The organism is Shewanella sp. YLB-07, from assembly GCF_009377275.1.
In genome coordinates this window covers 1-230,686 of record NZ_VOQB01000006.1, presented here as the reverse complement: position 1 = coordinate 230,686, position 230,686 = coordinate 1, and the positions used below count along the sequence as shown (strand labels likewise).

The window sequence follows — 230,686 nt, the reverse complement described above, 5'->3', positions numbered from 1 at the left end:
ATACCCACAAGTAAAAAGCTGGCTTACTAGGTTAAACTCCCTGTTTTTATACACTAAACGAAATAGTATTCCCCACCCTTCAAGACAAAAAACACTTCATTAACCAATGAGGTGTTTTTTGTCTTGGATATATTTGATTCGTGAATGAGAATCACTCTCCTTATTCTTATAAATTGCTTATATTTCACAGGCCTATAATGTTTTCAAGCATAATAATTTGGTCTAGCACACAGGCTTACATTATCTATTATTTAAGTGGTAGGGACCAAGTTTCACTATGGTGGTGGCTGCTTGTTTGAATGACATCGAGCCCCATTGCTAACTGTTGGCCGACAGGGCCAACAAAATTAACGAGCTTTTGGAGAGTGCTGATGAAAGGCAAGAGTAAAGTCACCCAAGTACTGAATCAGATGTTGCTGTTAGAACTCACTTCAATCAATCAATACTTCTTACATGCCCGCATTTATAAAAACTGGGGATTAGAGGAGCTTAACGAGAAAGAATATAAAAAATCGATTCTCGACATGAAACAAGCCGATGATCTGATTGAACGTATCTTGTTTCTAGAGGCCCTTCCTAACCTGCAGCAGCTGAATAAATTGAGGATAGGTGAGCACACAGCAGAGATGATCCAGTGCGATAAAGAACTACAAGAAGAACAAATTGCGGCATTACGTGGTGCTATCGCCTTGTGTGAAACCGAAGAGGATTACGTCAGTCGGGAGTTACTCGAAGATATCTTAGAAGGTGAAGAAGATCACCTTGATTGGATCGAGTCGCAACAGTTCCTTATCGATGCCACAGGCATTGAAAATTACCAGCAAACCATGATGGAGGATTAACATGAAAGGTGCTCAGAATGTCATCAACCACTTAAACAAACAACTCACCCTTGAGTTAACCTCAATGGATCAGTATCTGGCTCATTCTAAGATGTATGAAGATTGGGGGATCAATAAACTCCATGAGAAGCTGGCTCACGAATATGAAGAGGAGTTGGAGCATGCAAAGCGCCTGACTCAACGCATATTGTTTCTGGAAGGCAAACCTGATACAGCCAGCAGGCAACCGATTAATGTTGGCGATAACGTCAAACAAATGCTGGAAAACGATCTTGCGGCAGAAAGAACCGTGGCGGAAAGCCTCAGAAAGATCATTGGGATCTGTGAGAAAGAGCAAGATTACATCAGCCGGGAAATACTCGAAGATCTACTCGATGATACCGAGATGGATCATATCTACTGGCTAGAACAACATCTTGGCCTGATAGACAAGATGGGAATTCAGAACTATGTGCAATCCCAGATGGGCAGCCAAGACAGTTAACTATCTGTATAATTAAGGAATACTGGTCACAAAGAGGTTTGAATAAAAATGGAGTATCTGAGTGCATACCTCTGGGTATGAATATCTAGATACTCCATCTTCTGTACTTATCGCAACAGAGTCAATAACGCTCAATGTTAAACGCCATACACTAATAATTGTTTAACGTTAAACCTAAGCCCATCGTCTAAGGCATAAATCGTCTGATTTATGTATCCAAGCAAGATGTCTTGCTCGGCGGGACTGACCTGTGAACAGGTCACCACTTTATACATCTCAAGGGCATCTGATTTATGAGCCAGTAGTGTCGGCACTGTGGATTGCTTTACACCTTGATAATGAGCCATTAGTGAACACTGTGACAGAATGCTTATGTTGTTTATTGCCTCTTTAAATCGGTGAGAACCCTGAGGTATTACAGAGTTAGCGGCTCTGGCCTGTGCATTTATAGAATCAGAATATTTAATTTCAAATAAGCTATCTTGAATGGACTGTGTCTGCATAAAATACCTCGAGGAATGGGATAACTCTGAGGCTATTATGTAAAAAGCTAGCTGAACCTTTGCTTAACCGTACGCTGTATCAGACTTTAGAATGAGTTCCTCATTTACTCGCTGAGCCCATAAGAAATTTACGGCATAAAAAAGCCCGCTTTGTCGCGGGATTTTTTATGCCGATGGAGTATCTTGTCTGAATCAGTTGAGTACCGTGTAGCCTCGGTTAATCATGCAATTTTTAACCACCATCTGTTTCTCAGCTTCATGGCTGGATTCATTTTGTCTCTTAGAGCGGTTTCTTCCCAGGGCGCCACCAACCACACCTATGGCCGCACCTGTTTTAGCACCATCGGTACCTGATCCTCCGGAAATAGCGCCAGCAGCCGCGCCTAGGGCTGCCCCTTTAGCTGCACCCGATACCAAACCACCTTCTGTTTGTTTTTTCTGGGCCTGCTGTGATAGTTCAGTACACTCATGCATATCGAAAATGTAATCTTTTTCATCAACACCAGATTTATCGATAATGACATTTGAAGCAGAGGCAGTTGTGTGGAACAGGAACAAACCTGCCATTAATAATACTTTCTTCATCGGGATACCTTAATTGTAATCACAATGTTAATAGGCTACTACGATCAGTATTAGCCGTAAACAGGAAGAGAGTAAGATAAAATGACTGAATGTAGACTTAATGATATATGAGTTAATTAAGTTATATCGCCTGTATAGGAGATATAAGATCACTGAGTTTATCAGAGATATTGAGTCATTTTCTATTGCAGAATTTCAACTGGGTGCAGTTTTTAGCTTCAAGTTAACCAAAATGAGATAAAAGCTTAATACCGCTTAATTCGGACCACCTTCATCACCTCAATTTCGAATCCCGCCACTTTCTCGGTTTCTGGATAATAGGTCATATTGACGCGGTTTCCCTTAAGGCATTTGAATTTCTTGGGGCGTCTGAACTTAAATGGCGCATCACAGCCCTCTATCATCACAGTATGTTGTACCCACTCTTCAACATCTCTTTGAGTATGAGAAATAATCTTTACCCCTTCTGAGTGTACTAGCTTGTCGTGTGTAGTGAGCATCTTATCTAATTGTGATTTCATTTTGTTCCCCTGTTGAGCAGTCGTTAATGATAGCAAGTACGGCGCTAATTCGCACTAAAGAGATCCAATATCAAACAGATAAATGCTGAACTAAGCTTAATAAGTAAAACCTGACAATAGACCAATAACAGGTGTTCTATGACCTCTATCAAAAATATGACCTTTCCCAGCGCTATCCTTATCGTGTTAACCCTGATATTTACGCTTCTATTTGCTAAGGAGACTCAGGCTGATCATTGGCTAAGGGTACTAACTTGGGAAGGATATGTGACTCCAGAGGACGTAGATAAGGTCAATACACTCTTAGATGAGAAGGGATATAAATATAAAATCGATATTGTCGCTCCCTATGCCCAGGGGGCGGAGCAGATGTTCGATATCATTCGTGCTAAGCAGTGTGATATCACCTTTCTCACTCTCTTCTTCATCAAGATGCAAAAAGAGAAAACGGCTAAATTGATTCAAGCCATAGATATCCACTCCCCCCGTTTAACGAATTATGCCTACCTTTATCCTAATCTCACTGGGCTGGACATGGGAATGAATAGCAAGAATCAACCCCTGTATATTCCCTGGGGCGGTGGTATATATGGTTTCTATATCGATAAAAATAAAGTGATGGAAGACGAGGTGCCTGAGTCAGTCGATGCACTCTGGCAAGATGAATGGCAAAATAAGTTCTCCTTAAACCAATCTCAGGAGTGGTATAACTTAGGTTTAGCCTTAATGAGACAGGGCCTCTCCCCCTTCTCTTTATACGAGGCATTGCTAGAGGAAGACCGCCAAGTTGTTAGAAAAATTTCTGATCCTAAGGGAGTAACGCAGCAACAGCTATCCTCTCTTTATCGAGCCGCTGGTGATTTCTGGAAAACCTCGCCTAAATTCCATAAGGATTTGCTGATTGTTAGTAGCTGGGGGCCTGAAATACACGCTGAAAATGAGAAAGGGGCTAATTGGCAGTTGATTGACTTCAAGGAAGGACACATGGCCTGGCTAGATACGATCAATTTCGTTAAGGGACTAAAAGGTAGGAAACTCGAAGCGGCGGAAATCTTTGCTAATTATTTTATTAGCAAACAGGTTCAAACTCGTGTGTCTCGAGAGCTCTCTATGGTACCAGCATCCAAACTAGCACCAGTCAATACTATGCTGGGTGATGCAAGCAAAATCCTTAAGGGAAATATGTTTGTGCCTCCCTATGATCATAGCTCCTACGAGATCATGAAAAAGATGACAAACAAAGCCAATCTAGATGCTAATCAGGATGCCAGCCAAGTGTCATTCTTTCCCTTTCATTAATACCCAGATTGGATGAGAAGAGCTAGCCATATCTGTCTCTTAGCCAGCCATAATGGTAATAAGCCCATTGACCCAAACGCCTCAGACCCGGCATAGGAAATACGGGTAAAGCCTGTCTGTAGAGAGGCAAGTCGGGAGTTTTATCACCTGCAATACTTTGGGCGAGACGAAATGCAGCCTGGGCGCTGAAGGAGACACCTGAGCCACAATAGCCCAAGCTATAACCGACCCCATCAGCTTGGTAAACATGGGGAATATCATCCATGGCGGCCGCAATCCACCCAGTCCAATTGTATGACACCCCGACATCCGCTAAAACAGGAAAACATTGGTTGAGTGCATATTTAAGTCTTTGTGCATACACGGGGTCCGATGCATCTTTACCAAATATGGCCCCACGACCACCAAACAAGAGACGATTGTCAGGCAATAATCGATAGTAATACTTCAGAATACGGGTATCCATGGTCACTTGATGGGTTTTGAGACCCGACTCACTCAATTGCTCCGCCGTCAGAGGCTCGGTGACGATAATATTACTTAATATGGGTAAGAATTTTCTATCGACTCGAGGATTAAACTGTTTAGGCGTATAGGCATTGCCCGCGGTCACTACGCGTTTTGCAAGCAACTCTCCTTGCTCGGTGATCAATCTATGCTTACCCAGCTCCTCGATCCACTGCTCGACACAAGAATTTTCATAGATCTTAATCCCTTGAGCTTCTACTAGCTGTTTATATCCCAACACTAACTTAAGTGGATTTATGCCAAAACCATCCGCTAGCCTCAGCGCCCCATAAGCTTGCTTATGGGCCATGTACTCATTGGTGAGTTGCTTTAAGGGGATAAATTCAGCCTGACCACCAAGCTCACGGGTAATAAACTCTGCGGTTTGCTTAAGTTGCTTGAGGGCCTTGGCATTATGGGCGATTTTAAGATAGCCAGGCTGCTGGGGCTCACACAATATCCTATTATCCTTGATAAGATCACTGACGCGCTCGACGGCCTGACTAAATTCACTATAAATGCCTTTCGCCGTATCCAGTCCCCACCGGTTGGCCATCTGGCTATAACCTAGTCGGCCTGAGCCTTTGAGTACGAATCCCGCATTACGGCCACTGGCACCGAATCCTATCCGATTGGCTTCTAATACGGTGGCATGAATATTAAATTCTGTTGCTAAATAATAGGCCGTCAGTAGTCCTGTGTAGCCTCCGCCTATGATGGCAACATCGGTTTGATTGGTGCCTGTGAGTGCTGGGCTTATTTGAGGCGGCGATGCTATGGTACTTGCCCAATAGGAGTCCGGCCAACTAAGGCCTCCAGGACCCGAGGCTAGAAGAGGGTCGAAAAGCTTGGAGTTAATAGGGTTCTGGGCCATGTTTTTCTTTATTTGAGGTCAGTTATTGAGGAATTAAGTGGTGACAGTGCTGCAGTATATCTGAGCCAGATCTAACTCAGACCTGAAACTGTTACTTGAAAATGAGCAACATTTCACAGGCGGTGCAGTGGCAATCTGCGCCACAGATCACACAGATATAATCAGGGTGTTCCTTGGTGTCATTCCATCTATCTGGATGTTCCTTTATCAGCATGGCACCAGCCTTGGTAAAATATCTCACCGCCGAGTTGTTCGGGCTCTGCTGCCATAAATGGCTTATTCCAGCTGTCGCTCCCTGCCGTTTGGTCGCTGCTATAGAGGCACTCAGCAGCTTGCCCCCTATTCCCACACCTCGATATGGCTCGGCTACGGTATTACACTTAAAGTAACAGACTCTTTGGGGTTCTATTCCCCATGCATGGGGGGTACACCATTTATCTGTTTGCCAATTTCCCGGTGCGTAAGTGAGACGAAATCCAATCAGTTTTCCATCTTGGTGGGCGACAAAATTTGCGTTTATCTCATCCTTGATCCCTTTTCGATATAGAGTTGCTAACGATGCCTCATCCAGATAGCCGTCACCATGAACCTGATTACCCAGTGAGATAACATCTGCAAAATGCTCTGGGCTTAACGTTTGAATCATAGTGCTCTCCTGCGAACCAATCGGTTTCGGTGAATATGTGAAGATAAGCTAAACAAAAATGCGAGATAAGTACATAGTTAGTCAGATTTCGCTGTGTTTTTTCTTTTACTCATCGAATCTCCTAAGACAAAATGTGTAAAAAATTTAATACGGCGATTCCTTGTTCAGGGTTTATCAAACCAGTATTTACCTGTAACGTTAGCGCCAATAAAAACAAAAGATGGGGAAATCTTTAAATGAAAAAATCATTATTATCGTTAGCCTTGCTAACCGCGCTGTCGGCATGCTCACCGGATGTTGAGATTAGCCACACTAAACCACAGGCCAGTCAAGATACTAAGACACTAGAAGCAACTGAAGTTGTTGCGGCTACTGATAAATATCAAGCCATGCTCGACAAATTTCTAACTGTGGACATGCAAGCCGATCTGTCCAGCTTAAGTGATATCGATAAGCAGGTCCTGCGTAAACTCATCTCAGTTGCAGATGTTCTGGACAAGGTGTATCTGGAGCAGACCTATGAAAATAATGCCGAGATAAGACAGCAGATCCAAGACTCTAAATTGACGAATACTGAACAATTACTCTCTCTCTATGACCTTCACTACGGTCCCTGGGATACACTGGAAGGTGATAAAACCTTCTTCGGTGATATCACTCGCCCAGAGGGCGCCGGGGTATACCCGACCGACATGACTAAGGCTGAGTTTAATCAATGGATCCAAGACCATCCTCAGGATGAAGCGGCATTCAAGAGTGGCTATACCGTGATTAAGCGCCAAGGCGATAAACTGGTCGCCATCCCGTACAGTCAGGCTTATGCAACAGATATGCAGCAGGCGGCGCTATTGATGCGCGAGGCCGCCGCCTTAACACAAGATGCTAGCCTAAAGACCTTCTTGTCTAAGCGAGCCGATGCCTTCCTCAGCGATGAATACCGCGACTCTGAGATGGCCTGGATGGATCTTGATGGCACACTTGAAGTGGCTATCGGCCCCTATGAGACATATACCGACAAGCTGTTCGGCTATAAGACCTTTTTTGAAGCTTTTATTACCGTGCGTAACCCAGAAGACAGTGCCAAGCTCGACGTGTATAAGCAATATCTTAAGGGGATGGAGCTAAACTTGCCTATTCCTGATGAACATAAGAATTTTCAGCGTGGTTCTGAGTCACCGATTTCTGTCGTGGATCAAGTTGCTGGCGGCGGTGATAACAAGCCAGCGGTGCAAACTACGGCCTTTAATTTACCTAACGATGAATATGTGCGTGAGGTAAAAGGCAGTAAAAAAGTCATGCTCAAAAACGTACTGAATGCTAAATACAAGGCGGTGATGCAGCCGATATCAGCCTTGATCATCGCCAAACCACAGCAGTCACTGCTTATGGAACGCTACTTCTTCAATGAGACCCTGTTTCATGAATTATCCCATGGCTTAGGTCCGGGAACTATCGTCAAGGACGGCAAAACCACCACAGTTTCCGAGCAACTACAAGAGACTTACTCTAAGATTGAAGAAGGTAAAGCTGATGTAATGGGTGCGTACAACATGTTGTTCTTGATGGATAAAGATGTGCTACCTAAGTCTGAGAAAAACAATATGTTAGTCACCTACTTTGCCGGATTATTCCGTTCAATGCGTTTCGGTGTGCATGAAGCTCATGGAGCCGGTGCGGCGTTTCAATACAACTATTTCAAAGAGAAGCAGGCATTCAGTTTCGATTCCAGTACACAAAGGTATACCGTTAATTTTGATAAGATGACCCAAGCAATCTCAGATCTTGTCCGGGATGTTTGTATGATCCAAGCCTTAGGTGATTATCAACAATCTAAGGACTTCTTAGCTAAATATGCCGTTATGGCCGACGAAGTTGCCGCTTTGAACGAGAAGATGGCACAAATCCCAACCGACATCAGGCCTAACTACCCTAAGATCTAATTGGTAGGCTTTATGCTATCCGGTATTAACGCCCCATGGTTTTTGATGACCATGGGGCGTTTTATTTGCTACTTTTTTATCCAAACGTTTATTTACTGTAATACCAGTGGAGCATTTGTTAATCAAAGGTTACTATTTGATCCATATGGAATAGTTTAGGATCAGGTATTAATGGAAAAGTTACCCCAAGAAGAGACGGGTGTACGTTTTAAGCAGGCCATCGACAAGCCCAAGAAGCTCATCATTATCATCTATCAATTTATTGCGAGAATACTAGGTACAATGAGTGGCCTGCTTGGCAGGCTAACGGTAGCCCAAAAGTTATACCTGTTAGCCCTCTTTTTACTCATATTTTCTGATAATTTTGGCATGGTCGCCATAGTGACTGTGGCAGCCTTAACTCTAGAATTTTGGCCCCTTTTTGAACGAGTCTGGCACAGTTTATCGGGTAAGGCCGTGTTACTCCTCTTCTATGCCGTGATAGCCAATTTCGCCATCGCTGGGGCGGCTTCCGTGGTCAATGAAGTCGTCGGGGTATCCACTGAGCATTTCTCATACACACATAACTTTGCCATCTTGCTGTATCTACCCGCCTGGATTATCGTCATGACGGCATTGGCCATATTGATGTTACAAGTGGCTGTGCCCTTCTATTTACTCTGTCTCTTGTTGCTAAAACCCTTCGGTGTAACGGGCCTTAAACTCATTAATCACAACCATTTCAGATTCACCACCATGTTCATCCGCCTTATTTTATCCTCGGTCGTGCTTTATCATCTGATGTTGATTACGAGCCTGGACGATGAGTTAAGCCAGGATCTTAGCGATCCAGATGGTCTGGTCATGAATGAGCTTTCCGCACAAGATAAAGAAGAGTTATCTAATGAGTTAACCAACCTGCGAGAAAAAGATAAAACCGACGATGCTTCCCTAACAATCGGCCTATCTTTTAACGGCAGTGATGCGGAGAAAAAAGAACAAGTGGACAACTATGAAAATGTCCGTGAGGATTATGAGAAAATGGTTAGAAGCATGATCGCCAGATTTGCTTATCAACTCGAGTCTGACAGCCGTTCACGTTGTGCCATTGCGCCAGGTAGTAATATCGTAGAGCTCAACGATTACGAAATTGTAGAAATACGCCGTGATAAAGCTGCCGATTATGGCTATAGCTTCGAGGTGAGGAAGTGCATTTCACCCGCATTTGGACTCGATAAGGCAAAGCCAAGAGCAAACTAGCTCATCCTATGCCAATAAACTGCAACAAGAGCGCAAATATAAGGTACTAATGTGAGTTAGTACCTTATATTTTTGTTATTGACTTATGATTTTCACACCAGACACCATGGATACCTGGTATTACCAAGGAATGTCTTGTCCACGAAAGTCTAAAAAACCACCGGTTTGACTCATGTCTAGCCCATCTAATACCCGCTTTAACCCGGTTACCGACTCTTGAACATCGATAAGACCATTGGGGCCTCCCATTTCGGTTCTCACCCAGCCAGGATGCAGGGCAACGACTGCGATGTTATCGTCTCTTAGATCAACCGATAGACTCTTAACCACTGAGTTAATTGCGGCTTTCGATGAACGGTATATGTAGGCACCACCACTGGTGTTATCACCCATGCTGCCCATTTTAGATGATAGAATCGCAAAGATACTCGAAGATACCAGTTTGAGGTTTGCTCTGAAGGCTTCTAATATTTTTAAAGGGGCGATTGAATTGATCTCAAAAACCCTGCGCCATTCTTCCACGTCAATATCTCCAAGGGTACTGCCCTTGGGCCCATAATAGCCCGCATTATTGATCAGCAGATCTATGGGCTTACCCTGCAAATTATCGGCAAGCTGCTGTAACGCCTGATAATCGGTGACATCCAGCTGAAAAACAGACAGGGATTCATTTTCTTCGAGCAGTTGTGTTAACTCGCCAGCTTGTTCAGGCTCGCGGCAACATGCTGTAACGTTCCAACCAGCCTGTAGATATTGTTTGACCATAGTCAGGCCCAAGCCTCGATTTGCACCGGTTATAAAGAGATGTTTAGCCATTAGTTTATTCCTTGGAAGGAGTAATGAGGAGAATCAAATGTAATTTTAGTTATAACCAGACTAATGTACACGCAAATCGTAAAATACCAAGTAAATCATAGAGATAACTTGAAAATCAGGCCTTAATATTTGCCAGGAATTCGTCTATTAAAACCGATAATTTATCATGAAAATGTTCTTCAAAATCATCTAAGTCACTTTTGAAATGATCCAGATATTGGGCAGCCTTGTCATGACTCAATTGTTTCTGATTCACCGAATACTGCATCTCTGGCAGGGATTTATCATAGCGTGGAAGTGGTAACCAGATAATGAAGTTGGCATCAACTTGTTTGAGTTCCTGATTGGCGAAACGGCAAAAATCGGCGATATGATCTAAACCGTCGGGCCCCAGGCAGCCAGGCTCTATTCTGCATAATACCGTTAGTCTCTTCTCTTTGGGCAAGGGGGTTGTTTTAGGCATTGATATAAACCAAACATAATCGGTCTGATAATTATAACGCTTATCCACTAAAGAGTAATCCAAAGCTTGTAACATAAATCTCTGTGATTAACGGTGAGAGCCGCAAACTATGCTGACAATCGAACCGTCGTCACACTTCTCGATTACATTAGTCAAATTGCCGACCAAGATCCCTTAATTGTCACTCCCTACTTTTCATCGGTAGTCACACACGAATATTACGATAAGTTTGGACGATACATAGAAAATGATTACAACGTATCCCAGCGCCCTTGGTGGAATGACCTGCTCAAACAGAACCTATACATCGAAGATCCTCAACGAGACCTATCAGGTAGACTGGCATTAGCCATGCGCCAGCCCTTGTATCGAAATAACACCCTGATTGGTAGTGCAGGCATGGATATTCAGATGACCGAGTTTACTTAGCAGTTAATGAAAATATCATAGACATCAGTGACAAGGCGGAGGAAAGTGTACAGCAGATCCAAAATGTAAATCGATCAATCAATAATACCGAGCGACAGACTGAGAAGTTAAATAGTCAGATCGCTCAGTTTACGATTTAATCATTGAAGATGTTACCGGAATAGGTAGATATTGATATAGGATCTCTGCCTATCCTGTACCCAATCTCAAAGATATAAGCTATCATCGGCGGTAAATATAACTTAAGTGATTAGCCTTGGAAATTGAAGATTTTATATCAAAAACAATCAGTTGTGATTCTATTATTCCTGTAGAAACCATTCAAACACTCTGGAGTGGTTATGGTGAGATAGTCCGTTATCGACTCGAAGGACAAACCTGTCCAGCCAGTATTATCGTCAAATCAATTCGTCCTCCCGAGCAGACTCAGCATCCTAGAGGTTGGAACACCTCGGCTTCTCATCAAAGAAAATTGCTCTCATACCGCGTAGAAGCAAATTGGTATCATAGCTGGTCCAAGATGTGTGATGAAGACTCTCGAGTCCCCACCTGCTATGGCTTATCATCCCATGACCAAGTCTATGCAGCAGTTTACGCCTATGATACTCACTCGACCTGCATCGAACGTGATAGTGCGGCTATTATCTTGCTTAGCGATCTCGATACCGAAGGTTTTCCCATTCGGCATCAGAGATTAACACTAGAGCAAGCTAAGGTGTGCATAGAATGGCTTGCGAATTTTCATGGACATTTCATGCAGGATTCGCCTCAAGTTAATTGGCCTGAAGGACTGTGGAAGATAGGCTGTTACTGGCACTTAGGTACCCGGGAAGATGAGTATCAAGCCATGCCAGACTCTAGCCTCAAGCAATCGGCTCACAGACTCGATGCACTATTAAACCAAACCCGTTTTAAAACACTTATTCATGGTGATGCCAAGGTGGCAAATTTCTGTTTCAGCGAGGACAGCTCACGAGTCGCCGCCGTAGACTTTCAATATGTCGGTGGAGGTTGTGGCATGAGAGATTTGGTGTATTTCATCGGCAGCTGTTTGTCTGAAGAAGAATGCAAGCAACACCATGCTTCCCTCACCCGCTTTTACTTTTTAAAACTTGATCAGGCATTAATTAACAGGTGTTCAGCAATAATGGCTAAGGATATTGAACGGGAATGGAGACCTCTTTTTGCGGTTGCTTGGGCCGATTTCCAACGATTTATTTTAGGCTGGGCACCCGATCACCACAAAAATAATGGTTTTAGCAGGTACATGACCAGTCAGGTCATTAAATAATTTCACTTAATAATCTGAATATTCAATTGGTCAAAATCATGATGAATAAAGGTGTACAGCTGAGTTATGACTAGATTAATTGGGCTCAAAAATTACCAATTTGTATCAAAGTCGACTAAACTTTGATACAAGAGAGCTAACGGATAAACGTAAATCGGCATAGCGCCAAGTGTGTCAAAGGACACTTTTCTTACTGTATCAGGGCTCTCTGCTTAGAGGATAAACTCGGCCTATAAAAATACTAGCTCATCACTCAGTTACGATACCTCCCCACCATTAGGTGTTTGTCGCAACCCGTCTGCTACTCAGATAACAATGATTAAGAGTACTGCTGATGATCTGTCGCTTTAAAGGATTCGACTTCGCTCAGCAAATTATCTATGGCTTGATCGAAACTGTCTAAACGTTCCTGCTCCATATAAGCTTTCAATTTTACGATCAGATCTTTACTCAGTTCAATATGAGACTTCTTCTGTCGCTTCTTAATCTGAGACAGTTCTTTGCGTACCATTCGCCAACCATAGTCGCTAAAATATTGATTCAAGCTCTGGTTTAATCGCGTTAAGGGATCAATTAAATTTGTCAGCTTCTTGCGCTCTTGTGTGACTTTTTGTAATAACTCCACCAGCGAAATATATTCTTTGTTTTGTTTCTCATCTGCAGTCACAACACTGGCACTAAACCAATCTGACTTCTGATCTATCTCAGCCGGGTGAATAAGACGATAGATAAGAGGTAAGGCAAATGTGAGTTCATCGACTTCGAGTAACAATAATTTCCTTCCCGCTTTAGGCGACTCTCCGTGATAAAGCCATGGATGTTTGCAGCTCATCCTATTCCCTTTCATCTTGTTCTACTTTTAATTTTGATTTTGATTTTAGTTTACTCTTGTTTTTTTAGAGTCTACTGCTCTGCACACCTGTTAGTAATAATGTCAAAAACAATAGTATGGTGCAACCATTATTATGTCACTAGAATCATATAACTTAAGTGATTAATCTGTTTGATTATTACTCTACGCACAGTCAATAAAATGGTTGCACCACTCTTTTATTTTACAATTCAATGCCAGTAATGCACCTAATCTATAGAAATAGAGTTGTTCGTTTTTACGGCTAATATCTCTGGTTAAGCCTTTATTAGCCGATATGTAATGATGAAAGTGTATCTATTCGGCAGCTAAATATGAATATATAAGGTTTATTGAATAGCTTAAAACTCTTTATTAGCTTGTAGCAGACATTTTCAGTATCAACTCCTGTTATAAACCGAACTTATCAATACACCACACATGCAGGTCATAATATCTTATATTCAGAATTGGTGAGATGACCGGTCATCTTTTAATATGCTCTTAGCAAATCCAGTTAAGTCACTACTCACTATTGTGCCCATCCGTAACCCTTTCCGACTCTCGTTAAATTTCCGCTTATTCTTATCTCCTCCTAAGTTTGTACTAAATTCATACTAAATCTTTCCCTACCAGTGATAATGACGATTATCACTGGTAGATATTGACAGCAAAAGCTATAATTTCGGCTCTGTTTCCAGGGAAAACATGCGTGATTTATCATGAATAAGCTCAGCATCAATCAGCGCCAAGTCACTAGTGATAAGAGTTTCTTCGAGGAGACGGAACTGCCGATCTCAATCTTGGATGATTTCAAGAGCGCCGCCAGTGAGACTGAATATGAAGTCGCGGCTAACACTCGCCGTGTCTATCGTTCTAGCTTCAATATATTTACTCAATATTGCCAGCATCATGGTTTGAGTAATCTGCCCGCGGACCCACGTTCGGTGATCTCATTTATAGGTCATCAGAAAGAACAAGTGCATCAAAAGACTGGCACACAATTTTCTAAGCAGACCATCACCACACGGCTGGCGGCTATCCGTTTCTATCATATTCAAGCCGGTTTTCATTCGCCAACCGAACACCCTCTGGTGATCCGGGTCATGCGTGGTTTAAGTAGAAATAAGCATAGGGTGACCACGGGTTATGATCAGCAGCCCATCATGTATGATGAACTCGAGTTACTGTTACAGACCATAGATAAACAGGGGCAAGAATTAACCAGGGCTCGAGATAAGGCCATTATTCAATTGGGTTTTCAAGGTGGGTTCCGTCGTTCTGAACTAGCGGAGATCCAGGTTAACCATGTCAACTTTCTTCGTAAAAAATTGAAAGTGAGATTGGCCTACTCTAAAAGTAATCAGCAGGGACACAAGGAGTGGAAAGACTTGCCCGAGTCGGAGCTCTTCTCGGCGTTCGGAGCCGTTAAACATTGGTTGGAAGTTTCACAATTAACCCAAGGTCATCTTTTTCGCTCTCTGTCTCGAGATGGTCAGCGGCTCAGACCTTACTCGGTAGCAAATAAAACCAGTGTCGATATCGATGATAATCCCCTCCAAGTAAACCGAGGTTTTTTGCGTGGCGATGATATCTACCAGATGATAAAGAAATATTGTGGTAAAGCGGGTTTAAGCCCAGAATTTTATGGAGCCCACAGTTTACGCAGTGGCTGCGTAACTCAGCTGCATGAAAACGATAAGGACCATCTGTATATCATGGCGCGTACCGGACACACAGATCCCCGCTCCCTGAGACATTATCTTAAACCTAAAGACTAGTCATAATCGTGCCCGCATAATTTATGCAGGCTAGAATCGACCAATAAAATGGTTACACCATTAAATAATTCTATGACTTAACTGGCTGACAAGATCGGTAGATTTAATTATAAAGTATAAGCAGTTAAAAGCTGACATAAAAAAGCGGAGCCCTAGGCTCCGCTTTGTTTCTGCTCTACTCTTTGTTTACTTAAAACTGAGTACTTAACACTTTCAGCTTCTATTAAACATTAAAGTTTTTGCAGATAACTGTCTACGCTAGCCTGTTCGCGAGTTTTTAACTTAACACAGTTTTTTACCTTTTCGTTGAGTTTGGCCAGAGTGCGCTTAAACTCAGGTGAAGTTTCAAGCTTAGGCTCGAAGAAACTATTGGTCTGCTCCAGTGCTTTGAGATCACAACCCGTACCTGTGTAGTTAGGCAACTTAGCCACTGAAAATGGCGGTAACTTAGCCTTAACGGCTTCGTAATTGCTGTACACCCAGTCTCGAAATAGGGCTTCTCGGACGGGTGTATAACTCTGACCCGTCATGATATATCTAAGATCAGGAGAGTTTAACTTATCGGTTAAGCTGTAATCCAATATGGCTTTTTGTTGTTTTGGCTCGGCAACATAACCTAAGGCTCTCATCAACTTAGTGCGTTTCTGTGGATTCTTAGTCGTCTCAAATGTTGTCTTAAACTCTTGAATTAACTTGTCATTACCAAAGTATATCGCGATCTGAAGTTGAGTACCTATCAGGTAGGCATCGACAGATTTATCACCTGCCAGGTAGGCCTGACTCGCGGTTTTAGCATCACGGATAACCGCTTTATCTTTTCCTTCAAATGCCAGGATAGCGATAAGACTAGGACGCAATTTACTTATCTCTATACTCTCACCGGACGTCGCCACCAGGCCATATTTATCGATGGCAACTTTCGCCTTAGCACTAATAAATTTAGCCCACTTGGCCTCATTGCTTTCATCGACAAAGGTCATCTTCTGGATCTGCAGATAACTCAGCGCCGAAGAGACGATTTGAGGATGGGCGTCATCGATAAATTCGCCCAAGATTGCCAAGAGATCACCGGCCGAGATGAAGCCACCGTCTAGCAGCGCATCGGCAGATGAAATAAGTGCCTTACGCTCCCTCGCCGTCAGCTTAGTTTTCGCATTGGCGAGCAAGTTAGCGAACTGCTTATCATCCAATAACCAACGGTAATATCCCATGGCATCGGCATCGGGATAGATCCAATCCGGAGTAAATTCTAGATCTAAGGTTTTCGTTTCACCGTCGAGCAATACAGTTGTCGATATTACCTTATCGCCCTTGCCATACTTAATAGATACAGGTACCATCCAGGTCTGATCCGGAGCCTTACTGCCGGCAAATACAAATCTTTGCTGAGAAAGCGTCAGTGATTGACCCTTTACATCAAGAGTGATTAACGGGTAAGAAGATTGCTCGATAAAAGTACTCAATACTTTACCCACATCTTTACCCGATGCCTTAGATAAGGCATTCCAAAGGTCATCGGCCTGGGTATTCTTAAAGGCATTATCCTTGATATATTGACGAATGCCTTGTTTAAAACTCTCCTCACCAATCCAGTTTTCTACCATGGATAAGACGGCGGATCCCTTACTGTAAGCTAGTCCTAAGCCATCCATGATATCGGCTTCAGTCTTAATGGGCTTACGAATAGGCTTAGTCGATAGTCGTGCATCCAGGCTCATGACACGGTTCTTCGATAAACGAAGGTCCGATTCAAATTCAGGATGTAGCTGATGGGTAACCTTAGCGGCCATCCAGCTGGCAAATGCTTCGTTTAGCCATAAATCATTCCACCACTCCATGGTAACTAAATTACCGTACCACTGATGGGCGAGTTCATGGGCCACTACTGAGACGGATGATTGTTTAGTATTTTGATTCGCAGTTTTTTCATCCAGAAGCAAGATATCTTCTCTATAGGTCACCAGGCCGGCGTTCTCCATGGCGCCGAATGGAAACTCAGGCACGGCAATCGAATCGAGTTTCTTATAGGGATAATCGACATCAAAATAAGATTCTAAAGCGCTAAGAATGGCTGGCATCTCTTTAACGGCATATTGGGCCAGTTCTATTTTCCCCTTGGTGGTGATCACTCGACTCGGGATTTTCATCCCCTCTAGGGTCACCTCTTCAAATTGACCCACCACGTAGGCGACCAAATAGGAGGGTAACGGCTTGGTCTGAGCAAAAACGTGAGTCGTTAACTGCCCTTCTACCTTAGTGCTTTCGACTGGAGTGTTACTGTAGACCTTCTCATTCGATGGCGCGGTAATGGTGATCTGGAATGGGATCTTATATTCAGGCTCATCAAATACCGGGAAGCTGCGACGGGCATCGCTCATCTCAAATTGAGTGAAGAGATAAGGTACACCGGCATCGACCGTCTTATATAAGCCCACAGATTGACGATTAAAAGGCGCGGTAAAATCCAGATGTAAGTTATAACTACCAGGCTTTATCTCCTGTTCACAGATAAGATTGACTATACCCGTATCTAACATCTTGGCCGTCATTTCACAGGCTTGCTGTCCTGAGAGTTGAATGTTTGTTGCGGTATAATCGACGCCATTAAGCTGAATGATCTTTGTTTTTTCAAGTACTTGTATCTTGATATCGGTACTGCCGGAAAAATCATCTTTAGTGGGATCTAAAGCCAAGCTGACAGCTTGAGATATTGGCTTTGTTTGTTTACTCAAGACAAATTCATCTGCCTGAATGACTCCACTGCCCAATAGAGACACTGTCACCAATCCGGTGGTCATAACTCGATACATATCCATTCCCTTTTATCATGTTACTGTGCTGAAATTACTGAAGCGGTTAAACGAAAATGGTGACAAATAAACAAGAAAAATCTGGGGGTAAGCCCAGACAAAAGTCACATCGTTTAACATAATTGGCGTGATTTTAACAAAAGAGATGCAGATAAAGCTATAGCAGAAACCTAGACTTACAACTTGGTGGGATTAGAACGGACTCTTGGACTCTATTGTCATTGGCACACCGGAAACGGGGTGTTCAAAATACAAGCGAGATGCATGCAGCATCAAACGGTTAGACATAAAATATGCTTCATCCGTCGCATACAGATCGCAGCCCAAGATTGGATGGCCCAGATGTTGACTGTGTAATCTCAGTTGATGAGTGCGGCCCGTTACAGGCTCAAATTCAACCCGAGTCACTTGTCGATCTCCCGCCCTGGTATCATCGAGAAAGAAGTTATCGTTATCAGTCTGAATAAATCGTGATATCACCCGATATTGTGATTGCGCCGGCTTACCCGTAACTTGGCATAACTTCATCAGGGGGAAATTCTCAATATCCTTTGCTATTCCACAGTCTACCAAGCCTGAGTCAGACTCAAGATTGCCGTGCAGTAAGGCTGTATAACGTTTACTGACTCGCCGCTCACTGAACTGCTTGCATAACAAGGCATTAATCTGTTTGTTCATGGCGAGTAGCATAATACCGGAAGTGCCAAAGTCGAGGCGATGGATCAAAGTACAGGTCGGATAGTCCTGAACTAATCGATAATGAACGGAGTCAATATTCAGTGGATGTTTACCCGACAGGCTCAGTAAGCCGCTAGGCTTATCGATCACTAAGATATGTTCATCCCGGAAGAGGACATTAATGTCATCGAGACATTTGGGCACGATAAAAGGGTCTGCTTGTGGCTGCATAATGGCTTGTAGGTAAATAACATCTTAACTGGGTACGAATATTACCTAATATCGTCCCAAGACTAAAGCTTACAGCCAACAAGATATTGTCTAATTTGCGTTATAACGCTTTGCTTAAGGAAGATTTTAGATCTAGCCGAAGACGCTTACTTATGAGGTATTGTTTAATACTCTAGTTTAATTTAGGACAAATATATGGCTGCAACACCTAGCTGTATATAAGCTGAATGAATTATGTAAACCAGTTCTTTGTATGACAATCTGACTTGGCCGAGCTCATAAAGATGTTAATATCGTTATCAAATGCTTAGGTCTATGGAATCTTGATGTTAAAACCTACACTCATCATATTCAGTTTGTTATCACTGTTATTCATCTTCATGTTGTCAGCCTTTACATCCAAAGGCTACATGCTGACAACACAGCTAACCTTGAACGGTGTACAAGCGGGACCCACTGAAATTCACCTCGATAACGGTGAAACTAGCGAGTTTCCAGTGACACTGAAGGACTACAATTATATACGTTATACCTTATCCGAGAATCAGAAACAGGTCGATGTCACCGCTCAACTTATTTTCCGCCAAGGTGATTTTCGCAATACCAACACCTTGCCCAGTTTTTCTCTGATCCCCGCTGGACAAAAGGCTTCCATGGAATATAAGGCCGAAAAAAATGGGCCAAACATACATTGGACCGTTTCTGTCGCACCCACTGAGTAATACCGATTGGTATAAGACACTCGATTAGAGTAAAAAGCCCTGATTCATCATCAGGGCTTTTTATTTTCTATATTTTGGTGAGCTCAAACTGTAAATTAATGGCTGGCGGTTAAAGACAAGCCACTAAAGGTGCTGTAGCCCCTTAGCATGATGTGATACATACCAGACTGATTGACATTGAAGGAACAAGTTTCTGTGTTGCCATTCTTATAGGGGCGGCAATCGTAGGAGCTAGTGGTCGGCGCACTGCCCGCCTTCACGTACAGATCCGCATCACCATTACCACCTGTGGTACTCACGGTTAACTGTGAACCCGCCTCGATATAGACCTTGTAAGTTTGCTCTGATCCACTTCCCCCACTAATCTCTGTCACTGCAACGCCGTTTGTTAAACAATTTGCATCGGTGCAGTTTCCGCCACCACCTCCGCCAGTTGAATAGCTGGCATTAAGACTCGCATTCGAATAAGTACTGTAACCATGTACCATCACATACCATTTACCGGCTGCTGGATTATTGAAGCTACAAGACTCGTTATTCCCACCTTTATAAGGGCGACACTGATAACTGTTCAAGGTCGGCTTACTGCCCTGCTGTACATAGATATCTGCATCACCACTACCACCTGACAGATTAACAGAGAGTGAAGTAGCACCTGCAGGCACGTCGATAAAGTAGTTATTCTCTGAGCCCGTAGCACCGCTGGTGCTAACACTCTGATTATTGGTCAGCTCAGTCTCATCGACCGGGCAATTATTACCACAACCGCCACCAGCACCTTCGAGGGCAAACAATAACTCGTTCGGTGAGCCAGATTTGGCATCGGTTACCTTACCGGAGCTGGCTCTGGACGAGAGTAAAGCGTCAATCTCAGAGGGAGAAAGCGAGGGGGTTTGATCCAGATAGAGTGCTGTAACACCCGCGACATGGGGCGCAGCCATCGAGGTACCACTGATGGTGTTAGTCGCAGAGTTAGAGTTGTACCAGGCTGATGTGATGCTTGAACCCGGTGCATAGATATCTAAACAGCTACCGTAATTGGAGAAGCTTGAACGACTGTCGCTGCTGGTTGTCGAGCCAACGGTAATCGCATCCACGGCTCTGGCAGGCGAATAGTTACAAGCATTAGTGTTATCGTTACCGGCGGCCACCACGAAGGTGATCCCTGCAGCAACAGCTGCATTTACCGCATCGTCTGTGGCTTGTGATGCGCCGCCCCCTAGGCTCATGTTGGCAACCGATGGGCCCTGAGCATTATTCTTCACCCAGTTAATACCCGATATTACCCCTGAGTTGCTGCCCGAGCCACTACAGCTGAGAACCCGAACGCCCACTACGCTGACATTTTTAGCCACGCCGTAAGTAGAGCCGCCTATAGTACCGGCCACATGAGTACCATGACCGTTACAGTCGGTGGCATCGTTGTCATTATCGATAAAGTCATAACCACTGCTGGCACGGCCACCGAATTCATTATGAGTGGTCAATACGCCGGTATCGATAATATAAGCCGTGACGCCGCTGCCATCGAAATCGTAATGGTAATTACCATCTAAGGGCAAGTCCCTTTGGTCTACCCTATCCAAACCCCAGGTCGGACTGCCTTGATCACCCGCAGCGCTAACCATAGGGTTAATAGACATCATCTGATCTTGTTCGATGTATTTAACATTTGGATCACTGCGCAGGGCCATGATCTCTTTCTTACTACCACTGACCAATACACCATTCAGTGCACTACCGAAATTGTTCTTTACGTTTATATTGAAACGATTAGCTAACTGCTGACCTTGCTGGATGGCATAGCTCTGAATCGACATCTGATCTGAAAGGTTGAGCACACTGGGTGTGTTGAACACCACAATATAGGTATCTTTAATAGCACGTGATTGTTCGACCTCAATCATCTGCGCTTGATACTCTTGGGCTTGAATAGAGACCGATGCTAATCCTGCAGTGACCGCTATTGCTATCAGTTGTTTCTTATACATGGTTTAACTCCATTTTTATTAATTGTGCCTCAGGGGCATAATTAACCTAGTTCATTTAATGAACAGATCAAATGAGAGTGTGAAAAACAAGCACAGGATACATCTAATTTATTGTAACAATCTCTTTACATGATTGGTAATAACAAAAACCACACATTTACTAATGATTTGAAACCATGGTTTTATCATTAACAAGCTAATTAGATATTCTTAGAAGATAATTAAATAATATTGGTTGTAAGTATTTGTTTTATTATAGCGCTTATAATTTCATCATTTTAACATCACAATTATGATAACAATTTCACAGAATTAAGATATTACTTCGTTTTTACTAGACCAGTTAACCCTAGTAAGTAAAAAGTATTAATCATGTGTTTTATGATGTTTAATTTAATTTAATCCCTTGAGTTGGGGTTTTAGAGAATAATCTTAAAGATACATAAAAGTGAATCTGACACAATAAACTGAACATAAGGTACTATATTCAGTTTATTTATGACAGTGTTCCAATGAGCGCTTATAAATTAAATTTTATTACGACGTGTCTAAAAGTCGCCATTATCAACGGGTCTTTTATAAGACCTTTTCGTAATAGACTAATTCCAGATCACCCAATGGGTCTTTGTGAATGTCTTTCTTAAGAAAGCTCATCCCTAGCTTCTCCATGATCTTAATCGAACCTAGATTCTCTTCGAACGCGATGGCCGAAGCCTTGTTGATCTTATCCGGTGCAGTAACCACATCCATCACCGCCCTTGCCGCCTCAGTTGCATACCCTTTACCCCATGCAGCTTGTTTGAAACGCCAGCCAAGTTCAAGATTATCCCATGCAGGCTCATCATTAAAAAAATCCATGGGTCTCACCAATATCCAGCCCAAATAGAGGTGAGCCTCTAGAGTATCAGAAGGTTTAGCTGTCACCTTCCAGATCCCCCAACCTTCATCCTCATTGGCATAGCTTTCGAGCCTGGGGATCGAGATTCTACGAATATCTTCCATAGTAGTCTTGTGTCCGCCATTGATGTAGAGCATCACGTCTTCATCTTGATCAAGCTCGAACAAGGCTTCGGCATCCTTACGGGTCATGAAATGAAACTCGAGTCTGTCTGTATCCGGAATTCTCATGCATTTGTCCTCTCTACTCTTTTCTACTCTCTTGACTAAGCATAAAGCATTTAACACAACATTGGATTTAGCGAGCAGATAACCCAGTTTATTAATTAGAATGTCCGTCTGAGATTCCTTTCTAAAGGCAGCCAACTCCAAAATATGAAAAAAATTACCGGCCAAACCCATTAACAACTTATGCACGCTTTATGCGCTAACTATTCAAAATGTAAAATATAACCCCGAGATATTTTTAACATCCATTCAAAATTATGAATATAGATTCACACCCAATACCTAAAAGGGTCAAACGACTCACTTGAAATAAGCGTTTAAGAATGGGTGTTGAGAGTGAGTACTGAGATTGAGTCATTCTATCCACTTAACAGACCAAACGGGTCGAGATAACGGCTAACTCATACTCAAATGATCAAATACAACTAAACTTAACTAGATATCTTGAGTCATGGTGAGAGAATCAAATGCCCAGTCCAACAGAGGAACTTCAACACCTGGTCGACGTCATAGCGGCAAGTGTTGCCATCGTCGAACAAAAGAAAAACAGATCAGGTAAGGGTAAACAGTTTCGTGTGGTCGCCCATAATGAACTCTTTCTGCGTATGCTTGGTAAAAATAAACCTAGAAGTGTAACTCTCAAAACTTGCCTATTGGACAGCTTAACTTCAACGAGTGTCTCACAAATTTTCAATACCTACTTACCACAAGTTTTTACCACCCTAGAACCCATAGAGATAGAGCAAACATTTGAATTAACCTCTAAGTCCCCCTGGTGGCGACTATTCTTAAATCCGATGGAAAATATGCCTAATCAACCCCAGAGGGTGATGATCATAGGCATTCATATGAGTGATAAACAAGAATTACAAAATGAGATAAATAATGCTAGTACCAGATTTAGCTCAGTGATAGATGCCGCCTTCGATGGTATTATCACTATGGATGATAAACAAAGAATCCAACTATTTAATCATGCATCAGAAAATATATTTGGCTACTCTGCTAATGAAATAATAGGTAAAAGTATTACTAAACTCATGCAAAAGAAGTTTAGATCCAGTCATTCAAATTATATCAAACAATTTGCAGACTCTGACATTCAATCCAGAGACATGTTATCTCGGGTCATGATAATGGCAGTAAAAAAAGACAAGAGTGAGTTCCCCGTTGAGATAACCATATCCAAGATATCAATCAATGGGAAAATAGAATTTACCGCTATTATTCGTGATATATCTAACCGAATAGCCTTTATAGAAAAACTACAACATCAGGTAAATACAGATAATTTGACCGGACTTTATAACCGAAATTACTTTGATACTCAAATAAAAGATATTTATCATCAATATAAACGCTTCGGTCATAGCTTCTGTGTATTGATGCTAGATCTTGATAAATTCAAAGTGGTGAACGATACCTATGGGCATCTTATTGGCGACAAGGTATTACAAGAGTTTGCTAAAAAAGCACAAGAAGTGTTAAGAGAGGTCGATCTATTAGTCAGATTTGGCGGTGAAGAATTTATTGCACTGCTGCCTAATACTCAGCTTGAAGCTGCAAAAGACGTTGCCAATCGTATTCGAAATTGTATATCCCAGCAGATGGTGTTAAGTCAAAACCATGAACCCGTCACGTTTACCGTTAGTATAGGTGTAGCCGAGATTGCTACAGATGATGATACAGAGTCGATAGTCAAACGAGCCGACGAAGGCCTCTATCGGGCCAAGAAGAGCGGCAGAAACCGAGTATCAGATTAACGTTATACGCGAGCTATAACAGTAAAAGATGAGCGCTTCGCTTGAAGTAGCTAAGAAGACGGCCGTGGGCTATTGAAGCCAAGATGACGGCTTTCAGCCTATGGGTGTAAAGACGAGCGCTGCGCTTGGAATAGCTAAGAAGATGGCCGTTGGCCTGTTGAAGCCAAGATGGCGGCTATGCCTGGTAAAACTAAGACGAACGCAGCCCTTTAAAGATGCTGTCATCTGACCGCCATAAGGAAATGGTCTTCCCGGACTCGTTCCGGGATCCATTCTCAGCTCCAACAAGAGTGCCGGAAAGACGCTAGGTGAGCGTCGTCTCGGCTTTACCAACACTGTATCATCTTCGCCTTTCAACTATTGATTCAAATCTTTATGCAGCTCTTCATACATGAGGTCGCGCATCTTAAATTTTTGGATCTTGCCGGTTACTGTCATTGGATACTCAGTGACAAACTTGATGTAGCGCGGCACCTTAAAATAAGCGATTTTCTCGGTGAGGAAGTGGCGGATCTCATCTTCTATTTCAAGGCAGCCTGGGCGTAACTTGATCCAGGCGCACACCTCTTCGCCGTATTTATCACTTTGTACGCCAAATACCGCCGCATCTAACACATCGGCATGGGTATAGAGCTTCTCTTCAATCTCTCTGGGATAGATGTTCTCGCCGCCGCGAATGATCATGTCTTTGATACGACCAACAATCTTGACGTAACCTTCATCGTCCATCTCGCCGATATCACCCGAGTGCAGCCAGCCTTGGCCATCGATAGTCGCCTGAGTCTTCTCTGCATCATTCCAGTAGCCTTGCATTACGCAGTAGCCTTTTGAGCACACTTCACCCGGCTGGTTAATTGCTACTGTGTTACCAGACTCATCGATGATTTTAACTTGAGTGTGAGCCATAGCGCGGCCAACGGTAGTTACACGCTTAATAAGCGCGGCATCGATTTCGGTAATATGATTGATAGGGCTGGTTTCTGTCTGACCATAACCAATCAGCACCTGCTTCATATACATCAAATCTTGCACCCGGCGCATCACCTCTTCGGGGCATGTCGCCCCGGCCATTATGCCCGTCCGCAGTGAACTTAAATCGAACTGGTTAAAGCTATCGAGTTCCAACATGGCAATGAACATGGTAGGTACACCGTGAAGTCCAGTGCACCGCTCACTCTCAACTGCGGTTAACGTCGCCAATGGCTCGAATGATTCACCAGGAAATACAGCTGCAGCCCCTTTGGCTATACACACTAAATTACCGAGCACCATACCGAAGCAGTGATAAAGCGGCACAGGAATGCACAATTTATCTTCACTTGTGAGCTTCATGGCCTCGGCGACTAACAAGCCATTATTAAGGATATTGTGATGACTCAGTGTCGCCCCTTTAGGACTACCTGTAGTGCCAGACGTGAACTGAATATTGATGGCATCATTCGAGTTTTGACTAGCCGCAAGCGAATCTAGCCTTGCATGATCCTTATCGATTAAGGGGCGTTTTATCTGATTAAAATTAAACATGCCCGCCGATAAATCATCACCCATACGGATGACAGATTTAAGCTCAGGCAGTGCAGCTGAAGTTAACTTTCCCGGTTCACAGCTCAATAACTCAGGCGCTAACTGGTAAAGCATCTCCAGATAGTGACTGGTTTTAAATTTCTCGGCGCAGATAATGGCGCTGCAACCCACATTAGTGAGGGCATATTGCAGCTCCTCGGGTCGATAAGCGGGATTGATACACACCATGACGGCGCCAATCTTAGCCGTAGCAAACTGAGTCAGACACCACTCAATATTATTGGGAGACCAGATCCCGACTCTATCTCCAGGCTTAATGCCGAGTTCAAGCAGGCCAATGGCCAACTCATCGATATGCTGTTGATACTGCTTATAGGTCCAACGTATCTTTTGATGCCGCACCACCACAGCAAGTTTATCCGGATATCGATTAGCGATATCATCAAAATAGGTTCCTATGGTTTGCGACGCCAAAGGAGTTTCTATCGGACCTGAAAACTCACTCATGGATAAAGGAAATGACAAGCTCGGTGATGTGGGAACGTTCGGCATTGAATCGATAACATCTAACATTAAGCCTCCTTGCACAGTTTATGATTTTTAATCGTTCGCTAATAAACAACTTACTTTAATTAAATAAAATCTTAAACTTAAATTTATTCCGTTAATGTTGGAAAAGTAAAATAGCTAAGAGGACGACTGCCCAGGGAAAGTTAAGACGAAAGCTAAGACGATACCGCTAGGGATGTATGTCTTCCCGGACCCGTTCCGGGATCCATTCTCAGCTTTTTATCTTGATTCTAAAAAATTGATTCCGGCCAACAAGAGTGCCGGAAAGACGAGTTAGATGTAAATGTCGTCCCTCGTTCTATGTACTTCTAGCCACCTAGTGTCTTCTCAGCCACACCAACGAAGTACCATCTCAGCGCTTAAAACCCAATATCTTCTCAGCTTTTCAACCAAGTGACGGCTTAAAGCACATCTTCACTAGCCCAATCCACTCAAACTCTGTATAATCCGCGACCTAATTTACTCATATTATTGCACGTTGTTATTTTGGCCTGAGTTTTAAAAAGCGAGTCAATTCAAAACCTGCCTGTACACCTAGGAACATTTCTTTGATATCCACCGCGAACATCACCATGCAGTTTGGCGCTGAGCCTTTGTTTGAAAACATTTCAGCGAAATTTGGACACGGCAACCGTTATGGCCTTATTGGCGCTAATGGTTGTGGTAAATCCACATTCATGAAAATCCTCAGTGGCGCTTTAGCACCAAGCTCTGGCAACGTGTCTATCACTCCGGGTCTTAAAGTAGGTACCTTGAGCCAAGATCAGTTTGCGTTTGAGCAATACAGTGTTGTAGATACCGTGATCATGGGTGATGCAAAGCTTTGGGAAGTGAAGCAAGAACGTGACCGCATCTACTCTTTGCCAGAAATGAGCGAAGCAGACGGCATGAAGGTCGCCGAACTCGAGAGTGAGTTTGCCGAGATGGACGGTTATAGCGCCGAGTCTCGCGCCGGTGAGATCTTGCTCGAAGCGGGCATCGAAGAAGATTTTCACTTTGGTTTAATGCAGCAAGTTGCTCCAGGTTGGAAATTACGAGTACTTCTGGCACAGGCATTGTTTTCAAACCCAGATATCTTGCTACTCGATGAGCCAACCAACAACTTGGATATTCATACCATTTCTTGGTTAGCAGGCGAGCTTAATAAACGTAAGTGCACCATGATCATCATATCGCACGACAGACACTTCCTTAACTCTGTCTGCACCCATATGGCTGATATCGATTACGGTGAGCTACGTATCTACCCAGGTAACTACGAGTACTTCCTCGAAGCATCTGGCCTTATCCAAGAGCAGCTATTAGCCGGTAACGCAAAGAAGAGCGCCGAGATGGTAGAGCTACAGGACTTCGTTAACCGCTTCGGTGCCAACGCATCTAAAGCCAAACAAGCCAGCTCACGTGCTAAGAAACTTGATAAGATCAGCTTGGACGAAGTCAAATCTTCGAGCCGTATGACACCATCATTGCGTTTCGATGAGAGCAAGAAGATGCACCGTCAGGCGTTGGTTATCGAAGATCTCGGACATGGCTTCGACGATGAAACTTTATTTGAAGGCGGCGAGCTGATCCTCGAAGCTGGCGCAAAATTGGCCGTTATCGGTGAGAACGGTGTGGGTAAGACCACCCTACTTCGCTGCTTAGTCAACGAGCTGTCAAACAATCATGGCGTGATCAAGTGGTCAGAAAATGCCGCTATCGGTTATTGCCCACAAGACAGCACGGCTGATTTCGAGAATGAACTGTCACTATTTGATTGGATGTCACAGTGGCGCACGCCTAAGCACAACGACCTTTCGGTCCGTGGCATGTTAGGTCGTCTATTGTTTACCGAAGACGATGCCAACAAGAAAGCCAAGAATTGCTCAGGTGGAGAGAAAAACCGTCTATTATTCGGCAAGCTAATGATGCAAGACATCAACGTGCTAATCATGGATGAGCCAACCAACCACATGGACATGGAAGCCATCGAAGCATTAAACAATGCGCTTAAACTATTCGAAGGTACACTTATCTTCGTCAGCCATGACCGTGAGTTCGTGTCATCACTGGCCACACACATCATAGACGTGAAAGATAAGAAGCTAGTTAACTTCCACGGCACCTTCGATGAGTACCTGGCCAGCACAGCTGAAGCCGCGGCCAGAAATGCCGCTTAACGCGACTAACTAGTCGCTCATAATAGCTTCAATAAAAAACGCCGCCAGACTCGAGTCTGGCGGCGTTTTTGTTTTTGCGTATGTTCAACTTATTTTAGTATCGTAAACTAGCGCTATGCGACTTATGCAGTAATAATAGAAACGAGTTAATCAACTCGCTCAGTGATTACCTGAAAATTCTTATTGCTTACTGTCTAAACGTTTCTTAAGATTAAGTGCCGCATCGGCGGCTAACAAGCGCATAAACTCAGAGCCATTATTCAGATCACCTTGTCCGCCTCCGATCACGATTTCAGGCACTAGACGACTGTTACCTAAGCTGTTAAACAGAGCCGTTTGGATTTTTACTTCCGCTTTTAGCGTTTCATCGAAAACATATTTAGGATCCAGCGCCGCAGACTTAGCCCTTTGACGTGCTTCGGCTAATACATCCATACCCTGGGCTTCTAAGCGTTGCTGTTTCAAGATTTCGGCTTGCTCCTTAGCAAGTTCAGCTTTAACGGCCACACGTTGCTGCGCAGAAATAATTGCATTGGCTTTAACCCTTTCGGCATCAATCTGCTCCTTAATTTTCAGCTTTTCAGATTCGGCTCTCTGCTTAGCGATGGCTTGCTCACCTAAAGCAACTTCGGTGCGCGCTTGCTGTTCAGCCTTCTTCAGGTTTTGTCTTGCAAGTGCTTCATCGGCAGCGGCCTGCTTTTGTGCTTCAAGTCTGGAGTTCACTTTGCTCTCGTAATCGATATCGATAATACTCGCATCGACGACCGTGATCCCATAGGCACCTAAGATAGGTGCGTTACGCATTGGCTTGCCTTCTCGATCTTCTTTTATCTTGATGGTGACACGCTGCTGTTTACTTAAATTATTAAACTCGCCTGTTTTAGCCCGGCTGCCTGAACCAAAAATTTGCTCGGTGACAAAAATACCATTGACCAGTTGATCCGCAAAATCTTGGCTCAGTTGCCCATTACCACCCGAGTAGTGTTGCTCTACTGACATCATTCTGGCTGATGCCTTCACATTCTCAGTCGTGGCACGCATCAATAGGTTTGAGATTAAGGTTTCCTGCGAACCAAATTCTTCGTGGATTTTAAGTAAACCGCGTAATGCTCCTGATTCACTGGCCGAAACATTACCCGGTAATCTAAAGCGCGCGACGCCTCTGGCATCACCTGTTGTCGTATCGAGGAAGCGAATCGGGATTAATGGTACCAATGCACTCGCCGTAGCAGCACTATCACCGGTAAAATTAATCGAGATCACTTTGTTATAGGCAGATACTGTGCCGAAAGCCTTGAAATAAGGCCCGGCTTGATTGATAACAGTGAGATTACCGGTAAATGCCGATTGGTGAACCAGACGTTCGTCCGCTTCATTCCAGGCGACCATCTGCGAAATTAATGTCGCAATGACCACCAGTACGGTGACAAATGCGGCAATTAAAATTATGTTACGACGCCCAATGCGGGCTACTAGAGAATTTGGTGTGACTTGCTGAGCTGATTGAACATTACTATCCATGTTTATTGGTCTCCATATTTAACTTCTTTTTGACAAAGTAGACGATCTCTTGCTCACTTAATTGAGCACAAAAACTACCAGACTTATGCAACTCGATAAAAGTCGCCAATATGTCTTCTTTACTTTGTATGGTTTTATCTTGGTTTTCTTGGTTTTGATTCTTTTCGATAAGCTGGGTGATTAACTCATCCACTATCGTATCTTCATCAAATAACACATTATATTCTTTAGATTTGCTGATCCGCCCTCTATGTATATTGCGATAAATCACATAAAGCGCCGCGCACAAGATGATAATGAGCACACTCAAGCCTATAATATAAAAAAACATAATCTCTACTTATATGTTGTTTTGAATATTTAATTTTGGTAACAGACACGGGCATTGACCCGTAAATGTTACACCTAAGCATTTTACAGGATAAAAGTGTAAAAAACAGGTTGGATACAGTGAGGATCTTTGAGTTTCCTTGTAAATGCACAATTAAAAAACAGTGTAGAAAAATAGTGAATGATTCTTACTCTTTAACTGTCATCTGACCGTCATAAGTCAGTGATATTCCCGATATCATTCAGACATTCCCCATCTCTATGGGTCAAGGCGGAAATGTCGATAAAGCAAGGAGCACTTATCGACCTAGCTACTTTTTATGCCGTCTTCCCGGACTTGTTCCGGGATCCAGCTTGTGCTCTTAATTCAAAACATAGATTCCGGCCAACAAGCATGCCGGAAAGACAAGGTAAGTGTAGATCCTCTCTTTATGCTTGGAGCTATTACCGGCTTTGCCTTTCCAGCGCTAGCGTCCTCTCAACTTTCCCTCACCTCTTGGCTCCACCTGCTCACATTGTGAGCATCGTCTCCGCTTTAACAGCGTAGTGCTAACTGACGCTTTTTCAACATAACCAGAATCGAGTAACAAGCTGCAGCTGCCAGTAAATGCTTGAGAGTATGCCCACTGACGAGCTCCAGCGAACTCAAGTAGATAGCCCCGTCAAAATATTCGGTGAGTTTAGCCAACAGATAACAGCCCAGGGCAATCAGCAGATAGCGCTGATGTGACTTCTGCTGTAAAGAGTCACTGTTAAACAGCAACATCACGGTTGGCAGGGTCAAGATGGGGAGCAGTTGTATCCAATAATAGAGGCGCAGATCATCGACAAGGTACCAATAAAACACACTAACTAGACCGAGTAATATCGATGGTATAAAGACTAAACTACCTATCTTCTTGCCCAAATACTCCTTCATTAATGCGGAAAATAGCCCCATAAAGCCCAATGTCATAGGCAGTCTATCCCATAACAGAGACTGATTAGTCGGCTCAAAATGGTAATACGCTGAGCCCAGGCTCACCAATCCCACACCGATAAAGAATATCCGCCACTCTTTGTGGCTTGCTCTATTCTCAATACCATTGCACAAGCTAAACCCGAGTAAGCCTATGACCAAAAAAGGTACATTTGATATAAGATCGAGAAAGTTGGGGATCAGTAACAAACTGCGCCCATCGGCAAACTCATGGTAAGCCCTATCTTGCGCTATAACATCTAAACTAAACATCCACAAAAGAGAGCCCAGTATGATGCACAAAAGCAGGGACAAACGCCAATACAAGCGTAACTGCTGCGTTAATAATATGATCTGGCTTCTCTTCATCACATCCTCGACTACTCATTACTAAAGATAGTTATAAATGCCACAATGGACGGCATCAATTAACGGCCTTATCTGGATTCATCTTGCTCACCAGTGGCGAAATACACAACGACTTGCTATAAAGTATTAAATTAGACAACGGCCAGTATTGAAAGGTAATACCATGCGTCAGACTCGCTTGTTACTCGAGACCTTAAAGCGTGAATTGAAGAAACAACAGAAGACCTATAAACAGGTGGCCGAGGTACTGGAGTTATCAGAGGCAAGCGTGAAGCGACTGTTCGCCGAAGAGTCATTTAGCCTAGAGCGCCTCGATAGTATATGTGCACTGCTGCATCTCGAATTCGGCGATCTGGTTCGGCTAATGGAAGAGAATGTTAACTTAACCAGCGAGTTATCACATGAACAAGAAACAGAGCTGGTTAGCGATATTAAGTTACTCTTAATGGCGCATTTTCTTATCAACGGCCTGCGCTTCTCGGATATCACAGATAACTACGACATATCCGAAACCCAAGGGATCCAGCTACTGGCTAAGCTAGATAGAATGAAGATCATCGAATTACAGCCAGGAAATAGGGTGAAAATGATGATTGCGAACAATTTTCGCTGGATAGATAAGGGACCGATTCAATCATTCTACAAGTACGCTATACAACCGGAATTTCTCGACTCCTCATTTAACCTGCCGGGAGAGTTTCAGCTGTTCGTATCTGGCATGCTGACTCGAGACTCAAATGCCGAACTCATCAAGAAAATACAACGCCTCGCAATCGAGCTGGCCGAGATGAATACCAAAGATCAGTCGGCTCAGTTAGAGCAAAAGTTTGGTACCAGCCTGATGCTGGCACTGCGTCCATGGGAGCCTGAAGTTTTTCAGCAATTAAGAAGACCTCAAGCCAGGAAGCAATTTTAACCACGCAGAACTTAAGCTCAAGCAGGCTTATACAAACTCGGCTTAACTGCGAATAATCGAACCTACAACCTCATAGGTCTCGTGATACACGACCCCAAGTATCGACTCAGGCAGACACTCAAACTAGGTATACGCTTACCGCCGCTGAGAGCGTAATAAAATGGACAGTTATCAAATTCAAAGCAACTTAGAAAGGCAAAAATCACAGATGAAACGCTGTCAGCAGAAGCTGGAACAGTACCTTCTGTTCTCAATCACACAGATGCGAGAGCAAAGGCTAAAATTAAGCCAAAGTTAAACCAATTACTAGTGAAACAAAGAGCAAAGTAAATTGACTACAGATGCTGTTAACGTGTGGGTATCTAGACTCTTTGTAAACATCAGTAATAGTTGCTTATTGATGTCCTCAGATTGTTAGGGTGAGTCCTTCCCGGTGAAGACTTACGGTTCAACAGCCTTGAATCACGACTTCATAAACAGGTGCCGCTTTAGGATCGTCCTGATTGCAGGTAGTGGGATTTGTCGTACCGTAGGCTTGCTGGTACATGAAATAACATTGGCTGGACTTTATATTACTCTGGTCAAACCCAAAATAGACTTTATCGACTCCCTCAAATTCAAAGCCTAGGCTATCATCGCTGTAATTTAATCTCTTAGCAACATCGGTATTATCCAGATAACCGCATTTCAAACGAGTTTCGAATATGCCATCACCGTCAACATCTACATCGGTAAGGTCACCACGACCCGATACGGGCTGAGCCCGGTAACTGGACAGCTTAGACAAGATATACATCTGCTTATTTGCCTCCGTAACTGAGGCGCTGAATTGTTGCAACACAGCATCTTTAGCATCGGCGCTCAAGCTAATGAATTTACTGGCTGCGATGACAGCCAGAAGCCCCAATATAACAATCACGACAACAAGTTCTATAAGCGTAAATCCGCCCGACCTTGAGTACTTCTCCGAGTCCATCTAATTAACCAATACATTTAAAACATTTTCAGGAAGCTAGATTTTGCCCATAATAGGGGCAGAGTTCAAGTTATATGCCTGAAAAGCTAGAATATGTTTATACTCTCTACTTATTTATGCGATCAAAAAGGCTACCACGATTAGTTCCTTATCATGGGTTAACCACCATACAAGATTAGCCTGACAGGTTTTACCCAAGCTTTATCACTTTCCCCCGAGAACTTGTTCCTGAGTGCCCGGCGAGCACAAGTATGAGACTATAAAAAGTGTGGTCTCTTTGTGAACAGCAAGAATGATGAGTGTCTGTCTTCTTTTCGGTTCTTTCAGTCATCCCTGACTTGTTCCGGGATCCAGCTTGTACTCTTGATTCGAAGAATAGATTCCGGCCTGCAAGCATGTCGGAAAGACCAGGTAGAGGTTATCGCCATACTCTACAGCACACGTAGTCTGGGTCGACCCAGCCCTAAACTTTTTGCTTCTTTAACTGCACAAAACACATCACAGACAGTAAGCTAAAGAAAGCGGGATCGCTCCAGCCTAATCCTACAAATATTCCTGTTAGCCCTGCATAGGTAGTAATAATTACGCCCAGAAGATTTGAGATCAATAAGGCTAGAAATAACTTCTTTGCAATCGCGCCTACTTCTATATCACGCAGTAACAAGCTGACGGCAGCAATACCGCCTAGAAATATCGAAGTATGCTGTGAAAGAAAATAAGCGTATTGGTCATTAATCTCGACCCCATACATGGGCCACATCAGCGCAGGTACAAAAAATAGAGCCAATGCAAAGACCGTGTATATGCCACCATGGACCGTTAAAAAAGTTTTGTTGTTCATCATATTATCCTACTCATCATTACTTACTGATTTACAAATATTTAAAAGCTCTTCTAAATGACAGGCCAGACTTACTGACTCGCCATAAAAGGAGCCTGATTAATCTGTGATAATCGAGTATTCACATCAAAAATTATGCCTCTGATGTTTGATATCCCCATCTTTTCCAATCGAGCGCTGTGCATCTTCAAGTACGCTTGAGCACTCGACTCGTCTTCAAACAGATAGATACCGCCACCAAGTTGTGAGATTTGATTTTCCGTCCAAATTTTCCAAATCATGCCAGGCTCATGATTAATTGACTCAGCCAACTCAAGCATCTGGCTCGCCATCTCATCGCCGAATGGGCCACTAAAATCAAAATCGACTTGTAGTAATTTTTTCATCTAAACTTTCCACCTAAAAACTAAATTAATTGCAAATTGGGGCTGAGAATCAAACTATTCACCAGCCTCTCAAGCTTAGGTGTCATAATACCTGTATGAATTGAACATAAAAGTTCATAATATTGCGCATTAATGTGGAAAAAACTGACAATGAGACTCAAGACGACTCTAGATCAATGGCTAACCTTGTATGAGATCAATCGTGCCGGCAGCATCCAGGCTGCAGCGACACAATTAAACAAGAGTCACACCACGCTTATCTACGCGGTTAAAAAACTGGAGCAGCAGTTAGGCGTTACCTTAGTCGAAGTGAAGGCCCGCAGAGCCGTGCTCACTGATGATGGCAAGTCTCTGCTTCGCAGAGCAGACTCTATGTTAGAGCAGGCCCGTGAGCTTGAAGAAATGAGTACACAACTGGGCAAAGGCATAGAGTCTGAAATAACCATCGCCATAGATCATCTTTGTGACCGTAGTTGGTTGTATCAACCCATAGCAGCGTTTTTAAAAAACAATAGCAACACCTCGATTCAAGTCGTCGAAACTTCGTTATCAAAAACATCAGACATGGTCACAAGCCAGGAAGCCGATATTTCTATCATCACCTTGCCTATTACAAACTATCCTTCGGAAGCGTTCGGCATAGTCACCATGCTTCCGGTCGTAGCCAAGAGCCATCCATTAGCTGATAAGCAGGCTTTATGCTTAGCGGATTTCACGACTAATAGCCAAATTGTAGTAAGAGATCTTGGCAGTAACTCAAAACAGGATGTAGGTTGGCTTAAAGCTCAGCAGCGTATAACGTTAGATACATTCGATCACGCATGGGAAGCCGTAGAGCAAGGCGTCGGTTTTTGCCGTATGCCTGAGCATCAGTTAAAAAAACGAGATTCGAGCAAGATCACAGTATTAAAAATAGAAAATGCCGACATGTACCAAGTCCCCTTGCACCTGACCCAGCCTAAAGGTGCTAAAACTGGCCCAGCAGCAAAATGTCTATTTGAGATATTGTTAGAGAGTAGAAAACAGAGATTAGGAATATAATATTAGAGTAGCTCTGGTCTATCACGGCAGCGTCTAGCGTGATAATGCAAAGATGACAGCTATAGGTATACAAGATAAAACATGACAAGACTATATATGTCATCAGACCTCCATGGGACTGTGATATTCCCGATATCACTGAGACATTCCATTTTGAAACATTCAGGATTCATAAATATTGTGAAAATGAATTATGGTTTAATACAATATCCTACTTCAAAAAACTGTTAATCATTGTTGATAATTCAATGGCTTATATAGTATGTGGATACTGTATTATTCATTAACGAAACCTTATATGCTATTCGCCTTATTATAAAAAAAACCAAGGAATACAATGTATAAAAAAACTCTTTCTCTGAGTATATTTGCCGCTTTAGTGCTCACAGGCTGCCAAGCAGATACCCAAGCCCAGCAAATCACTAAAACACAATATGATGTCATTATTTACAATGCGAATGTGATTGATGTCGAGACAGGTAAAATTCGTGTTAATGCCGTCATTGCGCTTGACGACGATAAAATTGCACTCGTCGGTGATGAATCGTTACTCGACACCAATCAAGCAACAAGAATGTTTGATGCTGAAAATAAATATGTGATTCCAGGCCTTTGGGATATGCATGTGCATTTTGAAGGTGAGAACCTGATTAAAGATAACGCTGACTTATTCCCAGTCTATATTGCTTACGGTATTACGACTGTCCGTGATGCCGCCAGCGATCTTGGTGAGCAAGTGTTGGATTGGCGCGACCAAATAAATTCAGGTGAAATTCTAGGGCCGCAAATTTACACCGCTGGTAGAAAACTTGAAGGCATCGATTCAATTTGGAAAGGTGACTTAGAAATAGGTAACACAAAAGAGTTAAACGATGCCTTAGATTATCTAGATTTAAAAGATGTCGACTTCATTAAGATGACCGCAAATACACTCGAACCAGACTTGTTTGTTGAAGGCGTTAAAGCATCCAAAGCGCGTGGCTACAAAGTGTCGGCCCATATACCCCAGAAAGCAACGGTTGAGATGGTTGTTGATGCCGGTGTAAGTAGCATTGAACATGCAAGCTATATGCTGCGTTTAGGGATACCCAATGAAGCCGAACTGATTGCAAAAATAAATGCCGGTGAAATAAAATCATCCGCAGCACGTAAGCTTTATGTCAGTGAATTTGATCAAACGCTTGCCAATAAACGTTATCAAGCACTTGCGGCAAAAGGCGTGGCTATCACTCCGACGCTTATCGGCGGTAAACAACTTGCTTATCTTGATGAAAATGATCACGCTGATGATGATTTCAAAAAATACTTAACCGCTGAATTTATGAGTCATTATGCGTGGCGCATCGAGCGTATGGGTAAGCGTACGCCTGAACAAATCCAAGCAAGTAAAGCTCGTTACCAATTAATTGCGAGTCAAATCCCTCATCTTGAAGAGGCCGGTGTACTTGTTATGGCAGGCAGTGATTCTGCAGCATTAAATACCTTTGTTTATCCTGCAATGGCCCTACATGAAGAACTGACTTTATTCCAGGATGCCGGGGTAAAACCGTTACAGATCCTACAAGCTGCAACGATAAATGGCGCTAAATTTATGGGTGTCAAAGATATAATAGCAACAATAGCAGTCAATAAAGAAGCGGATTTAGTCATTTTAAATAGCAACCCACTTGTAGACATTCATGCAACACAAGATATCTTTGCGGTCGTTAATAATGGTCAGTTACTCGAACGAAAAGTTCTGGATAAGCTCCTCGCGACAGCGGCCAAACAAAAGATTGAATTAGACGTAACACGCGCTAATGATTCAGCCGTTGATGTTAGATTATAAAAAATGGATTCCGGCCAATAAGAGTGCCGGAAAGACAGTGGTAAGCATGACGGAAAAACGAGATGGGAATCATCGCTCTCTCTTATTATGGTCTTCCCGGATTTGTTCCGGGATCCAGCTTGTACTCTTAGTTCAAAGAGTGGATTCCGGCCAACAAGAGTGCCGGAAAGACAGTAAGTAAGCATACCGATGCCGTCATCCCGGACCCGTTCCGGGATCCAGATTTTGATGTTGATACTACAAATGGATTCCGGCCAACAAGCATGCCGGAAAGACGAGATAGATGTTCCCGTCATACTCTACAGCACACGTAGTGCGCGTTGTCTCCGCCTTCCCCACCTCTTAGCTCCACCCGCTTACACAGTGAGCATTATCTACACTTTACCTATTCTGCAATCGAATGATCTCTTCATCGACCCATCTTAATAACTGCTTGATGGCTTTCGAGAGTATCTGGTTTTGTCGCACAATATAACCAAGGCTGGTGGTGGGAAACTCGGGTAACGGCGTCACCTTGGTCTTTAGATTTCGCTTAGTATAAATTGAAAACTCGGGCACGATCGCCACACCAAATCCCGCTTCCGCCCAGTCTATTTGTGCATCGACACTGCCTACTTCCATAATTCGATACTTAGGCAAATTCAGTGATGGCAGCGCTGAATCGAGCAAGTCTCGGGTACGAGTATCGTGACCCAATAAGATCAAGGTGGGTTCACTCTCTAAAGCCAATTCAGGCTGCTGTTTCGCCTGTTGCCATAACGCTAGATTATCTCCTAGTGCGCACCAGTGTATCTGTTGTAACTCAGTGAAATGTAGCGGCTGACTCTCTTTTTGGGCGATCACAAAGCCCAAATCTGCTTGGGCATTTTTAACCAGTTCTGATGCTTGTGAAGAGGTGGTATTTAACAGCGAAAAATCGATACCCGGGAACTCGGCTTTGAACAACTGAAATGGCGAGATCAGGAGTAACCTGGAAATGATGTCACTGGCCGCAATGGTGAGCTTCCCTTGGCTAAGATCGTTGATCGCGTTGAGATCCGCCTGACAGACCTGCAACTCCATTAAGGTTTTTTGGCTGGTATGCAGTAATCTAACCCCGGCTTGGGTTAAATGAAAGGGATTGCGCTCAATGAGCTTAACTCGTGTTGTACTTTCTAACTGCTTGATATGCAAGCTGACATTAGGCTGAGTCATATGCAGTGCCGCCGCTGCCTTACCAAAGTGTTGGTGCTGCGCTAAGGTGACAAACGTTCTAAGCCAATTGAGATCAAGCATAACTTTTACCTGGTTATTTAAGTCATTTCACTCCTTATGATATATGAGTTACTTATCAAAACGATAATAATTATTAATTTTCCATATCCTACTCCTTGAATTAGCATAGTATCTTAATTATTCAGGAGTGTGAGTTATGCCGTCTATTGTTGTTGTGGGTGCCAATTGGGGCGATGAAGGTAAAGGCCGTATCGTTGATTTTCTTGCGGCAGATGCCTCTGCAAGTATTCGTTTTCAAGGTGGTAATAATGCGGGCCATACTGTCGTCAATGATTTTGGCACCTTCAAATTACACCAGCTCCCCAGTGGCATATTCAATCCAGATTGTTTTGCGGTACTCGGCCCAGGCATGGTTATCAGCCCTGCGGCATTAAGCGAAGAAATTGCAGAAGTGAAAGCGGCTGGCGTGAGTGTCAAGTTACACATCTCAGATCGCGCCACCTTATGTCTGCCTCTACACGCACTCGAAGATACTCTGGAAGAGGAGCGTTTAGGCGATGCAGCTTACGGCTCAACTCGTCAAGGTATCGCACCCGCCTATGGTGACCGAGTCATGAAAAAAGGCATTCTTGTCGGCTGGTTAATGCAGCCTGAAGTACTCCTTGAGCGTATTCAATTTATGCTCGATTGGAAAATGCCACAATTAAAAGCCCTATACCCAAGCTGTGATTTCAGCCAAAGCGCTGAAGAGATGACCGCATGGTTATTAGAAGTCACGGCGCCTTGGCGTGAATTTATCTGCAACGTGACTGAGCCGCTAAAAGTCATGCAAAGCAACAAGGCTAACTTGTTGTTTGAAGCGCAATTGGGTGCAGGCCGCGACTTGGTTTATGGCGAATACCCTTGGACAACCTCTTCAAACGTAACCGCAGCTTATGCAGGTATTGGCAGTGGATTACCGGCGCTACGCCCGGAGCGAATCATAGCCGTGGCTAAATCATTCAGCTCATCTGTGGGCACTGGTACATTAGTGACCGCAATGGAAGAGCAAGATAACTTCCGTGAAGCATCCAATGAATACGGCGCAGTAACCGGGCGTCCTCGTGACATGGGATATTTTGATGCCGTCGCAACCCGTAATGGTGTCGAGCTACAAGCCGCTACCGAAATCGCACTGACTAAGATTGACTGCCTAACTGGCATGAAAGATCTGAAAATCTGTGTATCGTACGCCGGAGAGCATACACAAAACCCAATCTGGCCCCAAACCGCAGCCCTCACGCCTATTTACGAAGATATGCAAGGTTGGAGTGAAGACATCACAGGTTGCCGCACATTCGCAAGCCTACCCCAAGCCGCACAAGCCTATGTGCTTCGCATCGAAGCCTTGATGGGTGTACCAATAAAAATGGTATCAGTCGGCCCAGAGCGTGAGCAGATGATCCTCAGATAATTACTGGTAATTATCTTCTGACGGATAAATGTAGACGTCACCTTTCCCTTTCTTTGACTGTCATCCCGGACTTGTTCCGGGATCCAGCTATTATCTTTAAATTCTAAAGAAGTAGATTCCGGCCAACAAGAGTGCCGGAATGACAGTGGTAAGCATGCCATAAAGACGAGGCACGTGACATCTCAATTCTACCAATGCAATGTCGTCTCCGTTTTCCCGCACCTCTTAGCTCCCCTAGCTCACATGTGAGCATCGTTTTAGCCCTAACTGCGTCGAACTGACTTTTTAACAAAAGTGTTATTGCTAAAGCCGGAGAGCCTTTATCGATCCGAACTTATCTTTTACCGCCCAACAAACATCACTCTGGTATAACTACTGTCTCAGCGGTCCAACCACCCAAACGAAAGAACTTACTAGCAAAAGGTTTTGGCCCTAGTCGATTTGTTTTTCGCTCAAACCTGCGTTATAGATAGCAATAAGCAAGCTCTCTAAACCCCGGCGCGAGGCTAGACGATGAAACATTTATCCTTAATTTTGACCTTCATTGCTGCGCTAATTGGCATCGAGTGCCAAGCAAGTTCCACAGACTATGTGCTGGAGCAGGTCGCAGAAGGTCTAGGCATCCCCTGGGGCATGGTCTTAATAGGGCCCAATACACTCTTGGTCACCGAGCGCGGCGGTCAATTAATACAGTTGGACCTTACCACCGGGCAGCGCCACAATATTAAGGGCGTGCCACAGGTTTACGCCAAGGGACAAGGCGGCTTGTTCGATATCCAGCTTGGCCCCACTGACTCTAATACTGACAGCAAGCAGCAATGGCTATATTTTACCTATGCAAAACCTGTCGCCGGTCAGGGCCGAACCACGCTGGCGCGTGCTCAACTCCAGGGTCAGAGCTTAATTCAATGGCAAGATCTGCTCGTAACCCAATCGGCAACCACCACCAACCGCCACTTTGGCTCACGCATGGCCTTCGATGACAAGGGGCATGTGTTTTTCTCGGTCGGTGACCGTGGTCATCGTCCCAACGGCCAGGATTTGACCACCCACGCAGGCAGCATTTTACGGCTAAATCTCGATGGCACAGTGCCTCAAGATAATCCCTTCGTAACTGATGATAATGCTTTGGGCGCAATCTACAGTTACGGCCATCGTAATCCGCAAGGACTGGCTTTTGATGCTAAAAACCAGCGCTTGTGGGCGATAGAACACGGACCCAGGGGGGGCGATGAAATTAACCTGATTAAGGCTGGAGGAAATTATGGCTGGCCTGTGGTGTCATTTGGCAAGGAGTATTGGGGGCCATTTAGTGTCGGTGAAGCCACATTCAAGGCCGGGATGGAACCGCCAATAAAAGTCTATACCCCATCGATCGCACCCTCGAGTTTACTGCTTTACTCCGGACGCGCCTTCAGCGCCTGGCGTGGTGATTTATTCAGTGGTGCATTGAAACTGACTCACTTAAATCGTGTGGTGCTCGATGGCGATCGCGCCAGCTCAGAGCAGCGACTGCTGACTGAACTTAAACAACGTATACGTCAGATTATCGAAGATGATCAGGGCTACTTACTCATCGCCACTGACAGTGGATCTATTTATCGCCTCAAACCGCGATAAAGAAAATCAGCAACTTTTGGTTTTAAAAACATGGATTCCGGCCAACAAGCATGCCGGAAAGACGAGGTTGAGGTGCCCGCTTTCCTCTACCGATTCAATGTCCTCTTAGCTTCTACAGCCTACTATCATTTTTTAAACTCAATTAAGGGATGAATAAGATAAGCCTGCGATAATAATATCAAGTCGTTAGGCGTTGTTTCGTTCTTTGGCTTGGCCGATTAAGCTTTCAGTCCTAGAGAACTGGCAACAAATAGCAAAAAATAAAAGCACCAAATCAGGAAACACATGAATCAAATTACCCTTATCGCATTAGTCACCTTAGCCATATTAATCATGGCAACTTTCATCATCATTCCAGTGACTAAGCTAATGTTCAACGTTGCAGTCACTGTCGTCCCCTTCATCATCGTCGCATTTGGGGCTTACTTCATCTACCGACGTGTCCTAAAAAGGATTAGACGATAATTAAAGCCTTTGCATAGAGTATTGTCACAGTAATCTTTACTCTAATCATGAAGAGTAAAATGATGTGTCACTGACCGCCAGGGATGGCGGAAATGTCGATAAAGCAAGGAGCACTTATCGACCCGGACTCGTTCCGGGATCCATTTTTAGCTCTTAAGTTGATTCAAAAGCTGGGTTCCGGCCAACAAGCATGCCGGAAAAGACGAAGATGGTGTAGATGCCAGACACCTCTATTTTTGCTCGGAGCTATCAAGGACACTCGTCTACATATATATTACTGACCGCCATAGGTCAGTAATATTCCCGATATCATTCAGACATTCCCCATATCCCTATGGGCCACTGCGGAAATGCCGGTTATGCATGGAACTATTACCGGCTTTGCAGTTCCAGCGTTAGCTTACCAATGTGATTTTCTCTGCTTCTACAGCGCAGCGTCATCTCAGTTCTACCCAACTTCTTCGCTTTCCCGGCTCATGAAATGAGCATCATTTTAGCCTTATAAAACCCTCAATATTTCCGCTACACAGAATAGGCATAGCAGCTTGTAGTTTATCCATGGGCCAATCCCACCACTTCATCTCGAGTAACTGGGCAATAGCCTGCTCACTGAAGCGCTTCTTTATCACTCTATTGTTGGCAACAACAAGACTATAGGGCGCGACATCCTTTGTGATCACCGCGCGGGCACCTATCACTGCGCCGTCACCGATATGTACGCCTGGCATTATCATGGCTTCGCTGCCTATCCATACATCGTTACCTATGACTGTATTTCCTGCACGCTCAAAGCCACTCTTAACCCCATCACCAAATGTGTCTGTTGCAAATGGAAAGGTAGAGATCCAATCTAGTCGATGGCCTTGATTCCCCGCCAACATAAAGCACGCACCTGAAGCGATTGAGCAGAACTTGCCAATGATGAGTTTATCGACTTCACCATATACTCCAGCTTCCCAAATATCCTTAGTAGAACCATCACCAAGCAGGTAACGTACAGCAAGATCTTCGAAAGATTTACCGTGATAAAATCCTGAATAGTAACTGTGCTCACCCACCTCAATATTTGGGTTAACGATCTGCTCTTTAAGTGCTCGAGACTCTAACCAGCTTGCAAATTCATTCATGACCATTTCCGCTTTTCAGTTTCCTATTTCATATGAAACGGCTTACTGAGGAGCACACAGTCTCAAATGCATCCGCAGTAAACGTTTTTATTGTAAAGAGTCTAACGAATTACTATTATTACCAGAAGTGAGTAAATGGATAATCAGAATTACCATATGGAAATAAACTGGCTAAGTTACCTCCCCCTCTACATTCATCTATGTGAAGAACGCAGCATTGCTGCGACTGCTAAACGCTTAGATTGCTCGACAGCTCATGTGAGTCGCCAGTTGGTTAAACTAGAGACACGAGTAAATAAGCAATTGATCCACAGGACTACACGCCAGTTTGTTGTTACCGCAGACGGGCAAGAGTTCTACAGAAACGCCAAAGCCCTAATGGATCACGCCGAAGAGATTGAAAGCAAAATATGTGATAGCGAATCGACTAGAGGTAAAATTAAGATCTCGGCCTCAGCCTCATTCGGGGCTAGCAGACTCTCGGCCATTGTTGCGGAGTTTAGTAAACAGCATCCACAGATAGAGCTGGAAATTTTATTTACTGAGCAGCCAATAGACTTGATAGAAGCAGGTGTCGATCTAGCGGTATACTTAACCGACACACCAGCTGAAGGCTATGTAGGACATAAGCTAAAACCTATAGTCTGTGCCCCGTACGCTCACGAAAATTACATCAAGGCTCATGGCAATATTCACCATCCGAGAGAATTAACCACCTACAATCACATCATCTATAAGAGTGAAATACTGAATCTTGATAACTGGCAGTTTGTGCATGCAAAAACCAATGAAATCTATGATGCCAAACTCACAGGTAACTTTAAAACGAATATGTTGCCATCTATGGTCGAAGCCATGTTAGCCGAATCAGGTATAGCCATGCTCGCAGACTTTGCTCTTGATAAGCTGACAGAGAATGAGAGAAGCTCGATAATAAGATTACTACCTGAGTGGGCAACCACAGGTATGCTCCCTCTGTATATCCTCTACCCAAAGAGAAAGCACCTCCCCAAGCGAACAAGCTTACTCATCGAGCACTTAAAAGACCGCTTGTCGAAAGAGCAATAAAGCGCAGTCTAATCATTCCGGGATTAGGTTCTGAACTTGGTTTAAAAGCTGGATTCCGGCCAACAAGAGTGCCGGAAAGACAGTAAGTAAACATGCCGGAAAGAGTAGGGAGAGGTTATCGTCTCCCTACTCTTGTTATCTCAGGTCATAATGAACGATGGAAATGTCGATTGAGTCTGGAGTAGTCGACGGCCTAGCTTTTTTTATTTTGTCATCCCGGACTCGTTCCGGGATCCATTCTTAGCTTCGATGTCGATTCTAGGAAGTGGATTCCGGCCAACGAGAGTGCCGGAAAGACAGTAGATAAGCATGCCAGAATGACAGTGGTAAGCATGCCGGAATGACGAAGTAAGTGAAGTTCTGTCTTTGCACTACAATTACGTAGTGAGTATCGTCTTAGCCCCTCCAGCGCAGCGTAATCTGACCGCCAGGGGTCAGTGATATTCCCGATATCATTAGACATTCCCCATATCCCTATGGGTCAAGGCTGAAATGCCGGTTATGCAAGGAGCAATTACCAGCCAGCTTTCCCACCTTAGCTCTTCAAGCTTGCAAACTTTCCGTATATTGACAGCTGTTCGCATCTTTCATGCGATGCAGGCTACAAGCTAAAAATTCTTTACCACTTTTACTGTTGGTGCGCTTGATAAGCTTGCCTGAAATGCACTCAGGGCAAACTTGTAGCTGATGGTCACATTGTACCGATGCGCAAATATGGTGGGTTTCATTACGTATCATGGGGGCGCTTTTACAGGATGTACACGCGTCTAGCTTAGTGTCACAATAATGTTTGCCTAATGAGCAAGTGTAATAAAGACCGTAGCGCCCTTCTATGGGAATAAGTTTTCCTTCCTTACATTCGGGGCAAGATAAAGACTCGATATACACAGGCGCAAGATCGCTGAGATAACAGCGAACATCGGCTTCAAATTTAAGCAGTTCTTTGACAAAAACAGACTCTTTACCAAGCTCCGCTTGAACAAATACCGTCTTCTTAGCACGCGACAAGGCGACATAAAACAAGCGTCGCTCTTCGGTATAAGCATAAGTATCTAGTTTTGGCAGCAGAGCTTCTAAAATAGGATCGCTAGCTATCTTGCTTGGAAAACCGTACTTGTCATCATTCACATCAAGCACAATAACAAAGTCGGCCTGCTTACCTTTTGAACCATGGGCCGAAAAACCAGAGATCTGCAGCGGTGAATAACGCTTCTGCCAGACACTTAAATCCTTCAATGAAGATTTGAAACGACTGATCACCATCACACTTGTAGAGTCTGCATTAGAACCAATAGCTTCAACAATGCTATTGAAAGCTTGCGCTAACCCTGTCTCTTTTGAGTTAATCAATAAACAGACTTCCGGGTTGTCACTGACGGTGTGGGTGGTCAGGGTTTTCTTAAGCTGTGCCGGGTTAGCCTGAATAAAGCTTGATGCGACCTTCTCAATCCTATCGTTAAATCTAAAGGTCTTGTCTAAGGTGACAACTCGAGTCTCGCCAAACACCCGCTTAAATTCGGTGGTTAACGTAAGGTCGCTGCCGGTAAAGCGATAAATCGCCTGCCAATCATCGCCCACACAAAATAGCGCACAACTTGGGCTTGAATCCCGTAACTGAGTCACCAACTTAGCGCGCTCTGCCGAAATGTCCTGGAACTCATCGACCATGATGTATTTAAAACGAAACCTACCGTCCGTCTTCTGATGAAAGTCACTGGCTTGCGTCATCTCAATGCCTTGACTGATCATATCTGAAAAATCTAAGGTCTTAAGCGAGCTAAGGTGCGCCTCATACTTGGTTATCACCCATCTAAACAGGTGCAGAAAGGCCTTCCACCTGACTTGATTATATAGAGTACTTTTTTTATCCCCCTTATCATTATTATCACTAGCTGGCGTGACCTTAATCAGCTCAAGATCGGCTAAAGACAAGCTCGAGGCTTTAAAAAGTGACAGAAAACTCGACATTAGCCGACTGACATTGCGGTAAACGCCCAAGGCCTTTACCTGAGCAAACACCGCTTCAGGCGATATAGGTTTAAACAACTGGTTTTGTGCAAGGCCTATCAGCTCACAGCGCTCACATAACAGGGCCTCTAAATGCTGCTCTAGCTCGCCCAAGTCGGCTTGCCAACTAAAAGTCTGCAATAAACAGGTGTTATGGCGTTTATGGGTCTCAATTTTCCATTCGCGGCTAAGGTTATAAGCTATTTTATCGATATCAGGCCGGGTATTGCCTTGCTTATCGATGCCGAAATGCTCCAGATAAGCATCGAGTGCCGGAATATAAAAGTCAGGTTGATATACACTCTTTCCCGGCTCACTCACTGAAGTTCCATTTTCAGGCTGATACTTAGGTTCATACTGAAATTGTATGCCGTGAGTAAATAGGTAATTACAGATAGTGAGCTCTTGAAAGCTCTTCACCAAGTCACCAGAAAGCGCCCTTATCTCATTATTTTTAAGGTATGAGCGATATTGGCCCTGGGTTTGAAAGTCCAGCTCATTGACTTGGGGATACAGATAACGACCAAAATAATCGGCAACAGGATCGGCCATTTTAGAGTCTGCGACAATGGCATCGATCTGCTGATCGACAAATTGAGTAAACTTTTTCGTATCACTGGCAAGCACCGAAACTTGAGTAGAGTCGTCTAAGTAAGATTGAATAATCTCTTTACCTAAACCATGAAAAGTACTCACTTTTACCGAGTTTAGGCCAGAAATAGCGTAAACCCGCTCCTTGAGTTCGACCATGGCATCTTTGCCATAAGCCAACATCAAAATTTCATTGGGCTTAGCTAAACCTTGTTTAACCAGATACGCAGCTTTAGCCGCCATGGTGCTAGTTTTACCTGTACCCGCACCGGCAATAACTAAGGTGTTGTTTTCATCGATAACACAGGCTTGGCGCTGCAGTGGTGTTAACGGATGATTTTCTAAAGAATCAAACAGAGTCTGATAAGACTCTAACTGCTTACCCTGCCACCATTGATTGTATTTAGCCGTAAACTGCTGCGGCTGCTTGATAAACTTAGCCAGTCGGCAATTGAGCTTGGTGACATCGAAACCTAATTTTTTGAAATGCGTGGTTTGTTTAAACGAAGCCAAGCTCCCACGGTAACCTTGGTGCAAACGAGTTCTATCTGAATGGCGTAAATAACGTTGATGCAGGCCAAAGTCTTTATCGAACCTGGCAATATCGACCAGTAAGTCATCATATGCTGCCAGTAAAGCAGGCTTACAAAACACAAGTCTGTTGTATTTTGCTAATTTGAACAGAGATTTACTCGGGATAAGCCTGAAAAAGGTAAACTTATTGCTACCCCACACCAAAGTCTGAGTAAACCAGCCCGCCCTCACCTCAACTGGTTGTTCAATGCTGGGGTAAGTGAATAATTTACCGTCAATGGTTAAGCCTTGCTCACACAAGCTCGCCGTTCTACCAAAAAACAGCCCCTGCAGAAAACCAAATTTAACCTCATGTCGCCTAAGCTCCATCTACAACCTCAGAAATGCAAAATACCGGAGCATATTAGCAACTAAACGCATGTGGCAATAGTACAGACAGTAGAGACCTCTCTAGAAAGAGCCCTTGAAAGAGCTCTAGTAACAGTATTAGACAAAGTGCTGGTAACAAATAGCAGAAATAAAGCCAGCAAAGCAATGAAATCAAAGGGAGATTAAATAATCACCCTACTTCCCTTGCAGGCTTCTGACTGCCACTCTCTCACGGTCACCAGCCACTCTTCGCCGCTTAGTCATGCCGGACTTGTTCCGGTATCCAGCTTTTGATCTTGATTCTAAAACATGGATTCCGGTCAACAAGCATGCAGGAAAGACGAAGTAGGTAAGCATGCTGGAATTATCTATTATTCTGTCATCCCGGACTCGTTTCAGGATCCAGTTTTGTCTTTAGGTTCTAAACAATGGATTCCGGCCAACAAGCATGCCGGAAAGACGAAGTAGGTGTAGACGTCATCGACTCCTCTTTTTACGCTCTGAGCAATTGTCGACTTAGCTCTACATATATGTCTCTGACCTACATGGGTCTGTGATACTCCCGATATCATTCAGACATTCCCCATATCCATATGGGTCAAGACGGAAATGTCGATTAAGTCTGGAGTAATCGACAACCTAGCTTCTTTTTATGCCGTCTTCCCGGACTCGTTCCGGGATCCATTCTCAGCTTCAGGTCTCGATTCAAAAGCAAGGATTCCGGCCAACAAGAGTGCCGGAATGACAGTAGGTAAGAATTTAGGAATGACGAGAATCCCTTGCCCTTCATAAGCTTTAGAGAGTGCATCTGACTGATAGTCGCTGCCTTTTTAATTTCATTTTTAGCCTAGATCACGTAAACTGCGCGCCATAGATTATGAACCATATCCCCTGTTAGGTAACCACCCGATGATACGTCTAAACGAAGTCAAATTACCGTTAGATCATGACGATGATGCATTGCGCAATTTTGTGCTTAATAAACTGTCTATCACGACAGAACAGCTTGTCGACATCCATATCTTTAAACGGGGTTATGATGCTCGTAAGCGTAATAAAATCACCTTGATTTACACGCTAGATTTGACGTTTGATAATCTTGATGAAGACCAAGTGTTAACGCGCTTTGAAGATGATCAACTCGTGAGAAAGTCACCAGACACCAGTTATAAGTATGTCGCTCAAGCGCCTGCGGATTTAGAAGAACGTCCCGTTGTTATTGGTATGGGTCCATGTGGTCTTTTTGCTGGCTTAATTCTGGCTCAAATGGGTTTCAAACCTATCATTTTAGAGCGTGGTAAATCTGTACATGAACGCGCAAAAGATACCTTCCGTTTCTGGCGTACGGGTGAATTAAATACTGAATCAAATGTGCAGTTTGGTGAAGGCGGTGCCGGGACATTTTCTGACGGAAAATTATACAGCCAAGTGAAAGATCCTAATTTCCTCGGCTTAAAAGTGAAACAAGAATTCGTAGCCGCTGGTGCACCTGCTGAAATTATCTATGTCAGCAAGCCTCATATCGGCACGTTCAAGCTGGTCACTATGGTTGAACGTATGCGCAGCAAGATCATCGAGCTTGGCGGTGACATTCGTTTTGAAACCCGGGTTGAAGAGATCAATATTGTCGACAACCAAGTGACAGGTGTGACGCTCAAGAGTGGCGAAGTCATCAATTCCAAGCATGTGACCTTGGCGATTGGACACAGTGCACGTGACACAGTACAGATGTTGCATGATAAAGGCGTTTACCTTGAAGCCCAGTCTTTCTCAGTAGGTTTTCGCATTGAACACAAACAACAACTGATTGACCAAGCGCGCTTTGGTAGCAATGCGGGTCATCCGATTTTAGGTGCTGCCGATTACAAATTGGTGCACCACTGCAAGAGTGGTCGTTCGGTATATAGCTTCTGTATGTGCCCAGGCGGTGTTGTCGTGGCAGCCACATCAGAGACCGAAGCCGTGGTCACTAATGGTATGAGCCAATATTCACGTAGCGAGCGTAATGCCAACAGCGCCATTGTGGTGGGTATTTCACCAAGTGATTTCGATAACGATCCACTGCAAGGTATCGCCCTACAGCGCAAGCTAGAACGTAATGCTTATATCTTAGGCGGCAGCACTTACCAAGCCCCAGCGCAACGAGTGGGTGATTTCTTGAAAGGGGTTGAAGCCAAACCATACGGTGACGTTGAACCATCATATAAGCCAGAAGTGACCATGACAGACCTCAGCACTAGCCTGCCTGATTTTGCCATTGAAGCGATCCGCGAAGCATTGCCCGCGTTCAATAAAAAGATCCCTGATTTTGCCCAAGATGATGCCATGCTCACCGGCGTAGAAACACGTACTTCGTCACCGGTTCAAATTAAACGTAATGCGGATTATCAGAGCATCAATACCAAAGGACTATACCCAGCCGGCGAAGGCGCAGGTTATGCGGGAGGTATTTTATCTGCTGGTATCGACGGGATTAAAATTGCAGAAGCCGTGGCACTCGATATGCTCAAAGCAAGTAGCAGCTGAAATAAGCAGTCGAAGTAAACAGCCGAAATAAATAGTCGAAATAAATAGCCGAAGTAAGCAGCTCAAGTTAGCTGTTATTCCAATTGAAGCTGTCATCTGACTATCTCGCCTTCTTGGCCCCTGCTTCTGTCATACCGGACTCCATCTCGTCATGCCGGACTCGTTCCGGTATCCAGCCTTTGTCTGTAAGTTCAAAGAATGGATTCCGGCCAACAAGAGTGCCGGAAAGACAGAATGTAAAGATGACACTATTTACTCTTCTTTGGCTGTCATGCCGGACTCGTTCCGGGATCCAGCTTTTGTCTTTAAGTTTAAAGAATGGATTCCGGCCAACAAGAGTGCCGGAAAGACAGAATGTAAAGATAACACTATTTACTCTTCTTTGGCTGTCATGCCGGACTCGTTCCGGTATCCAGCCTTTGTCTGTAAGTTCAAAGAAAGGATTCCGGCCAACAAGAGTGCCGGAAAGACGAGCTAGATATAGATGTAATCCAGTGACTTTTTGCTGTATCAGACCTATAAATTATTCTGAAGCTTTTTTAGAAAATGTTTCATGGTACACAAGCATAAAGTCTTCTCTGATCAACTGCTCTAAATGGGCTGCGCGTTCTGTTGGGCAAAAAATCGTAATATGCACCATCTGCTCACCAGCAGGTCCGCTATGAATTTGAATGTGCGGCTCGGGTCCTGGCAAATCGACACCAGCATGTCTCTCAATAATACTATTATATCGAATCGCCACATCGTGAAAATCTTCACAATGCGCTTCAATTTGTTCAATCAGCTCAGGAAATAGCGGGTACAGATTCACGAAATCAACAATCGTTATATTAAAACTATGATAAACATAGCGCTTCATAAAATTGTGGTTTTTAACCGCGTAACTGAAAAACATACTATTTGGAAAAGTGACCGTTTTACCCGTGTAATTATATTGGCCGTGAAGTATGTCGATCTCTTGAATGACCGTCGCCATCAAGTTGTGCTCAATCACCTCACCACACAACTTACCCACTTCAATCCAATCACCAATCACAAACGAACGCGAACTTGCTCGCTGAATTGAACCTGTAAAACACAAGATGATCTCTTTCGATGCCACCACAAAGGCAATGGCAATCGCCGTAACTGACAGCGCAAATTTATTAATTTCGGTTTGCCACAGCAGAAACAAGACCATAATAATGAGGATGAAAGTGCCATTTTTGGTACGCGACATCCACTTACGTTGACCTTCGGTGACAAAGGGCAAGTCACCACGAATTTTAGACACCACCAACCGCTTAAGAAACGAAATACACACAATGATGATGACGGTAAACAAAAGCTTATAGGTTGAAAAAAATTCGATGACAATATTAAGTTTATCCACAAAACCTTCTTAAGAATTGATAAGTAACTGTTTAGTCGTTGGTAGATGCAGACTGACCATTGATAACCAATTGGTAAATAGTGAGTAACTGACTATATAGCCAGAAATCGCACTTTAACATAAACCATTAAAAGTGATATCCCAATCTATATGTTAAGCAGTTATCGGCCCAGACTTTCTTGTTCTTGGATCCTACTTCTGTCTTCGACCGCCAGGAATGGCGGAAATGTCGATTATGCAGGAGCAATTATCGACCCGGGCTTTCTTGTTCCGGGATCCATTCTTCGCTTCTCAAACAAAGAGTAGATTCCGGCCAACAAGAGTGCCGGAAAGACGGGGATATGTCATCGCCCCACTTCCCTTATGGTCTTCCCGGACTCGTTCCGGGATCCAGCTCTCGCCTTTAAGTCCAAAACGCTGGATTCCGGCCAACAAGAATGCCGGAAAGACAGAATGTAAGCACACCGGAATGACGAGATAGGTTTAAAACTTGTTCCGGGATCCATTCTTAGCTTCTCAGGCTTGCATGTGCTAGCCCATTAGCAGTAAAACTTAACTTTCTTGAACATATCGCTGGTAGTGGGTATTTATTTACCCTTAAACCTTATATTTACCATTAATGGGTAAAAAAGTATCCATTAATGGTAACCCTAGGCAGTTCAAATTAATGAGTATATAATTACCCTATAAAGCCATAATAGTCATTAAAGGTTACTTTTATGCCCATTAACAATATTTATGCGATGACCGACGAAGGTATCGCCCAAGAGCTTGGTTCGCGAATTGAACAGATGCGCCTTGAAGCAAACATCAGCCAAGAGCAACTCGCTGAAGAGGTGGGGATCACCCGAAAAACCTATAGGAACCTGATCAATGGCAATGGCAAATTCCAATGGGTGATCGCGGTACTTCGTGCGTTAAAACAACTTCAGCTTGTTGATGAGTTCATCCCAGAAAAAACATATAGCCCGATGGCGTTACTTAAGCAACAGGGAAAAAAGCGTAAAAGGGCTTCAGCATCAAGCCGCAGTGCCTCTACTGACGTGACCAAGACACACTTAACCCGACACAGTGTCATTAAGGAAGAAGATAAATGGTAAACAAGAGTCCTACCGTTGCGCGAGTTAACATTGCCGGTGAACTTGTTGGCGCACTCTCTATCGATAAGGGCATATGCTCTTTTCAATACGCTGATGGTTGGCTCAATAAGGGGATCGAAATATCCCCTATTCACTTACCTTTAAGCGATAAGATCTATTCCTTTCCACGGCTTAATACAGAGACTTACAAAGGACTTCCTGGTGCATTTGCTGATACATTACCGGATGATTTTGGTAACGCTGTGATTGATGCTTGGTTGGCGCGACAAGGTCGTACAAAAGAAAATTTTACGGCGTTGGACCGTCTGCTCTACACAGGTAATCGAGGCATGGGGGCCTTAGAGTACGCCCCCGGTTATGGCTCTGACAAGGGTAAACTATCAACACCGTTAGAGATCCAATCATTAATGGAGATGGCGCAAACCGTGCTGGATCAACGGGCAGGTATCGAGCTTGCATTCGATCAGGACAAGGAAGCCGCACTAACTGAAATGATGCAAGTCGGCACTTCAGCGGGCGGCGCTCGCGCTAAAGCCGTCATCGGCATCAACCAAAACAGAACGGAGATCAGGAGTGGCCAAGTTGCCCTGCCCCAAGGTTTTGAGCATTGGTTGTTGAAATTCGATGGCGTGAGTGAGTCCCAGTCTAGTAAAGAAACTTTCGGGGATCCCAAAGGATATGGGAGAATGGAATACGCTTATTACCTGATGGCGCTCGATGCCGGAATTGAGATGCAGCCGTGTGAATTATTGCATGACGGTGATCGCGCGCATTTCATGACCAAGCGATTTGACCGTGATCATAATAAGAAATTCCACTATCAATCCCTCTGTGCAATGGCACATGCAGATTACAAAATACCGGGAGGCTATAGCTACGAACAGCTTTTTTCGTTGATGCGACAGTTGGGTCTGCCTCGGCCTCAAGCCGTGCAAATGTTCAGACGGATGGTGTTTAACATCGTGAGTCGCAATAACGATGACCATACCAAAAACTTTGGCTTTATGCTCAACCACGAGAATGATTGGAGCATAGCACCCGCGTTTGACATCGCTTATTCGTACAGACCAGATTCGTATTGGGTCAGTCAGAGCCAGCTAACGCTTAATGGCAAGCGTGATGACTTTGATATCAATGATCTGATGATCATCGGCAAGTTATTCCAAAAAGAAGCCGCTTCCGTGATAGAGCAAGTGGTCGACTCTGTTTCAAGGTGGAACCACTTCGCCAAAGAGGCTGGGGTCTTTACGCGCTTTCAAACAACCATTGGCAAACACCACCGCCTGGACATCTAAGCCTGCGTTGATGTTGTCTTATTATGCAGTCCCAATTGAAGCTGTCGTCTGTCTATTTCGTCTTCCCGGAATCCTGCTTCCGTCATCGACCGCCACGGAGGGCGGAAATGTCTGTCATCCCGGACTTGTTCCGGGATCTATTGTCAGCTTCTCAAGCAAAGAGTAGATTCCGGCCAGCAAGAATGCCGGAAAGACAGTAAGTAAGCTTACCCCAATGACGAGGTAGGTGTAGACGTCATCACTCCTTCTTTTTATGGTCTTCCCGGACTCGTTCCGGGATCCAGCTTTTGTCTTTTAAGTTCAAAGAATAGGTTCCGGCCAACGAGAGTACCGGAAAGATGGGAGGTTCCGGGATCCATTCTTAGCTTCTTAAACAAAGTACTGAATATACCCAATTTTCGAGGTGTCTTCCGTTGGGCCCGTAATAAACGACAGGTGAATAACTTTCGAGAAAAAGGGATCCCTATGGAATAAGCAGCAATCGCATCGATATAATTATCCTATACTCAATCTATCTTATCCTTGCGAGCTTTGAGTATATTAAGATGCACTTACAACTCCTGCGCATAACTTTCATTATTATACTCTCCTGCTTCAGTTTTATAGTGCAAACTGCTGATAAACAGCAGATCACACTTGCTCTAATAACCGACCCTAACACTAACCTCTACGGGAAATGGGGAGTATTGATTTATAACGAGGCTTTTAGCCGTCTTAATATTAACGGCTCCTATATTGTGCTACCTGCGCTCAGAGCAAGTAATACGGCCGACTCTGGAAAAATAGACGGTGAAATGGGAAGAGGTGAATGGTATGCCAAAAAACACCCCAACTTAATTCGCATCGAGGAACCACTTTTCAATAGTAATTTAAGTGCTTTTGTAGTCAATCCTTCAATAAAGATACAATCATGGGACGACATCAAAGCAGGCCAATATAAAGTTGAATATTATCGTGGTATAGCCCTTGCTCAACAGAGACTTACTCAGCGTGTTCCCCAAAATAATCTCACAGATTCATCCAACCCTATTAACTCATTAAGGCTTTTACAACGTGGTAGAATTGACATCTATATTGGCGTTTCTCTTATTGTCAATGAACTATTAGTCACACCTGAATTTATTGATAAAAACATTCATCTTGTTGCAATCTTAGAAGAAGGTAAAATATATGGTTACTTGCATCACCGACACGAAAAAATGGCCAGTAAACTCGCAGAGACTTTCCAACAGATGAAATCAGAGGGGCTATTTAATGTTTATTTAGAGCAAGCTCGGCAATTTATTAAGACTCAAGATAGCACTAAGTCTCTCAGTACTTCATCCACTGATCAATGAAAAAACTGTTGAGCCTCAACTAGCTTGTTCGGTTCGTATAGCCTCATTTAATAATTACACTAAATAAAAATGCGTTGCCTCATCTAAAAGATACCAATTAAAGTTGATCACGCATTAAATCACTAAAGATTTTGGCGAACTTATCTATATTACATTATTTGTAACAACCGCCTACTCATGAAGAAATTGTGTTTGTAAGATATGAGTCACCCTAACAAGTTCGGGTGTGGCTATATTCCTTATCTTAGCCATGTGAAGTAAATTAGTGTAGACGGCCTCAATTTCCATGGGACGTTTACCGTCATAGTCCAGCTTCATACTAAAATAGGCCGGCCGATAATCTTCACAAGCTAACATGTCGAGAATATCGTCCATGTTTTTTTTCTCTAAGTAAACGCCATAAACTTTGGCCACTTGGCGGACTTCTTTAGCCAACAAATGTATCATCTCTTTCGCTATGGACGCCTGCGTAAGTTCATACATACTCAGGTTATAAATCACCGAAGGGGCATTGCAAGCTGCGTTTACCATCAATTTAGGAAACCTGACTTGATAAATATCAGGCCTGTGTTCTACCTGAGGGAAAACCTCACGGATCACCGTTTCTAGGCTTGGATCAGACTCAGTGCCATTAAGATCGGCGTAAATAAAATCAAGTTGATCATTTTGTACCTCAATTTTATTATCAGCATGCATTGTCACCTTAATATGACTGATGGCCCCCAAGACCTTGTTGCTGTCATCTATCGCTTCAGCAAGCTGCTCTTCTTCCCCAATCCCGTTTTGTAGCAAGATCAATTTTTTGTTCTTTAGATGACTTAGGCTAGCAAACAACAGCGGGTTTGATACCGCTTTTATGGTAATAAAAATGATATCACCGGAAATATGCTGACTATTACTGATGATATTCTGATAAGGAACCTGAAAAGGCTCTTTGCCGATGACATGTAACTGAGATAACTCGAGTAAGCGGCTATTGGCACTGACCATAAGCTGAACAGGATAGCCAGCCTCTATCAACTTGGCGGTAACGAATCCGCCTAAGGAACCGACACCGATAACGGTGATCTTTATCATATTTTCTCCATTCTATATTAATATAACCTGAACTCGGGATTAGCCATGAAGCTAATCGCCTCTTTCTATTTCTGTCATTCAGTTACTGGCACAAGCCTATCATTAACTGGTACCACTCACTTCTCGCAACCGTCATCATCACTTTGAAGTGACATACCCCATGCGCTATAGAACCGTTTCTAAACTGTCAAAGGGTGATAAAACAAGTTAAAGATAAATATGCCGCACTGAAAAACTCATCATAGTTTACAATATTTCCGTGAGATTCAATGGATCAGAATTTATACTCTTTACATCATGCGCATTGTGTAAAGAGTTTAGAAATTTCAGGTATTAAGTCTATTTCTGCTAGCAAGAAAACCGATTTTTGCGTCAGCGATATTATAAGTGAATTCGATTTTTTAATTTATAGCAAGATGTTCTAGTGGATAGTTTTGCATCTGGCTCAAAATGATAAACTTCAGCCTGATTTCTAATCTGACTGCTTTAGGTATTTTTTTGAACAATATAGCCTTCAACTCTTTAGTGAGCAATCTCGTCGATAACGCACTCTTGCATCTGTACTTTTCCGTCGAAGAAACTTCCCGATTAATCCCAATGCCTAAGCGCAATGAGATCTTGGTACGTTATTTAAAGCCGAAGCTTAAAGACAACCATTATCGGCAGATCAAAAATGAACTGAGAAGTCTGCTTACTATTGGCCGAAGTGCCAAGGGGGATCTGGAAACTAAGCTTTTAAAAGTTCGAAAGGTGTATCAAGGCCGAGATAAAAGATCTACTGATGTGCATAAGTTGTTTGATCTACTTAAAACCTTGCGTTGTGAACAGGGTTTAGGCAATCGGTTGGTTAATGAAAATAATAAAAGCGTGCCAAAATTCATTTACATGCTAGAAGAAAATGTCACGCATGGATTTAATCAGGCTGGTGAGCAAATAGCCCCAGTGTCGTTATTTTTGGAATCGAATAAGATCAATAGTGTTATAGACGTTGTTGAGCGAACAGGTATATTTAGTGCTGAGCTACAACCCTTGACTGAAGATACGCAGCAAGGGCATATCTTGTTACATCCAAAAAATCAGCTGAAAATTAATGTGCGATCCCACGAATAAATAAGCGAGGTTATGCGAGAGATATTTTATCAGCTCGTATCGACGGGATTAAATATGCTAAAAGCGAAGTAAAGCAGCTCAACTTCGCTGCTGTCCCAATTGAAGCTGTCATCTGACCGCCTCGTCTTCCCGGAACCCTGCTTCTGTCTTTCCGAACCCGTGCCGGAATGACGGGGATATGTCATTCCCCCGCTTCCCTTATGGTCTTCCCGGACTTGTTCCGGGATCCATTCTTAGCTTCTTACACAAAGAGTGGATTCCGGCCAACAAGAGTGCCGGAAAGACGAGCTAGATATAGATGTAATAGAGCCTTCTCTTCTGCTGAGAGCAATTATCACCCCCGGCTTTCTCGTTCCGGAATCCTGCTTCTGTCTTCCCAGACTCGTTCCGGGATCCATTCTTAGCTTCTTACACAAAGAGTAGATTCCGGCCAACAAGCATGCCGGAAAGACGCGCTAGGTGTAGATGTAATCGAGCCTCCTCTTATGCTCAGAGCACTTATCGATCTACTACTTCCTCTGCATTAATCATGCTTATCGATTTTGTCTTCCCAGAATCCATCTCGTCTTCCCGGACCCGTTCCGGGATCCAGCTTTTGTCTTTAAGTTCAAAGAATGGATTCCGGCCAACGAGAGTGCCGGAAAGACAAGAGGTTCCGGGATCCATTCTTAGTTTCCCTGACTTGCATCTACTAGCCCATTAGCTGTAAAACTTAACTTCCTTGGACACATCGCTGAGCGACTTGATAAGCAATAGCATTGATCTGTTCTTGGTTATAAGTAACTCGGTTTAATTTCGGAATGGTACCGACCAATTGCTTATGATTAATAATCGGAAAAGGTGGTTTTGTTTGAGTTGTAACGTACCAACCTGGGAAAACTAAAACAGGCAGTGCTAGTGTAGATTGGCCAACAGCTTTGGTTAACCATTCACTCACCCATTTTGCTTGTCTATCTGCTTGGCTGATTGGGGAAGTTTCAACCCAGGAAGGAAACTGAAGTTTGCCGTCTTTAAAAAGCAGTTCATAAGCCTTCTGTTTATCTGCAGCTTCATACTTCTTATCACGAAAACGCTTATGCCTGCCTTTAGTCTCTATAGCAAAAACGCCATTGGGGCCAACAACCAAGTGATCGATGTTAAAACCATCGGCCTGAATATCATGAAACACTTGATAGCCTAAACCCTGTAAACGCATTAGCTCTGATGCAGTGGCCAACTCCGCCGTATGACCCAGTCGTAACTTAGTCAGTTTAGACATATTCCGATAAGTCTTAAAGCCAAAATATGGTAGAGCCAGTACAGGTAATATTGCATAAACCCAAGGTAAAGATCCTATAGTGAGATAGCCTTGCACTCCTTTAATCGCAAATGGCAAACACATAACCAATGTTGCCATGAACAGACCACTAAGTAGATTAAACTGATGATCTAAAATCTGGTTTTGAAGACCAAAACCAGGCATTCTAGCCAACTTATCTCTATCAATAGGTAGTTTAACGGTTAAATCCCGTTTTTTTAGCGCTACAAACATGGCGAATAAAACAACACCCATACCAGAAAGCAACACTAGCAGTGATAAAATCCCTTTCAATAATTCTGTCATATTTTTCCTATACTGATTTAAAATATAAATTACTCACAAAGAGCCCCTGATTCATAAAGAGCAAACAGCACATCCATTTGGTGGTTATGTGTCTTATTACCAGCAACTAGAAGCCAAAGTGCATTCTTATCCAAATGCGGCTTTAGTTTGAGTAAATCATAAGCATCTTTCGCATGTTGCTTATTAATCTTTGAGCGAGTATAAGCACTAGGATCAACTCCTTTAACTTTTCCATACTCACATAAGCCTAGAAATGTTGATTTAGGGCAGCCCTTTTTAATTGAATCGACTTGTTTCGGGGAAAAGTGCTCCCTAGCGGAAAACTCCCATGCAGACACGGGATCGAAACCATCTTGTATTTTCGACATTGCTTTTAATGCAATGGATCCATAACTACCATGTTCACCACTCGTCATTCGAGATCTCCTTAGCTTTACTGGGTAGAAACCACATCAGAACTAAAAATTAACTTACCCGTTTCTATATCAAAAGGGAGGATTTTTATCACTGAGCCATTATCAAATTTAAAGTCTGGTATAGGCATGCTAAATCGATTGGTTTTTGGGTAAATCAACCAAATTTCAGAATTTCGCTGAGATTTTTGATAGGTCTGGTTATAGGCAAGCATTTGGTAAATATCGGCTTCTTTAATACCATACTTCTCACTTGGCAGGCTTTGGTCTATCACCTTCCACTTGGTATCACCAATAATCACCTGACCCTGTGTGGTAATGTATAGATCGGGTTTAAGCTGGAAAAGCATACTTTCTGTTTCACGAGTAAGTGTCTTATGACTCAACAGATACTCCTGTCTTACTTGAGATTTAACCTCACTGTCAGGCAGCTGTTGCTTAAGCTTTAACGCGACATAATCTTCGAATACTTTCTCCATCGGAAAAAGCATCGACAACATCTGGCTTTCACCAGCGATCGAAGTCGGACTATGTTCATTAAAGATCATCTCAATCCAAGGCCGTATTGACTCATAATGCCATACGTGGCGTCCCCGTTGCCAAGACTTCATATCTTGCCTGATGTTCTTCGATTCAGGTATATCGTTTAAATGAAACAGATACTCTCGACATAATTGCTTTGTATTGTCGGTAACACGCTTAAGCGCCCATAGTAATGCTGAGCGAATTAATCGATTTTCGGGACGGTTTGCCGAAAAATCATTAAAAATTAAGTAGTGTCTATGCTTTAAAACAGAATTGTGTTTGATCTGCTGGGACACAAGTAACTTACCCTTCAAAAAAGGCAAGTTGTCTTCAGTAGTTTGATAACTTCTGGCTACACCGCGTTTAATCAAGCTAGCCACTTCTTCAAGAAAAAGCATGATAAACACATCTAGTAACGGCATTCGAGTTAAATCAAGTGAAGCGTTATTAGCGAGCTTACTTGGAATATGCCGCGTAGCCTTAAGCATCTTTATCAGGGAGTGGCGAATAGATGCCAGCTCTTGATCATGATGTTCTGTGGCAACAGATGCTCTAGAGATCTTAGGTAAAATCTCCAATTGATCTCCGTTAGGTAAACATATCACGCCAACATAGTTCTGACAGACAAGCACTTCCTCTCTTTTCTCAAAACCATAACGAAATATTTGGTTGTGATCAGAATCAGTGCACAACATCAATCGTTTTAACGCATCAAAATGTTCGCTAGAAAGATGCAAACTACCAGCTTTAAATACTGTGACTTTATCCCGATATAACCGAGCAAACTCGTAGACTGACCATGTTGCCATCTTTACTATCCTGCGTTGTCACACAAAGCAAAGGCGGCATCATCAATATCGGCATATATCTTCTTATATGCCTCGCCAGTCAGTAATATTTCAAGATTGACACAGTAAGATTTAGCCGCATATTCATCTTTGGCATCCAGCCAAATGCTACGGGCATCTTTCTGTTCTTGGATGAAGCCATTATGACTGAATACTTGAGAAATTTTTTCCCAGTCTTCGAAGAAGTACTCTTCAAGAAGTGGAAGAATTGCAGTTTTAAATTGAATGAAAAGTTCATCTAACGAATCAACTTTCATCAGCAGTGCATGACCAATGATGTGTTCCCTGTCCAACAATAACTCAATGCGCTGATTGATAGAAAATAACATGCGACGTATGTTCACACCTTCGATATCAGTTGATAAAAGGCTATAGTCGGTTCGCAGCTCTTCAAACTTAAAACGGCGACGCAGTGCGACATCAATATGGGTTAGTGACCTATCGGCAGTATTCATCGAGCCTATGATATCTAGATTGGCTGGTACACAAAATAACTCCCCAGAATAAGGTAACGTGACAACCAATTCATTTTCGGTGCCTTTACGTTTATCAACCTCAATTAAGCTGATCAACTCACCAAATATCTTGCTTATGTTACCGCGATTTATCTCATCAATAACGATAGCATAGGAATTTTTAGGATCTGCTTGGGCAAGTTTGCAAATGCGTTTAAATACCCCAGGCTTTACTGAGTAACTAATATCACCATTGTCATTAGTTTCCGGCCTTAATCCTTCTACAAACTCTTCGTAACCATAAGATTGATGAAAAGTCACAAACTCATAGCGCTTAACAGATTCAGCCTGTGTTGGCCCACTCTTGAGCAGCGTTAGCAGAGACTGATATTCAGCTAGCTGTTCATCTTTAGCATCTACAATAAACCATTGGCTGGTTTGTGTTTTATCAAATATGAGCGGCTCAATCCGTTTATTATATTTAACTGTTACAGAATCAGTTATGGTATGAGTTTGTAGAGCTGCCCAAGCAGTTTGTGCAAAATTAGACTCTCTCCCATTTACATGTAATTTAGCTTGGAAGAACTTGTGCTTGATGATATGTGCAACACTATTTTCGCTGCCTAAATCAAGTATCGAAAGTAAAACAATTTCAAACCAGCTCAACTTCTCAACTTGCTGGTTTAGCCACAATAACGATTCAATTACAGCTCCCACTGAAATATAGGATTTTTTTAATAAACCCTGTAACTTATAGGTTTTTCCTGTTCCTGGAGGCCCATAGAAGATGATATTTTGGGCTTGGATTGTTGCTGCCATATATTTAGACTCCTCTTCTCGAACACTTGAGCTGACATCTTTTTGAGCGACGCCATTACTAATTCGTTCGTAAATTCGCCACAGCAAAATATTGCGGATATGTATATCCCAATCTTGATTTATAAAAGGATAAATAATAGAAAGTAAGTTCGAATTGTCTATTAACCAATTTTTTGAAGGTTTCATGGGTAATTGGTATTGGTTTTTTAAGCATTTAAATATGTCATTGAGATATGACTGACCTACAATACTTGTAACATTAACTGGGTCAGCTGCGGCAAAGGCTCTATTGATGACGGTCCAAAGAGTTCGATTAAAATCGCCTTCTAATTTCCAATCTTTTAATACTTGCTTATAAGTTTCTGTAGTTGGATGCTTGATAATTTCTAGCGTCCATTTCTTTAAGAAGTTTATGTTAGAATTAAACTCCTTTTTATACATAAAGCCTTGTCCGACACTTGCCACTCCATTACTAGCGTCATACCACAACACTTTGACATCTTCGTCTGTAACATGGTTTTTTCTTTTTATTTCTACTGATCGCTGGCATGTAGCTATATATTGTTCGTACCAACCTGTTTTCTTAAAATTAGTCTCATACTCCCAAGTAAGAAACTGTAGCAGGCTATGGGTATTTCTGCCCTTCGTCCACAAGTCACTCAATTGCTCCACATACTGCAGCGCAATTTCGATACCAGATGTTTGTGGACTCCATTTCTGCCCTGTACAAGCAGAAGATAAAAGCATCATTGGTAGCAAACCCGACGTACAGTCTGGTCTAAAGTCCTTCAGCTTAAATTCAATATAATTACGTGTTTTATGAGAATCATTCCAATCACTATCTTCGAAGCTTTCTCTGGTAACAATACCCTCAGCAATGATGCCTCTTGGTTCTCCGCCAACCTTTATTAAATAAACTGTATCACCGATTTTAGGCTTTTTACTATGGCATGACCAACGAATAACCTGACCAATGACGTATTTTAAGGTGCCTTCTTTGGAGCCATCTCCACCATTTGAGAAATTTTTCGGGTTCCAACTTAATAAATATGCAGCCACAATTCTGTCCTTAGTGTTATATGCGCTTATATCATGCAATCACTGTTTGGCGCATTAATGCCGTATTCGGGTGCATTCATCAAATTAGCCATTCTTTTACTATATATCCCTATCTAACTTTAACCTGAAAATCTTCAAAGTTATTTAAAGCATCAAAGGCGGTAAACACTGTCCATCCATAGTCCTTTAATGCCCTTGTATTATCTATGTTTATTAATACGGCAACTTTACGCCTTGGCCAGCAGAGATCTATAGCTATCATATTGCCGTTATCGTTGATAACAATACCTAACTCTGCACCGGGCAATCTAGTAGATTGACATTTTTGAAGAAAACCATCTAATGCAGTATCAGCGCATTCTCGGATGTTATCATAATCAAAAACATCAAATTTATGCTGTTCACGGCGTAATTGATTAATTTTTAGAACATCTTGATTACTAACATGAATATGACCGTGATGCGGTTGTTTCTTATGACAGTCAGCACAAAGAACTCTTAAGTTTTCAGGACCATTATCAGCTTTATCCCCATTAATATGATGGGTATGTAATAGCTTAGATTCATTCGTTAATTCAACACCACATTGCTCGCATGTGTAATTTAATTCACTTCTCAATTTAGCTGAAATAGAGGGCCAATCGGCTGTATAATTACTGGATGTTTTTTTTCGATTAAGTGGTAGACTTTTAAAGTAAGAGCTATATACTTCAAAAAATTGTTCAAATGAAAAATCACTAAACACCTGATTTTTCATTGTATAACTCTGTGTCGCATACCCCTTATAATTCAGAATTTTCAAGCAGTTTTTACATACACCTAAGTCAGTTTCACCTTCGATATCTTGCTTTAGCTTAAAGTTGCGTCCAAAAACAGGAAATAGTCCATCGATACGATTAATCACATCATATCGCTTAAAACGTCCCGTTTCTCTCATGAACTCCAATGTTGAACACTCTGCAACATGAATTCGACGGCCTAACTTACCATCCTCCAAGATAAACTGAATTTCATCACCTTGATCAGGTATATAAAGCATTACTTGATGGCCATCGTAATTTAAAATGCCGTTAGAACCATCAATTTCAGAAAGATGAAAATCCTCGCCTAGTATCCCCGTTATTTCTATGGGCACAATACTTTCTAATTCATCAGCACGGCTAGTAATTGAAAAGTCCGTTACAACTTTACCCAATGGTGATACTGCACGATATAATGCACTAAAATCAACAGTGAGCTTCATTACTGCGCCTCCAATATTCGTTTGATTTGAATATCGGCATTGGTAATCGCTCTAAACGATACACGCCGCGACTTTGCAGGATCTTCAATTCCATCTTTCATAATCAATCGTGAAGAAGAAAAGCCAACAGCTGCAATATTAGCCTTAATCCAATCTGCCTCGTCAGGCATCAGGGCATAGCCATATTCTAGAACTGCGCGCGTTCGGCCTTGTGACAGCCGCATGTTATAAAAATAAGCCTGCGCTTCAGTAGAGCCACGTAACCCGACACTAGACGTATGTCCTTCAATTCTAATTTCATCTAATGAATCTCGATAAGGCGCTAACACATTTATATATCTTGGGAAGAAAACATCTAAAATATCTTTGTAAGCTGCACTTAACTTAGTTTGGTTGTTAGCAAATAAAACATCCGGTGACTGAAAGTTAAATGCCAATGTTTCCTTATCGATAGTAGCTCCCCATTTAGTGAGGTCTTTTTCAAACTCGCTCTCTAATGCCTCAAAAATAGCTACCTGATTTTCCTGATAAGCTACCGCTACATCCTTAATCTTGTCGTTTTCCTTTTGGGTGATCATCATGAAAACAATGGCAATAAAAAGAAACACCATCATCAAACCAGCCATCAAATCTGAAACTGTCAGCCAATGTTCACCACTATCCTGTGTATTGGCACTAGAGCCAAATATCTTATCCATTAAGCTACTCGCTGATTAACGATTTCATTCATTGCATTGGTCAATTTCACATAATCTTCAACAAATTTACCGCTTACCTGGGCCAAAGCTTGTCCCATCTCATTCATCACTCTGTTTATTTCCTGCTGCATCGCAGTATCAATGAGTTTTAGTTGTGAATCGACCGCCTCACCTGTTAAGCCAACCTGCTGCTTAACTTGCTCTTCCATCGCATCGAATGTTCGTTTAGCCTGATTAATTTGTTGAGTTGCTGCGTCATCAATCACTTCGTTCAATCTTTGCTGTAACTTCTCAGCAGACTTAATAACGGTATCGCGAACCTGCTCCGTATCAGTAACTAAATTCTGGTTTGCCTCTTTCATGGTTGAAGTCATATCTTTGGCATCTGCAACTAACTTTTCAATCATGTCTCGCATAGTGCTATTTAGATCGCTTACCGCATCATGTAAGTGTTGCTTTATCACTTCTGTTTGAGATTGCAGGACATCAGAGCTTGTTTGCAAGCTTTGGTTAGTTCGAGCCGTGTTATCCGTGAATTCGTTCGCTGCTGTATCAATGTTTTTACTAATAAGCTCTGAGCTATCTATTAAACGATTGCCGACACTAGTGATGCCTTTCTCTGTTTCACTGGCAAACTTTTCAAGTAGCTCATTGGATGTCTTCACATGCGCTTTGATGTAGTCATCAGATTCAGAAAGGAGTAATTTGTAATGCTCACTTGCAGTGCTTACAGCGGCCGAAATATCATTAACGGTATTCTGCACTTGCTCTCTGATCTCAGGCACTGCTTTAATAGCTTCATCACGCATCAACTTGAACGCTTCTAAATGACGCTCCAGTTCAGCAAGTTGATGCTGATTAACTTCCATTACCCCTTTTAGCTCATTCATCGACTCTGGGATCACTTTGGTTTGCTCACTAATATGCGCTACCGATGATTCGGTTGCCGTTATAGCCTCAACGCCTTGAGCATATTGCTGCTGCATTTGCTCTAGCTGAAGCTTATAGTTCTCTTGCCAATCAACTAGCTTATGGACGGCTTCATTTAGCTGTTTAAAGTTTTCACCGAACTGTTCAGTTAAATTGTTATTAAAATCTGTAATTACCTGCTTAAGTGCTTCAATTACCTGCTCAGTCGCCGACTTTGACAAGGTATCGGCAAAATCGTGCAACTTAAGCCACAACTTCTCAGAAAACGCTTCAAAGATTTCTTGTTGTTTCGTCGCTTGCTCTTGCGCATTTTTTACTGACAATTTGGCGTTGTCATTAATGTCACCACGAAGAATTTTTAGTTGCCCAAATAAGGTAGACTCTTCGTTTCCGACCATTGCATTTCTTAGAATCTTTGTTTCAGCAACCTGCGCTTGCATTGCACCAAGAATAGCTTCCGGTGTTGCTTGCGAAATACTATCTTCAACTTGCTTAGGTTTTAAGAATGAAAATGTCGATAAAGTTTTAAAGACTAACGATGTAAAAATACCTGCCAAACTGGTAATGAAAGCCGTTTTCAAACCTTCTAACAATGGAGGAATACTAGCTTCAATATCCAGTTGATTGAACTCTAGCAGGCCCAGCACGATACCTAAAAACGTACCAAAAATACCCATAGTGGTTAATAACGTTGGTACATATTGCACAAACTCAACTCGCTGCGCTTTTTTGGTAAACCAAAGACCGGCCCAAAATACAATTGCCATTGAAATGATAATGACGCTGTTAACAATATCGGTATTAAACCCGCGCAATAAACTTTCAAATATTTCCATATCTATCTTCTTTAATTAATACCAGCTATTAAACCGATTATTTGACAATGTTATAGGTGAGTTGGAGTTAGGAGGTTAATGTATCACTAACACGAGACTTTAGTTGGTCACCATCACGCAGCTTCACCTCTTGGCGGATCTGCGTCATATCATCCCAACCCGCCTGCTTTATGGAAGGTAGAATAAACTTAGTGATGATGTCTGTTTCAGTTAACTTAGCTTTATTGATGCTCATAGCCTAACAAGGTCCTTCTCAGTAGATAACAAACAGGTACGGACGTTTTATCGAGATGAATTTTGCCATAATTAACACTAGAACGCAGTATTATTAACGAGGAATGAACTACTGAAATAGAATTAGTTTGATCTGGATAGTAAGCAAGCTTAAAAGTATCAGAATGTATCTAGGTGTGATGTTAGAAATACTTGCAAAACCATATATTAAAAATTCACATTAAAGACTGGGCTACTCTGGCTCTAGTTCTTCACTATACAGTTGCACTTATTCTATTACACCAATAACGCCTTAAATTCTTTTCCCTTTAACCACAGCGGTGAATTGTTCTGCGCTGCTAGCTGGTAGGCCCAAGTAGCAATGGCTTCAGAGCGCTGACTCTCACAGACAAAATAACTATTTAGCTCAAAGGTGATGATCTTTTCATGCTTAATGATATTTTGCTCGAACCAGCGATCTTTATGTTGCTCTGCGGCTAAGTGATCACGCTTGGCGTTATTACACTTGCTGTGTGCCAGTACAAAGTTATGGCCGAGATCTGACGGGTAACGAGCCCAGGGGATGAAGTGATCGACTTCGCCCTGCTCTTTCAGCTGTTGCTGACAATAGAAGCAGTTACCATGCTGTATCTGCAGCAATAGTGGTCTCGCTTGGATAATGGCTTTGCGATCACTGCCGAACAGGAAGTCAGACAGATTGCCTTGGCCACCGATGACGTTTTGATTGGAAGCAAAGTCACACACCTTCTGAGTCCAGTGACTGCGGGCCAGTGACACAACTAAATCATGGAAACGTCTGAAACAGAATGCGATACCTGAGTTCAACTGAATGTATTTTTTGCTCTTGTCATGGGGATAGTAAAAGCACTCCGGGTTACCAGCCAATAGCTGTAATCGCCACAGCGGGCCTTCTTTGAGTGTCTTACGTGTTTCACTGCACAACTTGCTCCAACCACTATGGGCTTTAAGTTGCGACAGGTTTCTTACCCCTTGGCTACGAAAAACACTCAGGTTATTGATTAATGCCGATTGCTTACCTGAATTCTGTAACAATAGAAAAGGTTCGGCATCTGTGGCGCTAAATGGCAGCGAGTGTTGCCAGTAGAGTTCGATAAACTTCTCGACGATTTCATCTATGGTAATGATACCGTCGGCTTCATGGCTTATATTAGAGCTTATATTTGAATCTGTATTCGAGCCTGCATTCGGGCGTGTGTAATGAGCCTTTTCGATACAGATATCAGCCAGAGCATGAAGCAGTGCAAACTTATAGGTGGCGACAAAGTCCCCTTCTACCAGTAAGCGCTGTAAGTAAGCGATAAACTCGACCTGCTTTGTGGCATCGACCTCTTTCAAGAGTGAGTCTTTTAAGAATGCATTATTCACCCAGGGACCTCATGCTTGCAGTTGAAACACTTGCGTGTGCAAGCACTAAGGTTTGCCAATAGACTTCCGCCCTTCCTAGCTTATCAGTTTCGTTTGCTGAAGTGTCGATAACGGTTAGCCCCACACTTTCTGCCAACTGCTCGAGTTCTTTGTCGCTCACTTGAAACATCTGACGCTCATCACTGCACGGGCCATGACGAAGCGTGATGACTAGTTTTCCATTTGGAGCGAGTAATTTAGTGAGTGTTCGTATCGAATCGGCTCGTTCTTGTGTTGGAATGTGCATCCAGATGGCGCTGAGCAGAATGAGATCGAAACATGTGTCTAAACTTGTGACTAGTGCTAAAGCCGGTAACGCATCATCAAGCCAAGTAACATTAAGACCTTGAGTGAGCTTTAGGCCAAAAGCTGTCAAGCCTTGTGCGGGCTCGACGGCATAAACTTCTACTTCTCGATTTACTGTGGTCTGCTCTGCCAGATACTTAACATCACGACCTACACCGGCGCCGATATCTAAGAAACGCAACTTAGCATTCTGTTCACTTAGCTTATTAGCGAGTAGCGAAGCTTCGGGTAACCTATGGGATGCTAAGGCAGGCTTAACTGATGACGGATTGAGAATACTTCTAAGATGAGGCAACCAGGACGCGTGAACCTCTTCGAAAGACGTAGACAGATACTGCTCTGCCAGTTCTTCGGCATTGGTGTTATAAAATCTGTTGTTGAGGCTGTCATAGGTCTCAGTTGTCACGGTCGCGATTCCCTCTGCGCTGATTGGTTACTTAATTGATGCTTTATAATTGATAGTTACTCAATTGATATAACTATCAATTATGCAAAAGACGTTACCATAGTGACGCAGAGAAAAGAATAGTGAATACTCTATTTACTTGACCTATAACATATGGCGGTCAGATGACGAATAAGTGAAGTAGCGAGTATCGAGCTGCGACTAAGACAGCACTTACCCATTAAGCCTATCTATTGTCTTTCCGGTACGCTTGTTGGCCAGAATCCATTGTTTAGAGCCTGAAGGAAAAAACTGGATCCCGGAACAAGTCCGGGATGACATTTCCTGCCTGATCCATAGGGATATGGGGAATGCTTAGTTAGGCACTCAAGATATTGTTGCGCACTAGACCCCGGCGCACATTCTTGCAGAGCTTGCCGAAGCGGGAGATCTCATCGAAATTAGGGATAGCACCACGCTCGATGGCCGATTCCCAATAGGTCAATTCGGTATCGACCAGTTCCAAGAGTTTCTTGGGGCAACCTTCGCAGCTGCCGTCCGGACCGCAGATGAAGGTGTCGGGTTCATACAGGGGCAAGCCATCCTTTACCTGCTCAATCAAAAGTAACATGGCTGTCTGTCTATCCGGCTTCTTACTCATTTGCCATTCCTGTTTATACCTAGGTAAGAATAAATGCTAAAACTGAATTAGTCGTGGCCGAATTCTATGCTGCTAGTGCGGTGAAGGCCAGATAATTAGCGACTATTAATAAGAGAGCAATAAAGCCGTGAGGTAAAATCAAAGATGACGACTTCGTCTGGAGAAGCAAACACGGCGTTGCGCTGGTGAAGCTAAGATGATGGCTTCGCCTAGGAAAGCTGAGACGAGAAAGACTAGTTGCGAGGTGGAAGCTAAGAAGGTACGAGTTCCTAGTGTCGAGTGGCGAGGAAAGTCTAAGACCCTTTATTTCTGTCTTTCCGGCATGCTTTTAGGCCGGAACCCACTGTTTAGAGCTTAAAGATAAAAGCTGGATCCCGGAACAAGTCCGGGAAGACATTTCCTACCTGACCCATAGGGATTGAGTGATATCGGGAATATCACAGACCCATGCGGTCAGATGACTAGTGTTATTGTCATATCTACGTCTTTCCTTTCTGTCTTTCCTTTCTGTCTTTCCGGCATGTCTGTTGGCCGGAATCCAGTTTTACTTGTGTAGTGCATTCGACAGAGCGACGATATCGGCCATGACAGTCTTCTCGCCTAAATCAGCTAGGAATGTTAGATGTTCAATGACTTTCACTTTCTGAAGGTTTTCTAGCTTAGGTGCACCACCTATGGCAAGTGCAGAAACAAAGCCATACATCTCATCGGCTTCTAGAGGACCAAGTATTACCATAGCGCGTTCGAAAAGAGGGTTTTCATCTAAATCTTCTTCTAATCCATCCTTTGAATTAGACGAAAAAAACAGGTCTATACTATGTTCTTGTCCTCTTTTCTCTAAGTTTACAGTATCATCTGTTGGGAAAATCATTCCAAAATTTACGTTGATACTTATACTTTGCCCTGACTTTTCTCCCCAAACAATTAATTCGCCAAAAGCACTTCGAGCTATTACATAGTAGTTATCATTATTTTCAAAAGGAGTATCTCTAAGCCAAGCGGCTAAAATATCCGTATAATCCGCAGGATTGACTATCCATAAAATTCCTTCACCCCATCCACAGAAGCCATATTCTTGCCAATACTCCAATACTCCAATACTCGAGTTGGTAGTTTATCTTTAAAATCAGTAAGCAGTTCAACAGCTGGTTTTTCTGCTTTAATAACGGGACCAAATCCTGAAAAACCGTAAAAATCTTTAAAAAATTCGTTCATTTACTTACACCTTTCTATTTACATCGATGCAGGTCTAAATTCAAGTTGGTATCTGGGTCAGCTTTACGGCTTATAGGCACAATAGTGGAGGAGTTACGATAGTATAAACTTATAGAATCAAGGCATCACATTGATGCCTTAGGATAAAGATAAATTGGCTTAATATGTTTTAACTTTTTCAAATTTTAATTCTACTCTCAAGAAAATCTAAATACTTTGGATTATCTTCCAGTAATATATCAAGTCCACCACCTACATATGCTCTGGTCAATTCATCAGCTGCTTTATCGAAATTTTCAGTTTCAAAATACATTTGACCAAGCCTTAAATGTATATAAGGGTTACCTAATCCTGTAGGGCACTGCACAGCATTAAAAAAACATTTAAAGCATTTATCAAAACTTTCTTTTTTGAAATGAATATCGCCAATCGATACATATATCCATGTAGCTGCTTCCCACTCATTCCTATCAGCAGGTAAAAGCTTTAATGCCTCTATATAATTAGTTTTGGCTTCATCTAGTCGTTCTAATTTAACGAGTTCATCTGCTGAAGCACAAAGTTTTGTTACTTCAGTAAAAATTTCATCTGGTAATTGCATGATTGCTAAACCTTAGTCAATTTCATCTAGATCAAAGGAAAACTTGAGCTTCTCTTCTTCACTTGCTACTGGGAGATATTTTTTCCCTAATGATGCCCCGTTACTTCGATTAATGCTAGAAGGTTCAAGTATATAATTTGAAGGATCGTTCATAAATTTCCTGACCTCAGGGGATTTTGCACCTTGATATCTTCCGACTCTATTCCAATATTCAACGGCAGATTCAACATGCCCCATATCTGTTTTAGTTATAGGGTGCCATTTACCATCTTCTCCCAAAACTTCTCTATTATTTTGATTCCCTACTAAAGTACCATTTTCTCTCATATTTTTTTGAACTTCCAATCCAACACGTGACTCTTTGCCAGGAGTTGCCCCCATATATGTGTTACGGTTAGATTTATCTGTTCCATTCATTCTTTGCCAACGTAACTTAGTTGGATCTGAAGAAGGTAATTTCGCATAAACTTGGCCCTCCGAACCAAACTTAACCTCTGTAGATGGCCCATCGACATTAACTTTTAAACTATTAGGTTGAACTAAACCGCTACTAGTATCAGATTTTAACTGTGAGTTTTTTGATGGTTTTTTTGGTTTATTCTCTGCGGCAAGTGGTAATGTATTTTCTTTCTTATAAGGCTTGATGTCATGCTGATTATTGACTTTTTTCAGTGATGTAGAAATATCGGCGACGATATTAATGGTGCTTTCGAGTGCCTTGCCGCCTTTTCGGGCTGTGGTCGCGGTGAAGAGTATTCCCGCTGCAACGGGCCCACCAACACCTCCTGCGAGAGTACCGACAGCTGTACCGCCAACGACCACAGTGGTATCCATCCCCATCTGGGTCATTTGATATGCGGTTAGCTCTGCGATTTGGTCTTCAGGGAGGGCTGCCAGAATACGTTTTGGTATACTGGCTAACATTTCACGGCTAGTCGGGTCGCAGAGTAATAGAATGAGCGTTTCCATGGTTTTACGGGCTTGTGATAAACCTTGCCCGCCTCTATCATTCCACTCTTTTAGTTTATCTTCTAAGTCGTTGATGTTACCAGTGCTTATGGCTTCGATCAGCATGGTGATGTCTATATCGGCAGCGTCCATCAACTTACCGAAATCACCTAAATCCGGCAGATATTCGGTGAACCCGTTAGATGCGCCCTCTTTTGCGGATTTGGCTAGCTCCCATGACTGCGCTAAGTACGAGAGGTTATCAAACTCTTCACTCTGGGCGTTTAGCTCTGCAATTTTGCTATCTACTGCGCTTTTAAATGACTCAGTCACTTCAAAAAGCTTTTTCTTCTTGGCGACCTCTTTGGCATCGAGTGTTTGCTGTGCAATTTGTATAGCGACGTCATTAAGTGCTGTGTCTAACTGCTTATATTGAGACTCAAGTGCCTTTTCTGCTTCGGCCTTGTCTGCTTCATCACCAAATATCACCTGAGCTGGATAATTGGGTCCGCCTTCGACCATAGCCCAGCCTTTATCATTAAGAACGCCCTTAATGACGGTATTAGCTGGGTCACTGAAGATCACGCTATAGGGCACGTTACTGGCGTAGGTTTTTTCGCTGTCGTCGTAACAGAGTTCGAGTTCCAGCTTAGGTGGTGGTTTGCCAAAATCGTCACTGATTAACGCGGGTTTAGGTTTGTTTTCGGCCACTCTGACTCTAGATGTGTCAGCGACATAATCCAGCGGCGGTGCAGGATCCAGATTGTCGTTTTTGTTACTAGAAGATCGACCACTACCAAAACTATACAGTGTACTGCTGCCCCTTGACTCGAATCGTCGGGTTAACTGATTCAGGGTTTGTGCACTGATCCCATTCCCGTATCCAGAGTTTGCGGTTGGCTTGCCCTGCTCCATGGCAAACAGTGGCGATCTAGGAGTGTCAGTAAGCACCACTAGCTCACCCTGCTCTAGTTCGGTTTTCACTTTATCCAATGAATGCCCAGACGGGGTTATGGCTTGCCAATCTCCGTCACTAAGACTAGATAAATCAGACTCAATGAGCACTGCATCGTGCAGCATTAATGAATCAAGTGTGGCTAAACGTATCGACATTCTGCGTGACTTCCTTTTACAGCATTTAAGGAGTTAGGTATAAATCTCTCCGCATACAGCAAAAATCACACCAAAACGGTAAAGTCAGTGTTTATCTAGGTTTCTGTTTTTAATATGTGAGTACTGGGCAATATGTGGCCCAGAATTGAGCAAGAAGTTGCCCAGCGGGCAATAAATGGCCCAGCTTTTGGGACTGGTTACGCTCTAAAACGTGTGTGCACGATATTGACGGTTATTCATCCAATCTATCCAGTCATTTTGTAGTGGGCTTAAACCACCAGGATATTGGCTGAGTATGCTTTTAGGATTTGATGTCTCACATCTTGTTTGTACCATGTGAGCTAATAGCGCTGTGATGGTCTGCTTGCCCTGCTTACTGCTCATTAAGAAATGAATAAGCGAATGCGACTGAGCATACATACTGCTTTGCTGGCTTCCGGCCCAGATTTGTCGTTTGGAGTTGAGTAGCGCATTTAAACTAAGCTGTTTACCTGTAAGCGTTCGCTTCCAGTCTCTTACGGGGATTTTAGCTGAGAAGCCTGACATCTCTATGCTTTCAAAGTATTCAGCCATGCCCTCATTAAACCAACGCGGTGTAGGGCCAAATAAGCCTGCGTTGAGCACGTGCACGGATTCATGAACCGAAGTTTGATGCGCTTGGCGGTCATTTTTATGGTGTACCACGGCCATATTTTGTCTGGCGACATAAAACCCTTGGCTAGGGCCAAGATTAGGGGCGTATTTAGCCTGTAGATTATTATAACTCGCTTTGGATTTAGCTAAGGTAAGATTGACTTTAACGGGTGCTACACCTGAGTGTGGAAGATAGCTTTTATAGATGTCGCTCACTTTTTTGATCGCTGCGGTAACCTTGTCCTTGTAGTACAGAGGTAACTTGCCACCAGTCGAGTTAACTTCGAGTTCAAATGAGTATTCAGGCTCTTGGTATTGAGTGAGAGCGATATCGTGTTGAGCGTATTCTCTGTCATCATCGGTGAAGTGCATCTGGCCATTTTCATCGGTCCAGCTATAGATACGCTTTCTGTTTTGTTTTCTTTGGGCCTGCTCGGCTTCATTCAAGGTTGAAGTGGCACAACCTGGGATATTGTTGTATTTAAATTGATTTTGGTTTGAGTTCTGTTCTGTATGCTCGAATGAGTAGCCCTGAGTAAATTGAGTGTCTTCTTGTTCAGTGTTAAATCCTGAATTGGGCGTGCTTTTTGACGTTGTCAGAGTCTCATTATGCTCTATATTTCGCTTCTGCGTACCAGCGCCATTCTTTGATATTGTTGCCATATCAGGTTTATCAGATGTCTTGCCAAGTGTGAATCGGCTTCTTGGTAACTCTGCCCAGTTTTGACAAAACTGCCAGCCTTTGTCGCGGCAGATAACCCCAGCTTTATAGCGATTAGCCAAGAAGTGTTCGATGACCTTGTCTTTAGTGGTCATACGCAATCCGTCTTTGCCGTACTCTTCAACGGCTAATCCGATAATTAGCATTAACAGTATGAATAATAAATACCGGCTTAAACGTGTTTCCATTGGCTATTTTCCGAGCTCACGACTCATTCATTCGAGATAGACAGCAAGGTTACCTGTTTGTAACGAATGGTGAAAGCCTTGTGAGTGTTAAGGCAAAAGCTGGATCCCGGAACAAGTCCGGGAAGACAGCAAAAGAACGAGTCTAGGAAGACTAATAGAGGACTTTCGGGGTGAGTCTGGGATGACATACGTTCATAGCCGTCAGAATACGGCAATGGTACCTAGGTCGGGATAACTAATGAGAGCCCCCTACTCTATTCCGATCTTTGATCTTTTTCTATTTTAGGTAATAACCACTTAAAATTAGCTTTTCATACTAAATGAATGTTTTTTAGTTTGTGGTTAAATTATTTTAAATTATTTTAAATCACTACATTTTGTTTACACGCTGTTTTAAGTAATCACTCTAATGGTGGTTTGACCAGTATTTTGATAAATATTATTTTATAACTTAACCTTAGCACTAATGTTTTATTGACCCGTTTAAACTGGGTGAGTTGGATCTATATATTAAACCCTGATTATTTCCTGAACTAGTTGTTACCTTTTAATTCCTTAATCAAGTTTACATGATAAAACAACATCTTAAAACTTACTTCCGATAATTTACCTATCTGACATTCCATTCAAGCTACCCACTAAGAGTCAAAGACTTAAGGGCTTAATAGTCGCCATGGAGATAGGAATTTGTCTGCTTAAATTTGGTGTTTTTCTGAAAAAACTATTTTTACCTGCTGTGTTTGAAAAGATGAAAATAGGCTTTATAAATTAGATAAATCTCTATTTTTACTATTTGACCGATTTAAATCTCTGCTTTAGGTTGTGAAATTGTTATCAATTAAAAATGGATAACAATTCAACTAATGAATGTTCAGAATAAATTCAATGGAGAAGAATGATGAACAAGAGACAGAGTAATAGCGTATTAAAAAATACACTACAATTCGCCAAACTGACGGCGGGATTAATATTCATGGTCAGTATTGTAGGCTGTAGCGGCAATCCTTATGTATCGAATGCCGAAAGAAACGAGATTATTACCTTAGGTGATTCGATCTATGATCTTTCTGGTGAGATCCAGATGTTTTTGGAGCAAGATGCCGGTGAGACATTCAGAGATTATACCCAAAGTGGTGCCGAACTGGCTGGTGGCGCATTGGCTACCTCTGTCATTACACAATATGCCGATGCTAAGGCTGATCATTCAACCATAGAAACTATCGTCATGAACGGTGGAGGCAACGATATCCTCATTCCGGCCATGATATTCGACCCCTATCGTTGTAAGACTAAATGGTACCGTCCAAATTTAACCAACTCTTGCATCTCTTTAGTTGATGATGTGTATGTTGACGCGGTGACCTTGCTCAATCAAATGGAAACCGAGAGCGTATCAAACGTGCTCTACCTGGGTTATTACCACACCACAGGTAACCTCACTAGTCTGATCAAGGCTGTTGATTACGGCAACACGCGTTTGTCTGAGGCTTGTAGCAATACTACTGCTAATTGTAGCTTTATCGACCCACGCTCGGTTATCGTCCCCAGTGATGTTATCTCCGACAATATCCATCCAACCACATCTGGCTCACAAAAGATGGCCGCGCTTATCTGGCCTCTGTTAGAACCTCTGCTATAGAAAGCGCCTGAATATTAGGATGAAAGTCGACTGGACCTAAGGCGCTGTTTTCATCCGAACTTTTCAACTAATTCTAAGAGTAATTCGAACAACATTTTTCAGAATATTTACAGAACTATTTTAAGGACAACTAACAAAGTAGTTCGTACGATTATAAACCCGGTTCAGCCACCTTCATGGATAGGACATTTAGCTTATGACAGTACCGATAGATAAACCCACTCAGCAATTTAAGCTAAACACATTTTTACTTATCTTAAGTGCGTTAACACTCATAGGTGTAGCCATATACATGTGGAGCTCGCAAGAACGGCAAGCCGATAATTCAAGTGTTATAACTCACAATGCCAATTTAGATCCAAAGTCAGAACAGGCCATGAAACCAGTGGGCAACTCAGATGAAGCTATGCCTGAAGCCAATAAAGACCTTCTTCAGTTTAAACAAGCCTTGTCGGATAACCTAAAACAAGAATTCCCTAATGGCATGGCCGGTATCCTCAAGCAGCTGTCATTAATCGAAGTACGCGCCTATGTTATCGAAAACTACCATGATGAAGGTATAAGCATCTTCAACGAGGTGATCACTTCAGTATTTCCCTCATGGGCACACGATATTTTAAGCGCCATCGCCACCATGGATATCTATAACGCCTGGTTGCTCGACAGCATGGCAGAGCTCAATACACTTCCCTTTTTAGAAAGAAATGGTCAACTCTGGAATAAACGCAATCAACTGTTTGGTAATAATGCCAAGTTGATTTGGTCCGATGAATTAGATCGCATCGCCGCACGAGAAGCCAACATGCAGCAGACCATTGCCTTACTCGATGCTGCTGATGATACCGAGATCAACGAACGTCTAGTGATATTACAAAGTGCCCTGGAAGATAACTATGGCGGCGAGATACAAAACTTACTCATCAGCAAGGGCATGATAGCCGACATTTTCTTCAGATTCGGCAGCGTACAGCGCGATCTCGCAGCCATGGACGTACAAGACAGACAAGCGCAAATCGACAACATCAGACGAGACCTGTTATACGATGAAGATCAAATAGCCTATCTTGCAGATCAAGACCAAATTAAAGAAGAGAACTGGCAAACCGGCTACGCCTACATGACAGAGCGAAAAGCTATGATGGCAACGCTCACAGGCCCTCAACTTGATTTAGAACTTGAATCAAAAACTGAACTGGCTACTGACGTAAATCAACAACAAGCATTACAGACCGCGCTCAGCAGTCTAAGAGAGAAGTACTTCGAACAAGATTCCTCCACCATATCAAAAGAAGAACAAAATGGCTTCTACCGCTACACCCGCCCCCGCATCTACGGCAGAAATTGAATGACAAATGCCCTGCTATTATGCAGGGCTTCAACTACTGTCATTCCGGTGTGTTTACGACGACCATTAGGGTGTGCTCAACCAACAGTCTTTCCGACGTCTTTGCATATCGTCTTTCCGGCACTCTTTTAGGCCGGAATCCATTGCTTAGAACCAAAAGACAAAAGCTGGATCCCGGAACAAGTCCGGGACGACAGAGATGTAGGGCAGAAGCCAGAAAAATCCTAGATGACCGACTACACGCATACCGTTATTACAACACGCTTAACGACCATCTTTCCGGCATGCTTAATCAATCGTCATTCCGGCATGCTTTTAGGCCGGAATCTATTCTTGTCTGCTTTTATCCCAGCTCCTCGTGACTTACTAGTCTAAAATTAGATTTCATTAACTTCATGGACGAAGAGCATGCAGCCTTGTGTGTATATATTAGCCAGCAAAAAGAATGGAACCTTATATGTCGGTGTCACTAGTGACCTGATTAAACGTATCTGGGAACATAGAGAGCATCTCGTCACTGGATTTACTGATAGATACCATGTTACCCAACTAGTTTACTATGAGCTTACGGATTCTATGTATTCAGCGATAACTCGTGAGAAGAAACTTAAAAAGTGGTGTAGGCAATGGAAAATCAATCTTATTGAAAGCCAGAATCCTGAATGGCATGACTTATGGGATGAAATTCAGAGCTGAACCTCTTTAGTTCGTCTTTCCGGCATGCTTAACTATTGTCATTCCGGCATTCTTGTTGACCGGAATCCATTGCTTTGAATCTAAGGACAAGAGCTGGATCCCGGAACGAGTCCGGGATGACAGCAAAGGTAGCAAGTCCGAGTCGATAATTGCTCTCGGTTCTAGCATCCATGCTTCACTCTACTTCCTATATCCCTATAGTCACCACAAATCGACATTTCCTACATCCCTGTAGGTCAGATGACAGTAAAATCGACTAGTTCAGTGTTCTTCAATCTCGTCTTTCCGGCACTCTTTTAGGCCGGAATCCACTCTTTATAACCAAAAGACAAAAGCTGGATCCCGGAACAAGTCCGGGAAGACGAGATGTACGTCATTCCGGTATTCTTTTGGCCGGAATCCATTGTCCAGGCTTTAAGTGAGCTCTAAGCTTCAATAAGCTGGGTATAAAGAACTTCAAACTTAAGCTAGTCTATTATCCAGTTTATCTATTATTCGCATCAAGTCGCGGTATTCGGACGCGCTGAGCACATCTAATAAATCAGCTTCCCAGGCTAAAGCTTTTGGGGCAATGGTTTGATACAGCTTTTTACCCTGCTGCGTTAATGCCAATACTGAGGCGCGTTTGTCATTTTCATCGAGCTGTTTTATCAGGTAGCCTTTGTCTAACATAAGTTTGACGGCGCGTGAGACGGTGGACTTATCCATCGATGCCAGTATGGTGAGCTCTTTGGCGCTAATGCCGGTAGGCTCGGTACTTTTATTCTTCTCAACTATCTCATTTACCACAGCTCTCTTGGTTGTCTCACTTTTCTCCGTTCTTTCTACTCGCTCACTTTTGTCTGCCGCCTCAACTCGCTCAGCAGTATCATTATTCTTAGCACTATTATCGACTAAGTCTCTTTTACCATTTCCATTATTGCGATCATCATGCTCGGCAAGGTGGACCAGTATCCTCCACTCTGGTGTGGTTAGATTAAATTCACTCTGGTAGACCTCGGCGAACTTTTCACTCACGTTTTGAGCCAGGTTCACTAACCTATAGGGAAGGAAGTTTTTTAACATGAGACTGGATTCGCGTGATTCAGGCATTAGCTTTCTCTTTGTTTGGTTCTTGATTTAGTTCTTAGTTTAGGGCGTACGGATACTGATTAATTCTCACATGAGACTAGTTTGTTGCCAAATCAGTTTAACGGCACTTGGTGACTATTACGCTTACTATTTCTGATTAAACCTAAGAGCATGCACAAGCAGAACCTGGCAATCTATATATTTTGTAACACTAGACTAGAGACTTATAACCTACAATATCTCAATTGGCTTTATCAATTTGTACAGTTTCATTTACAAAACCCAGTCAAAGTTGACAGTAAATCTCGTGACTATTTATAGCATAAAGATTGAAACTAGTCTCACTTGAGAGTAGTTTTATTGTGATAGAACAAAATAACAATACAAGAATCAGATCATCTGAGTGTGAACTTGGGTGCCATAGAGGACAAGCAAGCATGACGATTGAACTAAAATATATGACAGGTTTTGGTAACGAGTTTGAGACCGAAGCCCTGCCAGGTGCCCTGCCAATCGGTCAGTTTAGCCCGCAGAAGATAAAATATGACCTGTATGCCGAGCAGTTTAATGTCACCGCCTTTACTGCGCCTCGCTGTGATAACCGCCGTAACTGGTTCTACCGTATTCGCCCTTCTGTGGTTCAAGGTGAATATGAAGCGATAAACAATGCATTGGTTCGCAGTGCGCCCATCACTGAAGTCGTCACCCCGCCGACGATGCTACGTTGGGATCCCGTTGAATTACCGACTGACAAAACCGATTTTATCGATGGTTTAGTCACTATGGCGGCTAATGGCAGTGTTAACGGTCAGGCTGGTATTGGCATTCATATCTATGTGGCCAACAGCTCGATGGAAGGCCGTTATTTTTGTAATGCCGACGGTGAGCTTTTGTTTGTGCCTGAGCTTGGTGAGATTATCTTGCATACCGAATGTGGCAAGCTTGCCATTAAAGCCGGTGAGATTGCGGTGATCCCACGTGGTATTAAGTTCTCTGTCGAATTACTCACCGACACGGCTCGCGGCTATATCTGTGAAAACTATGGCCACCCTTATGTATTAGCCGAACGCGGCCCAGTTGGTGCCAATGGTTATGCCAACGATCGCGACTTTGAGTATCCAATAGCCTGTTTCGAAGATAAAGAAGGTGATTTTGAATTAATCACTAAGTTTGGCGGTAACCTGTTCCGTTGTGACATAGGCCACTCCCCTTTCGATGTAGTTGCCTGGACCGGTAATAGTGCGCCTTACAAGTACGACCTTTCACGCTTCAATGTGATCAACACAGTGAGCTTCGATCATCCTGATCCTTCAATCTTTACCGTGCTGACTTCCCCTTCTGGTACGCCAGGTGTGGCCAATATCGACTTTGTGGTCTTCCCGCCGCGTTGGATGGTTGCCGAGAACACCTTCAGACCGCCTTATTACCATCGCAACATGATGAGTGAGTTTATGGGCTTGATTGAAGGAGTGTACGATGCCAAGGAACACGGATTCGTGCCTGGAGGTTCAAGCCTACACAACTGCATGTCACCCCATGGGCCCGAAGCCGAAGTATTCGAGAAAGCATCGAACGCTGAACTTGCCCCACAGCGCTATGAAAACACCATGGCATTTATGTTCGAGTCTCGCTACATCATACAGCCGACTAAGTTTGCTCTTGAAGGTAAGACCCGCCAGCCAAATTATTCGCAGTGCTGGAAGGCGATAAAGAAGAAGTTTAAAGGTTAAGAGCAGAGAGGGAAGAAAGCTGAAATGACGACCTTCGGTCTGGAGAGACCGAAAGGATGGCTTCGCCTTGGAAAGCAAAGATGGTCGCTTCGCTCGGTGAAGCTGAGACGAGGGCCTAGGACCTCTGTTAAAGCTGAGATGTCGGTTTCACCTGAACTGCTAAGATGGACGCTTCGCTTGGTGAAGCTAAGAAGACGACCTTTGGCCTGGGAAATTTTAGTACTTCCCCTACCGTCTTTCCGGCACGCTTAACTACTGTCATTCCGGTACTCTTGTTGGCCGGAATCAATTCTTCACACCTAAAGAAAAAGCTGGGTCCAGGAACAAGAAAGTCCGGGTCGATAATTGCTCCCTGCATGATCGACATTCCCGCTTTGACCCATAGGGATATGGGGAATGTCTGAATGATATCGGGAATATCGCAGACCCATGGCTGTCAGAAGACCATTTACACCCACCTCGTCTTTCCGGCACTCTTTTAGGCTGGAATCCATTCTTCGCACCAAGAGTAAAGCTGGATCCCGGAACAAGTCCGGGAAGACAACAACAGCAAAAGTCCGGCTCAATGCATGATCGACATTTCCTCCCTCCGTGGCGGTCGAAGACAACAACAGAAAAAACGGGATGACATATCAAAGCAAAACGTATTTCCATATAGGAAATACCTGTTGTCGTTATGGCAACTCGCGCTTCAATGCATAACTCATTAGTCTCTCGGTCATTCCTGTTTATCAAAATAAGACCTTAACTGATAATGTTTAGATACCTTTTGTGTAGTTTCGCTTTAGTGCTTATATATCCCTTAGGCATAGATCTGTATTTAGTCGGTCTGCCTGATATCGCGCGAGATTTAAATGCCTCACAGGCTGACTTGCACGTGGCCTTCTCTATATATTTAGCGGGCATGGCCTCGACCATGTTGCTAGCCGGATGGTTCGCGGATCATGTCGGACGTAAACCCGTTGCCTTGATGGGCGCTGCAACGTTTGCTATTGCCTCCTGGTATGCAGCAAACTCTGTGACTGTCGAATATTTCTTATTTGCACGATTCGGCCAAGGTGTTGGCGCAGGCTTTTGTTATGTGGTGACCTTCGCAATTTTGCGCGATACCTTAGATGATGACAAACGCGCCAAGGTACTGACCATGATCAACGGCATTACCTGTATTGTGCCTGTTTTGGCCCCTGTAATAGGTCATGTGATTTTAATGCGCTTCGAATGGTCTAGCCTTTTCTTCTCTATGGCAATTATGGCCATGCTGATCTTTCAGCTTTGTTTGTTGATATTAAAAGAAACTAAGCCTCGTCTTATTGAGGCGTCTCATACGAATACAAGTACACAGTCAGAAAACAGCTTTAATCATGCTCCATACAATGAAGGTACGCAAAAAAGCAGCAATGAGTCGCTAGTCTCTCGATTATTTATCAGTCGTTTGACTACGACCTCTTTGGCCGTCACCGTTATCCTGACCTATGTAAACATCTCTCCTATGTTATTGATGGAACAGATGGGCTATTCGACCGGTGAGTACTCGGCGGCGATGGCAGGCTTAGCGGCGATTAGTATGGCAACCTCATTTTTAGCACCTAAGTTACTGACGTATTTTGGACAACAAAGAATAATGTTAGCGTCTCAGTGCCTATTTATATCATCTGCTGTAGTGCTAATGGCGGGCTATCAATTTAAGCTAGATAGCAGTGTGATCTTACTCGGTATAAGTTTGATTTGCGCAGGATTCTCGATCGGGTTCGGCACGGCAATGAGTCAGGCACTATCTCCTTATAGCCGGAGAGCGGGCATGGCGAGTTCAGTGTTAGGTATTAGCCAGATAGCTTGTTCTGCCGCCTATATCACACTGATGGGCTGGCTGAGCATGAGTGCACTTAATATGTTGATATTCTTGTTGCTGCTAGCAAGTGTAAGTAGCATCATACTGCTGCTTGTTGTCCCCAGTGACACAGCATCGAGTGACAAGTTAACTCACAAGGTTTCGGAGCTAAACAGTAATGACAAAGTCCCTGCATCGTCTTGATTTAAATCTGCTGTTTACCATGCAGCTACTCTTAAACGAGCGCAGCGTGACTAAGACAGCTAAAAGGCTGTCGGTGACACCATCGGCGGTGAGTAAATCTCTGGCAAAACTCAGAGATTGGTTTGACGATCCCTTGTTTGTGCGTACACCACAAGGATTGCAGGCCACACCGCTTGCTTTGAGTATGGAAGGCGATCTTTCTGAATGGTTTCAGGTTGCGACTCAAATCGCTGCCAAACGCAGTAGCGAGACGCCTAAGGGCGTCAGCTTTCAGCTGATGATGGAGTCGCCGCTACATATGCTTCAACTTGGCGAGTTACCCCAACGTATCAATCAACAATATCCAGATGCCAACATAAAAATCCGTAACTGGGAGTATGACTCGTTAGCGGCCATTATCAATGGTGAGGCCGATATCGGTTTATGTGGACGAGAAAGTCATCCGCGTTCATCAGAAACACTCGACTTACTGCCCTACTTTATCGATTATGAAGTGCTGTTTACCGACTTGCCATTGGTGTATCTCAGAGAAAATCATCCGGCGCTGGATGAAAACTGGAATATGGACACCTTTTTAAAATACCGTCATATCAATATACTTTGGGAAAAGGCTGAGACCTGGGCACTGGATGAGATTTTAGCTGAGACTGGGTTAAGTCGTAATATAGGCCTGTCGTTATCGACCTTCGAGCAGTCCTTGTTTATGGCGGCGCAGCCCAATCAAACCATGTTCACTACAGCGCCAAGCTATTGCCAAGACTATATTAAGCAATATCGTCCCAACCTGGTCACTAGGCCTTTACCCATCAGTGCAGCAGCGAGTAAACAAATCGAGATCCCCATTACCTTGATGTGGCATAAGCGTAATTCCCATAACCCCAAGTTACGTTGGCTCAAAGAGACGATTAAGGAGATGGTTGAGCAAAGCTAGAACGAGGAGAAGCTGAGATGACGGCTTCGCCTTGGGGAGCAAAGAAGGGTTTAAATCTGCGATGAGTGAAGAGCTAAGTGAACGGCCTTTCCTTATTGTCTTTCCGGCGTGCTCCCTTTATGTCATTCCGGCACTCTCATTGGCCGGAATCTATTCTTTAGAATCTAAAGACAAAAGCTGGATCCCGGAACGAGTCCGGGAAGACGTAATAGTTGATCTTTCCAGCATGCTCCCTTTCTGTCATTCCGGCACTCTCATTGGCCGGAATCTATTCTTTAGAATCTAAAGACAAAGCTGGATCCCGGAACGAGTCCGGGAAGACGGAATCGTTGATCATTCCGGCACTCTTGTTCCAGGATGACGTAGTAATATGTCATGTCGGCATACTTGAGACGGGTATCGAATAAATCATACTCAATCTATTCACTCTGTTACATTTTTATTGCCCGTGTAGCAGGCATTTAGTTTACATTGTTTGCTGCATCTTTTAGGTGCACGTTACTCGGCTAAATCACGTTAGCTTCATTATTTGACGACTTGTAGCTCTGTAGCTCTGTAGCTCTGTAGCTCTGTAGCTCTGTAGCTCACAACTAAATAAGGATTAACTCGAGCATGGCTAGCTATAGTTAATCATTGTCTGGCTATTAACTAATGGCTAGTTTGGACATTATAATAACAAAGGCACTGGCTATGACCGGTGCGGTAAAATCTACAAGGGAAAACAACAATGAACTTATTGAAAATAAGTCGTAAATACCATAGATGGTTGATGCTATTTGTGGGTGTGCAGTTTGTAATTTGGTCCGTGTCTGGGGCCTATATGGTGATCTTCGATATTGATTATATTCACGGCGACAGCTTAGTGGAGAATCATCAGACTAAGCTCAATCCGGATAAAATCGACTATCCCTTAGCCGAACTGGTCCAGGCTTATCCGGACGCTGAGCGTCTGGAAATGGGCGTATTTCTAGGCAAAACGGTGTACAGCTTCAAGCAAGGTGAACAAGATTTTTTAATCGATGCGCATACTGGCCTGCTATTATCTCCCCTTGACCAAACAACGGCAGTCAAAGCCGCTAAGCACTATTACACTGGTGACGGTGAGGTAGCAGAAGTTGAGTTAATCACTCAAGACCCACCTTTCGAGCTCAGCCGCCGGGTGTTACCCGCATGGCGGGTAAATTTCGATGACTTTGGCAGTCCCTCTATTTATGTGTCGGCCGAGACAGGCAAGTTGGTGACTAAACGTCATGAGTTCTGGCGCACCTTCGATCTTATGTTCAGTCTACATGTGATGGATTATGAAGATGAAGATCCCAGCAACTGGTTGTTGTTCTGGTTTTTACTATTTTCTCTAACGGCTTCGATATTGGGTCTTATCTTAACTTATTTCAGAGTCTTTAAATCCAGTGAGGATGAGGAAGACTCAGTTGCACCCAATGACGGCAATAACTTACACAAGAGTTCTAACAAGGGCTCACACGGTAAGTCTGACAAGAGCAAGACCTCTTTAAATCAGGAGGTCAGCTAATGCTATTAATTAAGAAGATTCATAAATGGTTATCGCTTCTGGTTGGCTTACAGCTGCTTATTTGGCTAGGTACAGGCTTGTATTTTAATGTCATGGATCCCTTAGCGGCCTCGGGCAATCAATATCGCGTACGCGTCACCGAGCCCAGTGCTGACTTGACACAACTTGTGGAGCCAAAACAGGTATTACACACTTTTAAAAACTCAGTCTCACTGTCACAAATATCATTACTCGCACAACCTTACTACCTGCTCACCCATGATAAAGCACTCTATTCATACTTTAACAATGACTACACCTTAGTAGATGCATTAACGGGTAAACAGGCGTTTGTCGATGAGACTATGGCGAAAGCACTGGCGATCGCGTCATATAAGGGGCCAGGAAAAATAGTCGGCGCCGTTAAACAAGGGCCACCATTTGATGACAGGCTAAAGGAGCAAAACATTCTCTGGCGTATCGATTTTGACGATGAGATAAATACTCGGGTCTATCTCGATGCAGGCTCTGGCAGACTCGCGGCGCATACCAACGATGACAGACGTATCGTCGATATCGCCTTTATGCTGCATTTCATGGATTACGCCGAAGAACGCAGCTTTAACAATGTTCAAATTATCGTTTTCGCCGTATTCACCCTGTTTTTCGCCTTTACCGGCCTTATCTGGACCATAGAGTTAGGGTTTAATGGCCAATATACCTTGGCCTCTCTGTTTGGCGGCCGTTTCGCTAAAACCAAGAAGATTAATATTTTCGACAAACACTCGAAGAGCTTGGGCAAGCTGGCTATGTCCAGTCATGAAAATCTACTCGATAGCCTGATCAACCATGATATTGCCCTGCCCTCGACATGTGGCGGTGGCGGGACATGTGGCCGATGTAAGATAAAGGTGATGTCTAAGGTTAAGATGACCTCGGCGGATAAGAGTCAGTTGACCGAGCAAGAGCTGGATATGGGTTATCGTTTAGCCTGTCAGCATAATAGCGACGAGCTTAATCAATTAACCTTAGTCGATGTGACTAAAGCGGCAAGCCACGAGTTACAGTTAATAAGCAGTGAATTTATCAGCCCTTACATCAAGGAGCTGCGCTTTAAATCTGTCAGCGGTGAACGCCTTGAATTTAAGGCCGGCGCCTTTATGCGCTTCTTCATTCCATCGGCTCAAGGTAGCTCTATTCCCGTCGATTTACCCACAGACTTGCTACACCATTGGCAAGAAGTGTTACACATGGACTATGAGCACCTTGCCTGTAGTCGTAACTACTCCCTGGCTAATGGCGATGGCCTGACCGATGAGCTAGTGTTTACCGTGAAGATTCAGACGTCGCCAAGCGAGAAGGTTAAACCCGGTATCGGCTCGAGCTACATCTGTAACTTGACTCCAGGCAAAACCATAGAAGCTGTGGGTCCATTTGAGGAGTTCTTCGCAATAGAATCTACGAACAAAGATTCAGCTTCACCTATGGTACTGATAGGAGCAGGCTCAGGCATGGCACCGCTGAAATCCTTGATAGAGGAGCAGCTAATAAAATTAAATAGCACCCGGCCGATACATTTCTATTTTGGTGCACGTACCCAGGCGGATCTTATTTACAGAGACGCTTTCAGGCAACTTGCGACCACTTTCCCTAATTTCAAGTACATTCCCGTGCTGTCACGCGTAACACCGACCAAGGGTAATGGCTGGGATGGGGCGAAAGGATATGTACAGGATCATCTGGCAGAGGATCTGAGTACTGAGTTTGAATCATCATTAGATAAGGTCGAGTTTTATCTGTGTGGCCCATCCGCCATGATGAGCTCGACCATAGACCTGCTGAAATCCAAAAAAGTAGATGATAGTCAGATAGCCTTCGATGATTTTACTTAAGTTAACGGTTTAGTGAGAAGCTCGTAAGACAAGCCCGGCATACCCTTTGCCGGGCTTTTTCTAATACCGATTGGTATAGCCACCTAATGTCTTAATCAAGCCAGCTTAACTTTCAGATCCAGCAGCTGCATAAATACCTCTAGATTCAGCGGCTTTTGCAAGAAGCTAATGTCGGGATAAGCATCGGCATTGGCAATTTCACTCTTGTCGTTAGCCGATAAGATAAAGTAGTGAACGTTGCCTGTTTGAAGCTGCCGCATCTCCCCGATTAGGCTAATCCCATCAGTTTTAGTTAGCCTGTAATCCATGACGACTATTTGAGGCGTCGATGTCTTAAACGCATCGAATGCCTCATCTTCATCTTGAAATGCACTGACTTTGAATCCTCCGGTCTCCAGTATGCTGCCACAAACCTCCAAGTTAAATCGATTATCATCCACGAGAAGCAGAGACACATCGGCATATCTGGCCTTAGTGATATAGCCTAGGCTAGCCGGCGTTGAATGGGCGAAACCTGTGGTTCTCTTTTCTGTATTCAGCCTGAGATTAGCCGATGGAATAGGGGTTCGGTTAGACTCCCTCCCTGAGTTTATATCACTAACCTTATGTAAATCTCTAATATTTCCAGACTTAATCTTACTCGAGTCATCATGATTTGAGGCCTGTTTCTCACTAGCGTTCACCTTTGAAGACGCTTGTCGATATGGGAAACGAAACAGCACTAATGTGCCTTTATTTTCTCTACTGCGAATACGTATATGGCCACCAACCTCTTCTATCACCTTCTTGCAGGTGTAGAGGCCAATTCCAATTCCTGACTGGCTGGTAGGCGTGACATTGGGATCGGTATTGAAAGGATGGGTAATGGCTTTCATCGACTCAGCTGACATGCCTTTACCAGTATCTTTGACCGCCACACGCACGAAATCTTGTCCTGCTACAGTTTTTAAACTGATATCGAACACGACTTCTTTGCCGCTGCTGTATTTAAAGGCGTTATTGATAAAGTTAGTCGTCAATTGGAAAAACTTAGTGCTGTCCAGGCCGATATATTCCGGCATATCGGCTTGTACCTTCATGACTAGACGCTTGTCGTGGGTTTGACTAAAGGCGTTGTAGTAATCATTTATCGCATTGAGTTCATCGAGGAAATTAACATCCCGATAATCTAAACTCAGGTGCCCAGCTTCGGCTTTTGAAAAGTTCAAGGTATTTTCTGCGACGCTATTGAGCAGATTTGCCGACCAGATGATCTTATCTAAGGTGTTTCGTCCGGATACATCGCAGTAATCACTGTCTTTGAGCATCTGACTGTAGCCTAAGACCGCATTGATAGGCGTACGGATCTCATGGTTTATGCTCGACAATAAGGCAAACTTTGACTTAGTTTCTATGGTCAACTGGATGAATCGCATATGGTTACGGAGCTTAAGATACAGGAGTACAGATAGGCTCATGCCCATGGCCGTGATAAATAACACCAGCAGACAGAGTTCGTATGTTTCGCCAGCCGGTGCGATAGACCAGGCTGAGATGCTGTATTTCTTATTGTATTCTGGCAAGTCGACAGAGTCGGAACCTTGATATTTAAAGAATGAGGTCAGCCAATTAGCATCTTCATTATGGCAATACTCATTAGTGAAATATGTGTCCTCCAGAGTCAACTGAGCACAGATCCCCTTATGCTGCTCTAATCTTTTCTGCACCCTTTGATGTGAGATGGCATACACCAGAAACGGCATATTCTGCTCATCTATGTTCACTATGAGGCTGGAGAAGCCTTCCATCAGATATTCCAACTGACCGTCTGGACCGACTTGCACCTTACCGGCTAATATCTCAGACTGAAACTCTGGATCCGATATGTATTTAACCCGGTGATCATTGTCCAGAGTAAATGCAACGGCTGATTTTATCTTCAACAGCTCCTCGGAAAAAATATTAAACTCTTCCTTGGTGACTATAGCGGAGGCATTGAACAAGGAGCGCAGTGCATTGAGTATGATCTTATGCTGCAGCAACATATCATGAGTCGAATTAAACAAGAGATCTGCTTTTTGCTGATAGTCATCTTCGAACTCTTTATAGGAGTGATGCAAGAGTAATATATTGACCAGTAAGGTTGCCAACAAACCTATGATGATACAAAGAAAGGACGAAGCTCTAGATTTCACACTTAACGACCTTAATTTCATTTTGTAGCATTAAAATTGAAAACATGAGTTCTTGTTTGCTCTTTACATCGAAAAGAAATACTTCATTTTGGATCAATAAATAGCGACAGATCCCCTTCAACTTATGGGCTAATGATGAGAGCTGCGAAAGCTCTGAGGCATCTAATTCCTGGGTCTGAGAAAATAAGCTGTCTAACTCTTCACTCAGTATATCAATCAGATACAACCTTTTCCCTTCATGCTGGTGGTTGAAAAATGCAAGTATTTTATGATGAATAAAATGATTACCGCTATCCATAGACTCTTCCTATTTTTGGCTGTAACTGTCTATCCAAGCCGTCACATAACGGCCTTCTATCGGCGGACTAAAATAATAGCCTTGGGCTATTTCACACCCTAAACCTTTCAATAAATTCAACACACTCAATGTTTCTACTCCTTCGGCAACCACTTTCACTTTTAGCTTCTTGGCTAAAGCTATCGTCGACTCGACGATAGCCAGATGTTTAGGGTTAGTGTCCAGATCTGAGATAAAATCTTTATCGATCTTAATTTCATCGAATGGAATATTATCGAGGCGGTCGAAGGTTGAGTAACTTTTACCGAAATCATCTAAGGAGATGGTGATATCGTTGATAATCAACTTAGCAATGGATCTCATTGCCAGATCTTGATCTATGGTTTGCTGGGATTCCGTTAACTCCAAGATGAGATGAATATTGGGCTGGTCACTTTTCTTTTTAATAACGTAATTAATGAATGTTTCAGAAAGCAGATCTTCTGCACTGATATTAACCGAGAGGGAGAATTTCTGCAGTTGTGGGCACAATTCCCATTGAGTCATTGCCTGATCGAGTACTAACTTTGAAAACTGGCAATTCAATCCTGCCTCGTTTATCAAAGGAATGAAGCGGTCTGGATAGATAAAGCCATCGCCTTGGATACATAACCTTGAGAGCGCCTCGAATCCTACTATCGACTGACTGCTGATATCGACTTTGGGTTGGTAACATAAGATCAGGTTGTCTTGATTGAGTAAGGCACCAATTTCCTTACTGGTAACGCCATCTATGGTCTCGACTAATTTAGGCTCCTGTTTAGGAGCCTTGTATTTAAGGGCTGCCAATAAAGTAAACAAGTGCCCGATATCGACAGGTTTTTGAAATACGCCGACTAAGTTCAGGTTAAAACTTTCGGTAATATTACTGATCAACTCTAAGGTCCTGACATCTGAGCTGCTCACCACCGCCAACGGGAGTCCATGGCAGTCACTGCAGGTGGCCATATGATTGATAATGGACAGGCCATCGCCGTTATCCATCTTAAGATCTGCAATCACTAGATCAAATTTCTCAGCAGCGGGCATATCGTTATTTTTAAGCAAGTCTATCGCTTGATTGCCACTGTCCGCCTCGAAGAATTGCATGGGTTGCTCATCGACCAACTTTTCGAAATCCGCTTTTATCGATTCCCGAATAAAACGTTGGTCATCCACTATCAAAATGTTCATCTTGCTTGTTTTCCTTTAACGCCAACATCGATTATCTGATTTAGATTCGAAGGAGAAATGACCGCCAACTTTAACAAGAATCGATTTGCCATCACTTCTGAACGACTGACCAGAAATGAAGTTATGTCGACCTTGTTTTTGCCCTTAGATACTGATTTAACTTTAAAAGGTGATAACTTAGCCCCATTGAGTTTTTTAACGAAGCTATCATCACAAACACTGAAACTCAGGTAAGTGAGATGTTTCTGACTGGCAAAGAAGTGCATATAAATAGACATCAAACTGTTCTCAACCTGGGTCGTCGCACCCGCAGAGGACAAGACTAACACCGCATTGGCTTGGCCCTTAGCGTCGAGCTCCGCAATATCCTGTAGATTAATCTTGAAGTTTAACAGCTCGAGAATGATATGGGACCTTGTCTCCATAAAGAGACAATGACCGATTATCTGACCGCCAAAGGCGGTAGCCACACTGATTTTAAGCTTACCGAGTTGCTTTCTCTGGCTGTTAATCTCATCGAGACTCAAGCAAGGGTTGCCCTCATATTGGAGAATCATCCCCAAAATCAAGTGAAAACAAGGGTGATCATTGTCTATCTCTTCGATGAGATACGCATCGTTACGATAATAAGGATGAGATGATTTACGCTTGTTAATCGGTAACGCCAATAGCTTAGTGCACTCATTAAGAAACTCATTGTCTTTGCCATATATATCGACTAATTCGTGATTATATAGCTCAACAATTTCAGCCTGTTTGGCAAGCGAAGGGATGTTGACCCCTCTCTCCCAGCGGCTCACAGTGATCGTATCCAAATTATAAAAGAGACTGCTCTGCTCCCTTAAATACAGACAGAATTGCTCTTGAGAAAGATCATTATGGTGTCGAGTATTTCTTAAAAAGATAGAGAACACATGACTGTCTTTATCGCTTGTGTAGCAGTAAGCTGTAGAGCTCATATCGTGTTCCATTGGTTTTGCTTATATTTTTTAAAAGGTCCAAGTATTCATCTTTATTGATGCCATCAATCCGTTCTGGATGCGTTTCTGTGTAAATGATCCACATACGATGGAGTTTTCCGACAAAATATAGTCCTGTGACTTGTTCATCAACCATATTTTTCCCCTGGTCTTCAAATCATCATTAATTGTTAAATTATCTAACATACGAGTTTAAAACATTCTTGATACCCGGGACATTGGCAAGTTGGATCCGAATTTAGAACTGAAATGCCTACAAGCCAATTCAATGTATATATATCATTAAAACGATATATATCAAGTAGCCCAACAAAACTGTTTTTACAGGATTTTTATACATTTCGTCCAACATGTAAAACCCTCCCGTTATGTCCGAATATTCAATTTATATTGCTCTATAGAGTGTTGATTCAGTGTTTTGTTGATGACGAGTCGACTAGATAATAAGGCAGACTCATTAGTGAAATATTCCATAGCTTGTTTAACAATTCTAAACTTTTTTACACATCCGCCCTGCTTATCCGGATGATACTTATTGACCGCCTTAATGTAGCATCTACGCAGATCACCATTGGAAGCACCTTCCGGGAGTTTTAAAATTTTCTTCGCTAGCGTTAATGTCATTGCTATTTTCATCTGTTTATTCCACCACTTTCGCCTATCAGTGTTTCATGCTGTTATTGACCACATTTATAGCATTAACAAGCTGTATGAATACTGTACACGCGACGCCAGAAGTGAGAAGTTATTCAATACAAGCATCCAAGGGATAACTCGGAAAAACGGGTGAGACATAAGTAGCCAACTCATAAATAGAAAATCCATCGGATTATTTAGTGCTGGGTTATTTATGGGTTGATAATAAATTAAGATAAAAAAATAAGTAAAGACAAGATGTTAATATTACCCCATCGATTGACAATATATTTTATGGGGGTGTAGAGTCTAACTAAAATAGTCGGTAGTTAATACCAGTCGCATAGCAGCGAAAACAATATACATATTTTAATGGTGAATTATTATTCAAACATAAAGAATAAATAAACGATTGGCAGTTCGGTTTCATTTCTATATTAGAATTCATATTATTGCCAACAGAGAGCACTGCAGGAATATGAATACTGTTACACAGCGACAAGATGTGCCGTTAGTTATCAAGCCAGCAGGCCCCTAGGATATGCCCATTTCTCGCAGAACTCCCAACCATTTTCTCGACAGGCAAACCCCGCCTGATATCGATTGAAACTGAGTTGAACACCTTGACTAGGAGTCGATGCAGTGGCGAGTGTTGAAGCTTGTGTTGCAGAATCGAATGTTTGAGACGTGACACTCGATAATGCCCCGATGACAATCAAGGCAGTTAACGAAGCCGCGGGGGTAATCGTGGTTGAATGTATGTTAAATCTCTGTATAAAGGCCATCTACCACTCCATAAATATCTTTATTTGCCCAATAAAATTGACTCATGTCAGTCAGGATGGGCAAAGCTATAGGGTTAATATAAGGAAATCCCCACCATATGGCAAAACTGATGGGGAATAAGATATTTTTCTAACCACTATGTTAATGGGATGCTTAGTTCAGTTCCTGAACGGCCTCTGCAGTACCTTCGCCGTTATCACCTTGTGATACTGCGATCTTGCTAGTGGAGTCTTGCACCACGGCCTGCCCTTCCTTACTCTTCTCTTCTTGAGCTAACAGGCCTCCACCGAGTGCTCTGTATAAAGTGATCATAGACAATAACCTGTCACGCTTTACCAGACTTAGGCTGAGCTGAGCACTAAACAGGCTCCGCTGAGCATCCATAAGATCCAGTGAGCTCGAGACGCCATTTCGATACCTGAGCGTCGCCAGACGATTATATTCAGTCGATGCCGCAACCAACTCTTGTTGCGCCTCGATGGCGAGCTCTGAACGTCTGAAGCTGTTCATGGCATCATTAACTTCAAAGTAGGCTCTGAGCACAGTGCTGCGATAGGCCAGCAATGCCTGCTTAGAGTCCTCTTGTGCGATATCGTATTGAGCAGATATGCTGCCTGCATTGAAGATTGGCGCGGTGATCCCGCCAAGCAGAGACCAAGTCACCCCTTGACTGTCGAAGATGCTGCTCAAGTCATCGGTTTCCGTGCCATAGCTACCTATTATGGTGAATGAGGGGAAGAAGGCGGCTTTCGCGACGCCTACATTGGCATTCGCCGCCACTAAGGCCTGCTCTGCCGACTTGACATCGGGACGCTGAGATAACATCTGCGACGGCACACCGACAGCAAACTGATCAGGAAACAATTTCCCTTCAGTCTTAATGTCAGTTTCCGTTTTGACCGCTAAAGGATAACTAAATTCGCCGAGTAATATACGCAGTTGGTTCGCTTTCTCCTGCCGCTCAAAGTCCAAATCTGGCAGAGTGACTCTCGCACTTTGATACTCAACCTCAGCTTGACGCACCTCCAGTCCGGAAATAACGCCGTTTTCCTTACGCAAACGCGCCAGATTGCGCTCTTTTTTACGTAACTCTACTGTGTTCAATGAAATTTGATATCTTTGCTCGATATCCAGCCACTCATAGTAACGACTGGCCACATCGCTGATGAGACTGATCACAGCCAGGTTAAGTGACTCTTTCGCCGAGAGAAAGTGAGCATACTCAGCTTCGCTGCGTCGCCGGTTTGCGCCCCAGATATCCAGCTCCCAGGAAACAGTTCCCGCCAGATCAAATTCGTTCTCATGACTGGGATTAGTGTTGGTGATACTACTGTCGATAGAGCGCTCACTATTGGCATTTATTCCCAACGCAGGGTAAAGCGCCGCATCCGTTACAGTGATATTTGAGCGTGCGGCGATGAGCCGTGAACGTACGGTTTCCAGATCTAAGTTCTTGGATAGCGCATGCTCAATCAATACTTGTAAGTCCGGGTCAAGATAAAACTCACGCCAAGGACTCATACCGATATTCGGTCCAGGGGCTTGCGCCAGGTCATCATGATATTGCCCGGGGATCTCAAGGTCTGGCTGCTGATAATCTGGTCCCATGGCACAGCCTGACAGCAATATGCCAGTCGATAACGCACAAGCGAGTCCCTGTCGTTTAAAAGAATTAGCTGCAAGGTAGTGTTTAAACATGGCTCGACCCCTCCACTGATCCATTAGACCCGGTATCTGAGCTGTCCTCAGCGTCTGTTGTTGGTTTTACCTTAGATTTAAGCCATCCCGCCGTGGTGACGAAGAACAGTGGCACCATGACTATGCCTATTGTTGTCGCAAATATCATGCCGCAAAGAATAGGAATAGAGATACTTTGTCTGCTCACAGCACCTGGGCCAACCGATAGTACCAGCGGCAGCACACCGAGTATGAAGGCCATAGAGGTCATCAAGATGGGTCTGAAACGCATATTGGCCGCTTCCAAAGCGGCATCGAGTCTACTCTTCCCCTGTTTGTGCAGCTGATTAGCAAACTCTACGATCAAGATGGAGTTCTTGGCGGCCATCCCTATGAGCGCGATAAAGGCCACCTGGAAAAACAGGTTACTCTCCATGCCACTCACTAAGGTGCCCAGTGATGCACCTAACATGGCAATAGGCGCAATAAGCAACACGGCTATGGGAATAGTCCAGCTTTCATAGAGGGCTGCGAGAAACAAAAAGACAAATACCATGGCCAAGGTGACCGCAATACTGGTCTGGTTGGCCGATTGCACTTCTTGATAGGTAATTCCGGTCCACTCATAACTGAACTCCTTAGGCAGCAAAGGCTCAGCCACACGCTCAATGGCCTTAATCACATCACCCGAGGCATAACCCGGCGCAGGTGTAGCATTAATTGAGGCGCTGGAAAACAGGTTATAGTGAGTCACCGCCGCGGGTCCCACCGTGTAATCATACTTAGCGAGTACACCTATAGGCACCATGGCCCCGGTTGCCGAGCGCACATAGTAATCTTTAATCTGCTCGGGAAACTGACGATAGCTCTCTTGTGCCTGAACCTTCACCCGGTAGACACGGCCGAACAAGTTAAAATCGTTCACCGTGGATGAGTCGGTAAAGGTCTTTATGGTGCTATAGATATCGGCGACATTGACTCCGATGGCCATGGCCTTAGCTTCATCGACCGTCAAATGCAGTTGAGGAATGGCGCTCTGTAGAGATAAGCCCGCGGTGGCAATTTCCGGCTGCAGCTTAAGCTTCTCGACCAATTCATCGGCTGTTTCCATCAGGCCCCTGAAGTTAGTGCCTGAGGTATCCTGCAACTCCATTTCAACGCCTGCTCCGTTGCCGAGTCCCGGCACGGCGGAGGGTAAATAGCTGTTAAATTCTGCCTCCAATATTCCCTGCAACGAAGCTTGGATCTCTTTCATCACCTTTTGCACAGTGGCATCTTTCTCTACCCGCTCAGACCAAGGCTTTAAGATTATTTCAAATTGACCATTTGCCTGATTTGAACCCGAGCGGCGGTTTTCACCAGCTAAGGTAAATGAGTAGGCCACGGCGGGATTGGCTAATACCTTAGCTTCGGCTTTTTTAAGCACGGCTTGTGAGCGGTTTACCGTCGCGCCATCGGGCAAGGTCATGTCGATAAAGAACCTACCCTGATCTTCATTGGGCATAAAGCTGGACGGCAAGTTAGACATGATCAAATACACACCGCCCACCATAAGGGCAAACACAAGGTAACTTCTCTTGGCATGCTTAGTGGTTAGGGCTACTAAGGCGACATACTTACTGGTACTGGTATCGAGTCTGTCGTTTATCCATTTAAAGAAACCCGATGTGGCTTTGTCGCCGGGTTTGAGCAATAAGGCACATAAGGCTGGCGACAGGGTCAAGGCTACCACAGTAGAGATAAGCACAGCCACTGTGATGGCTACCGCGAACTCCCGGTACATGATGCCAGTGATCCCAGACAAGAATGACACAGGCACAAACACGGCTGCGAGCACCAAGCTTGTGGCAACCAGGGCCCCGGATAGCTCTTTCATGGCGGTGCGGGTAGCCTCGGCCGGACTGAGGCCATTTTCATTCATCAAGCGCTCGACATTTTCTACCACCACGATGGCATCATCCACCACTATGCCGATAGCTAGCACCAGGGCTAACAGACTCACGGTATTTATGGTGAAGCCAAACACTAGCATGGCCGCCATTGTGCCTATCAGGGAAACTGGCACAGCAATGGCAGGGATGAGTGTGGCGCGAATGTTTTGCAGAAACAGATACACGACTAAGATGACCAAAATAAGCGCTTCGACTAATGTTTTAACCACCTCATCGATGGAATTCTCGATAAACACGGATGCATCGAAGAAGACTTCCCAATTCATGCCTTGAGGAAACTTTTCAGCTAGCTTAGCCATCTCCTTCTTGACGTTTTTGGTCACCTCTAAGGCATTAGATCCTGGTAACAGATAGACCTGTAAGATGGTGGCGTTGGCACCATTGAGCTGAGACTGCAATGTATAAGCGGATGAACCGAGCTCAATCTGAGCTATGTCTCTGAGGCGTATGAGGGAGCCGTCATTATTGGCACGAACGATGATCTCATTAAATTCGGGCACACTGCTCATGCGGCCCGAGGCGGTAATTGGCAAGGTCATACTGAGCGTGTCGCTGTTGGGCTGAGAACCGATAGTGCCCACAGGAGACTCCTTGTTCTGCGCCTTGATAGCACTGATCACATCCGCCGTAGTCAGGCCATAGCCCGCCATGGTATCAGGCTTTAACCAGACTCGCATCGAATAGCTTCGTGCGCCAGTGTTACGCACCCGCCCGACGCCGGGAATGCGTTTAAGCGCAGATTCGATGTTGATGGTGCCATAGTTACTCAGATAAATTTCATCATAGCGCTCATCGCTGGAGGTCAACGCCAGCTTGAGCAACTCAACCGAGGCTTCTTTCGATACCGTCACTCCCTCGGTTTGTACATCTATGGGCAAGCTGCCGCTGGCTTGTTGGGTCGAATTTTGCACATCCACCGCGGCGAGATCCGGGTTGGTGCCCACATCGAAGGTGATGGTGACATTAGCGCTACCCGAATTAGTACTCTTGGAGCTCATGTAGATCATATTAGGCAAGCCATTGAGCTCTTGCTCTAAGGGCGTAGCCACTGACTCCGCCGCCGTCGTCGACGTCGCGCCCGGATATGATGCAGAAACCTTGACCTGAGGCGGAGTAATATAGGGATATTGATCGATAGGCAGATTAACCATGCCTATCAGGCCCAACAGCACGATAACGATGGAGATAACACAGGCAAAGACAGGACGATTAACGAAATACTGAGCCATTATTTCTGCTCCTGCTCTAGTGCCTGCTGTTTGAGTGCCTGCTCCTTCTGCTTAGTGTCTTCCTGCTTAAGATATTGCTCCGCGGTTAAGGGCTCGGCCAATTGTCCGTGACGAACGCGGTGCATGCCTTCGACAATAACCAGCTCTCCCGCCTTGAGGCCGCTCTTAACCACGACACCCATTTTCCCCTGATGTTCAATCACGATAAAACGGCGTTCCACTTTATGATCGGGTAGCACCACCATCACATAGACTCCGCCTTGCTCGACTTGAGTGGCTTTCTGCGGAATAACGATGGCGTTACTCACCTCATTGAGCTTGATACGTACATTGGTATATTGACCCGGAAGCAGCTCTTTATCTGGATTGGGCAACTCGGCTCGTACCTGGAATGTCCCTGTCTCTGGATTGACCGATGGGTCGGTAAAACGTACGTCACCAAGATAACGATACTCACTGTTATCGGGCAAGGTGATGGTCACAAAGCCTTCGACCGCTTTACCTTCGGTCTCAGCCTCTTTTTGTTCGCTATAGCTGGTCATGCGTCTCCTGGCATTGAGATAATCCAGCGCCGACATGTTAAATGTCACATAGATAGGGTCTACCCGTTTCACTCGGGTCAACAATGACTGGCCACTGCTCCCCACCAGGGCACCTATGTCGACTTCTGAGCGACTGACCAGCCCTGATATGGGTGAGCGTATTTCTGTATAGCTTAACTCTAATTTAGCTTCTTCCAATTCGGCCTTGCTCGCAGCCAGACTCGATCTTGATTGGGATAGGACTGACAAGGCATTGTCGAAATCCAGCTGACTGGCCGCATCTTGCTCGTAGAGAGGTTTTAATCTGTCGACATCACGTCTGGCCTTATCTAGCATAGATTGCTGTGACTCGACATTGGCGTTCAGTCGGTTCACGACGGCGAGATAAGGACGATTATCGATCCGATAAAGCACAGTACCTTCTTTCACCGCGCTGCCTTCGATGAAACTCTTATCTTCAACAAAACCATCAACACGCGCTCTCACCTCTACATCGAGTGAAGCCTGAGTGATCCCCACATAATTTCCATAGAGTGGCACAGTGGCCGTAGTGACCTGCTCGACGACCACTAATTTCGGGGTAATTGGGGGCACATCCTTCTCACAACCTATCAATGTTGCAGCGCCTATGAGCAACGCTAAGGTGAGCGCTGAACGTGTGAAAACCTGTGCCATATTCATGTCCCAAAATTGTATTTGATGATCGGATGCCTATTTTTGTTCGATTTACAATCAACTAATGTGTCCGATAAAGAAATATTCATTAAGTTAATCAAATGTAATTGTAAGTTCTAAACAACTGTAACAGCAAGAGAATGTTAACTTTAATACAGGATTGACCAATAAACGCTCAACAAATACACGCAAATAGCGCATTTTTTCTTAGCTGTTGAAACTGTGTAATTGAAATGCAGGAGAGTATTGATTTTTTTTGAGTGGAACACCGACTTAACTGTTGCGGTATTTTACGTACGATCAAGACAATGGAAGAGATAAAGAGGGTAAAACGAATAAAACCAGGTCTAGGCTGGGCAAAAGCCAGACCTGAATAAAGTGAGACTTACCGAGAAGGTTTTACGTCAACCATTTGCGTAAACTCTTCTGAGAGTTGATTCAGGGGACTGAGATCTTTATTGCTTTGACGACTTCGACTAAACATCGAAGCGGCGATAAACAGCTCAAACCAGATACTCAGCGCCTCGGCATTACCCTTCTCACCCGACGCTGCTAATGCCAATACTGCCACTTCGGCTGTGCCAAGCTGAAAATCCCGGCTGCCCTTTCTCAAACCGTACTTGGCAAGGGTCTCAGGGGTAAAAGAGAGCAATGGCAAATCATGTAAGTAAGGGCTCTTGCGAAACATCTTAATCGCTTCGCGCCAGCTACCGTCTAGCATAATAAACAGTGGTTTCTTAGCGCTATCTAAACCTGTGGGCTTAAGCTCACTGACCACTGTTTGATCTGGGTAGGCATATTCACCAGGAAAGATGACGAAAGGCTGATAACGAGGATCTTGTATCAATGCCAACATTTTTCGGTTTGCCTGGGTTCTGGACCAGATATAGGCATAGGTATCGGGGATCAGATCTGCGATGAGGCGACCACTATTACTCGGTTTTAGCACCTCATCATCATACATGATGAGTAAAAATGCATTATCAGACACCAGTTGGCGGCGACTCTGACAGGTGCAATATGTCTGTGCCAGTAAACACAGCTCACATCTGATCAGGTTCTTGCCCCTGGCTCCATAAGGCCGGGTGGAGATCGCCTTACGGTATTGGTAAAGCTTGTGGATAGCGTGTTGCTTAAGATTCATAACTCGTCATTTGTGATTAAATTTTTTGATAGCCGTTATCGGCACATCCGCTATTTTACTATCGGGCCGAACACCACACAATAGTTTTCAGCTACCTGCAAGATTACCCCCTCTGAGGTGATGAGCTCGCCTCAATGCCATGTTATCGACTTATTTCATGGTTAACCTTAACCATACAAAACGTAAACTAATAATTACAGCCTTTTCACCTTAGAAAAATTGATGAAAACGATGAGAATAAATGCCTGATAATAAGGGGTGTTATCCATTGAATTTGTTTCAGTACCCAGTATGATGCCGCTTCCTTATCAAACCCCTGTTTTATCCTTTTGGAGTCATCATGACCGGCCCTCAGTCAACACCTGTTTCTACCGGAAAAAATCACGGTCAGGAAACGGGTTTCTCATCCCTAATTTTCCTAATCGTTATGATGGTCGCCTGCGGCCAGATGGCTCAGACCATCTTCGTTCCCGCGCTTCCAGACATAACGGCTAGCTTCCATGCATCACCGGGGCAACTTCAAGCCATCATGGCCTGTTATCTGCTGTCCTATGGCTTACTGCAATTTATCTATGGTCCCGCCTCCGACAGATACGGTCGCAAACCAGTATTAATCGTTGGCTTGAGTATTTTTATTCTCGGTGCCCTGCTCGCCAGCTTTGCCACCAACTACCAATTACTCATCGCGGCAACCTTACTGCAGGGAGCGGGGACCGCCAGTGCCGGAGCCTTGTGTCGCAGTATTCCGCGGGATCATTACTTCGGTGAGCCTCTGGTCAGAGTTAACAGTTATATCTCAATGGCCGTGGTATTTTCTCCCCTAATAGCCCCTTTTGTCGGCAGCTTTATGACCCATTATTTTGGTTGGCAATCGGTATACGATCTGCTCGCCGCATTCGGCATCCTGGTACTCCTGCTGATCATGTTCAAATTTAAGGAGTCGCTGCCCATCACACAGCGAAAGCCTGAGTCGGTGTTAGCCTCATACCGCTTCGTACTCTCCAATAGGAAGTTTAAGAGTTATCTGCTCTGCCTGGTTGCCACCTTCGCCGGCATTGCCGCTTTCGAGGCTGTTGCCGGTATCTTTTATGGTCAGTTTCTCAAATTGTCACCTTTCTGGGTCAGCTGCTATTTTGTGGCACCAATACCGGGTTACCTGGCAGGTGCATACTATGCAGCCAAAATAGATAACAAACACAGCGTCGTTTATCGAAGTGTGGCGCTTCTGGGGGCCGGTACTCTGTTTATCTTGATCCCTGGTCTGTCAAACTTAGTGATTGGCTGGAGCCTGCTCCTAGGTTCGATTCTCTTCTTTAGCGGTGCCGGCATGCTGTTTCCGGTGCTGACCTCGGCGGCACTGGAGCCATTTCCCCGCCATGCGGGTGTTGCAGGCGCCCTACTCGGTGGTCTGCAGAACTTCGGCGCGGGACTGGCAGCGCTCTTGATGTCACTGGTGCCCATGCACGGTCAACTCAGTGTCGGAGTCTTGTGCGCCATCATGGTCTTCTTAGTCATGCTGGCACTGAATTACGCCAAAATGGGTTCAGATTTGGGCCACAATTCTGCCAGTACTTGATTTATTCTACTAATAGATTTTAGGTATTTAGTCGCTAGGTAAGAGACAACACTTAATAGGTGAGAATTGAGATTTTATAGACGAGGTCCTGATCACGATGGTCAGGACCTTACTTGAAGCCTAAAGAATACGTCTTAGCAGGAAGTCTGCTTTTAGGCGCCTGATACGAGTCATTATCTTACGCACCGGAGCCGGATACTTGTTTAGTGTCTCTATCTGGCTGTAATGATACAAGCGCTCTGTGTGCTGCAGGATATGCGCCTGCTCCTGTTCAAACTTATCCTTCCAGGCACCGCACTCATCATGGAGCAATAAGCCATTCTCCAGATCCAGCGCCCATGCACGAGGATTTAAGTTACTGCCGGTGAGCAAATGACGTTTACTGTCAGCACTGATCCCCTTGAGATGATAGCTATTTATGCCATCTTTCCAGAGATGAATATTGAGTTGGCCATTCTCCACCGCCCATTGCTGACGCTTGGCGAATTTTCGAAGAGACTGCTCATACATGTATGGCAAGGCTCCTATAGTTGAGAAATCTTGCTCTGGCGGAATATAGAAATCATTGGCGGTTTTATCCCCCACTACGATATCGATACGCTTACCGTCTTTAAGATGCTTAGCTAAGGCACGTGCCAGTATGTAAGGTGGGTTAAAATAGGGAGTACAGATAAACAAGGCATCTTTTGATTGCGCCACCATATCGACGACTATCTTATTGAGCTTGTTTTTCTTCCTGCCTAAACCCACTAAAGGCGTGACGCGATTGCCTATGGTGGTGGATTCATATTGATAGCTCGCCTTAGCTAAACGTGACTTGAGTGTACGGATATCGTGTTTATCAGGCAGAGATTCTGTAGCTTTATCTTGAGTCAGTGAGCAAACCGCGGGATCTTGTACCAAATAGGTTTGAATCATCTGCCTCATGGATCGCGCCAGTTCAGCCGATTCCATCACATGATATCGATCGAAGCGGTATTTTTCACCTTGATGCAGGTAGATATCATTGATGCTGGCACCACTGTATATCACGGCGTCATCGACAATATATCCTTTAAGATGCAGTACGCCCAAAAACTCACGAGATTTGACCGGTACACCTAAAATTTCGATTGGATGCTTAGCAGCCTGCATCACCTTGCGATACATCTGATAATTCCCACTGTCACCCTTATGACCTATCAGGCCTCGCCTGGCGCGATGGAAATCGACTAAGACCTTGATGTCGAGTTCAGGGTTCTTGTCTTTGGCTGACATTAATGCCGCTAAGATCTCTCGGCCCGCCTCATCATCTTCGAGATAAAGGGCGGCGATATAGATTGAATTAACCGCAGCGGCGATACGCGTTAAGAGTTCAGCCTTTAAGGCTTTGGGCGTAAGCAACCATTGTAATGCGTCGGGTTGGATTGGTATTCCACCAAGCTTATCAAGCAAGGTCATCTCCTTTAAAAATGCTTTCCGTCACGGTAGTAGGTGCTCGGGTCTAATGCGCTAAACATTACAGCCAGATGCTGCAACTCCGGATAAGCCGATGTGATGGCTTTACGGATCGCTTGCTCTACTTTATCGTGGGTATCGGGATCTTTAGGGAACCAGAGTACTTCAACTTGTGTCGTACTCAGATCGACTTTGCCATCGCGGTAACTTGTACTTGGTATCCAGTCCAAGGTAAACCCTTGAGCATCGATCCGACATAACTCGGCTAATTGTGCGAGTAATGTACGGCTCAGGCTGGCTACAGCGTCTTCAGGTAGTCCGCGCATACGAATATGAGGCATATCGATCCCTTATATAAATCATAAGGGGATAGAAATTACCGATTTACACCCCATTGGGCAAGGGTTTTCTCCATTTTTGCAGCATAAGACCATAAGAAGTGTACGTATTTCGAGCAAATGCAGATTTGAGTGCACAAAGCGCTCAAATTAAGCACTAACCGACTTGCATAGCAGATCGAACTAATGTGAATAATGTTCACAGCAATTTATCGGTATTACCCAAGCTATGCAACCCAGTTGTAGCATCGGCAACGAAAACTTAGCTTAATTGATATTAATATCTTTCACTGGACACGGCATTGAATTCAAACTTTGGTTATAATAGCCGACTCGTCAAAACAATCGATATGGAGATAATAATGAATGTTAAGATATTAAGCACAATCGCGATAAGCCTACTCATGGCATGGGCTATTTTTCACTTCAAGGCACAGCTGGGGATTTTTATCTTACCGCTCTTTATCGGCTTAGTGACCTTTGTGACGTTAAGGCTCTATCGGTTAATGGAAAAAGATAAACCCGAAGATGAATAACCGCTATGATATAAGTCTGTACTCTTTATTGACTTAGTCACCCATGTTCATCACTGCTAAGTCACTTACCTATGTGAATTTTATGAGACCTCTCGTTAACGCCTGTTTTCTGCTTAGCTGTTTATCTCTCCCTGTTCTAGGCGATGACTATTTTAATAATTTGTTATCCATCATTAAGCCGCCTCATTCCCATACGGCGATCATTGCTACAAACCTGGTGACCGGCGACATCATCTTTGAGCAGAACCCGGATACCTTACTCTTACCCGCCAGTACCATGAAATTACTGACTGCGGTAGCAGCCACATCATCACTGGGCAACGAATTTAGATTCAGCACTCGTGTGTACTCTAGATTTCCCATAAAGGACGGCGTGATTGCCGGTGATGTCTACATCAGCTTCAGCGGCGATCCAACATTGAAAACCCAAGATCTCAGGTCACTGCTCTCACAGCTTACCGAGCAAGGCTTATATCGAATCGAAGGCAGCCTCTATTTAATCGGTCAGGCCAATGAACAGTTACAAGCACCTGGTTGGGTTTGGGATGATCTGGGGATCTGTTATGCAGCGCCTGTGTCAAGTTTTGTACTCAACCGGAACTGTGTTCACGGAAAACTCTCCCCAAAACTGGCCAGTAATCAGAGTCAATTATCGGTTCCAGGCTATATCCCTATCAGCATCACCAACACCTCAGTGTTTGATAAATCGGGCATCGAAAAATTTTGCCAATTAGATCTACAACGCTTACCCGGCAATCATTTTTCCCTTAGCGGCTGCTATTCAGGCTCACAAGCCATTAAACTCGCCATTGCCATCACAGATCCCGGCTTATTTATGCAAGAGTCTATGTCGCAAATACTCAAAAGCAGTAAGATTCTACTCAAGGGACACATATCGATTAAACACCAGCTACCTACCCAGGCTCGCTTAATTGCGGCCCATGATTCCGCCCCTCTACCCGACTTACTAGGGATCATGCTGATCAAGTCCGATAACCTGATTGCCGATAGTTTACTCAAACAGCTAGGCACAAAAAACTATCAAGGACCAGGCAACTTCAGTAACGGCAGCCGAGCCCTTAAAGATGTACTCAGTGGTGAAGGTATAGTGTTAACCCATGCACAGATTGTCGATGGCTCAGGGCTCTCCAGATATAACCTACTCAGTGCACGTCAGCTCAGTCAGGTATTACATTTGATCTATACCGACTCAAGATTTGCCCAGCTCATAGACTCACTGCCGGTTGCAGGCGTCAGCGGCACACTCAAATATAAGGCAAGTTTTAATAAACCGCCCCTGCTCAAGCATGTCATGGCTAAAACGGGATCTATGCAGGGAGTGGATAATCTTGCTGGTTTTATCAGGAGTGAAACCCAAGGTGACACCCTGTTTGTGATCTTAGAAAACGGTCAGAGTCCCCTGGAGAAGAAACAACAAAGAGCGCCTTTCAGCGCACTGTTTCTACACTCTTTAATGGATAATACGTTAGCCCAAGAGTCTCAAGCAGGCTCTGCCCTCACCCCTTCGAGTCCAGCAAATTGATGGCTTAAGCCACATAAATTAAGGCCCAAAACAAAAAAGCGAATACTGAGGAGTATTCGCTTTTTTACGCGCTATATCAATTGGTATTAGATCAGAACAAAGATTCAGGTATGTCCATAATGGTAGCTTCACCGGCACGCACCTGAGCCAGATGATATTCGGCCTTAGGCAGCATCTTGTTGATGTAGAAATCACTCAGGTAGCGTTTCTGAACAGCGAACTCTTTATCCGAGTGTGGCACGGCGGCATCTGACATCAATAGCCAGAAATAACCATATAAGACATGGCCAAAGGCATCGAGAAAATCGACAGCGCAGGCATTGATAACTGCAGGCTTTTCGAGTTTCTTATCATTGATCTCAGATGCGACTAAGATAAGCTGTTGCAACAGCTCAGTCACCTTAGCCTTGTGTGCTGCATCGGCATGACTCAGGGTCGATAGCTTGGCAGTACACTCATTAACAAACTCAGTTAAGGCAGCCAGATTATCCCCTGTGACCTTACGGCCAAGAAAATCTATGGCCTGAATACCATTGGTCCCCTCATAGATTTGTGCAATTCGAGTGTCACGTACCAGTTGCTCAATACCCGTTTCACGGATATAGCCATGACCACCAAATACTTGTTGAGCTGTGATGGCAGCGTCAAGGCCGCGATCGCTCAAAAATGCCTTAGCTACCGGGGTTAACAGGCCAACATATCGACTCGCCTTAGCTTGAGCCTCACCTTCTCCGTATTTGGCAATATCCAACTGCTGCCCAGTGAGCACAGACAGGGCACGGCCCGCTTCGGTTAACACCCGAATGTTGAGCAACATACGGCGTACATCGCCGTGCACTATGATAGAGTCGCTAGTCGCACCAGTCGGTGATCCACCTGCAGCTACCCCTTGAACACGCTCTTTGGCGTAATCGGCTGCCATTTGGTAAGCCGCTTGTGATGTACCCAGACCTTGGATACCAATCGCCAGACGCTCGTAGTTCATCATGGTGAACATACAAACTAAACCTCGATTAGCCTTACCGATGAGATAACCCTGTGCATCATCATAATTCATCACACAGGTCGACGATGCCTTCAGCCCCATCTTATGCTCTATTGAACCGACGGTGACGTTATTCGAATCACCCAAGGCACCAGAATCGTCGACCTTGATTTTTGGAACTAAGAAGAGTGAGATGCCGTTGGAGTCAGGCAGCTTAGCCAATACCAGATGAATCACATTTTCGGTGAGATCATGATCGCCACCTGTGATAAATATTTTGCTGCCTGTGATGCTGTAACTGCCATCATCTAAAGGCACTGCCTTAGTGCGGATGCCCCGAAGATCTGAGCCAGCTTGAGGCTCTGTCATGTCCATGGCGCCTGACCACTCACCGCTGTACATCATAGGCAGGTATTTTTGTTTCAACTCATCGCTACCGTGGGCATTGATACATAAGGCCGCGCCAGCTGTAAGTGAGCCGTATAAGGTAAACGCGTTACAGGCGCTGTAGGCCATTTCATCGACGAGTACGCCCAACATTTTAGGCATACCCATGCCACCGAGCTCAGGCTCGCCACAGAGGCCTACCCAACCGCCTTCGGCATACTGGGTGTAAGCCTCTTTATAGCCATCAGGTGTGATCACCTTATCATCTTGATGCACCACACCTTGCTCATCACCACTACGGTTTATAGGATGGAGTAATTCGCGACTTATCTTTTCTGCTTCATCCATTATCGCCACCGCCGTGTCCATATCGACATTTTCAGCAATGGCAGGTAAAGATGCCCATGTTTGAGGCGCATCAAACACCTTATCTAACAGGAATTTCATTTCGGCTAACGGAGCTTGGTAAGGATTCATTATCGACTCTCAAACGTTGGATTTAAACACTTGTTTTAATTTATACCAGATACCGTAGGAAAAGAAAGAGATATTTGGATAAATTGAGGGAAAAGAGAGTTCAGCTAAAGAGGTAAGTATAGGATAAGGGACTAGAAACTAGGAACGAGGGATCTGGGAATGGGAAATCTAAGGACGAAGATGATAGGGACTAGGAACTAGGGACTAAGCACTCGAACCTAGTCCCTTGGTTTACTACCACATCAAATCATCTGGGATGACGTAATCTGCATAAGGATCGTCGTCGCAGACGACTTGGCTATTGTCATCTTTCACCCACAAGTAGCCACACCACTCGGACACCAACATATTGACTCGCTCTGCGAGTTTATGGGGCACTAAGTAACTGGTATCTTCATGACGTACGATACCCAGTTGTCCGTTAAGCAGTTGAGTCTGTAATTTATCATTCACATAAATCGAGAAGATTTTATTATTGTGGGTGAAATTAAACTTTATCTCAGCGCTTTGCGGTAGCTTTATGGCTAGGCGAGTGAATTCAGTCACTAGGCCTCGAACCAAGCCTTGCTCGGTTGCAGCAGCAAATTTTTGCTCATTTAATGCCTTATCTTTCGCCGCCTGCTCCTGTTTCTGCGCTGCTATTTGCAGTTTTAAATCCGCAGAGCCATCATCAACCTTGGCCTTACGGTCACGTCGTTTCTGAGTCCTGGCTTTCTGTACTTTTTGTTTGCTGACTAGACCAGCTTTGAGCAGTTGCTCTTGAAAAGGATTTGCCATCTGTATCTCACTGTAATTAATATTTCTGTTGAGTTCATTACCTTGGATAATTCAACTCATTCTTTAGACCGTTTGGCCGCTAGCAGAGCCAACTCAGCCATCGCCATAGATGCGCCGCCAAGTGACCAACCGCCATCTATGGGCAGTACGACACCTGTGATATAAGAGGCCATTGGAGATGCCAAGAATAAGGCGCCATTAGCAATATCTTGCCCTATGCCGTTTCTCTTTAAAGGCACGCTCTTAGCCACACGCGCTTGTAACTCTTCACTGGGAGCTAATCGATTAAAGCCCTCAGTACCACTGATGGGGCCCGGGACGATTGAGTTTATTCGGATCCCTTCACAGCCCCACTCCAACGCCAGATTCTTAGTCAACATGTCTACGCCAGCCTTTGCCGCGCCCACATGTGCCTGCATGGGCATGGCGATAAATGCCTGGGGCGCCGAGATCTGAATGATACAGCCCCCTGGTCTGGTCATCAAAGGGTAAGCTTGCTTAAGCACCTGAAAGCTGCCCAGCAGATCTATGTCCATCACCGACTTAAAGCCATTTTCACTCAGTAAGGCAGCGGGAGCCGGAAAGTTACCGGCGGCGCCACTGACTAAGACATCGATTTGAGTAAAATGGACTTTAAACTGAGAGAAACCAGCCTTGAGACCTTCAAGGTCTCGTACGTCGAAACTCGCCCCCATATGGGTGCCATTGGGATTGGTTTCACGCAATAATTTAACTGCGGCATTGACCTTTTCGGCGCTGCGACTGGCAACCGCCACATTGGCGCCTGCCAGAGCAAATGCGGTCGCTATGTCTAAGTTAATGCCACTGGTGCCACCCACAACAACGACATTTTTATCTTGATAATTAAACATAGCAACTACCTCATTGAAATGAAGCTAGAAGACACCCATGACTCTAGTTTCAAATATACTTAGCTTAATGACTCATGAATCGCCTTCAATGCGGCCAATGGATCCCCTGCTTTAGTGATAGGTCTTCCTATCACTAAATAGTCAGAACCGGCTTCAATCGCTTCTGGTGGCGTCATAACTCTGTGTTGATCGCCCTTATCGGCACCAACGGGACGAATACCCGGCGTACACAGCTTAAATTCTTTACCTAACTTAGATTTTAGCACTTGTGCTTCATGTGCAGAGCAAACAACACCATCGAGTCCCGCTTGTTTTGTCAAAGTGGCTAAACGCTGTACATGCTCGAACGCTGGGACATCTATGCCGATAAGCTTAAGATCTTCATCACTCATGGAGGTTAGTACAGTAACGGCGATCAGCATGGGTGCTTTATCGCCAAACGGTTCAAGCGCTTTCTTAGCCGCCTGCATCATGGCGAGACCGCCGCTGGCATGGACGTTGGTCATCCACACTCCTAGCTCGGCTGCGGCGGTGACGGCCTTGGCTACGGTATTAGGGATATCGTGGAATTTAAGATCCAGGAACACCTCGAAATCACGTTCATGGAGCGCCTTGATAAATTCGGGTCCAAAAAGAGTAAACATCTCCTTGCCCACTTTGAGACGGCACATACTAGGATCTAATTGATCGACCAGTTGCAAAGCAGCATGCTTATCATCAAAATCCAGGGCGACTAAAATCGACTTATTACTCATTTTTTCTCCATTTGCTTTGCGGTATACGCAATCAGTATCTTATTTACTGACTGATAGAAATATTTGGCGGTTCTGTTGATTCACTCTAAGCGTGTTAACTCATAGACCTAGTCTAGCGCCAGTAACATCAAAATGGGGGGCGAGAGTTCATGTTTTACTCGCCATCTAAACCGCGAATTCGTTTGATCTTGCCCCAACTTTTACAGGATGGACAATGCCAATAGAGCCGATGTGAAGGAAAGCCACATCCGCTGCATCGGTATCCGGGACGGAACCTGATCTGCTGCTCCACCAGTTTTTCCAACATGGTCAAACTTTCTTTAGCTTGTCCGTCTTCGGCTTGCTGTACATGCATCTTCATCAGATGCTGGAAGCTTTTCATCGTCGGGTGACGATATAATCCGTCCAGAACAAGCTGCTCCGCCTCTTGAGCCTCACCTTGTTCAATCATATTTTGCGCTAAGGTGATGGCGACGCTCGCACCAGCCCCGTTTTGTAATGCTTGGCGAAGCAGGTCGCTGTAGCCGGTAAGATCATGACTGTCATGGAATACCTGACGAGCAATCGACAGCGCATCGGGGAAAAGCTCAATATCGGCGTCGAGTAACTTAGCCAGCAGTGCTTTGCACTTGCCATACTCATTTGAATCAAGATACTTCTCCGCCAAAGTGAGTAAGGCCCGACCACAATCTGAGTCTTGTTTTAACGCGGCCTGAAGCAGTTTTAACTGCGGGGCGACGTCAGTCTGTTCATTGGCCAGTTCACAATAAAAATGGGCCGTATTGTGCTTGAGGCTTTGCTGTCTTTTTCGTTTTAAGCTCTTGATGATATTGATGGCTTTTTGCCAATCTTTGGTGACCTGGTAGATATCGATCAGATGGGTTTCGGCATCTTCACTGTGATCGTCTTGCTTCACCAAATTAATGAATATCTCTTCGGCTCGATCATAAAACCCTGCGGCGAGATAATCCTTACCCAGTTCCATCATGGCAATGTCGCGCTGCTCAGTGGTGAGACTGGGTCTGGCAATTAAATTTTGATGGATACGAATTGAGCGGTCGACTTCTCCACGCTTTCTAAATAGAGAGCCAAGAGAGAGATGTGTGTCTATGGTGTCATCATCGACATCCAACATGGTAATAAACAGATCGACGGCTTTGTCTGACTCATTGGACAGGAGAAAATTAAGACCCGTGAAATAATCACGACTCAACTGTTTTCTTTGGCTACTCTGATTATGCCTTACACTGCGCCGTCCCATATACCAGCCATAACCGGCGGCAATTGGAAGCAACAGAAACAGGATCTCTTGCATATTAGGCGTCGACGTCCCGAGCGGGAGTCATCCCTTCTAATCTAGATTCGAGTTGGGTGCATCTCTTTTTGGCATTTCTTAACGCCAATTTGAGTTTAGTCATATGATAAATGGCAAATACCCAGCTGATCATAAAACCGGCCAGAAATACAAAAGCCAGCACTAGGGGTAATCGGAATTCGCCCTGAGCAACAAAATAACTGATAGTTACCATCTGCTCGTTACGCGCACCGAAGATTAATGCAAAGAAGAAAAGTAGTGCTACTAACACTGTGACGATAAATGACCGCACGATACACTCCATATACCCATTTCAATCAACTGATTATCTAAGATATTAACTGAACTAGCTAGGATTTAGTTCATTTCAGGCATAAAAAAGCCTCCATTCGGAGGCTTTTAAAACAATGTCATTTATGCGTTGATCGCATCGACACGTTCGCGCAGTTCTTTGCCTGGCTTAAAATGCGGAACATACTTGCCATCCAATTCGACTGATGTTCCAGTCTTAGGATTGCGACCAGTACGTGGCGCACGGAAATGAAGAGAAAAGCTACCAAAGCCACGGATCTCGATACGATCTCCGCCTTCCAATGTATGAGCCATTTGCTCTAACATCTCTTTGATTGCACTTTCTACCTCTTTAGCCGACAGCTGCGACTGCCTAGTGGCAAGTTTTTCGATCAGTTCGGATTTTGTCATCCTATACCCTCTATTTTCAAGCCAAACACAGTCACCTAACAGGGATGCAAGCACCCCAGAACTTCAGGCGATTTACTTACGAGCCGCTTTGAACGCTTCAGCCATAGCACTGCTCATCACAGCGTCTTCTTGCTTGTTCAAGCTAGCCATTGCTTCTTTCTCTTCAGCTTCATCTTTCGCACGGATAGATAGGCTGATAGTACGGTTCTTACGGTCAACACCCATGAACTTAGATTCAATAGCGTCGCCTACAGAATAAACTGTAGATGCATCTTCGATACGCTCACGAGAGATATCAGATACACGTAGGTAACCTTCAACAGTTTCAGCTAGTTCAACTGTAACGCCTTTAGCGTCAACAGCGATAACTGTACCGTTAACAACCGAACCCTTCTTCTTATCAGCAAGATAAGCATTGAATGGATCGTCTTCAGTCTGCTTAACGCCTAGGCTGATACGCTCACGCTCAGGGTCAACAGAAAGAACTACTGCGTTGATTTCGTCGCCTTTCTTGTAATCAGCAACGGCTTCTTCGCCTGTACCGTTCCAAGAAATGTCAGAAAGATGAACTAGACCGTCTATGCCGCCGTCAAGACCGATGAAGATACCGAAGTCAGTGATTGACTTGATCTTACCAGTAACTTTATCACCCTTGTTAAAGCGCTCTGCGAAGTCATCCCATGGGTTAACTTTACACTGCTTAAGGCCAAGAGAAATACGACGACGCTCTTCATCGATGTCAAGAACCAGAACTTCAACTTCATCACCTAGGTTAACAACCTTAGATGGGTGGATGTTCTTGTTAGTCCAATCCATTTCAGAAACGTGAACAAGACCTTCAACGCCTTCTTCGATTTCAACGAAACAACCGTAGTCAGTTAGGTTAGTAACGCGACCAGTCAAACGTGTGTTTTCTGGGTAGCGCTTGCTGATTTCTAACCATGGATCTTCGCCAAGTTGCTTAAGACCTAGTGAAACACGTGTGCGCTCACGATCATACTTAAGTACTTTAACGTCGATTTCGTCACCAACGTTGACGATTTCAGATGGGTGCTTAACACGCTTCCAAGCCATATCTGTGATATGTAGAAGACCGTCAACACCGCCAAGGTCTACGAATGCACCGTAGTCAGTAAGGTTCTTAACGATACCCTTAATGGCTTGACCTTCTTGTAAGTTCTCAAGAAGAGCATCACGCTCTGCACTGCTTTCAGACTCGATAACAGCACGACGAGAAACAACAACGTTGTTGCGCTTCTGGTCTAACTTGATAACTTTGAATTCTAGATCTTTGTTTTCTAGGTGAGCAGTATCGCGAACAGGGCGAACGTCAACTAGAGAACCTGGTAGGAATGCACGGATACCGTTTAATTCAACAGTGAAACCGCCTTTAACCTTACCATTGATGACACCGATTACAGTTTCAGCATCTTCGTACGCTTTTTCTAGAACAATCCAAGCTTCGTGACGCTTAGCTTTCTCGCGAGACAGTTGAGTCTCACCGAAGCCATCTTCAACAGAGTCAAGCGCAACGTGCACAGTATCACCAACAGAGATTTCAAGTTCGCCTTGAGCGTTCTTGAACTCTTCCGCTGGGATTGGGCTTTCAGATTTTAGACCTGCGTCAACTAGTACAGTACCGTTTTCGATGCGTACAACAACACCTGTTACGATAGAACCAGGACGAAACTCCAAAGTTGCTAGGGATTCTTCAAATAGATCAGCAAAAGATTCAGTCATTTTTAAGTTACTTTCTTTAATAAACCACGGCCCATCCTGGACGTGGAGTCAGTATAATAATCCGCATCATCCATGTTGCGAATGGTTAAACGTCAGTCAAAATTAACTCACGTTCGGTAATTTCGATTCTATGTGTGCCAATGCAAGATTGAGCACATCTTCTATCCCGATACCCGAAGTATCTATGACCAATGCATCATCGGCCGGGACTAAGGGGGCGACACTGCGATTCATATCGCGGTCATCACGCTCTTTAATCTCGGATAAAAGACGGTCGATATTAACATCGAAGCCCTTGTCCTGCAACTGATTATAGCGTCTCTGGGCCCTTTCTTCCGCCGATGCAGTTAAATAAATTTTAGCGGGTGAACCAGGAAAAACCACCGTGCCCATATCACGACCATCGGCAATGAGACCTGGTGCAGTATTAAAGGCGCGTTGACGACGTAATAATGCCTCGCGAACGCGTGGAAATGCGGCGACTATAGAGGCCGCATTAGAGCACTCTTGGCTGCGTATGTCTGTTGAGACATCTTCGCCTTCGAGTACGACCTTGATACCTTGAGTTTCACTGCCGGTAATGAACTGCACATCCAAGTGCGCGGCAAGTAAAGTAAGAGACTCTTCGTTATCGAGTTGAACATTATGATGAATAGCGGCTAAGGCTAAAACCCGATAAATCGCACCACTGTCCAGTAGGTTCCAGCCCAAACGCCCGGCTAACAACTGGCTAATCGTACCTTTACCCGCACCGCTAGGGCCGTCAATAGTGACAACAGGAGCCCGTTCTGACATAAATTTCTCCACAGTAAAATCTATCTTCCCTAAGATTTTTAAATGAGTGTTTCCAGTGACCCACACGCTAATCCGTACGCTGCATATGTTAATACGCACACTGAAAATTAAGCGCGCGCATTATAAACCATATAAAAAAATAAAGCGGTAAATATTTCAATAAGCCGATTCAGTTTGAACACTGGAACTGGATTAAGGCGGCATCTTAGGCATGAGTTTAAAAAAATGGGCCTGATGGCCCATTCTTTTTCATAGTGATTATAACACCCGTTTTACTGAGCTAAGGCAGCAAACTGCTTAAAATAATCGGGGAATGTCTTCGATGTACAATCTGGATCATTAATGGTGATGCCACAATCGGCAAACGCTAGCATGGAAAAACACATGGCCATTCTGTGATCGTTATAAGTATCGATTTCCGCCGTATGTGGCTTGCTCGGTGGTGTGATAGAAATATAATCACGGCCTTCATCCACGATGGCGCCCACTTTTCTCAGTTCGGTGGCCATGGCGGCTAAGCGATCGGTTTCCTTGATGCGCCAGTTATAAATATTGCGAATGGTGGTGGTCCCGGTCGCAAACAAGGCGGCAGTGGCTATCGTCATGGCTGCATCCGGAATGTGGTTCATGTCGAGATCCACGCCATTTAGCTTTGCCACGCGGGAGATGATGTAATCATCTCCCCATTCGATATCGGCGCCCATCTTCTCCAACACATCGGCAAATTTCACATCGCCTTGAATACTCAGGCGCCCTACACCAGTGACTTTGACTTCGCCACCTTTTATGGCGCCAGCGGCTAGGAAGTAAGACGCCGAAGAGGCATCCCCTTCGACTAATACTTTACCCGGTGACACATAAGTCTGGCCCGCTTTTATCTCGAAGCGCTGATAAGCATGATTTATCACCTCGACACCAAATTGTGCCATCAAGGCTATGGTGATGTCGATATAAGGCTTAGAGACCAGCTCACCCTTGATCTTGATATTAACCTCACCTTTTGCCAGCGGCGCTACCATAAGGAGTGCGGTCAAAAACTGACTGGATAAATCCCCTGCTATCTCAACATCGCCGGCGTTTAGTCCGGTCGCCTTGATCGTTAACGGAGGGAAACCTTCATTCTTGAGATAAGTCACCGATGCGCCGAGTTGACGCAATGCATCAACCAAGTCTCCGATAGGACGCTCTTCCATGCGTGGCTCACCGGTTAAGGTAAACTCACCCTGGCCTAAGGTCAATGCCGCACAAAGGGGTCGCATTGCCGTGCCGGCATTGCCGAGAAACAGCGTCTGCACCTGATCTGCATTGAGTGGCGCCCCGACCCCTTCGAGTTCACAGACGGTATTATTGTCACAGAGTCGATAGTTCACACCCAATTGCTTGAGTGATGCCAACATATAGCGAATATCATCAGAATCTAACAAGTTAGTCAGTGTCGTGGTGCCCTTGGCTAGCGTGGCTAGTAATAGTGCACGGTTAGAGATACTTTTAGAGCCAGGGATATTGATAGTGCCCTGGACCTTGCTTATTGGCTCGAGACGTAGCTGCTTCATTAAAATACTTCTTTATCATCGCGGGACAAACAAACCGCTGGTTAACATTAGATGTTCATGGCAAACAGACTGTAAGGTTTACGACTGGCACCATCACGACAAAATGGTGTTCTGCTTAACCGGTGTTTGAACTTCGTAGTACTAAATTTACTGATTAAACGGCAGTATTCAACACTTATTTATGTTTTTAGCCTGTTTCAAGGTAATTTTCTTTCAAAGTGACAATTTTCTAACATCATTTGCATCAATACACTGCTAAAACTAGGCTTTATCTGTTTTCCATGGCGAGACAACTAAGCGAAGTGGCAATGAATCATGCCAGATAATTACTTTGGTGATTTAGTCCTATTCACTATTACTCGGTCTGTGTTTTACGTTACTCTAAACTTAATGAGTAAAAGGTAGATTACGCCAACAAATCTAATAAAAGGGTAAATAAGCTTATGTTCGACACTCTCACCGCTATGCCTGCTGATCCGATCCTCGGCTTGATGACTAAATACAAACAAGACACCCGCGCCAACAAGATAGATCTTGGCGTCGGTGTGTACAAAGATGAGGTGGGTCATACCCCTATCTTAAACTGTGTTAAAAAAGCCGAACAACACCGTATCGATACCGAGGAAACTAAAGTTTACATCGGCCCCACTGGCTCGGCTCAATTTAATAGCCTGCTGGGCGAGCTCGCCTTCGGCAGGGACAATCCAGCCTTGTTAGCCGATCGTATCCGCACCGTGTCTACGCCGGGTGGAACGGGCGCATTAAGAGTCGCTGCAGAGTTTATTAAACGTGCCAGTTCAGCGACAAAATCACAAATAGCGGTGATCTGGGTCAGCGATCCAACCTGGGCCAACCATACAGGTCTGTTCGAAGCCGCCGGCATCCAAGTCAAAACCTACCCTTATTACGATTACGACAACAAGAGCCTTAAATTCGATGAGATGAAGGCGGCCCTGTCTCAGGTTGGTCCTGACGATGTGGTCTTACTCCATGCATGCTGTCATAACCCCAGCGGCATGGATCTCAATGAAGCCCAATGGGATCAAATCATTGAGATAACCCAGCAACAAGGCTTCACTCCGCTTATCGATATGGCCTATCAAGGTTTTGGTGTGGGCGTGGATGAAGATGCCTATGGCGTACGTAAGATGGCTGCATCGGTAGATAACATGATTCTGTGTAGCTCATGTTCTAAAAACTTCGGCCTGTACCGCGAGCGTATCGGTGCCTGTTCAATCGTAGGGAGAGATACTGCCAGCGTGAATGTAGCCTTCTCTGTGCTGCTTTATGTTGTGCGTTGCATCTACTCTATGCCACCAGCCCATGGCGCTGCCATAGTCGAAACTATCCTAGGTTCGGATGAATTAAAGCAGCAATGGTTACATGAGCTAAAAATGATGCGAGACCGTATCAATGGCAATCGCATCATGCTGGTAGACAAGTTAATCGAGAAGGGAGTTAAGCGTGACTTTGGCTTTATCGCTCAGCAAAAAGGCATGTTCTCATTCTTAGGGGTGAACCCACAGCAAGTAGAACGCCTGCAGCAGGAACACAGCATCTACATGGTAGATTCTAGCCGTATCAGCATCGCAGGGATCGGACTGGCGAACGTTGATTACTTAGCGGAATCGATAGCAAAAGTGCTATAGAAGTAAGAGAGAACAAGTTCCTAGGTTCTAGGAACTTGTTTCGAATCTTAGGCCTTATGCTTGTCTGCAAAATCCTTCATAAACTCAACTAACGCCTCTACCCCTTCGATTGGCATGGCATTATAGATACTCGCGCGCATGCCGCCCACGCTCCTGTGACCTTTCAGCGCCACAAGTTTTGCTGCGGTGGCTTGATTAAGAAACTCAGCGTTGAGCGCTTCATTGGCCAGGTAAAATGTCACATTCATCACCGAGCGATTTTTGACGCTAACCTTACTGGTATAGAAGTCACAGCTGTCGATAAAATCATAAAGCAGCGACGCTTTGTCCAGATTAATTTTGGCCATGGCCGATACGCCACCACTGACTTTAAGCCAGGCGAAGACTTCGGCAGCCAGATACCAGGCAAAGGTCGGCGGCGTGTTGTACATGGAGCCGTGTTTCACCGCTAAACGATAATCCATGATTGAAGACTGAGGCAGGCTTGGCAGCTCTAGCATGTCATCACGGACGATAACGATACTCAGACCCGAAGGTCCAATATTCTTCTGAGCACCCGCATAGATCAAGGCATACTTGCTGATATCTATCTCTCTGGACATGATATTCGATGACATATCGGCAATAATTGGCCAAGGAGACTTAAGTTCATCAAATATTTCGATACCATCGACAGTCTCGTTAGGGCAGTAATGCAGATAACGATAATCTTGATTTATCTTGGTGAGCTCTGGTAAGGCTATTTGATTAATTCCGTTAGTATTTTGCACGATATTTATGCTATCTATCTGAGCATCACTGGTGAGTTTCTTGGCTTCTGCAACTGCAGATTGAGACCAACTACCTGAGACCAGATAGAGGGCTTTACCCTGCTGCCCAAGAAAATTATTCACCACAGCAGAAAACTGACCTCGGCCGCCACCATGCATAAACAGCACATGGTAATTAGAAGGGATCGACATCAGTTCACGCAAATCGATTTCCGCTTGCTCGGTCAAAGCAATAAACTCTTTACTGCGATGACTTATCTCCATCACCGAAGTCCCTAGGCCATTCCAATCCAATAACTCAGATTGCGCCTTTTGCATTACGGCTTGGGGTAACATTGCAGGACCTGCACAGAAATTGTATGTCACGCTCACGTCTCTATCCTCTCATCGTTAGTTATAAATTAGTCTGCCATAGGGCTAAAGACTTTACCCATAATATTTTTATATTTGGAATTATCTTTTCTGTTTTATCGCTGCCTAAAACAAAACGAGCGTCCAATTGGACGCTCGTTTTAGAGATTAATGCTTATTCGGCAGGTTCTGCCTCAGCCTCGGGCTCATCATCACCTTTCGGCTCTTCGCCTTCGACGACTTGACCAGCTTCGACGTTATCACCCTCTTGGATGATAGGATTGCCCTCTTCATCGAGCTCGACTTCATCCTCCTGGATTTCATCGATACGCTGAAGACCAACAACCTTCTCCCCTTCGGCGGTACGAATTATCGTCACACCTTGAGTATTACGGCCAATAGTGGAAACACCAGTTGCAGGGGTACGTACTAAGGTACCTCTATCACTGATAAGCATGATCTCATCATTTTCGCCAACTTGAACGGCGCCTACTACGGGACCATTTCGCTCGCTGACCTTGATAGAAACAACACCCTTAGTCGCACGGCTCTTAGCCGGATACTCATCGAGTGCAGTACGCTTACCGTATCCATTTTCGGTAACGGTCAAGATAGCCCCCTCTTCTTTGGGCACAATCAGTGAAACCACTTTCTGACCGTCTTCTAAACGAATACCACGAACACCGGTAGCGGTACGCCCCATAGGACGCAGTGCAACAAGCTCTTCGTTGGTTTCCGGGTCAAGTTTGACCAGGCCAGTTTCAGAGTCTCTCATCATCTCGTTGAAACGAACCACTTTACCCGCATCGGAGAACAACATGATGTCATTCTTGCCATCGGTAATATCGACGCCAATGAGCTGATCGCCATCTTTAAGATTTACCGCGATGATGCCATTAGCACGTGGATTGCTGTATGCCGTGAGTGCAGTCTTCTTCACTGTGCCGTGTGATGTCGCCATGATGATGTATTTATCATCGGCATATTCACGCACAGGAAGGATAGCCGTAATGTGCTCACCTTCAGAAAGAGGCAATAAGTTAACGATTGGACGACCACGAGCCTGACGGCTAGCGAGCGGCAACTGATACACTTTAAGCCAATAGAGCTTACCAAAATCAGAGAAACACAGAATCGTATCGTGGGTGTTGGCGACAAGTAGCTTCTCGACGAAGTCTTCATCTTTCACTTTTGCCGCTGACTTACCTTTACCGCCACGGCGCTGGGCCTGGTAATCGGTCAATGGCTGATACTTGGCATAGCCTAAGTGAGATAAGGTCACTACTACATCTTCTTCGTTGATAAGATCTTCCAGACTCATATCAACTTCGTTAGCATTGATGACGGTGCGGCGCTCATCACCGAAGTTTTCAAGTATTTCGTTTAACTCTTCCTTGATCACTTCCAACAAACGTTCAGGGCTGCGCAAGATATAAAGTAAAGCCGCAATGACCTCAATCAGCTCTTCATACTCGGCTAATATCTTCTCATGCTCTAGACCGGTTAGCTTATGTAAGCGTAAGTCTAAGATAGCCTGTGCTTGTTGCTCAGTAAGATAGTAGCGATCATCACGAATACCATACTCAGGCTCTAACCATTCAGGTCGCGCCGCATCATCGCCGGCTTTCTCAAGCATGGCTTTAACATGACCTAACTCCCAACCTTGAGCAACCAGCTTAACTTTGGCCTCAGCAGGCGTCGGTGACGCCTTGATCATCGCAATGATAGGATCTATGTTGGCCAGCGCAATTGCGAGAGATTCTAAGATGTGGGCACGGTCGCGCGCTTTACGCAGTTCAAATACGGTACGGCGAGTCACCACTTCACGGCGGTGTAAGATAAAGCACTCTAGCATCTCTTTTAGATTAAACAGTTTTGGCTGACCATTGGTCAAGGCCACCATGTTTATCCCAAATGAGCATTGCATCTGAGTCTGAGCATAAAGATTGTTAAGTACAACCTCACCCACCTCTCCACGCTTAATCTCGACAACGATGCGCATGCCATCCTTATCAGATTCATCACGCAGACCTGTGATGCCTTCAATTTTCTTATCTTTAACCAATTCGGCTATCTTCTCGATAAGACGCGCTTTGTTAACCTGATAAGGAATTTCGTGGACGATAATACGCTCACGGCCATTATCTTCTACTTGTACTTCAGCCTTGGCTCGCATGATTGCGCGTCCGCGGCCCGTCTTGTAGGCATCGATGATCCCTTTGCGACCATTGATAATGGCGGCAGTGGGAAAATCTGGGCCTGGAATGTATTCCATTAACTGTTCGATGGACAGTGCAGGCTCTTCGATTAGCGCCAAACAGCCTTTAATCACTTCAGTGATGTTGTGTGGCGGGATATTGGTCGCCATACCAACGGCAATACCTGAAGAGCCGTTAATCAAGAGTGTCGGTATGCGGGTAGGCATGACTGCCGGAATAAACTCAGTGCCATCATAGTTAGGCACAAAGTCGACGGTCTCTTTCTCAAGATCCGCCAATAGCTGATGGGCTAACTTATCCATACGGATTTCGGTATAACGCATCGCCGCTGCCGCATCACCATCGACAGAACCGAAGTTACCTTGGCCATCGATTAAGGTATAGCGCATGGAGAAAGGCTGTGCCATACGAACGATAGTGTCATAAACCGCAGTATCACCGTGGGGGTGGTACTTACCGATAACGTCACCGACAACACGTGCCGATTTCTTATAAGGTTTGTTCCAATCGTTTTTAAGTTCACTCATCGCGAAGAGTACGCGGCGATGAACAGGCTTAAGACCGTCACGAACATCCGGTAGTGCACGGCCCACGATCACGCTCATGGCGTAATCTAGATATGAATTTTTTAATTCGTCTTCAATATTAATTGGTGTTATAGATGAAGCCAGATCAGTCATAAACTGCTCGATCCCTTGAAATTGTGCTTACCTGTTACCAGCCAAAATAGCGCAGTAAAAGTCTCAGCCTGAAAACGTGATTTGGCATTCTAACACAGTTATTTTCTGTCACCAGACTCTATTCAACTTTAGCGATAAATATCTGTTCAGCTATAGATACTTGACCAAAATCAAACAATGTTCGCTAATCAATCAATTGGTTAAATATTCGTTGATTTCTTATTTATAGCGGCTTTGAATCTGACATTCTATCGGTATAATGGCGGCATTAATAATCCCTATTGAGGTGATATATAGTGGAGCAAGCAATTAAACCTGAGATAAATGTCGATCCGGCCGAGATCGCAAAATTCGAAAAAATGGCAGCTACCTGGTGGGATCCAGAAGGCGAATTTAAACCATTACACAAGCTAAACCCGCTTCGACTCAACTATATCGATCAAACCTGTGGTGGTCTGTTTGGTAAGCGAGTCCTGGATGTCGGTTGTGGCGGTGGTATCTTATCTGAGAGCATGGCCCGCATTGGCGCCAAGGTGAATGGCTTAGACATGGGCACCGAGCCTCTAGATGTTGCCAGACTGCACGCCATAGAAACTGGCGTTGAGCTTGACTATATACAAGACACAGCCGAATCTCACCGGGAAACAAATCTTGCTACCTATGATGTGATCACCTGTATGGAGATGCTCGAACACGTACCAGACCCTCGTTCAGTGGTTCAAGCCTGTGCCGATATGGTCAAACCCGGCGGTTATGTGTTCTTCTCCACCATCAATCGAAACCTACGTGCTTATATAGAAACCATCTTAGGCGCCGAATACCTGCTGAAGATGTTGCCTGTGGGAACCCATGACCATAAGAAGTTTATCAAGCCATCGGAGTTAATTTCACTCGCCGAGCATGCCGAGCTGTTCTGTGAAGATGCAACAGGGATCACCTATAACCCGCTAACGGAAACCTTCACTTATACCAAAAGTGTCGATGTGAACTACATGATCGCCACACGTAAGAGTGAAGATTAATGACAACACATCTCGATGAGGCTAGCAACGTCAGAGTAAAAGCTGTGTTATTCGATCTTGACGGTACGCTTGCCGATACCGCACCAGACTTGGTGGCGGCGCTGAATATGAGCCTAGCCGAGTTAGGTTACCCTCAAGTGAGCCTCGAAGAGATGCGCCACATTGCCTCCGATGGCAGTATGGCGCTAGCTAAAGCGGCCTTGCCAGACGTCTCTGAGGAGGTTCACCTTAAGGCGCAGCAGTTACTGCTGAGCTTTTATGCAGAGGTAAACGGTCAATTTTGTCGTTTATTTGCCGGCATAGCTGAGCTGCTCGAGCATTTGGACCATCGAGGGATCCCTTTTGGCATAGTAACTAACAAACCCGCCAGATACACCAGGCCCCTGATTGCAGCCTTAGGTTTGACCCAATCCATGAAAACCGTGATCAGCGGTGACAGCACACTTTACCCTAAACCTCATACCGCTCCCATGCTGCTCGCCTCACAGCAGATAGAGCGCAAGAGCCAAGAGATTCTCTACCTTGGGGATGCGAAACGAGATCTGGTCGCGGCGCGGGCATCGGGAATGCTCGGTGGTGTCGCGCTATGGGGCTATATAGGTGAGACAGACACGCCTGAGAATTGGCCAAGCGATTATCATTTCGACTCCCCCCTGGATGTACTTAAATTTCTCAGTTAGCACACAGGCGTTCTTTGCTCATATAAGGTTCACAAGATCTAAAAGATCGCCAATCGATCATGGGATCTTTTCATCTTGTGTCGTCCGCTCAATATTCCACCTCGATGGGATAAAGCCAATGAATTCCGACCTCAAAGGTTAGCCAATACTAACCCTAAATCTTACCCTCAAGTTATCCACAAGATGACCACAGCTTGTTGAAATAATTGGGACTTGCAAAATCACCCAAACGACACTATCTTGTACCTAAGAAATTTAAAAACACTATATCTTGTGTGTGAGTGACAAATAGAGACACAAGTAGTGACTTGTTTATCGTCATGAAAATGACCAATTCAGGGTGTTAAAATTGGTTGTTATACAGGGAATAGTAGGATGAGCTTAACCCCTCATACTCAAAAAATTATTATCAAGGCCTATCTTTAATGAATAGCAATATGAAAGTCACCAAACGTAGTGGCGAGCGCGAGACCATCGACCTAGAGAAAATCCACCGCGTGATCACTTGGGCAGCCAAAGATCTTAAAAATGTTTCGGTATCAGAAGTGGAACTCAGATCACATCTGCAATTTTTCGATGGTATTCCTACCGAAGCTATTCATGAAACGATTATAAAGGCCGCTGCCGATCTCATCTCACCAGAAGCACCAGATTACCAGTTCCTCTCAGCCCGCTTAGCCGTCTTTCATTTAAGAAAGAAAGCATTTGGCCAGTTTGAGCCGCCTAAACTGTATGACCATGTTGTGAAATTGGTTGAGTCAGGTAAATATGACCAACATATACTTGAAGATTACAGCCGCGAAGAACTCTATATCTTAGATGGTTATGTGGATCACTGGCGCGATATGAGTTTTTCCTATGCGGCAGTCAAACAACTGGAAGGTAAGTATCTGGTGCAAAACCGGGTCACTCACGAGATATATGAGAGTGCGCAGTTCCTCTATATCTTAGTCGCCGCCTGTTTGTTCGCTAAATATCCAAGAGATACACGCCTAAGCTACATTAAACGTTTCTATGATGCGGTCTCCACCTTTAAAATCTCACTGCCAACACCGATCATGGCAGGGGTGCGTACCCCTACACGCCAATTTAGCTCATGTGTGTTGATCGAATGTGGCGATAGCCTAGATTCAATCAATGCAACGGCCTCTTCTATCGTTAAATATGTCAGCCAGCGCGCCGGCATAGGTGTGAATGCGGGCCGAATTAGAGCCTTAGGTAGTCCTATCCGCGGCGGTGAGGCATTCCATACCGGGTGTCTGCCTTTCTTTAAATATTTTCAGACCGCTGTTAAATCTTGTTCTCAGGGCGGCGTTCGTGGTGGTGCAGCCACCTTGTTCTACCCTCTCTGGCATCTTGAAGTCGAATCTCTGCTGGTATTGAAGAATAACCGTGGTGTCGAAGATAACCGTGTCCGTCATCTGGATTATGGTGTTCAGCTCAATAAACTCATGTATCAACGCTTGATCAAAGGCGGAATGATCAGTTTATTTAGCCCATCGGATGTACCTGGGCTTTATGATGCATTTTTTGCAGATCAGGACGAATTCGAACGTCTGTATCTTCAATATGAAGCCGATGCCTCTGTGCGCAAAACACAGATTAAGGCGACAGAGCTGTTCTCATTGATGATGCAGGAACGTGCCTCTACCGGCCGTATTTATATTCAAAATGTGGATCATTGTAATACCCACAGTCCTTTTGACAGTAAGGTTGCACCGATCAGACAGTCAAACCTGTGTCTTGAGATTGCACTGCCGACTAAGCCGCTCAACAACATAGATGATCCTGAAGGTGAAATAGCCCTCTGTACCTTGTCTGCTTTAAACTTAGGTGCGATCAAGGATCTATCCGAACTCGAGCCTTTGGCAGACCTGGCAGTGAGAGCCCTGGATAATTTACTCGATTACCAGGATTACCCTATCATCGCTGCACGTAAGTCTTCGATGAATCGTCGTACCTTGGGCATAGGCGTGATTAACTTTGCTAATTACTTGGCGAAGGAAGGTGTACGCTACTCAGATGGCTCGGCTAATAACATCACCCATAAAACATTCGAAGCCATACAGTACTACCTACTCAAGGCTTCGATGAATTTGGCCAAAGAGCAAGGCCCCTGCCCATTATTCCATGAAACGACGTATTCAAAGGGTGTGCTGCCCATCGATACCTATAAGCGTGCTCTGGATAAGATATGTGATGAGCCATTGCATATGGATTGGGAAACACTACGTCAAGACATCGTTAAACATGGACTGCGTAACTCCACCTTATCTGCTCTGATGCCATCAGAAACATCATCGCAGATCTCCAACGCGACTAACGGCATCGAGCCACCGCGTGGACTCATCAGTGTTAAGTCGAGTAAAGATGGCCAGCTAAAGCAAGTGGTGCCGGATTTCGAGAAGTATCAGCATAGCTATGAGCTGCTTTGGCAGATGCCCAATAATGATGGCTACATACAGCTTGTGGGCTTGATGCAGAAATTTGTCGACCAAGCCATCTCGGCAAACACGAACTATGACCCAAGCCGATTCGAAGGTAACAAGGTCCCGATGCAGGTATTATTGAAAGACCTGTTGAATGCCTACAAACTCGGAGTCAAGACGCTCTACTATCACAACACTCGTGATGGCGCTTCGGATCAGCTAGATAGCATTATCAGCATAGAGAAAGAAGACGAAGACTGCGAAGGCGGTGCGTGTAAGATATAGTACCGATTGGTATAACACGTTGCAGTGATTGAGATCTGGATTCATCATATAATGATTGAATCCATAATTAAATTTATTAGGGGCATCATGCCCCTGTATTCTGGAAGAAAACATGGCCTATTCTACATTTTGTCAAACACCTAATAATGCACGTCTTGAACCTATGTTCATGGGGCAGTCGGTTAACGTCGCCCGTTACGACGTACAAAAATATGAAGTGTTTGAAAAGCTGATTGAAAAACAGCTGTCTTTTTTCTGGCGTCCAGAAGAAGTCGATGTCAGTAAAGATAAAATTGATTACGCCGCACTTCCAGATCATGAAAAACATATTTTCATCTCTAATCTGAAATATCAAACCTTACTCGACTCGATTCAGGGCCGCTCGCCTAATGTGGCATTCTTGCCTCTGGTATCGCTACCAGAACTGGAAACCTGGATTGAAACCTGGTCTTTCTCTGAGACCATACATTCTCGTTCTTACACCCATATCATACGTAATATTGTCAACGATCCTTCTATCGTTTTTGATGACATAGTTGAAAATGAAGAGATCTTGAAGCGTGCGACAGATATTGCCCAGTACTATGATGACTTGATTCTACTTACCCAAGCCTTTCACCTTCACGGTGAAGGCACGCACACCATCAACGGTAAAGAGCTGTTAGTCACACAACGTACGATCAAGAAGTCACTCTATCTGTGTATGGTGTCAGTCAACGTGTTAGAAGCGATTCGTTTCTACGTGAGCTTCGCCTGCTCTTTCGCATTCGCCGAGCGTAATGTCATGGAAGGCAACGCTAAGATTATCCGTCTTATCGCCCGTGATGAGGCGCTGCATCTTAACAGTACGCAACATATCCTCAAGATAATGCGCGCCGGTGCTGACGACCCTGAAATGGGTGAGATAGCCAAAGAGTGTGAACAGCAAGCCTATGACATTTTCGTCAAAGCCGCCGAGCAAGAAAAAGAATGGGCCCAATACCTGTTTAAAGACGGCTCTATGATAGGTCTTAACGAAACCATCTTGTGTCAATATGTCGAATACATTACCAATGAGCGTATGAAGTCGGTCAACCTGCCATGTCACTATAAAGAAATCACCAACCCACTACCTTGGATGAAGAACTGGTTAGAGAGTGATGCGGTTCAGGTCGCGCCACAAGAAGTAGAGGTTTCCTCTTACCTTGTGGGCCAAATCGATGCTTCTATCGATGAAAGTGAATTTGAAGACTTTGACCTTTAATAAGATCTTTAAAAAAGCGCCCATCGTCAGTCTCGATGGCCAGCCGGTGCTGCTGTTTAATCAGCAGCACCCTAGCCTCTTGATCGCACTGGAGCAAAAGAAAGTTCAGGTATTCTCAGAGTGCCGCAATGGTTATTGCGGTGCCTGTAAGACCAAAATTATCAGCGGCAGCGTGATCTACCATACCGAGCCCTTAGTCAAACTCAAAGCCGATGAATGTCTGCCCTGTTGTTGTACTCCCGTTAGCGACTTAGATCTTAATCTGTCACCAGAAGGCGCAGATGTCGTGACTCGCTCCGGCATATCAGCCGCTGTGATCATCCGAGAACAAACCAAGACCTAATCTACCAGTCAGTTCTCTTAAGCCAGTAATGTAGGCTTTTTGGACGCGGGTTCGAGCCCCGCCGCCTCCACCAAATACTAAGAAAGGCCAACCACTTCTTATAACAAGAATAGTTGGCCTTTTTTATTGCTTAAATTCAATCTGTTACGCACTGCCCCCTCCCCTTATTCAGCGTAAAACTCTTCCAAAATAACCATTTACTCATCGTTTTCATTGGCGAAAAATGACCAAATGGCGGCAAACATTACCACTCACTCCTAGCATGTTACACCACCAAACCTTAACCATCTGAAATTACAGCAGAACAAAGCGATACCAATGGCCTTGATAGGATGGGATTATGTTGGACGTGTTAGAAACCGGACTCACTGCAAAAAAGTAGCAGAAAGCGAGTGGGCTCCAATTAAAAAGCTATACGGTCTAGCTAGTTCACGTGCCAAGACCCTGGGTACTTTTCACATGGGTGACGGTGCTAGAAAAAGCAAAAGCTCTCGTGCTAGCGCAGAGCGGGAAAAAGAGCCATGGTTACTGGCAACATCATTATGTGAGTCCACCGACACAGCTAAGAGAGCCATTAAAATTTATGCGACGAGAATACAGATAGAAGAGAGCTTTAGGGATGTTAAAACGGGTCTAAAGATGAATGATAGCGGCACTAGAATTGCGATGCTGAAGTCGCATTGGCGAGCAGCAATTAGCTCACTGCTAGATTTAGTCAGAGATCCACAAGCATGCTATTAAATTCGTGGGGATCCCTCAGGGTCAGCCCCCCAAAGGTGCAGTGCCTTCGTTTTATAAGAACGACAAAGAGTATTATGATAAGTGTATCTAGAGAGGGGCTTCGTTCAATTGACACATCTAACCATAGGGAAAGGTTCTAGTAACAGCTCCGACAATAACCTTCGGTTCTGTCGCGATGTTGAGCTTTGGTCCATGATTAAGCAAGGACAAATGGACACCACTTAAATGATGACACCATGGGAACCATTTTATTCTTTGGCGGCCTAATTGTATCTGAGAGATCTGGCGTCCTCAAATTATCGCGGCGAGACCTCAGTTTGCGACAGAATCCTTTTTTATGCTCTCCTTCATTAGCCATTAATAAGAGTGAGAATCGTGTCTTTTTCTTGCAGGAAGCGCCCTTTAATTCCCCATCCTTTGGGGTAATCGTTGTTCAGATCGCAAGTCAATGAAATAAAAAATTGTCCCGTATCAATATCAACAGTGTTGACCTGAGCACATTCAAAACCAAAAAAGTATTTCACTTTCGGGTATAACGCTTTGTATAAACTTTCTTTTGCCGAAAAAAGAAGAGTGAGTCCTTGGTTGAATTCAAGCTTACTGTGGGTAATGAGCTCACTTTCACGGGAGTCTATAATTTCAGAAGAGATTTCTCGAGCGACTTCAGTTTCAATCCAGTTTTCTAGATCAACTCCAATAATTTGATGGTGTCGCCTATATGCTGTCACCGCTATTGCTTGTGTACTCGTATGAGTGATGGAGCCAATGATACCAGATGGCCAAATGGGCGCTCTATCGTACGCACTTAGTACTTGATGTGGTTCGTTAGTTAGTTGCTGTAACGCCTGACGAGCAACTAACCTTCCCGCCAAAAATTCTGCACAACGCTTTGGCACCGCGCCCTTTAACTCTGATGGAAACTTGAAGTTATATTGCAGGAAGAGTCGTTCATCATAATTTGAAGCGGCATATGAGGTTTTGCTCCAGGTTGCAAGCTTTAGTTCAAGTAGGGATTTGTTCTCGATTTTCTGGACGAATTCATTGTTTGCCATCACAAACGGTTACCTATATTAACAATATGAATGAAGTTATTTTATAAGCTGGATCGAAACGCTATGCTATTGCAACTTGCGAATAAATAATAAGCTCAGAAACAGAAAAGTGATACAGATAAGTAGTAAGAAATCATTCGCTCTTGGGACGCCAATAAACAGGCTTGCGAGAAACCAAGTAAGCGAATAGGCCTGACCTGATAACGAAATGATTCTTCCCTGTTCTGAACTTGAGGTGTGCTCAGACAATAAAGCCGTATAGACACTGACACTCACATTGAGCAAAATATAGACTACAAATGAAACGATAAATGTAATCATAATATTATCTTCTAAGAGCAGTCTTGATATTTCGAGAATACCAAACACTACAATCCCCACCAGTGAAATGTTAGTGGTTATTTCTAGCGGACTCGATCTGTCCTGGATCCTTTTTTGTATAACGAGAGTATTCAACAGAATCGCCCCCCCCATCACGACGTAGAAGAAACCTATCTGATTGGTTGTAAAGTGGCAATACTCTGACAAATAGAGGCTAATGGATTGGATATACAAGCCGATTGCAAACTGAAACACTAAATAGCTGCCGAGGAGATACTTAATCAGCTTTTTGTTTTTTATAGAGAGTAGATAATGATACGACTCTTTAAAAAAAAATAATGGGCTGAAATGGTGGCTCCCCTGAACGACCACATTTTCTTCGAGCGAGGCCTTTGCTTTAAATATGTTCAATAACGTTAATATAAAACCAATGGCAAAAGGAATCACTAGCGATAGTTGCCCATGGGCGATACCAGATGCCCCACCAAGAATAGGACCCACAATAAAGCCTAAAACGGTGGCGAGAGCAGGCCATTTAAAATTGGTCATTTTTCTTTCAATCGTTTTACTCATATCCGCGATCATGGCATAGACAGCGGTATAGGTACCGGCACCAAACCCTGTAATGAAGCGGGCCAGGATAAAAAGTGGGATACTGTCTATCATTATCGCGATGATACTGAGTAAGTAAGAAAGCAGAATAATGCTAAGGCCCGCGATGATCGTCTTCTTTCTCCCCACATGATCAGACAGTGCTCCAAATAAATACTTTCCAAATAAGCTGGCCAATGGAAAAACCGCGAGGGTGATCCCATAGATCACATTCGTATTATGGAAAGCATAACCTTGTAATAAGCCATATTCAGGGTTGAAAAACAGCTCAGGAAGAATGGGTAAAATCAAACCTGAGCCAATCGCATCGATAAAAAGCACCATGCATAGGGAAAACAATTTCGCCTTGTTATTAATGGCTGTCATGACCTACCCGATGGGGTGGGGTATTTAAAACGTCCACTATTTCTTGTATGACTTGGCGATTGTTAACCCAGCTATTGTGTGATGCCTCCATCGGGATGATATTGATATCCGCATGGCTGATATATTGATTGACATGGTTGTCCTCAATATTATTCACATAATAGGCATGGATGCTCCTATAATTTTCAGCATAGTCCCCCTCTACGCTGTTATTGACGACACCGTGAGGGACATTGCCTTCATCAACGTGTTTTGCTTTGAACAAGGTCACTTTTATTGGATCGGGGCAACGAAATGGCTTAGGTTGGTACTGATAATTCACGTTTCTCTCAAATTGCGCGCGCGCAGTGAACGTAGAGTGATTCCATGCTTCCTTATAATTGAAATAAGAATCAAGTAACACTAAATGGCTGACCTTATCTCCCAAAGCGGTCAGCTGTTTGGTTATCTCAAAGGCCAGTACCCCACCAAAGCTCCAGCCCATAAAGAGATAGGGCCCTTTGATTTGTAGTTGCTTGATATAGTCAATATAGAATATCGCGAGCGTTTCAAAGGTGAGGCTATCTGTCGATTGCTCGCCTTTTTTCTCATTGATAAAATCGTAGTAGTTGTTAAATAACACCAGTTTATGATCCGCCATATGAGGTACCAGGTTACTGTAGAATGATTCAGCACCGCCGCCTCCTGGGGGAAAAATAAAGATCGGTTGTTGGTTGATTGTCTCATTAACCATTTCATAGGGAACAAAGTCGTTAAAGTCTTCTGGGTGAGCGATATACCCCTGCCGTTTATCTTGTTCACAACAATGCGTAATGACCGTTTCCAGTGTTTTCTGAAAAGCTTCTGAGAACTCTATGGCTTGTATTGCTGAGAGTTTTGAATGAATGCCAAAATATAATTTCCCGTCATTGATCATGCCATTGATGTTGAGGACATTTAGCATGGGGTTGTCTTGTGAAACGCTCTGGCCGCTGTTTTCATTGACGACTTGCCAATAGCCTTCAATAGCGTCGAAGCGACCTAGATAGTTAAAACTGATTTCAGGCATATCATTAAAGTCATAGCTTGGTGCTGGTGACTGTGACTGATTAGCCACAAAAGCACCAAACCCAATCCCTTTATTTGGAATACTGCGTAACAGGTGTTTTATGCCTCTTATTGTCACAGCAAGGTCGTGCTGCACTTGAAGCTTAACGGGAAACTTACTGGTAAACCATCCAACGGTATGACTGTGATCTATCGAGTCGCTGAGGTGTTCTCTTCCATGGCCTTCTAAAGTGATCCCATGGATATCTTTCCCAGATATGTGTTTTAAAGCGTAGACCAAGGCGGTAAGCAACAGCTCATTAATCGCCGTATGATAGGGCCTATTTGCGGTTTGCAAGAGTGCAGATGTCAGCTCCTGGTTTAACGTTATTTCATGAAAACAAACAGGTTGGCCTTTGTCTTCTCGATCTAATAGCGAGTGACAATCTGCAAGAACATCGACCTGTCTTTGCCAAAACATGTCTTCATCAGGGTTAATGTCAGGATAGCGTCGTACTTCATTGACCCATTGTCGGTAGCTCGTGCCTTTCTTTTCTAGAGTGCCTCCTTCATACAAGGTTTTGAAATTCTCTATCAATATGCGCCAGCTTACTGAATCCACAATCATGTGATGCAATGAAAAGAACAGTCTCGCGCTTGAGTCTCGATATCCGTAAAGGTAGGCGCACTGAAAGAGTGGACCTTGCTGTAAGTCAAAATGACTTTGCCAGTCTGTGAGTACTGCGTTCAGTTCATCATCACTATACTGCCTAACATCTAGCACTTTAAGCTCTGGTTGTTCCATCGAAGCCTGATAACTTTGCAACCAAGTGTCTTGTTGTTTCGTATAGCGGACTCGTAGAATATCGTGGTAACTAATAAGTTGGCGAATAACTTCTGGCATAATGTCACAATCTAACTGTGGTACTTTGACAAGAAAGCTCTGATTCCAGTGATTTTCATTCCGTATCTTGCCAGAACAGACTTGATTTATAAACCACGCTTGGATGGGTAAAAAACCGAGTTCCCCCCTTAATGTTCCCTCTTCTGATTGCATTTTTACGGACGAGTCTGAGCTCAATAGATATTGACACAGGCGTTTCACCGTCCTGTATTCGAAGACATTCTTAACTTGGCAGTTTAAACCCATTCGTCGAATTCGGCTCGCGACTTGGATAGAGGTGATGGAGTCACCACCAATACGGAAGAAGTCATCAGTCATGCCCACACGCTCTAACCCTAGAATTTCCTGCCAGATAACCCCGATTTTTCTTTCGTATTCATTGCTGGGAGTCTCATAATGCTCTGATTGAGTGAACTCAGGTTTAGGCAAGGCTTTTTTGTCCAATTTACCATTGGCCGTCAGTGAGAACGCATCGACCTCAATGACATGACTGGGTAACATATATTCCGGAAGATGAATGGCCAATTGTTGTAAAATAACATCACCGGTTATGTGTACGTTATCCTCTAATCGATAATAGCCGACCACGTATTTTTTGTGATGACTCGCATTGGCTTGCTGTTGTAATAAAACACACGCTGCTTTTATTCCAGGAAGAGCCAGAATTTTATGTTCAATTTCTCCCAGCTCAATACGGTAACCACGAAGTTTAATTTGATCATCGTTTCTACCAATATATTCAATATCCCCATTGTCCAGCCAACGTCCAAGATCCCCCGTTTTATATAACCGTGTATAGCCTTTCTGTTTGTCTTCTTTCGTCATATAGGGGTTGGCGACAAATCGTTCTTGGGTTAACTCTGAACGATTTAAATACCCCGTGGCTAAGCCTTCGCCTCCAATATAGAGCTCACCAATTAGCCCAATTGGAGAGAGTTGCTTCGACTGATCAAGTATATATAGCCGTTTGCCAGCATAGGGTTTCCCTATGTTTTGTACAGAGACATCTTCACTAATGGGCTTGACGGTGCTGCCGACGGTGCACTCCGTTGGACCGTATTGATTAAAGAGTTTTATATGACTATTTGAGCGTAATGCATTTACCGCTGCATAATTTATGGGCTCTCCCCCCAAGACGAGGCTAAGTCGCGTGTTATATTTTACCAACTCATCTTGACATGACATCAGCATTGAAGGGGTAAGCCTTAACGTATTGATCTTCTCGGCTTGTAGATATGCCACCAAATCCTGAGAGGTAAAATCATTGATGTTATCGAGTATCGTTGTTGTGCCTGACGTTAATAAACCAGAAAATATGGTTGGTAGTGACGCATCAAAGCAGTAGTTTAATACAAAGGCAGAATTAATTTTGTCTACACTAACGGTTTCAATGAACATATAGGTGTAATAAGCTAAAGCACGATGAGTCACCATCACCCCTTTAGGCTGGCCCGTTGTTCCTGACGTATAAATGACATACGCAAGATCCGTGGCAGCAGAAAATGGAGGGCGGTTAGGCTCAGCATGATGATAGAAGGCCTCATCAAGATCGGCAACCACGGCAAAATCGTCAAAGAAGAGTGGTCGATTTATGTGCTGATCATCGGGTTTATTCGAACTCGATTCCGTTTTATTGTGTTGCACAAAACAGCGCTTACTCAGAATAAACGCCGCACAAATATCACTCAGTATGTAATCTATTCGCTCGCTTGGATAATTTGGATCGATGGGAACGTAGGCGCCACCGGCCTTAAATACTGCCAGTATACTGATCACCATCTCCAGGCATCTGTCGAAACACAAGGGAATGAGTGTGCCCGGCTTCATATCAGCCCCCGTTCGTTGCTTGTATGTCTGGCGAATCACGTTGGCTAAAGCATTTGATTTGCTGTTTAACTCTTGATAGGTAAGCTGTGTCTCACGACAGACGAGGGCAATGTTATCCGGGCAAAGCTCAACTTGGCGTTGGAATAATTCAGCAATGGTTGACTGATTTGGATAATCACATTGGCTGTGATTCCAGTCATGGAGAATGATGTGCTCCTCCTCCCTTGTCAGGATAGAGAGTGTCCGTATTGCGTCGTCTGGAGAGTGCAGAATACATGCTAGCAACTGTGTAAAACGGTTAATATAACTGGATATCGTTGCAGCGTTGAACAGACTGGTTTTATAAGATACATGCCCTTGTATTTCATCCCGACTGTCATCAATAAATACAGCCAAATCAAAGCGAGCTATTTCATCAGTGGGCTCTTTTATTTCATAGGGGAGTAGCGGTGTGCGGCCATCCTCTTCCTTATTATCCAATTGACCAAAGCTCTGCACGCCGAACATAACCTGAAAAATAGGGTGTCTGCTTAAATCTCGATCGATACTCAGTGCTTCAACCAGCTTTTCGAATGGCACATCTTGATATTGTTGCCCAGCGATCTGATCTTGATGTACTTGCTCAATGAGCTGGTGATAAGTCAATTCTGGATTAACTTCCACTCGATTCACTTGTGTGTTGATAAATAAACCAATGAGATCTTTTATTTGCGCGTAATTCCTATTGGCAATCGGGGAGCCTGTCACAATGTCTGACTGATTTGATAGTTTGCTGAGCAACACTGAGAAAGCGGTCAACAGGATCGTATGGACTGTTGTTTGTTTTTCATTCGCCAACGATTGTATTGCCTGACTGATGTTTGCATTGAGGGTAAATTTCTGATGCCCGCCCTGATAGTCGACCTGAGTGGGTCTTTGATGATCGATAGGCAATTCAAGTGTCGCAAACCCTGTCAGTTTTTCTTTCCAGTAATCAAGTTGCTGCTGTAAAACCTCCCCTTGCAAATACGTACGCTGCCAGTGGGCGAAATCCTTATATTGAATTGGCAACGTAATCAGTTCAGTTGATTGATTCGTATTGTAAGCCGTATACAGCGCAGAGAGCTCTCGATGAAAGATATCCAGACTCCACCCGTCTGTAGCAATATGATGCATGTTGATGAGCAGTATATGCTGATGGTCGGTATGTTGGCCGGTCAGTTCGGGGGCGCTTGTTTCCGTGGGAGCGGAAAAAGTGTAGAGCTTGATTCTTATTGGGTACTCATTAGATAAATCGAATGGACAAGTAATATCTCGAGTGATCATTGCATCCAAGGAAGCGCGATCTGACAGAGTAACCTCTTCGACTTGTAAGGGCTTATCACATACGATTTGTACGCCTAACTCTGAATTTTCGTCTTGCTCAATGACACTTCTCAACACTTCATGGCGATCCATGATCTTGGCTATTACCCGCTTCAATACTGCTATATCAGTTCCCAATTTTAACTGATATAAGGTCGGGATATGATAAGCATGGGTTCCCTGCTCATACTGCTCAATAAACCACAGACGTTGTTGTGCAAATGACAAGGTGACTCTTCGATCCGCTATTTTGGGGATATCAAGCTTGCGCTTCGTGACAACAGAAGAGAGAATATTTTTAATCGTTCTATATTTGAAGATATCTGCCACTTTGATATCCCTGTCCAGGGTTTGGCTAATTTTGTGGGATAGCTGAATGGCGAGAATGGAGTTTCCACCAATGTTGAAGAAATCATCATCCAGAGACAATTGCTCCACGCCTAATATATCGGCAAAGAGCTGTGCCACCTGGGCCTCTTGTTCTGAATGCGAGTCTTCCAGTAATACAACCTCATTGCTGGATGTGACTTCTGCTGGATCTGATGGCTGGAACAGTGCCTTTTCTAGTCGTTTGATATCGAGTTTAGAGAAGATAATTTGCGAGTAGGGTTGCTGGATAAGGTCGTAGAAAACCGATGCGCCTTCTTGCTGTTTTACTGAGTTTAACAACATCAATGAACCCAGCGAATTATCGTCCCTTAACTCATTGGTAGCGGATTTTGTATTATTTTTCTCCTGATTTCTGACAATACCAATATCAGACCAGCCCGGCCAGTTAATTGAGACAACAGCAGTATCGCCTAGACTGAGCTTATCGACAGCAAGGTAATCGAGATAGCTGTTCGCCGCACAATATTCAATCCGATTGACATCACCCATAATGCTCGCAAGCGAAGAGGTCGTAGCTAGGTACTTTAACCTCTGAGTGTTGATGCAACTTAATATATTGTTAAGTCCATACACTTTACCCGCAAGCGCATTTTTCATATTTTGGATATTGTATTGCTCAGGAGGAAGCGGTGAGACCCCTGCGGTGTGAATAATGCCTGTGATGTCTCTCTCTGCAATAAGTGCCTGAAGGAACGACTGATTGAATTGATCCGGATTGGCAATATCGACGGCTCGCGTTAAGACCGTGGACCCCTTTGTTTTGATACTCTCGATGATGTCCAGCTTCTGCTTCACGTAGTCTGAAGGTGCCTGATTTTGGCAGATATCATTTCGACTCAGCAGCATAAATGTGACTCGGTGTTTTTCAGCAATGGCATGTGCAATGCTCAACGCAACCCCCCCCATGCCGCCTGTGACGAGGATAATATCACCATCAGAAATAACCGGCTGACTAGTAAGGTTTTTTTGATCAACCACGTGGTAACTTTCTTGCCAAAGCTTGCCATACTTTATGGCAAATAGCGTGTTTGTTCGGTAATTGGAGTTAACCTGAAACGCCTGCTGTATATAGGCCGTTGTGTGTGGACCAACGACCCCTACATCCAGTAATCCGGTATTGATATGCGCATATTCATGTTTAATATTTCGCCCAGCTCCTACCAAAGTGCCATTGCTAGGATTCACGGGATCAACTTCGCTAATTTGAGCAATATGGTTAGTCAACACTAACAGTGTTTTGAGGTGAGGGCTGGTTAGTAAATAGGTTCTAGTCAAGAATAGTGAATAAAAACTGTAACTGAGTGCGAGCTCGAGGCGCTCATGATTATCAATCGATGCAGCATGAATGATGGCGTCATATTGCCCATTCACAAAGTGTGCTTGCAGCTGTAAAAAATGATCTTCATTTTCTGGGTTAACTAAGATGTTATTGTCTATTACGGAGTACTCAGACACATTAATATTGAGCCTGACGATAGCACTTGATGTTGCTAATGAGGCGTAGGTATCACAGTATTCTTGGCCGTGTCTCAGTAAAATCAGAGCCTTACTAAAGAGAATACGATTACTGCTCTTATGAAATGGTTTACAGGTTGACCATTGTGGCGTGCTATACCAGTGCTGTTTTTCTAAAAGCTGAAGCTGATTCTGGTGAACGTTGTTTAGTGGTTTTTCAATCCAACATTTTTGTCGATCAAATTGATAAGTGGGGCAATCAGAAAGATTTCTTCCTGAAGCGATGTTTCGATAAACATCTAAATTCTCAGCAAGGCATTGATTATTCTTCCATAGAATGGCTAATACATCTGATCTAGATTTAACATCATAGATCTGACTCCCTTTATAAGAGGGGAGTATATTAAATACATGAATGTTCTTCCTCTTATCTGATTCAATATATTTGCAGACAAAGGACGTCAGGCCTTTGCCCAAACCGACTTCGATAAAGGTCACTTTGTGGTCAAAGTGCTGACTGATCGTGTCGATACATTCTGCGAATTGAACCGTATTCCTCAACTGATCACACCAATACTCTGCAGACTGTACATTTGATGTGGCCATTTTCCCCGTCAGGTTGGTCACGAAAGGTTTACTGGCAGCATTGATGGTGACAGTCGATAGCACTTGCTTGAATTTATGGGCCGCCATATCCATCATCCGAGAATGGTAAGCGTGTGATGTCGTCAGGAGTACTGATGGTATGTCTGAGTGGGTAAAGTCAGCCTGCAAGGTCTGTATGTCTTCTTCTAATCCTGATATGACGATATCTTCATGAGAGTTGATCACTGATATTTCACAATGATGAGACTCTACCGTTTGTCGTATTTGTGCTAGCTGCGCTTGCACTGCCAGCATCTTGCCTGGTTGCATTGATTGCATCAGCTGACCACGTGCGATCACGACCTTGATGGCATCTTCTAAGCTAAAGATGCCCGATAGCGTCGCGGCGACATATTCACCGATACTGTGTCCCATATAGGCATCAGCGTTAACCCGCATCAGGGTGAGGAATTTCGCCAATGAGTATTCAATGACAAAAAGACAGATTTGCGTCCATTCTGTATTGTTGATGTTATTGGTGGGGTGTTCACCTTGTGTAAACAGGACATCATGCAAATCATTAGGCAAATATTGGCTGGCGATTTGGATGCAGTGGTCAACAATATCAGCAAACTGTGGTTCGTTATCGTATAACCCTTTGCCCATGTTGACATATTGTGTGCCTTGCCCTGGAAACATAAAAATGACGTTAGTGTCTGATTCTATATCGACTTGACAGTAAGATTGATCTGCTTTGATGGCTTGGATCAGTTCCTCACAATTACCAGCAACATAGGCGCTTCTGTGATCATAGTGCTCGCGATTGTTCAATAAAGTGAAAGCCAGATCGTTGAGTAATCTTGGTTTATCACCATGTTGTTCAATGTAGCTCAGCAAAACAGTTCTATAGTTTTCCAGTGCAGATCTAGATTTACCCGATATAGGAACGATAACGGACTGGCCTTCACCCTCTGTACATTCTGCTGCCAAAGCAGCCTCTGGTATCGGTTGATTAGACAAATCTTCTACAATGACATGGGCATTTGTCCCGCCGATCCCAAAGGCACTCACTCCCGCAATGCGGGGTTTGATGTTGTTTGCTTCCCACGGCCTGTTTTGCTGAATAATTTCAAAAGGTGTGTCGTCTAGGTTAAGCTCGACATTTGCAGACGCGTAATTTGCCTGACCAGGTATCATTTTGTGCCGCAGCATTTGGAGAACTTTGATCAAACCCACGACTCCCGATGCGGCATCGGTATGCCCTATATTGGCTTTAACAGCGCCCAGCACCGCTTTACTCTGTAAGCCATTTTCTGGAGTTTGATGATGAAACGCTTCCTTAAGCGCCTGAACTTCAATAGGATCACCTAGATGAGTTGCAGTGCCATGACACTCAATGTAATCGATATCTGCTGGGCTGATACCCGCCATTACCTGAGCGTTGATGATACATTCACTTTGCCCAATCAGTGACGGAGCGGTATAGCTTGTCTTACGATCACCATCGTTATTTGTTGCATACCCGGATATTACTCCAAGAATCTCATCGTTGTCTTGCATTGCTGCTGACAGTGGCTTGAGTACAACCACGGCGACACCTGAGCCGGGAATGGTCCCTGATGCGTCTAGGTCGAATGGCCGACAATGACCATCACGTGCCATGATCATGCCTTCTGTATAGGTATATCCTATTTCTTCAGGCATGCTGAGTGATACCCCTCCAGCGAGGGCCATGTCACATGTCCCTAGCTGGAGATTACGACAAGCTTCGACAATTGAGACGAGCCCTGTAGAGCAGGCTGTATTAATCGAATTCGCTGAGCCAGTCAGCCCAAGAAAATACGCGGTTTTGGTTGCCAGCGCATCTTTTCGGTTTGAGATAGAAGCTTCCCATAGGTTAATTTCTCCTGTTTGCGTCCGGTTTACGATGTTGTTTTGGAAATAATGGTCTGTTCCACTTCCGGCGAAGATGCCGATCAGCTGTGATTTTCGTTGGGTAATATAGCCAGATGATTCAAGTGCAGACCAGCAGTGCTCCATGAACTTTCGTATTTGCGGGTCAAGCAGCTTGGCTTCGTTCGGTGACATATTCCAGAATAAGGGATCAAATTTGTCAGTATGTCGAATATGAGTGGAGATCGGTACGTAATTATCGTTGGCAAGAACGGCTTCAGACACCCCGAGCTCTCTACACTCTTCCTGGCTATGAAACGTTACTCCCTCTTGTTGATTGGCTAACAGAGACCATAATTCACTGATATTATCCGCACCATTAACACTACCAGAGAGTCCAATAACTGCGATTTTGTTGTCATTGCTATCGGCACTTTTTTGTAGTTTGTAAGCATTGTTGTCTTTATTTTGTACACTTTGAATCAGCTTTTTGACGGTATTAAATTTGAATGTATCTGCAATTGAGAGGTGGGTAAATTCTTTAACCTGATTGAGCTGATGCTTTAATTGAATACTCAGTATCGAGTTGCCTCCTATGGCAAAAAAGTTTGCATTTATGCTTATGTCCTCGACCAGGAGGCTTAATACATTGGCGTAGATTTGGCACAGCGTTTTTTCTAAAGTGCTATTCGGTGCAACGCCATCGCTGTTAGCTGCAATCTCAACTTTAGCCAGTGCGTGGGTATCAAGTTTTCCATTGATCGTTAGCGGAAATTCATCGAGTTCAACCCACGCGCTCGGGATCATATAATCAGGCAGTTGTTCTATTAAGTGCTCGGTGAGCGTTTGTGGCGTAATAGGCTGTGGTTTATTGGTCGTATAGTAAGCCACCAACATTTTATTCACTCTGCTCCCGACTTCGCGCGTGTTGACCAACACTGCGACTTGATTTATCCCTGATAGTGTTTTTAGTTTATTTTCAATTTCGGTGAGCTCTATACGATAGCCGCGGATTTTAACTTGAGCATCATTGCGTCCTATATATTCAATGGACCCATCGGGTAACCACCGCACGAGATCCCCTGTTTTATACAGTTTTCGGGGTGAACTCACCGCTCCACGATGGTGAATGAAATGATCATGGATGAACCTTTCTTCGGTGAGTGTAGGGTTGTTGAGATACCCTTGAGCGATCCCGGCCCCACCAATATACAACTCGCCAACGATGCCTACAGGAACAGGGTTTTCATCCTTATCGAGGATATAACATGTTCTGCCTTTTATCGGTTTTCCGATGGGCACATTAGCGGTGCCAATTTTATTATCCATTGAGTGAATACAGGTAAATGTTGTACTTTCAGTGGGGCCATAACCGTTCAGTAGGTGTCTAGGGCGGTATTTTGATTCGATCAGACGATTAATAATCTCTTTATTGAGTGCTTCACCACCGACCAATAAGTAATGTAGATGCTGAAATAAATCTGCCTTGATTGAATATAGGTTTTCAAACAATGTGTTAGTGAGCCAAAGAGTGGTGATATTGTGTTTGTCGAGGAGAATAGCCAAATCATCAGGTGAGGCCATGAGAGACTTAACATCGTTAGGGATAACGAGTTTGCAGCCATGTAATAATGGCATCCAAATTTCGAATGTTGCCGCATCAAATATTGGCGAGGACAAGAACATAAAAGTATCATCACGATTGATGCTTAAGAAGTCGCTAAATATTAGGCTTGAGATGTTGGCATGACTAATCAAGACACCTTTTGGATTGCCCGTTGTGCCAGAAGTATAGATTACGTAGGCTAAATCATCGGGGTGACAGTCTATCTGTATCTCGTTAGCTTTGGTCTCATAAAAAGTTTCATCTAAGTCGATAATCAACAGTTTGTCGGCGAACGATCGGTAATGTTCCTTAAACCGTTTTTGCGTGTTTAGAACGGACTCATTCGGCTCATCCGAGTATGCGGTGCGGCGCAATGATAAGATGAGCGGCAGCTTAGTGTCTGAGACCATATGATCCAGTCGTTGTTTAGGATAACCTGGATCCATCGGCACATAAGCCGCACCACATTTTAAGATTGCTAGCATAGCAATCACCATTTCCGGGCTTCTATCAAGCAATAAACCAATTTTCAACTTGTGGGTTGTGGCCGATACTTCACTTTGGTTAATCGTTTTTTGTATCTGTGCTGCTAACTGATTCGCTTTGTTATTGAGTGCTTGATAGCTTAGGTTCAGGTCATTATAGGTTAAGGCAATATCATGAGGTGACCGTTCGACTTGTGCTAAAAAGCACTGGGAAATACTGTTGGTCGTACCGTCATGCTGTTCAGTGTAACGGTATTGATTGACCAGCTTTTCATAGTCGTCCGGTGACAGGAGAGTCAAATTTTTTATCGGCTGCTTTGGTGCCTCCAACACTTGTTCTAGGATATAACCATAGTGGCGAATAAACTGATCTATTGTATCTTTACAAAACAAGCTTGTTTTGTATGAAATCATGCCGTGGAAATGATCTTCACTACAATCAACGAATAATGATAAATCAAATGCAGCAATTTCATTTTCCTGGTTTATATCATCCCGAGGGAGCAGTGGACTGTTGTGAAGTGCATCAGAATCGTCCACCAACTTGCCAAAACTTTGTACACCAAACATGACTTGAAAAATAGGGTGCCTACTTGAATCTCGCTCGACTTGAAGTAGCTCTACAAGCTTCTCAAATGGAAGATCCTGGTGTTTCTGAGTTTCTGCTTGTTCATCATGAACTTGTGAAAACAGCTCTTCGCAGCTGACGTGTGGATCAATCTGGGTGCGATTCACCTGAGTGTTAACAAAGCAGCCAATACTGTCTTTAAGCTGTGAAAAATGCCGGTTAGCAATTGGGCTGCCTGTGACGATGTCAGTTTGCCCACTGTATTTGCTTAATACGATAGAAAAGACGCTCAACAGGATAACATGTAGCGTGGTGCCTTGTGCTTTGCTGAAGGCTTGCAGCTTCGAGCTGACTGTTTCATCTATCGTAAAAAATTGACGTTTACCAAGGTATTCCAGATACTTTGGTCGAGCATAGTCACAGTGTAAGTTGAGGCTCTCGAAACCTGTTAGTTTGTTTAACCAAAAGTCTGCTTGTTCTTGCAATACATCGTCTTGAAAATATTCCCGTTGCCAAGCAGCGAAATCTTTATACTGAATGGGCAAAATCGGCAGTTTTATATCGTTCGTGTGGTGGTGAGTAAAGGCGGTGTAGCACAATTGAAACTCACGCTGAAAGCAGTCCATGCTCCAGCCATCGGTGGCAATGTGATGAATGTTAATTAATAGCAAGGTGTCCGCTTGGCTTGTCGTGCTATCGTCGAACTCATGCTTCTCGATATGATAAAGCGTGACTCGAATAGGGTATTGACAAGTTAAATCAAATGGCCGGTTGATCGCTTTCCTTATTACCGCGGTGAGTTCATCTGTGGAAGTCACGGTGTGCTCGTCAATGTTGAGCTCGTCTTCGTGCACACACTGTATGGCCACCTCGTTTTGTGTGTTCAGCGTGCTGCGCAAGACTTCGTGTCTGGACACGATCGTTCTGATGGCAAACTTAATCCCTTCTATATTCGCGTCAGGACGTAATTGATAAACTCTCGGTACGTGATAGGCGTTTGTGCCACCTTCGTATTGTTCAATAAACCAAAGTCGCTCTTGTGCGAAGGAAAGCTTTGGCTGTGCCTGCTCGCACCGATAAATAATTGGAAGTTGATAGACCTCGTTATGGATCCCATTGCGTTTTAACACATCAATAATTTCAGGTTTCAGCGCCACAATGTCTTTTAGCGTGTCTGCAGTCTTAGGGTGATTGGTGGCTTTATAATTAAGCTTGTCACCTTCTGCAACCCAAAGAGAAATACCAATTTTATTTGCAAAAATGAGAGTTTCGTAGACTGTGTGCATTAGAGTTCACCATAAGTAGTTGATTGCTTGTTAAAATCTATATTTTCAAGGAGAGATAGGATCGTCGGATAGCTGAAAATATTGGCAACGCTGACTTGATAACCTAATTCAGCGGTAACACGGTGGGATAGTCTAATGGCTGATATCGATTCCCCCCCTATTTTAAAAAAGTCATCATTTATCCCGACTCGCTGCAGCCCTAATACGTCTTGCCAGATGACACAAATGTCTTTCTCGTGCTCATCACGTGGTGCGACATAATTATCTACTGCAACAAATTTAGGCTCCGGTAGTGCATGTCGATCCAACTTACCGTTGATGCTCAGCGGAAGCTCAGTCATCTGGGTAAAAGTCGCAGGCACCATATATTCGGGCAGTGTTTCTTTCAGTGCGTTGCGAAACACTTCAGCTTGAAACGAAGCCCCCCCCTGCTGCATCAGGTAGGCAGCCAGATACTTCTGTCCCTGATGCTCACGTTCAATGACCGCGGCCTGTTTTACATCAGGTAGTGCTGTCAGAGCAGATTCAATTTCACCAAGCTCAATACGATAGCCGTTGATTTTTACCTGAAAATCATTACGGGCCAGATACTCCACATTGCCATCGGGCAACCAACGCACTAAATCGCCCGTTTTATACAGACGGGTATCACCTTTTTCGATATCAGATTGGGTGGCGAAGGGGTTGTCGATAAAGCGCTCAGATGTCAAAGCTGGATTATTATAATAGCCCCGTGCCAGCCCAGCACCACCGATATATAACTCTCCGGGTACGCCGATGGGGACCGGTTTATTTAAGCTAGAAAGAATATACAGCGACTTTCCTGGTAAAGCCTTACCTATGGGTAATACTGCAGCTGACATTGATGATAATCTGCACGCAGTAGCAAATACAACACACTCAGTTGGGCCATACACATGAGTGAATGATAATTCTGGATACTTGCGAATAATATCAGCAACCTGTTTTATGTTTGATGCTTCACCACCAAATAAAATATTCCGCAAGCTTGTGGTTTTCAGATCGCCGTTTACCATCAAAGAATTAAACAAGGCTGTGGTCACAAAGAGAGAGTCAACATGATGGTAAGATAATTTTCTCACCAATGCTGGCAACTCCAGTACATCCTCTTTTTTCAAAAGAACAACGGATTTTCCATTCAGCAAGGAGAAGAATAAATCAAAGATAAACCCGTCGAATACGTGAGAAGAAAGGCTGGCAACTACATTCACATCCTTAGCATCAAGGTAGTTGTTGTTTATGACAAAGGACGTCACAGCGGCCTGCTCTACCATGACCCCTTTGGGTTTTCCTGTTGTTCCAGAGGTATAAATAACATAAGCCAAATCAGTGGCCGAACTGACTGGCTCAGGATTATCTGAGGTCTGTAACGAAGAAAAATCGCGGTGATCTATTGAAATAAACACGAGTGAGTTGTCGAGTTCTGATGCCCAGCCGTCAAGTCGCTCAAGATGATGTTGCTGAGTGAGTAGCAGCGTCGCGTTAATATCAGCAAGAATATAAGTCGTACGATTTTTAGGATACTCAGGAGATATAGGCACATAAGCACCACCCGACTTTAGCACTGCAAGGATACTAATCACCATCTCCAGACCACGGTCCAGATATAAAGCAATCAGAGTATCAGGCTGAAGATCAGTACCATATTCATCTCGATACTGTGCACGAATTGTATGAGCAAGCTTATTAGCGCGCACATTGAGTTCATGGTAAGTCAGTTTCTCGTTTTCAAACACCAGCGCGATACTCTGTGGTGTTTTTTTAACCTGATCCTCAAACAAGAGTTGGAGATTTTTATCCTTAGGATAGGTTGCTTCGGTTTGATTCCAGGTCGAGACAATTTTTTTATGATCCTCAAGCATCAGGTTTTTTATTGGCTTTTCACTGAGAATGCTGGCTAAATAAAACAGATAATATTCAGTGAGGTATTTCTGATAATAAGCATCAACGCTACCTTCTTTAAAATTAAGCTGTATATAAAACTCACCGTTTATATCGCGCACTTCCACATACGCGGGGACATCCTCTAGACCCGTGTTGATATAGGTGTCGATATCCTTACCGGAAAATGCATCTATCCCCTTAAAACTGATGTAGTTAAAGGCCATATTAAAGAGAGTACCATTTGCCCCTAATTCTTTTTGTATCAGCGGATAGGGATATAATTTATGATTGAGAACCTGCGATCTTATTTGATTGATTTTCTCCAACAGTTCAATTGGATCGTTATGTTGACCGTTAATTCGAAGTGGGATTGGATTTAAAAAATAGCCAAAGGTGTTTTCTGAACCGATTGTTTCTGGACGGTTATTTTGTATGTAGCCCAGAGTAATATCATCACTGGTATAAAACCTAGACATCAGTACATAGGTGGCTGCCATGAAAATAATATCGATATTAATGTGCAGTTTTTCACAAAGCTTGTGGGCATTTTCAATGAATGTCGGATCAACTTGTACCAATAGTGCGTCAACCTCAATCAAGTTGGCTTCGATGGTATTACGTAATTCTAGGTGTGGCTTTGGCTCATAGTCTTTAAGGTGATCTAGCCAAAACTCCCTGCTGTTATCTCTTGCCACACATTCTTGTTCATTGGCAATAAACTCAGCATATTTCATGCTGTCGACAAACGAAGGTTCCTTGTCATACAGGTACATATTCATCAATTGGCTCGAAAAGAGATTCAAACTCCATCCATCAGCGATGACATGATTAAACAGGCCAACAAGAGTAAAGTTTGACGTATCCTCTTCATTAATAATGACATGCAGTTGAAAAAGCGTCTGTCCCATATCATTGATAACATCGTCAATGGAGAACTTTTCGTGACCAAACGCTTCACCATCAAAAGCCTCGTAGTCCTCCGAAATCAACGTGTGCACAACCACATAGTCCTCGACTTGGTAGTCTTTTTTCTCACCAATCAAAAAGTCATAAGTGGGATGATCATGAATGATAGAATGCAATAGCTCATGGCGTTTTAAGAGCACATTAAGAGAGGCAAGCAGCTTGGTATGCGAATAAGGGTGAAAAACCTTAAAATGAAAATTATCAGTGTGGACTAAGTGTTCATGTTTAAGATTTTCAGAAATAATGCCAAGTTGTGTATAGCTAACAGGATAGACATCCTCGAAATGACTGAGGTCTTCGTCGCTTAGCTGAGTACGATCAACCAGGTCGAATGGTTGATAGGTTTTTTGGTGGCGGTAAGGTGGGTGGGCGTTCTGGTTTTTACGCAGAAAATCGGCAAGTTTTTCTATCGTTGGATAGAGGAATATATTTGCAACACTAAACTGATATCCTGTTTGAGCACTAAGATAAACGGCTCTTATTGCTAGGATTGAATCCCCTCCGATCCTAAAGAAATTATCAGTAATACCGACCTGTTGAAGGCCCACCACTTCTTGCCAGATGTGGCACAAGGCGGTTTCGAGTTGACCTCTCGGGGCTTTAAAGTTCTTATCATGGTTTAATGTCGGTTCAGGTAGTGACCGACGGTCAAGTTTTCCATTGATTGTTAACGGAAAAGCATCCATCTTAACGAACACACTCGGCAGCATATAGTCCGGCAGATCGTTAGCAAGCTTATCCAATATTAATTCATCATTAACACTGTCTTTTCTTGTTTCGGTGTAATAAGCCACGAGGTATTGGGTGACACTGCTACTGATCACTCTTTGCTTGACCATCACACAGGCTTGCTTAATCCCGTCTACAGACCTGAGCTTGCTAGCAATTTCATCGAGCTCAACCCGATGTCCTCTGATCTTAACTTGGTCATCATTACGACCGATATAATCGATATTGCCATCGGGTAACCAACGCACTAAATCACCCGTTTTATATAGGGTTAAATAGCCTTTTTGACGATCACTTTCTGTTGCAAATGTATTGTCCACAAAACGCGCAGCTGTTAGCGCCTGTCTGTTGAGATATCCATAAGCTAACCCCGCGCCACCAAGGTATAGCTCGCCGACGACACCAACGGGTACCGGCTGTTGGTTTTCATCGAGAACGTAGACACGAGTATTATTGATCGGTTTACCTATTGAGACTGCTTTGCCAGCTGTAGTCTCAAAATATGTCACGTCAATGGAGGCTTCTGTTGGCCCGTACAAGTTATGCAGTTTGAACTCAGGGCTTTGTGCAAGATGATAAGTTGTATTGACAGTGGTTTCATGTAAAGCTTCCCCACTGCAAAACATCTGCTTAATGGTATTAGGGAGCTTATCATTACTCGACGTTAAAAATCCGTTGTATGCTTCCAACATACTTGGCACAAAATGTAATGTCGTTACGCTCTCTTTTACGATTAGTTTATTCAGATAGTCGCTATCTTTATGGCCATCAGGTTTGGCCTGTACCAACGTAGCACCATACCAATGAGCCCAAAAAAGCTCCCATACAGAGACATCAAAAACATAGGGTGTTTTCTGCAGCACAACATCCGATCCTGACAATGGATACGTTGCCTGCATCCAGGTGATCCGATTCACGATGCCACGATGCGGCAGCATTGTTCCTTTAGGTTTGCCCGTTGTTCCTGAGGTGTAAATAACGTAGGCAAGGTGCTCAGAGTTGGAATAGGACTCAAGATTACTGCTGTCGATTTGTCGGTAGAATGGCTCATCAAGGTCGATGGTCACCCATTTATCTCGTGCGCAAATAGGTTGCGATAAACGCTCTTCTGACGCTGCATACTCATTAAGTAAAGTGTTTTTCAGTGTTAACACAAGCTCTGCTTGCGTATCCTCAATCATGAATCGACATCTTTCAGTTGGATATGAGGGATCGATTGGCACGTATGCGGCTCCTGCCTTTAACACCGCTAGCACCGCCACAATCATTTCTATGCTTCTATCCAGGTAAAGGGCAATCAATGTATTAGGCGCTAGCTCATCACCTGTTCGTTGCTGATATAGATGTCTTATCTGCCTCGCTAACTGGTTTGCGCGGATATTTAATGCTCGGTAGGAGAGACGCGTTTCAGCAGAGAGTATTGCGATTGAATGAGGCGTTTTGACGACCTGTTCTTCAAATAATTGATGAATCGTTTTGTGTGTCGGAAATGCTCTGTCTGTTTGGTTCCAATCATGGGTTAACTTTTTTAATTCCTCGTCTCGAAGAATGCTCAAGGTGTGGACTTTGACATCAGCAATGCTAACAACTTGTTCAATCAAATATTTATAACGCGAAATGATGGCGAGGATTGTCTCAGCTTTGAAGAGCTTGTGCGCGTAGCGAATAATACCTTGTAGCGCTTCTTGTCTATCATCGATGAAAAACTCCATATCGAATCGAGCGTACTCATAAATGTCGGTTAAACCAGAGTAAGGGATCAAGGGGTTACCCTTGTTGTTTTTGCCCTGCTCTTCTACATGGCCAAACCCTTGCACACCAAACATTATTTGGAATATTGGATGTCTAGAGATATCTCTTTCTACCTTTAATTCTTTCATTAATTGTTCGAATGGAATGTCTTGGTGTCGTTGTGCATCGACTTGATCCTGCTGCACCCTCTGAATGAGTTCTTTGAATGTTTCAGAAGCGTTAATGTGCACTCGATTTACTTGCGTATTAATAAATAGCCCAATTAAATCCTGTGTTTGTACCAGGTGTCGATTTGCGATTGGTGTCCCGGTCACGATATCTGTTTGATGACAATATTTGCTTAATAGGAGTGAAAAAAGACTGAGCGTGACAGTATGCAAAGTACAATTTGCCTGTTTTGCTAGTGCTCTTAACGCTTGGCTAGTTTCAAGGTCTATTGAGAAACATTCATGCTTGCCTGCATAGCTAACGTTGTTGGGTCTGGGGAAGTCTGTTGGGCACTCTAGGGTGGGGTATCCCGCGAGTTTATGTTTCCAATAGTTGACTTGTTCTTGGTATGCGTCTCCCTGCAAATGCTTTCTTTGCCATTCTGCGTAATCCACATATTGAATGGGAAGTTCTGCTAAGTTCCGACCACGTTGGCTCGCATACACATCGTAATAGGACATAAAATCCCGTTCGAAGATGTCAACGCTCCAGCCATCAGCTGCTATATGATGAAAGTTGATGAGCAATAAATAACTGAAGCTATCATCCTGTAGCTGATAAAGAGTGACTTTTATTGGATAGTGGCTGCGCAAATCAAAAGGGGCATTGATGTCTTCACTGAGTATATCTCGATAATTTGAGCCGTCATTCACCTGTTTTTCTGCAATTGATACTGGCTCACGATGAATAACTTGAATATCATCCAGGTCCGTTTGTTCAATCGTGGTTCTTAAAATGTCATGACGCGCAACAACGGCTTGTATTGCTTGTTTGACCCAGCTGATGTTTGCATCGGGACTGAGCTGATATAGGCAAGGAATGTGATATGCTGATGTCCCTTCTTCATATTTTTCAATAAACCAGAGTCTGTCCTGTGCAAATGAAAGCGCGGATGTATTTTGTTCAAGCTTCGGAATGCTGATTTTTTTCTTTTTCGGGCAATCCGCTAAGATCGTTTCGATACTTGTAAACTTGAAGATATCGGCAACTTTTATTTCATAGTCTAGGAGCTGGCTCATTTTGGCAGATAAGACTATCGCTAGAATGGAATCACCGCCCAATCTAAAGAAATTATCAGTGATGCCGACTCTTTCAATGCAGAGCACGCTTTGCCAAAGCGTGCAGAGTCTGTTGTCGAGGTCGTTGCGAGGCGCAACATAGTTTTCAGTGGCGGTGAAGTGTGCTTCGGGTAACGATTTTTTGTCTAGCTTGCCATTCACCGTTAGCGGAAATTCCGCCATCTCCACAAGGGCGTTAGGGACCATATATTCCGGTAATGCTTTGGACAACTCACTCACTATATGCGCTTGTGTCGTACTGTGGCCGGGCATCACTTTATAATAGCCAACCAAATATTTACTGGTGCCAATATCCGTTTCTCTGGTTTTTGCCAGTACGCAGGCCAGTTCAATAGCTTCAATATCCCGTAGCGTACATTCTATTTCGCCTAGTTCTATACGATAGCCTCGAATTTTGACTTGGTCATCCTTGCGCCCAAGGTAGCTGATGTTGCCATCGGCAGTCCATCGGGTTAAATCGCCAGTTTTGTATAATTTTGTGTAACCATTTCTAATATCATCCTCCGTAGCAAAATCATTTGGGATGAACCGTTCTTCAGTGAGTTGTGCACGATTGAGGTATCCGAGTGCTAATCCTGCTCCCCCGATATAAAGTTCTCCAATCGTGTTGATAGGAACAGGACGTCGACTTTCATCTAAGATGTACGCTTTGGTATTGGCGATTGGCTTTCCGATACAGATATCATGACCCGCAAAGGTTTCAAAGTAGGTGACATCGATTGAGGCTTCGGTCGGCCCGTATAAGTTATGCAGCTTAAACTGTTTGTTGACTGCATTGTGGTAGGTTTGCTCCATCGTGATCGGCTGCAGTGCTTCGCCACTGCAAAATAGGGTATTAATGCAGGGGTTTAATGTTAAGTGGTTCGCCATTAAGTAGCTGTTGTATGCATCTAACATGCTTGGCACGAAATGCAGCTTGGTGACATTCTGGTCATTGATCAACCGATAAAGATAACTGCTGTCCTTATGTCCTTCGGGTTCACACATGACTAACTTGGCGCCATACCAATGTGCCCAGAACAGCTCCCATACAGAAACATCAAACACATAGGCCGTTTTCTGGAGAACAACGTCTTGTGCCGACAATGGGTATTCGCTTTGCATCCAAGTTAGGCGATTGACGATACCTTTATGTGGAATCATCACCCCTTTAGGTTTCCCCGTTGTTCCTGATGTGTAGATCACGTAGGCCAGATCTTGAGCCGTTGCGTACTCTTTCAGGTTATCGCCATCAACAGTGTTATAAATGTCTGAATCTAAATCAGTAACAATATATTGTACTTGAGTTGTAGCAGGGAGCGCTTTAGCGAAATGTTGTTGTGTTAATACAATTTGGGCTTTTGTATCATCTAATATATAAGCTAAGCGGTCTGGTGGGTAACTAGGATCAATGGGGACATACGCCCCGCCTGCTTTTAGTACCGCGAGAACGGCAACAACCATCTCTAGGCTTTTATCTAGCCTTAAGGCAATGAGTGTATTGGCTGTTAAGGGGGTCGATGTCTTGTTTCTATATTCTTTACGAAGATATCTTGCTAATTGATTCGCCCTTTGATTCAGTTCCTTATAAGTCAAAACTTGCGACATATAGACTAAAGCAATACTGTTAGGTGTTTTTTTTACCTGTTCTTCGAATAGTTGATTGATTGTTTTATCTGAGGGGTATGACGTATTGGGTTTATTCCATTGACAAAATATTTTGTCAAATTCGGCTTCATTCAGACCATATCTATCATTCGATAATCTCATTATTCATCTCCAGATGTGTACTACACAAAAACGAGTTTTTGTATCAGTCGGGATACGTGTAAAAACAGGTCGTAAGCGAAGCAAAATATCCCTAGACCCTCCTAGTTTTGGACTATTCAAGTCCAACCGGACACCTTACTTTGTAATTTCTCATCGCCAATCGGTGTTAAATCCCCGAGCGAAGTCTGCCTCTGTCACGATGAAACTTGACACCTCTGGCTTGCGTAGCCTTAATGCCATTGGTAATGCCCGCTCAACTAAGTAAGCTTACGGTCAAGCGTGTTGATACTGCTCAACCCACTATGCGCCCTTAAGTAGGTCACATCATCAGCCCAACCTGAATCGCCGGCGTAGGATTAAGTTGCAGATTCAGCAGGTTATCTGCAACGCTATCACTGTGTTTACGCTTCGTCGTTACCTTGTCAGCTTGACGCTCGGTGGCCACTAAGCCGAGCTTTCGCAGATGCTACGAGTGCGGTAACGATCGATACTGAAGCCGTCTAGGCGGAGTTGCTTGGCTAGTGACAAGAACCTAAACTGCCTTAGCTACGGTTAAAAAGACGTTTGCCGTTCGGTATAAATTACGCTCTCGTTCGCTAATAATGTTAACGAACCTGACTAACCACCAAAATTACTGCGACTCACTTGCAGAACATCACAAAGCATTTTTATCGCGGAGCGAGGAAAATACGCTCGAATACACCGAAAATTCACTTCATTTATCTCGTGAAAGAAGCCACTGGACTCGGCGTGCCCCTTGGGTATTTTTATATTTCTTTCTCCACCCGCAGCTGTTCGACCTCTTTTCGAAGCGCTAACAACGCTGCTTTTTCATCTGAACTCACGGTTAAGATCTCTAAATCTTCAGCCTTCTCTTTCCAGTCATAAGCAGTCTTGACGGTACTTCTAGCGCATCTATAGTTTGTGGGACAGTGTCGCCCTGCTCAGTGATGAAGCCGATGACGTCTTCTTTGAATTCTTTGGCATAAGCTCGATACTGACGTGTTGTGTTCATGTTCACCTCGATTGATTATCGTATGACCCACAATCAAGGTATCCGAAGCGATCAGACCAGATTAATTCGTTGCTACCCGATATTTAGAAGCAAACCTAACTCAACCTGATAAGCAATTATAAGATCCCACCATTTATTTGAGCTTTTTCGCCTGTTGCTTATATTTAACGCATCTAGCTAGCTAAGTAACGTGAAGATATGTGATTTATTTTTAACTTGCATAATCCCAAAATTATCCGATGAATATTTTCAGGGCATCGCTCTCCTAAGAATTTATGTGGACGTCCCAGCTATCAGCAACAAAATGTGTTATCGATGAACTAATGTGGGCTTATTTACGAGCTCTAATTAGGCGTACGTTCGCAATACATGAAATTCACCTCTTCAAATAGTGAAGAAGTGTAGTGGCACAACAGGCGGAGTCATTTTGCGCAAAATATGGTTTTGAGGTTCTCTGTGAAATTAATGACAGAATTAGGATGTTTATTCCAAGAAAACAGTCGGTCAATTATTCACTTAGACGTGAGAGTCGCTAACGGTGTTTTCCAAGCAGTTAGCCCCCCTTTAAATCTACGAGGTGATGGGCTATCGAAAACTTATTCAACGCTCTCCCCATGTTTGCCTGCTCCTGCCAACATATTAAGGCCACATCGCGTGGCCTGCTGCGGGTTATAACCAGCCTCTTTCAGCAAAAGACACCGTTTCATTCAATCCCACCACAATATGGTCTAACACCTGCACATCCAACACCTCTAATACCCTAACTACGCGTTCAGTGACGATACACTGCCAAGCTTAACGGTCATTGAAGGGTGTCTTAAACCTGATGGTGAGCTCCTGTCATGACAGTGAATTTTTCCAATCAGTCGTTTGCTTGTGCCACTATATTTTAAGGCTGTTCGATGTTCGTTGCGGTTAACAAAGAAAAGGGGAAAAGGGATAAGAGCAACCACGCTAAGAGGTAACTGTCGGATAGGCGGCACCTGTTGCCAAGTGCCACCCTCGCCTGCACTGGGCTCAAGCCTCCCACTAAGGCGTACTTTCATCATCCTGACATTCAGGCAATCAACAAAAGGGGGCATAGAGGCTAGAGCCACGGAGCTGGCTATTCAATTTGCATTGAGATAAGTGAGCTATTTATCCAGATAACAGGCGATTTTGGCTTTACACAAACGTTCGGTCAGGGCTTGCAGATATTCCACTCTCTCACCTAACCATTCCAGCTCTTCTTTGGTTATCACATAGCTGGGTTTATAGCGCGCATCAACATAGCCTTTTCGCAACAATTTAAAGAGCCAGCGCTCCTCTTCGGTCCCTTGCAGGAACACGGTGAGAAACTCCGACTCAATACTGGCTACTCGACCGCCAAGCTTTTTTAAATCGTGGCTATTGGGTTTATAGCGGGTAAAAACCAACAACATGGCACAGTAAAAGCGTTCAGTGGCTTAATGCAGTTGAAAGGCTTCATTACTGAGACAGTTTTCGCTTACACCGAAACGAAAAAACCTAACCAGCACCTTTCATCCAATAGTCAAAAACTTCCTGCGCCAGAAGATGACGTTCCAGTGCCGTCAGCTCTTTGGCTTCACCAAGGGTAAAGTTACCCGTGTCATATAACATAATGCCTTCACGCTTGATATCCATGTAGAAGTACTGACTGTTGCGAATTCGTCTATTGATGAAGGTAATGTCTTCGGCTAACAGGTGTTCGTTGAGCATGTGCTAATAACCCCTGACTGAGGCGGTCATTCTGTTCAACATGACTGGCTTGAGTTCATGGATTTTCTGTTTGGGCAGGTGATAGAGGAACGTTTTCATGGTTCCATGATAATGGAAACGGTCGCTGGGAGCAGGACACGCCAGAGGCAGTGACTTATGCCTAGTTGCCTTAGTGGCAGACAGCACTCTTTAAACGGCTAAAAGCACATCGTTTTTATATTCAGGTTACTCATTGGGGATTATAAGTGGATTTTATTTTTTAATTTATAGCAAGATGTCCCAGTGGATAGTTTTGCATCCGGCTCAAACTGATAAACTTCAGCCTGATTTGTAATCTGACTGCTTTAGGTATTTCTTTGAACAATATGGCCTTCAACACTTTAGTGAGTGATCTCGTCGATAACGCACTCTTGCATCTTTACTTTTCCGTCGAAGAAACATCCCGGTTTATCCCAATGTCTAAGCGTAATGAGATCTTGGTACGTTATTTAAAGCCGAAGCTTAAAGACAACCATTATCGACAGATCAAAAGAGAACTGAGAGGTCTGCTTGCTATTGGCCGAAGTGCCAAGGGGGATCTAGAAACTAGGCTTGTAGAAGTTCGAAAGGTGTATCAAGACCCAGAAAAACGATCCACTGATGTGCATAAGTTGTTTGATCTACTTAAAATCTTGCGCTGTGAGCAGGGCTTAGGCAATCAGTTGGTGAATGAAAATGATGAAGGCGTGGCAGAATTCATTTACATGCTAGAAGAAGATGTTGCGCATGCATTTAATCAGGTCGGTGAGCAAGTAGCCCCGGTGTCGTTATTTTTGGGATCGAATCGGATCCATGATGTTATAGAGGTTGTTGAGCGAACAGGGGTATTTAGTGCTGAGCTACAACCGCTGACTGAAGATACACAGCAAGGGCATATCTTGTTACACCCAAAGCATTCGTGGAAAACTAACGTGCGATCTCACTGATAAATAAGCAGGGTTTCGTGTACTAATCGTTCAATTGAAAGCACCTGATTCTCAAACTGCAAAAGTAAGCGTAAACACGCTATTTTGTCGCATCCACAGGCGCCTTAACTTTGCTGTATTCAGCACGTATTTTCGCGGTCAATTGTTTCGGCATGATCGCGCTCAGCGCTTCTTTGACTTAATTGGTCAAAACCGGACCGTCGTTATTATTGGGGATCTGGTAGGGGCAGAGCACACGTTGCATAACAGGTCCTAAGAGATCGGTTTGTCCAGAGAGGTGTTCGCGGTCTTGAGTTTGTTCGGTTAAGATCATCGCCGCCGCGGCACGGTCTTCTAATATCCTGGCCAAGAATTTCAATGCCGCAGAGACACCTTCCAGATTGGTGACAATCATCAAGTGCTGGTTTAATGCCGCTTGCTTCTCCGCCATTTCAGGCAACATACATTGGGCAATGGAGTTACTTTCTCTGGTCACCCACTCGCCTTCGACCACAGCATACAGTTTCTGCCATTGTTCAGCCGTCAATGCCTTGCGCCAGGTTTTCATCATCGACGTGATCCCATAAGCCTGTGCCGTCGCTGCAATCACCTGGCATTGCGTGATCAGTTTATACACGGTGTCATCTGGCGCATTGTCGTCATCGCTGGTTTGAGCACACCACTGTTGAAACACTCTGGCTGGGGATTGGTTACGTTCGAGCGTCAGTGCCTGCGTATCGATAAAATCAATGGAGGCACTCAACAGTGTGTGGAACACTTGTTGAATGTGCGACAGTACATTGTCATGATTGAGCACAGGGGCTGCACCATCAAATTGTCCCGTGACCTGATTGAGTCGACTGACCAACAATGCGGCGAGGGACTCATCAATCTGATAGCCATCTTTAACCTCAATATCGGGCAAACTCATTAAGCCATTTTCAATGACGTTGCGGTAATCTGTTAAGGGGGAACGCCACCCCTGATTGAGTGGATTGGTACTGTAAGCCCCAAAACAGCCGTAAATGCCCAATGGGGTATGCGCGATTGATTTAGCAATAGCAAAGAGGTTAGCAACCGGCTCAACGGTGATACGAGAGGGCTTACCATACTCACAGTGTACTAAGGTAAATTTACCGCCCCCTGGGGTAAACTGGGCCACAATAACGGGACCAAACTGGGTTAAATCCCGCTGAGTCAGAACCTGCAACTCATTCATGTTCACCAGCATTTCACTGTCTATTTTCACAATGTTGGCAATGGCTTGCGCATTGAGGCTGGCGTCAACCACACTGATCTGCTGATACCAGTTATCCTGTTGTTCGGTGCTATCTGTCATTATCACGTTCCTTGTTATTGAGGCGATAACCTCCCTGAAAAAGCGAATGTCACCACAAGCGATTATTTCATTCCCTCTCACGCTTACTATTACTATTACTATTACTATTACTATTACTGTTACGTTCAAACATTCACGATAGAGTGATGTGATCATTTGCGTCCACTGCGTCGGAAAGATCACGATACTGAAGGCGACATCACTCACTAAGAGCACAATGTTGGGTACCGTCATCATCTCCATGATGGGGTTATTCTACAGTCAATGGTTTATCGGACTGCAACGGGGTAAACCAAGCCTATACTGGCCTGGTAACACGGATGATGACGCGTTCAACATCCGTGTATTACGAGTGCCGGCGTTGCCAAAACAGGCTCAGCTCGGGGTTAATTTTGGTGTACTCTTGCTCTCGACGCGCTAAATAACTCACATAATTCCGTTGAATCAAACTTTGATACACCTGCAGATACTCTGGCTGCCCATTGAAAAAGCGCATAACGGCTTGGCTGGCATAGAACGCGCCTGACAGCGCAGACGTCATGCCATAGGAGGAGAGAGGATCGAAACTGACCGCCGCATCACCGACGGCAAGCCAATGATGACCTGTACAGTCTTGTAAGGCTGACGAATAGGCGGCGCACCGTTTAAAGGTATGCTTGATCGGCCGGGTTCCGGCAAGGATATTAACTAGCGGAGTCTGTTTTGCTGCCTGGGATAACAAGGCTTCTGGGCTGGTTGGTAGACCCAGATCTGAGTCAGAAAAATAACACAGGCTCCCGCGTAAAGCGGAGTATTTGGCATAGTACCACCACCCCTGAACATCACTCGCGATATGGGCCGTGCCAGTAAAATGCTGATTATCGTTCTCGATATGACAGCAGCTAGCGACCATTTTATCCAGTTGTAGGCTGTTGATCCCCAGTTGCTTTGTCAGCGCTCTTGCCCGGCCACTGGCGTCAATCACAAACCGGGCACGGATATCCGGCGGATCGGTGTGCTTAAAGGTCAGCAACCAGTGGTCATCTGCTTGCCGGTGCACATGATCCAGTGTGGCTTGCCAATGCACCCTGACTTGATAGTGATGGCATTGTGCCAATAGCATGCTATCAAATTGATGACGGTCGACGATCCACCCCGGTCCGGTAGGACTGGACACAAGGTGACGTTCATAGGATTGCTGTTGCCCCCAAGACACCCGATAGGACTGCAAAGCGATATGATTGGCGGCGATGAAATCGGTATCGAGCCCTAACCGCGCCATGATGGGCAGCGCGTCGGCCATTAAACATTCCCCCGTGGAGATCCCTTCAGCCTGCCCTCGGTCAACCAGCGCGACGCTGAGTCCTTGGCGGGCCAGAACAGCCGAGATGGCCATCCCCGCCACTCCGGCGCCTATGATGGCCACATCATAGTGCTGCACTAGCGATGCTTGCCAAACAGCTGTTGACGGGTAAAGGTCTCCCTCGGTGATTCATTGCGGTTGGCGAACTCCACATCCTCTTGCTCAAGTTGTCGTAGCATCTGGGTGTACTGATCATGACTGGCACTGGTGCGGGATGCTTCATCCGTGCCAGCGACCAGCCCTTCCATATGGAGTAGTTGGCGATAGCTTGGATCATTGACCGTGAACTTGGGGTTCACTTCAGACTCGACCCACAGCGAGGTTAATTGGTAATTTTCAACGCGTAACGGCGGATCGATTATCTGCTGCTTCACAATGCCCACTTTATCCCAGTCCTGTACCATGCCATTGATCTGCGTTTGGTAGTCTGTAGAGTTGAAAAATCTGAGCCAGTCTTGACGATAATCGAGATGTTTCAAACGCTGAAGCGGCGTTAGAGATTGATCTTTCAGTCGTTCAAGACTGCGTTGACTTAATACTTGATTGGGTACTCTGGCAGACCAGAAACTGGCCAATGGCAGATAATATGCGGGATCGTAATCTTGTCCTGAGCGACAGCTGGCTTCATCGGTTTGCCAGGGCACGCCCATGAAACGCGTTAAGGTGCCAGGGCCGCTGGCGTTGAACATCTCAGCCAGTGCGATTTCGGGTGTGAGTGTAGGCCCGAAGTAGTCCTTGGGTTCTTCATCTTCGGCTAAGATATTCAGCCGCATGTTATCGATTGGGTTGTCCTTATTCCACATACTCATCCGTCGTAAGAACCAGGTCAGTTCAATCCCAGGATGAAAAGGTCCGCCTAAACACTGTGCTAAATGGCCACGAGTGAGCGCTTGAGGTTGAGCTTGTAGATCTAAGACTTCGACGCAACTGATAGGGTCGAGCTCGCCATTATCCACAAAATCGCCAGCGGCCCAGCGCGTTAATGCGCCATATTGCCTGTCGGTCAGACTCAAGTTGGCTAAGGGGTTATCTGAATAATCGCCATAGGTATCCCCATAGAATGGCGGTAACAGATCTGCTTGAATGGCCTCTTGGCTGGCAGAAATGGCCTGTTTGGTTATGTTTCCGACCTGCAAGGTGAGGCCGGGTTGGTGCGGTGGATTATCCAATATTGCCGTTATCTGCTCCATCACTTGCAGCAGTTCCGCTTTGGGGATGCTGGGCAACGAACGTTCGATCAATGCCGAGACAAACTGCAGATCGGCGGGTGACACACTGGGATTGGGCAATGCGAGGGAGGCCTTGATGCGTTGAAACTGTGCCACAGTCTCACTTGGCCTAAACTGCTTGAACAACTTTTGACGTAGCGCTAGGTGTTGTTGGCTGTTATTGGATAACTTCGCGAGCAGATCGGCTGAGGTAAAATTGGCGGGCGCATTTTCACCGAACGAAAAGTAGAACCCCGCATTGACGGCTTGGTTATCCACTAAGCTTTTCAAGATTGGGTAAATATCACGGTAAAAATCGACCTCGGTGATCGGCGCGATCAACCGGTGTTGTTCAAACAGATCTTCGACGACATCGAGTAAGGTCACAGCGCCCTGAATCCCAGGCGCAAAATTAGGGGGAGTCACGGCCACCATGGCGGGCTCGGTCTCAAAAGATTGACCATCTATGACAATGGTGGCCCTGACCGTACCATCGGACACATCGTCGTGCCAGCCATCATTGTTGGCGAATGTGACGGCAGGTTTACCATCAAAGCTAGCGGATTTTCCTCGCCCGCCAAGGACAAGCAGTCGTCCCAGAGGGTCCGTTTGCAACTGGCCTAAATAGACATCTTGCTGATACGCAGTACCGGCATAGAATTGGGCGCTATCGAAACAAAAATGCTCTCCCTCTTTGGCGTTACTTTGCTGCCGGCACGATCCTGAGATGGTTCTTGAGCCGGGATCGAGTAGCAATTTTGTGCGTCTCTCTGCCAATGGGCTGATCTGCGCATTTCGCAGAGGGCAATCCAGTGAGAGAGAGGGACCGAGATCCATGGCATTTTGAAACTCATAGTTAATCGCCTTACGATTGGCTAAGTGGACACGCCACTCAATCGACTCTGCGTTATCAGCGGTGATCTCCTCTATCACCTTGCCGTTTGCAGCGATGGCATAAATGCGAAATTTGGCCGCCTGGGGTTTTACTTTTCCCGCATCATCTTTGTAATTTACGCTGCTATCCAGGGGCGAGTTGATCAAATCGGGGGAAATAAGATGTTCAGTCTCACTATTGCCTACTCGTGCAATACCGATAGCGGGATAGATCAAATACTTTACTGTTGAAGTGTCCATGTGTTGTCCTTAGTCGCCTTGAGAGCGGTGTGGTCGATCATCTGGGTTTGGCTGAGGCACTGTATTTCTGACAGTCCCACGAGGGCGTATTGGTGTTTGAGTAAATTGAGAATGGGATACAGGGTATTATTTTGATGTTCTGGCAAACATTGAGCCACGCAGTATCGGCGGGCGGGCAGTCTTTCGAGGAGCTCAAGTACCAAACGCGATTTTCCGATCCCCGCTTCACCATACACATGGGCGATATGGCGGCGATTTTATCTTGATTGGCATCACCGCACAGGATCAGAAATTTAATCGCAACGTACTTTTGGGTGTTGTGTTGTATGGCTTTGTAGACTTGACTGAATCCGCCTTCGCCGATTTTTTCAATGAAGGTATAATCTCGGGAGTGGAAACTCCCCTTTTCAGGCGTTTGGCTAGCGTGCGTGACTTCCATTCACTGTTCTCATGATTAACGAAACGACTAAAAAATCTGGGCCATGCGCCGACATTGATCGTCACTCCCCCCAGTTAAAGCAGGGTCATTATTGCGGCCATCGGGGTCAAAGAAAGGAGGAAAACAACATGAAAACAACATTTGAGCAACACGTGTATCACTTTAAGGGTATGAAAAGCGGCAAAACCCGCTAATTGCTCAATTGATCATGTAATAGGAAATTGGTCGGTACTGAAAGAGTCCATGAGGAAATCGGTTTAAAACATAAAGAGGGGCGTAGTTGAAACGACGATCTGTGCGACAGAGCCATTTTGAATGACTTCACCATTGTGATCTTGCTGGGCTTGGATGTGCTCTTATTTAACCGAACGAGTCGTAACAGCACAATACGGGAGAGTATTAATCGTGATCTGTTCCTCATTTAGCGGTCTAAACCTTCAAGTAACAGTAAGAACGAAGCTGTTTTAATACTGCAAAGTCTTTTGCTTCTTTCTTTGTTTTAAATGGATGAATATCTTGCTTTCTGAGTTGTTCCAGTGCGGACCTTGGACATTCAACCATCCAATCGCCATCGCTACTTAAGTGACTATTTGAACTCAATTCAAAAGTATGAACTTTACCGTTTTCTATGTACGTTTTTGTTAGAGAGTGAACATAGTTCAAAACAGGACTTACCTGCTGACAATGGGTAGTGAAAAAACTTGGCGGGTTATGCATAGTGCATTAGGAAATACATGTCTCATTTACCTAAGTTAGATTTTTGTCAAACACTGAAAGCGTTAATTAGATACTGGACAGGCTCAGACATTGGATGTGTTTTATCTGGTTTAGTCTTCCTTTCATACTTTGCATATTCACGCCCTACTTGACCCCAACCTTTAGGGAATATTTCTTTAAATTACACCACAAAATTTTCTGTTGTATAAGAAGCACCTAACTCAATAACTACACTAGATATTTTCTCATTTTTCTTTGTTATCACTGCCATGTGTTCAGTTTCCTTCATTCATCTTTTTGAAAAGACGTACTCAATCTGTCCAGTTTATTTAACCGAACTTTGAGCTGATTGTTCATATCTAAATCATTAAACCCTGCAAGTTTGGTTTAGGTATGTGACGGCAGGCCACAACCATCAGGCTCAAGCAATTCTGGGTGTGCAATTAGTAACTTTTCAGCCAACTTTAATACTTGCTGTTCACGCTCTACATGCTGCTGAATTGTCGCACCATCGGGTAAGGACCCTAAACGTCTTTTCTGATCGATAAAGTCATTAACTAAGTCTTTTTTCATACCTCTCACTGCTCATGTTTCCTCTATTCTCCTTTAGCAGAACTTAGCTTTTTGACAGTAAAAAGCCTGGTACACTTAATAGTGGTGCCCTTTATTTTCCGGTGCAGCTGAATTGAGGCTCGTTAAATTCAACCCACACCAGTGGCTGTGAGCAATTCGGTTCTGTACATTGGATAACATTTACACTGTCTGAGCTTGAGAATATCTTGTTATCTAATACTTCATTGTACTTATTCTCGGTTACTTTCACATTCATGACTCAGTTTCCTCTATTTGGTTTCAGTCTCTGGCAGCATGCTAAGAGCTGCCAGAGCATCGTTACAACTATCAAAATTATATTCGATAAAATCAGGCTTAAATTGAATAGTTGCCGACCCGTCATCATGCTCTGTTATTGCTATTTCCCGAGCCATTCAAGTTTCCTTCAGCCACAATCCTGATGGCCGTTCGATGGTATATTGCTTATAAGTTGAGTTACCGCGATATCGAAGAGTGACTGGCTCGTGGTGAATGGATGAAACGTATATCAAAATTAAAGGTAGTTGGTTTTACCTGTACCGAGCCGTCGATAAATACGGTGATACTATCGATTTCATGTTGAGTGAAAAGCGGAATGAAGCTGCAGCAAGAGACTTCTTTAACAACGCTGTCGGGCAGCATGGCTTACCAGAGAAAGTAGTCATTGATAAAAGTGGCAGTAACAGCGCGGCCCTGGATAACTTGAATTGGCAACTTTGGTTCGCTGGTATGGCCGCTTATATTATCGAAGTGCTTCAAGTGAAATACCTCAATAATATCGTAGAGCAGAGTCACCGAGCGGTGAAGTGGAAGATGCGTACCGCCTTGGATTCAAATCGATGGCAGGGGCTGAAGCCACGATAGCCGGTGTCGAGTTATGGCAAATGCTTCGAAAAGGTCAAATGGAGGATGCTAAGTTGGCTTTTTATGTGGTATGTGAATTTTTCCTATGGCCTTACGCTTCGCCAAAAAACAGTATCCTATACTGTTAAGTTCGCTTTATTGCTATTTTATAAACCTGATTACGATCACATTTACCTACAGCAACAACAGAGACTAAAACTTCACTATCACGTACTTGATAAACTAACCTATAACCAGCACTTCGCAATTTGATTTTATAGCAATCTTTCATGCCGCTTAACCGAGAAGAATCAACACGAGGGTTTTCTAGCCTCTCTATAAGTTTTTTCTTAAATTGAGACTTAATAGTAGAGTCTAATTTATCCCACTCTTTTTTAGCGTCTTGTTTAAAAACAAGCTTAAAGGTCATTTATATTAACCTCTATTTCTGGTTGGTTTTGGCGTTCTTTAACTAATGATGCCAATTCAATATCTTCAAGCTTATCCATTAATACTTCATAAGCATCAGCAGGAACACAGTAAAAAACTGGTTGGTTACGATTTAATACAGCAACAGGAAAACCATCACCTTGCTCTACAACCGCCATTGGATTTTTTTTCAACTCACTTATGCTAGTAGAATTATCAGCTAATATCGGTCTAATTGTTTGCATGACTAAAATCTCGTAACTACTTAATAGTACTTATTGTCGGTCTCTTACAATGCAAAGTCAAATAAAAAGACCTCTTAAGCAGTCTTTTGGGGCGTCATTGTTTCCTATATGACCTGTTAGAATGCGGCTTTCCGTTTGTTTTGTGATATTTGTTCAGTCACATAGGGTGCTATATACAGTTGCTCTATACGTGTAGCGCTATATACTGGATGTATAGAGTTATTTGTAGGAGTAAAATTATGAATGTAGCATCAGTTTTTATTAACAACCGAACCCAAGCAGTACGTTTGCCAGTTGATAGTCGTTTCCCTGAAGGTATTAAAAAGGTTTACGTTAGAGTGGTAGGTAAAGAGCGGATACTTTCACCCATTGAAAATACATGGGACAGTTTTTTTCTGTCTCAAACTTCCGTGACAGATGATTTCATGACCGAACGCGCAAGTCAGGAGCAAGCGGATAGGGAATCGTTCTAAATGCTTAAATATATGCTTGATACCAACATTTGTATTTATGTCATCAAGAGAAAGCCTTTGGAAGCAATGGAGGCTTTTAATCTTCATGTAGGGCAACTATGTATAAGTTCTATCACGTTAGCTGAGCTTTTACACGGAGCGTCGAAAAGCGCAAAGTCAGAGCATAATTTACGGGTCGTAGAAGACTTCGTTTCACGCCTTGATGTTTTGGATTACGGAGATAAGGCCGCCTTTCATTATGGGGATGTTCGAGCGGATTTAGAACGGAAAGGGACACCGATTGGTGTAAATGATCTCCACATTGCGGGTCATGCTAGAAGTGAGGCTTTGATCATAGTGACAAACAACAAAAAAGAGTTTGTTCGCGTAGAGGGTTTGCGGGTCGAAAACTGGATTTAACATTACAGATGTTTGCATGAGTCGCTTTCCGACTTTGACTGCTAGTGTGGAATTCCTGCTTCCCTTCCCCAGGGCGACCGCACGAGTTGACTTGATGTTGGTTTCAATCATCTATTTTGTAAATATTGACTAACTTCGGCTATAGCGAAAATCAAAACCTACAAAACGGTGTTTAAAAATAATACAGGTTTAGCGGTTTTACGAATTGCTAAGGTTAATTATTTGTTACCAATAACGCTCTATTAACTCATGCGGTTGCCCTGCTAATGTAGCTCTATTCCATGCTGCTATCATGTGCTTTTTGTATCCTTGGCGTTTCTTTTTAAGAACGTTTATCTTGGAATGTTTTCTATGATTTAGTTTAAACTGTTGATTTAGTTTTATGGTTGGAGATATTAGTGTCGTGGCCTTACAATTAATTTTTCACAACAAATTTGATTAATTTATAAATTAAGTTTCTGGTCTTTAGTTGAGATCCTTTGCGTAGTCAATTAGCATAGTCATTCAAAAGGTTATCAATACTTATTGGCTATGACTTAAATAAGTTTTTAGTTTCAAGGTGGGTTTATGAGAATCAATGAGCCTGTAAAATCGAGAATAGAGTTAAATTGTGGCCCTCCGTCTAGTGAGATGAAACACTAGGCGGAGAGCCTTATCATCTTTTTTCGTTCTGTTGTACAATATCCCCTTACTGTTATAACAAATTAGAGAGTAGAATAAATTATAAACCAAAAACTCTTATAGCCTATATAACTAAAGACATAGAGTCATTTTAAAAACAGTGAATATTCTGACATTACACCTATCCCGACTTCCTCTCATAATGAGTCAACCTTAACGCGGCAACTGAAAGGTGAATATGGCCAGTAATGATAGTATTAAGAATGTTCTTTATATTAAAAATTTATCCAAGCGCCACCGCCTTGCTGATATTTTTTGATATAATGGCTTGGAATGGGAGAGATGAAGGTGATCTCATGCAACCTTTGACGCATTGCAATGTTATTTGACGTACTTAAACTGTTACCATCTAGCATTAACTTGGGAGCGAGTGCATTATTTTTAATCGATAACCCAGATACTTCCATTGTGCTTGCATTAATCGGGTTAATCTTTAAATCTGGAATAAATATTTCATATCGATATTGGCGATTGAAGCCACCGCACTCAATATCTCTGCCTGTAGAAACATAATTGGCATTGGGTGAACTGACATGTTCAGTCGCATGCGAGATAGGAGATTGACTAAATTTAGTCTTAAAATCTGCCACTACTTCGGTATGATTCTTACCACTTCTGTTATAAAACCCCCCAGATTTTCTGATGGTTGCAGGAGATCTGCCATCAGCCCTCCATACAGTGACACCAGCTAAGTTTTTGCTGTCACCTGATAAACCTCCAGTCATCACATTAGCAATACGGTGGTTGACTGCCGATAAAGACTGACCCGCTTTACTTATTCCTCTACCAAGGCCAAAAGTGGCCAGACCAATAATAGCCCCCACACCGGCATTGATCCCAGCTTGTTTGGTGTCAATACCTGAAGCGACATTTACACCAAAATCTGCAGCCCCCGATACCACGGCATCCGCCACCGCTAAGCCCACCTGAACACCGGTTTTCGCCCCTACTGCAGCAGCGCCAAAGCCGCCACTAATAAAGCCCAAGGCGGCGCCAATTGCCACCTGTTTCCAATCGAAGTGGGTTCCCGTTGTAGCAGCTCGAACGCCTTCCGCCGCCGCGGATATAGTCGCACCCACGATGGCGCCCACGATGGCCCCAATCAATAAACTCAATAGCACGAAATGGCCACTGGGATCTTTCAGGTTTATCGGATCCCCCAAACAATAGGCATAGGAGTTGATCCCGCCTTGACCAAACGGACTCATGCTGTCGGTGGCATGGAAGCGCATCAGGCGCGGATTGTACATCCGATAACCGTTGCCGAGGTGGTAACAGCCAGTGACCGGATCCTTCCGCTCACCGTTAAACCCTAAGGTATTTGTTGCCAATGCACTTTTTGCAGCACTTGGGTTCACAACTTGTCCTGCTGCACTTGCCACCAGAGGCGAGAGGCCTGCCAGAGGAGACGCCGCCATGAGTACCGATGAGTGTTTCAGAAAGCGTCTGCGCGATGCATCTATCGAAAGCTGTGGAAATGAAGTATGTTGAGAGGCTATTAGTATTTTTTTCATCACTTTATCCCTCCCCATATGGGGTATATTGACGTGTTTGCTTAGTGCGTGCATCGCTGGTTTCCGTCTCAGCTAAGGTGGTGAGAATACTGCCTTGAGCGTTTGGAATTAAAAACTGGTGTTGTGCGTTACCTTGAGCATTGACGGTACGGCTCACCGCCGCACCGCCTACGCGCTGATAACAGGTATGCACAGCTTCTGAGAACTCATTAGCTAATTGCTTTCCCTGGTAATAAAGGTAAATGAGGTTTTCATCATTTGTTTGTGACACCACTTGGCCGATCGCATCATAATGGTATTGTGACAGCGTCTGCCCGTCCTGACTGACTGTTTCCATTTGGTCCAGGCTATTATATTGGTACTCTCTGCCTTGCTCATCACTAAGTAAATTACCTGCAGCATCGTAATCAAAACTGACGCTGGCGGTGTAACTTTCATGAGTATTTGTCATGCTTTTCAGTTGCACGGGATTATCAACGGCATAGGTAAAAATAGAGGTATTGCTTGCGCCATTGATAAAGGTACTGTTGGCTTGAGTGATGTTGCCATATACATCATATTGAAAACTTTGCGCAGTGATAACATGGCCATATTCATCTTGCGGAGCATTAGGCCCTGAGCATGTATAGGCGTCTAATCGGTGCAGCTCATCATAAGTCATGATTTCAGTGGTGATCTCTGTCCCTTCTTGGTATATTTTTTCCTTGATTTGTAAGTCAGTATTAAAGGTTTGCGTAATGGAAAATTCCTCGACGCCATTGACGGTGACAATGCGGCGGGCTTCCATCCCCATAGCATTGAGGACTAAGGTAATAGAAACGGTATCGTCGCCATTGCTGGTATCATACTGTCTGGGTCGGCTATAGTCGTCATAACTCAAATTTGTGGTGGTGGATTGTCCACTTTCTGTAGAAACAACTGTCTCTAAGCGTGAGTAGCGGTCGTAACGGTATACGGTCACATGACCAAAATAATCTTCTTTCGACAGTAATAAGCCCATCAAAGAGTAATCATAATATGCGGTACGTTCGGTACCATCATTGAGCTGTACCGACTCTGATACCAGTTGGCCAAGCCGATTATAATCAAAACCTTGCAGGCCACTTTGATTGAGTGTCTGTTTTAGACTGCCTGTGACCTTGTCATAACCATAGATACTGGCTAAATCTGAGCTCCCGGTGATGTTCATTGAAAGTGGCACTTGCAGGTACTTATTGTGGTCAAATGTTACCGTGTCGCCATGAGGGGTCTCTTGTTCCGATGGCATCATAGATGGGCCTGTATAATGGAATCTCCTCATCATGGTTCCAGACTCTTCTTGCACCATTCGAGAGAAACCATCGTACTGACGTTGGCCTAAGCTAATGTCATTCATCTTGATGTCTGTGGGGAGTTCGTCAGTGCTAAAATTAGCATATTGAAGCGTTTGCGTGACAGTTTGGTTATCAATTTCCCTGTCAACTATTATCACTCTGTCATTACTGTCATAACCTTGTTTGGTAAGGTGATTATTGGTATCAGCTGTCTCTAATAAATTGGCATAACCATCATAATGATAGGAGGTCTTAGCGAGTTGATTATTGTCAGCATCTAAGGTTTCTTTTGATATTTCCAATCCGGACTCATTATAAACCGTGACCTCTTTTAATAAGCCGACGATGTCATAATTTGTTGTCAGTGTGACTCGGTTTTGAATGATTGACTCGACTCTGCCGTCTGGGTGAGTCACTTTGTTGATGTTGCCATGATCGTCATACTTATAGCCAGTTGTTAACGATAATGGTGTATCGCCTAACCAATCTATGTCTGTCTGCGTGACGAAAAGCCCAAATGCATCATAATGATGTTCACTGATATTTCTCAATACACCATTTTTGTCTGTTTGCTGGGCCTTAATGTTTTTACCCGCGTTATTAAAGTGTTGAACCTGTCGATTCCCCTTGGCATCCGTTGTGGTTAATGCATTTATACCGCTGCCAACCTCGTAGTGATACTTAACGCTTGCCACATACTCAGTCTCGGGTGCCACGGTGCTGGTTAATTTACGACCGATGTCATCATAGGTCGACACCATTTTAATGTTTTCAGCATTGACATACTCAATACTTTGCCCATCTAAACAGGTAATGGTATCTGATGTGCTGGCAGTTAGGCCGTCATGCGCGATAATCCCTTGGGTCGTTGTTAATCTGCTGCCTGCAAAATCATAGCGATAGGAAATTGAGCTCGTTTGCCCATTAACTGTCGTGGATTGTGTATAAAGGCGACCGTATTCATAGCGGTTATCCCTGTGCCTGTAATAGTCTAACTGCACGCTGTTGTCTTGAGAAATTTGACGTTTAAGTACGACAAAATATTCGTTGCTGTGATTAAGCGTTGGCAATGACATATAAGTCATATCTACATGACGCGGTGTTTCCCCATGAGTCGTACAGGCGGGAAGAAACGATTCTCGCTTTAACAACGCAACCATAGCATTAGGCTCTGCGGGGCAGTTATCCCCCTCTCCGAATGCAGGGTAGAAAGCGCGAATAATTTCAGTGCCATCCACCTGCTTGATGTAGGTCTGGTTGCCATAGTCATCGTAATTATAACTAATGGTGTATGCTTTTGAGGCTCCATCTTGGTAATAGATGTTTTTGTGCTCTTTGACGAAACTGTACGTCGCTGGCTGGTATTCAATGCCAATATCTAAATTCGCAAAGTATTCGTTCTCTTCCTTTAGGTACAGATTGCCCTCTTTTCTGTATTCAGCACGATCAAGTAAATGGTACTTATTATAGACGCGTAATATCGACTGGCTTCCATTGATTATTTCTGTACTGGTGTATTGATACTTCTGATGTGCTTTAAATAAGGTGTCCTCACCAAATACCCAAGCTCTATCACTCGCAAATCCTAGATAGTTAGTATCTGAATACGAGTAAGTTATGAATAGCGCTGGCTGGTTTTTACCCGGTGAGTTTCGATACTCGGTAACATAAGGGACTGTTGAAAGCGGTGCTCCGTTTGGTAACGAATGGCCATTATCGAGATAAGTCATTTCCTCAATCATACCCGATGCATGTGTTACTCTCTCTATTAAATCGAAACCATTACTCTGTACGTAACGATATTCAATATCAATGTGCGAAGTATGCTCTGGCAATGTAATGGAAGACAAGCGAATATCGCTTCCCCCTCCAATTTTATCGAATAACACCCGCTGGTAAATATGATTATCGAAGCGGTGCTCAAGTACGCTTTGCCATTTATTTGTCCACCAGTCGATAATTAATTCACGCCCAGCATCATCATAGATACGCCATAACACGGATTCATTATTGAAATAGCCGTATTCAAATTGAATCGCAAGTCCTTGCGGTGATATCGATCTGCTCAATGTTCCATCTTCATAGTCGATGTAATCCTGGCGGCCACCTTTGTACACCACTTTTAGTTCCCTAGTAGCATCAAGATAGAATATTCGCATGTCCTTTATTTTACGGTAAGGCATGTCATATTCATTTTTTTCAGAATTCCATACGATCTGAAAACTCTGCCCTGTGGACAATGATAATATATTCATTGATTTGTTAAATCGGCTAAGAGCAAGCCCCCATCCACGACCAAAACCCGAATCAGTCGTGCCAGAAGCACTATAATTCAGTGTTAAAGAAAATTCGGGTCCTGATGTTTTGTGGGATAAAAACACTCCCAAATTAATAGAGAAAGAATATGTGCCCGTTCTGGGGTCTACGCCAGATGAAATGAACTCGGAGAAATTGAAAGCATTGCTTGTGATGTTGGACATAATTATCCTTATAAATAAAGGTTATAAATAAATTGATTATTAGTCGCATTTGGTACCATCTATACTCAACGAAGCTGAACCGAATCAATTCATGATTTAACTCTATGCAAGCCCATTTAAAATGATCACGTATCTAACGAGCGATGACACAGAGTCCTGACACTCTCTATTGATGTAATATAACTAATGTTTGGATTTTTAAACTGCTTAAAAAAATTTTAATTCACACATTTATTTTACTCAATAAATTATGTTCTTTGTTTCACCAGCTTGGGATATCTATATCTAATGTAGATGGATAAGGCATGTAATTAATTATAAATAATTATAACCACTGTGATTCACCACCATTAATTTAAGATTAACACGGTTTACATCTAATTTATTTTCCTGTCGGCTTTTATTCACGAGAAGCCATCAGTAGTAACGCAATCGATTAATATAGGAGATTAAGAAGTCTGATGTGAATGGGTGTTTTTCACACCTATGGTATTGATGTTCCAGTGTTAATTTATTTCTCACAAGACACCACATGGTGTTAATAGGTATAAACCTATGCCAAAGTGATTGTTAATCAAAATCCGTATTCCTTTACTACTGACTGTAAGCCCGTATTAATGGCCGCTTACACTCCCGATACAATTGTTTTCTTGTATCGGGGGTGATTATCATTTAGTCATTAAGAATGTATCGCTTTATTTGTATATTCAAGAGGAACTTTATATGAAAGCTATTAATAACCTACCGGATAACACACTAGTAGTAATACTTACTCCGATTACCCTCAGGTTTAGTGAATATTTAAAACTAAGTAAAAAGGTAACGCATACTATCTCGTATAGTTGTCTTTTTCTATTTTCATCCACCGTTTTTGCTGGACCACCAACTTCTAGTATCAAAGACTTACGAATAATGGCTGGGAATGGTACTGCTGTTACACAAATTTACGCCAATGGTAATATGCAAGCCGAATTAAAGGTTTTTTATCAGTTGGATTCAAATGATTCAGTTAAAAGTATTGCTATAAAAGAATTGTATACGGGACAGGATTTGTCGGGGTGGAATATAGCCGATAGTAAAAACCAAGAATTTTGGAATGATATAATACCCAATTCAAAGGAGAGGGATGAGCGAAGTGTGATGCCTAAAGATTATGCTGTTCTTTCATACAAGTATTTAACGACAAACACAGAAGTAGGTTATACGGATGTTTGTGTTGAATTGACCACAAAAAGTGGGAGCTTTAAGAGTACATGTGATGGTAAAACCAATGACTCTCATGTGAAAATAACCTCACTACCAAAGAGGGTATTAGATGTTGCTAGCTGGGATCTGACCTTGCATGAGAAAATTAATAATAGCTTTGGCGATGAAGCTTGGTTTAGAAAGTTTACACCACGAGGTAATGCACAAATTGCTTATGTTGACTACAACGGCGCCTATGAACGAAGTGGGAGAACACCGCCGAACGCAAAAATGATTTTTGGTAGTCCTTCCTATAATTTTACGGTTAGAAAAAGCCAGTCAACACTCTTTGTGTTTGAGCCGAATACAGGCACGACTGCGAAGAGTCTTGTTTACGCTAAAATCTGGAAGGATGGTAGTAAGGCTTATGCTAACTACACAGTAAATGATGTTACCAGTACCGCTAATTCGGTAGTATTTCTTACTAATTATATTTTTAATTATAAATATGCAGTCTCTCTAAATCCTAAAAACGGCTCAACTTACTTTCATCGCTATATTGATGTATATGACACTTATGGAGGTAAGACTAGGTTTAACTTTGTCAGGGCTGGGCTTAGCGTGCTTATAAGATAATCATTCGTAGGTACTTAAGAGGGCGTTGTGTTGTGGTCAAGTAAAACTGGCCACGGCTTTAGAATCTTCACAGTACCTCTCAATTCAACTTATAGATGGAGTCGCCTTTCGTTATTGGTACAATCATTTTGCACCTAAGCCTCCGTCTTTTCCAGCTCGCTCTCCTTTATCACCAGTTGGGCCAGCAGCCCCCTTTGCAGTCAGGCATAGGCCATCCACACTTTCTTAACAGTAAAAGACTGGTTGGTTACGATTTAATACAGCAACAGGAAAACCATCACCTTGCTCTACAACCGCCATTGGATTTTTTTTCAACCACTTATGCTAGAAGAATTATCAGCTAATATCGGTCTAATTGTTTGCATGACTAAAACCTTGTGACTACTTAATAGTACTTATTGTCGGTCTTTTACAATACACAGTCAAACAAAAAGACCTCTTAAGCAGTCTTTTGGGGTCGTCATAATATCCTATATCAGCTTTCGAGGCCTTCTCGGTGTAAAATAGAGAACTCTTTATGCTCTCCACATACGGGGCAAGATTCTGGGACGCGTTCATCCTCATAGTAATACTTACCGTTGTCGCACTTCGTGCAATGAGTGCTATAAACAGGCTCTTTCTTGGTATCCATATCAGTTATATCCTATCCGTTATTACTTTTGGTTGTTGCTTGGATTATGACTAAACCCAATAAGGCTGAAACTGATAGAGCAACAAAAACAGGTGCGGAATTAGCAATGTTTTCATTGCGTAATATTGCAATAATTATCGCCATAACCCCGGTTATTACATGTAATAACCATAGATATTTTTCATGCTTAGATCTTATTTTGTAACGTAGAGAGCCAAAAAAAGTTTATGTTCTTCTTCGTAGGCATCTCTCTTGATTAGAAATGCTTCATTAAGTTCTTCAAGCAGCATTGCCCTATCGCTATCAGAGATTGCTTTTTCAATTTCATCCACAAGTTTGATATAGGCTCTGTAAGCAGACTCCTTATTTTTACGTGCATCTTTTAGCTTCAAGTAATCATTTTCAGTAACTTTTTTATAGTCCATACAGTTTTACTCCTTCATTACTTAAAGCTATTTACTGTAAACAAAATTTAACTTAAACCATGTTTTCTCATAAATATCGATATCGCTTTATGGTCACCAATTTTATCTTTAAGCAATTGCAACGCATGCTCTTTAATTTCTTGATCTTCATTTGACCGCACAAGCACTAGCCAAGTTTTAACTAAAACCACTGGGGGTTCCATACTTCTCCTAAATGACCAAAGTCAGTTTCTTATCGAGCCAATTGATAATCACGGATCAAACTTTCTAATGGGATTTTCAGCTCTTTATTAAGATTTATAATCATCCCTATGCTAAGGCGTCTTTTGCAACTCAGTATTTCACTGACACGGCTACCTTGCCCTAAAAACGGTACCAGTTCTGCATCCTCTGCCCTGCTTGATCCATTCTAAAGCGGATAGATTCAACCGGATTAGGCGCATTAATGAGGTAATTAACATCCTCAAACGCCTGTGCTAACGTAACAAGAACTTCAAGTTCGTCACCTTCCGGTGTATCAGGTTGTGCCTCCCAAAGCTGCTCTATACGCACTAAAGTTGCTTGGTTATCACTTTCTGTCTTAATCGGTTTAATAGTCATTATATTGGCCTATTAAATTGTTTTTTCATTTATTTAGCATTGCGCAGGGACGGATTCAACAGCCATTGTTAAGGTGTTATCGACAAAGCTAGGCTTGAAACGAAACCCGATCCGGTACAGGCATTCGGCCAAGGAATAGCAGAAGAGATCCGTCTAATTACCAATATACTGGTAAACTATTAATAATCAACCAGATCACCGGAGCACTTTCGGACTAGGAACAATCTTTGCGACAGAGCTGGCCTGAAAGCGATTTAAAGTAACAACAAAAGGGACAAAGAGCCCACTTTTAGCTAATCTACTGCTGCCTTCACTTGCTCTAACAACGCACTAACCGCTGTGGTTCGGCTAGAATCTGGCTCCTCTAAATAATGTAAAATTACTGCTTTTAATGTTTCAAGATGAATTTGGTTTTTCTCTTTATGGAACTGTATCAATGCCCTATCAACTTGCTTAATTCTATTGCGTGGATTGGTGAACACCCGCCCCTTAGTGGTACTAATTTGAACGAAGCTGTCGAGAGGCATTATTCTATCTATGGCCAGCTGACTCTGGCTCTTTTTGGCAACTATCGGCCCGAGTCTATCACTAGCCGAGCTAAAGTTTTCGATAAAACTATCGAGTTTAGGCACCTTAAGTTTTTGACTCTGTTGATTAACCAGGTCAACTTTAGCGAGTGGCTTACTCCCCCCCTCATCAAGATTGACTGCGACCAGTTTATCGTTTTCGGCGAGTATCTCTCTAAACTTCACGATATCCATATCAACCTTAACCAGCTTATCTTGATTCTCCCTGTAGGACTCCAGCAGAGTTTCAATATTCCATTTGTGGTTAAACTGCTGCAGAGCATCATTAGTGTCAGTTTCACTCATTTGAGACATCTCTAATCGGTAGAGAGTATCCTTATAAGTGATAAGCGCGATATATTTCGACTCTATCCCGTTTATCGCTGCATTAGCTGAGCGATACTGCTCTGCAAGTAAGTTCAAGTGAGTGATAACCTGAGCCTGCTTCTCATTAAGTGATATAAGCCGAGGCTCACCGCCACCATAAATATATTCATCGGACTCAAGCAGTTCTGTGACCTTATCATCTTTATGAGTTTTACTCGGAACTGACAACGTATCGCCCTTCATTCCCAGCTTATCAGGCTCACCCATGGTTAACTGACCATCAGTACTGCCAAGCTGACCCTGCATCTGATACTCACCTAACTTCCACTGGCCAAACTGATATTGATAAATCGTTTTCTCATAAAACATCAGCGCCTTGCCCTTGAGCTTAAAATTGACCGATGCGGTGACCGACGCACTGCAGTCATAATCCAGCCCAAAAGGTTTCTTGGGATGTTGTTTAAACGTCTTCGAATCTTTATCAAAGTATGCTCCTCCACTGATGTTAGCATTAGCATCAACAGCCGCCTTTCCTTCAGCCGAAAAACTCGCCTCTAAAGCAGCGACTAAAGGTGTTCCAGCAACCGCTTTAACACCTGCCTCGACGCTTGCCTCCCCTTTAAGTCCCCCTTTACCCGATATCTGCCACATATTCTCATCATGCTTGCCATCTAGTGCTGCTGAAAAACCGATACCCGCATTAACTCTAATAAATGCGCCAGCACTTAGCATAGGGAAAACGGGAACAGTAACACTCACCTCTGTTAGCGATGGGCTTAAGTAATCAGTGAGCTGAAAAGATTTATCTCCATTTAAGTATGCACTATAGGTGTCGAAATCAACTCCGCCTTTAATGCCAAAAGCATTAAAGTCTATTGGGGGAATTTCAGGCTTAAAGCCGGTAATTTTAAGCCCTGACTGGGTCACACTAACGCCTGTTACCGAGAACTTAAGTGCTTTGGCAAAAGGTAGGAAGTCAAATAAACCACTGCTTGAATGTGTCACAGCAGCAACTTGACTATCACTCACCTCATCTCTCGACGACCCTAAGGTTATTGAAGCACTGCCAATCTCAAGCCCCTGCTTGTTAGCCTTCACACTCGCCATGGCTAATGCAAAGGCACTACTTGTTACCTCTAGCTTTTGTAACTCGCCACTATAATCCCCTTTAGCAAAGGTCAGCGTGATCGCTTCCGCTTTACATGCCACATTCATCGCACTTGAGGAGAGCGATAACCCTGCACTAGCTGATAGCAAATACCCCTTACCGCTCTTTATAATGGCAAAGTTAGGGTTTTCTAATTCAAAGCCACTAAAGGGTGATATCGTGCCTTTATATGCCACTTGGGCTTTTGTAAAGCTGAGCCCTCCCTGACTGATCTCGACACCGGATACCTCGGCAGTGGTATCAATAGCTTTTATCTTAACAGTGGCTTTCTTGACCGTGAACGTACCCGTCTGATGAGTATATTCCATCTCAGATGCACTCAGAGAAAATGCATCAAAGTCTGACTCAAAACGCCCCTCTTTTAGACTAAGGTCGAAACTGCCTTTACCCGATGCCAAATGTTGGTAGCTAACATCAAACTTACCTTGCGCCGAATCGAGATGTGGCAAGCTCATGTTAAGCTGAGCGCTGGCATTGACGCCCCAGCCATCATTATTGATCACCATTGCTCCAGTCACATTGTCCAGCACGACCTTGTTACCAAATAGCTCAATCCTGTTTGAGGTAAGTTGACCTTTACCAGTAGTCTTACCCGCTTTACGCTGCAAGCTCGCCTCTGCTCTTAGATCTATACCGGTCGACTCTGGGAGGGTGATGGCCGCTTTTTCGATACTGGCTTGATCTTTATCTATGCTGGCACTTTCAACTTTAAACATCCCAGATGACTCTTTAAATCCGGAGAGGGATGCCGACTTAAAACTATTATCGGTAGCAAATGCTAACTCAGCTTTACTTGCCTCAGCGCTCCAATTAAACACTTGAATCTTAATAAGGCTAGATTCAAAGGCAACAGAGCCACCGGAGTATTTACCTCCTAGCTCTTCTATTATAAAGTGATCATCGGCCACACCTAACTGCGCTATACTCATCTTCAATGTTTTAAGTGACTTACCCTCAAGCAGTAGCTCATTAAGCTGAAACTGTTTAAGGCGTAAAATTGGAGGGATTTCCATACCATTAATGATGGTTAAATCCTCATTTAGATGCACAATAGAGGGACCATCCCAAGGCAGGATCATCTTCAGGTTGCCACTGTCACCCACTGTGGATTTACGGCCAAACATATCGATCCACAGAGCAAAGCTCGCATGCAGTCCTCCTTTTTCCTCCGGTTTAACCGGCGACTCCCCTTGCGGCTCCTGCTGCTTCTGTAACTTGAGCTTTTTTACATCGAGTCCAATGAGCTTTAGATCGATATTAGCCACATCCTGATCATCTGTTTGTGGTACTGACTTTACCCCAGCTTGCTCCTTTTTCTCGCCATAACCCAGCATATACTTGGCAAAACCAAATGCTGAGCTCACAGGACTGGTATAAGCTGTAATAGCTAACCCAAGTGCTTTAACAATCCAAGCGATAGTGCTTTCAGACGGATCTTGATCTAAGCCTACTACCAAAGCCTCCCTGCGATTTGCTGCATGGGCCCCTAAAGCCTTACCTGCGAGGTAGAGTAAAATGGTGCGTACAGGAGCAGGCACTAGATCCCAGATGTTGAGTAAGTTTGTCAGTAGCGCCTGAAGGTTGGTCATCGCTTCATAGATTTTCTCCATATTATCGATGGATTGGATCTTATTGAGCACATAGATGTCGCCTGCCTTTAGCACGCTATTAATCGAGTGGGATTTAAAGAAATTCCATAGAGAACTCATCATCAGATCGCTTGCCATCGCAAGCTGAATTGTTTCCATCTTAGCTTGTGCGCTGGCATGACTTTCTGGGGCGGTAAGCAGTAGCGTTCTATCAGAAACACCTTGAAAGCTTAACGCTTTGTTGCCCATTTTATCAGCTTCAGCCTCAAGAGATTGGTCATTATTAATAGCAAGTCCATTGCGCTCAATGGTAGGCTTTACACGCCCCTGCTTTTGCTGAACAACATGCCAAGCTTCATGGGGTAAGTGCTTCTCCTGACCTGAAGCTAGATGTATCTGACTACCTTGAGCATAGGCATGAGCATTTAATTGAGCGGGTTTACTGGATCCTTTATGAACCGTAACATCCCCCATATCTAAACCTGACAGAGCCTCTATTCCACCACGTAACTGCGTAGGCAAGCCATTGGGACGATTATCAAACGGCATCTCTGGTGAGCTACTGGCATACAGCTCTGCATTGAATTGTGTGGCCTCACCAAGCTTCGCGATATCTTGTAATACCATTTGTGCTGGGGACACGGGACGCCCATCACTAATCACCGCTCTCGAAAGAGTTGGTTTTGGACTGTGAGGGGTGAAACTAGCATTAACTTGAGTGTTATTTTGATTTTTATCGGCGTGCACTTTACTCATCAAACATTCCCTGTTTGGTCATCGCTTGTGATTTAACTTTATGATTAACTCAACCTATCAGGTCGTCGATAAATGTTCAAATAATGACTTTTCCATTTCACCTGATGCTTAGATAACTTCAGCTAAAGAGTTTCGTCGTCAATATAGTGGTATTACGACTCATAGCCAGCCTATCTCAATTCATACTGTATTTGTTAAGTTTAGCCGTCAAAGCAGCCGACAAACACTGGCAATACCAAGCTAATTCAATAAAGCACCGTAACGTACTCTCAAACCAATTTATTGAATTAAGGGCATACAAGGATAGGCGTTTGAAGCTGCTAAAATCTCACTGGAGAACTGCCATTAAGACACTGCAAGACTTAATTAGGGATCCACAGGCATGCTATTAAATTCGTGGGGATCCCCCAAGCATAGACCCAGCTTAGTGGTTTTATGCCTTAAATGGCTCAGTCGTATCTTGAAAGTTCAGGAATGCTCTTCACATAACTAGATAAGCAGACCATACATAGGCAAGTCCTGCAGTGATGCTAAGCTGGCTTTTTATTTGATATGTGAATTCCTCCTATGCTTTTAAGCTTCGAAAAAACAGTTTCCTTCAGCCACTATCCTGATGGCCGTTCGATGGTATGTTGCTTATTAAGCTGATTTATCACGATATCGAAGAGTGACTAACTGAACGTGGTGTTAACGTTGATCACGCAACGCTCCCTTTGCTAGAAGCCCGTCTTTTTAACGTTTGAATTTGTAAATCTAGCTTTTGTTGGTTTGTAGAAACCCGGCCATTTCTAACTCAAGTCAGTCTCAAATATCGATAGTGATATCTCTACAGTTTCAAAACTGCAAAACCAAGACTTTTGATACTTATTTTTACTCTGCCAGAGAAAAGTCTCATAAGTTATAAGTTTTGAGACCACATTCATCAACATAGATACTGTAGGATCAATCTGTGCAACAGAGCCATACTTAGCTAAGTGTTGAAACTTTTCCAAGCTTTGGAGTTTAATATGGTTAAGTACAGTATGTTTTCTTGGATGGCTGTTGCTGCTTTATCTATCTGTTGTTTGTCGGTATTTTTGCTAAAAGCCGCCATCGCAGAAGAGGTATCAAAACCCACATTAATTGTGACCTATGGCTCTCATAACGCTGAGCCCTACGCAATAACCGAAAGTAATCAGTTGGTTGCTGGCATAATTAAAGACATCTCTGATGAAATTGCTGATGAACTTGATATCGATGTTACTTACATTGAAACACCACAAAAAAGAGTAGAGCGATACTTGACCAGTGGCGAGGTTCATTTTACACCGATCTCGAACCCTAAGTGGCTAACACCCAATGAAGCTTATGGCTGGAGTCTGCCACTTTTTGTTGAGCAAGATAGATTATGGGTTTTGAAAGAGTCTCCCAAAGTCATAGAGGAAGTAGAGGAACTCTTCGGAAAAGTGATCGGCACAATACGGGGCTTTATTTATCCGACCTTAACCCAATATTTTGAGCAGAAGCAGATTTACCGCTCAGATGCAAGGGAGATGCCATCGAATATCGCCAGATTACAGCTCAAACGTGTAGATGGTTTTATAGGCTCAAGAACATTAGTGATGTTCGAACTTGCTAGGCAGCAAGACAGCGCGATTACTTTAAGCCCCTTGGTGATAAGTGAGCACAATATTCATGGTGTACTGTCAAATAAGGCCCCAATCACTTTAGCCGAGCTTAATAATGCGATAGGTAAGCTAAATAGTAGTGGCGTTATCGATGGGATTATTGAGAAGTACGCCCCGAAAGAGTAATCTTCGCAACAGAGCCATCAAAGCTATTAGCTGCTTGCTGCTTGCTTCAAAATGGGAAAAGAAATATCCACCGTTAGTCCCTTACCGACACCACTGGTGAGCTTGATATGGCCATTCAGCTTTTGAGTGACGATATTATGAATAATGCTGAATCCTAGCCCACTGCCTCCTTCATCTCTTTTCGTGGTGAAAAAGGGCTCCATCACCTTTGGTAGAATATCATCAGCAATACCAATGCCATCATCACTATATTGTATGCTTACTTCATTCTCTTGAGCTGATACAGCAAGCGTAATTGTACCATTATTTTGCTCTGCAAAGCCGTGGATAATGGAGTTGGCTATCAAGTTAGTTATCACCTGAGATAGGAAGCCCGGATAAATAAAGCACGAGCGCCCTTCAATACAGTCTAAATCAACCGTTACTTGTGCTCTTTTAGTTTTAGGTAACATGCTGTGAATCACTTCTTTGAAGTATTCAGATAGCAATACCTCTCGCACTTGTTCACTCATTTGATCGACTGATACTTGTTTAAAACTGCGAATAAGATCTGCCGCTGAAGATAAGTTTCTAGTTAAAATCGTTATTGAACTACGACTTGATTCTAAAAAAAAGTCAAAATCCTCCTCATTTAACTCCCCAGAGGCAAATTTCTTGGCTAATATTTCAATTTCATCTTGCAAAAAGCTGGTTGCGGTAACACTAATACCTATGGGGGTATTCACATCATGAGCAATGCTGGCCACCATTCTGCCCAATGAGTTAACTTTTTCTGTTTCAAATATTTGTAATTGTTGTTTTTTTTCAAGTTCTTGACGTTCTAATAATGCAGTTTTAAATAGTTGAAATGCCGTGTACATTTGATGTGCTTCTAAGGTGATAGAGTATTGAGGTATTTCTGTCTCATAATTGCCTTTACCAAGATCAATCATTCCTTGGGAGATATTACTGACTTGTTCAGTTATTTTTCCCGTTAAAAAATAAAAGATGATAACCAGTAATGTACACGCAATGAGTATGCATGAAATTATCCACAAACTTAACGTATTTGCTAGGGCTAGTTGAGACGAAATATCTATGCTCATCTCTAATACGCCGCGCACATCACCTAATTTCCAGTCTGATTTAGGCGTTAGTGGGTGATTATTATGACAATCAACACAAGTTTGAACTTGCATTTGATCAGAAATCGCGACTCTTAATACCGTATGATCATTTTCTTTATTGACGACACTAATTATTTTGCTTGGATTTTCATTGAGTTCCAACCACGCTTTTTGTTGAAAAGGGTCAAGTACGATATGTTGACGGTTAGGAAAAGGGTAAGGGCTGTATAAGTTCAATTTACTGCCATGTTCATCAAACAGCTGGCTTAAATCGTGAATCATGGTTGCTGGCAGAGGGATTTTATCAGTCTCATCTAAGTGCTTAATCACCGGTGCTAATACGACATACGCTTGCACTTTCTCAACAATATTTTTTGTGTAATAAACACGTAATAATTTCAGTTGTTTTAATGAGTTAAGTGCTGTGTGTAATGCATGTTGCTCAGCATTTCTTTCAACCACCATTGGAATAGAAAAACTAAGCACCGCTAACATAATCGCCATAATAAGCGAAAGTGGGAATATTATCTGGAACCGTAAATTATTTTGAAAGAATGACATAGCTATCATATTTTTCTGAGCTTGACCATTGCTTAGTCCATCACTGAAATATAGCCATAGATGACTTAGAAAGAAACTTAACAAGTGTGTGGCTGTGACTATGATTGTAACTGTTGGTTACTAATCAGAACGTACAGCACAAATAATAATGTCGTAGGAAAATTGTCGATACTTAAGTTTCATGAGATAGCAGGCCTAAAACAAAAAGGAGCTTAGCTGAATCGACGATCTTTGCAACAGAGCCCTCAACTGTGCCCTATTTATCTCCATTCAATATTTGCGAAATCTTATACTCAGCTTTTTCGATCACTTCTTTATGCTTGGCACTCGCCTTATTCAAATCAACGCCTCCCTCATTGAAAGTCTGATAATGAACCAGGCTTGAGGTGTACTGGTTCTTCACCACGTAAATAAGAATGGTCTCCATTAACTCACGCGTTGATAGCCCATCATCATTATCTGAGTGCGCTAAAAGGCGCAACGCAAACAACGTTAACTCCCTCATTGCCTCCGCATCACTGGTCAGATTTTTGCTTTTTTTGTAATCCACCACGTTTGAATACAACTCAGGGGCACAAGCCACCTGGATCACTTTATTTCTAGCCATCACAAGACACTCCCTTCACTCAAACGTCCAATACAGGTGTATTGCACCGCCAAAATAACAATGAGAATCGAGCAATACACGTGCAGTACGCTTTTAGCGAAATTCCAAACAAGTTTTGACAAATTTACTTACTGATCACCTTAACCTTTAACTAACTATAAATCAGCAAGTTAACCACACAAGCAGCCATTGAAATGACTTGTCATTTCTGCGTGGGGGGTGGTCCTCTTCTCGACGTAAAATTAACCATACAATGACTGATGGCTCATATTACAATTTAGGCGATTTTTTTTGCTTAGTATGAACAGATAGCCTTCAGATTGGCGTTTGAAATCACGTTTTTGGGAAGGAGTATGTAGACTAATTGAGGGTGGCCAACGCGGCTTTTATTTTTCGAATATAAGTCAATCGTCGCGTGAGGGTCTTGGCACTAAATCCAGCATTGTAGGCTTTTTGGACACGGGTTCGAGCCCCGCCGCCTCCAATTACAACAAAGTGGCGACAGCGCACTGCTATGCTTTAAAGAAGCGTGATTTCACGGTTACTCAAGGTAACTGGCGATCTTGGCTTTACATAAACGTTCGGTAAGTGCCCTCTATATATCAGCCGCTGTGATAATCCTGGAACAAACCTAATCCTGATTAATTAGACACAAAAAAGCCTGACAGAATCGATACATCTCTATCAGACTTTAATTACCAGCTTGAAACCCTGTTATACCAATCTGTGTTATAACGCGATGGCCAGCTCGGCACCTTGCCTGATGGCGCGTTTCGCATCCAGTTCGGCCGCAACGTCGACACCACCGATGAGATGAACCGGTAGGCCTGTGGCTTGCATCTCTTCGAGCAAGGTGCGATTGGATACCTGACCGGCACACAGAACCACATTGTCCACGGCTAATATCTCATCTTTATCATCAATCGATATGTGCAAGCCCTGATTATCGAACTTACGGTAGCTGACCCCGGTTTTCATTTTGACCTTATGCTGTTTCAGCACAGAGCGATGGATCCATCCCGTGGTCTTACCCAGATCTTTGCCCATCTTAGTACTCTTACGTTGCAGTAAATAGATCTCATGGGCCTCAGGCCCGTTCTCAGTTTCAGTCTCGAGAGCATTAGCATCATCGGCATGGCGCAGACCCCCTCTGTGTTTATACTCTTTATCTATGCCCCATTGCTTTAACCATTTATCCGGTTGCAAGGTTGAAGACTCCTCCTCACAGATGAAATGAGCCAGATCGAAGCCAATTCCGCCGGCACCAATCAAGGCGACACGTTTACCTAAGCTCACTTCACCTTTTAGCACTTGCTGGTAATCCACGACGCGGGGATCATCGAAGCCATCAAGCTTGAGCTCTCTTGGCACCACACCCGATGACATCACAATTTCATCAAACTTCTCATCCCGAACCACTGAGGCGTCCAAACGGGTATTGAGTCTTAACTCGACCTTATTGAGCTTCATCTGGGCCTTGAAGTAACGTATGGTCTCGTCAAACTCCTCTTTACCCGGAATTTTTCGGGCAAGGTTAAACTGGCCACCAACTTCAGATTTAGCTTCGAACAAAACCACTTCGTGGCCTCGAGTGGCGGCGTAGATAGAAAATGCCATGCCGGCAGGTCCAGCGCCCATAACCGCTATACGTTTCTTCTTCTGCGCCGGTGTGAAATTGAGCTCTGTCTCATAACAGGCCCTGGGGTTAACCAAACAGGTCGAACGTTTGCGGGCAAACACATGGTCTAAACACGCCTGATTACAACCGATACAAGTATTGATAAGTTCAGGCGTATTAGCCGCGGCTTTATTGACAAAGTCCGGATCGGCTAAGAAAGGTCTCGCCATGGAGACCATGTCGGCCTGACCCGATGCGATGATCTGTTCGGCAATTTCCGGTGTGTTGATTCTGTTAGTGGCGATGAGCGGCACCGAAACTTCAGATTTGAGTTTCTCTGTGACCCAGGCGAACGCGCCTCTTGGCACACTGGTGGCTATGGTGGGGATTCTGGCCTCATGCCAACCAATCCCGGTATTGATGATGCTGACGCCCTCTTTTTCGAGTCGCTTAGCCAGATCAACCACCTCCTCCCATGAGGAGCCGTTGTCAACCAGATCCAACATGGATAGCCTGAAAATGATGATAAAATCTTTGCCAACTTTCTCGCGTATGCTACGAACTATCTCCAGTGGAAATTTAATCCGATTGTCGAAACTGCCGCCCCAATCATCATCACGCACGTTAGTGCTGGCTGAGATAAACTCGTTAATGAGATAGCCTTCGGAGCCCATGACTTCTACGCCGTCGTAGCCCGCCTTTTTCGCTAAGGCAGATGAGGTCGCATAATCTTTGATGGTGCCACGAATTTGCCTGGCTGACATGGCGGTCGGCGTAAAAGGGGTAATAGGCGACTTAATCTTGCTCGGCGCTACAGAAAAAGGATGATAGCCATAGCGGCCGGCGTGGAGCAGCTGAATGCAAATTTTGCCATCAGCGTCATGCACCGCCTTGGTGATCTTCTTATGCTTAGACACTTGCCAGGGGAAACTGAGTTGGCAGCCGTTAGGCGCAAGACGGCCACGTAAGTTTGGCGAGATCCCGCCAGTGACGATCAGACCTACTCCACCTAGAGCACGTTCTTGATAAAATACTGCCAGTTTCTCAAAACCGCCCTTTTCCTCTTCTAAACCTGTGTGCATGGAGCCCATTAGCACACGGTTTTTTAACTGGGTGAAGCCCAGATCTAAGGGTTCTAATAAATGCGGAAACGACATTCAAACATCCTTTTTAAACAAGTGATTCAAATCAGCATACCTCTTGTTTCTCCTAAGCTCAACTCTAGCGCCACCAAGGTTTTATCAGATTCCTTTACAATTCAATTAACCCAATTAGCATTTTTTCAGTTAGCATAGTGATATTGAAGTAATAAAGGAGTGGATGATGTCCGCTAAACCCTCATTAATTAAAAGAATTTTTCAGCTAATCTGGAAAAGTATCAACGGATTTAGAAAACTGGTGCTTAATCTGTTCTTTTTCGGTTTCCTCGCCATGCTTATCGTCGCAGTCAGTGTCGATAATGATGTTCAGGTTGAATCAGGCTCAGCCCTAGTCCTGGACTTAGCCGGTTCAGTCGTTGAACAAAAACGTCAAGTTGACCCCATCGAAGCGGCCATGAAAAGCAGCAAGAATAACGATGGCTCGGGTGAGATATTACTCGCCGATATCCTCAATGTCATCGATAATGCCGCCGCCGATGAGCGTATCTCTGCTATCGTATTAGACATGGGTCACCTCAGATGGACTGGGATAAGTAAACTTCAATCTATTGGTGATGCTTTGACCCGCTTTAAAGCAACGGGAAAACCGATTATGGCGACAGCCAATTGGTACGGACAGAATCAATACTTCTTAGCCAGCTTCGCCGACACCATCTATCTTAATCCCCAGGGTAGCGTGGAATTAAATGGCTTGAGTCGCTACCGTCAGTACTATAAGTCTGCGTTAGATAAGCTTAAAATCAATGCGCATATTTTCCGTGTAGGTACCTTCAAGTCCGCAGTAGAGCCTTATATCCGCGACGATATGTCACCGGCCGCTAAAAAAGCCAATACTGAATTACTCAATGATATCTGGGCCAGTTATGCAGCCACGGTATCAAGTAACCGCAACATCAAGCCAGAGCAGCTGGTACTCGATGCAGAAGATTACCTGCGTGAACTAGATAAGGCCGATGGTAAATCGGCAGATATGGCAATCAACATGCATTGGGTAGACGAATTAGCCTCTGCAGAAGCCTTTAGACTCGATATGATAGACACAGTGGGTAAAGCCGCAGAAGGCAACAGCTACAAGCAAGTAAGCTTGTATGACTATCAGTCGCTCATTTCGACTCAACCGGATCTCTTCATCGATGATACCGTCGGCATCATAGTGGCGAAAGGCACCATACTCAACGGCAATCAGCCCGCTGGTCAAATTGGTGGTGAGAGTACCTCCCAGCTACTTCGCAAGGCCAGATTTGATGATAAGGTCAAGGCCGTTGTACTGCGCGTAGACAGCCCTGGTGGCAGTGCGTTTGCCTCTGAGCAGATCCGTCAAGAAGTCCTGGCACTCAAGACTGCCGGTAAACCCGTCGTCGTGAGCATGGGCAGCTATGCCGCCTCGGGTGGGTACTGGATCTCGGCGAGCGCCGACTACATCTATGCCACTCCTACGACACTCACAGGCTCCATCGGCATCTTCGGCATGATCACCACCTTCGAAGATTCGCTCTCTAGCTTAGGCATACACACAGATGGTGTCGCCACCTCACAGTGGGCGGGTATTTCGGTAGCCAAAGGCTTAACTCCTGAAATTAAGAGCGTCATTCAACGTCATATCGAGCGTGGATACCATGACTTCATCTCTCTGGTCGCTAAAGAACGTGACATGAGCCTGGAAGATGTAGATAGCATAGCCCAGGGACGTGTGTGGTCCGGCCGTAAGGCACTCAAGTTAGGACTTATCGATGAGCTTGGCGATCTGGACAATGCCGTTGCCAAGGCCGCTGAAATGGCTGGACTGGAAGACTTCGATAGTCAAATCATAGAACAAGAGTTGAGCCCACAAGAGATGTTTATCCAAGAGATGTTCGCATCGGCCGCCGCTTACTTGCCCCAGAGCAGCATGGATAATTCAATCATAGAACAAGTACTGACTCAGTGGTCCGGTGTGATTGAAGAGTTCAATGGCTTCGATGATCCTAATGGCATGTACCTGTTCTGCGATAACTGTACGCTATAATCTCAAGGTAACAGAGTCTAACCACAGGCTGTTCAACAAACACAAACCCGATCAGGCTCTGCCTGCTCGGGTTTTTTAATGTCTAACTCTGGACCCTATACAGATACGAATTTAAATAGCGGAAACCATTGGGTGAAGCTCACCAAGCAAGTATACTTCAGCCAAATAGCGTCCACCTGAATATAACCATGACCAAACGTTCCATTTATGTTGCCTATACAGGCGGCACCATAGGCATGCAAAAGACCTCCCATGGCTTCGCCCCTGTCGCAGGTTTTCTCACCGATTGTGTCAAGGCTATGCCTGAGTTCTACCATGATGATATGCCACAATTCGTGATCCAGGAATATTGTCCACTGATCGATTCATCGGATATGGCGCCGACAGATTGGCAGATGATCGCCAATGATATTAAGTTAAACTACGATAAGTATGATGGCTTCGTGATCTTGCACGGCACAGATACCATGGCCTTCACTGCTTCGGCCTTGTCCTTCATGTTACAAGACCTCTCAAAACCTGTGATTGTCACGGGGTCTCAGATCCCCTTAGCCCAGCTCAGATCCGATGGTCAAACCAACCTGTTAAATTCACTCTACATCGCCGCTAATTACCCGGTCGCCGAAGTGTGCCTATTCTTTAATAACAAGCTGTTTCGGGGAAACAGGACGACCAAGGCTCATGCCGATGGTTTCGGCGCCTTCGCCTCACCTAACTTTCCCTTATTACTCGAAGCAGGCATCAAGATCCACATGAAGGCCGGGAAAATAGCTGAGCCGTCGGATAAGCCTTTAGATGTCGCCACCATCAGTCCCCAACCAATAGGCGTAGTGACACTCTATCCGGGCATCACCACCGATATCATAGAGAACATCTTACAGCAACCGGTCAAAGCACTGATCTTGCTTACCTATGGGGTCGGTAACGCCCCTCAAAATCCAGCGCTGCTTAAGGTGCTGTCACAGGCGAGTCAACGTGGGATAGTCTTGGTTAACCTCACTCAATGTCTACAGGGCAAGGTCAATATGTCGGGCTATGCGACGGGGAATGCCCTGCAAGAGGCGGGTGTGATCAGTGGTTCGGATATGACGACGGAAGCCGCTTTGGCTAAGTTACACTACCTACTGTCTAAGCCCTTGTCCCCTACACAAGTGAGAGAGGCGATGCAGCAGGATCTGGTTGGCGAGCTGAGCGAAGATTAATCTCCCATTGAAACCTTACTGTGAACTCGATGTTTATTGAAGTATGAGAGATTAGCAATAATATGCTGCGCATATTAGCCAGAAAATAAAGAAAAAAGGCGAGTAACTGCTATTTGGTTACTCACCTTCTCAATAGAGATGCGTAGCAGATCTATTATAGGTCTTTCTCTTTAAACTCGGCGATGGACTCACCTTTGAACTGTTTCTTTAGCTGAGACTTAGATAATTCATTGAGCTGCCCGGCAGAGTTCACCGTTAAATGATCCGTTTGGTTCAATCTTCTCGCTTGATACAGCATCACCAACTGCAGAGTCGAGTCACGCTGCGCTTGTGACAACACGGTGCCGTCTTCCCACTTGCCCAACTCGACGCCGCTAACCAGTCTCTCATAGACGACATGGGGCATCTCATCGATCATCTTATTTATATCTGTCATACACTTTTCCGTTTATGCAATACCATTCTCACGCGAGTGATCATGTAGCCCACAAAACCCAGCACAAAACACACACCGGCGATGTAAGATCTAATCCCTTGGGCAGGCTCCCCTCCCCAAAACCAGATCACCACTCCCGCTATAAACAAGGTCATAGACAACATGCTGTGGTTCATCAGCTGATTCGAACGCTTAATATGACTGATGGTGGTCAATGAGTCAGTATTACCGGTTAGGTCTGCATTGCAGAAGCTGCATGTTGTCGCCTTACTCGAGATCCGTTTCTGACAACTTGGACATTTAATTAATGCCATCGTTACCTCAAATTTATGATGAGTGACCTAGCGAAGTTCGTCCACTACGGCTAACATCGCCGTGAGTGAGGCTTCACCTAAGTAGATTGAGCGTTCAGGAGACCATCCCGACATAGGATCTGCTAAATTATCATTATCTTTAAATGGCATCTCCAATGTATTAGACAAACATTGGAATGTTTCAGCGACCCAGTTAGAGGCCACGGTTAGATTTGCCTTGCCAGGCTCATCTTTGTCGTAACCGAACTCAGTTTGGAAGTCGGCGCTGGTTAATTTAAGTGTATCGATAAATTTCTGCTGCAATGCTGCCATCTTATCATTATAACAAGGGACGCCTTCACAGCCTGCAAGGAAGACGAAAGGCAGGCCTTCATCGCCATGAACATCATAAAACAGATCCACGCCAGTCTCTTTCATCTTGTTGGTGACATGGAATACTTCCGGGCTCTTCTCGAGAGACGGGCTGAGCCATTCACGATTAAGGTTGACGCCGGCAGCATTGGTTCTCAAGTGCCCTCTCACCGAGCCATCCGGATTCATATTAGGCACAATATAGAAGTTTGCCTTGTCTAATAATGCCTTTGCATTGGCACAATCACCGTCGAGCAGATTATTGATAAAGCCTTCTACCAACCATTCGGCCATCGTCTCGCCCGGATGCTGACGAGCGGTGATCCAGATATTTGCCTTCGACTCGTCGCCATCACCCACCTTGATTAAGGTCAGATCTCGGTCATCGAGTGTCAGACCCAGATGCTCAAGACTCACGAGAGGGTGCACTTGCACTGCGGCCAGTAGATCTTGATGACGCTCGTAGCTGTATGGGGCAAAATAGGCAATTTGAATCGCATCACAGTCGAGATCGACCGCTATGGTCAATTTGCCATCTTTATACTCTGTGGGCAGTCTAAACCATTGTTGTCTGTCGTATGTGGCGACGGCTTGGTAGTTTTCCCATCCTTTTGGATAGGAAGCAGAACCAGCGTTGACAATATTAAGCAGATATCGATTACCCACTTCACCTTCGAGGCGGAAGTTGAACCATTGGTAAAATTCTCCACCAACGTCCGGACGAATGGCTAACTGCACATCATTAATATCATCTTGATTGATGACTTCAATGTTTCCACCATCAAAATTAGCACTGATCCGCATAGGTCTTCCTTTGATTAATCTGAGAGAATGAGTCATCTGAACCTAGTGACTCAATAAATGGCCTATAGGATAAACGAAAATGTGCAATGGGGCAGCTAAAAAACAAAAAAGCCACATCGAATGTGGCTTTTGTATCCTTTATTTAAACCGGTTCACCAATTAGCAAAGCTATACCCTTGTCCTCTGACCGTGTTAATCAGAGTTTTTGGTAGCTGGGTATCGGCTAATTTACGGCGAGTGTTACTGATATGCATATCCAGATTTCGATCGAACCTGCCGAGATCTTTGTGCAGTACACTGCGCTGTAATTCCTGTTTCGTGATCACTTTCCCTTTGCGTTCAAACAGGTACTTAAACAATTTAAATTCTGTTTGAGTAAGGGTAACCTTTCTCGATGCTATCGAAACACAATATTGAGTATCGTCAAATTTAACTTCAGTGTCAGAGCTTGGGCTGACAGTAAATTGCTCTGCTCGAGTTAATTCTACGCGACGTTGTAATGCTATCATGCGGACTAAAAGCTCCTTTACGCTAAAAGGCTTTGTAAGGAAATCATCGGCCCCGAGTTCATAGCCTTTTATTCTTTCATCTTCATTATCGATGGCAGAAATCACTATCACAGGGATCTGATCTTTCCTTGCAGCCAATAAACCAAATCCATCTAATTTTGGCATCATAATATCTAGCAGAATAATATCGGGGAGGTCTTCCTCTAATATTGCCAATGCTTCAAAACCATTCTCAGCACAGACGATATTGTGTCCTTCAGCCTCTAACGCTTCCTCAAGTAATTCCCTAAACACTAGATCATCATCGACCAATAATATGTTGCTCATCTCACCAAACATTGCGAATGCGAACCGTTATCATTAACACTACTATAGCTATTATTTTTATTCCAGTTGTTTTTTATTTAAATGTGAGCTGTGTTAGTTATTTAAACTAAAAGCATTGGTTAGCACCTTGTTAAATAACTAGGCAAAAAAAAGACCAGACTAATGCCTGGTCTTTTTTTGAACACTCTTTTTAAACAGAATGTCGAACCCTAATAGTTCAACCTGCTCGCTTACAATGTTATTTCATCATCAGCTCTCGGATATATTTAACAGGGGCACTGCCGTAACTTAGAAATTGCTCATGGAAGCCTTTAAGATCAAATTTCTCGCCTTGAGACATTTTAAGCTCCTCCCTGAAATCATAGATCTCGCGGTAACCTGAATAGTAACTGGTCAGCTGTACTTGACTCAGCGTCGCCCTCCTCCACTTACCTTCGGCTTCGGCCGTCTGCTGGAAGGCTTCTTGGGTCATCAAGGTCAGCGCCTGCTCTTCGGTCATGCCTTGTACCTGTATACCGTAATCGAGGATCGTATTGACTATCACCCGCAAATTCCACTTGTAATACATCAACCACAGCTCAGGCTCAAAGTTACCGTAACCTTCTTCGAGCATCATACGCTCAGAATACACGGCCCAGCCTTCGATCATGGCGCCGTTGCCAAACAAGCTCTTTATCATGCTCGGCGACTCATTTGAATAAACCAGCTGAGTGTAGTGACCAGGAATGGCTTCGTGAATATTAAGCACCTGCAAGATCCAGTGATTGTATTCACGCAGATAGCTTTCTGCCGATTCATCACTCATACCATCGAGAGGAGTCACGTTATAATAAGTGTTACTCGACTTCTCATAGGGACCAGGCGCACTGATTGACGCCCCGGCAAAACCACGCATATAGGCTGGCGTCTCACGCACAACCAGAGGTTTATTGGGATCTAAGGTGACTAGCTTCTTCTCTTTCACAAATGCAATGAGTTCAGGGATTTGTGCGCGTACTTCATCGACAAACGCATCGCGTTTTACATGCTTAGATGACAATTTATCGATCAACTGCTTGGTGGCGGTGTTTTTATCTGCAGGCATAGCTGTGTCAAAATACGTAGACCAAAGCCTAGAGGTGATTTTTGCCATCTCGTCCTGTACCCGAACCTTGTCGGCACTGGCCTTCTCATATAAGGCTTTGCCACTCATCCCGGCCTGAATATCGAAGGCAAACTTCTCTTCGTAGAGGGCTTCACCTATTCTGAAACTGCGCGCACCATCCCGAGTTAATTGTGTTTCTAACCCATCCAGCCACTGAATATGCGTATTGATAGCGTGCGTCGATGCGTTAAAGCGCGTCTCGAACAAGGCTTTTTCATCTGCTGTTAACCCAGACTCTTTTGCCTGAGTCAGTAGCTCATCAGAAAAAACGGAGAAGGCGCCCTTATTCTGCATTATCGCTAATTGAGTATGCTCAAGCGTTGGCGATTCAATATTATCCTGGGCCGCTTGATAATAAGCTGGCACATTTTCCATTCGGGCGAGCACCGAGCGTAGACGGGTATCCAAGGGAGCAAAATCTTCGTTCACCAGCTGTGCGAAGCCGCCGGCAACATTGTATGAAGAGGGATCCCACTGCCAGGACTTAAACTGCTTGATCTCCCAGATGTCTCTTTTAAGTAAGTTTTCAATCAATCGATAATCGATCAGCTCATTAGCCGACAACTTGTCTAGATCGAAAGAGGCGAGCTTACTCAACTCTTTCTGGTTAAAGGCTAAAGACAGTTCACGATTCTTGGCATTGGGTACTTTAAGCACCCCATCATATTGGTGAAAACCACTGTAAAGCGCCCAAGTCGGTGACTCTTTCCATAAATCGTCAATAAACTGGCTGGAAAATGTTGCGAAATTCTGTTGCTGACTGGCCTGTGCCTCAGGAGTCTCTGAGGTTTCCTCCTGCGTTTGGCATCCGCCTAATCCGGCAAAAGATAAGGCTATGGCTAGCGATAATGTGGCTTTTTTCATTGTTATTCCCAATATATATTTTCGTTATTATTTTTTGTGGGAGAACTCCCACCTTGACACTAGAAATGCACCAAACAGTAGAACACGTATGATGAGAAATATCAGCATCGGGCATTGATATGTCATAGAGATTTACAATTTCAACGCCTGACACTGTGCTGAAATCTAGGTCAGATTAGACTCAACCCAAAGTTTTACCTCGCCGAAGGGATATTTTTCCAAAGAAGCATGGCCTTTACATGCCCTCATCTTGAGACGAGTGAATATGGGCGTCGTCAAACCACACAGAAATCGTGACAAGAGTACCGGGCTGCACGCCTTATCCAGTTTTATGATGCCAGCTTGGGTAAGCGCATTAAAATCGAGCTCATTTAAGGAACGAAGGTAAGGTTGCGGCGGTAATACGGCCAGTTGACCCAGACAGACACTGCAAGTGCCACAAGCAGCCGTCATGTTCCTGTCGGCAAAATAGTGAGCCAGTTGTTGGCTGAGGCATGAATCAGACGTAAAGAAGGACACCAGATGGTTAATTCTCTCTATCTCACTGCGCTCTTTTTGGCTAAATCGCTCAAACAGAGAAGACTGCAGAGATTGTGCAGAGAAATTAGGATCTAGAATGTCATAGACTTGGGTCATCTGTTTACTCTGAAGCTCGATCATGCCTTTTTCATCCAGGTAATTAATGGCTTTGAGTACACGCTGGCGATCACTGGCATAATCTTGGTGTAGCCTATCGAAATTGACACTAAACCAGATCTTAGCTTTATCTGAACTGTTAAAAATGGCGTGAACAAAATCACGCCTCTCGCCGTTAAAACCGGCCAAGATCTCCTCTTCGCCTTTGAGTAATTTATATTTATACTCGGCAAAATAGCTGTAGGTGGGCTTGATCACATTAAACAGCTCGAGATATACCAGTAAGGTCTTTAGAGACAAGGGGCGAATATTTGATTGCCCGGACAGGCTATTGAGCACCAGTTCCCACTCCTGGCCTTTGTTGTCACTCTGGCTATGCGCCGCCTTAAGGATTTCATCGAGCACGATAGCAATGGCTGAAGATTCTGGTGTATCGCCATAGACGAAGTTTTCCAGTGTGCTTAAGTTATCGCCATTGGCTAACACCAGACAGTCAGAATCGCCACCATCACGACCAGCACGGCCAATTTCCTGGGCATAGTTTTCAATGGATTTTGGCAAATCATAATGCACCACGTAGCGAATATCGCTCTTATCTATCCCCATGCCAAAAGCAATAGTCGCCACAATAAGCTGCTGCCTACCTGACATGAAATCATCTTGAATTTTTGAGCGGACATCTGAGTTCATGCCGGCATGATAGGCTATTGCCGGGATATTTCTGCTTCTAAGGTGATCGGCCACCTGCTCGGCAGTCTTTTGCAAGGTGACGTAGATGATGCCTGACAGCTCTTGTCTGGGCTGTAACCAGTGGCACAAGATATCAAGTTTATCTGCGCTTTTAACGCCCTGTACGGCCAGGTGAAGATTGGCACGATAGAAACCAGTTAAGCTGACATTGTCTTTAGCTATGCCAAACTTATCCCCCATATCCTCAATCACCTTAGGGGTGGCTGTGGCAGTCAAGAGTAAGGTCTGTGGGATATTAAGCTCTTGTCGATAGCGGGGTAGTTTAAGGTAATCGGGCCGAAAGTTATGCCCCCACTCTGAGATACAGTGCGCCTCATCCACCACCAACAAAGACAGGGGGATCTCTGAGATAAACTGTCTGAACCTTTCGTTATTGAGGCGCTCGACGGAGATCATCAATATTTTAATCTGACCACTTCTTATCCCCCTCATGATTTCATTGGCTTGCTCCCGGCTCTGGGTGGAATCTATGCTTGCCGCACTAATCCCCTTCTGCTTAAGAAATGCCAGCTGATCTTGCATCAAGGCCAATAATGGCGACACCACTAATGTCAGGTGAGGCAAGGCGATAGCGGGGAGTTGGTAACAGATAGACTTGCCGGAACCGGTCGGAAAAATCGCAGCAGCGCTCTGCCCGTTCAAAATAGCATTGATAACGTCAAGTTGACCTGGCCTAAACGCTTCAAAGCCAAAATATGATTGTAACAAGTGATAAGACTGGGAAGTGATAGCATTTGAAGACATGTGATGCGCCTAAATATAGAGAAACGGGCTCTTAAAACCCTAGTGTACAAGCTTAACCATGATAAATGGCTTCAATCACGGATTTTTCTAGAAAACTAACAAGATGAATCTCAACTTACACAGAAAATCAGCTGCACTTTCGCTGTTACTTAGTTTTCAACGCATCTCTTTTGACATCACCTAAACCTAAACTAGAATTTATGATATGAAGGCTGTGAGTGACATTACCTTGATACCTTTACTTCAATCTATACCTGACTCCGATTTTCCTCTCAGGCATTGGCTCTGCGAAAAAATGGCCCCCATGGGGATGCTCAGATTTATCACAGGCTCGATGGCGATGCTATTACTTGGGAGCCTGATCGCGGCTCAGGCAAACGAGCAAGTGCCCAAATTATCCATATCAACCAAAGAATGGCCTCCCTACCAGATGGAGTCGAACGACAAACAGACTGGCTATGCTATCGATGCGCTCAATTGTGTGATGACGCGCCTTAAACAGGATTATCGGGTCATATTTCTTCCCTGGGGGCGCGCACAAAAAGGCGTCGAATTAGGAATGTATGATGCTTTCTTTGCCGCATCACATAATGATAAGAGAGACATTTATGCCGTTCAATCAAATACCTTTATTGAACAAGATTGGAATTTTTACCTGCTAAAAGACAGTAAGATCCCCTCTAGCCCAACCGAGATAAAATCGACAGCCGTCTTTGCCAGTCGTCAGCACTCAAATACCACACATTGGCTCGTTGAAAACAATTTTATGATTGCCCATCAAACCAACTCTATCGATCAGCTCATTAAGCTACTCATTCACAAACGAGTGGATGCCATAATGGAAAATAGTTTACTGTTCCAATCCGCTGTCGAGCGAGCGGAATTGGACATGGACCAATTTAAGCGTGTACATAACAAGAGCAAACCACTTGGGGTGTATTTCGGTAAAATTTTCTTGGCTAAATACCCGGAATTTATTACAGACTTTAATGAGCATACCTCAGCCTGCTCTTTTGGCAGTCAATGAACTGAGCAGATTTAAATCTTGTCCCCATATTTATCAGGAACAGTTCAATGGGATCACTTAAGCATGAAGCGAGCCGTGATGGGGTTGTGATCTGAGCTTGAGGTCGCTAAAGATTCGGCCTCTTTGAAGATTAAGCCACGATAGTAAAGGTGATCTAAGGGGAAGCCAAATACACGTTGGCGTTCATCGACTCGATAACTGATTTCAGACAAGTTAAATCGCTTAGCAAAATCGCTAACAAGATTGAGTCTCTGTGCACGCCAGGTATTAAAGTCACCCGCTAAGATGATAGGACCCTGATGCTTTTCGAGTTCGAGGGCTATCGCCTCAAATTGCCTGGAGTAATGGGTGAGAGTCCACTCAAAATTAATGCCATGTAGATTCACAACCAAAAGTTCCTCGCCGCTCGACAGTGGATAATATGCAAGTATCCCGGATTTTTCGAAACGGATTAACGGCTCTGTTGCCGTAAATGCACAAGCAGATTTTACCTCTGTGTGAGACAGGTTCATCACGCCATATGAGGTATCCAAGAGCGTAAATGCCTTCGCCATAGACACCTTTAATTGAGCATGTCGAATATACTGCCTGAGTTCAGGGCTCAGGCCTGCCTCTTGCAGTAACACCAGTTGACTCGCGTGATTTAAATTCGCCAGTTGCTTCTCCCAGCCTTGCCTCTTCTGCTTATATATATTCCAGATAGAAACACTCAATGAGCCTTGGTTATCCAGGTATGAACTCTTAGAGTCAAGGCCTTGGACACATCGATTATCGAAGGATGGTATGTCGAGATCAGTCAAGATTTTAGGCTCACTCGTTGGCAATAATGCTAAAAATAGAATGATTGAGATAAAAAGAACAAAAATAAAAATGCAAAAGGAACGGATCAGATTAGCGATTTTCATGCCAGTGAAATAAATAAGGATAAGTCTGCAATTTATACCACAAGTCATCGCACCTAAACATCGCCAGGCACACATATTACCGATACAGTGCAAGCGCAATGGTGGCGAGTTCAGACTCGCCATGTACTAAAAATACTGATCTTTATAGCTATTTAATGCAGTATATTATCAAGCATTCCCTTGAAAATAATTGAAGGGAAGTTATTTAAAGGCAAAAGACTCCATGGATCATTTGTACGAAATTCTCACTCTATTGAGCGTGCTTGCTTATTGGATAATAATCGCAGCTATCACGGCTCGGATTGTGATAAGACGCCGCTCCATCGGCGTGTCATTTGCCTGGATGATGGTCATTTATGTCATTCCTGTGGTAGGCATAGTCGCCTACCTGCTTTTTGGTGAACAAAACATAGGTCGTACCCGGGCTGTCAGAGCTAAAAATATGTATCGGCCCTATGCCGAATGGTTTTCACATCTGTTTAAAATTAGACAGTATCAACCCGGTACCCTGAGCCACCATGCGCAATCTATTGGCCTCTTATGTGAAAACCGCCTCGGGATCCCCCCTCTTGCCGATAATGACTTACAACTATTATCATCTCCCGAGCAGATCTTGAACTCGATGATTAAGGATATTGATAACGCCAAGCACTCTATCCATTTGGAGTTCTATATCTGGCACCCCGGCGGCATGGCAGACTCAGTAGCCCAGGCCTTGGTGCAAGCGGCTCAAAGGGGCATAACAGTAAGACTGTTACTCGACGCGGCAGGGAGTCATCAATTTTTTCGAAGTAAATGGCCGGCTAAAATGCAATCTGCTGGTATCACGCTAGCCAGAGCACTTAAGGTCAGTCCGCTCAGGGTGTTGTTTCGAAGAATGGATCTTAGAATGCACAGAAAAATCGTGATCATAGACAATAGCATCGGCTACACGGGCTCGATGAATTTAGTGGATCCCAGTTGTTTTAAAGCAAGCTCAGGTGTCGGCGAGTGGATAGACGTGATGATCCGCATCACAGGGACCTGCGTACCTCTTCTGGACGTCATCCAATCTTGGGACTGGGAAGTGGAAACGGATCAGCGTTTTTTACCAGAGAGCCCCATTTGTAAGCCCCATCATTCCCCGGAGCAGCTGGACACGGTTCAGGTCATCCCCTCGGGACCTGGAATGCCGGAAGAGATTATCCACGAAGTCCTGCTACAAAGCCTTTACCAAGCAGAGCACAAGATAGTCATCACAACCCCCTACTTTGTGCCCAGTGAAAACTTACAGGTAGCTTTAATTTCCGCGGCTCACAGAGGCGTATGTGTCAATATCATTATCCCCAACAAAAATGACTCAGTCATGGTGGAATGGGCCAGCCGGTCCTTCTTCACCGAACTTTTACAAGCCGGAGTTAACATCCACAGATTTAAGGGCGGTCTGCTGCATACTAAATCTGTGGTGATTGATGAGACGTTCAGCTTAATCGGCACCGTTAATCTCGATATGCGCAGCCTGTGGTTAAACTTCGAATTGACCTTGGCCGTCGACGATCTTAGCTTTACCCAGGAGTTAACTCAGTTACAGCAGGAATATATGGATAGCTCCAGCTTAATCGATTACTCACTCTGGCAGAAAAGACCGGTTCATAAACGTGCAACAGAACAGTTTTTCTATCTGTTCAGTCCACTGCTTTAACTGACAGATTAATAGATTCATTACTCGTCTATTTTTTTCAAATTTAAACCAACTTAGCTAATATTGCTTAGCAAACGTGCAAACGCTTGAAAGTACACTTTTATCCCTTGACCATTAAACCGGTATTGCGTAAAGTACGGCTCCGTTAAAGGAGAAAGCAATTAAGCCAGCTTGATGAATCTTTTAACGATATTGGTGGCGTTAAACACTTTAAACATAACGAAAATTGGTGAGTTGGCTGAGTGGCTGAAGGCGCACGCCTGGAAAGTGTGTATGGGTTTATAGCCCATCTAGGGTTCGAACCCCTAACTCACCGCCATATTTTAAAGTTAAAGCCCTGATTAATAGAAATATTAATTCAGGGCTTTTTCGTATTAGCCATGAATCAGTCACCATTCTAGTCATACATTCAATACCAGCAAGGCCGCCTTCATCGCGTAGCGACCCCTGCTGCTTAGGTCTTCCAATGAGTAAAACTCCCTCTGCAGGCTATCAAGCCCCTTCAAGACATCCTCAGACATCTTTAGAAACTCCGAGAACTCATATCCGTCAAAGTTTGATAGCGAAACATTGAAGTAGCCCTCGCCCGCATAATTCTCAAGAACTTGGAATGTTTGCAAAGATAGAAAGAAACTTCATTGTCACTCGTACCAGAGAGGGTAAAGAGGCTTCAAATAACTTTGGTAAAAGAAAGCCCAAGTTAACACCTCTAATCAGGTGGCCAAATTTAGCGTACCACTACTCAGATTAGAGGTTCAAAAGAAGTTAGTTAACGGTCTGAGCCAAATCTATATTTTTTACTGCACTTAAATTTGAAAGAGTATTGATAAGCTTGTTCGCTTTACCATTTTCGTCTGCCAATACTTTCCATTCTAATTGCCACAAGTTATCCTTGATGGTTTTTTCCCACAAGAGGGTATTTTTTGCACCAGATGCTTTAGATACCCAGTCAGTATTAACCAGCATTGCGCTGCTAAAAACCTTAAGTAGTTTATCGATATTTCCGGATGTGACCACTCCATAACTTCTGTACCAATTGTTTTTATCACCAAAGCCAATAGCATTTGAAAACTTTGCATCTTCCGGCCACTGATAATCATTAGTCGGCAAATGCTTGTCTGCCATAGCCGCACGAATAAATACATCACTTTGCTTCCAATCGTATTCAATATACATTGCAATGGTCTTAGCTGATTCTATCCCGTTAACTTTACTAACCAAATATAAAGATGCATCGATGCCTGATGAAAGACCTGCCGAAGTAATAATTTTACCATTATCGACATAGCGTTTATCATCCAAAACATTAATTTCAGGAAACTCATTTGCTAAATCATCAAGGTTCCTATGAAATGTAGTGGCACTAAGACCATTGAGTAATCCTGATTCAGCGATGATATTTGAACCAGTACAAACAGAAAGTACATGGTCCACTTTCCTGTGTTGTTCTTTCAACCAGTTTAGTACCTGTTTATTTTTCCTGACTATGGAAACATCACCACCGGGAACTACAATAGCGTCCATTTCCGGTAAGCTACTGAAACTATGATCCGGCGTAACTTTTAGCCCCATTGCCGTCGTTATTGGTTTACCCGTTGCTGATACGGTATATATTTCAAATCTGGCATGACCAAACACTTCGTAAGGTGCAGCAAAATCAATTATCTGTACTTCATCAAACATCAATATCCCAACTTTGAATGGTTCTTTCTTTTCAATAGCCCAAGTATTAAAACTGCTAAGTGTAACGATAAATAAACAAAGTGAAATTAATAAATTACGCAAAATATGTTCCTTTTAGTTAGTATGGTTAAATCATAACAGTTAACACAAACCGATCACAATCGTTAACATAAGATGGCAAAGCGCCGGTCAACATGGAAGTGTCTCTGTTCGAGTTTATCCATCAAAAAATCATATTAAACAACTGTTTGTCTACAGTGAATCCTAGCTGGATCATTTTCTGGATTGATTTGGACTGAGATAGGATCTGATATTCGCTCAATGGGTGTTAAGAGGCGGTAGCCGTGGTGCCTTAGGGAGGAAAAAAGCAGGTCAGGAAAACAAGGCTCTGATGGTGACGGAAATGGCCTTATCCTGTGTGGTAGTTAGTGCTGGCCACTATCCATCATGTTCAACGCTATGACAATTTGATTGAGCAGCCAAATAACAGAATCAATGGTTATAGATGTCAATAGTGTTGTAGTGTGAGAAATTTGGGGTTCAAACGTGTACTGGATATACCAACTCAAAGACATAACACAGTATTTTTACGGTGTATCAAAGCTTTACACCATCTTAAATAAGATTTGAAGCCCTCCTCACCGCCATATTCGGTAAGAAAGCCTACTATCGTTGCTGAGCGTTAACTAATACTAGGCTATCAGGCAGAAAAAAAGCCTACGAATAGGCTTTTATCTCTTGTAAAAATACTGCTGTCGGCTGCAAGCTAATTAGCTTAACTTAAACTTACTGACTTCCTGCGCCATCTTGTTAGCATCTTCGAGTAAGGTTTCATTAAGCTGACTGAGTTCATCGGCGACAGCTTGGGTATTTCGATAGGTATCGCTTATCTTGAGCGCATTGCGATTAACCTCTTCAGACACGGTTGACTGCTCGTGAGTCGCCGCTGCGATCTGTTCGTTCATGCTGTCGATGATTCCAACCTCAGTGACGATGCGATCTAACTCTTCACCTGCCTTACGTGATTCGGTGACACTGAGCTCGGCTTGAGCCTTGCCCTTCTCCATCGCATTGACCGCAAGTTTAGCGCCCGACTCGAGACGTTCTGTCATGGTACGGATATCTTCGGTAGAGGCTTGAGCACGCTGTGCCAGGCTTCTTACCTCATCGGCTACGACGGCAAATCCGCGGCCCATCTCACCGGCTCTGGCGGCTTCGATAGCAGCGTTAAGTGCGAGTAAGTTCGTTTGCTCAGCAATGCTGCTTATTACGGCCAACACACTGACTATGGATTGAATGTCATTGTCTAAGTGATTAATAGCATTCGACGCTGCATCGATTTCAACCGCAAGCAGTTTAATGCTGGTGCCTGTCTTACTGACTTCCAAGCGTCCCTCTTTGGCATCTATGTTTGCGGCGGCAGAGGCTTCCGATGCACTCACTGCATTCTGGGCAATCTCTTGTACCGTGGCACTCATCTCTGTCATCGCAGAGGCCACCTGCTCCGATTCGCTATGGCCAATGGCAACATCTCGCTGCATTGAGGTGGCGCACGTGTCCATCTTCTGAGATGCCGTTAACAGGCTCGCGGTATTGTCTCTGACTCTTAAGATGACATGCTCAAAATCCATCATCATCTGGTTGAATGCCTTACCCAGTTGACCCAGTTCATCACTGGTGTCGGCCTTGACTCGTAGACTGAGATCGAAACTGGCTTGGGCTTGAGTGACAATTGAGTGCATGTTGCGCAAATTCTGATGCAGATACTTGCCCAGTATGACTGATATGCCGCACACTAAAACGCCAGACACTAACATCAGAGTGATGATGCTATACATCAGGGCATTAGATGCGGATAATTGCTTTTGAGTTTGGCCCATTAAGCCATTGGCCAGTGATTGCTCAAACTGACTGAGCAGTTCGATACGCGCGGTTGCTTGAGTAAACCACTGCTCCTTGCTTTGTGCTGCAATGGCCGCTAAATCTTGGCTTAGCGCGACTTGTCTCAGTGTATTAACGTCACTGACGGCCTTGGAATCTTGCAGGCGCCGATAATCTTGATTAATCCCATCATCTGCTAATGCCAAAAACCGTTCTTGATAGCTATTTTGTTCTGAAATCAAAGTGATAAACTTAATGAAACTCTGTGGATCGACTTCCTCTTTACCAAACATGGAGCTAAGGACGGCACGCTCGAGTCCAGCGCGCTCCTTCATCTGCAAATAAGCACTAAAAGACGCGGCCTGAATGGCGATGGCCTGACTCCCACCCTCATGGGCTGTTTGATCGACAATGCTGAGTAAGGCCATATTGAGTCTGGTGTAAAACTTCACTTCTTCAGGGACTGAAATCGATAAGTTATTAACGCTATTTCTCATCCCATGCAAGCTTGCCAGCGCCCTGTTCACACTGGTTAATTGACGGCTAAAGCTATCGGGTAAACGGTTATCGGCAATAAAAACTTGGTATGCGTTGATCTGTCTATCTGTGGCCTTTCTCTGCTTTGGCAGTTTAGCCGCAAACGCCTGACCGCTTGCACTCAGAAATCCGGCACTCATGCCGCGCTCTTTTTGTAATTCATGCACTAGGGAGCTATTCACCTTGGCCAGCTCACTGAGCACCTGCACCTTAGAGAGGCTTTGGCTTAACTGTAATTGGTTATAGACGATGAATAAGCCAAAAAATAAGCACCCCAAGATGGGAGGCAAAATAACAATGAGCAGTTTATTTTTTATGGTAAGGTTTTCGATCCATCGAATATTCATAAATGATCTCCTTGATCAAGAGTTTGTAGGGATTATGACGAGAGTTTAGTGCAAATGCCCCAGCAAGACTTTAAAAAATACCACAAAAAAGCCCTCTAATTGAGGACTTATTAATATAGATCAAATTTAATTGCTACCTGCATGAAATTTAACTGTTTTCTTCAGTTAATGTAACATTCCGTATCAGGCATTCCCTTTCACTTTCATGTTTAATTCGGCAGCAAAATTTAGCATTCTATCCAGTGAGATTAATGCGCCTTGACGTAACTCATCATCGACAAAGATTTCATGCTTGCTGGTTTCCGTTGCTATCAATGATGCTTCAATCGCCTGTAGGCCATTCATGGCCATCCAAGGACAATGGGCGCAGCTCTTACAGGTAGCACCGTCGCCACCTGTCGGCGCTTCAATAAGGATTTTGTCAGGGGCTGCCTGTTGCATCTTATAGAAGATGCCCCTATCGGTCGCCACAATGAATTTATCGTTATCCATCTGCTGCGCAGCCTTAATGAGCTGACTGGTCGAGCCCACGGCATCGGCCAACTCGACAACACTGGCCGGTGATTCAGGATGAACCAATATTGCTGCTGTTGGATGCAGCAGCTTGAGCTCCCGCAGCGCCTTAGCCTTGAATTCATCATGAACGATACAGTCGCCTTGCCACATCAACATCTCTGCGCCGGTCTGTTTGGCAATGTAACCACCCAGATGACGATCCGGCCCCCAGATTATTTTCTTACCTTGGCTATCGAGGTGATCGACTATTTCCAGGGCAATGCTTGACGTGACGACCCAATCGGCGCGAGCTTTGACAGCGGCCGATGTATTGGCATAAACCACAACGGTGTGATCCGGGTGAGCATCACAGAACTTGCTGAAGGCATCGATAGGACACCCTATATCCAGCGAGCAGGTGGCCTCTAAGGTCGGCATTAATACTGTCTTTTCTGGGCTGAGTATTTTTGACGTCTCTCCCATAAATTTAACCCCCGCGACGATCAAAGTCTTAGCCGGGTGGTCTCGACCAAACCTGGCCATCTCCAATGAATCAGAGACGCAGCCACCGGTTTCTTCAGCCAAGGCCTGGATCTCAGGGTCGGTATAATAATGAGCCACGAGCACGGCATCTTTTTCGATTAATAACTGCTTGATACGCGACTTGTAACGCGCCTTTTCGAGTTCGGTTAATGGAAGTGGCTTAGGTGGAAAAATATATTGAATATCTTCAATTTCTGGGGCTGACTGACTCATCTTAAAACCAAGGAGGAATTCTTATTAGCGGGATTATACGTAAATATGATTGAAAAATTAACTAAAAATGAATTATAAGCCATAAAAAAGAGCGCGAATGCGCCCTTCTTATTGTACAAGATGCCAATTATGAGCTACTGCATAGCCAATAGCATCTCTTGTGGGTGCTCCAGGTACAATTTCCACAGATTACAGAATCTGGCTATAGTGCCGCCATCTATGACTCTATGATCCCCTGACCAGCTGATCTGCATGATTTTACGTGCTTCAACTTCACCTGCAGCGTTAAATCTCGGTAATACCTGCATCTTACCCAAGGCAACAATGGCGACTTCGGGCTTATTGATGATAGGTGTTGCCACCGTGCCACCCAGTGCGCCTATATTGGAAATTGACACTGTGCCCTGTTTAAGATCGCCAGGGCTAACACGACCACTACGAGCTGCCTTAGTCAAACGAGTGATCTCCGAGGCAATCTCTAATATCGACTTATCCTGCACGTCTTTAACATTAGGCACCAGTAGACCCACTTTAGAGTCCACCGCCATGCCTATGTTGTGACGACTGAAATAGGTCAACTCGGTGCAATCGGCATTCACTTTACTGTTAATCACAGGGAACTGTTTAATTGCCAGTGACAGTGACTTCATGAAGAATGGCATCATGGTGAGCTTTAACTCATCGTTTGAATACTTCTTCTTCATACTCTCACGTAATTTAACCAACTCAGTCAAGTCTATCTCTTCACAGTAAGTGAAATGAGGAATGGTCGATACAGACTCCATCATCATCTTGGCCATCACAGCCTGAACGCCGCGAATAGGCTCTACCCTATTCTCACTATGATCTGATACCTGAGTCGTGCTGACGACTGTGGAGCTGGATTCATCAACGGCAGTAAGCGATTCAACTTGAGTTGAAGATAGCTTGCTACCAGAGTGATGACGCTCGATATCATCTTTATATACCCGGCCATTTTTACCTGAGCCACTCACGGTAGAAATATCGATATCTAAGCTTCTCGCCATGCGCCGAACAGCTGGACTCGCGAGCGCCTTGCCTTGAGGGACTGGCTCGCTATTCATTTGACTCTGAGGTTCAGCAGAATCTTCGACTGTCACTACAGGTGTAGCGTCAATAGCCTCTTCGGACTCAACCTCTACCGCAAACAAGGGCTGATGGACTCTTGCGAGTTGGCCTTTGCGATAATATAACTTAACGATTTTTCCCGCTTTAATTGCCGGAATTTGTACCAGTGCCTTGTCTGTCATCACATCGGCAATAGGCTGATCTTCAGCCACTATATCGCCTTCACTGACGAGCCATTCAACCAGTTCACACTCGACAATCCCTTCACCTATGTCTGGCAGCAGGAATTCTTCTATGTGCACCTGGCCGGTAACTTGGACCGGTTCTGGCAGTGAAATATGTTCATCGGAGGGATGAGAGTTTTGCTTGCCTGATGACTTGTCTCCCTCATCATTCACACCATCTTGCTCTGTAGTGCTGATATCCACTGAATAAAGAGGTGAATGTACTTTGGCTATCTCACCTTTGGCGTAGTAAAGTTTTTTGATGACACCACCATGGGGAGCCGGGATTTGCACCAGAGCCTTGTCAGTCATGACATCGGCAATCGGCTGGTCTTCGGTGACAAGATCACCTTCACTCACCAACCACTCGACCAGTTCACACTCAACAACCCCTTCTCCGATATCGGGAAGAATAAATTCTTTAATCATGCCAGGTTCCTAAAAGTTGACCGTTGCTTTAATCGCTTCGAATGTCTTGAGCGCATCAGGCATATACTCTTTTTCATGAATCAAAGGATAAGGCGTATCCAGACCACAGACTCGGGCGATGGGTGATTCGAGGTAAAGGAAACACTCCTCTTGTATCGTCGCCGCGATCTCACCGGCGAATCCGCCCGTCAGTGGCGCTTCATGGTTAATCAATAAACGACCCGTCTTCTTGACCGAAGTCGCAAGGGTGTCAACATCCCATGGAGCTAAGGTTCTCAGATCGATGATCTCACAAGAGATGCCTTTCTTAGCCGCCATATCAGCAGCATGCTCGACGATCTCCACCTGAGCGCCCCAGGCGAGTAAGGTAATATCTTTACCTTCTCTAACGACTTCTGCCTTGCCGAGTTCGATCTCATAGTCTTCATCGGGTACTTCACCAATATTGGCGCGATAGAGGCGTTTTGGCTCGAAGAATATCACCGGATTGGGGTCGCGAATCGACGCCAATAACAGGCCTTTTGCCTGATAAGCATTACGAGGCACCACCACTTTGAGGCCTGCAGTCTGGGTAAAATAAGCTTCCGGTGATTGAGAATGATAATGACCGCCAGCAATGCCGCCGCCATAAGGTGTCCTGAAGGTCACACCACCGACATTGAACTCATTACCACTTCGATATCTGAACTTAGCGGTTTCATTGACTATCTGATCGATGGCGGGAAAGATGTAATCCGCAAACTGGATTTCGGCAATGGCGACCATGCCGTTAGAGGCTAAACCATTGGCGAAGCCCGCTATGCCTTGCTCAGTCAAAGGTGTGTTGAAACAACGATCGCGGCCGAATTTTTCTTGTAGACCCGAAGTTGCCCTGAAAACACCGCCAAAATGACCGACATCTTCACCAAAAAGAATCGAGTTTTCATCGGACTCCAGAGCAATGGATAGCGCATCATTGATGGCTTGTAACATATTAATCTCAGCCACGACTTAGAGTCTCCCTTTACTGTTTGGATAGGAATCCGGGTATTTCTTAAGATGTTTCTTAAGGTCTTTTAACTGTTGCTTAAGACGAGGGGTTGGTGTGTCATAGACATCTTCAATTAAAGTATCGAGCATAGACATAGGTAGCTTCTCTGCTACTTTAAGCTCTGCAAGGATCTCTTTACGATATTTCTCGTACATTTCAGCATCTTGCTTCTCGGTTAACCAGCCCTTATTGATCATCCATAATTTAAAACGCTTAACGGGATCATGCTGTTGCCATTTAGCCTCTTCATCTTTGGAACGATATCCCGATGGGTCGTCAGACGATGAATGAGCACCCAAACGATATGTCATGGCTTCGATTAACACGGGTGAATGGTTTTCTACTGCATAGGCGCGAGCCTGCTGAGTCGCGGCGAGTACCGCCAGCATATCGTTACCATCGACACGTATCGTGTGTATGCCGTAACCAGGACCACGGCTGGCAATGCCATTACCACAAAACTGCTCACTTGTCGGCGTAGAAATAGCGTAACCATTATTTCGACAAAAGAAGATGGTGGGTGATTTGAGTACCGCAGCCATGTTTAATCCGGCATGGAAATCGCCTTCCGACGCAGCGCCTTCACCAAAATAACAGATGGCGATGTTACGCTTACCTTGCATCTTGAAGCTATAGCCGACACCTGTAGCCTGTGGGATCTGGGTGGCTAAGGGAGAAGAGACGGTTTGATAATTGAGTTCGGCACTGCCGTAATGGATCGGCATCTGCCTGCCCTTACCGAGATCTTTTTCATTACTGAACAATTGGTTCATAAATTGCTCAGTGGTAAAACCACGATAACGGATAGCCGCATGCTCACGATATTGAGCCAAGATAACATCACCATCATCTAAAGAAGCTGTGCTGCCTATGATAGAGGCCTCTTCACCGGTACATGTCATATAGAAGCTGATGCGACCTTGCCTCTGTGCACCCAACATACGTTCGTCTAAAACACGAGTGAAAACGCAGGTATCATAGATTCGATGAGCCAATGCCTCATCAATTGCAGGCAGTACGGCCTTGTCATAAACGGTACCGTCGGCTTGCAATACTTTAAGAATAGGGATGTTAACTGACTCCCTGTCGAGAAAACTGACTCTATGGACAGTCTCGTTATCGCTTGTTGCGTTGCTCATACTATATCTCTTATCAGCTGAGTGCTTTGTTATAAGTTGACCCGCTCTTGTCGATCGGATCAGCAATTCTTGTAATACGCGGGAAAGACATTACGTTAACGTAAACGTGCAATCAACCGTTCTCAAGGCCTAACTAACAACTAACGGTCACTCGCGGCGTATGTTTAGCTTTACATGCAATTGAGATTTAGCCAGCACTAAGCAATGTTATCTATGCTGGCAGGCTTTAGGCATAAAACGGTTCTCTGGCCGACGGGTACCTTGGCATTAGGAAACACGATGGCTTCAACCTCATGCTCAACCTTGATATCCATACCACCTTCTTTGGCTAAGATGTAACCCTTAGGGAATGCAGTAAAATTTTCGACATCGTTGGCAAAGGTAAATTCAAAATCATCGAAACCTTTATTGATCGCGCGGCAGACCTGATACAGGTTAACCTTGTTCACATCGAATTCATCAAGTGCTAAGTCCTGATTGGTGATCAAGCGATTCAACATCTCTCTTAAAGCGATAAAGCGCGTCATGTCATTCTGGCCGAAGGGCAAGACTTTACCTAACTCAATGGTGAATGCATCGGCTTGGTAATTCTTTGAAGAGTAATAGCTGAATGTTGTGGTCGGTTCATGATGGAATAAGACAGTATTGATACCACAAGCCTCGAGATACATGATCTGCTCGGCGCTATACTTGCGACCGGGGCGATAGGGATAAATAGCGAACTTTTCATGTTTTGAGCCACGAATGGCCGTATGCAGATCGTAATGAATTCTTTGATCTGTTGCACTAGACGCCGAAAAGAACTTATCGACGTAAAACTCGAGTTTTTTTGCTCGAATACGCTCAGGATTAATCAGCCCCTCACCCGCAGAGTGTGCACCGTTGAATAAACGATTTAAGTTTTCTTCGATAAAGCGGGTGCCATTGATGATTGCTGGCGGATTACCAAACAAAAACAAGACTCTTTGCTTGGTAATGATCTTTTCCTGCAGCAGGTCCTTTATCAGGTCATTGCAGAGCTCGATGGGGGCTGTTTCGTTACCGTGTACCGCACAAGAGAGGACAATATCTTTTCCTTCTGCATGCTTTGGCTCAAATACAATGACTCCGGTATCCCACACTGTTACTTGAGTGTGTTCGCCTATGGAAAATGTACCGCTTTCATCTATATGATGTGGGTTATCTAACGTAAATGTTAAAAAGTCTTGTGACTCTATTAGCGCCTCTAGCACAAAATTCTCCTTAATTGTTCTCACCAATAAATTGCGGCTCAAGATGGCGCAATTTCATGCAAGATCCTTTAATTTTATGTCGAAAAATCTATTGCTTAGAATAATAACACTTAACCCACACGTCAGCTATTTATCGGGGCATCAAATAATACCTATTTACCTATTGCAAAAGATAACCATTAAGTACAAACTGTAGACTTCTAGCCATCCAGACGTTTGAATGGGTATTTATTAGAGTCAATCGCGCTAAGTGAATTGCGGGTAGTAAATGGTTCAGTATTGCCTCTAGCAATGCAAACCAGAGCAAACGATAGTTAATCTAATACAAATTCAAGAGGTCTATATGGCAGTAGCGACATTTGGTGCGGGGTGTTTTTGGGGTGTGGAGTATTTTTTCAACCAGATTGCAGGCGTTAAACTAACAACGTGTGGCTATATGGGTGGCGATAACGCAACGAACACCTATCAAGAAGTTAAAATCGGTCAAACCGGTCACGCCGAAGTCGTCCAGGTGGAATACGATGAAAGCTTAGTCTCTTATCAGGACTTGCTCGAGGTGTTTTGGCAAAATCACAACCCGACCACGCTCAACCGACAAGGGGCTGATGTCGGCTCTCAATATCGCAGCGCCATTTTTTTCCACGACAATGGACAAAAAACGATTGCTGAGCAATCGAAACATGCCCTGATCTTTAGTGGGAAATGGGGAGAGAAACAGATAGTCACACAAATAGCCCCAGTACTCGAATTTAATCGCGCCGAAGAATATCACCAGAACTACCTGAAGAAGAACAATCTCCCCAGCTGCCATATATCTTTCTAATAAAAGTTCCTAGCACTCAAGCGTACAGCCTAGGTACTAGGAACAAGCAAGTAGTCCGTTAACCCCCTATTTTAAATCAGGAGTGCATCGATCATGGCTTGTGCCTCAATGATAACTTGCTCCAGATGGGCTTGGCTAATAAAGCTCTCGCCATATATCTTAAACAGGGCTTCGGTGCCCGATGGACGAGCCGCGAACCAGGCATTCTCTGTGATGACCTTGATGCCACCTATGTCGGCATGATTTCCAGGCGCTTTGGTCAGCACAGTTAATATCGACTCTCCGGCCAACATCTCGGTGCCTAAGGTCTGGGTATTAACATCATTTTTCAGAACCTGGGCAAACTTGGCCTTCTTATCAGCTTGTACCGGACTGTCGACCCTCTTGTAAAAACTCTCTCCGTGTAACGCCACTAATTCCAGATATCTTCGCGCGGGTGTCTTACCCGTTACCGCGAGAATTTCAGCCGCTAGCAGTGCGAGAATAAAACCGTCTTTATCGGTACACCAGGTGCTGCCATCACGTCTCAAGAATGCCGCACCGGCACTCTCCTCTCCCCCGAAGGCAACACTTGCATCGGCGAGACCATCGACGAACCATTTAAAGCCAACCGGCACCTCACACAGTGGCTTATCGTGCTGGGTGCAAACTTTATCGATCATGGCACTTGAGACTAAGGTTTTACCTATGATCAATGCATCAGACCATTGTGGTCTATGAGTCACCAGATAATCGATGGCCACCGCCAGGAAGTGATTGGGATTCATCAAACCAGAACCGGGACACACGATGCCGTGGCGATCGTAATCAGGGTCATTGCCAACACAGAGGTCGAAATTATCTTGCTGCTTTAACAAGCCAGCCATGGCATAAGGTGAAGAGCAATCCATGCGTATTTTGCCATCTTTATCCAGCGGCATGAAACTGAAACTGGGATCGATACGGGTATTGACCAGCTTTATATCTAAGTCGTAGCGCTTAGCAATCTTAGCCCAATAGTGGATGCCTGAGCCGCCCAATGGATCGACGCCGATGCGTATGCCCGCATCTGAAATGGCCTTCATATCGATAACAGCATCTAAATCATCCACATATGGCGCGATTAGGTCTTCAGCTTTCACTAACGGCGACGCTATGGCCACAGCATAATCGAGACGTTTGACGCCCGCGAGCCCATCTCTAAGATACTGATTGGCCTTTTGCTCGATCCATTTGGTGATCTCGCCTTCCGCCGGACCACCATGTGGCGGGTTATACTTGATGCCGCCATCTTGTGGAGGATTATGGGAAGGCGTGACAATAAGACCGTCGGCTAGTGCCGGCTTAAGTGCATCAGGCTGTTTGTTCGCTTGAATGATCGAGTGAGAAACCACAGGTGTCGGCGTGAAGCCATCATCTTTATGTATGATGACGCTAACCAGATTCGCCACTAAGACCTCAATCGCACTGATAAATGCGGCTTGTGACAATGCATGGGTATCTATGCCCAGATACAAGGGACCGGTGATTCTGGCACTATTGCGGTAGTCGACAACGGCTTGGCTGATGGCCAATATATGCGCTTGATTGAAACTGCCCTTCAGCGAGCTGCCACGATGACCGGATGTGCCGAAGCAGACTTTCTGCTCATCCAATTTAATATCTGGCTTGATGCAAAAATAGTGACTCATCAACTTGGGAATATTCACTAAGTCCTGTTGCTGTGCAACTTGCCCTGCTCGCTCATGAATGCTCAATCTCGTGTCCTTATTGCGCTGATTTAATGATGGGTAAAAAAAAGCTGAATTCATACTCAGATGATTTCAGCTTATTGCTGGCCTATTACATTTATGTTGTTACCTACAAATTATTTGTAATCGCCTCAATTTGCGCTTCGACCGTGCCATATTGCTGTAGGACTTCGGTCAGAATATTACGCTTCTTGGCGGTATTATTGTTGGTGGTCACCCAAAAACCACTCTGACCTATCTCTTTTGGATTGGCAGACTTGCTGGCCTTAAGCAGTGATTCTCTTGAGGTCGCAAAGTAGAGTCTATCGCGGCCCTGAATCTGTAACACTTGAGAGAACTGCTCTGGCGCGGCGCGGTAAACGGCCTCTAAGATAAATAGAAAACGACCCACAGCCCCTTTCTGAGCCGCGAGTTCCTCTGTGTCTATACACTCTGAGAAGTCTTTATTCGATTGTCGCTTATGGCCAGTTTGAGCCTTAACTTGAGGCTTGGCTGGAACCGACTCCATTCCAGGATGGCTTATCGTTTCCGGCGTGTCATGATTGATAGACTCGACATCTAACCCAAGCAAGCGGCGCAGGATATCTGAAGCACTCTCACCAATACGCTCTGTCTTACCGGCAATATGGCGATACAGCTCTTCATCGACCTCGATATATTTCATGACCTTAATCTTCCTTAAGTGAAATTAATTAATTTTCCGCTCGCACTGAACATTTTGGCTTTTCTTGTTTAAATCAACGTTCATATGTCAGTTGCAAGTGTATGCCAACTCGTGGCTTATAATAAAGTGCCAAACCAGTAAAAATGACATAGATCCTCATTAGATCCTGAAAATATGACGAGTTTGCTCAAAAAGACGGCAAGCATTGTCTCTATATCCGAGTTTGATTGTTAAATTACCTCATTTACAGGCACAATCTGCACTCTTCAAAAACGTCGACAGGATTTACCATGCATTATATCTCTTCTGGTAAGGGTTCCGCTGTAATCTTAATTCATGGCCTCTTCGGTAATCTGGATAATTTAAAGGGCCTCGGCAAGAGCCTGGAAGAGAATCATCAGGTGGTGCGAGTCGATGTGCCCAACCATGGACTCAGCCCCCATTGGCAAAAAATGGATTACCCACTGCTGGCACAAGCCGTCATCGAGCTTATGGACAGTCTGCATTTAGAGCGCGCGCATATTCTTGGCCACTCTATGGGAGGAAAGATAGCCATGGCGACGGCGCTAGGTTATCCGGACAGAGTGACTAGTCTGATTGCCGCCGATATCGCTCCGGTGAGTTATGAACAACGACATGATAAGGTTTTTTCAGGACTAGAGGGTATCGATCTTACCGGCTTAAAGAGTCGCTCTGATGCACTCAAACAACTATCAGCTGCAGGGTTAGATGAAGGTACCGCTCAGTTTTTGTTAAAAAATCTGTCTCGAACCGACGAAGGGTTCAACTGGAAAATGAATCTGGCAGGACTGAAGTCTTGCTATCGGGACTTGATCGCTTGGTACAATGACATCGAGGCCGAAGATTTTTTACAATATAGAAAACCCACCTTATTTATTCGCGGTGGCGACTCAGATTATATTACCAGTGAACATAGGCAAGCCATCATGAGTCAATTCCCCCAAGTTCAGGCTAAAACGATTGAGGGGACGGGCCATTGGTTACATGCGCAAAAACCCGCCATTTTTAATCGGATAGTGAGTGAATTTCTAGCGAAACACGAGGTTAAATAATGCCCATAGGGCACTATCCATATGGCAGGCACTGCTCAACTATGATATATTCGCGCCTCTTTTTGGCCTGAAGAATTGATTTATGTTGTCTCAGTACATGATACAGATTGAAGCAATAGGCCTAGACCTATTCTTTGCAGCGATTTTTTTCTTTATCGGCATGGCTATCCATGACGTACTGAAACAAGGTAAAGTCCCCAAATTTGGCCGTATTATTGTTTGGTCAGTGCTATTTTTAGGCTGCGCGGGATTTGTTGCGAAAGGAATGATTCAGCTCTTTTGGGAAGGCGTAGGGTAAGATTGAACCGATGGCAAAAGAAACATCAGATAGAACCACAATCGATCTATTCGCCACAGAAAAACGTCGTGGTCGTCCACGTAGTAATCCACTGCCTAGAGATCAGCAGCTTAAAATTAATAAGCGAAATCAGATCCAACGCGACAGAGCGAACGGTTTAAAACGAATAGAGTTAAAGGTGTCACAAGATTTATACGACGCCTTGAATGAAAAGGCTTTGGCCAGTAATATCAGCCGCAGTCAATTAATCGAATTAATATTGCAGAAGCAAGTCAACGCCTGATTGCTCTTGTTAACGATCAACATACAACGAAATAGATAAAGGAAAGACAATGGCAACTGTAGGTCTTTTTTTCGGTAGCGATACAGGTAACACTGAAGCCATCGCCAAGATGATCCAGAAAAAACTGGGTAAAAAAATGGTCGAAGTCAAAGACATCGCCAAGAGTACCAAGGAGCAGATAGAAGAATATGATCTTCTAATGTTCGGTATTCCTACCTGGTATTACGGTGAAGCTCAGTGTGACTGGGATGATTTTTTCCCGGAATTAGAACAAATCAACTTCGAAGACAAACTCATTGCCATCTTCGGTTGTGGCGATCAGGAGGATTACGCCGAGTACTTCCTCGATGCCATGGGTATGGTCAATGAAATCGTTGAAGGCCGTGGCGGTATCGTCATAGGTCACTGGCCTGTCAAAGGCTATGATTTCGAAGCTTCTAAAGGGTTAACGGAAGATGAGAAACACTTCGTCGGTCTGGGTATCGATGAAGACAGACAGCCTGAACTGACCGAAGAGCGAGTCGATGCTTGGGTCAAGCAGATCTACGAAGAGATGTGTTTGGCTGAATTAGCAGATTAATTCTCCATAGCTCTTAAAAAAGCGGCGACTAGAAATAGCGCCGCTTTTTAATGTCTGGAACATTTATGTCAGTTTTACACGGATTTATAAAAACTGACCTTGTGTCAGGAACACTTATGTACTCTTTATTTGATAAGAAGCCATGGATGGGAAAAATTTCACCTTGTATATTAATACAAGTCATAGCCGCCCCATATCAGCCAAATAAATGAGTAGATCATGATTAAGCCGCTCTCCTCTTCCGGGCACTGGGACATCTTCTGTGCCGTCATAGATAACTATGGCGATATTGGGGTAACCTGGCGCTTAGCGAAACAACTGGTACATGATTTCGATATCGAAGTCAGACTCTGGGTCGACGATCTCAAGAGTTTCGCCCATATTCTGCCAGAACTCGATATCACCCTCTCTCGGCAAGAGATCATGGGAGTCAGGATATATCATTGGCGCCAGCCTTTACCTGAGCAATGGCAAGCGGGTGACGTACTTATCGAAGCCTTTGCCTGCAACTTGCCAGCATGTGTACTCGATCAGTTAGCCTCTCTCGACACGCCGCCACGATGGCTCAACCTGGAATACCTGAGCGCCGAGGACTGGATAGATAGCTGCCATGGCTTGCCCTCGCTGCAGTCCAATGGGATAAGTAAGCATTTTTACTTCCCGGGGTTCACACCAAGCAGCGGCGGTTTGCTCTGCGAACACGGTCTATTCGAAGCTAGAGACAGTTGGCAAGGCGAGCCTACTAATCGAGCTCATTTACTCAAGCAATTAGGCATAGATGGCGTTAACAGTGAAGACACCCTGATCAGCGTTTTTAGCTATGAAAGTTCTGCATTGCTGAGCCTTTGTCAATCGTGGCGGCAAGCTACAAAGCGGATTCATGCTCTTATTCCCATGGGACGTAGCCTAAATAGCCTCAAGGGCCTGATCCCAGATGGGCTAAGCCTTGTGCCCGGAGATTCACTGACTTTAAATTCCCTGACCTTACATATATTGCCCATGACAGATCAAGGCGCTTACGATCGTTTGCTCTGGAGCTGTGACTTTAATATTGTGCGTGGGGAGGACTCTTTTATTCGTGCTCAATGGGCCGCGAAGCCATTCATTTGGCACATATATGGCCAGGAAAATGATGCACATTTAGATAAATTATCTGCATTTAGCGACCGCTATATTGACTCTCTAGATGAAGACACAGGACAAGCCTGGTCAAGGCTCAACCTGGCCTTCAACCAGGAAGACGGAGAAATTACAGTGAAAATGTGGAAAGAGTTACATGAGCGCCGCACTTTTATGGATAAACACGCCACTAAATGGCCAATGTTGGCATTAAATCACGCAGATTTGGCAACTCGACTAGTGCAATTTGTCAAAAAAGGCTAATATTCTGCGCTGAAACAAATTGTCTGTGAATATTAGGAATTAAATAAATGAAAACAGCTCACGAAATGCGAGTCGGTAATGTGATCATGGTAGGCAAAGACCCTATGGTCATTCTCAAGTCTGAAACTCACAACTCTGGCCGTTCAGCTGCTGTTGTGAAGATGAAGCTTAGAAACCTACTGACAGGTTCAGCAACTGAAACCGCATTTAAAGCCGAAGACAAATTAGAAGACATCATCCTTGAGCGCTTAAATTGTACCTATTCTTATTACGCCGACCCTATGTATGTATTCATGGATGAAGACTTTAATCCATACGACGTAGAAACCGAAAATGTAGGCGATGCGCTTAACTATATTGTTGATGGCATGGAAGATATCGTTCAAGTTACCTTTTATGAAGGTAAAGCCATATCAATTGAGCTGCCAACAACAGTCGCACGTGAAGTGGGTTACACAGAGCCTTCGGCTCGTGGCGATACCTCTGGAAAAGTAATGAAGCCAGCGACATTACTTGGCACTGATTTCACCTTAACGGTTGCTGACTTCGTCAAAACAGGCGATATGATAGAAATTGATACTCGTACTCATGAGTTTAAGAAACGCGTATAGCCGTTACTTGTGGCGCTCTCAGTCCTAATATACAAAGGATACCTGACCGCCAGTTACAACTGACGTCGACTGTAATAAGGCCAGTGACACACTCACTGGCTTTTTTATACCCCAAATTCAACTTCTAAATGCCCTTGATTATACTTATCGATATTAGTCGACGTTCGAGCCGAACCCGATAGTGATAAGTACTGAAATTGTCGCCTCACACAGGGCATTCGACTGTGGCGATGTGACTAATTGTTAAGATTCAGTTATAACGACTCAGAAGTTTTACTGGCTACTTCCACATATCCACCTGAAATTACTTCTCAACTCGCTATTAATTCGTTATTGTCCAATGACTTTATGCATTATTTGCTTTCATTGAACACCAAGCGGTGTTCTTGAGAATTTTAGAGGTTAGAGAGTGCGACCAATAATCAAATCGAACAAGCTAGATACCGTCTGTTATGACATCAGGGGCCCGGTACACAAAGAAGCCAGGCGACTCGAAGATGAAGGCCACAGAATTTTAAAACTCAATATCGGTAATCCCGCCCCTTTCGGTTTTGAAGCCCCAGAAGAGATTGTTCGTGATGTGATTTTAAATCTGCCCAGTGCCCAAGGCTATTGTGAGTCTAAAGGGCTTTTCTCTGCCAGAAAGGCGATTGTGCAGCATTATCAGTCGCAAGGGATCTTCGGTGTCGATATCGAAGATATCTATATTGGTAACGGCGTATCTGAATTGATTGTAATGGCCATGCAGGGCCTGTTAAATTCAGGAGATGAGGTATTGATCCCCTCTCCGGATTACCCCCTTTGGACTGCAGCCGTTCACCTCTCAGGCGGTAGTGCCCGGCACTACCGCTGTGATGAAGAATCAGACTGGTTTCCCGATCTGCAAGATATCAAGTCTAAGATCAACCCAAGGACCCGAGCCCTGGTATTGATTAACCCCAATAACCCTACCGGTGCAGTGTATTCCAGGGCCTTGCTATTAGAGGCCGTCGAGCTATGTAGACAACACGACCTAATCCTGTTCGCCGATGAAATCTACGATAAAATACTCTACGATGAGGCGATGCATATTCCAGCTGCGAGCCTATCTGATGATATCTTGACCGTCACCTTCAATGGTCTGTCAAAATCATACCGAGCGGCAGGCTTTCGCGTAGGCTGGATGATGCTATCGGGTAATCTGAAAGCGGCTAAAAGTTATATCGAGGGCTTAGAAATGCTGGCTTCGATGCGCCTCTGTTCCAATGTACCCAATCAGCATGCTATTCAGACGGCACTGGGGGGCTATCAGAGCATCAACGAACTGCTTGTGGATGGTGGCCGTCTCAAAGTACAGCGAGATACCTGTGTAGAACTACTCAACCAGATCCCTGGCATCAGTGTCAAATGCCCCAAGGGAGCCATGTATGCGTTTCCTAAGCTAGACGCCAAGAAGTTCAATATTCGCGATGATGAGCGTTTAGTGCTGGACCTGTTGAAAGAGAAGAAAATATTGCTGGTTCATGGCACCGCATTCAACTGGCCTGAGCCGGATCACTTACGTGTAGTCTTTTTGCCACATAAGGAAGATCTCGAAAAGGCCTTAATCGAGTTTGGTGAATTTATGGATGGTTACCGTCAATAATACCAGTCCCATTAAATATGCGATCAGTTCAGAGGCTCACTTAGTGCGGCTGATGTTTAAAGCAAAGGGCCAAAGCCCTTTATGCTAGGTTAGATGTTCTTGATATACGGCTGAGTGGCCTCAAAATAAGACATTTCCTCCCCTGACCCATAGGGGTATAGGTGGTTGAGTCACGCAGGAGTAGTTACCGAGGAGCAATATTTGGACCTTGCCTACAGCACTTTGAACTCCCGCTGAACGATCACATATTTAATAGGGTTGGTATAAGACCCTAGTCTATTTGTGCTTGTCGACGCACCGATTGTGGATAATAGCTTATCCACAATCGGTCAACTAGTTCGATGAAGCTAAACTGCTAATTTACAGTATAGAGTGATTCACCATTTCATCATTCATCGAATATGCAGAGCCAGTTTCCATTGAGAACGCTGCAGCGCTTTCACCTAGTGAATCTATGATCAAAGGCCCGTCACTATTTTCACCCAATAGACCATTGATTATCTGCTCATCGGTATTACCGAATGCCGCTTTAAGATCGACACCGTCCAGAACGATATGTTGCTCGAAGGTTCCATCTCCATCAGCATCAATATCGATTGTAGTAGAGTGACTAGTGATATCGACGCTAAAGTTGAGATACTCATCGAGATTACCAGTTGTAGCTCCCTGAATCAGGTCGCTCAAATCAAGCTTATCTTCATTGAGGTTAAAATCAGCAATATGATCTGTCCCCTCAGAGCCAGTCGTCCAAATGAACGTGTCCGCACCACTTCCGCCACTTAGCAGATCATCACCCAGACCACCGATCAACATATCTTCACCATCACCGCCAAGTAAAATATCACTGCCTGAGCCACCAACGAGGACATCATCACCGGCGTCACCATCTAAGACATCACCGAACACCAGTTTACTTTGAGCCCCGCCCTCATAAGCCAGATAGACACCGCTCTTTTGTGAGCCATCACTCAAGGTGACGGTAAAGGTCACCGCTTGATGAGCGAAGACACCACTGTCATTGCTGTTAAGCAGGCTGGTATCGAGGGTAAACCAGAATTCATCACCATTGGTAAAATCACCCTCTGAAAAGTTAGCCGTGATAACTGAGTTCCCTTCAGACAGAGAAAAAATACTGCTCGTTGGGTTCAGGCCAACAGAATCTCCCAGCGCGTAATTTTCGATGAAGGCATCCTTATCATTGCCGCCCCTGAGATTAACGCTGACGCTTGTTACCGACAGCGCATCGCTGTTAGTGGCAAATTTGAAACCGAACGGATTGTTAACCCTGCTGTTCTCACCCGGCGTCACTATCGCCATGATCAAAGCATCATTTGGTATTAGCTGGCCGGTACCTGAGTTGATAATGATATCGTTTTCGGCCGTTCCTATTAACTGCTGTGAGTAGTCGAGATCCACATGGGTCGAATCTTCACCTTGGCCACTGCTGCCCTTTAGGGTGTAATTGAAACTCGAGCCTTCTGTCGTCGATGATAATGTCACTACGTCTTCACTGAGGGTCACATTATCGCCGGACACCTGAGTGATACCCGCATTACCCGCTGTCTTATCACCGTGGAGTAGGTATTCGACCGGAATATCTATGCTCGCTCCTTCGGCCAAATTAGTAATAATGTTGTTCGAATTCGCATCAAGATTTGCATGGTAATCGATACCCAGGTCTAAGGTGACAGAGGCCGTATCTCCATCACCGTCTTTCACAACCGCAATAAGTGTTTCTTGTTCGTTAAGCACATCACGGTCCACATCGATAGAGTAGCTATACTCGCCGGTATCGAAGTTAACAGTGAATTTGCCCCCGAGCGCCGTCGTGAACACCTGAACCGGATTTGAACCATCATAGTTATGGGTCACACCATCGACATTTATGCTCTCTATGCGTCCACCATCGGCGCCAAATACGACACCTGTGCTATAGCTCCCCTTTATGGTATCACCATCGAAATAGTTAAGTATGGTGCTAGCGAGATCTTCGGGATCATCGAGTTTAACCGCATACGTTTCATCACCATCGACTTCGGGGTAAGCAACGGGCAGTAGATCACTCAGGCCCGCATCGCCGATACCAATACCGAACGCTGTCTTATAGCCATTGGTTTCGAGATAGTTCTCCCAGGTTGACTGCAATGTACTGTCAACCTCCTGCCCTTGTGAGGGTGAGCCATCCGAAATAAAGTAGAGTAGGCTTTGGTCGGCTCCCTCTGGCAGAGGCCCGCTATTCATCACCGCATTTAATGCCGCATCATAGTGAGTCGGTCCATAAGCGACCAGAGATTCGAGGTAACTGATGGCGCCGGCGACATCATCAATCAACCAACCGGAAGAATCGGTATTTCCGTGGAAATTAACAATTTGAATATTAACATTACCGGTATTATCTACCTCATCGATCAACGCCGTTAAGGCGTCGATTGCAACTTCCAGGTAGGTTTGGCCATTACCGACGGGATCGCCCATACTGCCGGATACATCCAATACCAGAGTCAGGTTGGTTGTGACAACATCTGCACTGGATTGCAGATTCTGGCTGATATCATGTGTAACCGGTGCATCGTCACCAAGCTTGACCGTCAAGCTGGCACTGTCGTTGCTGCCCAGACTATTAGTAATGGTATAATCGAATGACTCACTGGCATAATCGCCATCTGTACTGTTAGAAGTCAGCTTATATTCATAGTCTCCGGCTCTGTGTTCGCCAGAATCTTGGCTATATACCGTCAACTCACCTAAGTTAGTCGTCACGGTGATCACACCGTTTATCGCTGTCACCCCTTCCACTTCACTGATATGGGTAGAGCTACTCACACCTGAGTCATTATCGAGCAGGTTGCCTGTGGTGACATTGCTGCTGTCACCAGCTGTCGTACCTGAAGCCAAACCAGATTCTGCCACACTGGCTGAATCGTTGCTCGCTTGTGGGTTAGAGTCTTGATTGATGGTGAGTGTCGCCGGATCGCTGTCACCATCGGCATCGGTCAGAATATAGCCAAACTCATCACTGGTCAGCGGGTGTACGACCGCCGTTTGCACCGAAGTCAGTGATAAATAACCTGTTGAATCAGCCGTTATAACCACATATTGATAGGCTTGACCCGAATTGATGTTCAGTGAATCACTGCCGGAGAAAGTGCCGCTCGAGACCAGATGCCCGACGCTGTCATAGGTTGACCATTGACCGTGGGCATAACTATCGCTTCCCGCCCAGCCATTTAAACCTAACGACACTTCGTTGATGCTAGCCTCGAGATCGATAACGACCGACTCACCACGCGCTATCCATTCATCGTCACCGGCACCTATCTGTTTGTTATATTCATAGATACCGTCACCTGAACCGTTAAGTTTGGAGGTATCCAGCTTGCTACCATTGACGAAGTTGGTGGATGCATCAAAACCATATAACTGAACACCATTGCCGATAAACAGATCTTCAGCGTTATGATTAACAAATTCATTTAGGGTCGATTGATAGCTGTAACTTCCATCATGGTTCATCACTAAGATGCCATCATCGGTGGTAATCGTGATATTACCATCGGCATCGAAATCACTATAACTCGTGCTCTTATAGGAAACCGAGGAGATGCTCGCCGAATCTGCCCCCAGAGTATCAATACCGGTGCCATCGGTGCCGATCGCGGAGATGACGTTACCATGGGCCGTGCCACCAAATCCGATACTGTCTACATCATCATTTGCGACCGGAGCCGTATCGGCAATATTGACTGTGACCTTGGTCCAGAGTGAATTTTCAACTCCGTCTGTTGACTGATAAAAGAAGCTGTCTGTCAGGTTATCATCCCCACTGTGATCTAAGCTGGCTGGGGACTGATAGCTATAACTGCCATCGAGGTTAATGGTGACTGTGCCACCGAGCGCAGTGGTGAAACTTACGCCCTGCTCTATTGCCGTTATCGCTCCGCTACCTGAGCTGTCTGTAGCCAACGAGGTAACAGACAAGTTACCCGAGTCGTAATTGTCGTCATTGCCTAACAGGCTCGCCTCATTGAAGTTAATTGACTGACCTTCACTCAGTTCTATACTGTCTTCCTTAGTCTCAGGCGGAGTACTCGTCTTAGGCTTCACCGAAAATGCCCCCTCGACACTATCGCCATCGGCGTCGGTGATGAGTACATTGAAGTCGATATCACCATCGGAACTTGGTTTCATATCCTGGTACTGATGGAAGTCCCACTGTCCGGTGCCCGGAGTAAACTCAAGTTTGAAGATCACGACTCCGGATGCGGTTTGTCCCAACAAGGTATTACCCGATTGAGTGATGGAAATAGCTTCTCCGGTACTGGTCACAAGCGCGGTTTCATCACTCCCGGTCAGTTCGATAGAACCCACTCCATCGGCCCCCCACTCTGGAGTAACAGTTCCCGATGCATAGGCAATGGGATCGCTTGTTTCTGTGCCGACAAACTCTATCGATTTTATCGTCAGATCGCTGTTATCGCCATGTGCAGCCGAGTGGCCGTTATCGGTTGCCTTGATAATGACACTGTCAAAACCGCCTTCAAGCACCTCAAAGTTAGCCGCATAATTACCATGGAGAGCATCGGATGTGAAAGCTTGAGTCGCGACCATCTGACCATCACGGTAAAACTCAACAACGCCGGTCTCGAGTTCACCACCAAACATCTGGCTAAACTCTATGTTCATGCCAAATGCAACGGTACCCGGATCTAAGGTGATAACAACCTCCTCCGAAGCCGTGCTACCATCGGCAAACTTACGAAACTCAACTTCATTATTTAAACTGAGGTAGGGAGAGTCTGCACTTTGGACACCTATACCTTGGATGCTGCCATATAGCTTACTATCGACGAGTGTAGAGTCCGTTGCAGAGGTAAAACCCCTGGCGGTAATGGTGAATCCATCAAAATCGAGCGACTCATGAAAGCCCTGATTGTTGGTTAAGTCAGTCTCTCCAATCAATGAATCTGGAATATCATTCAATACCACGTCAACGGCAGGAACTGCAGTAAACTCAGGGGCATCATCTTCAACCGTGACAGAGAAACTTCCGCTAGCCGTACCGCCATTTCCATCGGAGACATTGACTCCGATAGCCAAGGATAGTGTATCTTCTGTGTTGTCATCACTATGATCCACGGCACCTTTCAGGGTCAACTCATAGCCCCAATCGCCAGATGAATGACCAGCCGGTGGAGTCAGGCTAATTTCTAATATCTCTTGATAATCACTCTCGCCAGGTGTTCCCACATAACCGGATAATGTCTGTGAGTCTGAATTCCACTGCCACTGAACGACTTGCCCATCGGAGGTAAGTCCCTCAGGACCGGAAAGAGTGACATTCAGTGTGTCAGTATCAATATCTTGCAGTCTAAACGTTCCGTTAGCCGTAACTGAGTCCGTTGTATCTGAACTGCCTTGGTTATCAGCAAGACCAGAGGTTAACCCCTCTTCGGAAACTATGGTGTCCGAAGTGAAAATTATCGTTGGCTTATCATTCACTGGCGTGACTGTGATGCTTAAGCTTGACGTGTCAGTACTTGAGCCGTCGGTCAGGCTATAAGTGATCAGCGGGACCGCGCCATTATAGTTGGCGGCTGGAGTAAAGGTGTAGTCACCCTGACTGTCGAGGCTAAAAGTCCCCACATCGGCAATCGTAATATCGCTGCCATCGGCTTGATAGACGTTGCTATCGCCATCGACAGTAAAGCTGGTTAGCGAAAGTTCACCATCGACGCTGCTGCCATCGATGACATTGCCGCTCACTTCAGGGCTGTCTTCGCTTATGGTGCGCACTTCATTGTCATCGGTAAAATCATCATTCACTGGCGTGACTGTGATACTTAAGCTTGAAGTATCAGTGCTTGAGCCGTCGGTCAGGCTATAAGTGATCAGCGGGACCGCGCCATTATAGTTGGCGGCTGGAGTAAAGGTGTAGTCACCCTGACTGTCTAGGCTAAAGGTACCGACATCGGCAATCGTAATATCGCTGCCATCGGCTTGATAAACGGTATCGTCGCCATCGACAGTAAAGCTGGTTAGCGAAACATCACCGTCGACGCTGCTGCCGTCGATGACATTGCCGCTCACTTCAGGGCTGTCTTCGCTTATGGTGCGCACTTCATTGTCATCGGTAAAATCATCATTCACTGGGGTGACTGTGATGCTTAAGCTTGACGTGTCAGTACTTGAGCCGTCGGTCAGGCTATAAGTGATCAGCGGGACCGCGCCATTATAGTTGGCGGCTGGAGTAAAGGTGTAGTCACCCTGACTGTCTAGGCTAAAGGTACCGACATCGGCAATCGTAATATCGCTGCCATCGGCTTGATAAACGGTATCGTCGCCATCGACAGTAAAGCTGGTTAGCGAGAGTTCACCGTCGACGCTGCTGCCGTCGATGACATTGCCGCTCACTTCAGGGCTGTCTTCGCTTATGGTGCGTACTTCATTGTCATCGGTAAAATCATCATTCACTGGGGTGACTGTGATGCTTAAGCTCGACGTGTCAGTACTTGAGCCGTCGGTCAGGCTATAAGTGATCACCGGAACCGCGCCGTTATAGTTGGCGGCTGGGGTAAAGGTGTAGTCACCCTGACTGTCGAGGCTAAAGGTACCCACATCGGCAATCGTAATATCGCTGCCATCGGCTTGATAAACGGTGTTGTCGCCATCGACAGTAAAGCTGGTTAGCGAGAGTTCACCGTCGACGCTGCTGCCATCGATGACATTGCCGCTCACTTCTGGGCTGTCTTCGCTTATGGTGCGCACTTCATTGTCATCGGTAAAATCATCATTCACTGGCGTGACTGTGATACTTAAGCTTGAAGTATCAGTGCTTGAGCCGTCGGTCAGGCTATAAGTGATCAGCGGGACCGCGCCGTTATAGTTGGCGGCTGGAGTAAAGGTGTAGTCACCCTGACTGTCGAGGCTAAAGGTCCCGACATTATTGATAACAATATCGCTGCCATCGGTTTGATAAACGGTGTTGTCGCCATCGACAGTAAAGCTGGTTAGCGAAACATCACCGTCGACGCTGCTGCCATCGATGACATTGCCGCTCACTTCTGGGCTGTCTTCGCTTATGGTGCGCACTTCATTGTCATCGGTAAAATCATCATTCACTGGCGTGACTGTGATGCTTAAGCTTGACGTGTCAGTACTTGAGCCGTCGGTCAGGCTATAAGTGATCAGCGGGACCGCGCCATTATAGTTGGCGGCTGGAGTAAAGGTGTAGTCACCCTGACTGTCGAGGCTAAAAGTCCCCACATCGGCAATCGTAATATCGCTGCCATCGGCTTGATAGACGTTGCTATCGCCATCGACAGTAAAGCTGGTTAGCGAAAGTTCACCATCGACGCTGCTGCCATCGATGACATTGCCGCTCACTTCAGGGCTGTCTTCGCTTATGGTGCGCACTTCATTGTCATCGGTAAAATCATCATTCACTGGCGTGACTGTGATACTTAAGCTTGAAGTATCAGTGCTTGAGCCGTCGGTCAGGCTATAAGTGATCAGCGGGACCGCGCCATTATAGTTGGCGGCTGGAGTAAAGGTGTAGTCACCCTGACTGTCTAGGCTAAAGGTACCGACATCGGCAATCGTAATATCGCTGCCATCGGCTTGATAAACGGTATCGTCGCCATCGACAGTAAAGCTGGTTAGCGAAACATCACCGTCGACGCTGCTGCCGTCGATGACATTGCCGCTCACTTCAGGGCTGTCTTCGCTTATGGTGCGCACTTCATTGTCATCGGTAAAATCATCATTCACTGGGGTGACTGTGATGCTTAAGCTTGACGTGTCAGTACTTGAGCCGTCGGTCAGGCTATAAGTGATCACCGGGACCGCGCCATTATAGTTGGCGGCTGGAGTAAAGGTGTAGTCACCCTGACTGTCCAGGCTAAAAGTCCCGACATCGGCAATCGTAATATCACTGCCATCGGCCTGATAAACGTTGCTATCGCCATCGACAGTAAAGCTGGTTAGCGAGAGTTCACCGTCGACGCTGCTGCCGTCGATGACATTGCCGCTCACTTCTGGGCTGTCTTCGCTTATGGTGCGCACTTCATTGTCATCGGTAAAATCATCATTCACTGGGGTGACTGTGATGCTTAAGCTTGACGTGTCAGTACTTGAGCCGTCGGTCAGGCTATAAGTGATCAGCGGGACCGCGCCATTATAGTTGGCGGCTGGAGTAAAGGTGTAGTCACCCTGACTGTCTAGGCTAAAGGTACCGACATCGGCAATCGTAATATCGCTGCCATCGGCTTGATAAACGGTATCGTCGCCATCGACAGTAAAGCTGGTTAGCGAAACATCACCGTCGACGCTGCTGCCGTCGATGACATTGCCGCTCACTTCAGGGCTGTCTTCGCTTATGGTGCGCACTTCATTGTCATCGGTAAAATCATCATTCACTGGGGTGACTGTGATGCTTAAGCTTGACGTGTCAGTACTTGAGCCGTCGGTCAGGCTATAAGTGATCAGCGGGACCGCGCCATTATAGTTGGCGGCTGGAGTAAAGGTGTAGTCACCCTGACTGTCTAGGCTAAAGGTACCGACATCGGCAATCGTAATATCGCTGCCATCGGCTTGATAAACGGTATCGTCGCCATCGACAGTAAAGCTGGTTAGCGAGAGTTCACCGTCGACGCTGCTGCCGTCGATGACATTGCCGCTCACTTCAGGGCTGTCTTCGCTTATGGTGCGTACTTCATTGTCATCGGTAAAATCATCATTCACTGGCGTGACTGTGATGCTTAAGCTCGACGTGTCAGTACTTGAGCCGTCGGTCAGGCTATAAGTGATCAGCGGAACCGCGCCGTTATAGTTGGCGGCAGGAGTAAAGGTGTAGTCACCCTGACTGTCTAGGCTAAAGGTACCGACATCGGCAATCGTAATATCGCTGCCATCGGCTTGATAAACGGTATCGTCGCCATCGACAGTAAAGCTGGTTAGCGAGAGTTCACCGTCGACGCTGCTGCCGTCGATGACATTGCCGCTCACTTCAGGGCTGTCTTCGCTTATGGTGCGTACTTCATTGTCATCGGTAAAATCATCATTCACTGGCGTGACTGTGATGCTTAAGCTCGACGTGTCAGTACTTGAGCCGTCGGTCAGGCTATAAGTGATCA

166 protein-coding genes, 1 tRNA gene and 8 pseudogenes (1 of these 175 cut by a window edge) are annotated in these 230,686 nt (G+C 44.3%); 63 read left to right on the top strand and 112 right to left on the bottom strand.

Annotation, left to right across the window (positions count from 1 at the left end; genetic code table 11):
- From FS373_RS15085 to bfr (FS373_RS15075), 3 genes are all read left to right on the top strand, one after another.
- Positions 1-14, top strand: partial view of a tRNA/rRNA methyltransferase gene (locus FS373_RS15085; protein ID WP_152829767.1) — the end only. 679 nt of this gene lie to the left of the window's left edge; 14 of the gene's 693 nt are visible here — the last part of the coding sequence; its start codon lies beyond the left edge, outside the window; it ends in the stop codon at positions 12-14.
- 357 nt (positions 15-371) lie between these two features.
- On the top strand, positions 372-842 hold the full coding sequence (gene bfr, locus FS373_RS15080) for a bacterioferritin (protein ID WP_144046538.1): 471 nt from the start codon (positions 372-374) through the stop codon (positions 840-842).
- A gap of 1 nt (position 843) precedes the next feature.
- Positions 844-1,326 (top strand): bacterioferritin, encoded by a 483-nt coding sequence (gene bfr / locus FS373_RS15075; protein ID WP_152829766.1) that lies wholly within the window; start codon positions 844-846, stop codon positions 1,324-1,326.
- Between the two features lie 137 nt (positions 1,327-1,463).
- On the opposite strand, the gene FS373_RS15070 is transcribed toward bfr (FS373_RS15075), so the two are convergent.
- From FS373_RS15070 to FS373_RS15060, 3 genes are all read right to left on the bottom strand, one after another.
- Positions 1,464-1,673 carry a hypothetical protein gene (locus FS373_RS15070; RefSeq protein WP_152829765.1) on the bottom strand — a complete coding sequence of 70 codons (210 nt, stop codon included), beginning with the start codon at positions 1,671-1,673 and terminating at the stop codon, positions 1,464-1,466.
- Between the two features lie 348 nt (positions 1,674-2,021).
- Entirely contained in the window at positions 2,022-2,414 is a 393-nt protein-coding gene (locus tag FS373_RS15065) for a glycine zipper family protein (protein WP_144046535.1), read from the bottom strand.
- A 245-nt stretch (positions 2,415-2,659) separates the two neighbouring features.
- Positions 2,660-2,935, bottom strand: coding sequence for a hypothetical protein (locus tag FS373_RS15060; protein WP_144046534.1), 276 nt, complete (start codon positions 2,933-2,935; stop codon positions 2,660-2,662).
- A gap of 138 nt (positions 2,936-3,073) precedes the next feature.
- Here FS373_RS15060 and FS373_RS15055 point away from each other — a divergent pair, with 138 nt between their 5' ends.
- Positions 3,074-4,234: an ABC transporter substrate-binding protein gene (locus FS373_RS15055; RefSeq protein ID WP_227992809.1), complete on the top strand. Its 1,161-nt coding sequence runs from the start codon at positions 3,074-3,076 to the stop codon at positions 4,232-4,234.
- A gap of 22 nt (positions 4,235-4,256) precedes the next feature.
- Here FS373_RS15055 and FS373_RS15050 read toward each other — a convergent pair whose 3' ends face one another.
- A complete protein-coding gene (locus FS373_RS15050; protein WP_152829764.1) occupies positions 4,257-5,615 on the bottom strand; it encodes an NAD(P)/FAD-dependent oxidoreductase in 1,359 nt (452 codons plus the stop codon).
- Positions 5,616-5,706: 91 nt separating this feature from the next.
- Positions 5,707-6,261, bottom strand: coding sequence for a GNAT family N-acetyltransferase (locus FS373_RS15045; protein WP_144046532.1), 555 nt, complete (start codon positions 6,259-6,261; stop codon positions 5,707-5,709).
- A 236-nt stretch (positions 6,262-6,497) separates the two neighbouring features.
- Here FS373_RS15045 and FS373_RS15040 point away from each other — a divergent pair, with 236 nt between their 5' ends.
- Positions 6,498-8,201 (top strand): dipeptidyl-peptidase 3 family protein, encoded by a 1,704-nt coding sequence (locus FS373_RS15040; RefSeq protein WP_144046531.1) that lies wholly within the window; start codon positions 6,498-6,500, stop codon positions 8,199-8,201.
- Between the two features lie 171 nt (positions 8,202-8,372).
- Positions 8,373-9,440: a hypothetical protein gene (locus tag FS373_RS15035; RefSeq protein ID WP_152829763.1), complete on the top strand. Its 1,068-nt coding sequence runs from the start codon at positions 8,373-8,375 to the stop codon at positions 9,438-9,440.
- Positions 9,441-9,560: 120 nt separating this feature from the next.
- Here the strand turns inward: FS373_RS15035 and FS373_RS15030 are convergent, their stop codons facing one another.
- Together FS373_RS15030 and FS373_RS15025 are read right to left on the bottom strand one after the other, a co-directional pair.
- Entirely contained in the window at positions 9,561-10,256 is a 696-nt protein-coding gene (locus FS373_RS15030) for an SDR family oxidoreductase (RefSeq protein ID WP_152829762.1), read from the bottom strand.
- A gap of 115 nt (positions 10,257-10,371) precedes the next feature.
- Entirely contained in the window at positions 10,372-10,719 is a 348-nt protein-coding gene (locus FS373_RS15025) for a hypothetical protein (protein ID WP_144046528.1), read from the bottom strand.
- Between the two features lie 93 nt (positions 10,720-10,812).
- On the opposite strand from FS373_RS15025, the gene FS373_RS15020 reads away from it, so the two are divergent.
- A complete protein-coding gene (locus FS373_RS15020; protein WP_152829761.1) occupies positions 10,813-11,148 on the top strand; it encodes a hypothetical protein in 336 nt (111 codons plus the stop codon).
- Between the two features lie 256 nt (positions 11,149-11,404).
- Complete coding sequence (locus FS373_RS15015) at positions 11,405-12,439, top strand: oxidoreductase family protein (RefSeq protein WP_194165857.1); 1,035 nt, start codon at positions 11,405-11,407, stop codon at positions 12,437-12,439.
- Positions 12,440-12,758: 319 nt separating this feature from the next.
- On the opposite strand, the gene FS373_RS15010 is transcribed toward FS373_RS15015, so the two are convergent.
- The gene (locus FS373_RS15010) at positions 12,759-13,271 is read right to left on the bottom strand and encodes a hypothetical protein (protein WP_144046526.1); all 513 of its coding nucleotides are present in this window, start codon (positions 13,269-13,271) and stop codon (positions 12,759-12,761) included.
- A gap of 740 nt (positions 13,272-14,011) precedes the next feature.
- On the opposite strand from FS373_RS15010, the gene FS373_RS15005 reads away from it, so the two are divergent.
- Positions 14,012-15,070 (top strand): tyrosine-type recombinase/integrase, encoded by a 1,059-nt coding sequence (locus FS373_RS15005; RefSeq protein ID WP_144046525.1) that lies wholly within the window; start codon positions 14,012-14,014, stop codon positions 15,068-15,070.
- 230 nt (positions 15,071-15,300) lie between these two features.
- Here FS373_RS15005 and FS373_RS15000 read toward each other — a convergent pair whose 3' ends face one another.
- A complete protein-coding gene (locus FS373_RS15000; RefSeq protein ID WP_152829760.1) occupies positions 15,301-17,880 on the bottom strand; it encodes a M1 family metallopeptidase in 2,580 nt (859 codons plus the stop codon).
- Between the two features lie 192 nt (positions 17,881-18,072).
- A complete protein-coding gene (locus FS373_RS14995; protein ID WP_152829759.1) occupies positions 18,073-18,789 on the bottom strand; it encodes an RluA family pseudouridine synthase in 717 nt (238 codons plus the stop codon).
- A 326-nt stretch (positions 18,790-19,115) separates the two neighbouring features.
- Between FS373_RS14995 and FS373_RS14990 the strand changes: the two genes are divergently transcribed.
- Positions 19,116-19,511, top strand: a complete 396-nt coding sequence (locus FS373_RS14990; protein ID WP_144046522.1) for a hypothetical protein — start codon at positions 19,116-19,118, stop codon at positions 19,509-19,511.
- Between the two features lie 95 nt (positions 19,512-19,606).
- Here FS373_RS14990 and FS373_RS14985 read toward each other — a convergent pair whose 3' ends face one another.
- Positions 19,607-21,502, bottom strand: a complete 1,896-nt coding sequence (locus FS373_RS14985) for a S8 family peptidase (protein WP_144046521.1) — start codon at positions 21,500-21,502, stop codon at positions 19,607-19,609.
- A 576-nt stretch (positions 21,503-22,078) separates the two neighbouring features.
- Positions 22,079-22,630 carry a GNAT family N-acetyltransferase gene (locus tag FS373_RS14980; RefSeq protein WP_144046520.1) on the bottom strand — a complete coding sequence of 184 codons (552 nt, stop codon included), beginning with the start codon at positions 22,628-22,630 and terminating at the stop codon, positions 22,079-22,081.
- A gap of 464 nt (positions 22,631-23,094) precedes the next feature.
- Here FS373_RS14980 and FS373_RS14975 point away from each other — a divergent pair, with 464 nt between their 5' ends.
- Positions 23,095-24,390 carry a sensor domain-containing diguanylate cyclase gene (locus FS373_RS14975; protein WP_152829758.1) on the top strand — a complete coding sequence of 432 codons (1,296 nt, stop codon included), beginning with the start codon at positions 23,095-23,097 and terminating at the stop codon, positions 24,388-24,390.
- 93 nt (positions 24,391-24,483) lie between these two features.
- Here FS373_RS14975 and FS373_RS14970 read toward each other — a convergent pair whose 3' ends face one another.
- Both FS373_RS14970 and FS373_RS14965 read right to left on the bottom strand, forming a co-directional pair.
- Positions 24,484-24,747, bottom strand: coding sequence for a hypothetical protein (locus FS373_RS14970; RefSeq protein ID WP_152829757.1), 264 nt, complete (start codon positions 24,745-24,747; stop codon positions 24,484-24,486).
- On the bottom strand, positions 24,748-26,487 hold the full coding sequence (locus FS373_RS14965) for an AMP-binding protein (protein WP_227992807.1): 1,740 nt from the start codon (positions 26,485-26,487) through the stop codon (positions 24,748-24,750).
- A gap of 545 nt (positions 26,488-27,032) precedes the next feature.
- Here FS373_RS14965 and FS373_RS14960 point away from each other — a divergent pair.
- Positions 27,033-28,643: an ABC-F family ATPase gene (locus FS373_RS14960; RefSeq protein ID WP_144046518.1), complete on the top strand. Its 1,611-nt coding sequence runs from the start codon at positions 27,033-27,035 to the stop codon at positions 28,641-28,643.
- Positions 28,644-28,823: 180 nt separating this feature from the next.
- On the opposite strand, the gene FS373_RS14955 is transcribed toward FS373_RS14960, so the two are convergent.
- From FS373_RS14955 to FS373_RS14945, 3 genes are all read right to left on the bottom strand, one after another.
- Positions 28,824-30,164 carry an SPFH domain-containing protein gene (locus FS373_RS14955; RefSeq protein WP_144046517.1) on the bottom strand — a complete coding sequence of 447 codons (1,341 nt, stop codon included), beginning with the start codon at positions 30,162-30,164 and terminating at the stop codon, positions 28,824-28,826.
- Positions 30,157-30,495 (bottom strand): methanolan biosynthesis protein EpsI, encoded by a 339-nt coding sequence (locus tag FS373_RS14950; RefSeq protein WP_152829756.1) that lies wholly within the window; start codon positions 30,493-30,495, stop codon positions 30,157-30,159. The genes FS373_RS14955 and FS373_RS14950 overlap by 8 nt, the downstream gene beginning before the upstream one ends.
- Before the next feature lie 534 nt (positions 30,496-31,029).
- The gene (locus tag FS373_RS14945; RefSeq protein WP_144046515.1) at positions 31,030-31,821 is read right to left on the bottom strand and encodes a ceramidase domain-containing protein; all 792 of its coding nucleotides are present in this window, start codon (positions 31,819-31,821) and stop codon (positions 31,030-31,032) included.
- A 163-nt stretch (positions 31,822-31,984) separates the two neighbouring features.
- Between FS373_RS14945 and FS373_RS14940 the strand changes: the two genes are divergently transcribed.
- Positions 31,985-32,737, top strand: a complete 753-nt coding sequence (locus FS373_RS14940; RefSeq protein ID WP_144046514.1) for a helix-turn-helix domain-containing protein — start codon at positions 31,985-31,987, stop codon at positions 32,735-32,737.
- 448 nt (positions 32,738-33,185) lie between these two features.
- On the opposite strand, the gene FS373_RS14935 is transcribed toward FS373_RS14940, so the two are convergent.
- The 3 genes from FS373_RS14935 to FS373_RS14925 all read right to left on the bottom strand — a co-directional run bounded on the left by FS373_RS14935 (position 33,186) and on the right by FS373_RS14925 (position 34,940).
- Positions 33,186-33,713 carry a type II secretion system protein gene (locus tag FS373_RS14935; protein ID WP_144046513.1) on the bottom strand — a complete coding sequence of 176 codons (528 nt, stop codon included), beginning with the start codon at positions 33,711-33,713 and terminating at the stop codon, positions 33,186-33,188.
- A 463-nt stretch (positions 33,714-34,176) separates the two neighbouring features.
- Complete coding sequence (locus FS373_RS14930) at positions 34,177-34,557, bottom strand: hypothetical protein (RefSeq protein ID WP_227992805.1); 381 nt, start codon at positions 34,555-34,557, stop codon at positions 34,177-34,179.
- 68 nt (positions 34,558-34,625) lie between these two features.
- A complete protein-coding gene (locus FS373_RS14925; protein ID WP_152829755.1) occupies positions 34,626-34,940 on the bottom strand; it encodes a monooxygenase in 315 nt (104 codons plus the stop codon).
- A 150-nt stretch (positions 34,941-35,090) separates the two neighbouring features.
- Here FS373_RS14925 and FS373_RS14920 point away from each other — a divergent pair, with 150 nt between their 5' ends.
- Positions 35,091-35,981 carry a LysR family transcriptional regulator gene (locus FS373_RS14920; RefSeq protein ID WP_152829754.1) on the top strand — a complete coding sequence of 297 codons (891 nt, stop codon included), beginning with the start codon at positions 35,091-35,093 and terminating at the stop codon, positions 35,979-35,981.
- 337 nt (positions 35,982-36,318) lie between these two features.
- Complete coding sequence (locus tag FS373_RS14915) at positions 36,319-37,809, top strand: amidohydrolase family protein (protein ID WP_152829753.1); 1,491 nt, start codon at positions 36,319-36,321, stop codon at positions 37,807-37,809.
- Positions 37,810-38,190: 381 nt separating this feature from the next.
- Here the strand turns inward: FS373_RS14915 and FS373_RS14910 are convergent, their stop codons facing one another.
- Entirely contained in the window at positions 38,191-39,084 is an 894-nt protein-coding gene (locus FS373_RS14910) for a LysR family transcriptional regulator (protein ID WP_152829752.1), read from the bottom strand.
- Positions 39,085-39,220: 136 nt separating this feature from the next.
- On the opposite strand from FS373_RS14910, the gene FS373_RS14905 reads away from it, so the two are divergent.
- The 3 genes from FS373_RS14905 to FS373_RS14895 all read left to right on the top strand — a co-directional run bounded on the left by FS373_RS14905 (position 39,221) and on the right by FS373_RS14895 (position 42,562).
- Positions 39,221-40,477 carry an adenylosuccinate synthetase gene (locus FS373_RS14905; RefSeq protein WP_152829751.1) on the top strand — a complete coding sequence of 419 codons (1,257 nt, stop codon included), beginning with the start codon at positions 39,221-39,223 and terminating at the stop codon, positions 40,475-40,477.
- Positions 40,478-40,990: 513 nt separating this feature from the next.
- Entirely contained in the window at positions 40,991-42,097 is a 1,107-nt protein-coding gene (locus FS373_RS14900) for a PQQ-dependent sugar dehydrogenase (protein ID WP_152829750.1), read from the top strand.
- Positions 42,098-42,382: 285 nt separating this feature from the next.
- The gene (locus FS373_RS14895) at positions 42,383-42,562 is read left to right on the top strand and encodes a hypothetical protein (protein WP_144046507.1); all 180 of its coding nucleotides are present in this window, start codon (positions 42,383-42,385) and stop codon (positions 42,560-42,562) included.
- A 488-nt stretch (positions 42,563-43,050) separates the two neighbouring features.
- Here the strand turns inward: FS373_RS14895 and FS373_RS14890 are convergent, their stop codons facing one another.
- A complete protein-coding gene (locus FS373_RS14890) occupies positions 43,051-43,689 on the bottom strand; it encodes a CatB-related O-acetyltransferase (RefSeq protein ID WP_152829749.1) in 639 nt (212 codons plus the stop codon).
- Positions 43,690-43,824: 135 nt separating this feature from the next.
- Here FS373_RS14890 and FS373_RS14885 point away from each other — a divergent pair, with 135 nt between their 5' ends.
- The gene (locus FS373_RS14885; protein ID WP_221937513.1) at positions 43,825-44,757 is read left to right on the top strand and encodes a LysR family transcriptional regulator; all 933 of its coding nucleotides are present in this window, start codon (positions 43,825-43,827) and stop codon (positions 44,755-44,757) included.
- 543 nt (positions 44,758-45,300) lie between these two features.
- On the opposite strand, the gene FS373_RS14880 is transcribed toward FS373_RS14885, so the two are convergent.
- On the bottom strand, positions 45,301-48,258 hold the full coding sequence (locus FS373_RS14880; RefSeq protein ID WP_152829748.1) for a UvrD-helicase domain-containing protein: 2,958 nt from the start codon (positions 48,256-48,258) through the stop codon (positions 45,301-45,303).
- Positions 48,259-49,167: 909 nt separating this feature from the next.
- Here FS373_RS14880 and FS373_RS14875 point away from each other — a divergent pair.
- Positions 49,168-50,784: an NAD(P)/FAD-dependent oxidoreductase gene (locus FS373_RS14875; protein WP_152829747.1), complete on the top strand. Its 1,617-nt coding sequence runs from the start codon at positions 49,168-49,170 to the stop codon at positions 50,782-50,784.
- Between the two features lie 523 nt (positions 50,785-51,307).
- Here the strand turns inward: FS373_RS14875 and FS373_RS14870 are convergent.
- Positions 51,308-52,156, bottom strand: a complete 849-nt coding sequence (locus FS373_RS14870) for a mechanosensitive ion channel family protein (RefSeq protein ID WP_144046504.1) — start codon at positions 52,154-52,156, stop codon at positions 51,308-51,310.
- A 719-nt stretch (positions 52,157-52,875) separates the two neighbouring features.
- Here FS373_RS14870 and FS373_RS14865 point away from each other — a divergent pair.
- The 3 genes from FS373_RS14865 (at position 52,876) to FS373_RS14855 (ending at position 55,888) form a co-directional block, all read left to right on the top strand.
- Positions 52,876-53,256 carry a helix-turn-helix transcriptional regulator gene (locus FS373_RS14865; protein ID WP_152829746.1) on the top strand — a complete coding sequence of 127 codons (381 nt, stop codon included), beginning with the start codon at positions 52,876-52,878 and terminating at the stop codon, positions 53,254-53,256.
- Positions 53,250-54,551 carry a type II toxin-antitoxin system HipA family toxin gene (locus tag FS373_RS14860; RefSeq protein WP_152829745.1) on the top strand — a complete coding sequence of 434 codons (1,302 nt, stop codon included), beginning with the start codon at positions 53,250-53,252 and terminating at the stop codon, positions 54,549-54,551. Before FS373_RS14865 ends, FS373_RS14860 begins: the two co-directional genes overlap by 7 nt.
- Before the next feature lie 605 nt (positions 54,552-55,156).
- Complete coding sequence (locus FS373_RS14855) at positions 55,157-55,888, top strand: hypothetical protein (RefSeq protein ID WP_152829744.1); 732 nt, start codon at positions 55,157-55,159, stop codon at positions 55,886-55,888.
- A gap of 171 nt (positions 55,889-56,059) precedes the next feature.
- Here the strand turns inward: FS373_RS14855 and FS373_RS14850 are convergent, their stop codons facing one another.
- Entirely contained in the window at positions 56,060-56,965 is a 906-nt protein-coding gene (locus tag FS373_RS14850; RefSeq protein ID WP_152829743.1) for a ketopantoate reductase family protein, read from the bottom strand.
- A 498-nt stretch (positions 56,966-57,463) separates the two neighbouring features.
- Here FS373_RS14850 and FS373_RS14845 point away from each other — a divergent pair, with 498 nt between their 5' ends.
- On the top strand, positions 57,464-58,075 hold the full coding sequence (locus tag FS373_RS14845; RefSeq protein WP_227992804.1) for a DUF2913 family protein: 612 nt from the start codon (positions 57,464-57,466) through the stop codon (positions 58,073-58,075).
- Between the two features lie 712 nt (positions 58,076-58,787).
- On the opposite strand, the gene FS373_RS14840 is transcribed toward FS373_RS14845, so the two are convergent.
- The 16 genes from FS373_RS14840 to FS373_RS14775 all read right to left on the bottom strand — a co-directional run bounded on the left by FS373_RS14840 (position 58,788) and on the right by FS373_RS14775 (position 75,934).
- Positions 58,788-59,678 carry a nuclease-related domain-containing protein gene (locus tag FS373_RS14840; RefSeq protein ID WP_152829741.1) on the bottom strand — a complete coding sequence of 297 codons (891 nt, stop codon included), beginning with the start codon at positions 59,676-59,678 and terminating at the stop codon, positions 58,788-58,790.
- Between the two features lie 29 nt (positions 59,679-59,707).
- The gene (locus FS373_RS14835; RefSeq protein WP_152829740.1) at positions 59,708-60,094 is read right to left on the bottom strand and encodes a DUF6979 family protein; all 387 of its coding nucleotides are present in this window, start codon (positions 60,092-60,094) and stop codon (positions 59,708-59,710) included.
- A 17-nt stretch (positions 60,095-60,111) separates the two neighbouring features.
- The gene (locus FS373_RS14830; protein WP_152829739.1) at positions 60,112-61,425 is read right to left on the bottom strand and encodes an McrC family protein; all 1,314 of its coding nucleotides are present in this window, start codon (positions 61,423-61,425) and stop codon (positions 60,112-60,114) included.
- A gap of 5 nt (positions 61,426-61,430) precedes the next feature.
- Positions 61,431-63,797, bottom strand: coding sequence for an McrB family protein (locus FS373_RS14825; protein WP_322619508.1), 2,367 nt, complete (start codon positions 63,795-63,797; stop codon positions 61,431-61,433).
- Between the two features lie 109 nt (positions 63,798-63,906).
- Entirely contained in the window at positions 63,907-65,040 is a 1,134-nt protein-coding gene (locus FS373_RS14820; RefSeq protein ID WP_152829738.1) for an HNH endonuclease, read from the bottom strand.
- A complete protein-coding gene (locus FS373_RS14815; protein WP_152829737.1) occupies positions 65,040-65,738 on the bottom strand; it encodes an OmpA family protein in 699 nt (232 codons plus the stop codon). Before FS373_RS14815 ends, FS373_RS14820 begins: the two co-directional genes overlap by 1 nt.
- The gene (locus FS373_RS14810) at positions 65,738-67,504 is read right to left on the bottom strand and encodes a MotA/TolQ/ExbB proton channel family protein (RefSeq protein ID WP_152829736.1); all 1,767 of its coding nucleotides are present in this window, start codon (positions 67,502-67,504) and stop codon (positions 65,738-65,740) included. Before FS373_RS14810 ends, FS373_RS14815 begins: the two co-directional genes overlap by 1 nt.
- Positions 67,505-67,571: 67 nt before the next feature.
- The gene (locus FS373_RS31515) at positions 67,572-67,739 is read right to left on the bottom strand and encodes a hypothetical protein (protein ID WP_194165865.1); all 168 of its coding nucleotides are present in this window, start codon (positions 67,737-67,739) and stop codon (positions 67,572-67,574) included.
- 275 nt (positions 67,740-68,014) lie between these two features.
- Positions 68,015-69,124, bottom strand: coding sequence for an HNH endonuclease (locus tag FS373_RS14805; RefSeq protein WP_322619507.1), 1,110 nt, complete (start codon positions 69,122-69,124; stop codon positions 68,015-68,017).
- Positions 69,117-69,875 (bottom strand): class I SAM-dependent methyltransferase, encoded by a 759-nt coding sequence (locus tag FS373_RS14800; RefSeq protein ID WP_322619506.1) that lies wholly within the window; start codon positions 69,873-69,875, stop codon positions 69,117-69,119. Before FS373_RS14800 ends, FS373_RS14805 begins: the two co-directional genes overlap by 8 nt.
- Positions 69,876-70,233: 358 nt before the next feature.
- The gene (locus FS373_RS14795) at positions 70,234-70,515 is read right to left on the bottom strand and encodes a hypothetical protein (protein ID WP_142874973.1); all 282 of its coding nucleotides are present in this window, start codon (positions 70,513-70,515) and stop codon (positions 70,234-70,236) included.
- 544 nt (positions 70,516-71,059) lie between these two features.
- On the bottom strand, positions 71,060-71,605 hold the full coding sequence (locus tag FS373_RS14790; protein ID WP_227992802.1) for a GAD-like domain-containing protein: 546 nt from the start codon (positions 71,603-71,605) through the stop codon (positions 71,060-71,062).
- Positions 71,548-71,730 carry a hypothetical protein gene (locus FS373_RS32035; protein ID WP_227992800.1) on the bottom strand — a complete coding sequence of 61 codons (183 nt, stop codon included), beginning with the start codon at positions 71,728-71,730 and terminating at the stop codon, positions 71,548-71,550. The genes FS373_RS14790 and FS373_RS32035 overlap by 58 nt, the downstream gene beginning before the upstream one ends.
- 178 nt (positions 71,731-71,908) lie before the next feature.
- Positions 71,909-72,331, bottom strand: a complete 423-nt coding sequence (locus FS373_RS14785; protein ID WP_152829735.1) for a tetratricopeptide repeat protein — start codon at positions 72,329-72,331, stop codon at positions 71,909-71,911.
- A gap of 12 nt (positions 72,332-72,343) precedes the next feature.
- Positions 72,344-74,392 carry a GH-E family nuclease gene (locus FS373_RS14780; protein ID WP_152829734.1) on the bottom strand — a complete coding sequence of 683 codons (2,049 nt, stop codon included), beginning with the start codon at positions 74,390-74,392 and terminating at the stop codon, positions 72,344-72,346.
- A gap of 204 nt (positions 74,393-74,596) precedes the next feature.
- Entirely contained in the window at positions 74,597-75,934 is a 1,338-nt protein-coding gene (locus FS373_RS14775) for a DUF1570 domain-containing protein (protein ID WP_152829733.1), read from the bottom strand.
- Positions 75,935-76,829: 895 nt separating this feature from the next.
- On the opposite strand from FS373_RS14775, the gene FS373_RS14770 reads away from it, so the two are divergent.
- The 3 genes from FS373_RS14770 (at position 76,830) to FS373_RS14760 (ending at position 79,614) form a co-directional block, all read left to right on the top strand.
- Complete coding sequence (locus tag FS373_RS14770) at positions 76,830-77,573, top strand: SGNH/GDSL hydrolase family protein (protein ID WP_152829732.1); 744 nt, start codon at positions 76,830-76,832, stop codon at positions 77,571-77,573.
- A gap of 196 nt (positions 77,574-77,769) precedes the next feature.
- A complete protein-coding gene (locus FS373_RS14765; RefSeq protein WP_152829731.1) occupies positions 77,770-78,918 on the top strand; it encodes a hypothetical protein in 1,149 nt (382 codons plus the stop codon).
- Positions 78,919-79,326: 408 nt separating this feature from the next.
- Entirely contained in the window at positions 79,327-79,614 is a 288-nt protein-coding gene (locus tag FS373_RS14760; RefSeq protein WP_152829730.1) for a GIY-YIG nuclease family protein, read from the top strand.
- Between the two features lie 6 nt (positions 79,615-79,620).
- Here the strand turns inward: FS373_RS14760 and FS373_RS31510 are convergent, their stop codons facing one another.
- Positions 79,621-79,782: a hypothetical protein gene (locus FS373_RS31510; protein ID WP_185977033.1), complete on the bottom strand. Its 162-nt coding sequence runs from the start codon at positions 79,780-79,782 to the stop codon at positions 79,621-79,623.
- A 294-nt stretch (positions 79,783-80,076) separates the two neighbouring features.
- Positions 80,077-80,706, bottom strand: a complete 630-nt coding sequence (locus tag FS373_RS14755; protein ID WP_144046492.1) for a MarR family winged helix-turn-helix transcriptional regulator — start codon at positions 80,704-80,706, stop codon at positions 80,077-80,079.
- A gap of 416 nt (positions 80,707-81,122) precedes the next feature.
- On the opposite strand from FS373_RS14755, the gene hmgA reads away from it, so the two are divergent.
- Entirely contained in the window at positions 81,123-82,415 is a 1,293-nt protein-coding gene (gene hmgA / locus FS373_RS14750) for a homogentisate 1,2-dioxygenase (protein ID WP_144046491.1), read from the top strand.
- Positions 82,416-82,542: 127 nt separating this feature from the next.
- Here the strand turns inward: hmgA and FS373_RS32455 are convergent, their stop codons facing one another.
- Positions 82,543-82,677, bottom strand: coding sequence for a hypothetical protein (locus FS373_RS32455; RefSeq protein ID WP_265575334.1), 135 nt, complete (start codon positions 82,675-82,677; stop codon positions 82,543-82,545).
- 492 nt (positions 82,678-83,169) lie between these two features.
- Between FS373_RS32455 and FS373_RS14745 the strand changes: the two genes are divergently transcribed.
- The 4 genes from FS373_RS14745 to FS373_RS14730 all read left to right on the top strand — a co-directional run bounded on the left by FS373_RS14745 (position 83,170) and on the right by FS373_RS14730 (position 88,780).
- The gene (locus FS373_RS14745) at positions 83,170-84,447 is read left to right on the top strand and encodes an MFS transporter (RefSeq protein WP_152829729.1); all 1,278 of its coding nucleotides are present in this window, start codon (positions 83,170-83,172) and stop codon (positions 84,445-84,447) included.
- Positions 84,422-85,378, top strand: coding sequence for an HTH-type transcriptional regulator YidZ (gene yidZ, locus FS373_RS14740; protein ID WP_152829728.1), 957 nt, complete (start codon positions 84,422-84,424; stop codon positions 85,376-85,378). Before FS373_RS14745 ends, yidZ begins: the two co-directional genes overlap by 26 nt.
- A gap of 727 nt (positions 85,379-86,105) precedes the next feature.
- The gene (locus FS373_RS14735) at positions 86,106-86,909 is read left to right on the top strand and encodes a PepSY domain-containing protein (RefSeq protein ID WP_227992798.1); all 804 of its coding nucleotides are present in this window, start codon (positions 86,106-86,108) and stop codon (positions 86,907-86,909) included.
- A complete protein-coding gene (locus FS373_RS14730) occupies positions 86,909-88,780 on the top strand; it encodes a 2Fe-2S iron-sulfur cluster-binding protein (RefSeq protein WP_144046487.1) in 1,872 nt (623 codons plus the stop codon). The genes FS373_RS14735 and FS373_RS14730 overlap by 1 nt, the downstream gene beginning before the upstream one ends.
- 95 nt (positions 88,781-88,875) lie before the next feature.
- Here the strand turns inward: FS373_RS14730 and FS373_RS32580 are convergent, their stop codons facing one another.
- From FS373_RS32580 to FS373_RS14680, 10 genes are all read right to left on the bottom strand, one after another.
- Positions 88,876-90,954 carry a hybrid sensor histidine kinase/response regulator gene (locus tag FS373_RS32580; RefSeq protein ID WP_194165856.1) on the bottom strand — a complete coding sequence of 693 codons (2,079 nt, stop codon included), beginning with the start codon at positions 90,952-90,954 and terminating at the stop codon, positions 88,876-88,878.
- Positions 90,944-91,252, bottom strand: coding sequence for a hypothetical protein (locus FS373_RS14720; RefSeq protein WP_144046485.1), 309 nt, complete (start codon positions 91,250-91,252; stop codon positions 90,944-90,946). Before FS373_RS14720 ends, FS373_RS32580 begins: the two co-directional genes overlap by 11 nt.
- Positions 91,253-91,261: 9 nt before the next feature.
- Complete coding sequence (locus FS373_RS14715) at positions 91,262-92,464, bottom strand: EAL domain-containing response regulator (RefSeq protein ID WP_144046484.1); 1,203 nt, start codon at positions 92,462-92,464, stop codon at positions 91,262-91,264.
- Positions 92,461-93,423: a helix-turn-helix transcriptional regulator gene (locus FS373_RS14710; RefSeq protein ID WP_227992796.1), complete on the bottom strand. Its 963-nt coding sequence runs from the start codon at positions 93,421-93,423 to the stop codon at positions 92,461-92,463. The genes FS373_RS14715 and FS373_RS14710 overlap by 4 nt, the downstream gene beginning before the upstream one ends.
- A 387-nt stretch (positions 93,424-93,810) precedes the next feature.
- On the bottom strand, positions 93,811-94,080 hold the full coding sequence (locus tag FS373_RS14705; RefSeq protein WP_144046482.1) for a J domain-containing protein: 270 nt from the start codon (positions 94,078-94,080) through the stop codon (positions 93,811-93,813).
- A gap of 518 nt (positions 94,081-94,598) precedes the next feature.
- A complete protein-coding gene (locus FS373_RS14700) occupies positions 94,599-94,865 on the bottom strand; it encodes a hypothetical protein (protein ID WP_144046481.1) in 267 nt (88 codons plus the stop codon).
- 154 nt (positions 94,866-95,019) lie between these two features.
- Positions 95,020-96,564, bottom strand: coding sequence for an efflux transporter outer membrane subunit (locus FS373_RS14695; RefSeq protein ID WP_227992790.1), 1,545 nt, complete (start codon positions 96,562-96,564; stop codon positions 95,020-95,022).
- On the bottom strand, positions 96,557-99,724 hold the full coding sequence (locus tag FS373_RS14690) for an efflux RND transporter permease subunit (RefSeq protein ID WP_144046480.1): 3,168 nt from the start codon (positions 99,722-99,724) through the stop codon (positions 96,557-96,559). The genes FS373_RS14695 and FS373_RS14690 overlap by 8 nt, the downstream gene beginning before the upstream one ends.
- On the bottom strand, positions 99,724-100,941 hold the full coding sequence (locus tag FS373_RS14685; RefSeq protein ID WP_152829725.1) for an efflux RND transporter periplasmic adaptor subunit: 1,218 nt from the start codon (positions 100,939-100,941) through the stop codon (positions 99,724-99,726). The genes FS373_RS14690 and FS373_RS14685 overlap by 1 nt, the downstream gene beginning before the upstream one ends.
- A 385-nt stretch (positions 100,942-101,326) precedes the next feature.
- The gene (locus tag FS373_RS14680) at positions 101,327-102,085 is read right to left on the bottom strand and encodes a tRNA-uridine aminocarboxypropyltransferase (protein WP_144046478.1); all 759 of its coding nucleotides are present in this window, start codon (positions 102,083-102,085) and stop codon (positions 101,327-101,329) included.
- Positions 102,086-102,425: 340 nt separating this feature from the next.
- Between FS373_RS14680 and emrD the strand changes: the two genes are divergently transcribed.
- A complete protein-coding gene (gene emrD, locus FS373_RS14675) occupies positions 102,426-103,661 on the top strand; it encodes a multidrug efflux MFS transporter EmrD (protein WP_144046477.1) in 1,236 nt (411 codons plus the stop codon).
- A 120-nt stretch (positions 103,662-103,781) separates the two neighbouring features.
- On the opposite strand, the gene pssA is transcribed toward emrD, so the two are convergent.
- Positions 103,782-105,095 carry a CDP-diacylglycerol--serine O-phosphatidyltransferase gene (pssA, locus tag FS373_RS14670; RefSeq protein ID WP_144046476.1) on the bottom strand — a complete coding sequence of 438 codons (1,314 nt, stop codon included), beginning with the start codon at positions 105,093-105,095 and terminating at the stop codon, positions 103,782-103,784.
- 11 nt (positions 105,096-105,106) lie between these two features.
- Positions 105,107-105,439, bottom strand: a complete 333-nt coding sequence (locus FS373_RS14665; RefSeq protein ID WP_144046475.1) for a DUF1904 domain-containing protein — start codon at positions 105,437-105,439, stop codon at positions 105,107-105,109.
- 359 nt (positions 105,440-105,798) lie between these two features.
- Here FS373_RS14665 and FS373_RS14660 point away from each other — a divergent pair, with 359 nt between their 5' ends.
- Both FS373_RS14660 and dacB read left to right on the top strand, forming a co-directional pair.
- Positions 105,799-105,972, top strand: coding sequence for a hypothetical protein (locus tag FS373_RS14660; RefSeq protein ID WP_144046474.1), 174 nt, complete (start codon positions 105,799-105,801; stop codon positions 105,970-105,972).
- A gap of 82 nt (positions 105,973-106,054) precedes the next feature.
- Positions 106,055-107,515, top strand: coding sequence for a D-alanyl-D-alanine carboxypeptidase/D-alanyl-D-alanine-endopeptidase (dacB, locus tag FS373_RS14655; RefSeq protein WP_152829724.1), 1,461 nt, complete (start codon positions 106,055-106,057; stop codon positions 107,513-107,515).
- Positions 107,516-107,606: 91 nt separating this feature from the next.
- Here dacB and FS373_RS14650 read toward each other — a convergent pair whose 3' ends face one another.
- The 10 genes from FS373_RS14650 to aroA form a co-directional block, all read right to left on the bottom strand.
- Positions 107,607-109,364, bottom strand: a complete 1,758-nt coding sequence (locus tag FS373_RS14650; RefSeq protein ID WP_152829723.1) for an acyl-CoA dehydrogenase C-terminal domain-containing protein — start codon at positions 109,362-109,364, stop codon at positions 107,607-107,609.
- Positions 109,365-109,598: 234 nt separating this feature from the next.
- On the bottom strand, positions 109,599-110,141 hold the full coding sequence (locus FS373_RS14645) for a DUF2058 domain-containing protein (protein WP_144046471.1): 543 nt from the start codon (positions 110,139-110,141) through the stop codon (positions 109,599-109,601).
- Between the two features lie 56 nt (positions 110,142-110,197).
- Complete coding sequence (locus FS373_RS14640) at positions 110,198-111,013, bottom strand: SDR family oxidoreductase (protein ID WP_152829722.1); 816 nt, start codon at positions 111,011-111,013, stop codon at positions 110,198-110,200.
- Between the two features lie 59 nt (positions 111,014-111,072).
- Positions 111,073-111,768 carry an orotidine-5'-phosphate decarboxylase gene (gene pyrF, locus FS373_RS14635; RefSeq protein WP_144046470.1) on the bottom strand — a complete coding sequence of 232 codons (696 nt, stop codon included), beginning with the start codon at positions 111,766-111,768 and terminating at the stop codon, positions 111,073-111,075.
- A 154-nt stretch (positions 111,769-111,922) separates the two neighbouring features.
- On the bottom strand, positions 111,923-113,083 hold the full coding sequence (gene lapB / locus FS373_RS14630; protein ID WP_152829721.1) for a lipopolysaccharide assembly protein LapB: 1,161 nt from the start codon (positions 113,081-113,083) through the stop codon (positions 111,923-111,925).
- A gap of 1 nt (position 113,084) precedes the next feature.
- Positions 113,085-113,375: a LapA family protein gene (locus FS373_RS14625; protein ID WP_144046468.1), complete on the bottom strand. Its 291-nt coding sequence runs from the start codon at positions 113,373-113,375 to the stop codon at positions 113,085-113,087.
- A 122-nt stretch (positions 113,376-113,497) separates the two neighbouring features.
- Positions 113,498-113,785, bottom strand: coding sequence for an integration host factor subunit beta (ihfB, locus tag FS373_RS14620; RefSeq protein ID WP_077751352.1), 288 nt, complete (start codon positions 113,783-113,785; stop codon positions 113,498-113,500).
- 72 nt (positions 113,786-113,857) lie between these two features.
- Positions 113,858-115,525, bottom strand: coding sequence for a 30S ribosomal protein S1 (gene rpsA / locus FS373_RS14615; RefSeq protein WP_144046467.1), 1,668 nt, complete (start codon positions 115,523-115,525; stop codon positions 113,858-113,860).
- Between the two features lie 102 nt (positions 115,526-115,627).
- A complete protein-coding gene (gene cmk, locus FS373_RS14610; RefSeq protein ID WP_144046466.1) occupies positions 115,628-116,320 on the bottom strand; it encodes a (d)CMP kinase in 693 nt (230 codons plus the stop codon).
- 272 nt (positions 116,321-116,592) lie between these two features.
- Positions 116,593-117,873 (bottom strand): 3-phosphoshikimate 1-carboxyvinyltransferase, encoded by a 1,281-nt coding sequence (gene aroA / locus FS373_RS14605; protein ID WP_152829719.1) that lies wholly within the window; start codon positions 117,871-117,873, stop codon positions 116,593-116,595.
- Between the two features lie 443 nt (positions 117,874-118,316).
- Here aroA and FS373_RS14600 point away from each other — a divergent pair, with 443 nt between their 5' ends.
- Positions 118,317-119,522, top strand: a complete 1,206-nt coding sequence (locus FS373_RS14600; RefSeq protein ID WP_144046464.1) for an amino acid aminotransferase — start codon at positions 118,317-118,319, stop codon at positions 119,520-119,522.
- Positions 119,523-119,569: 47 nt separating this feature from the next.
- Here FS373_RS14600 and serC read toward each other — a convergent pair whose 3' ends face one another.
- Both serC and gyrA read right to left on the bottom strand, forming a co-directional pair.
- Positions 119,570-120,664, bottom strand: coding sequence for a 3-phosphoserine/phosphohydroxythreonine transaminase (gene serC / locus FS373_RS14595; RefSeq protein ID WP_144046463.1), 1,095 nt, complete (start codon positions 120,662-120,664; stop codon positions 119,570-119,572).
- 154 nt (positions 120,665-120,818) lie between these two features.
- Complete coding sequence (gene gyrA, locus FS373_RS14590; protein ID WP_144046462.1) at positions 120,819-123,542, bottom strand: DNA gyrase subunit A; 2,724 nt, start codon at positions 123,540-123,542, stop codon at positions 120,819-120,821.
- Between the two features lie 308 nt (positions 123,543-123,850).
- Here gyrA and ubiG point away from each other — a divergent pair, with 308 nt between their 5' ends.
- The 6 genes and pseudogenes from ubiG to FS373_RS14560 all read left to right on the top strand — a co-directional run.
- Positions 123,851-124,564: a bifunctional 2-polyprenyl-6-hydroxyphenol methylase/3-demethylubiquinol 3-O-methyltransferase UbiG gene (gene ubiG / locus FS373_RS14585; protein ID WP_144048950.1), complete on the top strand. Its 714-nt coding sequence runs from the start codon at positions 123,851-123,853 to the stop codon at positions 124,562-124,564.
- On the top strand, positions 124,564-125,244 hold the full coding sequence (locus FS373_RS14580; RefSeq protein ID WP_152829718.1) for an HAD family hydrolase: 681 nt from the start codon (positions 124,564-124,566) through the stop codon (positions 125,242-125,244). The genes ubiG and FS373_RS14580 overlap by 1 nt, the downstream gene beginning before the upstream one ends.
- Before the next feature lie 425 nt (positions 125,245-125,669).
- Positions 125,670-127,958 (top strand): class 1a ribonucleoside-diphosphate reductase subunit alpha, encoded by a 2,289-nt coding sequence (gene nrdA, locus FS373_RS14575; protein ID WP_144046460.1) that lies wholly within the window; start codon positions 125,670-125,672, stop codon positions 127,956-127,958.
- A 112-nt stretch (positions 127,959-128,070) separates the two neighbouring features.
- Positions 128,071-129,201 (top strand): class Ia ribonucleoside-diphosphate reductase subunit beta, encoded by a 1,131-nt coding sequence (gene nrdB, locus FS373_RS14570; protein ID WP_144046459.1) that lies wholly within the window; start codon positions 128,071-128,073, stop codon positions 129,199-129,201.
- The gene (gene yfaE / locus FS373_RS14565) at positions 129,170-129,544 is read left to right on the top strand and encodes a class I ribonucleotide reductase maintenance protein YfaE (RefSeq protein ID WP_144046458.1); all 375 of its coding nucleotides are present in this window, start codon (positions 129,170-129,172) and stop codon (positions 129,542-129,544) included. The genes nrdB and yfaE overlap by 32 nt, the downstream gene beginning before the upstream one ends.
- 327 nt (positions 129,545-129,871) lie before the next feature.
- A pseudogene (locus FS373_RS14560) lies at positions 129,872-130,285 on the top strand (transposase); the annotation flags it as partial.
- 350 nt (positions 130,286-130,635) lie between these two features.
- Here the strand turns inward: FS373_RS14560 and FS373_RS14555 are convergent.
- The 7 genes and pseudogenes from FS373_RS14555 to FS373_RS32740 form a co-directional block, all read right to left on the bottom strand.
- A complete protein-coding gene (locus FS373_RS14555) occupies positions 130,636-131,337 on the bottom strand; it encodes a 4'-phosphopantetheinyl transferase family protein (protein WP_144046453.1) in 702 nt (233 codons plus the stop codon).
- Between the two features lie 66 nt (positions 131,338-131,403).
- Positions 131,404-132,636, bottom strand: a complete 1,233-nt coding sequence (locus FS373_RS14550; protein ID WP_152829717.1) for an MFS transporter — start codon at positions 132,634-132,636, stop codon at positions 131,404-131,406.
- Positions 132,623-134,917: pseudogene (locus tag FS373_RS32750) on the bottom strand (condensation domain-containing protein); the annotation flags it as partial. The gene FS373_RS14550 and the pseudogene FS373_RS32750, both read right to left, overlap by 14 nt.
- A gap of 84 nt (positions 134,918-135,001) precedes the next feature.
- A pseudogene (locus tag FS373_RS32745) lies at positions 135,002-136,525 on the bottom strand (amino acid adenylation domain-containing protein); the annotation flags it as partial.
- Positions 136,526-136,615: 90 nt separating this feature from the next.
- Positions 136,616-146,005 (bottom strand): annotated as a pseudogene (locus FS373_RS14545) (amino acid adenylation domain-containing protein); the annotation flags it as partial.
- Positions 146,005-154,392, bottom strand: a complete 8,388-nt coding sequence (locus FS373_RS14540; RefSeq protein ID WP_152829715.1) for a non-ribosomal peptide synthetase — start codon at positions 154,390-154,392, stop codon at positions 146,005-146,007. The gene FS373_RS14540 and the pseudogene FS373_RS14545, both read right to left, overlap by 1 nt.
- Before the next feature lie 319 nt (positions 154,393-154,711).
- Positions 154,712-154,837 carry a hypothetical protein gene (locus FS373_RS32740; protein WP_407695645.1) on the bottom strand — a complete coding sequence of 42 codons (126 nt, stop codon included), beginning with the start codon at positions 154,835-154,837 and terminating at the stop codon, positions 154,712-154,714.
- Positions 154,838-155,820: 983 nt separating this feature from the next.
- Between FS373_RS32740 and FS373_RS32025 the strand changes: the two are divergent.
- A pseudogene (locus FS373_RS32025) lies at positions 155,821-155,927 on the top strand (GNAT family N-acetyltransferase); the annotation flags it as partial.
- 149 nt (positions 155,928-156,076) lie between these two features.
- On the opposite strand, the gene FS373_RS14525 reads toward FS373_RS32025, so the two are convergent.
- The 3 genes from FS373_RS14525 to FS373_RS14515 form a co-directional block, all read right to left on the bottom strand.
- On the bottom strand, positions 156,077-156,190 hold the full coding sequence (locus FS373_RS14525) for a JAB domain-containing protein (protein ID WP_322619513.1): 114 nt from the start codon (positions 156,188-156,190) through the stop codon (positions 156,077-156,079).
- Positions 156,191-156,540: 350 nt separating this feature from the next.
- The gene (locus tag FS373_RS14520) at positions 156,541-156,828 is read right to left on the bottom strand and encodes a HEPN domain-containing protein (protein ID WP_144046445.1); all 288 of its coding nucleotides are present in this window, start codon (positions 156,826-156,828) and stop codon (positions 156,541-156,543) included.
- An 85-nt stretch (positions 156,829-156,913) separates the two neighbouring features.
- Positions 156,914-157,126: a hypothetical protein gene (locus FS373_RS14515; RefSeq protein WP_144046444.1), complete on the bottom strand. Its 213-nt coding sequence runs from the start codon at positions 157,124-157,126 to the stop codon at positions 156,914-156,916.
- Positions 157,127-157,491: 365 nt separating this feature from the next.
- Between FS373_RS14515 and FS373_RS14510 the strand changes: the two genes are divergently transcribed.
- Positions 157,492-158,091: a DUF2913 family protein gene (locus FS373_RS14510; protein ID WP_227992832.1), complete on the top strand. Its 600-nt coding sequence runs from the start codon at positions 157,492-157,494 to the stop codon at positions 158,089-158,091.
- A gap of 178 nt (positions 158,092-158,269) precedes the next feature.
- Here FS373_RS14510 and FS373_RS14505 read toward each other — a convergent pair whose 3' ends face one another.
- From FS373_RS14505 to FS373_RS31505, 5 genes are all read right to left on the bottom strand, one after another.
- Positions 158,270-159,409, bottom strand: coding sequence for a hypothetical protein (locus tag FS373_RS14505; protein ID WP_152829714.1), 1,140 nt, complete (start codon positions 159,407-159,409; stop codon positions 158,270-158,272).
- 346 nt (positions 159,410-159,755) lie between these two features.
- Positions 159,756-160,829, bottom strand: coding sequence for an NAD(P)/FAD-dependent oxidoreductase (locus FS373_RS14500; RefSeq protein ID WP_152829713.1), 1,074 nt, complete (start codon positions 160,827-160,829; stop codon positions 159,756-159,758).
- Entirely contained in the window at positions 160,829-163,093 is a 2,265-nt protein-coding gene (locus FS373_RS14495) for a LodA/GoxA family CTQ-dependent oxidase (protein ID WP_152829712.1), read from the bottom strand. The genes FS373_RS14500 and FS373_RS14495 overlap by 1 nt, the downstream gene beginning before the upstream one ends.
- 1,543 nt (positions 163,094-164,636) lie before the next feature.
- On the bottom strand, positions 164,637-164,822 hold the full coding sequence (locus FS373_RS14480) for a hypothetical protein (RefSeq protein WP_144046436.1): 186 nt from the start codon (positions 164,820-164,822) through the stop codon (positions 164,637-164,639).
- Between the two features lie 269 nt (positions 164,823-165,091).
- Entirely contained in the window at positions 165,092-165,235 is a 144-nt protein-coding gene (locus FS373_RS31505; RefSeq protein WP_185977028.1) for a hypothetical protein, read from the bottom strand.
- Between the two features lie 26 nt (positions 165,236-165,261).
- Here FS373_RS31505 and FS373_RS14475 point away from each other — a divergent pair.
- A pseudogene (locus FS373_RS14475) lies at positions 165,262-165,832 on the top strand (IS6 family transposase).
- Here FS373_RS14475 and FS373_RS14470 read toward each other — a convergent pair.
- On the bottom strand, positions 165,829-166,113 hold the full coding sequence (locus FS373_RS14470; RefSeq protein ID WP_152829710.1) for a type II toxin-antitoxin system RelE family toxin: 285 nt from the start codon (positions 166,111-166,113) through the stop codon (positions 165,829-165,831). The pseudogene FS373_RS14475 and the gene FS373_RS14470 sit on opposite strands and share 4 nt — an antisense overlap.
- Positions 166,103-166,357 carry a type II toxin-antitoxin system Phd/YefM family antitoxin gene (locus FS373_RS14465; RefSeq protein WP_152829709.1) on the bottom strand — a complete coding sequence of 85 codons (255 nt, stop codon included), beginning with the start codon at positions 166,355-166,357 and terminating at the stop codon, positions 166,103-166,105. The genes FS373_RS14470 and FS373_RS14465 overlap by 11 nt, the downstream gene beginning before the upstream one ends.
- Before the next feature lie 239 nt (positions 166,358-166,596).
- On the opposite strand from FS373_RS14465, the gene vapB reads away from it, so the two are divergent.
- Both vapB and vapC read left to right on the top strand, forming a co-directional pair.
- Positions 166,597-166,830 (top strand): type II toxin-antitoxin system VapB family antitoxin, encoded by a 234-nt coding sequence (gene vapB / locus FS373_RS14460; RefSeq protein ID WP_152829708.1) that lies wholly within the window; start codon positions 166,597-166,599, stop codon positions 166,828-166,830.
- Positions 166,831-167,229: a type II toxin-antitoxin system tRNA(fMet)-specific endonuclease VapC gene (gene vapC, locus FS373_RS14455; protein ID WP_152829707.1), complete on the top strand. Its 399-nt coding sequence runs from the start codon at positions 166,831-166,833 to the stop codon at positions 167,227-167,229.
- A gap of 896 nt (positions 167,230-168,125) precedes the next feature.
- Here vapC and FS373_RS14450 read toward each other — a convergent pair.
- Positions 168,126-169,424 (bottom strand): RHS repeat-associated core domain-containing protein, encoded by a 1,299-nt coding sequence (locus FS373_RS14450; RefSeq protein WP_152829706.1) that lies wholly within the window; start codon positions 169,422-169,424, stop codon positions 168,126-168,128.
- Positions 169,425-169,428: 4 nt separating this feature from the next.
- Positions 169,429-173,217, bottom strand: coding sequence for an RHS repeat protein (locus tag FS373_RS14445; RefSeq protein WP_152829705.1), 3,789 nt, complete (start codon positions 173,215-173,217; stop codon positions 169,429-169,431).
- A 723-nt stretch (positions 173,218-173,940) separates the two neighbouring features.
- On the opposite strand from FS373_RS14445, the gene FS373_RS14440 reads away from it, so the two are divergent.
- A complete protein-coding gene (locus FS373_RS14440) occupies positions 173,941-175,038 on the top strand; it encodes a hypothetical protein (RefSeq protein ID WP_152829704.1) in 1,098 nt (365 codons plus the stop codon).
- A gap of 228 nt (positions 175,039-175,266) precedes the next feature.
- Here the strand turns inward: FS373_RS14440 and FS373_RS32020 are convergent.
- The 5 genes and pseudogenes from FS373_RS32020 to FS373_RS14420 all read right to left on the bottom strand — a co-directional run.
- A pseudogene (locus tag FS373_RS32020) lies at positions 175,267-175,403 on the bottom strand (antitoxin); the annotation flags it as partial.
- A gap of 460 nt (positions 175,404-175,863) precedes the next feature.
- Positions 175,864-176,094 (bottom strand): hypothetical protein, encoded by a 231-nt coding sequence (locus FS373_RS14430; protein WP_152829703.1) that lies wholly within the window; start codon positions 176,092-176,094, stop codon positions 175,864-175,866.
- A gap of 47 nt (positions 176,095-176,141) precedes the next feature.
- On the bottom strand, positions 176,142-176,297 hold the full coding sequence (locus tag FS373_RS31500; RefSeq protein ID WP_194165855.1) for a hypothetical protein: 156 nt from the start codon (positions 176,295-176,297) through the stop codon (positions 176,142-176,144).
- A gap of 160 nt (positions 176,298-176,457) precedes the next feature.
- Positions 176,458-176,694, bottom strand: coding sequence for a helix-turn-helix domain-containing protein (locus FS373_RS32015; RefSeq protein ID WP_227992789.1), 237 nt, complete (start codon positions 176,692-176,694; stop codon positions 176,458-176,460).
- A gap of 293 nt (positions 176,695-176,987) precedes the next feature.
- Entirely contained in the window at positions 176,988-181,100 is a 4,113-nt protein-coding gene (locus FS373_RS14420) for a DUF4157 domain-containing protein (protein ID WP_227992787.1), read from the bottom strand.
- Between the two features lie 149 nt (positions 181,101-181,249).
- On the opposite strand from FS373_RS14420, the pseudogene FS373_RS14415 reads away from it, so the two are divergent.
- Both FS373_RS14415 and FS373_RS14410 read left to right on the top strand, forming a co-directional pair.
- Positions 181,250-181,492 (top strand): annotated as a pseudogene (locus FS373_RS14415) (IS4 family transposase); the annotation flags it as partial.
- 615 nt (positions 181,493-182,107) lie between these two features.
- Entirely contained in the window at positions 182,108-182,893 is a 786-nt protein-coding gene (locus tag FS373_RS14410) for a substrate-binding periplasmic protein (protein ID WP_152829702.1), read from the top strand.
- Between the two features lie 26 nt (positions 182,894-182,919).
- Here the strand turns inward: FS373_RS14410 and FS373_RS14405 are convergent, their stop codons facing one another.
- The 3 genes from FS373_RS14405 to FS373_RS14395 form a co-directional block, all read right to left on the bottom strand.
- Positions 182,920-184,560 (bottom strand): ATP-binding protein, encoded by a 1,641-nt coding sequence (locus FS373_RS14405; RefSeq protein WP_194165854.1) that lies wholly within the window; start codon positions 184,558-184,560, stop codon positions 182,920-182,922.
- A gap of 256 nt (positions 184,561-184,816) precedes the next feature.
- Positions 184,817-185,167 carry a hypothetical protein gene (locus FS373_RS14400; RefSeq protein ID WP_152829700.1) on the bottom strand — a complete coding sequence of 117 codons (351 nt, stop codon included), beginning with the start codon at positions 185,165-185,167 and terminating at the stop codon, positions 184,817-184,819.
- A gap of 729 nt (positions 185,168-185,896) precedes the next feature.
- Positions 185,897-187,942 (bottom strand): FAD-dependent oxidoreductase, encoded by a 2,046-nt coding sequence (locus FS373_RS14395; RefSeq protein WP_152829699.1) that lies wholly within the window; start codon positions 187,940-187,942, stop codon positions 185,897-185,899.
- 166 nt (positions 187,943-188,108) lie between these two features.
- Between FS373_RS14395 and sppA the strand changes: the two genes are divergently transcribed.
- Together sppA and ansA are read left to right on the top strand one after the other, a co-directional pair.
- Positions 188,109-189,950, top strand: a complete 1,842-nt coding sequence (sppA, locus tag FS373_RS14390; protein ID WP_144048941.1) for a signal peptide peptidase SppA — start codon at positions 188,109-188,111, stop codon at positions 189,948-189,950.
- Positions 189,951-190,138: 188 nt separating this feature from the next.
- Positions 190,139-191,152: an asparaginase gene (gene ansA, locus FS373_RS14385; protein WP_144046390.1), complete on the top strand. Its 1,014-nt coding sequence runs from the start codon at positions 190,139-190,141 to the stop codon at positions 191,150-191,152.
- A gap of 154 nt (positions 191,153-191,306) precedes the next feature.
- Here ansA and FS373_RS14380 read toward each other — a convergent pair whose 3' ends face one another.
- The 6 genes from FS373_RS14380 to FS373_RS14355 form a co-directional block, all read right to left on the bottom strand.
- On the bottom strand, positions 191,307-191,588 hold the full coding sequence (locus FS373_RS14380; protein ID WP_144046389.1) for a YeaC family protein: 282 nt from the start codon (positions 191,586-191,588) through the stop codon (positions 191,307-191,309).
- Complete coding sequence (locus FS373_RS14375) at positions 191,585-191,902, bottom strand: zinc ribbon domain-containing protein (RefSeq protein WP_144046388.1); 318 nt, start codon at positions 191,900-191,902, stop codon at positions 191,585-191,587. Before FS373_RS14375 ends, FS373_RS14380 begins: the two co-directional genes overlap by 4 nt.
- 27 nt (positions 191,903-191,929) lie before the next feature.
- The gene (locus FS373_RS14370) at positions 191,930-193,057 is read right to left on the bottom strand and encodes a M14-type cytosolic carboxypeptidase (protein ID WP_144046387.1); all 1,128 of its coding nucleotides are present in this window, start codon (positions 193,055-193,057) and stop codon (positions 191,930-191,932) included.
- A gap of 152 nt (positions 193,058-193,209) precedes the next feature.
- Positions 193,210-193,893: a response regulator transcription factor gene (locus FS373_RS14365; protein WP_144046386.1), complete on the bottom strand. Its 684-nt coding sequence runs from the start codon at positions 193,891-193,893 to the stop codon at positions 193,210-193,212.
- Between the two features lie 238 nt (positions 193,894-194,131).
- Complete coding sequence (locus tag FS373_RS14360) at positions 194,132-195,901, bottom strand: DUF885 domain-containing protein (RefSeq protein ID WP_152829698.1); 1,770 nt, start codon at positions 195,899-195,901, stop codon at positions 194,132-194,134.
- A gap of 165 nt (positions 195,902-196,066) precedes the next feature.
- Positions 196,067-198,031 (bottom strand): RecQ family ATP-dependent DNA helicase, encoded by a 1,965-nt coding sequence (locus tag FS373_RS14355; RefSeq protein ID WP_144046384.1) that lies wholly within the window; start codon positions 198,029-198,031, stop codon positions 196,067-196,069.
- Between the two features lie 205 nt (positions 198,032-198,236).
- On the opposite strand from FS373_RS14355, the gene FS373_RS14350 reads away from it, so the two are divergent.
- Entirely contained in the window at positions 198,237-199,058 is an 822-nt protein-coding gene (locus FS373_RS14350) for a substrate-binding periplasmic protein (protein ID WP_144046383.1), read from the top strand.
- A 53-nt stretch (positions 199,059-199,111) separates the two neighbouring features.
- Here the strand turns inward: FS373_RS14350 and FS373_RS14345 are convergent, their stop codons facing one another.
- Complete coding sequence (locus FS373_RS14345; protein WP_144046382.1) at positions 199,112-199,963, bottom strand: endonuclease/exonuclease/phosphatase family protein; 852 nt, start codon at positions 199,961-199,963, stop codon at positions 199,112-199,114.
- A 223-nt stretch (positions 199,964-200,186) separates the two neighbouring features.
- Here FS373_RS14345 and cls point away from each other — a divergent pair, with 223 nt between their 5' ends.
- Positions 200,187-201,644 (top strand): cardiolipin synthase, encoded by a 1,458-nt coding sequence (gene cls, locus FS373_RS14340; RefSeq protein WP_152829697.1) that lies wholly within the window; start codon positions 200,187-200,189, stop codon positions 201,642-201,644.
- Between the two features lie 228 nt (positions 201,645-201,872).
- A tRNA-Ser gene (locus tag FS373_RS14335) sits at positions 201,873-201,963 on the top strand.
- Between the two features lie 446 nt (positions 201,964-202,409).
- On the opposite strand, the gene FS373_RS14330 is transcribed toward FS373_RS14335, so the two are convergent.
- From FS373_RS14330 to astE, 7 genes are all read right to left on the bottom strand, one after another.
- Positions 202,410-203,429 carry a DJ-1/PfpI family protein gene (locus tag FS373_RS14330; RefSeq protein WP_144046380.1) on the bottom strand — a complete coding sequence of 340 codons (1,020 nt, stop codon included), beginning with the start codon at positions 203,427-203,429 and terminating at the stop codon, positions 202,410-202,412.
- A 668-nt stretch (positions 203,430-204,097) separates the two neighbouring features.
- A complete protein-coding gene (locus tag FS373_RS14325; RefSeq protein WP_152829696.1) occupies positions 204,098-206,092 on the bottom strand; it encodes a methyl-accepting chemotaxis protein in 1,995 nt (664 codons plus the stop codon).
- Between the two features lie 183 nt (positions 206,093-206,275).
- Positions 206,276-207,343 (bottom strand): quinolinate synthase NadA, encoded by a 1,068-nt coding sequence (nadA, locus tag FS373_RS14320; protein ID WP_152829695.1) that lies wholly within the window; start codon positions 207,341-207,343, stop codon positions 206,276-206,278.
- A 134-nt stretch (positions 207,344-207,477) separates the two neighbouring features.
- Positions 207,478-209,085 carry a dihydrolipoyllysine-residue acetyltransferase gene (locus FS373_RS14315; RefSeq protein WP_152829694.1) on the bottom strand — a complete coding sequence of 536 codons (1,608 nt, stop codon included), beginning with the start codon at positions 209,083-209,085 and terminating at the stop codon, positions 207,478-207,480.
- A 9-nt stretch (positions 209,086-209,094) separates the two neighbouring features.
- Positions 209,095-210,072, bottom strand: a complete 978-nt coding sequence (locus FS373_RS14310) for an alpha-ketoacid dehydrogenase subunit beta (protein ID WP_144046376.1) — start codon at positions 210,070-210,072, stop codon at positions 209,095-209,097.
- Between the two features lie 3 nt (positions 210,073-210,075).
- Entirely contained in the window at positions 210,076-211,254 is a 1,179-nt protein-coding gene (locus FS373_RS14305; RefSeq protein ID WP_144046375.1) for a thiamine pyrophosphate-dependent dehydrogenase E1 component subunit alpha, read from the bottom strand.
- Between the two features lie 197 nt (positions 211,255-211,451).
- Positions 211,452-212,486, bottom strand: coding sequence for a succinylglutamate desuccinylase (gene astE / locus FS373_RS14300; protein WP_322619505.1), 1,035 nt, complete (start codon positions 212,484-212,486; stop codon positions 211,452-211,454).
- Between the two features lie 343 nt (positions 212,487-212,829).
- On the opposite strand from astE, the gene msrA reads away from it, so the two are divergent.
- Entirely contained in the window at positions 212,830-213,309 is a 480-nt protein-coding gene (gene msrA, locus FS373_RS14295; protein WP_144046373.1) for a peptide-methionine (S)-S-oxide reductase MsrA, read from the top strand.
- Positions 213,310-213,380: 71 nt separating this feature from the next.
- Here the strand turns inward: msrA and pgm are convergent, their stop codons facing one another.
- Positions 213,381-215,045, bottom strand: a complete 1,665-nt coding sequence (gene pgm / locus FS373_RS14290) for a phosphoglucomutase (alpha-D-glucose-1,6-bisphosphate-dependent) (protein ID WP_152829693.1) — start codon at positions 215,043-215,045, stop codon at positions 213,381-213,383.
- A gap of 103 nt (positions 215,046-215,148) precedes the next feature.
- The gene (seqA, locus tag FS373_RS14285) at positions 215,149-215,703 is read right to left on the bottom strand and encodes a replication initiation negative regulator SeqA (protein WP_144046371.1); all 555 of its coding nucleotides are present in this window, start codon (positions 215,701-215,703) and stop codon (positions 215,149-215,151) included.
- A 290-nt stretch (positions 215,704-215,993) separates the two neighbouring features.
- Between seqA and FS373_RS14280 the strand changes: the two genes are divergently transcribed.
- The 7 genes from FS373_RS14280 (at position 215,994) to FS373_RS14250 (ending at position 221,555) form a co-directional block, all read left to right on the top strand.
- Positions 215,994-216,776 (top strand): alpha/beta fold hydrolase, encoded by a 783-nt coding sequence (locus tag FS373_RS14280; RefSeq protein WP_144046370.1) that lies wholly within the window; start codon positions 215,994-215,996, stop codon positions 216,774-216,776.
- An 82-nt stretch (positions 216,777-216,858) separates the two neighbouring features.
- Positions 216,859-217,074, top strand: a complete 216-nt coding sequence (locus FS373_RS14275; protein WP_152829692.1) for a DUF2788 domain-containing protein — start codon at positions 216,859-216,861, stop codon at positions 217,072-217,074.
- 10 nt (positions 217,075-217,084) lie between these two features.
- A complete protein-coding gene (gene ybfE, locus FS373_RS14270) occupies positions 217,085-217,357 on the top strand; it encodes a LexA regulated protein (protein WP_144046368.1) in 273 nt (90 codons plus the stop codon).
- A gap of 49 nt (positions 217,358-217,406) precedes the next feature.
- Entirely contained in the window at positions 217,407-217,937 is a 531-nt protein-coding gene (gene fldA / locus FS373_RS14265) for a flavodoxin FldA (RefSeq protein ID WP_144046367.1), read from the top strand.
- A 219-nt stretch (positions 217,938-218,156) separates the two neighbouring features.
- Positions 218,157-219,320, top strand: a complete 1,164-nt coding sequence (earP, locus tag FS373_RS14260) for an elongation factor P maturation arginine rhamnosyltransferase EarP (RefSeq protein WP_144046366.1) — start codon at positions 218,157-218,159, stop codon at positions 219,318-219,320.
- A gap of 47 nt (positions 219,321-219,367) precedes the next feature.
- Positions 219,368-219,931 carry an elongation factor P gene (locus tag FS373_RS14255; RefSeq protein WP_144046365.1) on the top strand — a complete coding sequence of 188 codons (564 nt, stop codon included), beginning with the start codon at positions 219,368-219,370 and terminating at the stop codon, positions 219,929-219,931.
- A gap of 409 nt (positions 219,932-220,340) precedes the next feature.
- Positions 220,341-221,555 carry a pyridoxal phosphate-dependent aminotransferase gene (locus FS373_RS14250; protein ID WP_144046364.1) on the top strand — a complete coding sequence of 405 codons (1,215 nt, stop codon included), beginning with the start codon at positions 220,341-220,343 and terminating at the stop codon, positions 221,553-221,555.
- A 360-nt stretch (positions 221,556-221,915) separates the two neighbouring features.
- On the opposite strand, the gene FS373_RS14245 is transcribed toward FS373_RS14250, so the two are convergent.
- Positions 221,916-230,618, bottom strand: a complete 8,703-nt coding sequence (locus tag FS373_RS14245) for a tandem-95 repeat protein (protein WP_416221765.1) — start codon at positions 230,616-230,618, stop codon at positions 221,916-221,918.
- Between the last annotated feature and the right edge of the window lie 68 nt (positions 230,619-230,686).

Excerpts from the sequence above, each read along its gene's own strand:
- aroA (WP_152829719.1), bottom strand. The coding sequence starts at position 117,873 with ATGAAGCAGCTACGTCTCGAGCCAATAAGCAAGGTCCAGGGCACTATC.
- FS373_RS14470 (WP_152829710.1), bottom strand. The coding sequence starts at position 166,113 with ATGACCTTTAAGCTTGTTTTTAAACAAGACGCTAAAAAAGAGTGGGAT.
- nadA (WP_152829695.1), bottom strand. The coding sequence starts at position 207,343 with ATGAGTCAGTCAGCCCCAGAAATTGAAGATATTCAATATATTTTTCCA.
- FS373_RS14815 (WP_152829737.1), bottom strand. The coding sequence starts at position 65,738 with ATGGATAAGATATTTGGCTCTAGTGCCAATACACAGGATAGTGGTGAA.
- pyrF (WP_144046470.1), bottom strand. The coding sequence starts at position 111,768 with ATGAGTAATAAGTCGATTTTAGTCGCCCTGGATTTTGATGATAAGCAT.
- ihfB (WP_077751352.1), bottom strand. The coding sequence starts at position 113,785 with ATGACAAAATCCGAACTGATCGAAAAACTTGCCACTAGGCAGTCGCAG.
- vapC (WP_152829707.1), top strand. The coding sequence starts at position 166,831 with ATGCTTAAATATATGCTTGATACCAACATTTGTATTTATGTCATCAAG.
- FS373_RS14860 (WP_152829745.1), top strand. The coding sequence starts at position 53,250 with ATGGTAAACAAGAGTCCTACCGTTGCGCGAGTTAACATTGCCGGTGAA.
- FS373_RS31515 (WP_194165865.1), bottom strand. The coding sequence starts at position 67,739 with ATGAGCATCAATAAAGCTAAGTTAACTGAAACAGACATCATCACTAAG.
- FS373_RS14895 (WP_144046507.1), top strand. The coding sequence starts at position 42,383 with ATGAATCAAATTACCCTTATCGCATTAGTCACCTTAGCCATATTAATC.
- FS373_RS14900 (WP_152829750.1), top strand. The coding sequence starts at position 40,991 with ATGAAACATTTATCCTTAATTTTGACCTTCATTGCTGCGCTAATTGGC.
- bfr (WP_144046538.1), top strand. The coding sequence starts at position 372 with ATGAAAGGCAAGAGTAAAGTCACCCAAGTACTGAATCAGATGTTGCTG.
- FS373_RS14735 (WP_227992798.1), top strand. The coding sequence starts at position 86,106 with ATGAACTTATTGAAAATAAGTCGTAAATACCATAGATGGTTGATGCTA.
- FS373_RS15010 (WP_144046526.1), bottom strand. The coding sequence starts at position 13,271 with ATGAGCTGCAAACATCCATGGCTTTATCACGGAGAGTCGCCTAAAGCG.
- FS373_RS14875 (WP_152829747.1), top strand. The coding sequence starts at position 49,168 with ATGATACGTCTAAACGAAGTCAAATTACCGTTAGATCATGACGATGAT.
- FS373_RS14985 (WP_144046521.1), bottom strand. The coding sequence starts at position 21,502 with ATGTATAAGAAACAACTGATAGCAATAGCGGTCACTGCAGGATTAGCA.
- FS373_RS14690 (WP_144046480.1), bottom strand. The coding sequence starts at position 99,724 with ATGGCTCAGTATTTCGTTAATCGTCCTGTCTTTGCCTGTGTTATCTCC.
- FS373_RS14420 (WP_227992787.1), bottom strand. The coding sequence starts at position 181,100 with ATGAGTAAAGTGCACGCCGATAAAAATCAAAATAACACTCAAGTTAAT.
- FS373_RS15040 (WP_144046531.1), top strand. The coding sequence starts at position 6,498 with ATGAAAAAATCATTATTATCGTTAGCCTTGCTAACCGCGCTGTCGGCA.
- FS373_RS14520 (WP_144046445.1), bottom strand. The coding sequence starts at position 156,828 with ATGTTGTTGGTTTTTACCCGCTATAAACCCAATAGCCACGATTTAAAA.
- FS373_RS32035 (WP_227992800.1), bottom strand. The coding sequence starts at position 71,730 with ATGAACGAATTTTTTAAAGATTTTTACGGTTTTTCAGGATTTGGTCCC.
- bfr (WP_152829766.1), top strand. The coding sequence starts at position 844 with ATGAAAGGTGCTCAGAATGTCATCAACCACTTAAACAAACAACTCACC.
- FS373_RS14685 (WP_152829725.1), bottom strand. The coding sequence starts at position 100,941 with ATGGCACAGGTTTTCACACGTTCAGCGCTCACCTTAGCGTTGCTCATA.
- FS373_RS14930 (WP_227992805.1), bottom strand. The coding sequence starts at position 34,557 with ATGATGAACAACAAAACTTTTTTAACGGTCCATGGTGGCATATACACG.
- FS373_RS14650 (WP_152829723.1), bottom strand. The coding sequence starts at position 109,364 with ATGAATCCTTACCAAGCTCCGTTAGCCGAAATGAAATTCCTGTTAGAT.
- FS373_RS14280 (WP_144046370.1), top strand. The coding sequence starts at position 215,994 with ATGCATTATATCTCTTCTGGTAAGGGTTCCGCTGTAATCTTAATTCAT.
- FS373_RS14255 (WP_144046365.1), top strand. The coding sequence starts at position 219,368 with ATGAAAACAGCTCACGAAATGCGAGTCGGTAATGTGATCATGGTAGGC.
- ansA (WP_144046390.1), top strand. The coding sequence starts at position 190,139 with ATGACCAAACGTTCCATTTATGTTGCCTATACAGGCGGCACCATAGGC.
- FS373_RS14410 (WP_152829702.1), top strand. The coding sequence starts at position 182,108 with ATGGTTAAGTACAGTATGTTTTCTTGGATGGCTGTTGCTGCTTTATCT.
- FS373_RS14920 (WP_152829754.1), top strand. The coding sequence starts at position 35,091 with ATGAGACTCAAGACGACTCTAGATCAATGGCTAACCTTGTATGAGATC.
- FS373_RS14325 (WP_152829696.1), bottom strand. The coding sequence starts at position 206,092 with ATGAATATTCGATGGATCGAAAACCTTACCATAAAAAATAAACTGCTC.
- FS373_RS14835 (WP_152829740.1), bottom strand. The coding sequence starts at position 60,094 with ATGACGAGTGGTGAACATGGTAGTTATGGATCCATTGCATTAAAAGCA.
- FS373_RS15065 (WP_144046535.1), bottom strand. The coding sequence starts at position 2,414 with ATGAAGAAAGTATTATTAATGGCAGGTTTGTTCCTGTTCCACACAACT.
- FS373_RS14440 (WP_152829704.1), top strand. The coding sequence starts at position 173,941 with ATGAAAGCTATTAATAACCTACCGGATAACACACTAGTAGTAATACTT.
- FS373_RS14925 (WP_152829755.1), bottom strand. The coding sequence starts at position 34,940 with ATGAAAAAATTACTACAAGTCGATTTTGATTTTAGTGGCCCATTCGGC.
- FS373_RS14580 (WP_152829718.1), top strand. The coding sequence starts at position 124,564 with ATGACAACACATCTCGATGAGGCTAGCAACGTCAGAGTAAAAGCTGTG.
- FS373_RS14355 (WP_144046384.1), bottom strand. The coding sequence starts at position 198,031 with ATGTCTTCAAATGCTATCACTTCCCAGTCTTATCACTTGTTACAATCA.
- FS373_RS14495 (WP_152829712.1), bottom strand. The coding sequence starts at position 163,093 with ATGGACACTTCAACAGTAAAGTATTTGATCTATCCCGCTATCGGTATT.
- FS373_RS14775 (WP_152829733.1), bottom strand. The coding sequence starts at position 75,934 with ATGGAAACACGTTTAAGCCGGTATTTATTATTCATACTGTTAATGCTA.
- cls (WP_152829697.1), top strand. The coding sequence starts at position 200,187 with ATGGATCATTTGTACGAAATTCTCACTCTATTGAGCGTGCTTGCTTAT.
- FS373_RS15050 (WP_152829764.1), bottom strand. The coding sequence starts at position 5,615 with ATGGCCCAGAACCCTATTAACTCCAAGCTTTTCGACCCTCTTCTAGCC.
- FS373_RS31510 (WP_185977033.1), bottom strand. The coding sequence starts at position 79,782 with ATGCTAGAACCGAGAGCAATTATCGACTCGGACTTGCTACCTTTGCTG.
- FS373_RS14360 (WP_152829698.1), bottom strand. The coding sequence starts at position 195,901 with ATGAAAAAAGCCACATTATCGCTAGCCATAGCCTTATCTTTTGCCGGA.
- FS373_RS14765 (WP_152829731.1), top strand. The coding sequence starts at position 77,770 with ATGACAGTACCGATAGATAAACCCACTCAGCAATTTAAGCTAAACACA.
- FS373_RS14430 (WP_152829703.1), bottom strand. The coding sequence starts at position 176,094 with ATGGACTATAAAAAAGTTACTGAAAATGATTACTTGAAGCTAAAAGAT.
- FS373_RS14405 (WP_194165854.1), bottom strand. The coding sequence starts at position 184,560 with ATGTCATTCTTTCAAAATAATTTACGGTTCCAGATAATATTCCCACTT.
- FS373_RS14760 (WP_152829730.1), top strand. The coding sequence starts at position 79,327 with ATGCAGCCTTGTGTGTATATATTAGCCAGCAAAAAGAATGGAACCTTA.
- FS373_RS14315 (WP_152829694.1), bottom strand. The coding sequence starts at position 209,085 with ATGATTAAAGAATTTATTCTTCCCGATATCGGAGAAGGGGTTGTTGAG.
- FS373_RS14990 (WP_144046522.1), top strand. The coding sequence starts at position 19,116 with ATGTTAAAACCTACACTCATCATATTCAGTTTGTTATCACTGTTATTC.
- FS373_RS14705 (WP_144046482.1), bottom strand. The coding sequence starts at position 94,080 with ATGAAAATAGCAATGACATTAACGCTAGCGAAGAAAATTTTAAAACTC.
- FS373_RS15030 (WP_152829762.1), bottom strand. The coding sequence starts at position 10,256 with ATGGCTAAACATCTCTTTATAACCGGTGCAAATCGAGGCTTGGGCCTG.
- FS373_RS14785 (WP_152829735.1), bottom strand. The coding sequence starts at position 72,331 with ATGCAATTACCAGATGAAATTTTTACTGAAGTAACAAAACTTTGTGCT.
- FS373_RS31505 (WP_185977028.1), bottom strand. The coding sequence starts at position 165,235 with ATGGCTCGGGAAATAGCAATAACAGAGCATGATGACGGGTCGGCAACT.
- FS373_RS14745 (WP_152829729.1), top strand. The coding sequence starts at position 83,170 with ATGTTTAGATACCTTTTGTGTAGTTTCGCTTTAGTGCTTATATATCCC.
- gyrA (WP_144046462.1), bottom strand. The coding sequence starts at position 123,542 with ATGACTGATCTGGCTTCATCTATAACACCAATTAATATTGAAGACGAA.
- FS373_RS14915 (WP_152829753.1), top strand. The coding sequence starts at position 36,319 with ATGTATAAAAAAACTCTTTCTCTGAGTATATTTGCCGCTTTAGTGCTC.
- FS373_RS15000 (WP_152829760.1), bottom strand. The coding sequence starts at position 17,880 with ATGTATCGAGTTATGACCACCGGATTGGTGACAGTGTCTCTATTGGGC.
- FS373_RS14450 (WP_152829706.1), bottom strand. The coding sequence starts at position 169,424 with ATGAAAAAAATACTAATAGCCTCTCAACATACTTCATTTCCACAGCTT.
- FS373_RS14885 (WP_221937513.1), top strand. The coding sequence starts at position 43,825 with ATGGATAATCAGAATTACCATATGGAAATAAACTGGCTAAGTTACCTC.
- FS373_RS14795 (WP_142874973.1), bottom strand. The coding sequence starts at position 70,515 with ATGAGTAAGAAGCCGGATAGACAGACAGCCATGTTACTTTTGATTGAG.
- FS373_RS14715 (WP_144046484.1), bottom strand. The coding sequence starts at position 92,464 with ATGAACATTTTGATAGTGGATGACCAACGTTTTATTCGGGAATCGATA.
- FS373_RS15045 (WP_144046532.1), bottom strand. The coding sequence starts at position 6,261 with ATGATTCAAACGTTAAGCCCAGAGCATTTTGCAGATGTTATCTCACTG.
- FS373_RS14380 (WP_144046389.1), bottom strand. The coding sequence starts at position 191,588 with ATGACAGATATAAATAAGATGATCGATGAGATGCCCCATGTCGTCTAT.
- FS373_RS14600 (WP_144046464.1), top strand. The coding sequence starts at position 118,317 with ATGTTCGACACTCTCACCGCTATGCCTGCTGATCCGATCCTCGGCTTG.
- FS373_RS14465 (WP_152829709.1), bottom strand. The coding sequence starts at position 166,357 with ATGCAAACAATTAGACCGATATTAGCTGATAATTCTACTAGCATAAGT.
- FS373_RS14940 (WP_144046514.1), top strand. The coding sequence starts at position 31,985 with ATGCGTCAGACTCGCTTGTTACTCGAGACCTTAAAGCGTGAATTGAAG.
- FS373_RS14640 (WP_152829722.1), bottom strand. The coding sequence starts at position 111,013 with ATGTTTAATTATCAAGATAAAAATGTCGTTGTTGTGGGTGGCACCAGT.
- FS373_RS14375 (WP_144046388.1), bottom strand. The coding sequence starts at position 191,902 with ATGGCATTAATTAAATGTCCAAGTTGTCAGAAACGGATCTCGAGTAAG.
- FS373_RS32015 (WP_227992789.1), bottom strand. The coding sequence starts at position 176,694 with ATGACTATTAAACCGATTAAGACAGAAAGTGATAACCAAGCAACTTTA.
- FS373_RS15070 (WP_152829765.1), bottom strand. The coding sequence starts at position 1,673 with ATGGCTCATTATCAAGGTGTAAAGCAATCCACAGTGCCGACACTACTG.
- FS373_RS14395 (WP_152829699.1), bottom strand. The coding sequence starts at position 187,942 with ATGTCGTTTCCGCATTTATTAGAACCCTTAGATCTGGGCTTCACCCAG.
- FS373_RS14910 (WP_152829752.1), bottom strand. The coding sequence starts at position 39,084 with ATGCTTGATCTCAATTGGCTTAGAACGTTTGTCACCTTAGCGCAGCAC.
- FS373_RS14850 (WP_152829743.1), bottom strand. The coding sequence starts at position 56,965 with ATGATAAAGATCACCGTTATCGGTGTCGGTTCCTTAGGCGGATTCGTT.
- FS373_RS14880 (WP_152829748.1), bottom strand. The coding sequence starts at position 48,258 with ATGGAGCTTAGGCGACATGAGGTTAAATTTGGTTTTCTGCAGGGGCTG.
- FS373_RS14445 (WP_152829705.1), bottom strand. The coding sequence starts at position 173,217 with ATGTCCAACATCACAAGCAATGCTTTCAATTTCTCCGAGTTCATTTCA.
- FS373_RS14755 (WP_144046492.1), bottom strand. The coding sequence starts at position 80,706 with ATGCCTGAATCACGCGAATCCAGTCTCATGTTAAAAAACTTCCTTCCC.
- msrA (WP_144046373.1), top strand. The coding sequence starts at position 212,830 with ATGGCAGTAGCGACATTTGGTGCGGGGTGTTTTTGGGGTGTGGAGTAT.
- FS373_RS14905 (WP_152829751.1), top strand. The coding sequence starts at position 39,221 with ATGCCGTCTATTGTTGTTGTGGGTGCCAATTGGGGCGATGAAGGTAAA.
- yidZ (WP_152829728.1), top strand. The coding sequence starts at position 84,422 with ATGACAAAGTCCCTGCATCGTCTTGATTTAAATCTGCTGTTTACCATG.
- FS373_RS14890 (WP_152829749.1), bottom strand. The coding sequence starts at position 43,689 with ATGAATGAATTTGCAAGCTGGTTAGAGTCTCGAGCACTTAAAGAGCAG.
- earP (WP_144046366.1), top strand. The coding sequence starts at position 218,157 with ATGATTAAGCCGCTCTCCTCTTCCGGGCACTGGGACATCTTCTGTGCC.
- FS373_RS15025 (WP_144046528.1), bottom strand. The coding sequence starts at position 10,719 with ATGCCTAAAACAACCCCCTTGCCCAAAGAGAAGAGACTAACGGTATTA.
- FS373_RS14305 (WP_144046375.1), bottom strand. The coding sequence starts at position 211,254 with ATGAGCAACGCAACAAGCGATAACGAGACTGTCCATAGAGTCAGTTTT.
- lapB (WP_152829721.1), bottom strand. The coding sequence starts at position 113,083 with ATGCAAGAGATCCTGTTTCTGTTGCTTCCAATTGCCGCCGGTTATGGC.
- FS373_RS14540 (WP_152829715.1), bottom strand. The coding sequence starts at position 154,392 with ATGAGATTATCGAATGATAGATATGGTCTGAATGAAGCCGAATTTGAC.
- ybfE (WP_144046368.1), top strand. The coding sequence starts at position 217,085 with ATGGCAAAAGAAACATCAGATAGAACCACAATCGATCTATTCGCCACA.
- FS373_RS14645 (WP_144046471.1), bottom strand. The coding sequence starts at position 110,141 with ATGGCAAATCCTTTTCAAGAGCAACTGCTCAAAGCTGGTCTAGTCAGC.
- FS373_RS14700 (WP_144046481.1), bottom strand. The coding sequence starts at position 94,865 with ATGGCCTTTATACAGAGATTTAACATACATTCAACCACGATTACCCCC.
- FS373_RS14945 (WP_144046515.1), bottom strand. The coding sequence starts at position 31,821 with ATGAAGAGAAGCCAGATCATATTATTAACGCAGCAGTTACGCTTGTAT.
- FS373_RS32455 (WP_265575334.1), bottom strand. The coding sequence starts at position 82,677 with ATGACAGTAGTTAAGCGTGCCGGAAAGACGGTAGGGGAAGTACTAAAA.
- FS373_RS14400 (WP_152829700.1), bottom strand. The coding sequence starts at position 185,167 with ATGGCTAGAAATAAAGTGATCCAGGTGGCTTGTGCCCCTGAGTTGTAT.
- FS373_RS14820 (WP_152829738.1), bottom strand. The coding sequence starts at position 65,040 with ATGAAGCTCACTGTTGATTTTAGTGCATTATATCGTGCAGTATCACCA.
- FS373_RS14730 (WP_144046487.1), top strand. The coding sequence starts at position 86,909 with ATGCTATTAATTAAGAAGATTCATAAATGGTTATCGCTTCTGGTTGGC.
- FS373_RS14965 (WP_227992807.1), bottom strand. The coding sequence starts at position 26,487 with ATGTTAGATGTTATCGATTCAATGCCGAACGTTCCCACATCACCGAGC.
- FS373_RS14810 (WP_152829736.1), bottom strand. The coding sequence starts at position 67,504 with ATGGAAATATTTGAAAGTTTATTGCGCGGGTTTAATACCGATATTGTT.
- fldA (WP_144046367.1), top strand. The coding sequence starts at position 217,407 with ATGGCAACTGTAGGTCTTTTTTTCGGTAGCGATACAGGTAACACTGAA.
- FS373_RS14950 (WP_152829756.1), bottom strand. The coding sequence starts at position 30,495 with ATGTTTTTTTATATTATAGGCTTGAGTGTGCTCATTATCATCTTGTGC.
- FS373_RS14695 (WP_227992790.1), bottom strand. The coding sequence starts at position 96,564 with ATGTTTAAACACTACCTTGCAGCTAATTCTTTTAAACGACAGGGACTC.
- FS373_RS14865 (WP_152829746.1), top strand. The coding sequence starts at position 52,876 with ATGCCCATTAACAATATTTATGCGATGACCGACGAAGGTATCGCCCAA.
- FS373_RS14515 (WP_144046444.1), bottom strand. The coding sequence starts at position 157,126 with ATGCTCAACGAACACCTGTTAGCCGAAGACATTACCTTCATCAATAGA.
- cmk (WP_144046466.1), bottom strand. The coding sequence starts at position 116,320 with ATGTCAGAACGGGCTCCTGTTGTCACTATTGACGGCCCTAGCGGTGCG.
- FS373_RS31500 (WP_194165855.1), bottom strand. The coding sequence starts at position 176,297 with ATGGAACCCCCAGTGGTTTTAGTTAAAACTTGGCTAGTGCTTGTGCGG.
- rpsA (WP_144046467.1), bottom strand. The coding sequence starts at position 115,525 with ATGACTGAATCTTTTGCTGATCTATTTGAAGAATCCCTAGCAACTTTG.
- nrdB (WP_144046459.1), top strand. The coding sequence starts at position 128,071 with ATGGCCTATTCTACATTTTGTCAAACACCTAATAATGCACGTCTTGAA.
- FS373_RS14275 (WP_152829692.1), top strand. The coding sequence starts at position 216,859 with ATGTTGTCTCAGTACATGATACAGATTGAAGCAATAGGCCTAGACCTA.
- FS373_RS14830 (WP_152829739.1), bottom strand. The coding sequence starts at position 61,425 with ATGGCAACATGGTCAGTCTACGAGTTTGCTCGGTTATATCGGGATAAA.
- FS373_RS14995 (WP_152829759.1), bottom strand. The coding sequence starts at position 18,789 with ATGCAGCCACAAGCAGACCCTTTTATCGTGCCCAAATGTCTCGATGAC.
- hmgA (WP_144046491.1), top strand. The coding sequence starts at position 81,123 with ATGACGATTGAACTAAAATATATGACAGGTTTTGGTAACGAGTTTGAG.
- FS373_RS14720 (WP_144046485.1), bottom strand. The coding sequence starts at position 91,252 with ATGGATAGCGGTAATCATTTTATTCATCATAAAATACTTGCATTTTTC.
- FS373_RS14665 (WP_144046475.1), bottom strand. The coding sequence starts at position 105,439 with ATGCCTCATATTCGTATGCGCGGACTACCTGAAGACGCTGTAGCCAGC.
- FS373_RS14480 (WP_144046436.1), bottom strand. The coding sequence starts at position 164,822 with ATGAAAAAAGACTTAGTTAATGACTTTATCGATCAGAAAAGACGTTTA.
- FS373_RS14345 (WP_144046382.1), bottom strand. The coding sequence starts at position 199,963 with ATGAAAATCGCTAATCTGATCCGTTCCTTTTGCATTTTTATTTTTGTT.
- nrdA (WP_144046460.1), top strand. The coding sequence starts at position 125,670 with ATGAATAGCAATATGAAAGTCACCAAACGTAGTGGCGAGCGCGAGACC.
- FS373_RS14975 (WP_152829758.1), top strand. The coding sequence starts at position 23,095 with ATGCCCAGTCCAACAGAGGAACTTCAACACCTGGTCGACGTCATAGCG.
- FS373_RS14510 (WP_227992832.1), top strand. The coding sequence starts at position 157,492 with ATGGCCTTCAACACTTTAGTGAGTGATCTCGTCGATAACGCACTCTTG.
- FS373_RS15005 (WP_144046525.1), top strand. The coding sequence starts at position 14,012 with ATGAATAAGCTCAGCATCAATCAGCGCCAAGTCACTAGTGATAAGAGT.
- emrD (WP_144046477.1), top strand. The coding sequence starts at position 102,426 with ATGACCGGCCCTCAGTCAACACCTGTTTCTACCGGAAAAAATCACGGT.
- FS373_RS14770 (WP_152829732.1), top strand. The coding sequence starts at position 76,830 with ATGATGAACAAGAGACAGAGTAATAGCGTATTAAAAAATACACTACAA.
- sppA (WP_144048941.1), top strand. The coding sequence starts at position 188,109 with ATGTCCGCTAAACCCTCATTAATTAAAAGAATTTTTCAGCTAATCTGG.
- dacB (WP_152829724.1), top strand. The coding sequence starts at position 106,055 with ATGAGACCTCTCGTTAACGCCTGTTTTCTGCTTAGCTGTTTATCTCTC.
- FS373_RS14555 (WP_144046453.1), bottom strand. The coding sequence starts at position 131,337 with ATGGCAAACAATGAATTCGTCCAGAAAATCGAGAACAAATCCCTACTT.
- FS373_RS14550 (WP_152829717.1), bottom strand. The coding sequence starts at position 132,636 with ATGACAGCCATTAATAACAAGGCGAAATTGTTTTCCCTATGCATGGTG.
- FS373_RS14365 (WP_144046386.1), bottom strand. The coding sequence starts at position 193,893 with ATGAGCAACATATTATTGGTCGATGATGATCTAGTGTTTAGGGAATTA.
- yfaE (WP_144046458.1), top strand. The coding sequence starts at position 129,170 with ATGAAAGTGAATTTGAAGACTTTGACCTTTAATAAGATCTTTAAAAAA.
- FS373_RS15035 (WP_152829763.1), top strand. The coding sequence starts at position 8,373 with ATGGAAAAGTTACCCCAAGAAGAGACGGGTGTACGTTTTAAGCAGGCC.
- FS373_RS14680 (WP_144046478.1), bottom strand. The coding sequence starts at position 102,085 with ATGAATCTTAAGCAACACGCTATCCACAAGCTTTACCAATACCGTAAG.
- FS373_RS14505 (WP_152829714.1), bottom strand. The coding sequence starts at position 159,409 with ATGACAGATAGCACCGAACAACAGGATAACTGGTATCAGCAGATCAGT.
- FS373_RS14350 (WP_144046383.1), top strand. The coding sequence starts at position 198,237 with ATGAAGGCTGTGAGTGACATTACCTTGATACCTTTACTTCAATCTATA.
- vapB (WP_152829708.1), top strand. The coding sequence starts at position 166,597 with ATGAATGTAGCATCAGTTTTTATTAACAACCGAACCCAAGCAGTACGT.
- FS373_RS14370 (WP_144046387.1), bottom strand. The coding sequence starts at position 193,057 with ATGCGGATCAGTGCTAATTTTGATGGTGGAAACATTGAAGTCATCAAT.
- FS373_RS14980 (WP_144046520.1), bottom strand. The coding sequence starts at position 22,630 with ATGAGAATTCCGGATACAGACAGACTCGAGTTTCATTTCATGACCCGT.
- FS373_RS15055 (WP_227992809.1), top strand. The coding sequence starts at position 3,074 with ATGACCTCTATCAAAAATATGACCTTTCCCAGCGCTATCCTTATCGTG.
- FS373_RS14660 (WP_144046474.1), top strand. The coding sequence starts at position 105,799 with ATGAATGTTAAGATATTAAGCACAATCGCGATAAGCCTACTCATGGCA.
- seqA (WP_144046371.1), bottom strand. The coding sequence starts at position 215,703 with ATGAAATATATCGAGGTCGATGAAGAGCTGTATCGCCATATTGCCGGT.
- FS373_RS14935 (WP_144046513.1), bottom strand. The coding sequence starts at position 33,713 with ATGGACTCGGAGAAGTACTCAAGGTCGGGCGGATTTACGCTTATAGAA.
- FS373_RS14955 (WP_144046517.1), bottom strand. The coding sequence starts at position 30,164 with ATGGATAGTAATGTTCAATCAGCTCAGCAAGTCACACCAAATTCTCTA.
- FS373_RS14710 (WP_227992796.1), bottom strand. The coding sequence starts at position 93,423 with ATGAGCTCTACAGCTTACTGCTACACAAGCGATAAAGACAGTCATGTG.
- FS373_RS14840 (WP_152829741.1), bottom strand. The coding sequence starts at position 59,678 with ATGACAGAATTATTGAAAGGGATTTTATCACTGCTAGTGTTGCTTTCT.
- FS373_RS14780 (WP_152829734.1), bottom strand. The coding sequence starts at position 74,392 with ATGTCGATACGTTTAGCCACACTTGATTCATTAATGCTGCACGATGCA.
- FS373_RS15060 (WP_144046534.1), bottom strand. The coding sequence starts at position 2,935 with ATGAAATCACAATTAGATAAGATGCTCACTACACACGACAAGCTAGTA.